We start from the raw sequence: 230686 nt of genomic DNA on the forward strand, positions 1-230686 counted from the left end.
CCCTTGGAGCGACAAGCCGCAGCATTCTGATGCAGTTCTTCCTCGAAGGCCTCATGCTGACGGGTCTTAGCGGAGTGATTGGAATACTTGCTGCGGCGGGTCTGATGTTCGGTCTGGGAGCGATGATGGGGAACAACCAGATGGGGTTCGATCCGCCAAGACTCGTTCCGTGGTCTGCGGTGATGGCGCTGGGAACCTTGACACTTTGCGGGGTTGTTGCAGGGTTGTATCCGGCAAGTAAGGCCGCGGCGCTCGAACCAGTGGAAGCGTTGCGCAAAGAATAGGCAAGGAGAGCGAGCGATGCTGAAAGACATCTTTGCACAGGCATTCGAAGCGATGCGGCACAATGGCCGTCGCACGGCCATCACGATCGTCGGCATGGCCTGGGGAATCGCTACGGTTGTGCTTTTGCTTGCCTATGGTGCGGGTTTTGGACGAGCCTTCGAGGAGATCTTCGCTCAATGGGGAACGCACATGATTGGCATCTTCCCCGGTACGACCAGCGAACAGGCTGGTGGAACGAAGGCCGGCATCAAAGTCCGCTTTCAGATGGATGATGTGGAACGCATCGCGGAGACAGTGCCTGGGATCATCCATGTTTCGCCGATGCTTTGGAAACAGGTACCCGTACAGAACGATCTGCACACCTTTACGTGGGAGGTGGACGGTGTAGCGTCAGAGCTGCAGCAGATCATGAATATTGAGATCGACGAAGGTCGCTTTATTACGCCGGACGATATGCAGTCGAGAAATCACGTTGCAGTCATCGGCTCGGAGGCGAAGACAAAGCTGTATTCAGGCCTGTTTCCACTTGGGCAGAAGATTCGCCTGAATGGTGTGAGCTTCGAGGTGGTCGGCGTGTTGAAGCCCAAGATGCAGGAAGGGGATGACAATATCAATCGCATCATCTATATCCCCTTTCAGACGATGGGTGACCTGAAAGATACGAAGTATCTCGATGGGATTTGGATGAGCTACCACGGCGACCACATGGCGGTGGAGCGGGCAGTTCGTAACCAGATGGGGGCGGCGCATGGATTCAGGCCTACAGACAAGAACGCCATCTGGGTAGCGAACATCATGTCGCAGCTTGCGCAGTTTCGTATCATCTCGCTTGGCCTGCAGGCCCTGCTCCTGTTTATTGGTGTGTTGACGCTTGGTATTGCTGGCATCGGGCTAATGAACATCATGCTCGTAAGCGTGCAGCAAAGGACTCGAGAGATTGGCGTCGAGAAGGCGTTGGGAGCGCGAAAGCGTCACATCCTGCTGCAGTTCCTCGCGGAGGCGCTGGTGATTACAGGTGTCGGCGGCATCGGCGGCATCATTCTCGCCTTTACCGTCAGCAAAGTTGTCGGTGGAATCACCTTCTACAGCGCGATTGCAACGAATGCCAGCAAAGCCGATATTTATCTGCTGATCTCTCCCGACATTGTCATCGTTGCAACGACGGTGCTGGTGTTTGTGGGCGTCGTGAGCGGGATGATTCCTGCAATACAGGCGGCGAACCTCGATCCGATTGAAGCGCTTCGTTACGAATGAGCTAGCGCGGACGCGGCATGGTCAGGTCGAGATCTTTGCCTGTCATCTGCTTCGTCAGAAGAATAATCTGGCCGACGTGCTGCTGTACGTGCCCAACAACCTGATAGATGGCTTCGAGCATCGAGACATTACGTCCTTGCGGTGTTGTCCGCTCAACGAGACGCTCCGCCGGAAGGGAATCGATGACAAAGCGAGCTTCCCAGACAGTGGATTTGAAGAGGTCGATTAGTTCAGAAGCCGTGAGCCCGTCCGCTGCGCTGAACTCCGCATCACGCACGCGTACATCCGTTGCGCCTCCAACCCCGTGCATGATCCACTGACGCATATTGCCGCATAGGTGAAGCACGAGATTGCCGATGGCGTTCTCATGCGCGCCGTGACGTTCCCATATCTGCTCATCGCTCAGCTTCTGCAAACAGGTTGTCAGATAGCCGGTCATCTGCTCAAGCTTTGCGCTGGAGGCGGTAAGGAACAGGTTTCCGATCTCGTTACTCATACAGGCATTTTAGCGGCAAAAGTTTGACCGGAATGGCTGTAACCCGTACACTCAAAAGAGTGGGATGTCGGCATGGTTGATCTGCGGCTCCCGGTTACCTGTTGCCTCCTCGTTCAATGGTAGGACAGCTGACTCTGACTCAGCATATCGGGGTTCGAATCCCTGGGAGGCAACCAGTCTTAGTAATGACTCAATGAGACAACTTTCCTGATCAGGTAGTCACATTGGTAAATCAAGCTTTGTAAAAGCCTGGGTTATTGCGATGACCGTGGTCGCTCAACAATATATCTGCATCTATCGTGACGACGCTTGTCCTGCAGCCTTCAACGGATAAACTCTTACGTAATCGATATCGAAGTACGCGTTCTGCGTTGCGCCCAAAGGCCCATACCCTCCTGCAGGACCGCGATCCGCATGGGGCAACTCAGTATCCAAAATGATGTACTCTGCAATCTGCGAGATGCCCGCATCTGAGCCAGAAAGCGTCCAGCTTTCTTTGCCATCAATGTAAAACGTCAGATTTTGCGGAGTCCACGCAAGACTAAAGACATGAAATTTCCCATCGTCGAGCGATGGGTATTGGCCGTCCTTGGCCATGCTTTTATGCAGAAGCGGTTGATAGCCGTCCCAATGCACCGCATGATCGAACCCATCAGGCTTAGTCTCCCTTGAGACATGCTCAAAGACGTCTATCTCGACGCCTGATCGCGCGGGGTCGCCTATATAGCGCCCGATGCTTGGGCTTTGTATCCAGAATGAACACTGCATACCAGGCTGGTACCCGAAGCGGACGGCAGCTTGCCAGTAACCATAGGTATGAAGAAAACTGGATTGCGTGGAGATGGCGCCGCAGTAATTGGTGAGTTTGTCGCCAGTTTTAACGGAGTAAATTCGAATCCGTGCAACACCATTCGCTACAGAGACAGCGTTGGGATCGACGATACAGTCATCTCGTTTTCCCAAGCCTCGAAAAGACCACTTACTGAGATCCAATGTTGGCTTATCGAACTCCTCCTCGAAGATGGGGCTCGTACTGAACTCATGTGGGACTTGTGCCGGGGAGTAGATAGCAAAGCATCCAGCCAGAAGCAGAGAGGCGAGGACGCAGGAGAGCCGAGTGGCGAAAGCAGGCCAGCGGCCTAGTCTACGTTGGTTTTCGTTTTTCGGCATCCGCTGATCCAAATGTTCCTCTCTACCGGCGATTACGCTTGGCAGATGTTATCAATCGGGCGATTGCGACTCAATCTGCCAAAAGTCATATTCGCGGGTGTGGTATGAGCCTTTCGTAAGGAGGGCCGGAGCGATGTATAGTAGCTGCGATATATGACGGAGAAGCAATTCTCCGGTAATAGCCTGGAATGGTGCATGCCGGTCGATCCTGCGGGGAGAGACGACTTTGAGTTGGAGACAACGAGGGTCTGCTTGTAGATCTCAAACACCCTGGCACTTAGGTTGTGCTCTGTTGCTTGCGATCAGCCTTGTGCTGACCGTGTTGGGAAGCGCCAGCGTCCGTGCAACGGATCAGATCCAATCTGTCTGGCAAACAAAAGATGGCTTGCCGGAGACGAACATTCAGGCCCTTGCTCAGACTCCTGACCACTATTTGTGGGTGGGAACGACGGGGGGCCTTCTTCGCTTTGACGGCAATGAGTTCACATTGTTTAACCATGAAAATACACCTGAGTTGCCTATCGACGACATAGCCAGTCTGCTGGTGACACGCACCGGCACGCTTTGGATCGGTACTGCAGGCGGCGGACTTGTACGCCATGACAAGAACGGTTTTCGCAAATTTGTCTCAGCAAAGCAAGGCGGTGGTTTTGTACGGGCGATGCTCGAAGACAAGGAGGGACGTCTCTGGATCGGAGCGCTCGATGGTCTCTTCCTAATTGATGGAGTAAACATGGTGCGCGTGGACGACAGGAAGGTAGTCCACAGATTGCAGGTGTTCTCCATGACGATCGACCGCTCAGGCACGATCTGGATTGGAGGGCCTTCCCTCTACTCAGTTCGAGGAGGGAAGCTGACCGAGTATCCTTTTCACGATTCCAAAGCCCAGACAGCCATTGAAGCGATTTTGGCTACGGATGATGGGCAGTTATGGATTGGCACGTATTCCGGTCTGTTCCGCGCTCCAATCAAGGAACAAAGTCCCGGCACCTTTACGCGGGTCAGTGATGTGGAAGGCGCTATTCACAACCTCAAAGCAATGTCCCAAGACAGCGTGTGGATTGGTACGGTTAGCCGGGGCATCTACACCTACACGCATGGTGTATTGAAACATTTGACGACGCCATCACCGCTTCCCAGCAACGAGATCTTCGCTATCTTGCAGGACGTGGAGAACAATATCTGGATCGGAACTCTGGCTGGCCTCGTTCGATTGAGCCATAGCGGCCTGTCGGTCGTGCCGTTGTCGGACGCTTCGAACTCGGATGTCCAGGCCGTGTATGCGGATCCGCAGGGACCCGTCTGGGTGGCTTCGACACATCTCTTCCGATTGTCGGGAGGAGTCATGAAGCGCGTGGAAATTCCGGCTCTGGCGAAGGTTCATGTTCAAACAGTCCTGATGGACAGAGCGCAGACGCTGTGGTTTGGCACGCAGGGTAACGGCGTCTTTCATCAAAGCCAAGGGGCTGTGACACAGTATGCGCAGCGCGAAGGATTGGAGAATGGTTTCGTGCGCGCGCTGATACAGACGCGGGATGGCGATCTCTGGGTGGGAACACCAGGGGGGCTCTATCGCCAGAACGGTCACGAGCGGTTCCAACGCATCCGCGGGTGGCCAGAAAGCAGCATTCGAGTGCTGCTGGAAGATCATGCGGGGACGCTCTGGGCGGGCACCGAACAGGGTGTCTACGCCTGGCGACAAGGCGTGCTCCAGGACAGTCCTGTGACGCGAGCATTGCAACATATTCCGGTGTGGTCCATGTGTGAAAGCAGTGATGGGACCCTTTGGCTCGGGACTGTGGGCCATGGTCTCTATCGGTGGGACGCAAATGACCAGCACATGACCATCTTAAGTACTGCTAACGGGCTACCATCGGACAAGATCTTTGGGGTTCTGGAAGATGCGAGTCATCGTATCTGGCTCAGTAGTCCGAACGGGATCTCTGTGATTGCCGCCAGTGATGTAAAAAATATGGATGCCGCGTCGCGCGGCCGCCTGCCGCTGACCTTTTACAGGGTGTCCGAGGGCACTCTGAGTACGCAGCTACTTGGAGGGATTCAACCCTCGGGCACCATAACCCGAAACGGCGACATCTGGTTCCCAAGTATTGTTGGGCCACTGAAGATTTCGCCTGCATTTACAAGCAAGAGCTCGACAGTTCCTATTGTGCTGAAGCAGATCATCGCCGATGGGCGTTCCCTGCCTGTCAAAGATCCGATGAAGCTGGCCGCTTCGGTTTCACAGCTTGAGATCCATTACGGTGCGATTAAACTTAAATCGCAAAGTGAATTGCGCTTCCGGTATTTTCTTGAAAATTTCGACAAGCGCTGGAATGATGCTGGATCGCGGCGTGAGGCGTATTACACGAACCTGCCTCCAGGACGCTATACCTTGCACGTCGTCGCTTCCGATCTTAGCGCGCCTGAGATCACTTCGGAGTTTACGCTCTCCATTGTGAAGCAGGCCCACTTCTACCAGAGCCTCTGGTTCTATACAGCCTGCGCTCTAGTCACAATCGGACTCATCCTATTAAGCCACTGGTTGCATCGGCGGCGCATTGAACGTGAATTTCAGGCCGTGCTTCGTGAGCGAAGCCGAATTGCGTGGGAAATGCATGACACGTTCCTACAGGGATGTGCCAGTGTCTCAAGTTTGTTGGAAGGAATCTCTATGACAAATGCATTGTCCAGCGGCCCAGAGAGGACGCTCCTCGACTCCGCACGCTCGCTGGTCAGCGCGACGATCGACGACGCGCGCAAGGTCGTTTGGGACCTGCGGCAACATACGCTTGGGCACGGCGATATTACGCAACTTACTGGTGATCTTGTAGCCCAGACACAGGAGCGGGATGGTATTCGAATCGAATATGTCATCAAAGGACAGAGGGTGTTGCTGCCGCAGGCGACTGCTTATCAAATCGTGATGGTCGTGCGGGAGGCTCTCTTGAACGCTGTACGCCATGCGAATCCGTCAAAAGTCCGATTGTCAATTGCCTTCACAAAGAGTGATATAGAGATCGAGATCGTGGATGATGGAAAAGGATTTGACATGAACGCGCCCCGGGAAGGCTCTCATTTCGGTATTTCTGTCATGCGCGAACGCATCCAGCATTTGGATGGGAAGCTGCATGTAGAAAGCGCAATCGGGCAGGGCGCTCGCATCACCATTTTCATTCCATTGGGAGATATCCCAACGAAGGCCATACACCATGACTGAGAAAACCTCACGCGCCATCCGGGTCCTTGTGGTGGACGATCATCCGTATATTCGCATTGGCCTCGCGGCGTCTATCAACGCGCAGGGCGACATGAACGTTGTGGGCGAGGCCGGGAATGGTCAAGAGGCCATCCAGGCGTTTCAGGATCTCAATCCGGATGTGATCCTGATGGATATCGGAATGCCCAGGAAGAGTGGTGTCGAGGTGGTGCAGGAGCTTCGCGCCATGAAAGTCCGCACAAAGATCGTGATGCTCACGATGTACGAGGGAGACGAGGATGTCTATCAGGCGCTGAAGGCCGGGGCGGAAGGCTATGTGCTCAAGGGCATGTCGCACCAGACGATTCTCGACGCCATCCGAACCGTGAATCGTGGAGAGCGCTTTGTTCCACCTTCAGTTGCTGAAGTGTATGCAAGACATAATCCGGCTTTAGAACTACGACCGCGAGAGAGAGAAGTCCTTGCACTCATGGTCGCGGGCAAAAGCAACAAAGAAATCGCTTCGAAGCTTAATATCGCGGAGGGCACTGTGAAATGCCATGTGAGCGCAATCTTCCTTCGTTTGGGAGTCACAGATCGTGCGCAGGCCGCGATGGTGGCGAGACAACGCGGCCTTGCACGCGTCTGAATCGAAATTCGCCGCGAAAGAGCACCCTTCTCACGGCGATTCTCGTTATTGTGTGCTGACGACCAACATGGGACGATACGAAGTTGTCCCGCTACGGCGCGAAGCATAGGCGACGTAGTTGCTGGCGGAGGGTGCATCGATGCCAATTGACAACAATCCTCCGGAGCTCTGTGCTGCGGTCGCCGCCGAGGTCACGTCAAACAAGACAGGCCAGCCTACAGAGGAAGGCGAGACGCTCCATGTTGCGAGCTGCGTTGAACTGAATGCGGGAGCGTTGTTCCACGTAATTCCCGTGCCGGTCCACGAGTTATCAGTGACAACATACGCGGCGTCCACATCGATACCAGTTACCGTGATGGGCACAAGGTAGACCGTTGCCTTGGTGATTGTTCCCGTAATGCCGGATACATCAAACTTCAGGTAGCTCTCTCGCGTGTATCCGGTTCCTGCCGTCTCCACCAGAACGTAACTGTTCGCGCCGAAGTTGGTGTTGGCTGACGAGCCATTATTGATATAGGCGTCAGCCGTATCTCCCAAGCCCTGGCTTCCGCCGCCAACTACGAATGGCATCTGGAAGATCTGGCTTGCGCTGCCATTGCACGGCGCGGTCGTCAAGCCGCTGCTGGTGGCGGTCAGACATTCTTCGCTGTCGGTGTTGCCGGAGGTCGAGTAGTCTCCAAACTCGACGAACTCGTAGTAGCCGTTTCGTAGAGAAACAACCTGCCACTGTTGGGCGGATGTTGGGGACGTACCGGAGGTCACCGGTGCGAGCGTGAGCGCGTTGCTTGTGTCCGTCCAGTCGTAATTGTTGCCCGATCCAAGATTGGCCTGCTGATACCCGTAGTTCTGGATGATATAGGTTCCGTTGGATGCGGCGGATAAGGTCCATTCCTGCCCCCCAGTTTGGGCACAGGTATCCAGCGAAACCGTTCCAGCGGTGGTATTGCCGTCCAGGCATGAATTGCTCTGGCCGATGCTCACAATTTCGTAAGAGGAGGAGGTATTGACAGGCGAAGAGAGGATAGACAGCACGTCCAGTACCCACGGGGCCGTAGGGGATACATTCGAACTTCCGTTTGTCCAAAGGATGCCGCCAAGGACGGGGGAACAGGAATATCCGCTGCCACTCTTCGTACAGCTACCGCTAACGGCTGTCACGCTGTTCAGGATGGACTGACATGCCGTGCTTGAGACGGTGCTGCAGGAGGTCATGTCAGTAAGTTCGGATTGGAACTCGGAGTCGGCTAGCAGGGGGGAGGATGTGTTGCCGCTAGTGTATGGAGAAAAGTACGGATAGATTGGCAGATTTAGTCCATTCGCGTGGTTAACGGCTGAATCGTTGATGATCGAATTGGCCAGGTTCTGGTCCCATGCCGTGTGGGTAGACCAGCGCTGGTACATCGTAGGGGCGAAGAAATCGAACGAATTTGTGCTGCCGTCGTAAAGCTGCGCCCGCAGGGTGTTGTACCCGCTCGTACTGTTTGGCGCATAAGTTGAGCTGTAGTCGTAGTCATACATGCCAATCTTCGCGTTGGGATATACCTCACGCGCCCAGCCGATCATCTGTTTGAAGAGTGCGACGGCGTTCGTGGCGGCTGCGGTAGAGCTTTCCGCGCTGAGCACAAGGTTTTCGTAGTCGAAGATAATGACGTTGCTGCTTCCAAATTCTGTTACATAAGCACTGACGTCCGCCTTAAAAGTGCTTTCTGACGGAGCGTTGGGGCATCCCGTGGAATTACAGGTGCCGGGCCACGTGCTCTGGCTATACATGACCGTGGCGCGTAGCGTCCCTGCGGCGTCGAATACGCTCGTGGAGTTCGGGTAATAGGTATTGTCAAAGACGATGAACGGAGGTGTGCTCTGTGCGTCGAGCGAGGCGCCGCAACCAAGGGCGAGACAGAGCATTATCGTCCAATAGATGGGCTTACGAAGTAGATGAGAGTTCATATCGATCCTTAGGATGTATCCAGATGGAGTGGGGTGCCGCTGGGTATCAAGTCAGAGAGTTAGCACCTTTCTGCGATTCTCAGTGCAAAATCTGCGGGAAGTACCTGGCACGAAACACTAGGACGCCCTTTATGGACCAGTCAATCGGTAAGAAGTAGTACGACTCGCCGGGGTAAGTTTCGGAACCGATTCGCCTAGCGCGGCTGCCTATTATGACTTTTGGTCGAGTGATCGCCGCTAAAGCGCTGGTTTGTGCCCGTCACTATATGTACGTTGTCCTGCGGGTGGGTCCGTGCGCACACGGTGAAGCTCGTTACGGTGGTTGCCGGATTCCATGGAGTCCCGTGGCAGATGGGCTTGAAGGAGCTTCTGCCTCCAGCTTGGACACCTTCCGATGGAGATCAAAATCCTGCCTCTGAGGACGGATGCGTCACTCTACCTCAATCCGCAGGTGAGAGACCTTCTGCCACACCAGAAAGAGATTGCTGCCGTCCAGTCCATGACGCTCACGCCTGAGCATGAAGCTGTCTTTGTAGAAAAAGCTGTGAGATCGACAAAACCTTAGATTGACGAATAACACGTTTTGCAAGGCTGCGGCATCAGCATGAGAGAGAATGACAACGATTCAAGACGTGAGTTTCTTTGAGTTGTAGGCGCAGCCACGCTGTCTTCGGCGCCTCCAAAGTGAGGCTCCACTCCAAAAAATGAATTGCGGGCGATACGATGCGACTGCGGTCTGTCGAGTGCTGAAGTGTGTGTTAGTTGGGCAAGCTATGCAGGGCCGATATCTCCTGCTAATGGGTTTCTCCTGATGTCACAAGATTCTGTAAGGTCTCACCAAAATCTAACTTTTGGCAGATTGACCCTGCTTTCGAACGAATCTTACGATCGCTCAATCCGAAGAATCTTTCTGCCAGGGCCGATGACGCTTGAGGCAGCCATTTGGGAAGGGTCAGAAAAATATGACGTCTACAGCGTTTCGCAGTCTTCGTGGAATAGCCGGAATGGTGCGCGTCCTCTCCTGTATTCTCTTGCTCAGCGTGGCAGGGACAGCTTCGGCCCAGAACATCACGGCTTCCATTACGGGTACGGTCACCGACCCCTCCGGCGCGGTGGTTAGGTATGCCGATGTCATAGCGCGCAATACGGCGACCGGCTTGACGTTCTCAGTGAAGACCAACCCGGTGGGTGTGTACAGCATTCAGTTTCTGCCTCCCGGGCCCTATACGCTTACATTCAAGGCAAAGGGTTATAAGGAGACAAACATCAGCGAGTTTACGCTGATCGGCGGTCAGGACGCGCGCTACGACACACCTCTCTCGGTGGGTTCCGCTACGGAAGTGGTCACAGTCACAGATGTTGCTCCGCTGATCAATACGCAGGACGCGACGCTGAGTACGACCATCGATTCCAAGACGATCTCGCAGCTCCCACTAGTCTCTGATAATGTGATGACGCTTGGACTGTTGACGCCTGGCGCTGTCCAGCCTACGCCCTCCGGTTTCGACAATATTGTGCACTCAGGCGGCTTCAGCAACCCCAGCTTCAACGTGAATGGCAACCGTGAGCAGTCCAACAACTTCACAGTCGACGGCCTGGACATCAACGACGCGATCGACAACTGGGCAAGCTACACGCCCTCTCGCAACTCGCTGGCTGAATACCGCATGATCACCGGCAACAACACCGCAGAGTACGGCAATGCCAATGGCGGCCAGGTGGTCATGACAACCAAGAGCGGTACGAACCAGTTCCATGGAGAGGTGTTTTTCCAGATACAAAACCAGGATTTGAACGCGAACGTCTGGACCAATAAACATACCGCCGGAGGCGTCACACCTGCCGCCCGTCCTAATTTAAATCGCGGCTATTTTGGCGGGGCCCTTGGCGGTCCTATCGTGAGCAATCGGCTCTTCTTCTTTATCGACTATCGCGGAGTGCGTCAAAATTCCAATTCGTTAGCTTATTACCAGCAACCCGACACAAATCTGCAAGGCACGGGCCAGAACGAAACTCTTGTTGGTGGTACGGCCTGGAATCCAGAGAAAAATGGGGTAGGAGCTCAGGTTCCAGTGACCAGTCCCTGGGCACAATATCTGCTCTCGCATCCCGAGATCTACCCGCTTTGCAACAGTGCGCCAAATGGGTCCAACTGTCCATTTGTGTTTGTGAGCGGATCAAACAAATACAACTATCGTGGCTCTAACTCGGGCAAGACGGAGATCAATCAAGGCGATATCAAGCTGGATTACAGGCTGAATGATAGGACCCTTATCTCCGGTCGTTACACGCAGGTGGACAATCGATATAATCCCACGCAAATTGCCCGCCCTATCGACACGCCTGTCAATGGAGACTATCCCTATCACGGCTTTATCGTGAACGCGACGACACAACTCACAGACAACCTCGTCAATGAGCTGCGTGTCGGTTTCAGCCGCTCTCGCTTCATCAATATCCCCGTGGACATCTCAGGGTTGATCGGCAATAGCGGGCTTGCGAAAGTAGGTGTTCCCGCACCCTTTGCCCAGATCTATCCGGGCATTCCTGCGGCAACGATGGCGGGCACGCAGAATGTATCGAGCGGCACTGCTGCCCTCAGTGGAGGTGGCTCGATAGGCAGAGCGACGATCGGTGTCGTCAATGCCTTTACCTATGGCGATAAGGTGGAATGGCAACACGGCCGCCACACACTGAAGGTTGGCGCGCAGGCCATACGCTATCAGGAAAACCGATATTACTCAGGCAACAATGGCAGCCTTGGAACCTGGACCTTCACCGGCAACACGACGAATGCCAATCTCTCCACAGGCGATGCCTGGGGCGATTTCCTTGCGGGCGAAGCCAGTTCGGAAGGCGTGGGAAATTCGGGTGGCGGATGGGGACAGCGTCAATGGCGTCCGGCGGTCTATTTTCAGGATGATTTCAAGGCACTTCCAAACCTGACTCTCAACTTCGGCCTGCGTTGGGAGTTTGATCAGCCGATGTATGAAGTGAACAACCACCTGAGCAACATCAACCCATATACAGGGATTGTGAGCTACGCCGGTAGCATTCCTTCTGGCGCCTCGGCAGGGAACCCGACCACTTGCTCGAATGGTGCTTGCTATAAAGCGTACTACTGGGGTTTCATGCCTCGTTTTGGTTTCAACTACGCACCGGAATCTTTCCATAACCGCCTTGCGATCCGTGGTGGTTACGGCATCACGAACTTCCAGGAGGGCCTCGGGGCCAACCAGCGCCTGGTGCAAAATATTCCCTTTGTCTTCTCTCAGTCAGCGACTGCCAGCTCAAACTTTATTCCAGTCAAGCAGGGATATGGTGCGTTGAGCTCCCCGGTTCCTGCAACGGCGAATTCCAACATGCTTGGATGGGACCCGCACTACAAGCCGGCGTTCGTTCAGCAGTTCAACTTCGGCGTCATATATCAACTCAGTAACACCATGTCTGCGCAGGCTGTGTATGTTGGTCAGCTCGGCCATCATCTCGCGGACCTGATCGGCCTGAACCAAACCGCCTGCTCGCAGTTTCCGACTGTTACGAATGGTCCGTACTGTATCTCGCCGCTGGCCACCAGCCCACTTCCTAATCTTGCCACGCATAATATTCAATACAGTGAGTCGGAGGGCATGATGAACTACAATGCGCTCCAGACCACCATTACGAAACGTGCCGGCTATAACCTGACGTTTCTGGCCAACTGGACATATAGCAAATCGATGACCGACTCCTACGGTTACTACGGATCGAGCGGCGGCGTCAGTGGCTCTGCCTTTGCCTATCCCCAGGACTCGCTCAATCTGGGTGGTGACTACGGCCAGTCCTACTTCAACGCGAAGCATTTGATCTCCTTCGCCGTCACGTACAAACTGCCGATTGGCCACGGGGGGCTTATTGGGAAGAGTTGGAATCCCTGGATGGAGGGTCTCTTTGGCGGATGGAACACATCATTCCTTGGCAACTACCACACAGGTTTCTTCCAGACCATTTACTCTTCGCAGTACTACAAGGCCAACATCGTCAGCGCCAGTTCAACGCGGGCGAATATGTATCGTCCGCTCAAGATTAAAAACCGTTCGTATGCTCACTGGCTCGGAACCGATGCATCCGCGGAGGGTCTCGCAGCGTTCACTACGTCCCCCGTTTCATGTGGCGGAAAGACCATCAACGTTGTGACGGGTACTGTTGGAAGCACCGGCGTCGCTGGCCGCACAGGCTCCAGTAATCAGACGATCAATACGCCAACTACCTCCGCCTGCGCTACGAATCCTAACGGTTACTCTCTCAACCCGTCGGCACAATACGCCTCCGTCGCGCACCCTGCAATCCCTGTGATGAATATTACGGCGGGAACCATTACTACCTACTACAGTAACGACAACGGAACATCCGCGTTTGGCGACGAGCTAACAACGGGCTTCGGTACCTCGAAGACTGGCTCAGTTGAACAGCCCGGTTACCATAACTTCGATGCATCGATCAGCAAAGACTTTCTGCTGCCACATAGCATCTCGGTAGGTTTCCGTGCCGATGCCTATAACGTGCTGAATGGTGTGAGCTGGGGCTCCTTCAATGCGAATATCAGCAGCAATTCCTTCGGCTCTATCACCAGCAGCCCGGGCACTAACACTGTCGAGCGTCACCTGCAACTAGGGCTAAATGTGAAGTTTTAAATTGCTTCTATTGAGCGGATATCTTCCCGAATGTTTTTTGCCGATGTTTGTGATCAGAAACTCGGTAGTTCACTCGAGATGAGGAGCCTTTCAGGGCGATGCTGGCGGAGTGATGGCGAGTTCTGAGGCCTGGAGGAATACTGTTCTGCCTGAGCTCAAGAACTTGGCATGGAGTTCGAGCGAATACGCGGATGTCGGTTTTGATGGAGACGGTTCGGAGTAATTCCTGGCAGATGAAGAAATGCTTATGGAACACACGGAGGAGACGAACAACGTACTCGTGGATTCATTCAAGAGCATGATTGTGCAAGCCTTTCTGGAATCAAAAGAAACAGCGCTAGACGTCTCCGCTTCAGTCGTCACAAAACGCATTTCGCAGGATCGACCCCTAGTTGTTTAGAAGATGCTGTTCTCGGGGAAACCTAACTAGCCCTGGCGGTATGCAGAGGATCTCCCCTTTCTTCAGAAAGACGCATTTGACTCTCCTCTTGGAAGAGGCAGTGATCGAGGGGCTGCAGATTCCCAGCTGACTATAATGGGGCTTAGCACGTTTCCAGTGCTGCAAATCAGAAAATGCACCTAGGCGATTATGTCGGATCGAACTGGGTATTTTGCCGTGTCATAGGCCATGGACCCTAAGGGCTATTTGGGTAGAAAGCCACGCTCCCAGGCCGGTGGAAGAGACGCGCTTGAACAGTTCGTTCAATCTGCCTACGGCACTGCTCATACTGAATTCAATAGGTCGAACCCTGCTAGTCGCACCGGACCGAAAACTCGCGTCAGCGGTGCGAGCTTTGCCGCAAGATGTTACCTGCTGTTCAAAAACAGTTGCGACACTAGAGGCGTTGTGAAGGAAGGCATCGTTGCCCGTCCGCGTCTGTCGTAGATTCCGGCACCCATAGCCAATAAACTGCACTCAAACTGCAAGCGCCCGTCGCGATGTTCAGATAACCCAAATGGGGCATTACTCGAAGCTAACTATTGATATAGATTAATTTAGCGATTCTTAACCAAATTGCTATTACCCAAACGCTAATCACCTGGTCCAGTTATGAATCAGTTCAAGTTCCTCGCAATGTTTCTTGCATCGACGCTGGCAGGTGCTCAAACCACTATGGTAGGTACTCCGCAATTAAGGGAGAGCGGAGCGCCATCTGAGGTTGCTGCTCCGGCCTCGTTGAATTCGCCAGCAAGAATTACGACCACAACAGGATCTAAATCTAAATTTTCTGCGAATACCGAGGGTGGAGTCGGGCAGGGAACCGATTCTGCGTTATCGAATCGCGCAATAAATCCATTTGGCACGCTCAAGACAAATGTTCGAGTCGATAGCCAACGGACGGATCAGGACAGCGCAGAAGGATTCGAGCGCCGAGTTACATCCAAAGAGATAGAAAACTCGGCCGGAACATTTGGGGATCCATCACGATACATGCAGATGCTGCCGGGAGTTGTCTCAGACAACGATCAACGAAATGACTTCTTAGTTCGTGGAGGAAATCCCTCCGAGAATCTTTTTATCATCGATAACATCGAGGTCCCGTCGATCAATCAGCTCGCTCTCTCCGACACAACTGGCGGCTTTGTATCGATGATCGATAACGCAGCCATTCAATACATGACACTTCATACCGATGCATATGACAGTAAGTTCGATCAACGCCTGTCATCCATAGTGGAGATCTCGACGCGCCCAGAAGCTCTCGTAAGTTCTCACTCCACGCTGGAAATGGGCCTCGCAGGTGCGGGAGGCTCCATTACCCGTCCATGGGGACGGGAAGGATCACTCTTTATCTCCGCAAGGCATAGTGTTTTGCAGTGGATGACAAATGATATTGGCTTGAATGGCGTACCCGTTTACAAGAATGGACTCGTTCGCGCGGACAGTCGCATCGATGACAAGAACAACTGGTGGGGGTTGTCTCTGACGGGCATCGATTCAATAAAGATACGGCCGAGTGCGACCGATACTTTTGAGACAAATCCCTTCGACATTACATATCGAGGATGGAGGAATGTCACCGGGGTCAACTGGCAGCACATCTTTTCAGCGCGCTCATTCGGAGTCCTCAGTTTGGCGAACTCACAGCAGTCGCAATATGTTCTCCAAATCGACCAGCTTCAATCGAACGCAACTATCTATGATGAGGATACAAGCGATGGCATCACAACCGTCAAATATGATTGGACGTCAGAGATAAACAAGCGGATAACTTGGGAGACTGGCGTTCGCGCGGCAATAGATCGCATGAATTATTTGGTAAAGCAGCCAATTGGACTACAGAATCCCTATAGCGAAGATCCGCGCCCAATGAACGCGACCTTGACGGATAGAAAATTTGCGACTGCAAATAGCGCCGAATACAGCCAGGCTACATTTCATCTTCCACTCGAAGCGAAGGTAGTCGTCGGGCAAAGGTTAACGCATTGGGCTCTCGGTGGCCATACAGAATGGACACCAAAATTGCTTTTCTCCGCTCCAGTTGCCGGTAGACTGGTTCACGTAGGATATGCCGAATATGTGCAGGCACCTCCATCGCTCTATTTATTGACATTCAATAATCAACAGACATTGAAGCCGATTCGTGCGCGCCATGTCACTGTTGGGGTCAAAGTTGTAGATGCGACCCGATTGGGCATAACGGTCGAGGCATATCAGAAACGATACTCAGACTATCCAGTCGCTTCGGATTATCCGCAGCTTTCGCTGGCCAATATTGCGGATACGTTCGGACAGGCATTTCTGATGTTTCCCATGACAAGCAGAGGTAGTGGTCTGGCACGGGGCGTAGAGGGTTCGATTGAGAGCAAACCCGTTTCTCGGCTTCTGCTTACAGCTACCATCACTTATTCGCGAAATTGGTTTAGTGGGCTAGACGGCATATTACGGAGAGGTAATTTTGATCTTCCGCTAGTGGCCAATGTGGGGGCCAATTGGCGTCTGGGACGAGGCACTTCATTTACGATGCGCTATAGCGTGGCATCCGGCAGGCCATATACACCTGATAACCTCCCCCTAAGCTTCGCACAGAATCGCGATGTATACGATTTGACTCGCATTAACGCTGTACGGGCTGCGACATACAGCAGGTTGGATTTTAGGCTTTCGCATAGCTATGTCTTTGATCGTAGAGCACTGACCTGGCATGCGGGGTTGGTGAATGCTTTGGGTACGACGAACTTTTACTCGAACCAATGGCGGCCACGGTGTCCAACATGCGGTGTTCTCGAGCAAGGACAAATGCCGCTCCTTCCAGATGCAGGTATTCAGTATTCCTTTTAGTAACTGCGCGAGGTATTGGTATTGAGTATTTTTGCGCCTGGACAAACTCTCGCGCTGCTCAAGTAAGAACTCCCAAGTGTTTTGTCCAAACTGCGAGCTCGTCGGATGATGGCGAACGAACATAGCACTCTGCCTAGAGCAGATTTGCCAGTATAGTGTATATCTCTTCCGCGGTGGCTCAATCTAATAGCGCAAGCTCATATCTGTTGTACTCAAAGCACGGTTTACTGGCTTGCCATCCAGAAGGACTGTGAATGTTACACGCCTGTCCAGGTTCTGCTGATATGAATCGGCATCATGTCTGCCAGGCAACCTATCACCAAGGCCTACGGCAGTAAGAATCGTTGGATCAATGCCACGAGCAACAAACAGGCGCATCATCATTTCAGCGCGCTCTCGGCTGAGTTCGGTATTACGATCCTCCGTACCCGTGGAATCCGCATCTCCGAAAATCTTCACCCTCAATTCCTTGCCTTGTGAGGCGGCTGTAAAAGCTAATTGGCGAATCTGATCACTAACGGTGTCTACGAGTGGGAGTTGCTCCGGAGGAATCTTCGTTGTGTTTACCTCAAAACGAATTACTTCCTTACTCAGAGCGGCTGCTTCTTCATTCAGCCTTCGCGCGTTCGATAAACGTGGATCAAGGGACAGATATTCTTCCCAATGTTCAGATACTTTTTTCTCGGACAGGTGATATGCAGGCAGTAACGACCGGGGTTCCACTGCAATTGGATCGTGTAAGCCAACAAGAGAAAACATTGACCAGCCACGATGCGCTTCAATAATGACGATTCCAGGTTCCCGACGTAGTGCACCAAGGTAGTTTCTCCACCTGATCTCGTCACGCACCTGAACGAACAATGTGAGGAGAAGTATTGCCGCCGTAATTCCGAGTGCAACCTTAACCCTTGCATAGGACGGTCTCTCGGAGGTAGCCGCTCCGAGCAAGTAGTCATTCAATCCCGCGTCAATTCCAACAATTGGCTTTCCACTTGTCTCGAAAGATACTAGTTGAGAATGAAAATCGCTATGGAGTTGCTCAATTCTGTCTGCAAATCTTGCTTGCAGTTCTTGTGGCAGTTGCCCACGTACGACCACCGCGAGAATTGCCAATGGCCCGTGCAGAAGCCACACTTTAAACTCTCCAATGTGCAAGACGTCGAGGTCGTCCTGTTTGTTCGTGGTGAACGAATCGCGAACAAAGTCCTGCAGGGCGGTGAGCATCCCAACAACAAGATCGGCATCTCCCAACAGCCCCGGATGCTTGCTCGATTCAGCCAGTAAGATCCCTGTCTTTCGATGAATGAGGTACACCTGTTCGACGCGGTAGGTAAGGCTACGCGCGAGAGCGATCTCGCCGAAGCTCTTTCCGGAACGTATTGCCTCAAGACGCCAACGCCATCGCTTGAGCGAGATCCCGTCGGCAAGAATAGAGTTCAAAGAGTCCAATGTTTGCTGCAAGGCATGGGCAACAGCTTTACGCACCGCCTGTCCAACGATGGGAAAGACTGCGTCGGCGAAAAGATTTGGATTCTTCTCGACTGAAGCGCGCAGGGAATCTTCGGCGATTGGCTGAAGCACGCTCTGCACTCTTCGGTCTCGCTGAATGGAGAGGGAGAGGGCATCGGCGAGTATCTTACTCGTCTCCTGAGTGCGCAGGTTGGGATCGTCGAGGCGCCTGCGAAGCTCTTCCAGCTCTCGAATCTGGTCGCCGAGTAAGAGGTCACGTAATTCAACGAAGCTGTGCTCAGAAGCTTGTGCCTGTTCGTGCTCCTTCAAGGTGCTCCTATCGTCCACTCCACACCTCGTCGGTTACTCCGATGGAGGGGGTTCATCGTTATCAAGCTGAGACGCCATCTCGCGAAGCAGGTCAGACATGAGGGCGCGGTCTGTTTTCTGAGCACGCAGTTCCGCTATTCGCATCTCCATTAATGACCGGGTGCTACCGTGCTGCTGGCTGATCTCTTCAAGAAGCTTTCTGGATTCCGTCATGAGCTCTTTCCGAAGAGCGCTATCTCCATCCCGCATGGCGGCATCGATGTCATTTAAGCGCTTGGCAAGACTGTTTTGCGCTTCTTTCATGTCTCGCTCGAGATTGGAGATTAACGACGCACGTTCTTCACTCTCAGCTCTAAGTCGAGCCGTCAATGCTTCCGACTCACTCTTGAAAAACGATTCGATCGATTCGAACCGTTTGCGCATAGTGTCCTTTAATTCGGCAGTCTCGCGGATTAGATTTTCCTCCAGCCGAAGAAAACGAGCCTCATAACTCTTGATCTGTGATCCGAAAATGATGTCTCGGATCTTGTTGACGCTCGCGGCAGCATCAGGAAGATTCTCTTGAACAGAGGGTGTTATCGGTTCGGACAGCTCGTTCTCCTGTTGGGTACTAGTTTTCGACATTGTTATTTCCGTTCATTGTGAGGTGAAATTGAGTTCAGCTTTCATTCAGTCGTGTTCTTTGTGAGAGGGCTAGTAGAGTACGTTATGTCGAATTCTGACCCGACGACGACTTGGTTTCGGCCATTCCGTTTTGCGCGGTAGAGCGCGTTGTCTGCGATCTGTAGGATGGCCGACAGCGTCACGGTACTCTTCGGTGGCCGTGTGTAAACGCCGATACTAACCGTAGTCTTTATAAAATTTTCAGAAGCCGAATTCGGAATTTTCAAATTTTGTACGCGTTGACTTATTGTTTCTGCAAGTTGGAGAGCGGCATCGGCATCAATTCCAGGGAGGATAATTGCAAACTCCTCTCCGCCAATACGGGCGACCAAGTCTGCCGATCTGTGCAATGAATCCTTGAGCAGCCTGCCGATTGAGCGCAAACAGTCATCCCCCGCGCTATGACCAAAGGTGTCATTCAACAATTTGAAGTGATCGACATCCATAAACAAAATTGATATTGGTTCACCGGATCGATATGTTCTTCTCAACTCGAGATCGAAGGTATGTTCAAAATGCCTACGGTTATAGACGCCGGTGAGAGAGTCCTGTATCGAAAGCTCATTCAACCTTTCATTTGCTTTTGCAAGAGCAGCGGCCGATGCTTCCATCTCGCACTGCAGGCGTTTGATCGTCTTTAGTTGGATCGCTGTCTCGTGAGCGTATATCTGCCATCTCTCGCGCTCTTTATAGAGCTCTTGTACGGATCGGATCAGAAGAAACCTGCGTCCGTTCAAGGATACAGCGTAAGCAAGCAAGTGAACATCTTCGCCGGAGACATCAGTCTGTGTCCAGAAATCGGACTGAATGCGACCATTTTGCGATTCTTTCCAGAAAACAGATGCTTCAGGAAGGAACGCCTCCAGAAATGGAAGGTGAGCTGTAAGCGTCTTGCTGCAGTTATCAAAAGCAGTGAGACGGTCAAACCACGTGGGTGGGGTGTTGATTTGGCACAGGCTCTCGCCCACTGCCTCGAAGACCGCGTAGTCCATTGTTGAGAACAGCTGCGCTAGCGAGCGAGTCTCACGGTCAGTATCGAGTTCAATAGTAGCCAATGGGCTCTCAGCCATTTTGAATTAGGCGCCTCGCCAGATCGAGAAACATCTCCTCCACTCCTTGCGCAGTTTTCGCACTAGACAGTCGCACATCCCATCCCTTCTGACAAAGTTTTTCAATCATGTCAGTGTTTACCCGCCACTCCTCAGTTAGATCGGCCTTGTTGAGGGCCAAAATAAAGGGAACGGATCCGAGGATGTCGGTTACTTTCTGATGAAGTGTGATAGCTGAATCCAACGTTTCCGGGCGCGTTCCATCTGCGACTAGAAGAAAACCGGAAGCACCGAGGATTTGAGCTGGCTTCAAAGTTCCTAACGGGGATTCGCCTGCAATATCCCATATGACGAGGTTTACAAGGAAATTATCCACCAGGCATTGCTTCTTATCGATCTTCACGCCGATAGTCGTGTGATATTTTTCGGAAAAAATGGAATGCACGTACCTAGCGATGAGACTCGTCTTGCCGACGCTGAATTCGCCAACAATACAAATTTTTTTATGGAAAACCCGGGGGGATGGCGCCACAATCCTTTGCTCATTTCCTCCATCTCGTCAAAGATGGATTTGAATGCTTGTCCAGTACAGTGACTTCCTATTTTAAAGCAGAGTCGCTTCCAAAGCAGGAGTCACAGCACAATTTGGAGGTTATCTTTCTGCAGTGGTCGTCACACGCCTGGTGAGACCTCTTCGCTGCGGCGTGCGATAAATAGCCTTACTGATGATGGATATCTTTGCTCAGCGAGTTAAGGATTGCGGTCCGATCAGAACATATTTCCCACGCATGTCCGTTCCCGCACAAGCGCGATGGCAACCGAAGCAATCTCGTTCGGGGATCGGAACGATTCGACATATTACCATGCACGAACATCGCTGATATGAATCTACGCAGCCCATCGACTAAGCCGTTTAGAAAACATTTTTCTGCTGAGAAACGGAGAAATGTGGAATGTCTACGATCCGATTTTTTGCAAATCTGGCGCTACAACTTTCAGGTTATTATCAGCCTGCGTGGAGCATGTGATTATCGCGTTCAGGATTAGCAGAGTGGTTGTAACTATTTGATCTACCTTGATTTCCCTCCCGGTTATTTCTCATACATAGGCTGACCGTCACGACTCTACGGAGTACACATCTCCCTTGAGTGGTGCCAGCTACGGACAAATTTGATGCCCCAGTGCTCTTGAAGAGAGCGCCTAGCCGCAGTTCGCTCGCTTTCAGGAAGCAATACGCCATGTTTCGATTCACGAGAAGAGAGATCTCCGCCATGAGCCAGAAGAACCGTCCCCAGCTTGCACTGCTGACCTTCGTCGCCAAGCGAGCTGCCGTTGCCTTTGGGTTTGTTGCTTTCCTGCTTGCTGTCGGTCTGCAGGCCGGGGCGCAGATGCAACTCGTTCCAGGTGTCACGACAGTGGCGGGCAATGGGACGACAGGCTACTCGGGCGATGGCGGCCCCGCAACGAGTGCCGGGCTGAACCGAACCGAAGGCGTCGCGACCGATAGTGCGGGCAATCTCTATATTGCGGATTGGCAAAATAACCGTATCCGTAAGGTCGATGCAGGAACAGGTGTCATTACCACGGTTGCAGGCAATGGAACAGCGGGCTTTTCCGGCGATGGAGCCGCAGCGACCAGCGCTATGTTGAAGGGGCCGACTGGTGTTGTTGTCGATAGTGCAGGGAACTTATATATCGCGGATCAAGCGAACAACCGCGTTCGCAAGGTCGATGCCGGAACGGGCAATATTACCACGGTTGCGGGTAATGGGACAGCTGGCTTTTCTGGTGACGGCGCTGCAGCGACGAGTGCGGCAATGTATTCTCCCACCGACCTGACCTTCGACAGCGCAGGCAATCTCTATATTGCTGACAATGCCAACAATCGCATTCGTAAGGTAGCTGCGGGGACTGGAATCATCACAACGTATGCCGGCAATGGGACAGCCGGCTTTTCGGGGAATGGCGGTGCAGCTACCAGTGCCGCGTTGAATCAGCCTGCCGGGATTGTTATCGACAGCGCAGGCAATCTCTATATCGCTGACGTTGCCAACAACCGCATTCGCAAAGTTGCCGCAGGGACAGGCATCATCACGACGTATGCCGGCAGTGGGACAGCCGGTTTTGCAGGGGATGGTGGCGCAGCCACCAGCGCGCAATTCAGTACTCCTGCACGTGTCACTCTCGATAAAGCGGGCAACCTGTTCGTCGCTGATCAAGGTAACAACCGAGTTCGTGAGATATTCGCAGCCACTGGGATTATCACAACCGTTGCCGGGAATGGCACTGCGGGTTTCTCGGGGGATGGCGGGCCAGGAACTGCCGCTGCGTTCAATACTCCACTTGGTATTGCCATCGACAGTGCAGGTAGCCTCTACATCTCAGATTTCGGCAATAATCGTATTCGGAAATTGGCGATTACTGCCAACAATTTCCCCACGACCACGATTGGCACCAGCAGCACTGTGCAGAATATTCTCCTTCAGACGACTGCGGCGGAGACGATCACCAGCATCACGGTTCCTCAGTCGCAGGGCGGCAAGCAGGAATACAGCATCGGTACGATTACGGGCTGCACGATTGGTGCAAGTAATGCCGCGGGAACGGTCTGCACGATTCCCATTACCTTTTCGCCGGCTTATTCCGGGCGGCGGTGGGTTCCACTACAGGTCGTTACGAGCACAGGCAATATCAACTTCGGTCTGACAGGCATAGGCCTGGGACCGCTGGTGGCGTTGACGCCCGGGGTCATCACGACCGCGGTGGGCAACGGAACAGCGGGTTCAACGGGCGATGGAGGCCTGGCGACCAGCGCGCAGGTGAATACTCCTGTAGGGGTGGCCTTCGACAGCGCGGGCAACCTCTATATCGGGGACAATGCCAGCAACCGCGTACGCAAGGTGAATGCAGCGACTGGGATCATCACGACAGTGGCGGGTACCGGTGTAGCAGGCTACTCGGGCGATGGCGGTCCGGCAACCAGTGCCCAGTTGAATGGTCCTGAAATTGTGGCCCTGGACAGCGCGGGCAACCTCTATATCGCGGAGTATTACAACCAGCGCATCCGCAAAGTGAACGCCGCAACGGGAATCATCACGACGGTGGCGGGTAACGGGACACAGGCCTACTCGGGCGATGGCGGCCCAGCCACCAGCGCAGCGCTGTGGTCTCCTACTGGAGTAGCCGTCGACAGCGCAAACAATCTTTACATCGCGGACTTTGGCAACAGTCGCATCCGCAAGGTGAACGCGGCGACGGGCATCATCACAACGGTAGCGGGCAACGGGACAGTCGGTTATTCGGGCGATGGCGGCCCAGCCACCAGCGCAGCTCTTGCAGATCCTACGCATGTTGTCCTGGATAGCGTGGGCAATCTCTACATCGACGATCCTGGCAACAACCGCGTCCGCAAGGTGACGGTAGCGACGGGAATCATCACGACGGTGGCGGGCAACGGAACCGGAGCCTATTCGGGCGATGGCGGCCCGGCGACTAGCGCTGCGTTGCATAACCCTGAGTATCTGGTGTTCGACAGCGCAGACAACCTCTATATCGGGGACTATCTGAACAACCGGATCCGCAAGGTGGCTGCGGCGACGGGGATCATCACGACAGTGGGCGGCAACGGAACCGGAGCCTATGCTGGCGACGGCGGTGCGGCGACCAGCGCTTCGCTGAAATATCCTAGCGGTATCACCTTCGATAACGCGGGCAACCTCTACGTCTCGGATCTTGGCAACAGCCGCATCCGCAAGATTGATCTGAGCCAGTCGATCCTGACGTATCCGACAGGGACAAAGGTGGGAACGTCGGACTCGACGGATAATCCGCAGACGGCCATCGTCTCCAATATCGGCAACGCAAGCCTGACGGTTCCTCCGCCATCATCGGGTAGCAATCCGAGCGTGTCGCTCAACTTTGCGTTGGATAGCGCGACGACGTGCCCGCAGCTGTCTACAAGCAGCTCTTCTCAGACACTGGCAGCCGGAGCGCAATGCACCTATGCGATCGACTTTGCGCCTACTGTGGCAGGCACGATCACTGGCTCCGCAATAGTCACAGATAATTCGTTGAACGTTGCTGGATCGACGCAAACGATTCATCTGAATGCGACGGGAGTCGCAGTAAGCACGACGACGACGTTGGCTTCGTCGTTGAATCCGTCGGCCTATGGCCAGGCTGTGACCTTTACGGCGACAGTTGCACCGACGGTAGGGACAGCTCTGCCCACAGGTACGGTGCAGTTCAGCGTGGATGGGGCGGCTGTTGGCGGTCCTGTAACACTGAACGGCAGCGGAGCCGCGACTTTTACGAGCAACACGCTGGCGGTGGGAACTCATAGCATCACTGCGGTCTACACGCCCGACTCGACCAGCTTCACGACGAGTTCCGCAACCGCTTTGAGCCAGGTGGTGGGTAAGGCGACTCTGGGGCAAAACGGTCTGGCCAACATCGCCCTGAACTCCTCGCCTAACCCGTCAAACGTGGGTCAGTCGGTGACCTTCACGGCGACGGTGCCGGCCGGTGTCACGGGTACGGTGACCTTCAAGGACGGTGCGACAACGCTGGGAACAGGCACGATCAGTGGCACTACGGCGACGTTTACGACAACAACGCTTGCCGTCGGAACGCATCCGGTGACGGCGGTCTATGGCGGCGATGCCAACTACAGCACCGCCACCTCCGCGGTTGACAACCATGTGGTGAACAATAGCGGCGCAACCAACACCAACTTCCTCCCGGCTATCCCGGTAGCGACTACAAGCGCGCCGCAAAACATCACGTTCACGTTACCTGCGACGGGAACTCTCAGCAGCATCACGATTCCGCAGTCCCAGAGCGGTAAGCAGGAGTACGCAATCCAGTCGATCACTGGTTGCACGGTGGGAGCAAGCAATCCGGCGGGCACTGTCTGCACCGTCTCTATAACCTTTACGCCAGGGTATCCCGGACAGCGGTGGGTGCCGTTGCAAGTGGTCGACAGCGCGGGCAATTTCAACGTTGGCCTGACCGGTATAGGTCTCGGGCCGCTGGTGGCGCTCACTCCGGGAATTATCACAACGGTGGCGGGCACTGGGACAGCTGGTTATACAGGGGATGGTGGTCCTGCGACGAGCGCGCAAATAAACGCGGTCTTCAGACAGGCCGTCGACAGTGCGGGCAACATATACATCGCAGAGTATGCCAACAACCGCATCCGTAAAGTAGCGGCAGGAACAGGCATCATCACAACGGTCGCTGGCAACGGAACCGCCGGTTTCTCGGGCGATGGCGGTCCGGCGACCAGTGCAAAGCTCAATGGCCCTCAAGGAGTGTACGTCGATAGTGCAGGCAATCTCTATATCGCTGACTATCTCAATTCCAGAATTCGCAAGGTTAATGCCGCGACAGGTGTGATCACGACGGTTGCGGGAAATGGATTAGGCGCGTACTCGGGGGATGGCGGCCCGGCGACCAGCGCAGGATTCGTGGCCCCTGGCGAAGTAATCGTCGACAGCGTAGGTAACCTCTATATCACCGACTACAACGGCTGCCGCATCCGCAAGGTGAATGCCGCGACGGGCGTGATCACTACGGTTGCGGGCAACGGGACAGTCGGCTATTCCGGGGATGGCGGCCCGGCAACTAGTGCCTCGTTTCAGTACCCTGGCGGGGTTGGTATCGACAGTGTGGGCAACCTCTATATTGCGGACCAGCGCAACAACCGCATCCGCAAGGTGTCGGCAACTACTGGCATCATCACGACAATTGCCGGGAACGGAACACAAGGCTTTACAGGCGATGGCGGTCCTGCGACGAGTGCCGAGCTATATTACCCAGGCACCATTGCCATCGACAGTGCGAACAATGTCTATTTCTCAGATCAGTTCAACAATCGCGTCCGGAAGATAGACGCAGGAACCGGTGTGATTACAACCCTCGCAGGTTCTGGACCGTCTGCCTATTCAGGTGATGGTGGCCCTGCGACGAGTGCGGCGCTGGGTGGCGCCCTCGGTATTAGTTTGGACGGTGCAGGAAACCTCTATATCGCAGACTATGGCAACAACCGCATCCGTAAAGTGGATGTGAGTCAGTCGAAGTTGGCGTATCCGACGGCGACGAAGGTAGGGACTGCGGATACTACAGATGATCCGCAGACGGTGACGGTATCGAATATCGGCAATGCAAGCCTGACGGTTCCGCCGGCTTCTTCCGGTAGCAATCCCAATGTATCGCTGAACTTTGCGTTGGATAACGCGACGACGTGCCCGCAACAGTCGACGAGCAGCTCTGCCCAGACACTGCCGGCCGGGGCGAACTGCAACTATGCCGTGAACTTCGTGCCGACCACGACGGGCGCAATCACGGGCACCGCAGTGTTGACGGACAACTCGCTGAATGCACCGGGAACGACGCAAACGATCTCTCTTAGCGGTACTGGCGTTGCAGTAAGCACGACGACGACATTGGCTTCGTCGGTGAATCCATCGAGCTATGGCCAGGCTGTGACCTTCACAGCGACGGTAGCGCCGACGGTGGGGACAGCTCTGCCCACAGGCACGGTGCAGTTCAGTGTGGATGGGGCAGCTGTTGGCGGCCCTGTGACGCTGAACGGTAGCGGAGCGGCAACTTTTACGAGCAGCAGCACGCTGGCGGTGGGCACCCATAGCATTACCGCGGTCTACACATCCAATTCGACCAACTTTACGGGAAGCTCCGCAGCTGCCTTAAACCAGGTGGTGAACAAGGCGACTCTGGGGCAGAACGGAGTGGCGAACATCACTCTGACGTCTTCGCCGAACCCGTCGGCCTACTTACAGTCGGTGACATTTACAGCGACGGTACCGAGCGGTGTCACCGGCACGGTGCAGTTCATGGATGGAACAACATCACTGGGCACAGGAACGATCTCTGGCACGACTGCGACATTTACCACGTCCACGCTTGCGATCGGAACGCATCCGGTGACTGCCGTCTACAGCGGCGACGCGAACTACAATACGGCGACTTCGGCAGTCGACAACCAGGTGGTGAACAAGGCGACCCTGGGGCAGAACGGCGTGGCGGATATCACGTTGGCGTCTTCGCCGAATCCGTCAAGCTACCTGCAGTCGGTGACCTTCACCGCGACGGTGCCGACCGGTGTTACCGGCACAGTGCAGTTCATGGATGGAGCGACACTGCTGGGGACGGGTACGATCAGCGGCACGACCGCGACGTTTACGACGACGGCACTTGCTGTCGGGACGCATCCAGTGACAGCGGTTTACAGCGGCGACGCGAACTACAACACGGCGACTTCGGCAGCCGACAACCAGGTGGTGAACAAGGCGACTCTGGGCCAGAATGGCTTGGCGAATATTACTTTGGCCTCCTCACCGAATCCGTCAACCCTCGGCCAGTCGGTGATCTTTACCGCGACGGTACCGACCGGTGTTACGGGCACGGTGCAGTTCATGGATGGAGCGACACTGCTGGGGACGGGTACGATCAGCGGCACGACCGCGACGTTGACTACGACGACGCTTGCTGTTGGGACTCATCCAGTAACAGCGGTTTATAGCGGCGACGCGAACTACAACACGGCGACTTCAGCAGTCGACAACCAGGTGGTGAACAAGGCGACTCTGGGCCAGAACGGCCTGGCGAATATTGTTCTGACGTCTTCGCCGAACCCGTCGACTGTGGGTCAGTCGGTGACCTTCGCGGCGACGGTGCCTAGCGGAGTGACTGGTACGGTGCAGTTCATGGACGGTGCCACGTTGCTGGGGACGGGAACGATTGCTGGAACCACGGCTACGTTTACGACGACGACACTTGCTGTCGGGACTCATCCAGTGACAGCGGTTTACAGCGGCGACGCGAACTATAACCCCGCGACGTCGGCAGTGGACAATCAGGTTGTGAACCAGCAGAGCACAACGACTTCGGTCGCCAGCTCTTTGAATCCCTCGGCATTTATGCAATCGGTCACCTTTACGGCGACGGTTGCTCCGACGTCGGGATCAATCGTTCCGACAGGAACGGTACAGTTCAGTATCGATGGAACGGCTACGGGCAGCCCTGTCACTCTGAGCAACGGAACGGCTACGTTCGCAATCAGTACGCTTGCGGTTGGCCTGCACTCCGTTACGGCGGTCTATACCCCGGACACAGGTAGTTTGACGGGAAGCAATGGGTCCATCAGCCAACAGGTCGGTGCTGTATCCACGTCATCGACCACATTGAGCGTGTCTCCTTCCACCGTGATGTATGGCGATACGGCGACGCTGACAGCAGTGGTCGCGCCTAGTTTTGCGACCGGTACGGTGAGCTTCTATGAGGGCACGACGCTTCTGGGTACGGCATCGCTTGATAATACGGGCACGGCAGTGCTGCCGATCAGCACGCTGAATGCTGGCGTACATAACATCACAGCGAAGTACAATGGCGATCCTGGCGTACCTGCAAATACGAGCAATACTGTTCAGTTGACGGTGACGCAGCGTACCGCACCGGGCGGGGGGCCGGCGATTACGGTGACGGTCAACGACGCGGCGCGGACGACGACCCAATCGAATCCACCGTTCTCCTATTCAGCGGCGGGACAGCTGGTCAACGGCGACACCTATGCGACGGCGATTGGCGGCACGGCGAATTACTCTACGGCAGCTGGAACGACACCAGGCACGTATGCGATCACAGTCACGGGCCTGACTTCGGCGAACTATACGATCGCGTTTGTTCCCGGAAACTTGATGGTGACAGCAACAAACACGGCGACGACACTCGTTGCCAGCCCAGCTTCGACGCAATACGGCGATCCGGTTACGTTGACGGCTACAGTGACCTCGGGCGCAACAGGAACGGTGAGCTTCTATGACGGCTCAGTGTTGCTGGGCACGGGCGCAGTGTCGAGCGGCGTAGCAACACTCACGACGACCACGCTCATTGCCGGCACTCATACGACCACCGCGGTTTACAACGGTGATGCGACCTATGCGAGTAGCCAGAGTGGGCCGGCAACTGTCACCGTAGCGAAGAAGACTGCACCGGGGGGCGGAGCTGCGCTGACGATCACCGTGCAGGACGCGAGCCGGCAGTACAACACGGCCGATCCTCAATTCAACTACGTCATTACGGGTACGCTGGTCAATGGCGACACCTACGCGACAGCGGTAACGGGTGCGGCAACCTATGCTGCGGCGGACACACCGACTTCACCTGCGGGTTCGACCTTCCCCATCAGTGTGAGCGGACTGGTGAGCGCAAACTATGAGATTGCGCTGGTCAACGGCACGCTGACCATTGCGTCTGCGCCGACTACGACAACATTAACTACGAGCACGAATTCGGCGCAGTATGGCGATCCGGTCACGCTGACGGCAACCGTCTCTCCGAGCGGTGCCACCGGTACGGTGCTCTTCATGAATGGTGCTAATGTGCTGGGCACAGGTACGGTGTTGGGTGGTGTAGCCACGCTGACAACGACAACGCTGAATGCTGGTACCTATACGATCACATCGAGCTATCAGGGCGATACCAACTATGGCGCGAGCACCAGCGGTCCTATTACGCTGACGATCAGCCCGAGGTCCGGACCGGGCGGCACAGCGGCTCTGACAGTGACGGTAGCCGATGCAAGCCGTGCATATGGAGAAGGGAATCCAGCGTTCAGCTATAGCGTCGCGGGCACACTGGTGAACGGTGATACTTACGCGACAGCAGTGACAGGTGTGCCAGTCTACTCGACGCCGGGAACGCCAACGTCTCCAGCCGGAACGTATCCGATTTCGGTCACAGGTCTCAGCTCGAGCAACTATGTGATCGCGTTCGTGAACGGTAGTCTCACCGTAAACAGGGCCACTCTGGGACAGAACGGGTTGGCCAATATCACGCTGACCTCTTCGCCGAACCCGTCGAACTATGGCCAATCGGTCGATTTCACAGCGACAGTACCGAGTGGAGTTACCGGCACGGTGCAGTTCGTAGACGGCTTGACGGTGCTGGGAACGGGCACGATCAGCGGAACCACAGCTACCTTCACCACGACGACTCTTGCGGTCGGCACTCATCCGGTGACTGCGGTCTATAGCGGCGATGCCAACTATAACCCAGCAACTTCGGCGGTCGACAATCAGGTCGTGAACCAGGCGGGCACGACGACTACGGTTACCAGCTCGGCAAATCCCTCTACTTTCATGCAGTCGGTCACCTTTACGGCGACAGTTGCTCCGACGGCGGGATCAACCCAGCCGACAGGATCGGTGCAGTTCAGCATCGATGGCACGGCTGTGGGCAGCCCTGTCACTCTCAGCAGCGGGGTGGCAACTTATACGATCAGCACACTGGCAGTCGGACTCCACATGGTCACCGCAGTTTATACGCCGGATACAGGCAGTCTGACGGGAAGCAGCGGCTCGGTCAACCAGACGGTCAGTGCGCTGGGTGCGTCGTCGACGACGCTGAGCGTAGCTCCCGGAACGGTGATGTACGGAGACCCGGCGACGCTGACAGCGGTAGTGTCGCCAAGTTTCGCCACCGGCACGGTGAGCTTCTATGAAGGAAGTACACTTCTGGGTACTTCTTCGCTCGACAGCACGGGTACAGCAGTTCTGCCGATCAGCACGCTGAACGCTGGCGTTCATACCATCGTGGCGAAGTACAACGGCGATCCTGGCGTACCTGCAAACACAAGCAACACCGTACAACTGACGGTTACGCAGCGCACAGCGCCGGGCGGAGGCCCAGCGATTACGGTGACGGTCAACGATGCGACACGGACTACGACCCAATCCAATCCGCCGTTCTCGTATTCACCCTCGGGACAACTGGTCAACGGCGATACGTATGCGTCGGCAATCAGCGGCACTCCGAATTACTCTACGGCAGCTGGAACGACACCAGGCACGTATTCGGTCACAGTCAGTGGATTGAGCTCAGCCAACTATACGATCGCATTTGTTCCGGGCAACCTGACCGTGACCATATCGCCATCGACGACAACCTTGGTCGCTGGTCCGTCTTCACCGCAGTACGGGGATCCAGTCACGCTGACTGCGACCGTCACTTCAGGTGCAACCGGTACGGTGAGCTTCTACGACGGTTCTGTGCTATTGGGCACGGGCACGGTGTCGAATGGCGTTGCTACATTGACGACCACAACGCTGAACGCGGGCACACACTCGATCACGGCGGTCTACAACGGCGATGCGACTTACGCGAGCAGCCAGAGCGCACCGGCAACTGTAGTTGTGGCAAAGAAGACGGCACCAGGCGGCGGTGCTGCTCTGACGATCACGGTGCAGGACGCGAGCCGGCAATACAACACTTCCGATCCTCAGTTCAACTACGTCGCCACAGGCGCGCTGGTCAATGGGGATACCTATGCGACGGCGGTGACAGGAGCACCGGTTTACTCAGCAGCAGATACACCGACTTCACCGGCAGGTTCGACCTTCCCGATCAGTGTGAGTGGGCTGACGAGCGCAAACTATGCAATTGCGTTCGTCAACGGCACTCTGACGATTGTGTCTGCGCCCACTACGACAACACTAGCTGCGAGCACGAACTCGGCGCAGTATGGCGACCAGGTCACTTTGACGGCGACGGTCGCTCCGAGCGGCGCGACCGGCACCGTGATCTTCATGAATGGCAGCACCGTTCTGGGTACGGGAACCGTATCGGGTGGAGTTGCCACGCTGACAACGACAGCGCTGAATGCCGGCACCTATACGATCACGTCCAGTTATCAGGGAGACACGGACTATGGTGCGAGCACCAGCGGTCCTGTCACGGTGACGATCAGCCCGAGGACTGCACCGGGCGGCGGAGCGGCTCTCACAATTACGGTAGCTGACGCGAGCCGTTTGTATGGGCAAGGGAATCCCGCGTTCAGCTATAGCGTGGCAGGCACACTGCTCAATGGGGATACCTATGCGACGGCAGTTACGGGCGTGCCTGTCTACTCGACGGCTGCAACACCGACTTCTTCAGCCGGGAACTATCCGATATCAGTTACAGGCTTGAACTCGAACAACTATGTGATCGTCTTTGTGCACGGCACTCTTACCGTAAACAAGGCAACTTTGGGGCAGAACGGCCTGGCAGATATTACGTTGGTTTCTTCACCCAACCCTTCGGCTTACGAGGAATCCGTAACGTTCACAGCAACGGTGCCTAACGGCGTAACGGGTACGGTCAGCTTTATGGATGGGGCCACATTATTTGGCACCAGCGTCATCTCCGGCACGACGGCAACCTTCACCACAACCACTCTTGCCGTCGGTACTCATCCTGTGACTGCTGTCTATAGCGGTGACGCGAACTACAACTCGGCAACATCAGCGGTCGACAATCAGGTTGTCACCAAAGCGACGTTGGGCCAGAACGGCCTCGCCGATATCACCCTGGTGTCTTCGCCCAATCCTTCCGCTTATAACCAGTCTGTGATCTTCACGGCGACGGTGCCAAGCGGCGTGACGGGCACAGTCCAGTTCGTCGATGGCTCGACCGTGCTGGGAACCGGTACGATCAGCGGCACGACGGCGACCTTCACCACATCCACTCTTGCTGTCGGGACGCATCCAGTGACGGCAGTTTATGGCGGTGATGCGAACTATAACTCTGCAACCTCTGCAATCGACAATCAGATCGTCACTATTGTGCCCACATCGGGGACGATACTGAGCATCTCGCCGTCTACGGTGATGTATGGCGATCCGGCGACGCTGATGGCAGCGGTAACACCGAGCTTTGCAACTGGCACAGTGAGCTTCTATGAGGGCACGACGCTGCTGGGCACGGCTTCGCTGGATAACACAGGTACAGCCGTGCTGCCGATCAGCACATTGAATGCCGGCGTTCATACTATCGTGGCAAAATATAACGGCGATTCTAACGTTCCTGCCAATACGAGCAACACCGCACAACTGACCGTGACGCAGCGTACCGCGCCAGGCGGAGGGCCGGCGATTACCGTGACGGTCAACGACGCGGCGCGGACCACGACTCAATCCAATCCGCCGTTCTCGTATTCACCCTCGGGACAGTTGGTCAACGGCGATACGTTCGCAACGGCAATCACCGGCACGGCGAACTACTCGACAGCAGCAGGAAACACACCTGGCACATTCTCGATCACAGTCGCCGGCCTGACTTCAGCTAATTACACGATTGCGTTTGTTCCGGGCAACTTGACCGTGACCATATCGCCCTCGACGACAACCCTGGTTGCTGGCCCAGCTTCTCCGCAATACGGAGATCCGGTGACGCTGACCGCGACAGTAACATCCGGTGTAACAGGGACAGTGAGCTTCTATGATGGCTCGGTGCTGCTAGGCGCTGGCACAGTGTCGAACGGCGTAGCCACGCTGACAACGACAACTCTTGTTGCGGGTGCGCATACTGTTACGGCGGTTTACAACGGCGATGCAACCTATGCGAGCAGCCAGAGCGGACCAGCTACTGTGACCATTGCGAAGAAGACAGCGCTAGGTGGCGGAGGAGCTCTAACGATTACAGTCCAGGATGCCAGCCGTCCATACGGCACCTCAGATCCGCAGTTCAGCTACGTCGTGACGGGCACGCTTGTCAACGGCGATACCTACGCAACGGCAGTGACAGGAACTCCGGTCTATTCGGCAGCGGATACACTGACCTCGCCTGCGGGCTCAACCTTCCCGATCAATGTGAGCGATCTGGCGAGTGCAAACTATACGGTCGCAATTGTGCCGGGCACGCTGACGATTGTGTCCTCGCCAACCACCACAACACTAACTGCCAGCGCAAACTCGGCTCAGTATGGCGATCCGATCGCGTTGACAGCGACGGTAGCTCCGAGTGGCGCGACAGGGACGGTGGTCTTCACGAATGGCGCTAACGTGCTTGGCACCGGAATGGTGTCTGGCGGAGTAGCCACACTGACGACATCGTCGCTTCCTGCTGGAAGCTACACGATCACATCGACCTACCAGGGCGACTCCAACTATGGAGCGAGCACCAGTGGTCCGGTCACGGTGACGATCAGCCCGAGGACTGGACCTGGTGGAGCGGCTCTGACGGTAACGGTAGGCAATGCAAGCCGATCGTACGGTCAGGGAAATCCCGCCTTCAGCTATAGCGTCACGGGCGCGCTGGTGAATGGAGATACCTATGCGACAGCAGTGACGGGCGTTCCGGTCTACTCGACGACTGGGACACCAACCTCTCCGGCTGGAAGCTACCCCATATCGGTTGCGGGTCTCAACTCAAACAACTATGTGGTTGCCTTCGTGAACGGCACTCTTACGGTGAGCAAGGCCACGCTGGGACAGAACGGGGTAGCGAACGTTGCTCTGACATCGTCAGTAAACCCGTCGGTCTTCGGTAGCCCAGTCACCTTTACCGCAACAGTTCCTGCTTCTGCTACAGGCACGGTCGTCTTCTCTAACGGCAACACCGTGCTGGGCACAGGGACGATTGCGAATGGCATTGCAACGCTGACGACCAGTGCGCTGCCGGTAGGCTCGGACACGATCACAGCTGTCTACAATGGCGACTCGAATTACAACGCGGGTGCCACTGCAACCATGACCGAGACCGTGACTGTCCCGGTAGGTGGCACAACGACGAGTGTACCGGTGGTGGCAGTCGGTCCAACGACGCCGACTGCGGGCCAGCCGGTGACTCTGACGGCGACAGTTCCGACGACGGGCAGTGTGCCGCCAACTGGCACGGTGACGTTCTACTACAACGGGAACCCCATCGGAACCGGAACCCTGAATGCCAGCGGGGTAGCGACACTAACAACCAGCACGCTGCCGGTGGGAACGGGCACAATCACAGTGGCCTACAGTGGCGACAGTAATTACGCCAGTTCCATCAGCTTGCCGAAGCCTATAACCATAGCGGCGGCTCCAGTATTGGATTTCACACTGACACTGACTTCAGCGCAGAGCCAGACCGTGATATCCGGCCAGGCTGCTCCTTATACGGTGCGAGTTGCTCCTACAAACAGCACGTATCCGGGCGTTGTCACCTTTACGGCGACTGGGCTACCTCCAGGCGCAGCCGTGGCCTTCGCTCCAACCACAGTCGCGGCCAACGCTGGTTCAGCGTCAGTCAGCCTTAGCGTGCAAACGGCGTCGATCGTTGCCATGAACGAGCTGGAGAGGAATGCCACATCAATTGCTCTCGGGATGCTCCTGTTGCCTTTGGCAGGAGCAAGGCGAATGCGGAGAAGCAGTCGCGCGGCAGGACGGTACCTCTTCATGATGCTTGTTCTGCTTGCTGGTGCTGTTGTCACGACAGGCCTGACCGGTTGCGGTTCGCACAACGGCTTCTTCGGACACGCTCCGCAGACCTACAACATCACCATTACGGCCACCAGCGGAAATATCCAGCATTCCGTCAACGCCACGCTGACTGTGCAGTAGCAAAGAGGAGAAGAATGATGTACCTGAGATTCCGCTATTTTCTGCTGCTCGCAGCTCCGCTGTTCTTGGCGACCGTTAGCCTAGGGGCGCAGGCAGTTGCAACTAGCTCTACGCCCGGCCACCAGGAAGTTGATCTTGCTGTTACGTACACGGCACAGTACAGCAACTTGGTCTCCGATCCTACCTTCTGGCATCAGGGTGGAAGCATAGAGCTTTCGACGCAGACGTATCGTGGTTTCGGCATTGCCGCCAATATCGCAGGAACGCAGATAGGCAATGCCGCCAATAGCGGCGTCGGCCTGTCGATGGTCACTGCCACCTTTGGCCCTCGCTACACGTGGTACAAACCAATCGGAGGTGCGCGGAAGAAGAGCGTGGCCATCTTCGGACAGGGACTGATCGGAGAGGCCCACGGTTTCAACAGTTACTTTCCCACGGCCGCCGGATCGCTGACCGACTACAACTCATTCGCTCTGCAGGTGGGCGGCGGTCTCGATATCGGCCTGTCGCGCCACTTTGCAGTCCGCGCCTTCCAGGCTGATTGGGTTCGCACTCAGTTTCCTAACAGCACTACCAATATCCAGAACACTTTTCGCATCGGGGCCGGCGTCGTCGTCCGCTTTCCGCAACACCGAACAGGACGCTGAAATTCTTGTCGTACAAAGCTGCGAAAAGGTTTCTCGAATCTATGCGGTATCGGAATTTTCAGCTCTCAGAATCCGGGGGCAACCAATGCGTTCTCCCCCTGGGGAAGGTTTCCTGATTTTCAACAGATACACTATCTCGAGCGCATTGAAATCCTTGCGCAAATCTCGTTTGCACAATGAGTTTTAAATGTTTTCAGAAGTAAGGCAGCAAAAGACTGAAACGGTTCGTGTCGGTTTGATTGGTTACGGTTATGTTGGCCGGACGTTCCACGCTCCTCTGATCGAGTCTGTTCCAGGCTTTGTGTTGAATGTCATCGGTTCAAGTAAAGGTGAGCAGTTGCGCGGGAGATTCCCGAAGAGCGATATCTGTCGGCCTGAAGCAGTGCCAACTCACAAGGATGTAGATTTGGTGGTGATCGCCAGCCCAAATGATAGCCACTATCCGCTCGCATTCGCCGCATTGCGCGCGGGCAAGCATGTTGTGATCGATAAACCCTTTACCGTTACATTGGAAGAAGCTCGCGCGCTAAGAAAGGTTGCAGACGAAGAGGAGCGGCTTCTATCGGTCTTTCACAATCGGCGCTGGGACAGCGAAGTCATAGCGGCAAAGCAGGCCCTGGAGTCTGGCTCGCTCGGTGAGGTGAGCCACTTTGAGTGTCACATGGACCGCTTCCGTCCGAATGTCCGGCAACGCTGGCGCGAAGATCCGGGACCTGGTGCCGGTCTCTGGTTCGATCTGGGGCCGCATCTGATCGACCTTTCGCTCTATCTGTTTGGCTTGCCGCACTCGGTAAGCGGAAGTTTCGCGATGTTGCGCGAAGGTGGCATGACGGATGACTGGGCACATATCCAACTCTTCTACGACCGCATGCGCATCGTGCTGCATGCTTCATTGCTGGTGTCGGGAGGAGGTCCGCGTTTGGTTTTGCATGGAACGAAGGGAAGTTGGGCGAAGTTCGGACAAGATGTACAGGAAGTACAGCTTCAGTCTGGCATGTCTCCTCTGGACTCCGCCTTCGGCATCGATCCAACGCCGTGTTTCCTCTATGACGGCGCGACGGGTGAGAAGACGGAGATACCTTCACCGCAGGCGAATCAGCTTGAATATTACTTCGAGATTCGTGATGCGATCCTGCACGGCAAATCCGCGCCAGTTTCGGTAAGAGATGCCGTTACGACGATGGCAATTCTTGAAGTATCGTTTCAGTCGGGCTCTTCCGGTAAGGTATTGCCTATTCCGTTGACGATTGAAGAAAGCGCTGAGTGGAAATGATTACTTCACCGTGATGTTGCGAAGGTAGTCAAATGTGCCAGACGCTTCGGGATGAACGCCATCGATTCTTCGCGTATGAACCACTTCGTTGTTCGGATACCACAATGGAATCCCGGGTAGTTCTTCGGCAAGAATCTTCTGAACTTCAACATAATCGGCTCGTCGTTTCGACGGGTCTTCTTCGGCAGCTGCGGCGGTCAGCAGCGCATCGACATGAGGATTAGAATAGCGGCCGCGATTAGCACCCTTTGGTGGAAACGAACTGGTGCTGTAGGTGTAGCGAAAAATGTCAGGATCTTCGTTTGAGCCAATCCAGCGCAGGGCGTACATCTGGAAGGCGCCCTGTGTGACGTCGGCGTAAAAGGTGCCAAACTCTGCTGAACGGATATCGAGTTGTATTCCAGCTTTACGAAGCTGTTGTTGCAGCACGACAGCCATTAGCCGCGTTGTCTCATCGGTAGAGGTTTTCAACGTAATTTTTAGCCTGATCCCCCCGGGTCCACGATGAAAGCCGGCCTCTTCCAGAAGCTGCTCAGCGCGAGCAATATTGTGAGGGTATCGCGCGAGGTCATTATTATTCGCCGCTGCCCAGTGACCGGCCGGTAAAAGGGTTTCGGCGAGATGAGCCTGCCCGCGCCAGATTGCGTCGACGATGGCCTGTCTGTCCATCGCGCAGGCAATCGCCTGACGTACCCGCTTGTCGCGTAATAGAGGATCGTTAACGTTGAAATTGGTGTAAATGACAACCGAGCTTGGGCTTGACTCGACCTTGAGATTTGGCGCCTGTTCGAGTGTATGGACCATGTCCAGCGTAATGACGTTGCTTGCCAGATCAGCCGTACCTTTTCGCAGTTCAAGTGAGGCTGTAATCGCATCTGGAACGACAGTGAAGCGTACGCCGTCGATCTTCGGAGAGCCGGCCCAATAATCCTTATTGCGTGCGACGATCACTTCTTTGTCCTGTACGGCACTGACAAATCGGAATGGTCCGGTGCCGATGGGATGCAATCCAAAGTCACGTCCCGCACCACGCGGAACGACACCGAAGAGACCATCGCTCATATTGAAAAGAAGGCCGGCATCAGGATGTTTCAAATGAATTGCGAGGGTTAACTTATCACGTACATCGACACGATCAACCGACGCGAAAGCACCTCCTTTAGCCGTAATCAGGGTGCCGTCAATCATGCTGCGAATCGTCCACGCAACGTCTTCGGCTTCAAGAGGGCGTCCATCGTGGAAGCACACGTTATCGCGCAGATGAATGACCAGTGTCAGCGGATCGGTTTGTTGCCAGCTTGTTGCCAGCCATGGAACAAGATTAAAGTGTTCATCTTTCTTGACGAGAGCATCGAAGATGATCCCGCCGACGCGCTCAGATTGCGCATCCGTTCCTTGTCGGAGGTCAAGATTATTCGGACTGCTCTCAATGACCATAACAACGGTATTCGGATCTGCAGTTCCGCTGCGGCAACCACTTACCGTAAGGCTTGTCAGCAGCAAGCAGACCATTCGGATCATAGAGCGCCGGATCATCCGTGTGTGACCTTGCCGAGAATGACTGGACGCGATGCTCCTGTCGCCGCTGGAACATTGCCTGGTAATCCGTGCCATGTGAGCCAGGCCATCAGCGCGAAGGCGACGCCTTCTTTGGCCTGTGTCGGGATGCCGAACTCATCCATCATCCGTATCTTTACGCCGAGAGGCTCGAGGCCGGATTGCAACATGAGCATCAGCGCTGCATTTTTCGCGCCTCCGCCAGCGACGATGTACTCGGTATGGCGCACCCCCGGCGCCTTCAATCCAAGATGCGGCGCAACAAAGCGACGATATGCATGGAGGACAGTTTCAGCCGTCAGTGCTGTCGCTGTTGCAATAATGTCGGCATCCTTTGCTTTATGTTTGCGGCATAAGGCGATAAATTGATCGACATACCCGCGGCCAAATTCCTCACGGCCGCAACTCTTAGGCGGTAGGGTAGAGAAGTACTTCGCCTGCATTAGTTTGTGGAGTATGTCATGGATAACGATCCCTTGTTTTGCGATCGCACCATTTCGATCGAACGGCCTGTTAAAAAGCTTTACCATGCAGCTATCAATGACAACGTTTGCCGGGCCACTATCGAAGGCTATGACATTGTTTATCGAAGCTCCTGCAGGAATAGCCGTCATGTTTGCGATTCCACCAAGATTTTGCAGAACGCGATTCATTTTCGTGGAACGGAACATGGTGTAGTCGAGAATCGGAACGAGTGGAGCGCCCTGGCCTCCTGCCGCAAGGTCAGCCGCGCGGAAGTCGCTCACCACGGGGATGCCTAAGCGCTCAGTAAGAATGGACGCCTCGCCAATCTGCCAGGTGCAACGAACAGGGCGGCCAAGATATTTTGTTGCCGTGCCCTGGTGGTAAATGGTCTGGCCGTGGCACCCAACGAGCGCCGGCTTTATCTTGAACTGCTTCGCCGTAACAGCAACAGCATCGGCATAGACCTCGCCGAGACGCCAGTGCAGACGAGACATGTCTGCTACCGACATGGACTTTGCATCCATCGATGCCAGTACAGTTTCTCTCAATGCGCGTGGATATTGGAACGCCTTTGTCCCGATCAGTTGAATATGCGGGGAGCCAGAAGCTGCTGGCGAAATGCGGCAAAGCGTGACATCAACTCCGTCGGCTGATGTTCCACTCATGACGCCAGCTACAATCATGCTCTTTTGCTTGATCATCCTTTAAGCTCCTTCTGCAGTTCCGCCAGAAGATTCAAGGCTTCGCGAGGTGTCAGATCATCAATATCCACCTCCGCGACACGGTCTACGATACGTTGCGATAGCGGTGTGAACATCGTCATCTGCAGTGGCGCAGCACGTTCCGGTGAGGACTCCTGCACCTGTTGGTTTTCAGCGCGTTCATGCAGCTTCAGCACTTCACGTGCTCGCGCGATAACGTTTGCGGGCAATCCAGCAAGTCGGGCCACCTCGATACCGTAACTTTTATTTGCAGGGCCTGATTCGACAGAGTGCAGAAAGACAATGCCGCCTGCTGTCTCTTTCACCGTTACGCGCAGATTCTTTAGGCGTTCCAGCTTCTCGGCCAACAACGTCAGCTCATGGTAATGCGTGGCAAAAAGAGTGCGTGCTCCGATGTGATTGTGCAGATATTCAACTGTCGCCCACGCAAGCGAGAGCCCGTCGTACGTCGCAGTGCCGCGCCCCATCTCGTCGAGCAGAACGAGCGAGCGGTTGGTCGCTGTATTCAGAATTGCTGCCGTCTCCGTCATCTCGACCATGAAGGTCGAGCGACCACGCGCAACATTGTCACTGGCTCCGATGCGGGTATAGATACGATCGATCAGCCCGAGCTGCATTTGCTCAGCCGGAACGAAACAGCCACACTGCGCCATGATGACGAGCAGTGCCGCCTGCCGCAGGTACGTGCTCTTACCACCCATATTCGGCCCTGTGATCAGCAGAATGGACGGGCCCACATCTGCATCCAGATGAACCGAATTTGGTACGAATCTGCCCGTGCCCGACTCAACCAGACGCCGCTCCACAACCGGATGCCGCGCACCGATAAATTCCAGTGCGCCGCTTTTCTCAACCGCAGGCCTCACCCAGCCGTGTAGCGCGGCAAGATGCGCAAAGCACGAGAGGAGGTCAATTTCTGCCACTCTGCGTGCGGTTTCACGCATGCGTCCCGCTGCATCAAGCAACTGGCGGCGCAGGTGGGCAAAGATGCGTCGCTCAATCTCTCCTGACCGTTCCTGCGCGGTGAGAATTTTTGTTTCGTATTCTTTGAGCTCTGGTGTTGTAAAACGCTCAGCATTCACCAGCGTTTGTTTACGTTCGTAGTCCGCAGGAACAGCTTTGGTGTTGGCCTTTGTTACTTCAATGTAGTAGCCGAAGACGTTATTGAAGCGGACCTTGAGCGATGTAATCCCAGTGCGTTCGCGCTCTCGCTCTTCAATTGCAGCTAGTGCCTGACGCCCGCTGTGGCTCAACTGACGTAGTTCATCCAACTCCGCATCCACTCCTGCACGAATCACTCCTCCATCGGAGAGTGAAACCGGCGGCTCGTCAGCGATTGTCTTTGCGATGAGATGATGCAGATCTTCGAGCGTGTCGAATCCATCGGCAAGCATCTTCCACCGCGCTGACTCCAGAGCCGTGGTTATTTTCGCCAGGCCCGGTAGGCAGGCCAGAGTTGCCGCAACCGCGAGTACTTCTCTGGGGCCTGCAGAGTCGAGTGCAACACGTCCCATCAGGCGTTCAAGATCCAACACTCCGTCCATCGCACGACGAAGCTCTTCACGGAGACGCAGATTGCCGGCAGCTTCGGCGACCGCATTAAGACGTGCCTCAATTTCGGCCAGATCGCATGATGGGCGCAGCAGAGCTGCGCGCAATAACCGCTTTCCCATTGGAGTACAGCAGGCATCCAGTGTGTAGAAGAGCGTTGTCTGAACATTCTCGCCAGAGAAGAGCGGCTCGACTAGTTCAAGATTGCGCACGCTGACCGCATCCAGCTCCAGGCACGACGAACGCTCATAGAAGCGCAGTGCATCGACGTGTTCGAGGCCGCCCTGCTTCGTGGCCTGCATATAGTGCAGCAGAGCGCCCGACGCGATGGCAGCAGTCTCATGGCCACCTAGTCCCAACCCATCGAGTGAATGAACCCGGAAGTGATTGCGCAGAAACGGAAGAGCATGATCGGCGCTGAAGATCCAGTCGTCGAGCGGTGTTCTGGTACGGATTCCGTCCAGCCAGGCTTGTTCCTCGTCGTCGGCTTTGCTCTCCTGCGCAAAACGGAGTGAGCCACGATCGCCAGCTAACAAAGATCCTGTAGACGCGAACAGAAGCTCAACTGGGCGCATCCGGCCAAGTTCATCGGCGAGCTGTGCCTTGGCGGTCGATCCTGTAAACTCAGTCGCGCGAAACTCACCGGTGGAAAGGTCGAGGAGCGCGAGTCCGCAAGCCGAAGCAGAGCCTGAGCCGACAACGTGAACGCTCGCCAGGTAATTGCTTTGCTCGGCGCCCAAAGAAGGGTCAATGGCCGTGCCGGGAGTCAGCACACGAGTGACCTCGCGCCGCACGACTGTCTTAGCAAGCCTGGGGTCTTCCATTTGCTCGCAGATCGCTACGCGATATCCCTTGCGCAGCAGCCGCTGCAGGTAGCCTTCGGCGGCGTGGTAGGGTACGCCACACATGGGAACGCTCTTCGCCTTGTCGCGTGCGGTTAGCGTCAGTTGCAGCTCTCGCGAAGCGGTGATGGCATCTTCGTAAAACAGTTCGTAGAAGTCTCCCATGCGAAAGAAGAGCAGGGCATCGGGGTAGGCGTCCTTCGCAGCGCGGTATTGACGCATCGCCGGGGAGAGAGCTGCGGTATCGGGGCTGAGAGATGATGTCGGTTCTGTTGCCATTGCAGAACCGCAGAATACCGTACCGGCAGCCCCCGAGGCGCGTTCATAACCGATATACTGAAGATTCGGCACGTCTGTGCTGATTTACGCACCCTGCATGTCGCTTCTTTGGCTAAGAGTCGCAGTTCTTCTTTACGGCGTCGCCGCCCTTGCGGTGTTGCCGGCGGCTCTCTACGACCAGCCGCGCTGGCGCCATGTTGCTGTACCTGCGACGATAGCGGGGCTGCTATTTCACTTCGTTTCCCTGGCCGAGATGCTCAACACGGCCCATCATCGTCTCCCTGTGGATACGCATGAAACGCAGGCGTTGCTGGCCATGCTGCTGGCTGCGGCATTTCTGCTCGTCTATTGGCGATATAGGACAGTGTCGCTTGGCATCTTCGTTCTGCCTGTCAGTTTCCTGCTGTGTCTCGTGCCAGCCTTCAAGCCTGGGCAGGAGAGCATACCGTTTCCGCAGTTCCACACAGGCTGGATCTTCCTGCACATCGCGCTTCTACTGGCAGCCTATGCGGCCCTGCTGCTCTCTCTGCTGGCCTCGATTCTGTACCTGATTCAGGAGCGCAATCTGAAATCGAAGCAGTCAGCAGTCAAGGCGACATGGCTCCCTCCTCTGGAGACCACCGACCAGATAGCGCTCAAATCGCTGCTATTTGGCTTGCCCTGCATGACTGCGGGTCTGCTGATCGGTTCGCTGATCGCACAGCAAACCATCGGACCCAGCTACTTTCTTGATCCCAAGGTACTTCTTTCCTTCGCCATGTGGCTCGCTTATGTAGGCATGATCTACATCCGGCGTCACTCCGGGCTCCGTGGACGCAGAGCGATCTATCTATCAGGGTTCGTCTTCCTGGTTGTGCTTGCCGTATGGTCGGCAAACCAATTTTCGGTTGTACATAGGTTTACGACGCCATGAGCCAGAATCTCCATCTCGTGCTCCTTGGCATCAACCACAACACGGCTCCGATCGAGGTCCGTGAGCGGCTGGCGATCCCTTCCGGCCGCCTGGCCGACGCGACGCGTACGCTCGTTCATCAGCCAGGTATCCGCGAGGGGATTATCCTCTCCACCTGCAATCGCGTCGAGCTGTTGACGGTACAGGAAAATGGTTCCAGCGAAGTGCCAGATTTGCTTCGCTTCCTCCACGAATACTTTGCAGTTGCCCCAGCTTCGCTCACGCCGCATCTCTACGAATATCGTGAGCGCGAAGCAGTACGGCACCTCTTCCGCGTAGCCAGTTCCCTCGATTCGATGGTTGTCGGAGAGCCACAGATTCTTGGCCAGGTGAAGGAGTCTTACACCGTCGCCCGCGAAGTCGGAGCCGTCTCCGGCTCGCTCGATCCACTCATTCAGCGTGCGTTTACCGTAGCGAAAAAGGTGCGCTCCGAGACGCAGATCGGCTCAAACTCTGTCTCCATCGCATCGGTTGCTGTCGATCTGGCAAGAAAGATATTCGGTTCTCTCGGAGGGAAAACGGTGCTTCTGGTGGGGGCCGGCAAGATGTCCGAGCTGGCAGCGCGTCACCTGATCCAGCAGGGAGCATCCAATATCCTTGTCGCGAATCGCACGATGGAGAGGGCAGAAAAGATCGCAGCGCAGTTCAACGGACAGGTGGTTCCGTTCGATGCGCTTTACGATCAGGCCGCACGCGCCGATATCGTCATAACTTCGACCGGCGCTCCGCAAAAACTCTTCGAGCGATCGCACGGACAGCACTTTCTGCAAAGCCGACGCAATCGTCCGATGTTTTTCATCGACATTGCCGTTCCGCGCGATGTCGACCCGCGCATGAATGAGGTCGAGGGATGCTTCGTCTATGACATCGATGACCTGCAGCAGGTTGCGGCTGCAAACCTGGCCGATCGCAGCCGCGAAGCTGCCGCCGCCGAGACGATCGTCACGCGTGAAGTCGATAAATACCAGCAGCGTGTCCAATCGCTCGATGCTGCTCCGGCGATTCGCACCCTTCAGGAGCACGCCGAAAACCTCCGGCAGGCAGAACTTCGCCGTACCTCCTCTCGTCTGGCCGGACTGACCGCTGACCAACTGGCTGCAGTGGAAGCGCTTACCCGCTCGCTGACGAACAAGTTCCTTCACGCTCCGATGACGGCCATGCGTGAAGCTGCTCGTGATGGCGATTCGCAGTCTCTGGCAGAGCTGGAATCGCTCTATACGGGCCAGTCGCGTAACAAAACAGAAAACTCATCGAAGTAACGATCTCGCAACACGGATATTTTCTGAAAGTTGCGCCGATTGAATCTTGTATCTCCTTTGTCTCTCGTTAGATAAGTGATGACATTTCGACTTCTGCTGCATCTAAATAACAGAGGTTCCAAAGATGCCAAGGTCAAAAGTTCTCATTCTTCTTTCCCTGGCGACTTTATCCGCAGTTGCCTTTGCGCAGAACACGGTTTCAGCCCGTCCAGGGACTCTCAACTACATTGAAGGCCAGGCGTCCATCGAAGGGCGTTCGCTGGCCTCCGGTGCTGTGAGCAATACCGCACTGCAATCTGGTGAAGCTCTATCGACAACGAACGGCAAGGCAGAAATCCTGCTCACGCCGGGCATATTTCTGCGCGTCGGTGTCAACAGTACCGTAAGGATGGTGACGCCGAACCTCACACAGACAGAAATTAAGCTGGAGCAGGGGCGGGCCAACGTCGAAGTTGATCAGCTTTATCCGCAGAATAGAATTCTGATCGACCTGCCGAATGGGCAGGCACAGATTATGAAGAAGGGTTTCTACGCCTTCGATGCCAGTGCTTCTTCGGTAAGTGTGTTTGACGGACAGGCCAATGTCTATCCAGGCAGTGATCTGCAAAAGGACGTAAAACCGGTCGAAGTCAAAGGTGGGCGTCAGCTTGCGTTGGCTGGAAACAACGAGAAACCACAGCGGTTCGACAAAGATCAGGCCGAGGATGACCTGTACAAGTGGGGAAGCCTTCGCTCGGAGTATCTGGGCGAAGCGAACCTCAATCTGGCCACGGAGTATGCCGGATACACCGGCTTCTATCCGGGGTGGTATTGGGCAGGTGGACTCTACGGCTACACATGGCTTCCGGGCAATGGTCTCTTTTGGAGTCCCTTTGGCTTTGGCTTCTATTCTCCGTACTACGTCTACGGCGGCGGGCCGATCTATGGATATCGCGGCTATCCAGGCTATGGCTACCGAGGCGGCTTCTACGGATATCGTGGTGGCTATCGTGGCCCGGTTGAAGGCTTCCGTGGCGGTGCCGGAGCCGGCGGAAGCTTCCACGGCGGTGCACGGCGCTAACGGCTCTCTCTATCCTGCTTGAGAACAATAAACCCGGCAGCTTGTCACTGCCGGGTTCACTTTTTTCGATTCAATCGACATGGGCTGCCCGTTCCATCCAACAAATCCAAAGCTCCATCCCGTATTCTTGGAGATGAAGCAAAATGAACAGACAGACTCCCATTCGCATTGGCTCTCGCGGCTCACAGCTTGCGCTCTGGCAGGCCAATCACGTGCGCGATGTATTGCGCTTGGCTGGTTATGAGGTTGAAATCGAGGTTATTCGCACCACGGGCGACCGCATGCAGCAACCCGGCTTTGTGGCTCCTCCTGATGCCGACGGCAAAGGCATCTTCATCAAGGAGATTGAGGAAGCTTTGGCCGAAGGCCGTATCGACCTGGCGGTTCATTCTCTGAAGGACCTGCCCACACGGCTGGAGTCGCGATTTACACTCGCCGCCATTCCCAGACGCGCTGACGCACGCGACGCCTGGGTCTGCGAGCCATACTGGGCACTTCATACACTGCCGCTTCACGGACGTGTAGGGACGACGAGCCCCCGACGTAAGGCGCAGCTTCTTGCCCTCCGCCCTGACATTGAGTTTGTTGACGTTCGCGGAAACATCGATACCCGTCTGAACAAGCTGGCAGGCGGAGCGTGCGATGCACTCGTCCTCGCTTCTGCAGGCCTTGATCGACTTGGCCGCACGGAATGGGTGCATCAGCGCTTCTCGCCCGACGAGCTTTGTCCGGCGCCAGGCCAGGGTGCTCTCGCCATCGAAACCCGCAGCGCATCCCACCCCGGCGACGAAGCAAGGGATCATTTCATCCGGGGAGCCATCGCCGCGCTCGATCACCTGGAAACACGTTTCTGCGTGGAAGCCGAGCGTTTTGTGCTGGACGCTCTGGGCGGCGGATGTTCGCTTCCGGTCGGGGCTTACTGCGTTCCGGAATACGAGAAGTGGCGCATCTTCGCTCAGGTCATCTCGCCAGATGGCGAAGCTGTCATCCAGACAGATACGGAGTTCTCTCTATCCATCGATGCAGAGACGCTGGGCCGCACCGTGGCCGAGGATCTCAAGTCCAGAGGAGCCCTCGAGCTGCTCTCTCAATCAGCTTTCTAGATCGTTTGTCTGAAGTGCCATTTTCTTGTGGCAAATCCTTCAGACGTTTACATTGTCTTGCGTCAAATCGCTATACACTGCTTAATCGTGTGAAGTTGTGAGGTGGAATGAACGAAGGTCGTTGGGTCCTTTTGATTGCGAGTGAAGTAGGTGGAACGGATTCGGTCTCTGACCGCGCCATGGAACGGCTCGTTGATGCCATCAAGGAAGAAGGCTACGAGGTCGTCCGAACCTCCACTCCTGAGGATGGTGTGTCGCTTGTTACCTCCGATCCTTCATACTCTGCAATCCTGCTCGATTGGGACCTCGAAGGGGAAGGCCAGTTCGACGAGCGCGCCGCGCTCAAAGTGCTTCGCGCCGTCCGCCATCGAAGCAAAAAGGTTCCGATCTTCCTGATCGCCGATCGAACGCTCGTCTCCGAACTTCCGCTCGAGGTGGTCAAGCAGGTCCACGAGTACATCCATCTCTTTGGAGACACCCCGGCCTTTATCGCCAACCGTGTTGACTTCGCCGTCGAGCGCTATCACGAGCAGCTTCTGCCTCCTTATTTCCGCGAATTGAAGAAGTACACCGATCAGGGTGCGTACTCGTGGGATGCGCCCGGACATATGGGTGGCGTCGCCTATCTTAAGCATCCCGTCGGCATGGAGTTTCAGCGCTTCTTTGGTGAGAACCTGCTCCGCTCCGACCTCGGCATTTCCACCGCCCAGCTTGGCTCGTGGCTCGATCACCTCGGACCTCCAGGAGAATCCGAGCGCAATGCGGCGCGCATCTTCGGGGCCGATTGGACCTTCTATGTTCTTGGTGGCTCCTCAACCTCGAACCAGATCATCGGCCATGGCGTCATCGCGCAGGACGATATCGTTCTTGCCGATGCCAATTGCCACAAGTCCATCTGCCACTCACTCACCGTTACTGGCGCTCGCCCTGTTTACATGAAGCCGACGCGCAATGGCTACGGCATGATCGGCCTTGTTCCGCTAAAACGATTCTCGCCGGAGTTCATCCGCGGCCTCATCGACCGCAGCCCACTTACTAAGGGCGTTGCCAATCAGAATCCAACCTATGCGGTCGTCACCAACTCGACGTATGACGGTCTCTGCTATGACGTGAATCGCGTTGTTGAAGAGCTATCCAAGTCCGTTCCGCGCGTCCACTTTGACGAGGCGTGGTACGCCTACGCCAAGTTCCACAAGATCTATCGCGGCCGTTTCGCAATGGACGTGCCGGACGACATGCCTGATCGTCCGACGATCTTCTCGGTGCAGTCGACGCACAAGATGCTTGCGGCATTTTCGATGGGTTCGATGGTGCACATCAAGCTCAGCCCACGCGCTCCGCTGGAGTTCGATCAGTTCAACGAGTCCTTCATGATGCACGGGACGACGTCGCCCTTCTATCCCCTGATCGCTTCGCTCGACGTTGCTGCGGCCATGATGGACGAGCCCGCCGGCCCGACCTTAATGTACGAAACCATTCAGGATGCCATCAGCTTCCGCAAGGCCATGTCATCCGTTGCTCATCGGCTTCGCGCCACAGAAAACGGCGAGGGCTGGTTCTTCCGGCTCTTCCAGCCGGACCAGGTCACCGATCCTGCGACCGGCAAGGTCGATGTCTTCGAGGAAACTCCTGACGAGTTGCTGGGCCGCAACCCTGACTGCTGGACGCTCAAGCCCGGCGAGGACTGGCACGGCTTCCAGGACGAAGACATTGCAGACGGCTACTGCATGCTCGACCCCACCAAGGTCACCATCCTGATGCCCGGCGTCAACGCGCAGGGCAGAGTCAGCGAGTGGGGTATCCCGGCAGCTATCCTGACCGAATTCCTCGACTCTCGCCGTGTTGAGATCGCCCGCACAGGCGATTACACCGTCCTGGTCCTCTTCTCGGTAGGAACATCGAAGGGCAAGTGGGGATCGCTCCTGGAAAATCTCTTTGAGTTCAAACGCCTCTACGACAGCGACGCCACACTCGAAGAAGCTTTGCCGGAGCTGGTTGCGAAGTATCCCCAGCGCTATCGCAATGCCACTCTCAAAGAGCTTTCCGACGAGATGCACGCGGCGATGATCGAGCTCAATTTGCCCACGCTTGTCGGCGAAGCATGCGATGAGGACTTTGACCCCGTTCTCACACCTGCGCAGACCTATCAGAAGCTCCTCCGCAACGAGACGGAGAAGATTCGCTTCACCCAGATGCCCGGTCGTATCGGTGCAGTCATGCTAGTTCCTTATCCCCCCGGCATTCCCATGTGCATGCCCGGCGAACGGTTGGGCGGACCGGAGAGCCCGGTCATCCGCCTGATCCTTGCGACGGAAGCCTTCGGCAAGCGTTTTCCTGGCTTCGAGCGTGAAGTTCACGGTATTGAGGTGGATGGAGAAGGGAATTACTGGATGCGTGCTGTGGTCGAAACTCCTGGACAGCTGCATCCTGTAAGCGACAACGGGCAACAGCATCCGCCCAACTCCGCGCCTCCAGTCAAAAAGAAGCGCGAACGTCGCAAGAGCCACGACCTTTCCGGTTCGGGTATCTAATAGGAAGCTCCGGTTTACCCGGGGCTTCCTCGCGTGTGCCTCATGCGATCGTCTCGTCGATTCGTACGGTTGACTCGGCTAGAATCGCAGTGGAATGTCTCTCTCCGGCAAACGCATTCTCGTCACACGAACGCGCCATCAGGCCTCGGAGCTTGCATCGCAGCTTGCAGCTCACGAAGCGATTCCTATTCTCGTCCCAACCATTGAAATTGGTGCGCCTGAAAGTTTCGCTCCACTCGACGCAGCGCTCGCTCAACTAAGCAGCTTCGACTGGCTGATCTTCACCAGCGCAAATGCTGTCGAAGTCTTTGGGCACAGATGGAAACCCGGCTCAACAACTCTTCCGAAGATCGCCGTCATCGGATCTGCGACGGAGCGGGCGGTGCAGGGAATCGGCCTCCGCGCGCATCTTTTGCCTCAGAAATTCGTCGCGGAAGCGCTGGCTGAGTCTCTTATTCCTCACGCCTCCGGCAGCAGAATGCTGCTCATCCGCGGCGAGGAAGCACGCGATGTGCTTCCTGAATCGCTCACGCGTGCTGGAGCGACAGTTACCATCGCGCCAGCCTATCGCAACAGCATCCCCTCTGAATCCATTGCCGAGTTGAAGCGGCTTTATGCTTCTGACTCCAACTATCCGGATGCTGTCACACTCACCAGTGCGTCGACGGCGCACAATTTTTTCGCTTTAGCTGGGGCTGCAGGCCTAAGCCTGCCTCACACGACCGTCTTCGCTTCCATAGGTCCAATCACATCCGTAGCATTACGCGAATCGGGGTTTGAGCCCGAGATAGAAGCCAGTGAAGCGACGATTCCTTCGCTGGTTCAAGCGTTGGAGCGGTACTTCAATACAAGATAGTTAGTGCGAGCTCCAAGTCTTGTCGCTTGAATTACACAGCTTCTCCAACGTGCAGTCTACGCAGCGAGGCTTGCGAGCCAAACACACTTGCCTGCCATGATGAATCACCTCGTGCGAAAAACTGATCCAGCGGTCCTGCGGGATGATCTTCATCAGGTCGCGCTCAATCTTCTCCGGAGTTTTTTCCTTCGTCAATTCCAGCCGTCGCGAGATCCGCATCACGTGCGTATCCACCACAACACCCACAGCGATTCCATACCATGAGCCCAGCACAACGTTCGCGGTCTTGCGTGCAACTCCAGGCAAGCGAAGAATCTCTTCCATCGTCTGCGGCACCTTCCCGCCAAATTCTTCTACAACAATGCGTGCTGCGCCCTGAATCGACTTCGCCTTATTCCTGAAGAAACCCGTCGTGCGAATCAGTTCTTCAATCTCAGGCAGAGACGCAGCCGCCATCGCTTTAGGTGTAGGGAAGGTCTTGAAGAGTGCGGGAGTGACCAGATTCACGCGCACGTCCGTGCACTGAGCCGAAAGAATCGTCGCTACCGTAAGCTCCCACGCATTGCGATGGTGCAATGCACAGACGACACCCGGATAGGTGTTCGCAAGAATCTCCAGGATCGCTGCAACGCGCTCCGGAGCCAGCGGATTCTGCTTCTTTACAGCTTTTTTGATTGCGACTGTTCGTGCCATTCGTCGTCGCTATCCCAGCCGGCTCAGCATCTCTTCCGGAGCCACACGCACACAGCTGAAGATTGGCGTGTCCTTGAGCGTGTACATGCTCGCCTCCGTCTCACGAAGCTGCTGCACCAGGTCCAGAAAGTCCTCAGGAAAGTTCGTCTCAAACGCTACAACAAACTCCTGATCGTCGATTCCAAAGGAATAGGTGGTATTCAGCTTTACGCGCGGATAGCTTAGCCCCACGCGAATATGCTCATCCATTAGCCGCTTGCGCTCATCCATCGGCAGCAGATACCACGGCCGTGTCTTCCAGAAGGGATAGATGAAGATGTACTTCTGGCCACCGGGGCGAATTGCGCCGCGCCCTTCGCCTTCACTTTCATCCGGACGGTCGATCTGATACTGCGATCGCTTCGTCATTGCCAGGAAGTTGTGCGGCGTCTCCAGATAGCCGCCCAGCGGCGACGACAGCAACTCGCTGCGCATCTTGTTCATTTCGTCGACGGCATATCCAATCGACCATACGCACATATCTACATCGCCACGTGTGCCCACGGTGGAGTACGTGAGCGACAAAAACTCGCCCGGCTTGTTCCACTTCGTCAGCACTTCGGCAAACGCTGCCTTATGTGCGGCCCGCTCTTCGGCTGGCAGACGACGCCACTCCGGCATGATCTTGTAGAAGCTGAAGCAAACGATCTGCCGTTTGACCGGCTTCGAAGGATCATGGGGCTGCACGCCATAGCTTGAAGCTGGCCGGCCACTTGCCTGCGTTGCAGCTGTACTCTTCTCAGACACGGGGGCGACGGTAGTCTCGGACATCTCTCTTCTCCTGAATACTTTAATGTTAACGCAAGCAGCCGTTCGCTGCTCTGCCGCTATACTCAAACCTGCATGTCCGAGAAGATCATCGCAGTCCTTGCCAGCTTTATCATCGCCGTTATCTCCGCCGGAGGCTACATCGGTGTAGCCCTCCTCATGGGCATCGAATCTGCCTGCATCCCGCTGCCGTCGGAGATCATCATGCCCTTTGCGGGCTATCTGGTACACACTGGCCAGCTCAAACTCTTCTGGGTCGCTACCGCTGGCGCGATCGGATGCAATCTCGGTTCCATCCCTGCCTACTGGCTGGGCGCATGGGGGGGCCGCCCCGCCGTCGAACGCTTCGGCCGCTACGTCCTCTTGAGCCGTCACGATCTCGATCGCACGGAGCACTTCTTTCAGCGCTTTGGCGGAATCACAGTCCTTATCGCGCGTCTGCTTCCTGTCGTACGCACCTTCATCGCTCTACCCGCAGGCATCGCAAAAATGCCGCAGCTCCGCTTCCACCTCTACACCTTCATAGGTTCCTGGCCTTGGTGTTATGTGCTTGCGTACGTCGGTATGAAGCTCGGCGACAAGTGGGAGACCGATCCACGCTTTAAAGAGATCTTCCACCGCTTCCATCTCGCAGTAGAAGTCGCGCTTTTGGTCGGGATTGTATGGTTCTTCTGGACACACTGGCGCAATCGTATCCGTACTGAAGCGGCCTAGGCTTGGTTGACTTTTTTTGCCGCCTTGGGCCAGAGCCATATGACTGCAGTCGCTGCCAGCATCACGAAGACATAGCTCGCCCATTGCGCAATCTCGACATGCTTCTGCGAAGCGGATTCGATTACAGGTCGCCATAGTCCAGGCGTGCCTTTTCCGCCCAGCATCGTATCGGTGAAGTTCCACGCAGCATGCAGTCCAATCGGCACAGCCAATCCCTGTGTTCGCAGGGCTGCTGCCCCAAACAGCAGCGCTCCCACGCCCGAGCCCAGCACGGCCTGCCACCACGCCCATCCTCCCAGCATATGCTCTGCAGCAAACAGGGCAGCAATGGCCAGCAGTGCAGCCCAGGGGCCGAATCTCCGATCCAGTATGCGCAGGGGATAGCCACGAAAAGCCAATTCTTCGCGCGTCGCTAAAGCGATATAGATAGCAAGCGACAGCAACACGTCCGCCGACGTAAAGCTCTGTACGCGCTCATATCTCACACCGGTCAACACCATGACCAACCCTGCACGCAATAAAGGCAATGCCATCCCCGCGATAAAGGCAATCCCAAATCGCTTCAGACTCCCAACCACGAAATCTGCGCCCACATCCGAGAGTGAGAGCTTCTCCCAATGGACAAATGCGACGGTTAACAAGAGCGTAGCGATCGCGGAGACACATCCCATAGGGAGCAGGCCCTTGATCCACCGTGAAGCAATAGCAAAAAGTATCGCCGTGCACACGACAAACAGCACGGCTCGCGCAGCCACTCCAACTCCCCCCTTTTGCCTCACTCATCCCTCCAGTGCGTTTATTCACACATACGCAGACCGCATACGTTAGTTCCCCAAAATGCGTTACCGCTTACCCTCCTTTACCGTTTACGCCTGTAGAATCGGGCATTCTGTTTGCGAAGCTCTTTTCGGCTGCTTCATACTAGCCCTTCCGAACCACGGAAAATCGCAGCACAGAAGGGTATCGCGTAGAAAATGTCCAACACCCCCGCCGCATCCAGCGAAGCGGCATCCAGCATCAAGCCAGCTACAGGAAAATTAGGTGTCATGATCCCCGGCATGGGAGCGGTCGCAACCACTCTCATTGCTGGCGTAGAAGCTATCCGGCGCGGGTTCGCCAAGCCGATTGGCTCCACCTCACAGATGGGGACCATCCGTCTCGGTAAACGCACCGATGGCCGTTCGCCGCTGATTAAAGACTTCGTTCCCCTGGCCTCGCTCGACGATCTCGTCTTCACCGGCTGGGATATCTTCGGCGGCAACCTCTACGACGCTGCTAAGACCGCGCAGGTGCTCGATAACGACCAGCTGCAGCAGATTCGCCCCTTCCTTGAGTCCATCGAGCCTCTTCCCGCCGCCTTCAATCAGCACTACGTCAAGCGTCTCGAAGGCAAGAAGACCAAGACCGGCAAGAACAAGTGCGACCTCGCCAATCAGATTCGCAATGACATTGCAGAATTCAAGACGAAGACCGATCGTCAGGTGATGATCTGGTGTGGTTCCACCGAAATCTATATGGAGCAGGCTCCCGTTCACCAGACCCTTGCCGCCTTCGAGAAAGGCCTCGTTGAGGACGATCCTGCCATCTCTCCCTCGATGCTCTATGCATGGGCCGCTCTCAAGGAGGGCATCCCCTTCATCAACGGAGCTCCCAACCTCACCGTCGACATCCCTGCGCTCAACGAGCTCTCCCGCAAGATGAACGCTCCCATCGCAGGCAAAGACTTCAAAACCGGGCAGACCTTCATCAAGACCGTCCTGGCTCCGGCCTTCAAGGTGCGCAATATCGGCGTATCCGGCTGGTACTCCACCAACATCCTCGGCAATCGCGACGGCGAAGTGCTCGACGATCCCGACTCCTTTAAGACCAAAGAGGTCTCCAAGCTCGGCGTCCTCGAGTACATCTTCCAGCCCGAGCTGCATCCCGAGCTTTACAAGGATCTTTATCACAAGGTTCGCATTAACTATTACCCACCACGTGGTGATAACAAAGAGGGTTGGGACAATATCGATATCTTCGGCTGGCTTGGCTATCCTATGCAGCTTAAGGTCGACTTCCTCTGCCGCGACTCCATCCTTGCCGCTCCGCTTGCGCTCGACCTCGTCCTCTTCATGGACCTCGCTGCGCGCACGCCTTCACTGCGCGGACTCGGCATTCAGGAGTGGCTCAGCTTCTACTTCAAGGACCCTGACTCGGCCCCCGGCGTCTACCCGGAGCACGATCTCTTCATCCAGAACATGAAGCTTAAGAACACGCTCCGCCACATCATGGGAGAGGACCTCATCACCCATCTCGGCCTCGATTACTACGGCGAGTAACCGGGCGGAAAGTCAAAAGCGGCTGCGCAATCTCATGCGCAGCCGCTTTTCCTTGCATCGTATAACCCTGCGATGTCCTTTATCGAGGCTCCGCCATCGCTTCAGCCTGCTTCGACATCTGTGCCGTGCGTTCCAGCTTGTCCCAGTTGAAAGGCTTGCCATCAATGGCCCGCTTCAACGTCTTGAACAGCACAATAGAGAACACCTGGCGGTATGTGAAACGTTGGATCCAGATATGAACCAGCAGCCATGCATCGCCGCGGCTTGCAGGATGCCTCCTCTCTAAGGCGAACGCCAGTGCAGAAGTGAGGAAGTCGATTACAAGGAAGGCGACAAAAAATGTCAGCAGTTTGTGGAAGCTGTCCGCCGAGGCAGACTCCGGGTGGAAGTGCTTGTCAACGAAGTAGTGAATGACGCCGGCAACAAACATCAGGTCGATCAGCGGCGAAACCAGAGGGAGCAGGATCTGGAAGATCAGAATATTGGGCAGGGCGAACAGACCCATTGCGCGGTGTTTTTTCACTGCGTCGCGATGTTTAAAGATTGCCTGCAGAATGCCGAATGACCAGCGGAAGCGCTGGCGCATCAGGCCATCCATGTTCTCCGGAGCCTCAGTAAACGCAAGGGCCTGATCTTCGTAGATCACCTCATAGCCCTGTTCCAACAGATTCATTGTCAGATCAGCATCTTCAGCCACTGTATCCGGGTGATAGCCGTTACCTGCGCGAACCGCGGCCGTGCGCCATGCCCCAATCGCACCAGGTACAACCATCACCACATCGAACAGATCCAGGGCACGGCGCTCGAAGTTCTGGCTCGTGATGTACTCAAGTGCTTGCCACCGCGTCCATAAATTCACACGATTACCAACCTTGGCGTTGCCCGCGACGGCTCCAATCTTTGGGTTGGCGAAGTGGGGAACCATGCGTGTAATCGCGTCATGCGCAATCACGCCATCAGCATCGATACCGACATAGATCTCCTCATCGGTTTGCTCCAGGGCAAAGTTCAGCGCTTCCGCCTTGCCGCCATTCGGCTTAGTCAGTACTGTCAGCCGTCCCGACGCGATATCCGCCGGATACGCTTCGCGAACGATATCGTACGTGCGATCGTTGGAGCCATCATCGATGACAATGATGCGAATGTTCTTATAGTTCGACATCATCACCGAACGCACCGTTCGTACAATCACCTTCTCTTCGTTATATGCAGGAATCAGTACGGCAACGCGTGGCGCATACTCAGGGGAGGCATAATTCTTGCGCTTGCGGAAGCGATCGATCAGGGCAAACACGCCGATAATAATCAGTCGTGCACTCATCAGCACGTCGCCGATGAAAAAGATACTCACCACAAAGTTGTTGAAGAAGCCAAAGAAAAAGAAGGCAACCGAATCCACAGCCGCCTGCCAGCGTTGACGCGGTGTCAGGGGAGGCATCACCTCGGCCCGCGTCTTGCCCATCAGCTCTGACACCGGGACGATCTCGTATCCCCGCGCGCGCAGCGTGTCAATCAATACAGGTAGCGCAGCTACGGTCGCGGACCGGTCACCGCCACCGTCATGCAGCAGAATAATCGAACCGCGCGTCCACGGACGACGGTCCATATCCGCAATCTGTGCGAAGACGCTATCCGTAATCTCTTGCGGCGTTTTGCGAGGATTCTCGTCCCAGTCATTCGTGTCGATCTTGTTACCGATAATGACGTATCCCAGCCCCTGGATGCGATCCACCGGAGCCGCCTGGTCGTTCGTATCCGGCTCCTGATCGATCGAATAAGGAGGACGGAAGTAAAGCGGCTGCACCCCAAGCTTCGAAGCGAAAAGCCGTTCCGTCAGGTTGAGCTGCAGATCAACCTGTGCATTGGAGATTTCGCTGATGTCCGGATGCGTAAAGCTGTGATTGCCGATCTCGTGCCCTTCGTTATAGACACGCTGCATCGTCCCGACATACTTTTCGGCCTCTTCTCCAATCATGAAGAAGGTGCCTTTTACGTTGTACTTTTTCAGAATGTCGAGAATCCGCGGTGTCCACACAGGATCGGGCCCATCATCAAAGGACAGGGCCACCTTGCGTGGATGATAGCCATACTGCGTGACGGTGTACGAGAGAGGATACGAGTGCATCGACTCTTGCAGCACCATGCGGTATTGCGGAGGAATCGTGGCGTCATCATCCATCGTCACATCGCGCTCGCCGTTCTGTGGTCGGCGTGTCACGCGAAGAATGTCGCCTTCGCCCTCCGTATCGATGTCATAACCGGGCTCTACATGTGCAAGATCCTTATTGGGGTCGGCCCGCATCGGCGTATCCCATATCTTCCACATCGAGTTGTCTTCTTGTCCCAGACGCCAAAGCGCGTAGGTCTGAATTCCCAGCGAACGGGCCGCGCGCATCTGGTTCAGCACCGTAACGGCGTCCAGAAACCACACATAGTGACGCACATGAGCATCCACATCATCGTAGGCGAAGTGAACATTCAGCGTGTCATCATCAAGGTCGATCTGCGAGTCGGAATCGTACGCTGCCTGCCACGCTTCCTGCGTCGAGACATTGACTGCGGAGAGGACGTTTTCCGGCTGCGGTTTCTGCCCCTTCTTCGGCGTCGATGGCAGCGTCGTCGTCCAGTCGTATCCGTAACTGCCAATCGCGCAGATGATTTTTTCTTTAGGAACAATCTTGAGCGCCGCTTTCAGATTGTCGACGAACCAGTCCTGCGACGCGATCGCTCCAGGTTGTGATGCCGTCTCATGCTCGTCATAGTTCATCAGCAACAAGCCGTCTGAGTGGTCGGCAAGAAACTTCAGGTCAAAATCATCGTCACGAACGGGAACATTGATATATAGCCGCAGCTTGCGGTTGTGAAAGTCGTTATACAAGTCAGCGATCAACGAGCGGAAACCCGGCTGTGCATCGCTGGGGATATTTTCCAAATCAACCGAAAGGCCCTGATAGCTGGGATTTGCTGCCAGGAACATATCCGTCTGGCGAATAAAGTTTGCCCGTGCGTCGTCGCTTTTTAGAAAATTGCCAACCTCGGGTACGAAGTCGCCTTTTACCGGGTCGTAATTATTGACCAGCGGAAAGATATCCAGATTCACATGGTTGGAGGCTATCGTTGCAGCCACCTTGCCGTCTCGATCAACTGGCAGAACACGTCCGCCGTTGATGACTTTATACGGCCGATTGTCGATCGTATACGAGAGCATGTCGCCGTTATCCGACACGACATGCAGCCATTCCGGAAAGAGAATGTCGATCTGCGAGATATGTTGTCGTAGCGAAGAAAAGCTCGCCGGGTCGTCTTCAACGTAGTACGCCGCGCGCAGCCCTTCGCCTGAGTTCAGCGGAACATCTGAAGGCTTGACATCGGTCTTTCTGTGGGGCGATCGCTTATACTTCTGCCCCTTCTGCGGCTCCTGGTGGGCCAACGTTTTGTAGTTCCGTTTTTGCGGTTCCAGCAGTAACTCTGGAAGAGGCTTCATCCGCAGCAGTCCCACAAGAAAGACCGTGGCTACAATCAGGCCGCCAAGAGCCAAAACATCGAAGATGACCCGAAGACGCTTCCAGCGTTTTCTCTGCGGATCGAAAAAGACCTGTTTGCTCATGGGGAAAGAGGGGCGCGTTCTGATTGGCGAACGTCTACAGCCATCCTATGCATGAGACGCTGGCCAGTCAACGAACCACAACTCATTTTGCGCGAAGCGGTTATCATGCTGCTACATGTCCGACATACAGGCCAGGCCGCGTATTCAGATCGGAGCCGCTCTTGCGCTCGGGTTCGCTCTCCGGCTGCTCTTTATTACCAACGCCGCCCGCATCGCAGGGGACACCCTGCTCTACGGAGACATTGCCAAAAATTGGATGCAGTTCGGCGTCTACGGCTTTGCCCGCACCGCCACCGGAGCCGATCCAACGCTCATCCGCCTGCCCGGCTATCCAATTTTCCTGGCTCTCTGCTTCAAACTCTTCGGCGTCGACCACTATACGCAAGTCATGATCGTTCAGTGCCTGATCGATCTTGCCACCTGCCTCCTTGTCGCGGGGCTCGCCCGCCGCTTGTTCGGTAGCCGAGCAGGCATCGCCGTCTTATGGATCAGCGCCCTCTGTCCCTTCACTGCGAACTACGTCGCCGCTCCGCTCACCGAGGTCCTCACTCTCTTCTGCATAGCATTAGCCTTCTACGGACTTGAGCGCTGGAACGCCAACGGCTCAGGATGGAACCGCTGGCTCTGGATCATCGCCGCCGCACTGGCCTACACCATACTTCTACGTCCTGAACAGGGACTCCTCGCCGCAGTGATCGTTCCAGCCATGCTCTGGCTCGTCCTCCGCAGTCACGGAGCACCCGGCAGTGCCCCCGTGCTGGCTGCCGCTCTCTGCACCGTCCTTCCGCTCGTACCGTGGACCATGCGCAACTGGCATACCTTTCATGTCTTCCAACCCCTTGCGCCACGCCATGCCACGGACCCCGGCGAAGCCGTCTGGACGGGCTTTCCGCGCTGGTACCGCACTTGGGCTATCGAGTTCGCTTCGACCGAACGGGTCTACTGGAACTGGGACGGCAATCCAATCGATATCGCTTACATCCCGTCACGCGCCTTTGATAACCAGGAGCAGTACAACCGTGTAGCGGCATTGCTCTCTAAATACAACGAAGACTCCAACGTCACTCCGCAGCTTGACCAGAGCTTTGACTCTCTTGCGCGCGAGCGCATAGCGGATGACCCCATCCGCTATTACGTAGCTCTTCCAGTAGCTCGGCTCCTCAACATGCTCCTCCGCCCGCGCACAGAGATGCTCTCTGTTGGCCTTGAGTGGTGGCGCTGGGGACTGCATCCCTGGAAGACCCTCTTTGCCGCGGCCTACGGTCTGCTCAACCTTGCGTATCTCGTTCTCGGCGGTCTGGGGCTATGGCTCTGGAGACGCAGCGGCTGGGCAGGATACAGCGTCCTTGCATGGTCGATGATGGCCTTCGTTCTGCTCCGGTGCGCGCTGCTGCTGACGCTCGATAACTCCGAACCGCGTTACACGCTCGAGTTCTATCCTCTGCTGCAGGTATGGGCGGGCGCCTTTTTCAGCAGCATCTTTGCGGAAAAAGAAGCTTAGTATTCAAAGGGAGTTTAACGATGAACATCGATCTCGCAAACAAGGTCGTCCTCGTCGCAGGGGGAACCGGTGGCCTGGGACGCTCCGTGAGTATGGCCTTCCTCGCCGAAGGAGCCAAGGTCGTCGCAACCTATCGCAATTCATCCGAGTTCGATGCACTCAAGCAAGCCGCTACGCTGGCTCAGAACCTTGAAGGTGCGCAGGTCGATGTGACGGACAGCAGCGCGGTGATCTCGCTCATCGGCGACATCGTCAAGCAGCATGGTCAACTCGATGTGCTGGTAAACTGCGTCGGCTCCTATGCTGGCGGGGTTTCTCTTTGGGAGACGGACCTCAAAGTCTTCGACCAGCAGTTCAATCTCAACTTCCGTTCCGGGCTCCTGCTTGCGCACTCCGCTATCCCATCCATGCTTCGGCAGGGAAGCGGCATCTTCATCAACATCGCCTCTAAGGCAGCCGTCGATCACGCCGCCGGAGCATCTGCATACGCATCCTCAAAGGCTGCAGCCGTCGCTTTGATAGATTCCCTCGCCGCCGACCTCAAGGGAACCGGCATTCGCGTGAATTCCGTTCTTCCCAGCATTATCGATACCCAGGCCAACCGCTCAGCGATGAGCAGCGCAAAGTTCGACCAGTGGTCGAAACCCGAGCAGATCGCAGATGTCATCCTTTTTCTCGCCAGCGATCGAGCCAGTCTCATCCACGGTGCCTCTATCCCTGTCTACGGGAAGAGTTAAATTTCCCTGCTCTATGCAACTCTTTGCTTTCTATAAAGATTTAATCTTTTAGCGTTGCAATAAGCTCAAGCAACTATATAACCTCCAGCAGACGTCGTATCCGTGGTACCCCTAGATAAGTTCGTTACAAGCCGGGTTCTTGAGAGTACGAAACAGGGAAAGACTTAAGGAGAGAATAGTGATGAAAAAACTCATTGCATTATCGATGTGTATGCTGCTGAGCGCACCTCTGATCGCCCAGCAAAAAGAGCAGGAGCGCCTCAAAGAGGCCGGTCAGGTACTGCGCGACGTCATCGAAATGCCCGATAAAGGAATTCCCCACGATCTGATCGATAAGTCGTATTGCGTCATCGTCTATCCGTCGGTCAAAAAAGCAGCCTTCATCGTGGGTGGAAGCTATGGTCGCGGTGTAATTACATGCCGTACCGGCTCCAATTACAACGGCCCCTGGAGCGCTCCGGCTATGTTTGCACTCGAAGGCGCCAGCTTTGGTCTCCAGATTGGCGGGCAGGCTACCGATTTTGTGCTGCTCGTTATGAACGATTCCGGTGCAAAGTCCGTGATGTCCAGCAAGGTCAAGATTGGTGCAGATGCCTCCGCTGCCGCAGGTCCTGTGGGCCGCGATGCCAGCGCTGCAACAGACGCCGTCCTCAAGGCACAGATTCTGTCCTGGTCGCGTGCACAGGGTGTCTTCGCGGGCATCTCGCTTGAAGGCTCCACCATGCGCTCCGACGATGGTGCTAACAAGGCCCTCTACGGCAAGGAACTGAGCGCTAACGACATCGTCTTCGGTGGCAAGGTGAAGGCTCCTGCAGCGGCCCGCACGCTTCTCGCTGAGTTGCGCAAAGTCAGCCCGCACCACACCAAATAACTTCCCCAACAAACTCAAAGGGCTTCAGTCGCTATGACTGAAGCCCTTTGAAATTTTAATTGGCAAAGAAAACGGAAAAATCAGGCGCGTTTCCGGGCGTCCATGCACTTGGCCATAATCGCTGTGTGCAGCCTCTCGCGCAACTCATCGGAGACATCGTAGATCTCGTTGCCGCGATAGACCTCGATCGTCTGACGCGTCGTATTTACGACGACCTTGCAATGCGAACACTCACCCAGATGCGCGCGCACTTCCGCCAGCAGCTCAGGGCTGATCTCTCCATCGAAGTAGTCGGTCAGCTGACTCAGAAAATCTGTGCAGTTCATGCCGGTTGCCCCTCCTTGCGGCCAAAGTACCTGCTAAGCCGTTCGCGCAATTGTAAGCGCGCACGCAGCAGGCGCGATTTTACAGCGGGTACACTCAAGCCCAGTGCCTCCGCAGTCTCTTCCGTGGAGAGGTTTTCGATATCGCGCAGCGTAAAGACAGTCCGAAATCCGGGAGGGAGACCCTGAATCGTCTTCCGGAGGATGTTTCCAAGCTCGTTCTGATCGTAAAGCTGTTCTGGATTCGGTCGCCACTCGGCAAAGTCGCGCGGAATGGACCCTTCTTCTGTCTGAACGTCCTCGTCCATGGAGACGGTCTTGCTTGTCTTGCGCTTACGCAGCCGCATGAGGCTTTCGTTGACAGCGATTCGGACAAGCCAAGTCGAGAACTTCGAGTTTCCCTGGAACTGCTCCAGCTTCTCGTAAGCCTTGAGGAAGGTGTCCTGCGTAATGTCTTCAGCGTCTTCACGGTTCTGTGTAATATGCTGCGCTACCCGGAAGATCTGGCGTTCGTACTGCCTGACCAGCTGCTCGAAAGCTGCCGTATCTCCACCTTTAGCGCGCTCTACCAGAGCAACGTCTGGGTGTATCTCTTCCGTACCTGGGGATTGGATGGCTGGCATGAGCAAAAAGGTGCGTTAATCCTGACTGAATCTACTGATTCGATTCGGACTGATTTGATCCTCTTCTCATCATAAATCCCACTGACTCCAAGGGCAAAGTCCTTACCTCCCAACCGCATGCCATTCCTTCGCCGATGTACCTGTCCAGATTCCGCCTTGAAGAGTCCAATCATCAGCGGCACGCCACAGCATAAAGTTGAAGTTGTGGGTCTGCCGCAAAGCGAGGGGATGTTGAAGGGCTGCGCTGTTTTCTTGAGATGGGTTCTGCTTGGTTCATTGCTGATCACCACGCTCTCCGTGAGCGTCACCGAAGCTGCTGGGCAAAGCGCATCCAGCACAACAAAGAAGAAGACCAGCAAGACCTCCGCTACCGCTTCCGCTAAGAAAGCCCCCTCCAGCAAAACCACCTCATCGCACGCCAGATCCACCGGCAAAAAGACCACTCTCTCCAAAGCGCGAAAGTCCAGGCCTACCGCGCAAACGATCCGTCTCACTTCAGCTTTCCATGCCACCGAACAGCTTCGACCCATGGCCCAACAGCTTGCCTCCACGCGTTCCGCACCTGCCTACGCTGGAGTCCAGGCCTACACGCGCTCCCACCCCGGCGACGGAGCCGCTACCGCCTGGCTCGCCATCGGCCACGCCTACATGCTCGACCGCCGTTATACCGACGCACAGGCTGCCTTCCGCCAGGCCAACGTCAGCGGCAACGCACTCGACGACTACGCTGACTACCTCGGAGCACAGGCCGCCCTCCAGGCCGCTCGCGGAGCAGACGCCTACGCCCTCCTCGACCACTTCGCTGACCGCCATCCCGACAGCATCTTCGTCGCCAACGCCCCCGTCCTTCTGGCCACGGCCTATATCCAGCAGAACAACCCGCAGGGAGCCCTCGCCGTCCTGCAGCCTCTTACGCAAACTCCCATCGGAGACCACAGCGACTTCCGTTACATCCTCGGCCGCGCCTACCAGCTCGCCCGCGATGCCGGCCACGCCGCTCCCATCTACCGCGGTATCTACGCTAAATTCCCGCTCAGCGTCGAAGCCCCGCAGGCACGCCAGCAGCTCGATGCGATGAGCCTCCCGCTCAACGCCACAGAGCGCAAGGCCCATGCCGACGCCCTCTTCAACGCCAAGCGTTACAACGAGGCCAGTCAGGAATATCACGAGATCGCCCGCAACGACTCCAGCCTTTCCCAGGCCGACCGCGACGCCCTCGCCATCTACTCTGCCGTCTGCGAGATGAAGCTCAAACGCATCGGCCGTAGCGAGGTTGAGCGTCTCCCCGCAACCGCCGACGACACCGCAGCCGCCCGGCTCTACATGCTCGCCGAAATCTCTCGCGCCGAAAACAAGCAGGACGAGCACGCCGCCGCCATCGACCAGATCGTCAAACGCTTCCCAACCAGCCGCTGGCTCGAAGAGGCTCTCTATTCCGGTGGCAACATGTATCTGCTCAAGCACGACTCCCAGCAGGCCATCTACCACTACCAGCTCCTCGTGCAGATGTTCCCCAAGAGCACCTATGCGCCCTCAGCGCACTGGCGCGCTGCCTGGATGAACTATCGCTTGCGCAACTACACCGAAGCCGCCCGCCTCATGGACGAGCAGATTCAGCGTTACGGCGGTGGCATCGAGATCCCCAGCGCCATCTACTGGCGCGGTCGTATCTACGAAGACGAAGAGCACAACCTCGGTCAGGCAGCCAACTACTACCGCGCCCTCTCTGCGGCCTACGTCAACTACTACTACGGCAATCTCGCGCGCAAACGCCTCGCCGTCATCGGCAGTCAGGCTACAGCGGTTCCTCCCGCCGCTCCGCTCGCTTCCGTCCGCCGCCCAACCGTTCCTCCGCTCACCGGCGATCTCCCCGAAAACGAGCCGCACCTCATCAAGGCCCGCCTCCTCGCCAACGCGGCGCTCAACGAATACATCGGACCCGAAATTCAGGCCAGCCCCACCTCGGACGAGTGGGGAGCTCTTGCACAGGCCGAAATCTACGCCTCCTACGGCGAAGTCCCGCGCTCGTTGCAGTCCATGAAGCGTAGCGGAATCTCCTTCTTCGCGCTCCCCCTCGATCAGGTCCCCACCGTCTACTGGCACCTGCTTTTCCCCAAGCCCTACTGGGGCGACCTCGTCGCCAACTCGGAAAAGAACGGCCTCGATCCCTATATGGTCGCCGCGCTCATCCGGCAGGAGTCCGAGTTCAATCCAGGAGCCGTCAGCCGCGCCAATGCTTACGGCCTCATGCAGCTTCTTCCGTCCGTCGGTAAGTCGCTCGCTCGCAAGCAGGGAATCAAAGGCTTCTCGACCTCACAGCTTCTTGACCCATCCATGAATCTCCGCCTGGGTACGATTAACCTGCGCCAGGTGCTCGATCGCTACAGTGGTCAGCAGGAGTATGCCCTCGCCGCCTACAACGCCGGAGATACTCCTGTCCGCCAGTGGCTCACCGGCGAGTACAAAGACATACCCGAGTACGTCGAATCCATCCCGTACACTGAAACCCGCGAGTACGTGCAGGCCATCCTCCGCAACCGCGAAATCTACAGGGCCCTCTACAGCACAAAATAGCTTAACGTTGCAATAGCTTTACCTCGCACCCACGATGTCAACTGAGGAAGAAGTATCAGCAAGAGTAAGAAGTGTCATTCCGACCGAGCGCAGCGAGCCGAGGAACCCCCGCATTTTGCCAGTGCAGGCAATCCGTCATCAGGAGCGCCGACAAACCCCGTCCCTTCCCAAAAAATCACACGCCAGCAACAAAAATTGCTCAAAAGGAATCACCCCGGCATCTTCCCCAAAAGCCACAGTTGACACCGCTGGGAAATCGGATATGCTGCACCATAAGTAGTGCACTACATCTGGTCAGCCACAAGGAGGTCCCCTCTCAACCAGATCGCAAAGCCTTACCGCCCCCGGCGCATAGGCAGGCGCCGGTAACGCGAACCGTCATCCTCAGAAAACGCAGTCAATCTCTGAAAGGGTCTCTATGGTCGCTGAGTTGGATCTTCTTGAAGAATGGATTCCGGAACAGATGCAGCCTGGTACTTTGTTTCTTTTGGAACAGGCCGGCAGCCTCGGCAAACCTGAAAATCCCTACTGGGCCGTTCTGGCATGTCCCGCTTGTGGCTCTCTCGGACTCATTACCCGCCAGCAATGCGCCGGGCTTGAGAGCATGATCTGTGGCTCCAGTACCTGCTCAGCCGAATACACGCTTCAGGAGAAGAACATCGTTTACAGGAAACCCCACTGACCCAGCTTTTCCACAAAAGCTGGGTCAAGCCCCCTGATTTTCATAAAGATCGCTGTATCAATGATATAACCCAAAGTTTCGAGCGCCGATTCACTCTACGCTTCCAGCTATAGTTAAAGAACAAGGAAACAAAGGCCCGGATGACGGGCCTTTTGTTTTGTCCGCAGGTATTAAAAGGGGGTGTCTTTATAACCACAATAAATGGAATACTTTGCACAAATTAGTACAGGGGGAGGGGACTACTCATGGCCTTGACATGGAGTCACTTCTATTGGTGCCCGGAGGGGGACTTGAACCCCCACGACCGGTTAAGGTCTGCGGATTTTAAGTCCGCTGTGTCTGCCGATTTCACCATCCGGGCTTATTGCTTTGAGAGTGGCTTCTAGTATCTTAACGCATTGATTCATCCGGCTCGTCTTCAGGAACCGATCTTCACAACTTGGGCTTGTACTCTGCGTCACGATGCATATGGCCCATCGACTCATCGATGCGCGAATGCACTCAGCCAGTTTGACTCAGCGATTGTTTTGAGGGGAAATTTGGAGGCGCGGGTCGGGATCGAACCGACGCATAAAGGTTTTGCAGACCTCTCCCTTACCACTTGGGTACCGCGCCTCTTGGGGCCGTTCTGTTTCAGCCCTGCAAATTGTATGTGAAGTTTACCGCAGGCAGGGGATGTTTGGAGCGGGAGACCGGGGTCGAACCGGCGACATCTTCCTTGGCAAGGAAGCACTCTACCACTGAGCTACTCCCGCTCAACATGACTAAGTATATCGACCCCGAGGCCAGCGGTCAAACCCTGCAAAAGCCAGGAAACTCCATGCGATCCACAAAGTTCCACACATCCCGATTAATTCGATTGACGTTGATTGAATGCAATGCGAGGACCCGCGGTTGCGTTAGAACGATGCTGGACGACATGAGGTGTGATGACCATAACCAGTTCACTTGAGTCCGTCTCGGTCGTCTTATCTGCCGTAGCTGTCTGAAATCCGGGAAGCTCGCCCAGGCCAGGCAGACCGCTTACGGCAGCCGATTCGGACCGGCTGAGAGAACTGGCAATCAGCGTACTTTCACCTTCAGCTACGGTGATATCCGAGGAGTACAGACGATTGGCCAAAATGGGAATGTTGTTGAGCGCACTACCTGCAAGAGCCTCAAGTTTTAGTTTGAGATTCAACCGGATCAGCCCCGATCGCTGAATGGTGGGTTTGGCCTCGAGCGTGAGGCCCAGATCTTCATATTGAAACTGCGGAATAGTGACGGAGCCGGACGAGCCGAGATATTGATTGAGCAGACTCTGTGCGCTAACTCCATTGATGGTGGTTCCGGCAAGTGAAGAGGCGTTGCCGGTAATTCCGCTGGTGTAACTGCCCGTAATGACAGGGTAGCGTGTTCCAGATCGAAAAATGGCTGTCTGTCCGTCACTGGCGCGGAGCAGAATACTGTTGAGTGCCCGGGTATCACTGGAATTCAGTGAAAGTTGAAAATTTGTGGACGTATTCGTTGTGATCCCCGACATCGTGAGGCCCCCGCCGAAAAAGCCCACGGTATTGCTCAATAACGAGCTCTTTACCAGCCCTGAAGCGATGAGCGCCAGAGCAATTTGGATATTGCTGGCATTCGCCGGAACCAGTCCCTGCGAGATTGCCTGATTGACGAGATCCTGATTCTGCTGCACCAGATCGCGCGCCGCGCTGTCGACGTTGTAGACGCCAATCTGCTGCGGCAGCTGTGCGCCAATATTGCGTTGACGCGTGCGATCAACCATATAAAGTCGGATGTCGAGCACGACCTCGGCGGCTCCTTCGACCAGGTCGGCAAGGGTAAGATTCAGCGCGGTGATGGTGTCCTCTGGCGCACGTATGACGAGGCTGCCAGAAGTGGCAAGGACGCTAGCCTGTTTGACGTCAAAGACACTGCGAACAACAGTACCGAGCTCGTTCATCTGCTCTGAGGTAAATCCCGGCACGTAGATCGTTTCCTCAAGCTGCCGTTCGAGCCGCTGGTGGTTCTCAACCGTATCCTTCGCAATCAGGACACTGTGCGGATCCAGCGGTACGGCAAAGGTATTCGTCACATCGAGAACGACCGACGAAGCACGCTCGTAGGCAACGTCATCGAGGTTGAAGCGAATGTTGGAGCTTGGCAGCGAGTCATCAAAGACGGTACGTATACCAAAGCGCGAGAAGACCTGCGTAATGACCTGCTGCTCGCTAGCATTGATCTCGAAGCTTTGTTTACCTGAAGCAGGGAGCAACGTGACCGGCCCCGCAAGAGCCTGAGAATTCTGCTGCCATTGCGATCGAGGATCGCTGATTGGCCTGATCTCCGTACGAAACGAAGCGGATGGAGAAGGCGTGCCCGCATACTGAGCGATGGAACTACTTTCAGGATCGAGTTTGCGTGCCTCGGCCAGGAGGCTCTCAGCTTTATCCGTATGACCCAGCATGCGCGCTTTGCCGGCTTCCAAAACGAGCGACGAGATGCGATGCTCATGCGCCAAAACGGCACCCTGGACATAGTCGGCGTTTTGAGGGTTGAGCAAGGCGGCCTTCGCAAAGCGTGCCTCGGCCCCGGCAAGATCACCTCGGTCGAGTAATCGCGCTCCGGCCAGATAGTTGTCGTCGGCCTCGCGTAATTGTCGTGGACTGGGCTGTTTGGAAGAAGAAGGCTGGGTTGATGATTCTGCCGTGGTCTTTGATTCGTTTGCGGATTGCCCATCCGGCTGCTGCGCATAGCTAAAAGCGCTGAGAGTCGAGATAGCGAGCGCAAAAGCGACAAATGATTGCCGCAGGCTGAACGCGCGGTCTTGTGGGCAGGGCATCATCGACTGCTGATTTAGACGAACGTTAGCAGTTAACGGCTGCCGACCAGACTACGGGCGATGCTTTCGATACGCGGCCGCTCGCTGACTGGAGGACGGCGCATGCCATTGCGAATCAGCGAAGTGTTCAGGTCGAGCTCGGCGAGTGTGCGGCTCAGTGTATTGCGGTGCATGCCCAACTCTTCAGCGGCCTTGCACTGGTTGCCCTTATGATGCGCGAGAACTTCGAAGATGTAGCGCCGTTTGAACTGGCGAACAGCCTCTGCATAGGAAACGCCGGCACTGTGCATCTGAATAACGAGACCATCCAATTCGCGCTTCAAAGGGAACTCCTTGTCGTGTCGTCTGCTGTGCGACCTTCCCCATTGTGACCTTAGTTGTGCTGCTTGATCCAGTCGGCAGTGTTGTGCTTGATCTGTGAGGCCCCGTCCAGAATCCGTTGCGCAAGGTCGTGAGGTACAACGAAGGATACCGCATGTGCCCCGGCAAGGAAATAGGGTGCCAGCCGGGAATTTTTAACCCAGGCCGTTTCGGGCAGAAATGCGCTGATGGCCATCAGGATGGCAACGCCGATCAGGCAGCCGCGCAGCAACCCAAAGACGGCTCCTCCCAGGCGGTTGAAGAATCCCAGTCCGATGGCATGTGCTGTAGTGTGAACCAGTCGCCCTGCGACGGTTGCCGCAATCATGACCCCAATGGCAATTAAAAGAAAGGCCGCGACGTTAGCTATGGCAGGATTCGAAATCACACGACTAAGAAGGGCTGCCAGTTGCATATAGTTCCATGCTGCAAGCAGGACTCCCGCAATCAACCCGATCAGTGAGAACAACTCACGCACCAGACCGCGCAGGAAAGCCTGCACGGTGGAGTAGACAAGCGGAGTGAGCAACAGCAAGTCGAAAGGTGTCATTGGCACCGGTATTTTAGAGCGTGGTGCGTCCGGTAATCAGCCGGTAGGCATCAAGATACTTAGCCCTGGTGCGTTCGACCACATCCGCAGGCAGAGCCGGAGCTGGAGCCTGCTTATTCCAACGGATGGACTCAAGATAGTCACGGACATACTGCTTGTCGAACGATGGCTGCGGGCCGCCCGGCGCATAGCCGTCCGCCGGCCAGTATCGAGATGAGTCCGGGGTCAGGACCTCATCGGCTAGCACGATCTCCCCATCGATCAGTCCAAACTCGAACTTCGTGTCGGCAAGGATAAGCCCACGACTCTCAGCATGCTTGGATGCCTTCTCGAAGATATCCAGTGTCAATTTGCGCAGGGCTTGGGCATAGTCAGCACCAATGGCGGAGACGACCGCCTCAAAGGAGATGTTTTCATCATGGCCGCCTGTATTGATCTTGGCCGCAGGAGTAAAGATTGGCTCGGGCAGCCGCTCAGACTCGCGCAGTCCGGCAGGCAGCTTGATACCACAGACCGAGCCATTTGCCTGATAGTCCTTCCAGCCGGAGCCGGAGAGATAGGCACGAACGACGCATTCGACTGGAAACATCTGCGCGCGGCGTACGATCATGCTGCGTCCGGCAAGCTGATCCAGATATGGCTGCAGCGAAGCAGGGAACTGTGCGGGATCGGCCGTCAGGACATGGTTCTGCACCGTGTCCTTGAGGAAGTCAAACCAGAACAAGGAGAGCTGGGTAAGAATCCGGCCTTTGTCGGGAACGCCAGTCGCCAGGACATGATCGAAGGCCGAGATTCGGTCAGAGGCCACAAAAAGAAGCTCATGCTCGCTCAGCGTGTAGATGTCGCGAACTTTGCCGCGTGCGGTAAGAGGAAGCGAGCCGAGACTGGTTTCAAGAAGCGCGTTCTGCATCACTATTGACGGTACCACCTTCCGGGTTGTTATCGCTGTGAAGCTGCCTGCGTTATCGAAGAGGCAAGACCAGGTCGATTGCCGCTTGTTTGCCGGAACGTCCAGGGCAGTAGAAACGTACCGACTTCGTGTTTGGTGGCCTGGTGACGGTAGCGGCGGCGATATCGCATTCCTCATCGCTGAAAGAGCTACGTTGCAGGCGATGGCGAAGAAAGGGAGCAAAGGGTGGCTTGTAAAAGACGACAAGGTCTACGCCGGAGTGTCCAGTGGAAGTCGGGTCCCAGGGAGTGCGCTCAACAATATAGTTTCCGCCGATGGAGAACATGTCTGCCGGTGAAGTGTCGAAGAGGCCCGTCAGCGGAAACAGCAGGGTCGATCCAAAAATCGGAATCAGCAGCACGAATGCGCTAAAGGATGTAAGCCAGCGCGGAGGCAGAAGGCTGAAGCGAATCAACAGGATTTCATAGCTGATGACCGCAGCCCAACAGAACAGGGCGTCTAAATAAGGTGAAATAGTGAACCACTGGGTGGCTGCGGCGACCAATCGCAGTGTGACGAACACGATCGCGATCAGCAGAATCGACCGCTCAAGCCTGCGGGGCAGGCGGAACCAGTAGGCACGCAGGGCCAGCATCGCTGCAGTCACAGCAAGGAGCAGGCCGATGGTCTGGGGAAAATGCATGCTCTGAGTAGCTTAGTGCAGCGGAGAAAGGATGGTTGCGAGTGGCCGGAGCCCAGAGGCAGCTCCGGCCATCTGATTTAGGCGACCGCCCGGCGCGTTGCCGAATCGTCGCGGCGGTTCAGGTTGACGCTGACAATCTTCGAGACGCCGGGTTCCTGCATCGTGACGCCGTAGATGATGTCTGCCTGTGCCATCGTTCGTTTGCTGTGCGTGATGACCACAAACTGCGTTGTAGCGCTCATGTCGTGAATCAGCTTCGCAAAGCGGCCGACGTTGGTCTCGTCCAGCGGCGCGTCCACCTCGTCGAGAATGCAGAAGGGAGCAGGCTGGAACTGGAAGATACCGACCAGCAGCGAGAGTGCCGTGAGGGCCTTCTCTCCACCTGAGAGCAGCAGAACATTCTGCAGCTTTTTGCCTGGAGGCGAGGCGATGATGTCGATGCCGCTCTCCGCCGAATTCTCCGCATCGGTAAGTTTCATGTGGGCCTGACCACCGCCGAAGAGTTTGGTGAAGGTAACCGAGAAGTTTTCGTTGATGATGGCAAAGGCCTCGTCGAACTTCTGTTTGGAGACCTCATCAATTTCTTTGATCGACGCCTGCGTATTTTCGATCGAGTCCAGCAGGTCCTTGCGCTGTGTCTCAAGGAAAGTGTGACGCTGCGCTGTCTCGTTGTACTCCTCGAGCGCCATCATATTGACCGGGCCCATCGATTCCAGCTTCTGTTTCAGCGTGCGGGATTCTTCCTCTTCCGTGTGCAGTGCTTCGCCTTCAATGCGAGCAATCGTCTCATCAGAGCGCAATGTAGCGGCTTCGACAGCAAGATCGTTAAGGCAGGTTGCTTCGATATGCTCGATGTCCGATGCCAGCTTTGCCGCACGTGCGGTCAGCTCGGCACGTTGCTCGCGCAGAGCCTCGGTCTCGTGGCGCAGCGTGCGAAGCTGCTGGTCGAGAGTCGCAAGGGCCGCGCGCAGCTCACCCGCCTCAGCGGTAAGGCGTGCTCCTTCGGCGACCGCTGCAGCACGTGTCTCCGTCAGCTCACTATGCTGGGCTGCAAGGGCAGAGGTCTCCTCCTCGCGACGCAGCTTTTCAGCACCGGAGGCGGCGAGCTGCTGTTCCAGCTGCTGAATGCGCTGGTTCTGCCCCTGATAGACGCGCGAGGTCTGGTCGAAGTTTGCCTGGGCATTGCGCCGCCGTTCCTCCAGCCCGGCAAGAGAAGCTGAGGCCTCAGCCGCCGACTGCTGAAGCTGCTCGCGACGCGAACGCAGCTCATCCAGACGGCTCTGAAGCTCTGCAAGCGAGCCCTCAAGCGCGTTTCGCTCCGCATCGAGAGTCTCCGCGTCCTGCCGCTTGCGTGCAATCAGGTCCGTCTTCTGATTGCGAGCGTCGCGGTTGCGCTCAGTAGAAAGCGACCACTCCTGCAAACGGCGCTCGATGCGAGCCGTCTCCGATTCCATCTGACGCAGCGCAGCGCCGGAGTTCGCAGCTTCGCGCTCTGCTTCGCGGCGTTCCTGCGTCTGGCTCTCAATGGCTGCGTTGAGGTCGGCAATCTGACGGCCGAGATCAGCCGTTGTCAGCTCCGTCTTCGCCAGTTCTTGCTCGGCCTGGTCAAGCTTCTGCTGTACCTCAGTAAGTTCGCGCTTCAGAGCCAGAGGGCCCTGTGCCCGCGGGCGGCCTCCCGTTACAGTGACATTGTGGAACGTCTCTCCGGCAGGGGAGAGAAAGAACGCATGCGGATTCGAGAGCGCGAGCGAACGTGCCGTGTACGAGTCAGGCGCGATATAACCCTCGCGCAGCTTCGGCAGGATGACTTCAAGCGACTTTCCGAATCCATCGAGAACGCGGACGCATTCTCGGAGCGGCGTGACGCCTTCAATAGATTGCGTGTTGGCCGCAGCCTCGCTCGCCATCCCTTCTGCGAAGGAGAAATTTGCCTGCGCATCGTTCGGATGGACAAGGAAGGTGGCGCGTCCGGCGACGTCTGTTTGTAGCAGATGCATGCCCGCATTGGCTGCGTCCCAGCTCTTGACGACGATGTAGTTCAGTTCATCGCGAAGGAACTCGTCAACAACGCTCTCGTACTTGCCATCGACCTCAAGAAAATCTGCAAGTGTGCCAACGGGAGCCATCGTGCCGGACTCTGCCGCTTTGCTCGATTTGAAGATATTCCGTACCGTTTCCGTCGAGTAGCTGTGATCGCGAATCAGCCCTTCGAGCGAGTTACGCCGGCCGCTCAGGGTCGCCAGTTCGCCACGCAGCTGATCGCCGCGGCGCTTGCTTTCGTTCTCTTCCTTGCGCTTGGACTCAACCTGCAGCCTCCGCTCGGCGATCTCAGCCTCCAGGCGCTTCAGCCGCTCGGTGACCGACTCGAAGGAGATTTTCACCTGACCACGCTGCAGTCCAAGCGCATCCAATTCCTGTCGTGCTGTCTCGGACTCATTCGTCAGGCGCTGCGCCTCCTGCTCCAGCCCTGCGAGAGAAGCCTCCGCCTGCGCGATCTCGTTGCGTGCCTGAGAAGCACGCTGTACAAGCTGCAGCGTCTGGCGGCGATTCTGCTCTGCCTGCTGTTCGGCCGCCTGCAATGCACGTACCGCCTCTTGCGCCTGCTGCTGCTGCTGCTGTACGGATTGGCGCGAACCGGTGGCCTCATTGGTTGCGTTCTCCAGAAAGCTCCGATGCTGTTCCAACTCACCAGCCAGCGACGTAAGCTGCTCGCGAGCCTGCTCCAGATCGCTCGCGCCTGTTGTCAATCTTTCTGTCAGTTCAGCAATCCGATCAGTGTTCGATGCCGTTCGCGCTGTGATGCGCTCCAGCTCAACAGCCGATTGATTAGCCCGCGCTCCGGCTTCACGAATCTGCTGGTCCAGCGCATAGCCGCGGTTGATGCCCTCGGTATGCTCTGCATCCATCTGCTCCAGCGTCGCGGCCTGTGCATCGATCTGCGTGGCAAGCGCAGCAATCTTTTCAGATGCGGCAGCCTGTTCTGTATCGAGTTGGGCCATCCGGCTGGCGAGCACGACACGCAGACGTGTACGCAGTTCATCGCGCAGCGCGCCGTAACGTTCGGCCTTGGCAGCCTGACGCTTTAGCGTCGCCATCTGCCGCGTTACTTCCTCGAAGATGTCGTTTACGCGGGAGAGGTTCTGCTTGGCAGACTCAAGGCGCAGTTCAGCGAGACGTTTCTTTGTTTTGAAGCGCGTGATGCCGGCAGCCTCTTCGATGATGCTGCGACGATCGAGCGGCTTCGAGCTGAGCAGCTGACCGATGCGCTCCTGGCCGATGATGGCGTACGATTCGCCGCCGAGGCCGGTGCCCATGAAGATGTCCTGAATATCACGCAGACGGCAGATCTTGCCGTTCAACAGGTACTCTGATTCGCCCGAGCGAAAGAGGCGGCGTGTAATCGTCAACTCACCTGCACGCACCGGAGCACGGTTGAACTTGCGCCTCCGAATCTTGAGAACGACATTGTTTGGATTTGCCGCGTCAACATCGGCCGCTTCAGCCGCGATGCCTTCGACAGCTTCTCCTTCGATTATCGTGCCGGGCTGAGCCTCGGCGACGGCATCGTCTGTCTCCTGGGCATGCTGGCGACGCAGCTCAGCCTCATCCCAGTCGCGAATCGTTGCGTGCTGTTCTGCGGGGTGCTCATCGGCAATGACGACGTCAGGGCCATCAGGGGAGAGCGTCGCGCCGTCGTAGACTTCAGGGTCAACAAGTGTGAGCGAAACCTCGGCCATGCCTGTGGGCTTGCGATCGCGTGTACCGGCAAAGATGACATCTTCCATTTTGATGCCGCGCAGGCTCTTGGCTGACTGCTCGCCGAGCACCCATGTGATGGCGTCGGAGATGTTGGACTTGCCACAGCCGTTGGGGCCGACGATAGCGGCGATGCCCTCGCCGGAGAGCTGAACCTCCGTGCGATCACAGAAAGACTTGAAGCCGAGGATCTGGACTTTTTTAAGTTTGAGCAAGGTCAACCTCTCTCGCGCGTACGCCCGCATTCCAGGGAGGAAAGCTTGGGTCTTTAAGACTGATCTAACTGTAGCCTTGGCTGGACACAGAATCAACGGCAACAACACCACAGGTTGTGGATAAGGAGGATGTAATACAACAGATGGGTTTTATGTGTAAAAGCCGTCCCAAATAGGTTGAGGCAAGCTCAGAATAACTCGGTCTGCAAGGAATCATACGGGCTGTATCTCGGAAATCCACTCGTAGGACAATCCGCATCCTATTTTCTCTAGGCCGTATGGCCTACGCATCCAAGAAGCCCGATTTCACGTGCTTATTGCAGTTACAAGCTTCATATATAATCCGCAACATCACGCCATGAAACGATCCATTCTTTAGCAAAATCCTTCTTGACCTCGGTACCCCGTAGGTGCAAGGGTGGGGGAGGCCGGAAGAATGTGCTCTGTATGATGTGATACATCTATCTGACCCCGGGTTCGCCGGTTGGCAGAAGTTGAGAAGAGAGATTAACTGAGGAGTGTGGTGGAAATGAAGAAGGCAGTCGTTGCGTCTCTCCTGGCGGTCGCTAGCGCAGCAACATGCGCGCGTGTTGCGGTTGCGCAAACCCAGGTGAACCTGGGAGCAAATGCACAACAAACGGGTGGTGGTATTCAGCTTGCACCTGCCGAATATAACGACTACACAGCGGCTATCGGGCAGACGACCCCGCAGGCACAGGCTCCCGCACTCGAGCAGTTTCTGCAGAAGTACCCGCAGTCGCAGGTGAAGACCGATGTGCTGCAGCGGTTGATGGCAGCTTATAGCGCCTTCGATCCGGCCAAGACGCTGGACGCAGCCGATCGCGTGCTGCAGGTGGATCCGAACAATATCCGCGCTCTCACCATCGAGACCTTTTTCCGTCTGCAGGGAAGCGATTCGATTACCGATCCCGCCGCTAAGCAGGCCGCTCTGGATAAGGCTGCCAGCTATGCGCAGCAGGGCCTGTCGGCGACGAAGCCAAAGGACATGAGCGATGCAGACTTCGCCACTGCGAAGGGCGCTGCAACGCCGATCTTTCATCGTGCGATTGCTACAGATGCACTGGCCAAGAAGGATGCCGCCACTGCGATCACGAACCTGAAGGCCAATCTGGACGGAGCGAAGCCCGAGGAGACCAAGACACCGGGACCGCTCCTGCAGGACACCTACACGCTAGGTCAGGCTTACTATGCATCGACGCCTCCCGATTTCCTGAGCTGCGCCTGGTACGCAACACGTGCTGCCTCCTTTGCTCCGGAGCCTTATAAGACTCAGATGATGCCGCTGGCCAAGTTCTGCTATAAGCGGTATCACGGCGCCGATGACGGCTTCGATGCTTTGGTGACGCAGGCGCAGGCGAATCTGAATCCTCCGGCAAACCTGAGCGATACGATCAAGCCTGCTCCGAAACCGGCTGATGTTGCTCATCAGGTTGTAACTTCGACCGCTGACCTCAGCACGCTGGCGATCTCGGACAAGGAGTTCATCCTGCAGAACGGTTCGACCGAGGATGCCGCGAAGGTCTGGGACACCATCAAGGGCAAAACGGTGCAGATTCCGGATGCTACGGTCGTCTCCGTTTCGGATACGGCGCTGCAGGTATCGGTTTCCGATGATGCCGTGCAGGGCAAGACGGCTGATTTCACTTTCAACCTGACGGCTCCGCTGAAGACGGCTCCGACGGTTGGCTCAAAGGTGACGGTAACCGGAACATACTCCTCATTCACTCCGAACCCGATCATGATCACGATGAGCGATGGTGCAGTGGTTGAGCCCAAGAAGACTCCGGCGAAGCCTGCTCCGGGTCATCGCCCTGTCCGCAAGAAGTAAAACGGACGATTCACTTCAACGAGAGGCAGCCTTCGGGCTGCCTCTTTCCTTTGCCCACCCACCAGGTACAGATTTGTGCAAAGTATTCGAACGAGGGGCTTATGGGCGCGGTTGCTTTTGGTTAACTTCGACGGGGAGGAGAAGCGTTTATTTCGCCTCTTTAATCGTAGCAAAACCAAAGCATGAAATCGGCAAATGGATGTTGATGAAAACACATGCGTTATACCTATCTGCCACTTGACGGAAAATCTGTGGATAAAGAGGAGAGGCTTTATCGCTGATCTTCCTCTTACTGCCCTTATTCGCCGAGGATGAGGTGCTGGACCGAGTAGGCGCGTCCCGTGGTACCGTCGCAGCCGATGAGAGCGGCGCACATCTTCGGATTCCCTTTGGCGGCCTCGAACTTGCCCGGCATTCCGGTGAGGAAGCGATTGAGGACGAGCTCGGTTTCGACCCCGATGACGGAGTCGTACGGGCCGGACATGCCGACATCGGTGATGAAGGCGGTGCCACCGGGCAGCAGGCGAGCGTCGGCGGTGGGAATGTGGGTGTGGGTGCCCATGACGGCAGTGACTCGGCCGTCGAGATACCAGCCGAGGGCGACCTTTTCGCTGGTGGTTTCGGCGTGAATGTCGAGCAGGATGACCTTTGCGGTGATTTTGCTGAGCAGCTCGTCGGCCTTGCGGAAGGGATCGTCACAGGAGGACATGAAGACGCGGCCCTGGAGATTGAGGACGGCGTACTGTTGACCGGTGGACAGTTCGCCTTGGTACACACCGAATCCCGGCGTGCCGACGGCGTAGTTGGCAGGACGCAGGACGCGGCGTCTGCGTTCGTGCGAGTCGGCCGGGACGGTCATGTATTCGAAGATTTCGCGCTTGTCCCAGATGTGATTGCCGGTGGTGATGACATGCGCGCCCAAGTCGAAGATCTCTTCGGCGATGGAAGGGGTGATGCCGAAGCCTCCGGCGGCATTCTCGCCATTGATGATGAGAAGGTCGACGGCGTTGGTTTCGATGACGTGGGGGAGATGCTCGCGTACGATGTGGCGGCCGGCGGAGCCAAAGACATCGCCGACGAAAAGAATGTTCACTGGAAGATTTTACATGGGCAGGGAAGAAGGATTGCTGAGAGGAACTAGGTGGTTGTCCGGATAGCAAAGTAACGATCTGTGGAAGGCACGGAGTGTGGTTGTTGTGGTAGTTTGCTTGGGTGGCAAACAGTGAACGTTTTCAGTTAGGTGTGCGAGTATTGGCTCTCCTCGCCGAGAAGCCGGATGGAATGATGACCTCAGCCGAGATTGCTGACACGCTGAACGAGAGCGCGGTGATGGTGCGCCGGTCGTTTCTGCTGCTGCACAAGGCAGGACTGATTGTGCAGCGCAAAGGGCCGCATGGCGGCGCGAAGCTGAAGGTTACCCCCAAGCAGATCGGGCTGGGCGACGTGTTTGCGGCAACCTCGGGCGACTGGCTCTCTGTGGAAGACAAGGCAGTGGCCGGGCTGATGAAGAAGGTGCGCGAGGACGCGGTGGAAGCGATGAACGAGCACTCGCTGGCGGGGGTGGTGAAGCGGTTGAAGAAAGGGAAGTAAAGAGGCACACCCCAGGGGCTGAAGCCCCTTATCTTCCGAGCTAGAGAGACCCGAGGCTGAAGCCTCGGGCTACCTAAATGCGGGTCGCGCTTTTGCGCGATGGGCCACCCGTGCGGTGAAGCTGCATGAATAGGGCACCCGGCTAACGCTCCAGCTCAATCGCTAGATCCTTGAGTGCCTCAACTTGGCTGGCGGCATACCGCGCGTCTTTGCTTCGAATGTCTTCATCCGTGATGAAATGCATCAAGAGATGAAATGCTCTGTCTAACACAGGGTCTCGTTCGACTGACAGCGATGCAAGTTTTCGACTAATATCAGTCTGCAACATCGCATTCTCGAAGCCACCGTTGGGTGTTTCTAAAGCGATGACTTCTCGGATTTTTGCTGCAAGGAACTGATGCGGCGTTCTATACAAGCCGTTCTCCTTGATCGCTACTCCGCGGACTCTCCATGCGGCTGTTCTTCCTTTTGCGCTGCCTGCTCGGCGGTCTTCTGACGCGGTCGCATGAGAGGAAACAGGATGACATCACGGATGGAGCTGGAGTTGGTGAGCAGCATGGTGAGGCGGTCGATGCCGATGCCTTCGCCTGCGGTGGGTGGCAGGCCGTAGCCGAGGGCGCGGACGTAGTCGTCGTCGACGGCGGACATGGCTTCTTCGTCGCCACGCTCCTTCTGCTCGATCTGCTGCTGGAAGCGATTGTCCTGGTCGACGGGGTCGTTGAGCTCGGAGAAGGCGTTGCCGACCTCGAAGCCGCCGATGTAGAACTCGAAGCGCTCGACCCAGTCGGGCTCTTCGGGCTTAATCTTCGAGAGTGGTGAGACGGCCAAGGGGAAATCGTAGATGATCGTGGGCTGGATTAAGTGGGGTTCGGCGACGGCTTCGAAGATTGTAGCTATTGCTGCTCCTGCTGATGTTCCTTTTGGAAGGTTATAGCGACATAAAGCTAAAGCACCTGAGACAACAGTTCCCGCGTCTTCGACCAATAGAACGGTCGCCTCAATCCACCGCGACAGCGATTCAGAATTCGCAAAATCTTCCATCGACGGTTTGGGACCGTGCCCATCAGGCCAGAACTTGATGATGGCTTCGCGCATGGAGAGCTTGGTCCACTTGCCAAGGTTGATTTCGTTGCCGTTGAAGTGGGTGATGGTGGTTCCGTTGACTTCCATGGCGACGAATTTGATGAGATCTTCGGTGAGGTTCATCAGGTCGTGATAGTTGGCGTAGGCCTGGTAGAACTCGAGCATGGTGAACTCGGGGTTGTGCCGGGTGCTGACGCCTTCGTTGCGGAAGTTGCGGTTGATCTCGTAGACGCGGTCGAGGCCGCCGACGACGAGGCGCTTGAGGTAGAGCTCGGGCGCGATGCGGAGGAAGAGGTCGATGTCGAGCTCGTTGTGGTGAGTGATGAAGGGGCGCGCGGCTGCTCCGCCGGCGATCGGCTGCATCATCGGGGTTTCGACTTCGAGGTAGCCGCGGGCGTCGAAGAACTTGCGCAGGGCGCGAAGGACAGCGGCGCGCTTGACGAAGACCTCGCGGACGTTGCGGGGGGAGTCGTCGGCTTCGATTGGAGTCTGTGGCGCTTCGGGCGAAATGCCGGGGTTCCTCGACTCCGCGTTTTGCGCTTCGCTCGGAATGACACTCTCTGAGGTTGATGCTGGTTTGTCGGCTTTGGCGCTGTGGCCGGTGTTCATGAAGAGGTCGACGTAGCGCTGGCGGTAGCGTAGCTCGGTGTCTTCGAGGCCGTGGTACTTGTCGGGCAGGGCGAGCATGGCCTTGGCGAGGAAGGTGATGCCGGGCTGGGCCGGGACATCCGGCTGCGCTGGCGTGGTGGTGACGTGGACGGTGAGCTCGCCGGTGCGCGTGCGCATGAGGTAGCCGCGGACGCCGATGTGGTCGCCGAGGTCGAGAAGCTTGTAGAGGGCGAAGGCATTCTCTCCGACGTCGTCTTTGCGGACGTAGATCTGGATGCGCTCGCCTGCCTGCTGAAGCTGCGCGAAGCCAGCTTTGCCCTGGAGGCGGATGGCCATGATGCGTCCGGCGATGGCGACGGGTTTGCGGTCGGCTTCGAGTTGTTCGCCCGTGATCGGGGCTTCGGCGGAGTCGTACTCGTGTTTGATCCAGGGGATAATGGGGCCGTTGAACTCTGTCCAGCCGGGGGCGCTGACGGAGAAGTAGTTGGGATAGGTGGCCTGTGCGTGGTTGAGGCCGAGCTCGGCGCCGAGTTTGGCGATCTCGTTGAGCTTGTCCTGGCGCTGCTTGAAAAGTTTCTGCTCGAATTCGGAGTCGTTGAACGGCAAGGTATTTCCTTTAGGAGATTGTCGTTGTTCAGTATAGCGGCGTTGGTCGAGCGGGCTAAGGGCGTGTTGTAATAAGTGGGCTATGGCAGATGGAGAGAAGAAGAACGCGTTGGGCGAGTTGGTGAAGGCTGAGTCGATGATTCAGCTGGCGATCGCACTGCCGGCGGGATGCGTAATTGGCTGGCTGATCGGTGCGTGGCTGGACAGGCACTTCCACCAGAACTGGATGGGCATTGCGGGGATTGTGTTTGGTGCGATTGGCGGGTTCCTGCAGATTTTTATGACCGCGTCGCGGTATTTGAAGAAGGGCGATTAGGTGAGGGCATTAGAGTCATTTTCGGACGCGGACTTCCGCCAGACGATTCTGCGGGCTCTGCGGTTGCTGGCGGTGGTTTCGGTGGCAGGTGCGGTGCTGCTGTGGTGGAAGATGGGCTGGCAGAGCGCTGTGCTGCTGGCGGTGGGGGCCGTCATTTCGGGCTCGGGGCTATGGGAATGGCTGCGGCTGATGACGGCAGTGATGGCCCGTATGGACAAGGGTGGCGAGGCGAAGCCCATGGCCATCCTGCTGTTAGGATTCTTTGTTCGTCTGGCTGCCACGGTAGCGCTTCTGTATGTTAGCCTTAAGGTACTGAACGGTTCCGTCTATGCGCTGGCAGCCGGGCTTGCCTTGGGGGTGTTTGCCCTTACGGTAGAAGGCCTTAGGCTGGTCAAGGCGTGGACTGTCTAAGCGACCGGAAGACGTTCAGCCCTGAACTTTTATGCCCGAGCAGCTTTTCTTTACCAAGTTTCTGAACGCCCACTTTGCCGCGCCTGTCGACGCGCTGCTTCAGGCCGTTCATGTGCATCCGAAGTATCCTGCAGCTCCGATTACGAACTCGTTTGCGATGGAGTTACTGGTCTTCCTGATTCTTCTGGCCTACTTCATCCTCGTTCGTGCAACGCTGAGCGTGGAGAAGCCGGGTGCCTTCCAGCACATGGCGGAGATGACGAATGAATTCGTCTCCGACCAGGCGGAACAGATCATCGGCCACGGATCGGAGCGCTTTGTCAGCTACCTGACGGCGCTGTTCCTGTTTATCCTGCTGAGCAATCTGATTGGTCTGGCATCGCCGTGGCTGGAGTCGCCAACAGCAGATGTCGTGGTGCCGCTGGGCTTTGCCCTGGTCACCTTCCTGTACTACCACTACCACGGTGTGCGCTCGAACGGTGTTGGCTACATCAAGCAGTTCCTGGGGCCGGTGTGGTGGCTGTATCCGCTGCTGTTTCCGATTGAGATCATCTCGCACTGCGCTCGTGTGCTGTCGCTGACAGTTCGTCTTTACGCGAACATGTTCGCGGGCGACCTGCTGACGCTGGCATTCTTCTCGCTGGTGCCGATTGGCATCCCGCTGGTCTTCCTGGGACTGCACCTTGGCGTGGCGGTGATTCAGGCTTATGTGTTCCTGCTGCTGGCAGCGATCTATCTGTCATTGGCTGTGGCGCACGATCATTAGTCTCAAGTTTGCGGCGGAGGGACTCCCTCTCCGCCGTAGCAACAACGCTGCAAGCGTGAGGGTGCCAGCACGGTGAGCATCAACCACCCACTGGCGGCGTATCTCAACGGGAGATGGAGTAACGCAATGAAGAAGCTTCAGTATCTATTTATGTCGTTGGCCGCGATGCTGCTCGCAACGCCGGCTTTTGCGCAGGGCGCTGGCAACTACTCGCCCGCTTCGCAGTGGGTTCCGCTGGCCGCTGGCCTGGGCATGGCCCTTGCTGCTGGTCTCTGCGGTCTCGGCCAGGGTAAGGCAACCGCTTCGGCCACCGAGGCTCTCGCTCGCAACCCAGGCGCTCGCCCCGGAATCTTCATCTTCCTGATTCTCGGTCTCGCCTTCATCGAGTCGCTTGCGCTGTTCACCTTCGTCATCATCTTCCTCAAGGTGCAGGCGTAAGTTTTTACAAGTTGTAGAAAAGGCCCTCGCTTCGGCGAGGGCCTTTTGTTGCTTCATGTTCTGTAAGGAAGGAAGCTAAGTTCGAGCTAGGATATAAGCAATGAGCTGGCTTATGAGACTTGGGTTGTTTGCTGGCGGACTCGTGTTGGTATTGCTTGGAATGGCTCAGCTCCAGACTGGCCATTGGGTGTTTACCAATGCGAGTTATCATCAAACTACTTTTGCAGCGAGTGGGATTGGATTGGGATGTTTGATCTGCCTCTTAGCATTTCTGCCTCCCGGCGGATGGGTATATAGGCGGATTACAACTGGCCGCAAGATCAAGAAAGCCAGTTCAAAGCGCCGTCTTGATGAGCGGCGGCGACCCTAACATTAGGTTGAGGATTTCTTCGGGTTCAAAAAACGCAGATCCTTCAACTCCGCTTGCTCGCTCAGAATGACACTTTTTAGGAGTGGGGCTGAGACTCCGAAGCGTTGCTTTCGCTTGGCGCAGTAGGCTTTGAAGTTCTTTATGGCTAGCTTTACTGTTCCTATGGCTACGCCGATCAGGACGATTACCACTTCCACGATGAAGTGGTTTGCTGGTCCATGAATGGACATACAGAAAGTTCAGCGAGTTCCAGTCGAGCTTATAGCGTCGGTTGCGGTGGGTTCGATTGAGTTGGTTTGGTGCATTGTGACATTGGCGCTTCGCTGGGCGAGCGAGAGAATGCGGTTTGGAGCGATTCCCAGAAGCAGTGTTGCCACTGCGGTGAAGGTAAGCGCAATGGCAGCTGGGACCGTGACGGGTGCGTAGATGGGGGCCTGCTCATTGTGATGTACCGGCTTGGCGTAGAGTGCAGCCAGCAGGCGCAGGTAGTAGAAGCAGGCGATGCCGCTGTTCAGCAGTCCGATGACGGCGAGCCATACGTTACCGGAGTGCAGTGCGGCCGAGAAGACGTAGAACTTACCGAAGAATCCGCCGGTGAAGGGGATTCCGATGAGTGAGAGCAGGAAGAAGCCGAGCACTGCGGCCAGGACGGGACGGCGTAGGGCGAGTCCGGCGTAGTCGTCGATGGTGCGGGCGTGCTCGTCGTAGCCGGAGAGCTGGGTGATGACGGTAAAGGCGCCGACATTCATTGCTGCATACGCTGCGGTGTAAAAACAAGCCGAAGCGATGCCATCAGCTGGAAAGGCCGTGTAGGCGACCAGCAGGTAGCCAGCGTGCGCGATCGACGAGTAGGCGAGCATGCGCTTGACGTCGCGCTGCATCAAAGCGCCGAGGTTGCCGACGAACATCGAAAGCGCGGCGATGACCCAGATGAGCGAGGCCCACCGGGGCTCGTACGAGGGGAAACCGGAGAAGAGGATGCGGAGCAGAACGGCAAAGGCAGCGGCCTTCGGTGCCGTGGACATGAGTCCGACGACGGGGGCTGGAGCACCCTGGTAGACGTCCGGTGTCCAGACATGGAACGGAGCGGCCGAGACCTTGAAGCCGATGCCGATGATGATCAGTGCAAGCGACAGAAGCGCAAGGGTGGGCATGGTCGTCGTCGCGAGGCCCTGCGAGATGACGTCGATGCGTGTGGAGCCGGTGGCTCCGAAGGCCAGCGCGATGCCGTAGAGGAAGAAAGCTGTGGCGAAAGAGCCGAGCAGGAAGTACTTGATGGATGACTCGGACGCCGTTGCCTGCCCCTTGCGGAAGCCAGCCATGATGTAGGTGGAGATGGAAGAGATCTCGAGACCGACGAAGACCATCAGCAGCTCGACAGAGCAGGTCATCAGCATCATGCCGACGGCTCCGAAGAGCGTGAGAGCGAAATACTCACCAGCGTGCGTGGCATGGCCTTCGAAGTAGTCCAGCGAGCTGAGCAGCGTGACGAGGACGATGGCTGCGATCAGCAGGTGGAAGAAGACAGAGAAGGCATCGACCTGAATGGTGCCATAGAAGGCGTGCAGCGTGCCGAAGCCCAGCTGGTACCAGCTGGCGAGTCCTGCAGCGAGGGTGCCGAGGATGGCGAGGATGCCGAGCGGCTTGCGTGTGCGCTCCGGCTGGAAGAGCGGATCGACCAGCATAATGAGCACGCCGGTGATCGTGAGGATGTACTCGGGCAGAAGGGCGAGGACGTTAGGAGACATCTACTTGCCTCCTTTCGTCGAAGCGAGTGTATTTGTAGTCGCAGTGCCTGGTTTTGCGGAGCTGGTCTCGAAGTTCAGGTTGACGGCCTGCGTGCGATTGACGGTCTCGGCGATCTGCGTGGCTGCGGTATTGATGATGTTCATGAAGACGGGCGATGCGATGCCCATGAAGAGGAAGAGCGCAACCAGCGGCCAGAGCGCAAGGTGCTCACGCGCATTGAGGTCGAGCGGAGCGACCTGCGTCGCGCGATGGCTGAGATCGCCGTAGAAGATCCGCTGGATCATGCCAAGCATGTAGGAGGCGGTGAGGATGACGCCAGTGGTGGCGAGTACCGTCCAGCCGATGTGGTGCGCGATAGCTGACTGCATCGAACCGGAGAGGACAAGGAATTCGCCGACAAAGCCGTTGAGCATGGGCAGGCCGGTGACGGAAAGTGCCGTGAGCACAAACATGGTCACGATCCAGGGAAGCTTTGCCGCCAGTCCGCCGTACTCGCGCATGTCGTAGGTACGGTAGCGCTCGTAGAGGAGGCCGAGAAGCATGAAGAGCGCTCCACCGCCGATGCCTTCGTTGAGGGTTTGATAGATGCCGCCGTTGATGCCGGAGACGGTGAAGGCAAAGATGCCGAGGACGACGACGGAGACGTGTCCAAGCGTGCCGAAAGCAGCGAGGCGCTTGAGATCCTTTTGTACGAGAGCAATAAGGGCTCCGTAGACGATACCGATGGCTCCGAGCGCAAGCATCAGAGGTGCGATGCGATGCGATTGTCCCGGAAAGATGCCGAAGGAGAATCGCATGATGGAGTAAAGACCAAGCTTGCCGGCGATGACCATGACGGCAGCGGTCGGAGCTTCGGAGACGGCGTCAGCCAGCCAGCCATGCAGCGGGAAGACCGGAACCTTGACCGCAAAGGCGGCGAGGAAGGCCAACGAGGCCAGCCAGAGTGCCGTCGAGTTGCCGGAGATGCTATGCGTGGAGGCCAGAGCAGCAAGCTGCGGATAGTCGAACGTGCCCGTGCGGGTGTAGAGCCAGAGCATCGCGACCAACAGAATGGCCGAGGGGATGAAGGCGTAGAGAAAGAACTTGATGGCGGCGCGCCGGCGGTTCTCCGTGCGGCCGAAGGTGGCGATCAGCAGCGCCATGGGGACCAGCGAAAGCTCCCAGAAGGCGTAGTAGAGGAAGAGATCGAGTGAGACGAAGATGCCGAGCATCGCAACCTGCTGGAGCAGGAAAAGGACGTAGAAGAGGCGGCGGCGCGAGTCGATCGTCTTCCAGGAGATAAGGACGCCAAGCGGAGCGAGGAGGCCGGTGAGGACGACGAACCACATGGAGAGGCCGTCGACGCCTACGTGATAGCGAATGGCGGGCGAGGTGATCCAGGAGCAGTTTTGCTCGAACTGGAAGGCTCCGGCAGGAACGGTGTGGTCATAGCGGAAAGGAAGGTGAAGTGTGAAGAGGAAGGTCAGCAGGGTGACAATGAGCGCTCCCCACTGCTGGATGCGGTCGCGGTCGGGAAGCAGCGCGAGCAGGATGGCTCCAGCAAGAGGAGTGAAGGTGATGATCGTCAGTATGTTGTGATCGAGATTCATCGTTTCCTTTAGTACAGACAGCAGACAACTAGACTAGTGGCCGAAGATCATGACAGCGATAACGGCTGCGGCTCCAAGTGCCAGCCAGCCAGCGTACGAGCGAATATTGCCGGATTGAACTTTGCGGACGAGCGCCCCAAGCCCCCTGGCAGAAGATCCTGCGAGGTAGCCAGAGCCATTGACGACGCCTCCGTCGAACAGTGTGCCCAGAATGAGTCGCGAGAACATAAGCAGAGGAGCCACGATGAGCGCCTGATAGATCTCGTCGATGTAGAACTTGTTCTCGACGACGCGATAGAGGGCGGGGAATTTTGCGGCGTAGGAGGCGGCGGTGCCGGGCTTCTTGTAGTAGAGGACGTAGGCCACAAAGAGGCCGAAGAGCGCGACAAGGACGGAGACAGCGGCGAGGCCAAGTTCCGTGCCACGCGATGCGGCTTCAGCTATGGCTGTGCCATTGGAGAAAACGGGGGCGAGGAACTCGCCGATTTCATCGTGGCCCCCCATAGCATGAGGGACGCCGACCCAGCCTCCGATAAACGAGAGCAGGGCAAGGATAATAAGCGGCAGCGTCATGACCAGCGGAGACTCGTGGACGCCGTGGGCGTGATCTCCGTGGTGAGCATCGGAATGGTGTTCTTCAAAACGCTCTTCGCCGAAGAAGGTCTTGAACCAGAGGCGGAACATGTAGAACGACGTCATGCCAGCGGTGATGAGGCCGACAAGCCAGAGAAGTTTGCCGAGGGGATTCGGGCTGGTGAAGGCGTGGAAGAGAATCTCGTCTTTGGAGAAGAAGCCTGCGAGCGGAGGGATTCCGGCAATGGCAAAGACGCCCATCGTCATCGTCCAGAAAGTGATGGGGATACGCTTCCGCAGCCCGCCCATCTTGCGCATATCCTGCTCGCCCGAGAGCGCGTGAATGACAGAGCCTGCTGCGAGGAAGAGCAGCGCCTTGAAGAAGGCATGCGTCAGCAGGTGGAAGATGCCCGCGGTGTAGGCGCCGACTCCGCAGGCGAGGAACATGTAGCCGAGCTGCGAGACGGTGGAGTAGGCCAGCACGCGCTTGATGTCGTGCTGCACCATGCCGATGCATGCGGCGAAGATGGCGGTTGCTGCTCCAATGACGGCGATTACGCCAAGTGACAACGGGCAGTGGTCGAAGAGCACATGACTGCGGGCAACCATGTAGATGCCTGCAGTGACCATGGTTGCGGCATGGATGAGGGCCGAGACCGGCGTGGGGCCTTCCATGGCGTCGGGAAGCCAGACGTAGAGCGGAATCTGTGCCGACTTACCGGTGGCTCCGAGAATGAGGAGTAGGGTGATGGCGGTGTAGATGCCACAGGTAGAAGGATCGGCTGCGGCTGCGCTGAAGACCGTATGAAAGTCGAGCGAGCCGAAGTGTGCGATGAGGAGAAACATCGCAAGCAGGAAGCCGAAGTCGCCGATGCGGTTGACGATGAAGGCCTTCTTGCCGGCATTGGCTGCAGAGTCCTTCTTGAAGTAGAAGCCGATCAGAAGGTACGAGGCGAGGCCGACGCCCTCCCAGCCAACGAAGAGGAGCAGGAAGTTGGCTGAGAGCACCAGAACCAGCATGAAGAACATGAAGAGGTTCAGATAGGCGAAGAAGCGCCAGTAGCCTTCTTCGTGCGCCATGTAGCCAACGGAGTAGAGGTGGATGAGGAAGCCGACGCAGGTGACCACGCCGAGCATGATCAGCGTCAGGTGATCGACGGTGAAGGCGAAATCGGCATGGAAGCCGGAGATCTGAATCCAGTTGTTGCCGAAGAGCGTAACCACGGACTGAATGGACTCAGGCGCTCCCGGGGCCTTCATCGAGAACCAGAGCCAGCCCCAGAGGCAGGCAGAGATAAAGGTAGGAATGAGCGCAACGGCGGAGACGAGGGCGCGGGGAAGGCGGCGGCCCAGGGTTCCGTTGATGAGGAATCCCGCGAAGGGAAGCAGCGGAATCAACCAGAGGTAGGAAGCGGGCATCTCGAGTCTCGTGTCCTTAATTCTTGAGCAGGTTGACCTGGTCGACGTTGAGGGTCTGGCGGGTACGGAAGATGGCGATGATGATGGCCAGACCGACGGCTGCTTCGGCTGCAGCAACCACCATGACGAAGAAGACGAAGATCTGTCCAGTGATCTGGTGCCACATGTGCGCGAAGGCAACAAAGGTAAGGTTGACGGCGTTGAGCATCAGCTCAATCGACATGAAGATGGTGATGATGTTGCGCTTGATCAGAAAGCTGGCAGCGCCGATGGAGAAGAGCACGGCGGCGAGGACCAGGTAGTAGGAGATGGGAACGGTCATGCTTTCTCTACTGCTCCTTTCGCGCGAGCACAACGGCTCCGAGGATAGCGACGAGGATGAGGATGCTGGTGACCTCGAAGGGAAGCAGGAGGTCCTTGAAGAGCACCTGCGAGATCTCGGCGATGTTGTTGACGGCGTGGGTAAGGTGGCTGGTGATGTCGGTCGAGCCGAAGGCCTTGCTGTTGGTCAGGAAGACGAAGCTCAGCAGGCAGAAGACGGCGGCGGCTCCGGGGATTCCGGCAAAATAGGCCGCGCGGCTACCGTGGGTGCGTTCTTCTTCGCCCGCGTTCAGCAACATGACGACGAAGACGAAGAGCACCATGATGGCGCCGGAGTAGACGATCACCTGCGCGGCGGCGAGGAACTCAGCCCCCAGCGACCAATAGAGAACGGCCAGCGACATCATGACGACGACCAGCGAGAGCGCCGAATTGATAGGGTGCCGCTGTAGCAGGAAGTTGATAGCCCCGGCGACGGCGAGCAGACCGAAGATGATGAAAAGTGCCAGTTGCATGATGCTCCGCGGATTCTTCTATGGAATCGCTTGAATCACTTTCAAAACAGCTCAAAATTTAGGGCTACCTGTTGATTGTAAAGCAGGTAGCGTGAGGCTCACCCCTTGAGTGCGAGGACGAGTGAGGTTGCAAGAATGTTGAGGATGGAAACGGGCAGCAGAAACTTCCAGCCAAAGGCCATCAGTTGGTCGTAACGGAAACGAGGAAGCGTAGCACGCACCCAGATATAGAGCAGAAGGAACGCGAAAACTTTGGCGACAAACCAGAAGACGGGAAGGATGGCCGCAATGATCGCATTCGAGGGCGTCGGCAGCAGGTTGCCGAAGGGGCTGGTGGGGCCGCCGAGGAAGAGCAGCGTGGCCACGCAGGCGACCGTGATCATGTTGGCGTATTCGGCCATGAAAAACATGGCGAACTTCATCGAGGAGTATTCGGTATGGTAACCGGCAACGAGCTCGGATTCAGCCTCGGGCAGGTCGAAGGGGGCGCGGTTGGTTTCGGCATAGGCCGCCATCAGATAGATGAAGAAGGCGATGAACTGGAAGCCGCCGAAGATGTTCCAGGAAAGAGCGCCGTGGGCAGCCTGTGAGTCGACGATATCGCGGAGGCGGAGCGATCCGGCGCGCAGGACAACGCCGACCAGCGAGAGGCCTAGCGCAAGTTCGTAGCTGATGACCTGTGAGGTAGCGCGTAGCGAGCCGAGCAAGGAGAACTTGTTGTTCGACGACCAGCCGGAGAGCGCGATGCCGTAGACCCCGATTGACGTGATGCCGAGGATCACCAGCAGCCCGATATTAATGTCGGAGATGGCGAACATGTCGACGCCCTGAATGTGCGTAACAGCTCCGAAGGGAACGACGGCGACCGAGACGAGGGCGCAGGTCAGCGCGATGATGGGCGCGAGAATGAAGAGCGGTTTCTCGGTGGCCATCGGCATGAGGTCTTCCTTGAGGAAAAGCTTGATGCCGTCGGCGAGCGGTTGCAGCAAGCCGAAGGGGCCGACGCGCGAAGGGCCCCAGCGATTCTGCATGCGGCCGAGGACCTTGCGCTCCAGCAGAACGGTGTAGGCGACCGCCGTCAGCGTAATGACGAGTACGACGACGATCTTGAGGATCGAGAGCAGCAGGAATGTCTGGAAGTCGGTGAGGTGGCTCACGGTTTTTACTCTTACTCCTGTGTCAGTTTCATTCGGCTGCAGTGTGGATCTGGATCAGCGGCTCGCTGGCTTGATAGCGTTTGAGCTCGTTGAGTTCGGGCGAAAAGCGGCCCAGAGTTCCTGAGGTAAACAGTGTGTCGCCGGAAGGAAGCACAAGATCGCGGCGCGATGCCGTGGATGGTGTGGCTGCTGGCTCCAGGTGCTGGTCATTGCCGCTCAGCAGTTGCAGGCGAAGCAGGTTGTAGCCAGGCGCCAGCCGCTGGATCTCGTCGAGGATTGCAAATGGATCGAAAGGCGAGAGCTTTGGTTCAAGGTGGTTAGCGGTAAGCCAGACGGCATGGCGGTCGGCCTCGCCGGCTTGTGCGCCGCGGCTTTGCCCCATATCGGCGCGGGTTCCTGAGAGCCCCTTGCCAAAGGGAACGAGCGATTTGACGTCGGCGCCCATCTTGTCGGCGATGCGAACGATCATCTCGAAGTCGGTGCGGACGCCTGCGCGGTCACCCGCCTTGGCCACCTGTTGCAGATCGCCGTAGCTGTTGGTGACGGAGCCGGACTTTTCATACAGGTTCGCCGCGGGCAGAATAACGTCGGCGACCTGCGCAGTCTCCGTGAGGAACATCTCCTGCACGACAACAAAGGTCTCCTTGAGGGAGGCGGGATCGACGCTGTAGGTCGCGACTGGATTCGCATTGACGACATATAGCGCGGAGAGGTTGCCCCGGCCGGCAGCTTCGAAGATCTCGACCATGTCGAGGCCGGGCGTCGTGGGGATACTCTGTTCGGCGAAGGGGCCGGGCTGCGCGACGGGGACGTATCCGGGAAGCATGTCGGGCAGAAGGCCCATGTCCGCCGCGCCGCGCGAGTTGACATAGTCGGAGAGCAGCGCAAACTTCCGGTTCGGCAGCGTCGTGCCGAAGTCCAGCAGGCGCTTCAGGTCGGCGCCGCGAAGCTCCGAGCCGATCAGCACGAGAACGGATTCTTCGGCACGCAAAGCTGTGCGGAACTCATGGAACGATGCAGCATCCGCACCAGCGTGGGTGAGGGAATCGATGGCTGCGTCGTCTCCTGCGATGAAGCTGGCGAATGCGCCATAGCTGAACGGAGCGATCTGCACGAAGCGGCGTGCCTGGCGGCGCAGCTTGATCTCTTCCGTATTCGCAACATAGAGGCGTGCCTTGTTCAGGCGAACATCGGTACGAAGATTCCAGGCCGTGCCGGGGGCTTGATTGGTTGGATCGCCGCCGATGATAAAGACGGCTGGAGCATTCAGCGTGTCGCGAAGCGATGCGGTTCGGCCTTGCTTGCCTGCCAGCGCCTGAGCGAACGTGACATAGTCCGCCGTGCGATGGTGATCGATATTGTTGGTGCCAAGAACAGTGCGTGCGAACTTCTGCAGCAGGTAAGCCTCTTCGTTGGTGAGGCGGTTGCCGCCGACAACGCCGATGGACTTGCCTCCCTTGGCGTCGCGCAGTTCACGTAGCTTCTTGCCGGTATACGTGAAAGCTTCTTCCCAGGAGACTTCCTTGAGCGAGCCGTCGGCCTGGCGAATCATCGGTGCGGTGATGCGCTCGCTATTGTTGGCAAAGTCGAAGGCGTAGCGTCCCTTGTTGCAGAGGAAGTCGCCATTGATGCCGCTCTTGTCCCGATTGTCTCCGCGGACGATCTCAGCTCCGTCCGAGGTGGAGCGCACCCCAAGCGTCGTCTTGCAGCCGTCGCCGCAGTGCGTGCAGACGGTGGAGACGTGGTTCATCTCCCAGGGACGGGTCTTGTAGCGGTACGTTCCTGAGGTCAGGGCGCCGACCGGGCAGGCATCAATACACATGCCGCACTGCTCGCAGTCGAGATGGGCGAGATCGTCGGGCGACTGCTGCGCAGGGATATTGGGAGCAATGACGGCCGAGGAGCCGCGGTTCTGGATGCCCAGCGCGAAGACGTCCATGCCTTCGCCGCACATGCGTACGCAGCGGTAGCAGAGGATGCAGCGTGGACGATCGAAGTAGACCGCAGGCGACCACTTCTGCTCCTCGCGGTGATTCTTCGGCTCGGCGTAAAAGCTGTCTGCAGCGCCGTACTTGAAGGTCATGTCCTGCAGTTCGCACTCGCCACCGGCGTCGCAGACGGGGCAGTCGAGCGGATGATTGCCGAGCAGAAGCTGCAGTGTGGCCTTGCGCGCCTGGGTGATTTCAGGAGTTTCGGTCTGAACGACCATGCCCTCAGCAACAGGCGTTGTGCAGGCGGTCTGCAGCTTCGGCATCTTCTCGATGCGGACAACACACATGCGGCAGGCTGCCTGGAGGGAGAGTCCTGGATAGTAGCAGAAGGCAGGGATCTCAATACCTGCGGCCTTGCAGGCATCAATGAGCAGCGTGCCCGCCGGGGCGGTAAGTTGTTTGCCGTCTACGATGAACTTTACGTCTGCCATCAGTGCGCTCCCACGAGCTGTTCGACCGTGATGATCGGGGTTCCGGCCTTGTGGCCTTCGATGTAGTCCTCAAACTCTTTGCGGAACTTCTTGACGAAGCCCAGCGTCGGCATCGCAGCCGCGTCACCGAGCGGGCAGAAGGTCCGGCCCATCATGTTCTCGGCCAGGTACTGAACGTTCGCCACGTCTTTTTTAGACCCGCCGCCGTTGTAGACACGGGTGAGGGTCTTCTTGATCCAGTCCGTACCTTCACGGCAGGGAATGCACCAGCCGCAGGATTCGTGCTGGTAGAAAGCGATGGTGCGCAGAGCAAACTCGACGATGGAGACCGTCTCGTCGAGCACGACGATGCCGCCGGAGCCAAGCATGGTGCCCGCCTTGCCCATCTGGTCGAAGTCGAGACCTACGTCGATCTCCTCCGGCAGAAGCACGGGGCAGGAGCTGCCTCCGGGGACGACGGCCTTGAGCTTCTTGCCGTCCTTGATGCCGCCTGCGACGTCGTAGATCGCCTTTTTCAGGTTGTAGCCCATGGGCAGTTCGTAGACGCCAGGGCGCTCGACGTGGCCGCTGATACCGAACAAGCGAGTACCGCCGTTGCGCTCGGAACCGATCTTTGCATACGCCTCGCCCCCCATCAGCAGGATGTGCGGGGCAGAGGCAATCGTCTCGGCATTATTGATGACCGTCGGGCCACCGTAAAGTCCGACGACGGCGGGGAAGGGCGGCTTGATGCGCGGAACGCCGCGCTTGCCTTCGAGCGACTCCATCAATGCGGACTCTTCGCCGACCTCATAAGCGCCTGCGCCGGTCTGCGTGACGATGTCGAAGTCCAGTCCCGAGCCGAAGATGTTCTTGCCGAGGAAGCCGCGAGCATAGGCATCAGCAACGGCCTTCTCAACGATCTTCAGCAGGTAGCGATACTCGCCACGCAGATAGATGAAGCCCATCTTCGCGCCGATGGCGAGGCCCGCGATCATCGTGCCTTCGATGACCGCGTGTGGATCGTGCAGAAAAATGACATGGTCTTTGCAGGTACCGGGTTCGGACTCGTCACCGTTGACGAGGACGTACTTCGGCTTCTCGGACTGCTTAGGTACGAAGGACCACTTCATGCCGGTGGGGAATCCTGCTCCGCCGCGTCCGCGGAGCCCTGAGGCCTTCATGGTGTCGATGATCCAGGCAGCCATGTTTTCGCCCTGGGCAATGGCCTTCTGCACGGCCTTGTAGCCGTCGAGCTCGAGATACTTGTCGATATCGGCTGCGCCCTGACCGAAGCGGCGGCTGATGACCTTGACTTCATCGGGATGAGAGACGAGAGTCGGCATGCTATTTCACGTCCTTTCCCTTGCCGGCGCGGTAAGTCTCGATAATCTCATCGACCTTGACCGTGGTGAGGTTGTCATGGAAGTCGTAGTTGACCTGCATCGCCGGTGCCCAGCAACAGGCGCCGATACACTCCACCTCTTCGAGCGAGAAGGTGCCGTCGGCGGTGACCTCTTTATGGCCGATACCGAGCTTGTGTTTGCAATGGTCGAGAATCTCGTAGCCGCCGCGCAGCATGCAGGAGATATTCGTGCAGACCTGCACGTTGTACTTGCCCGCCGGCTTGGTGCGCAGCATGGAGTAGTACGAAAGCACGTTGCGTACGTCCAACTCCATCAGATCGAGGCGCTGGGCGATCTCGGTGACAACGGCGTCGGAGACGTAGCCGACCTCATCCTGCGCATACAGCAGCATGGGGACGAGTGCGGAGCGCTTGACCGGGTACAGCGTTACCAGATGGTCGAAGCGCGCGGCTGTGGCCGGCGAAAAGATTGAATTGGCGATCTCACTCACTGTGCATCATCTCCCGAGCCAGTTCTTCGGCGGCAAGGTCCATCTCCTGGGTGTGTTCCTTCAGTTTAACCGTTCCATCCTCTTCCAGCGAAAAAGTTGAGCGGTTACCTTCACTGTCTTCCACAAGATCGTGCGTAAAGCGCATCCAGCGACTGGCTACGCGTACTGTAATCTCGTCCGGGCCGACCTCGACGACTGCATGATGCCGGCTGTTGAGTCCGTGGGCGGCTGCGTAAGAGCGGAGCAGGGAGGCCCAGGAGGTCCAAAGTTCGGTGCGGAGTCGAGCGTCCACTCTTTAAACCGCATCCTTCATCGATCGATGGCTCCAAGCACGATGTCAATGGATCCAATGACGGCGACGACGTCGGCGAGCAGACGACCTCTGCACATGGTTTCCAGAGCCTGCAGGTTTGCAAAATCCGCGTTGCGCATGTGCACGCGGTAGGGCTTCGATGTGCCATCGGAGACGACGTAGTAGTTCATCATGCCGTGCGCAGCTTCGACCGAGCTTGTGGCTTCTCCTGCGGGAACGGCAAAGCCTTCAGTAACAATCTTGAAGTGATGGATCAGCGACTCCATTTGCGTCTTCATCTGCTCGCGGTCGGGCAGAATGATCTTCGGCGCATCGGCAACAATGCGGCCTTCGGGCATGCCGTCCAGAGCCTGCAGGCAGATCTTGACCGATTCGCGCATCTCCTGCATGCGCAGCACATAACGCGCCCACACATCACTGTCATTCGAGACGGGAACGTTGAACTGGAACTTTTCGTAGCTGGAGTACGGCATATCGCGGCGCAGGTCGAAGTCGATACCCGCAGCGCGCAGCGGAGGTCCGGTAACGCCGAGCGCAATCGCGTCTTCCGGCGAGATGTAGCCAATGCCCTTCAGGCGGTTGATCCAGATGGGATTGTTCTGCAGCAGCGATTCGTATTCGTCGATCTTTGAGGGGAAGTCGAGCAGGAAGGCCCGGATCGAGTCGTAAAGACCCAGCGGTGGCTCAAGGCTCACACCGCCGATTCGGATATAGCTGGTCATCATGCGCTGGCCGCTGACGGCCTCGAAGATGCGCAGCAACTGTTCGCGTTCGCGGAAGCAGTAGAGGAAGACGGTCAGCGCGCCGATGTCCATAGCGTGCGTGCCCAGCCAGACCAGGTGCGAGTTCAGGCGCATCAGCTCGTTGAAGAGCACGCGCAGCCACTGGGCTTTCTCTGGAATCTCCAGTTCCAGCAGCTTCTCCACCGCCAATGCATACGCCGTGTTGTTGGTCATCGGCGAGAGATAGTCGATGCGGTCGGTCAGCGGCACGACCTGCTGATAGAACTTCGCTTCGCAGGTCTTTTCAATGCCGGTATGCAGATAGCCGATATCAGGCGCGAGCGAGACGACCGTCTCGCCGTCGATCTCCAGCACAAGGCGAAGCACGCCGTGTGTGGACGGGTGCTGCGGTCCCATGTTGATGACCATCGTCTGGTCGGAGACGGGATCGTTTCCGTGCTGATGCCGTTTAGCGTCGGCGATCACGTCGTCGATGCCGGGATTGATCTGGTCGGGAGCGGCGATAGATGACATTAGCGGTAGCCCTCCACGGGATAGTCCTTGCGCAGCGGATGCCCCTTCCAGTCCTCGGGCATCATGATCCGGCGCAGGTTGGGGTGACCGTTGAAGTGAACGCCGAAGAGGTCGAAGACCTCGCGCTCATAAAAATTGGCCGCGGGCCAGACCGAGGTAATACTGTCGAGCGATGCTTCCTCGGACATCAGCCTCACCACGAGACGCATGCGGCGCTTCAGCGAGAACGACAGAATGCTGTAGCTGATCTGGAAGCGCGGCTCCGACGGATACCAGTCGACGGCAGTCACATCCTCAAAGAAGTTGTAGCCTGCCTTCTTTACAGCCTCACAAGCGGCAATGATATTTTCGCGAGCGACGGTAATGGTCAGCTCATCACGATCAAACTTTGCAGCAGTTGCCAGTTCGGCAAGCGCCTTCAATGCGGGCTCGTCGGGAAAGGCATCGAAGACGGCCTGTGTATCGAGAATGGCAGCAGCCATTTAGAGATCTCCCTTGTCTGTGGACCAGTCGAGAATGCCCTTCTTCCAGACATAGAAGAGGCCAACGGCAACAAAGCCGATATAGACCAGCATTTCGTAGAAACCGAACATCTTCGAGCCGGTAATCAACGGCAGGCGACGGAAGATGACGGCCCAGGGAAGCATGAAGACGGCCTCAACATCGAACAGAATGAAGAGCATGGCCACCATGTAGAAACGGACCGTGAAGCGGCCGCGCGCATCGCCGATCGGGTCCATACCGCATTCATACGGGCCCAGCTTGGTCCGCGAGTTCTTATGCTTTCCGATGAGGAACGAAACCCCTACCATACCGCATGCAAGACCAAGCGCTACCAGTATTTGCAGGATCAGAGGAAGATAATTCCAGATGTAGGGATAATTGTGCATGGCCATCTTCGACTCTAAGTTTGTGGCTGTCCAGTGTCAAGCCAGCAGGCTGTGCATGTTCGGCTATCGTTCTTTGTCGACGCTTACCGCAAAAGCTGTGAATACGCGTCGATCATGCGGTCGCCAACCTGCGCCACAATCAGGCCGCCGGCCGCAAGAAAACTGCCGAACGCAAGCTTCGACGTCCCTCCGGCCCGTCCTCGGACAAGCAGGTAAATGCCATAGATGCTTGCCCCCAGAACGCCGAAGAAAAGCGAAAGAATCGCCGGCCAGAAGCCCAGGAACGCCGCAATCATCGCCAGTAGCTTCACATCACCCAACCCCAGGCCCTCGCGATGCCGTAACGCCTTATACATCCATCGAACGATCAGCAGCAGCAACGCCACGCCACAAATCGCCAGCATGCGTCCTCCCACGAGTGCCTCGGGCCCTGTAAGAAAGACATTCCCGCTGTCGGTGACGTTTCCCACGCTGGTGAGCTTGATACTGTTACGCGTCAACAACACCTGGCCATCCGTCGGCCCCAGAAAAATAGCCTGGACGCAGATGAGAAAGAAGCCGATTGCGGTACCGGTAAGCGTAAAGGTGTCCGGCAGCAGCCCTGTCTGCCAGTCCATCACAACCAGACCAATCAGCAGAAATCCCACAATCAGAACCGCAACATTCGAGATGATGGCAAACGCAGCATACGAGGACGGCTCACTGGCGTTTGAGCCGAAGTAGAAGTGCAGCAGCGTGTGCAGACGCGCCGCCTGAATCGCAAACCATAGCCCCGTTGCCAGTTCCACCAGCGGGTAGCGCCATGAGATCGGCTGCCCGCAGTCGCGGCAGTGTCCGCGAAGAAACAGCCAGCTCACAACGGGGATATTGTCATACCACCGTATCGGGGCCTTGCAGTGAGGGCAGTGCGATGCCGGGCGAACGATCGACTCATGTCCGGGAAGCCTTGAGATGCAGACGTTCAGAAAGCTCCCAAACAGCAGACCAAGCAGGAAGCCGATGACCTCATAAAGAACTCGAACGCTCACGCGTTGAGTATACGGCGAACTCTAGAAGTCCACATGCATGCGGACGCCCTCGACCAATACCGGTCCGCGATCTCTGTTGTATCCGGGGTTGTCGATGAACTGCACGTTCAGCGCATAATACAGCCCGCGCCATGTATGCACGTTGTAGTAGCTCTCGAGGATGTTTTCGCGTCCGTAATTCAATTTGCCATCGCCCAGCAGAAATCCCAGGCCACCATAGCGCAGGTAGTTCTGATGGTCGCGCTTGATCGCGTTCGAGACAAAAGCGACACCGATCTTGTCGTTTGGCCGTGACCAGCGGCGCCCTGCATAGTCCCCGCCAAACTCCACCGTCTGATCGACCTCGGTATATGCAAAGGATTCCTGCTGGCCTTCGTTCCATCCGAAACGGAAAAATCCGCGCAAATTCGGGGTGATTTCCTGCTCTGCGTTGATTCCAAAGCCGTATTTAACATTGCCGAACTTCGCATGGGCCGAGATATCAGGGTGTGGATCGCGGCCAGCCAGGAAAGCATCGACCGCCTCACGATAATTGCCCATGTGGGCATGATTGACGTAGCCCAGCAGGCGGATGGCCCCTTTGCGCTCCGGCGATGCAAGCCGACCGAGCAAAGATTTGCGCCACTCGAACTCGAAGTTCTGTCCGTTCGCGCGGCTGAAGGCCCAATCCAGATCGATACCGTTGGCGACGACCGGCATGGCTGCAATCACATAGCGTGCGGCCCAGTCTTTATCGAAGTACTCGAGCACCATAGCATACGTGTATCCACGTGTATCGGCGGCGTAGTCCCACGCGCCATTATTGTCGACCGTCCAGTTGAGAAACTGCAGATGACTATCCGAACCGATGCTGTTGATGTCGACGTAGTCCGGCAAACTCATCTTGCCGACGTGCAGCTCGAAGCGGCGCTCAGGCACCTGGGTCGACAGCGAGAAGGGTGTGCGCTCTGCGTCAATCAGCTTGTCTGTCAGGCCAATCGTCTGATGAATCTGGACGCGGCCGAGGTATGGCTTGGAGCCTAAATTCGGATTACGGACAACGTCGAGGTTCGTAAAGCCGGCAAGTCCAAGCGCCTGACTGATACCACGTCCTCCCGCCGACTCGAAGTCAACAATAGCGTCCGTAGCATAACGGGGATTGCGGTTGACCTGGTATCCCAGAAACAGTGTTCCGACAAGCGAGGTCTTGTATTCGCCGCGTCCCTGAAGACTATTTACGCCGTCGTAGGGAGAGTGAAAGGGAGCATGGGCCTGAAAGATAATATTGGCCTGACCCGCGATAAGATAGCGACCTTTTTCCGTATGAGGAAACATCGTCGTCTGCTCGTCGACAGGAACCGGCGCTTCGGGCAGGGCCGCAGGGGCATCGCTCATATGCTGAGCCATAGCGGGACGCAGCAACGCTGGGATCAAAAAAAAGAAAACAATCAGATATCGCATCAGGCCTTAAAATGGTGCAGACGTTTCGACAAAGGCAGTATTAATGCTGCATGAATGGCTCAAAAAGATGATGAATAGAGTAAGAATTGCCAGTCTTTAGCAGTATGCACTTTAACGAAAAGTTTGTACCAGAAGCCAGATATTGAGCCCGGCAATCAGCACAGCAACAAACCAGCTTAACCAGCGAACCCAGCGAGTATTTGTGAACGGCCCCATCATCTTCCGGTCGCTCGTAAATGCAACCAGCGGAAAGACCGCGAAACTGAGTTGCATACTCAAAACAACCTGACTGAAGACAAGCAGTTTTGCTGTTCCATCGCTGCCGTAAATAGCCGTAACAATCACAGCAGGAATGATGGCGACCAGGCGCGTAATCAGGCGCCGCAGCCAGTTCGGCAGATGCAGATCGAGGAAGCCCTCCATCACAATCTGCCCGGCCAGCGTACCGGTAATGGTTGAGTTCTGCCCCGAAGCCAGCAGCGCCAGGGCAAACATCATGCTCGCTCCCGTGAAGCCGAGCAAAGGTGTCAGCAGCTTATACGCGTCACTAATCTCGGCTACCTCTGTATGCCCGCTGCGATGAAAGACCGCAGCCGCCAGGATCAGGATGGCTGCATTGATAAACAGCGCCCCCGTAAGCGCGACGGCGGAATCCAGGTTCGCCATACGAATCGCTCCGCGCTTGCCGCTGACCGTGCGTGGGTACGCGCGCGTCTGCACAATCGACGAGTGCAGATAAAGATTGTGCGGCATCACCGTCGCTCCCAGAATGCTGATGGCGATATACAGCATGTCGGGATTGGTCAGCATCGCGCGGGAAGGAACAAAAAGATTACGCACGATAGGGAACCACTCCGGCCGCGAAAGAATCGTCTCGATGCCGAAGAGGACAGCAATCGTCCCGATCAATACCATTACCAGCGCTTCCAGATAGCGGAAGCCGCGGTTCTCCAGCAGCAGAATCAGCAGGACATCAAGACTCGTAATGATGACGCCGAGAATCAGCGGAATATGAAAGAGCAGTTGTAGCGCAATCGCGGAGCCGATCACTTCGGCAAGATCGCAGGCGGCTATGGCAATCTCCGCAACGATCCACAGCGCCAGCGTCGCTGGCCTGCTGTAACGCTCGCGGCAGGCCTGCGCCAGATCGCGCTCTGACGCGATTCCCAGCTTCAGCGCAAGGCTTTGCAGCAGAATCGCCATCAGGTTCGAGGCCATGATGACGAATAACAACGTGTAGCCATAACGGGAGCCAGCGGCCAGATCCGTGGCCCAGTTGCCGGGGTCCATGTAGCCCACCGCAACCATGAATCCCGGCCCCGCAAAGCCGAGGGCACGCCGCCATAGCTTGCCCGATTCCGGCACCGCAATACTCGAAAAGACATTCGGCAGCGTCGGCCGCTGCGTCGAAGTCTCGGGTTTTGCAATGGACGTCGTCGTGTTCATGGCATTCTAGGGCCTTAGCTTTAGTATGCCACAACAAGTTAACTGCGGTTAACCCTGTCTCCGGGGCTATCGTTTCGCCTGAACCCAGACCCTCTCCGCGGCTGGCTTGCCAAGCGTGGCAACACCGGTCCGCGTTTCGACCGTAACAGTCTCGTCATAGTTCTTCGTGACCAGGCGAACCGGGGCCTGCGGTCCGATGCCCAGCTTGTGCAGAAACAGGAGCAGTTTGGGGTCGCGCTCGTAAAGACTGGAGACGATATAGGCCGTCTTCTCCTCGGCCTCGGCAAGGGAAACCAGCCCGCGCTTCTTTCTGCGTGCCGGACTATCCGGCAACACCGCGTTGCCATGCGGGCAGGTTCCTTTCTCGCCCAGCTTCTCAATCAGCTTCGCCTCAAACGCGGGAGAGACGGCATGCTCCAGGCGCTCCGCTTCATCATGAACCTGGTACCACTCCATGCCGAAGATCTCTGACAGCATGCGTTCGATCAGATGATGCCGCAGAGCTGTCCGGTAGGCCGTCTCCTTGCCCATGGCAGAGAGATGGATTGTCCCGTCATTCTTGACCAGCACATAGCCATCGCGCTTCAGGCGCTTCAGGGCCATCGTCACGGCAGGTGGCGATACGGCCAGCCAGTGCGCTAGCGTAGCGGAGATCACATGCTGCCCCTCGCACTCCGCCTCCAGAATCGCCTTGAGATAATCTTCCTTCGAAACCGTAATTGCATTCTTCATTCGAATCGCGCCAAAACTAACAAAATCAGATTAACTATAGCTAATCGCAGCCGTCCCGAATGCGTTGGAAGCCGCCACTTGCGTCTCCAGCGACGCGGGCGTACTCTTTCGCTACACGGGAAAGGAGGATGATCCAGCCTATGAAATCTGAAAGTACCAGTTGCATCAACACACGTGAGGTGACTGAGGCTTAGGAGCGTCCTGCTCTCAAGTCCTGGCGATCTTCAGTGATACGCTGAACATATTCCCGCCGAGGCCAAGTCCGAGCAAGGACGCCTCAGGTCAATCTCAACAGTTCACCGCCATACGGCCCGCTGCTCCCACGAGCGCGGGCCGTTCACATTTGGTTTTAGAATGGTCTGCATGACACCTCTGGTAATTGCCGGCAAAGCCTTTCAGTCACGACTCATCGTTGGAACCGGGAAGTACGAGGACGGCCCGCAGACCCAGGCTGCGATCGAGGCCTCCGGTGCGGAGATGGTCACCGTCGCCGTCCGCCGCGTGAACCTCGACCGCTCCACCGAATCCCTGTTGGACTTCATCGATCCGCGCCGCTACTTTCTGCTGCCGAATACCGCAGGTTGTTACACCGCAGAAGAAGCGATCCGCGCCGCCCGTCTCGGCCGCGAGGTGGGCCTCTCCGACTGGGTCAAGATCGAGGTCATCGGCGACCAGGCAACGCTCTATCCCGATATTCAAGCAACGCTTGAGGCTACCCGCGTACTGGTAAAGGAAGGCTTTACAGTCCTCCCCTATACCTCTGATGACATTGTGTTTGCCAAGCGACTCATCGACGCCGGTGCCGCGGCCGTCATGCCTCTCGGAGCCCCCATCGGCAGCGGTCTTGGCCTGCAGAACACCGCCAATCTGCGCATCCTGCGCGAGATGATTACCGAGGTCCCGCTTATCGTCGACGCGGGCGTCGGCACCGCCTCCGACGCAACCGTCGCCATGGAGCTCGGCTTCGACGGCGTCCTGATGAACACCGCCATCGCGCAGGCGAAGGACCCCTTGCTGATGGCAGAGGCCATGCAGCATGCCGTGCTTGCCGGACGCCAGGCCTATCTTGCCGGACGTATGCCGCGGAAGCTCTACGCAACCGCCAGCTCGCCGCTCGAGGGAATCTCGCGATAGCCCCGCACACGACTCAAACTTGCCAGCCGAACGTTGCTGCGAAATGAATTACACTTCGCCCATGCGGGTCTTTGGCATCGACTGTGGCACTGAGTTCACCGGCTACGGTGTCGTGGAACACGATCTCACCGCCCGTATGCCACGCCTCGTCCATTGCGCCGCCGGAACCATCCGGCTCAGCAAAAAAGACAAGACGCCGCAGCGGCTCGCCCAGATCTACACAGAGCTGACCGCCATGATGTCGCTTTACCATCCCGACGTCGTCGCCATCGAAGAAGTCTTCTTCTCCGCCAACGCCAAGTCTGCCCTCAAGCTCGGACAGGTCCGCGGTGTCGCCCTGCTCGCAGCCGCAACCTCTGGCCTGCCCGTCGTCGAATACGCCCCGCTCAAGATCAAAAGCTCCGTCGTCGGCTACGGCCTCGCCGCCAAGGAGCAGGTCCAGTTCATGGTGACGCGTCTGCTCGAGCTCGACCAGGCCCCTGAATCGCCCGATGCTGCCGACGCTCTGGCCATCGCCATCTGCCACATCCACTCCGCGCAAACGCTCGCGCTACAAGGCGCAGGACGATGAGATTCGCGCTGGCGCTGCTGCTTGCCGTGGCGGCTGCACCCGCCTTCACACAGACCGCCGCGCCAGCATCGCAGCCAGAGGTCAGCTTCCAGTTCGACCGCCCCGGCCTGCCCGTCCCGAAGTTCACCCTCACCGTCCGCGAAGACGGAACCGGCACCTACAAAGGTGAGACCGCATCCATCAGTGGAGGCACCATGCGCTCCGCCTCGCCAGGTCAGCCCATCGATCGCCCCATCCATCTCACCGCCGCAACCACGGAGACGATCTTTAAGACAGCGCGCTCGCTCAACTTCTTCAACATCGAATGCGCCTCCAAAGCGAAGAACATTGCAGACACCGGTAAAAAGACACTCACCTACACCGGTGCCGACGGCCACGGCTCCTGCCTCTACAACTACTCCGAGAACAAGGGCATCGCACAGCTCACCGACCTGTTTCAGGCCATAGCCTTCACCATGGACGAAGGTCGCAAGCTCGACTTCATGCACCGCTTCGACCGTCTCGGCCTTTACTCCGAGATGGATACGCTCAACCACGAAGTACAGGAGAAACGCGCACTCGAGCTCGGCAACATCCGCCAGTCGCTTACCTCCATCGCCAACGACGAAGCGCTCATGGAGCGTGTTCGCGAGAAGGCCGTCAAGCTGCTGAATCAGACCGGCGAGACGAACTAGCGGCCTACGCCTCTCCACGCAACGCGTGATACAGCGTTGCCATCTCTTCCAGCTCAAGCGACTCCGCCCGCGCCTGCCGTGCAATCCCCGCTGGCCAGCGTCCGCTCAGCTCACTCTGCGTATATCCTGCTGCTCGCAGATTGTTTTCCAGCGTCTTCCGCTTCTGCGCAAAGCTCTGCTTCAGAAATCGGTCAAATCCCGCAGCGTCTACATTCAACGCTTCAAAGCGTGGTGCAAACTCGAAGCGCAGTACGGTGGAATAAACCTCAGGCGGAGGAGAAAATGAGCCCGGCGGCAGCGTAAACAGGTTGTCGATGCGCGCATGCATCTGCGCCGTGGCCGAGAGCAATCCGTAGTCTCTAACTCCCGGCGATGCTGCGACCCGGTCCGCAACCTCACGCTGCATCATGACCACAGCGCGATCCAGCAATCCGGCCACTCCCGCATCAAACAGCTTCAGCAGAATGTCCGACGTAATGTAGTAGGGAAGATTCCCGATTACATCCGCTGTCTCGCCCGTAGGAATCAGCGTGCTCAGGTCCGTCTTAAGCACATCCGCCTCGACGATCTGCACCTGCGGCTGGCCTGCAAAGCGCTGCGCCAACGCCGGAGCCAGTTCACGGTCCAGCTCCAGCGCGATCAGGCGTGCGCATCGCCCTGCAAGAATCTCGGTAATCGCACCTTTGCCCGGGCCGATCTCGATCACCGTGCGCTGGCTCACATCGCCCAAAGCATCCACAATGGCGTGCCTTGCGCGATCGTCTACAAGAAAGTTCTGTCCAAGTTTTGGTTTACGTTTCACGCCGTGTGGTACGCTTTTCCAGTTTCGTGCATCTCTTTGTATAGACTAACGTTTTGTCTATGAAGGATGAGGGAGACGAATGCATATAGTTTTTGCGGCATCCGAGTGCGCTCCATGGGCGAAGACCGGTGGCCTGGCCGACGTGGTCAGCGCTCTACCGAAAACCCTGGTCAAAATGGGCCACAAGGTTCAGGTTTATCTGCCCTATTACAGACAGGTCGCCAAAATGGTGCCTACGCCTCCGGTCGTACTACCCAGCGTGACCGTTCCTTTTCCGTACTACAACCGCTTCGCGCGCATCCTCGATGGCGGTGTCACCGATGGTGTTCAGATGTACTTCGTCGATGTGCCGGAACTCTTCGACCGCGAAAGCTTCTACGCCACTCCATCTGGCGACTATCCCGATAACGCCGAACGCTTCGGCACCCTCTGCCGTGCCATCCTCGAAGCTAGCAAGATCATCGGCATCCCCGACGTCTACCACGTTCACGACTGGCAAACGGCCATGCTCGCTGCCATGCTTCGCTCCATCTATTACTTCGATCCTGTCCTGCGCCATGTTCCGTCCCTGCTCACCATCCACAACGCCGGATATCAGGGCTGGTTTCCGCCGCGCACCATCGAGACGCTGCTCATGCCGTGGGACATGTTTACCCTCGACAAGCTCGAGCAGTACGACAAGCTCAATTTTCTCAAGGGTGGCATCGTGTACGCCGACGCCATCACTACCGTAAGCCGCACCTACGCGCAGGAGATCCAGACTCCGGAGTTCGGCAACGGACTCGAAGACGTGCTCAAAAAGCGTGCCGGTGATCTCTTCGGCATCCTCAATGGAGCAGACTACAGCGAATGGAACCCTGCAACCGATCCGCATATCGCCGCGCACTACACCGCAAAGAAACTCGACGGTAAAAAGGAGTGCCGTCGCGATCTGCTGCATGCCTTCCGGTTCGAAAATGTCAGTGACAACACGGCTGTCCTCGGCCTCGTCTCGCGCTTCGCCACCCAGAAGGGAATCGACTTCATCACCAGCATTATGGACCGCCTCGTTCAGGAAGACATCGTCCTCGTCATGCTGGGCAATGGGGAGGAATACTACGAGCGTCTGTTGACCGAGATGGCCGAGCGCTATCCCGACAAGGTCCGCGTCCAGGTCAGGTTCGACAACGTCGTCGCGCACAAGATCGAGGCGGGGGCCGACATCTTTCTCATGCCTTCGCGCTACGAGCCCGGCGGCCTCAACCAGATCTACAGCCTCAAGTACGGCACCATCCCCGTCGTCCGCGCCACCGGCGGCCTGCAGGACTCCATCGACGAGCGTCCCGACGGCGGAGGCACCGGCTTCAAGTTCTGGGGATACGATCCGGAGGACTTCTTTGACGCCATCCGCCGCGCTCTCACCATCTTCCGCGATAAGAAAATCTGGAAGGCCATGATGCAACGCGCCATGGAGGAAGACTTCTCCTGGCAGAAACCCGCCCAGGAGTATGTTCAGGTCTACGAACGGATCGTAAAGAACCGGACCTGACCGAAATTCTGTCAAGCCCCCAATTTTGTAAACTGCACAATCTAAATGAAATAAAGCTCCTAAAAAGTGCGCATTGGCCCTCGCCCATTTGCTAAACTTAAAAACAGTGAAAGAGATAGGCCCCGCAGTTTGACGGGGCCTATCTCTTTTAGAATCTATATTTTTAATGCTAACCTTCATAAATTCAATATTTTACCCTGTGCAAATCGTATAAATCATTGATCTTGTGGGCGTTGAGGAAAAGATGCCGGGGGGAGGGGTCACCCCGCTGCTGCTCGCTGCCTTCGCTGAAAGAGATAGTGCAGCGGAATACCCAGCAGAATAATCGCTGTACCAAGGATCGAGTTCCGCGGTTGATCTGCAAACGAGAAGACCAGCAGCACCACGGCTGACAGGATAAACAGCAGCGGAAGCACCGGATAGCCCCAGACGCTGTAAGGCCGCTCCGCATGGGGCGAGCGCCTGCGAAAGACAAAGACCGTGCTTGCCGTCAGTGCATAAAAGAACCACTCCGCGAAGATCGCGAGCGAGAACAACGCCTGGAAGCGTCCAATCGCCAGTAGCAGCAGCGAGCTCAGAGCAGCCTGCAGAATCAGCGCGGTCGAAGGCGTATGAAATCGCGGATGAACATAAGCCAGCTGTTTGAAGAACAATCCATCATGCGAGGCCGCGAACGGAACACGAGCGCCCGACAGCGACGAGCCCACAAACGTCGCGCAGATGCTCACCGCCATGCCGAGCGAGACCAGTCCCGAGCCCCAGCTCCCGACGATCAGTCGCAGGGCATCGGCAGCCGGACGATCCGCTCCCGCAATCGCCGCCGCAGGCATCACATACTGAATGGCAGCGTTCGTCAGCATATACAACCCACCGACGATCGCAACGCCACCGATCAGCGCAAGCGGCAGGCTGCGCTGCGGCTTCTGAATCTCGCCGGCCATCTGCGTCACGTCGCTCCAGCCGTCGTAAGCCCACAATGCTGCGATCAGCGCAATCATGAAGCCGGAAAATCCACCCCGAGCGCCCGTAAACTCGGTCGCAAAATTGTGCCAGTCGCCTCGGCTGCCCGCTGCTCCAAAGCAGACGCAGGCAATGACGACGATCAGCAGAATCTTCAGCCACGTCAGCGCAAGCTGAACATTGCCCGACTTACGCGTCCCAAGAATATTGAGTCCCGTAATCAGCCAGGTCGTCGCAATGGCGAAGATCTGACTCCACAGCAGATGCGCAAACACAGGCTGCGTCAGAAAACTGAAGGCAGGAAACGTCGCCAGCACGCGAGCCAGTCCCGCTGCGATGGTTGCAATCGACGCAGGCTTCGCGATGGTGATCCAGGTCCACATATAGAGGAAACCAGTCAGATCGCCATACGCCTCGCGCAGAAAGGCGTACTCGCCACCGTACTTCGGATACTGCGCCGCGATCTCGGCATACGTCATCGCCCCGAACAGCGACAGCAGTCCACCGACGATCCACACGGTGTAGACCATCCCGGACGAGCCGACCGCAGCCATCATCTCGCGCGGAACAAGAAAGATGCCGCTGCCGATGATGATGCCGACAACAATGGACGTAGCGTGCGAGGCGTTAAGAACGCGAGGTAGCTCAGACTGGGTTTGCTGCATGGGTTGGAGGGAGATTAGCACACTCGCCCTCAAAGCCAGCAGCTATCAGAAGTAGAATTTCAGACTCTCCCAGTCCTGCGTAAGGTTTTTCTTTCTGCCGCGCACCAGGTAGATATTCCGTCTCTCAAACGGCATCGAGAGCGGATGATTCATGCGGCCGGCAACCTCGACCGAATCATAGTATTCACGCATTTCCTCCGGCGTCGCACCGTTGATAACGATCATCAACTCGCCCGTGTAGCCGTGCGAGCCCCAGATCCAGTAGTTATTGTGTCCGCTGACAGCAACAGGAAGGTCGTGACCAAGGAAATTGATTGCTCCCGCCTCGCCATAATTCGAGCAAAGAATGCCAACTCTGCGCTGGTCCTCAGGAGAAAGTGATTGATAGATGCGAGTGACCTGATCGACCTCTTCCTGCCAGCCGAAGCGGTCGGCATAGAACTGTGGCAGCACGCCGCTGGAATCGGTCTCGGTATTGCCGTTCGCGTCATAGAGATGTGTCGCCTTGGTATAGGCGAGCCAGGTGTCAGGTTTCAGAACTGGAATCGACAAGGGAAGCACAATTATGCCGAGCAGCACCAGAGTTGCTTCATAGATCGGAAAGGCGATGATGCTGTCACGAGCAACTGCTGCCCGCGAAGCAAAACGCCGCTCCCACGCGATAGCTCCCGCTGCGTACAGGTACGGATAGATAGGAGAAACGTAATAGTCCTTGGCGTAGAGCCCCATCATGATCATGACGAAGATGACGTAGGTATATCCGAGCCATCTGCAGGTCTTGCCCTGCGGATTACGGAACAGCCAGATAAGCCCAGGTATCCACAGGAAGATCGTTGCTGGCTGCATGTTGAATATTTGTTTTCCAAGAAAGGCAATCGGGCCAAGCTTAATGTTCTTGTTATGGGCTCGACCGTTATGAAGGAACTCAAGCGTGGGCCAATGGTTGTGGATCTGCCAGATCAGGTTCGGCAGAGCGATAAGGATGAGCAGTGCAATTCCCAACGCAGCCCAGCGAGAAAAAAGTATCCTTCGCTGTGGCGTAAGCAGAAGTCCCAGCAGCAGCGCGACAAGAAAGAATGTCATCGATGGCTTGTTGAGAAGACCAAGCCCGCCGCAGAGGCCAAAAGCTATCCAGCATCGAGCCTCATCTGCGCCGCGCAGCAGGAAGATGAGCGCAAGCACGCACCCCATCCAAAACATCGATTCGAAGGAGTTCATCGACAGGAAGCTATCGAGGCCGAGGTATTGCGGCACGAGGAGGATGCCAATCATTGCGAGCGCCTGCGCGGGACGGCGTCCTCCGAGCGACCAGGCAAGCAATCCGGTAAGGAAGACTCTCACGGCGCCGGCAAGCGCAGAAAGCAGGCGGATTCCGGCAAGAGAGTGTCCGAAGAGCGTTTCGGCAATTCGGGCCTGCACGGCAACAATAGGACCATGATCGACGTATCCCCAGGCAAGATGACGTCCGCACGCGAGGTAGTAGAACTCGTCGCGGAAGTACCCATAACCAATGTGTGCTTCCCACAGGTTGGTCGCGATATGGAAGACAAATTTGATGACTGCGAACAATAGGCTTAGGCGAATGGCAGCATGAAGCGTTGGGTCGGACGAGTGTACGACCGTCGTTCTTGCTGTAGCTGTGCTCGGCATCGAGGCTATCTCCCGTAGAAAGGCGTGTTATCTAATACGATTGCGAACCGGTCTCGTTCCGTGATTTATGATTGTGGGGTTTGGATAACGAATTGCTGGCTCTCGATGACAGACATGCTGAGAGTTCAGGAACAGATGTAGCGATTCTCCGATAACTGACAACAGCAGACAAGGGCCACGATTTCAGAGCATGTTTCAGGAGTGAGCGATGGACTGGACACCGGGTGGAATGAGCAGTGATGTAGAGGACCGACGCGGCTCCTCGGGCGGCGGATTCGGCGGTGGTGGACTTGGTATCGTAGGCATCATTTTTTTGCTGGTCATCAGTCTGATCACTGGCCGCAACTACATCGGAAGTTATCTGGCGGGCGGCGGAGCTGTCTCGACCTCTTCGAACAATCGTCCCGTAAATGCATCTCCAGCAGAAGATCACTCGGCACAGCTGGTGTCGTATGTTCTCGATGATGTGCAGCAGATGTGGGAAAAAACGCTGCCTGAGCAAACAGGGAAGCAATACCGTCATGCCAAGCTGGTTCTCTTCCGCGACTATACGCAATCGGGTTGTGGCGTTGCGCAATCGCAGACAGGGCCATTCTATTGCCCGGCAGATGAGAAGGTTTATATCGATCTGGGTTTCTGGGACGAGTTGCGTCGCATCGGAGGAAGCACAGCTGATTTTGCGCAGGCCTATGTACTTGCGCACGAGCTGGGCCATCACGTGCAAAACATCCTCGGCATCGAACGGCAGGTGCGTCAGCTTTCGTCGCAAAATCCATCGCAGCAGAACCCACTTTCCGTGCGTCTGGAACTGCAGGCAGACTGCTTTGCCGGTATCTGGGGCCATTCTGCCGCTGCACGCGGAAAAATTGATCAGGCCGATGTTCAGGCAGGATTGAGTGCCGCTGCTGCCGTTGGCGATGACCACATCCAGAAGATGTCGCGCGGCGCAGTAAGTCCTGAAACGTTCACTCATGGAACGTCCGCGCAGCGTCAGAGCTGGTTTATGCGCGGGCTGCAGCAGGGAGAAGTGAGCGCCTGCAATACCTTCCAAAGCAACGGATCGGGCAGCAGCTACTAAAGCGCTTAGTTCATTGCTGGATTGGTGTTGATGGTTGGTTTTTCTGCCAGGAAGACGCTGACTACCGTTCCGTGAGCAGATTCGCCGGTATCGCTGGCGATATCAATCGTTCCGCCGTGCTTTTGAATGATGCCCTGGCTGACCCAGAGGCCGAGTCCGGTCCCACGCTCACCCTTTGTGGTGAAGAAGGGTTGAAAGAGATGCGGACGCACTTCGTCGGAGATGCCGCTGCCATTGTCCGCAACGATAATCAACGCTCCGGGAGGCATCTTGTGACCTGCATTGTTGAATCCTGCCGGCATGGGTGATGCGTTTACGCGGACTTCTCCACCGGAGCCGGCAGCTTCGGCTGCATTCGTGATCAGATTCGTGAAGACCTGACGAAGCTCGGCAGGGAAGGCATCGACCTCGATTGGTTGAGGAATATTGGCATAAACCGTGACGCCCAGATCGTTAAATCGATGCTCCATCAGGAGAAGTACCTCTTCAAGCATCTCTTTAAGATCGATCGTCACCGGAGCCTTGGATTCACGATAGAGCCCAAGCATTGCGCGGCTTATATGCGTCACACGCGCAAGCTCGCGCTCAGCCATGTCGATAAACTGTTTCGACTCCTCTTCCGTAACGCCGTTTCGCATCAGGTAGAGAAGATTCGAAACCGAGTCGAGTGGGTTGTGAATCTCGTGTGCGATGGTTGCTGCAAGACGTCCGGCGACAGCCAGTTTTTCATTCGCCAGCAGAGCTTCCTGCGTGCGGCGTTCAAGTGTGATATCGCGAAAGACCATGACGATTCCCACGGTCTCGCCGGTCTGGTCACGGACTGGAGCTGCGCTGTCTGCAATCAGGATCTGGCTGGAATCCTTGCGAATAAGAGCGGTCTGACCAGCAAGGCCAACGACGCTGTTTAAACGCATCACCTTGGCAACCGGGGTTTCGACTCGTTCGCCCGTGTGCTCATTCACGATGTGGAGGATGTCTTCCAGCGGCAAACCGGTCGCCTCCGTCGGTGACCATCCAGTAAGCCCCGAGGCGACAGGATTCATCATCTGGATGCGGCCGTTCGCGTCGCAGGTAATGACGCCGTCACCAATCGAATCGAGCGTTGTTCTCAAGCGCTGTTCCGATTGATAGATCTCTTCGGCGCGCTTGCTGAGGATCTCAAGAGAGTTGCTGTAAGCCGAAGAAACCGCGTGAAGGCGGCTTCGCATAAAGAGCCCGATAAGCACGCCCATCCCTAGAGCAATCGCGACCAGGGCTTCGACCATGTTGCGGACCTGGCGTTGCCATTGAGCGATTCGATCGCTTCGTTTGGATTCAGCGTGCCGTGTAATGGAGTCGATATCCAGACGCGTCTGATCCATCAAGCTCTTGCCGTAGAGATTCAGGTCGACGTCGCTGGTGTGCCCACCGGCTTTTACGAGAGCGATGATGGGCAGGGCAAAGGCATCGCGCCAGGTCTGGTGTTCGTTGCGCAGATCATCGAGGCTGTACTGCTGTTGGGGGTCGCCCCCAGTAAGATTGGCCAGTTTATCGAACTCTGCAGGCAGCCTGTTCCCGGCGTCATTAAAGGGCTGTAGAAACCGGTCGTCTCCGGTTGTCTCATAACCTCTGAGAGCGGATTCCTCATCCACGATGAGCTTCGCGACCAGCGTTACCTGGGAGATTCTTGCGTCGGTTGTCTGGATAATTCCTACGGTCTCGTTCGCCGAGCGCATCTGCCAATAGAGAGCGGCAGCAGTGAGAAGCAACGCGATAACCGGGAGGAGAAGAGCCTGCTGAAGAATTCGATTGAATTGGGCTAGATTCACGGCGCCTCTGCAGGCTTAGGGAGTATTCAAGGGTTGGAACAAGGTTTCAAGCTTATGTAAAAGCACAGGCGCGCCTTCGCCCTTGGTCATATAGAGATTCACCAGAGAGGTAACCTCTGGAGGAAGACCAAGATAGGCTGAGAGCAAAAGAATGGGGACATCCGGCTTAATCTGTCGCATGCGGCTGGCGACCTCTCCTCCATGCATCCCCGGCATGGAGTAGTCGAGCACGACAGCTTCTACGGGTTCGCTTTCAAACAGGCGCAGGCCCGAGGCGCCATCCATGGCCGTAATGACCCGATAGCCGGCGCGCTCCAGCAGAACTTTGCGGACCCTGAGCCCGATGAGTTCGTCATCCACGCAAAGAATAAGGTGCGAGGTCTGTGTCATAGTCGTTCAAACTTGAGCAGAAGGCCAGCAGGTACTGCAGGTTACTCTTGTCAGTATACGTAGGTGCCGCCATTGCGGCCAGAGTTAACGATTCATCGTACATTTGCAAAGAATAGTTGCCGTATGGGCTAAGCTGAGGAGACGGATACGCGTACTCAATCGAGGTCAAACTCTTTGAATCAGACGATCTTTGTACTGGAAGACGATGCCGATATCTCTCGGCTGGTGCAGTATCACCTGGAAAGTGCTGGATTTACCGTTCGGGCCTACCTTTCGCCTGGCCAGATACTTTCAGACGCAGAACGGCAGCCGCCGGCCTTGTTCCTGTTGGACATCATGGTTCCCGGTGGAGACGGGTTGGATCTGTGCCGCAGGCTGAGGCAGAACCCGGTTCTGAGTGTGGTTCCTATTATCTTCCTTACGGCACGTGCTGCCGAAAGTGATCGCGTACATGGCCTTGAGCTCGGCGCGGACGACTACATTACCAAGCCGTTCGGTACACGCGAGTTGCTGGCACGTGTGAAGGCAGTGCTTCGCCGCTTCGAGCGGCCCACCGTGCCATCTGTTATTCGTTTTGAGGATATTGAGATTGATGCCGGAGCGATGCAGCTTCGTGTGCGTGGAGAGCTGGTGACGACGACAGCGACGGAGTTCCGTTTGCTGGATTATCTGGCGCGTCATCCAGGACGTGTCTTTAGCCGCGACCATCTTCTGGATGCCGTATGGGGAGATGCCCGGTTTGTTACCCCGCGTTCTGTTGATGTGTATGTGCGCCGTATTCGCGAGAAGATTGAAGACGACGCAGAGACACCGCGCTATCTTAAGACTATGCGCGGGGCCGGTTACCGGTTCGAGATTCCAAAGGCGGCTCAGGTTCCGGCATAGAGGTCATTCGTGACGCGTGGTCTGTTTTTTTCATTCTTTCTGAGGATGACGATTGCGCTGGCCTTTGTCGCTTTGATGAGGGTCTGGTTTAGCCCGAAGGGCTGGATTCTGGGAGCAGTTCTCGTTCTCTTGTGGGCAGCTCTGAATGCCTTTCTTCTTTCGCGCTCGGTGCGCCGCAGCATCGCTCCGCTGGAAGCTGCAACATCAGCAATTGCCGAAAAACCGGTCGGGCAGCTAACACCCGATTTCACGGACTTTGATGGGCTGGCGCGGTCGATTTCACTTGCTTCAAAGCATGTCGAGCGGGTTTTGAATAGTACAGCCGAGAGTCGCCGCGAACTCGAAGCGATGATCGACAGCATGCAGGACGCCGTCGTTGCGGTCGATCAGGCCGGGCGCATCCAGTGGACCAATCAGCTGATGGAGAAGCTGATCCCCGTGAACTATACAGGCAGGGCTATCCGCGTGGGGCACTCGCTGGTGCAGACGATTCGCGATCCTGAAGTACTCGAGTGCGTGCGCGTGGCACTGGAGGAACGCACAGTAAGTGAACGCCGTTCGACATCGCTACTGCCTGGACGCATCTTTGAGGTCGCAGCTTCTCCTATGCCGGGTGGAGGCGCTGTCGTCGTTCTGCATGACATCACTCGGATCGAGCAGGTGGAGCGCACGCAGCGCGAGTTTGTTGCGAATGTCAGCCATGAGTTGCGGACTCCGCTGACCTCGATTACAGGTTATGTCGAAACGCTGCTGGATCATGAGAGCGGCCTGAGTCCACAGGCTCGCGAGTTTTTGACGACGATCCACAAAAATGCGACCCGCATGAACCGCCTGACCGAGGATCTGCTGGTGATGGCTCGTGTTGAGTCTTCGGAGCAGGAGTTGCACCCGGCTCCGATAGCGGCCGATACGCTTGTACGGGATGCAGTTCAAGCGATGCGGGGGCTGGTCCAGGACGAAGAGGCCGTGCTGGAGATTGGTCCAACAACAAAGTGCGAAGTTTTTGCCGATCAGGACTCCATTGTTCAGGTCCTAAGCAATCTGATCGAGAACGGAATTAAATACGGCAAATCGACCGGGATGGGCAGAAGTCGCGTCGTCGTCAGCGCTCGGGAAGTTGCAGCCCCGGAGAACGCGGTAGAGTTCAGCGTAAAAGATTTTGGACAAGGAATTGCCTCAGAACATCTGGGGCGAATCTTTGAGCGGTTCTATCGAGTGGACAAGGCTCGCTCGCGCGAGTCTGGTGGTACGGGACTGGGTCTGGCCATCGCTAAACACGTGGTCCAGGTTCAGGGTGGAAGCATACGTGCTGAGAGTGAATTGAATGCCGGCAGTACGTTTCTTTTCACGTTACCGAAGGTCCAGGTGGCCGGTATCTAGTTTGTTTTTCACTGTTTTATTCAGATGTAACGATCCATTAATAATTCATCGTCACACTAAATACGGGTGTCGAAGTAAAATTTGGCACTCGTAATTTGCGAGGGGGAAGTGTGAAGCGGAACATTTTAGTAGCAGGCGTATTAGCCTTGGCCACGATCGGGGCAAGCGCCCAGACCCTGAATGGTGCGGGAGCGACCTTCCCGTATCCGATCTATTCAAAGTGGTTTAACGAGTTCAGCCAACAGAATGGCGGCGTAAAGATCAACTATCAGTCCATCGGTTCCGGCGGTGGAATCCGTCAGGTGACCGAAGGGACAGTTGACTTCGGTGCAGCCGATGTCACGATGACGGACGAGCAGATCGCTGCAGCTAAAGTTAAAGTTCAGCCTATTCCAACGGTGCTTGGTGCTGTTGTGCCGGTCTATAACCTGCCGGGTGTAAATAAGGATTTGAATTTCTCCGGAGATGTCATTGCTGATATCTATCTCGGCAAGATTACGAAGTGGAACGACCCTCGTATTGCAAAGGACAACCCCGGAGTGACTCTGCCGGATAAGCCTGTTCTTCCCGTGTATCGCTCGGAGGGCAGCGGCACAACCTTCATTTTCACCGACTATCTTTCGAAGGTAAGCCCGGAGTGGCTTAGTAAAGTGGGGAGAAATGCTTCGGTCAAGTGGCCGACAGGTATTGGACAGAAGGGCAACGAGGGAATTGCCGGCATGGTGCGTCAGTCTCCCTACTCTTTCGGCTATGTCGAGTTGATCTACGCGTTGCAGAATAAGATGGCCTTTGGCGCAGTGAAAAACGCGGCCGGTAAGTATGTTAAGGCATCAACGGACGGTGTTACTGCGGCCGCTGCTGCTTCGAAGGCGATGCCTGCCGACTATCGTGTCTCAATTACCAATGCACCGGGAGCGGCTTCCTATCCGATCTCCAGCTTCACATGGTTGCTGATTCCTACGCATTCGACAGATGCTTCGAAGACTGCTGCATTGAAGAATTTCCTGACCTGGATGCTTGACCATGGCGAGAGCGAGGCTTCTGGCCTTAGCTATGCTCCGCTGCCCAAGCAGGTGCAGGATATGGTTCGCAAGACCGTCGCGCAGATCAAATAACACGATTCGCCGTATGGCTATCAGAAACTCCTAAAGCCATACGGCGAATCTGTCTTATCCAGATACACAGAGCATTCCTGCCGGATACAATCACTTTGTCGTCATCCAGCACCGATCTTCCCAGAGTCGAATGAGTATTAAACAAGAGCACGGTGTACCACAAACAGTCTTACCTCGACTGGCGGATGTTCCTGCGCCTGTGCCGCCATCCAACTCTTCGCCAGCATCTGCTTCAACCTCTCCGATACGCTCCTTCCTAAATTCGCGAGGCAGCGGCAGATGGGCCGATTCAGGTTTTGCGGCCTTGATGCTGGTGTGTGCCTGCAGCATTTTTGTCATCGTCCTCTTTATCTTCATCATCCTGATCCTCCGGTCGCAGCTTAGTCTGCATGCTTTTGGCTGGAAGTTTTTTACCAGACAGGCCTGGGACCCGGTTTCAGGGGACTTTGGAGCGTTGCCGTTTATCTACGGCACGCTGATGACATCGTTCCTGGCGCTCCTCATCGCTGTTCCGCTGGCGATGGGAGTTGCAATCTTTCTTACAGAATTGTGTCCCCAACCTCTGCGGGCGCCGATCTCGTTTCTTACTGAGTTGCTGGCTGCCATTCCGAGTGTGGTGTATGGCCTGTGGGCCGTCTTTGTGCTGGTTCCCCTGATGCGCGATGTACTGGGACCATTTTTGGTGAAGACGCTCGGCTGGACGGGATTCTTTGACGGAGCGAACTTTGGCGTCGGCCTGCTGACGGCAAGCATCATTCTGGCAATTATGGTTCTGCCTATCATCTCGTCATTGACGCGCGACATTATGACTGCCGTTCCAAACTCTCAGCGCGAGGCGGTGCTTGCTTTAGGGGCAACGCGTTGGGAGATGATTCGCATTGGGGTTCTTCGTAACTCGCGAATCGGTATTGTCGGTGCGGTCATGCTCGGATTAGGCCGTGCACTGGGCGAGACCATGGCAGTCGCAATGGTGATCGGCAATCACCCGGAGATCAACAAAAGTCTTTTTGCGCCGGGCTATACGCTGGCCAGCGTGATCGCGAACGAGTTCTCCGAAGCAACAAGCGACATATACCTGAGTGCACTGATCGAGATCGGTCTGGCGCTCTTTTTGGTGACGATTGTGGTCAACGCGATTGCTCGCCTGATGGTCTGGGCCGTAACGCGCGGCGCGCCAGGAAGGGCTTCCTAAAATGAGTACGCAGCCCCTCAATAATTTGCCAAGGCACATCGACTTCGATTCGAAGTCGATGCGGCTGAATCATAGCCGCCGCACCTTTACGAACTATGCTGTTACGGCATTGGCTATTCTGGCGACGGTGATCGTGCTGCTCCCACTCGCGGTCATTCTTTTCTACCTGGTTTACAAGGGCGCAAGCTCGCTCAATCTTGCTTTCTTTACGCATGTGCCCGCTCCAGTTGGCGAAGAGGGCGGTGGCATGGCGAATTCGATTGTCGGCTCCGCCATCATTCTCACTCTCGCCAGCATCATGGGAATCCCCATTGGTATCGCTGCGGGCGTTTATCTTGCCGAGTTCGGCCAGGGCACCTTTTTTGCCAACGCCATCCGTTTCACTGCTGATGTACTCAATGGCGTGCCATCCATCGTGATGGGTATCTCCGTCTTCGCTCTGCTGGTGCAGGGAAGACACTTCTCTGCGTTTGCCGGTGGTGTCGCGTTGGCTATTATGATGATTCCAACGGTCACGCGAACAACGGAAGAGATGTTGGCTACCGTCCCGCATGCTATTCGCGAAGCAACTCTTGGGTTGGGCGTGCCGAAATGGCGAACTGTTTTGTCGGTAAGCCTCCGCACGGCATCTCCCGGCATTATCACGGGCTGCATGTTGGCCTTTGCGCGTGTCGCTGGTGAAACTGCTCCTCTGTTATTCACTGCTCTAGGGAATCAGTTCTGGAGCGTGAAGCTGAATGAGCCTATCGCCGCACTGCCACTTCAAATTTATGTTTACGCCACCGGCCCCTACGATGAGTGGCATCGACTGGCCTGGGCAGGTGCTTTAGTTCTTATTGGATTGATTATGGTTTCCGTCACGCTCGTCCGAATCTTTGCCAACCGTGGCGTACTCAAGGGAGGAAGCTAGTGGGAGTTGGCATTCAAGTTGAAGATCTGAACGCCTGGTATGGTTCTACGCATACGTTGCAGGACATCAACCTGCACATCCCGGCCAATCATGCTACGGCACTGATCGGCCCGTCAGGCTGTGGCAAGTCGACCTTCGTCCGTTGCTTGAACCGCATGCATGAGACGAACCCGATCGCACGCGCTACGGGTATCGTCAAAATGGGCGACATCGATATCTATCGCGAGGCGTCTCCCGTTGAGATTCGCCGTCGCGTTGGCATGGTCTTTCAGCGGCCTAATCCGTTTCCTACCATGTCGATTTATGACAACGTCATCAGCGGCCTGAAGCTCAATGGATTCCGTAATCGCCGCATTCTTGATGAGACGGTAGAGCGTTCGCTGAAGCAGGCCGCCTTGTGGGAAGAGGTGAAAGATGACCTCAAAAAGAAATCCGGAGCATCGCTCTCGGGTGGTCAACAGCAGCGTATGTGCATCGCGAGAGCCCTCGCAGTCGACCCCGAAGTTTTGCTGATGGACGAGCCTGCGTCCGCACTCGACCCAGTCTCAACCTCAAAGATTGAGGACTTGATCTTCCAACTCAAGAGCCAGTACACGATCGTTATCGTCACACACAACATGCAGCAGGCAGCGCGTGTGGCTGAGAATACGGGCTTCTTCCTGAACGGTAAGCTCGTTGAATTTGACTCGACGCATAAGATATTTACCAACCCCAGCGACAAACGTACGGAGGATTACATCACGGGGAGGTTTGGCTGATGCGGGTCAAATTTCACCAGAGCCTCGACGAGCTAAAAGAACGATTGCTGATTATGGCTGGAATGGCCGAACAAGCCATCCAGCGTTCGGTAGAAGCCTACCGAACACGCGATCTGAGTTTTTGCGAGCTCGTATTTCGCTCAGAGCCTGCAATCAACAGGCTGGAGCGAGAGATTGATCAGATGGCGCTCGACCTTTTGGCGATGGAGCAGCCAATGGCAATCGACCTCCGCTTTATTCTTGCGGTGATTCGTATCAACGCTGATCTTGAGCGCGTGGGAGATCAGGCAGTTAATATTGCGGTTCGTGTGCGCGAGATGGAATCTTACGCTCACATCGACCTTCCCGTAGATATTCCGAAGTTAGCATCGCTCTCGCTTGCGATGGTGCGCAAAGCTCTTCAGGCGTTCATCGAAGGAAATGCCGAGATGGCGGATTCTGTCTTTCAGATGGATGACCAGGTCGACGAGATGAACGATGCTGCCTATACCGCATTGAGTTCACTCATCAAAGAGAAGCCGGAATTGACCCCTCAATCACTTAATGCGCTGATCATTGCTCGCAATTTGGAGCGGGTCGGGGATCATGCTACCAATATTGCCGAGGATGTGATCTTCTGGGTTCGTGGCGCGGATGTTCGTCATCATGCGCCCGTTCAATAAGCTTATTTCGTAGCGTGTTCCCACCAGATGAACTTTGACAGCATCGGATAGTAGAGCCCAAGTCGAAGTCCGCTCCCTTTGCGGATATTTTGCATGGCGCTGGCGTACGCTGCCATTTGTGGTGCGTACTTATCTCGTTCACGCTCCAGAAAGCCATCCAATGCCGATCGAGTGTATGGTGTGGTTTTGAAGTCCACGATCCAGAGAAAATCGTCACCTTCAGACAGTGGAGCGTCACCAGCATAAAAGATGCGATCGAATCGCATGCCCGCGTGATTTTCATCCGCCGTCATTAGCGCATATTCACTTGCAGCCATATGGCGTGGCCCGAGAATCCACAGACCGTGCTCGTCTTCAAGTGTTGCCTTCAGTGCGTGTTGCGCCTGTGCTGCAAGGCGCGCGGCCGTTGCAGAGGACAGTCCATAATTCCGGAGTAATGTCAGTATTCGGGGTTGCCATGTCGTGATCTCCGCGTGAAGAGCTTCCTCAGAGGTGCCAAGGAGGAGCCGCTGTGCAAGCAACTCAATAAAGGCATGAATGACATTTCCGCAAGCGCGTGACTCAAATGAGCCTTCAGGTCTTTCGAACCGGATGAGCGGCGCCCCCCTGTCGATTTGTGGCTGCTTCGTGATTTGAGGGAGGCTTGGCAACGGAAGGTTGAGCGGTAGACGCAAGAGCGTCTGCCTGCGATACTCCTCGCCTTCAGCAGCAAGAGAGGGGAGAATAAGGTCCGATGGTATCTCCTGAAGAGTGAAAATAGGAGCGATCAGAGGTTTGGACGAAATATTACTATCAACGAAATGTTCTTCTGCAGCTGGCCATGCTGCTTCAAGCAGGCTTCCTGGCTTCAGCTGGATTGACTGATCGCTCCTTCTCTCAGGTGCGGCAAACAAATGAAGTTCTTCACGTGCGCGAGTGCATGCGACATAGAACAAGCGTTTGCACTCGGCTGCCTCGCGTCTGCGATGTATCCGCTTCAACCATTCGTTGAGAGCCTCCGAATCGCGCCCTTTTCCTACAATGGGGGCAAGAATAATCTGTGAGCCTTGTTCATCTGGTGAGTTGAATTCATCCCAGATCAAAAGCCGGCCGCGATTCGAGCGATTCGTTTTTTCTATACCGGGCAATAGGACAACATCCCATTCCAGGCCTTTGGATCCGTGGATGGTCAATAGATCGACAGCCTCTCTTGATGAAGAGGCTGCGGCATAAAGCCGGTTCAATCTTTGTTTCAAAAGAGCTAGATCAATGACAGCATTTTGCTGTTCCAGTTCATCCAGCAGTGCGAAGTACTGTCGGGCATTATCTTTTTCTTCGCTGACCAGGTATGTATCCCCACCAAGAGAACGCCATGTGCGTTCCACAAGCTCTGAAAGAGGAATGCGTGATCGCTGTCTCAAAGCGGAGACGAGAACTGGCCAAATACGTTGCAATAGCATGATGCTGCCTTCATTCAACTCATGCCCGCGTTCGATGATGAGCTGAGGAACTGTCGATTCGGACCATGCGGCATCATCTGCTCCGCACAGCAGGTGTAGTTGCGCAAGTTCCAGGCCACACCATGGCGCACGCAAAAGTGAAAGCCACGCTACGCGGTCAGCAGGGTGAAGCAGGGCGCGAGTGAGAGCATACAAATCCAAAACCTCAGGACGTTCTCCCAACGGCTCAATATCAATCGCACGAAAAGGGAGCGGCCCAGAGCCTGTGTCTTGTTTTAGTGCAGAGACAATATGCGTCAGATGGCTTCGATTTCGCACAAGAACGGCAATCTTCCATGGCTCCGTGCGTCCATTTGGCAAAGGCCTGGCTCGCCACTGTTCAATAATGCTGCGAACTGTTTGTGCTTCAGATCTTGCGAGCCTCCGGCGGTAAATTCGGCGCTCATCGGTTGACAATCCAGAAGTTACAACCTGCGGATGCCACACAGTGCTGGATGCGGCCATCGTCTGGTGCTCGCGTATTGCATGCGCAGCGACGTAGGGGGCTTCTTCGGGGCGATCCATTTGTATTTCGCTGGGAAACAGCTTGGAAAACGCGGAATTGAACGAATGCACTAACTCTGGCTGTGAACGAAAGTTTGCTGTAAGCTTCAGCGGGTCTAGTGTCAGATCACCGATGTGGTTATCCATCATCGTGCGGATAAAACGCTCTACGCGGGCCTGTCGGAATAAATAGATGGATTGCTTTGGATCGCCTACTAAAAAGACTGTTTGACTACGTCCATCCCAGCCTTCGGTAAGAAGCTGTATCAACTCGTACTGGCTTGTAGACGTATCCTGCATTTCATCGACAAGCAAATGCTGCAACTTTGCTCCTGCTGCAATATCGACCACTCCGCTGTTGTGGTTGAGCGCGGATCGCGCCAGCAGGCCAAGTTCCGTAAAGTCGCACTCGCCACGCTCTGCAAAAACAAGTTGAAGCTCCGCGAGAGCATGGTGCAGAATCCGGAACAGAGCTTTCGCCACCTTCCATTGTTCAACGGGGTATTTTGCTGGAGGAAGAGCTATCGTGTCTTCTAATGCAGCCAGCAGTGTGGCATCGCTTTGCAAGGATGAAACGATCTCTTTCAAACGTCCGACTTGTTTCCGATCGATGTCGAATCCAACATGATTTCGGTTGAATCCTGATCGCCAACCGCCACTCTTTTTAACCAAAAGGTGAGCGAGTGCCTTCCAATGCTCCAGCGCATCTGCAGTAGCTTTTGGAGAGTTTGATCTTCCCGCGCAGACAGCGATGGGCGAAGCTAATCCATCATAGCCGTCCCGATATCCCATTTCGGCTGCAAGTCCTGAGAGTTCATCGAGCATGTGCGCAGGGAACAGATGTTGCAGGCGCGCAAGCTCGGCGCAGATTGGTCTGGACAGAGAGGCTTCCAATTGTGGCAAGACCTCGGCATCTAGAACGGAATCTTCCAGGTTGTCCCTGTCCAGCGGAATTAATCTGCCCCACTGATCTCGAACCGCAAGCATCTCGGCAAGCAGATCTCTGCACTGTAAAAGATTCCCATCGCGATGCAGCAAGACGAGCGTCAATGCTTCGTTGAGCCTGTGGTCTTGGCTACCAAGCTGCATCATCGTCCTCTCTGCAGCAAGGCGATGCAACGTAGAGGCGTTTTCTACGGGTTTGAGTCCGCTACTACCAGACAGGACAGGAAGGCTGCGCGTGATCTCCGAGCAGACGGAATCGATGGTGCGGATATTAAGTCGCCTGGGATGTCTCAAGATACCCCAGGTAAGTTGTTGGTCGCGCTTTAGCGCAGCTGCGGCTAGCTGGTAGGTTGTTACTTCAAAATCGCCTGCAGTGGGAACGGGCTCATTGGCTGCTCGTTCAAGCCATTGAACGATACGCTCCCGGATCTCGCCGGCCGCTTTAATGGTGAAGGTAATGGCAAGCACTTGTTCGGGCTGCTCTACTTCGGGCTGGCCCAGAAGTTTGAGGTAACGCTGTATCAGGAGTCCGGTTTTGCCTGAGCCCGCCGGAGCCTCGACAATCCATGATCGTGTTGTTTCAAGAGCCCGAGTTCGTTCTTCACCATCCGGTGTGGAGGATGACTTCTGTTCGGAAACGGTCTCCTCTTTGCCAAAGACGAAAAGCTCACCCATTCCCTGTATCGATCGCCGCTTCGTCATCTAGCTCCTCATCAAATGCTGCCGGATCAAGCCGGCAAAGAGTTCGTTGTGAACAGTAATTACAGGTTAGCGGGAAGACCTTTGGATCGACTCGAGCATCTCCTCGATGGAAAGCTTCAGCGAGATCGGTAAGTACCTTTCGCCATTCACCCAGCTGCGCATCCAGAGAGAAGCGCCTCGTAGTCGTCCTTGAACCTTCGAGCGTAATTTTTTCTTTGAATCCATCAAGCGCCATGTCTCGGCCCGGGCGCATACGAGCAAATGCCACATCTGCCAACGGAGTTTCAGGCTGTAAAGTATTGGCTAAAACTGCATAGAGGGGTAGCTGGGGAGCATCCGGCCGCTCGCTTTGCCAGTCAGCGGTTCGCGCCGCTCCCGTCTTGTAGTCGATGATGATGTCGCCTTCTTCGCATGCATCCACTCTGTCGACGCGTACGCTTAAGCGCAAGGGGCCGATGTGTACATCTTTAAGCTCTTTTTCGCTCAACTTCACGTCAAACGGAACTCGCTTCAGTTCAAGTTCGATCCAGGGCAGGAGCAATGTCCAAAGACGTTGCCGTTGCACTTCCACGTAAGCGGTATCCCATTCCTGCTCGCTCAGTTCAACCGCTTTGCGAAGGCCATGCTTGATCGCCCTGTCTAATGCTGCATTGCGCTGCTCGGTGCTCATCCTCTTCAATTCACTTTGGGTCTGAACTTCGTTCCAGAAGTGTTCGAGTGTCTTGTGAACAACGTTGCCACGTTCAGCGGCATCCATTCCCATCTCGACATTCTTTAGATCTGTTGACCACAATCTGCGCTCCGCAAAGGCACGAAACCCGCACGCAGCCTGAAGACGAAGAATGTCGGCCCCTCCTTGAATCCGCATATCAGGTGCGGTGGGAAGAGGCATCTCGTCATAGAACTCTTCCAAATCAACCGGTGCCGCCGGTTCATTCGTGATGGCCAACGTCATTGCATCGGCCTTTGATAATGGCAGGCTTTCAATGGCTGGAGTAGGTCTTTGCTTTCCAGCTGCTGTCATTTCCGCATAGCTAAAGACGATCATAGATGCGCTCGCCATCATTCGTTCTGCAATAAGGCATGCGCGTCGATCATCTTCCGTGGCAATCGTGCCGGGCATACCCAAATCAACCTGCAGGTGCCACGGTAAGAGAGGATTGGCCGTCGATCTTGCAGGCCACGTAAGATCGCCTGCTCCTAAAAACCAGATAGCATCAAAACGGCTGCCTGCGGCTTCAAGTGGCCCCATGATCTGAACCGGAGCTTCTTTTGATTCGGGCGCGAACAGGATCTGTTGCAGGATTTTTTCAAGTAATGCAAGAGCCGAGTCGAATTTCACACGCTGGCCTTCGAAGTCCAACGTCGCAAGTTCATCCAGTGCCTTCTCCCATCGTCTGCGCGTCTGGAATTCGATAGAGTCTTCCTGACTACCTCGCCCCCAACCTCCTGCGCGAAGAAGATTATGGATAGCTTCCGACCATTCGGCATAACTACGCACAGAGGCTGCAACTGCATATCGATCTGCAGCTTCTTGAAGTGCCTGCAAGACTCCAAAAAGATGTAGGAGTCGCGATCTATGTCTATATCGTGCGATCTCTTTAGTGAATGCCGCAAGCGATATCTCTGGACGCAAGAAGCGCGCCTTTCGCAACACAAACGCGTCAAAGATCGCACGCGCGTCGCCTTCCGCATCGATCATCGCGAACAGAGGTGATACTAACAATGCGCTGACGCGTTCGAGGGGAAGAGGAGCCTTTGTCCATCGGAGTAGATCGAGTGCGACTCGCACTAAAGGGGTTTCAGAGAGTTTTACGCCGAGAGAAAATTCAAAAGGAGTCGCATGATTTTCAACGGAGATATTCTGCATCTCCGGAGCTAATGTTTCACGAAAAACGCGATTGATCTTGTTGCGTCTTTCTTCAAGAGAGGGAACGATAACAGCAATTCGTGAGTTTGCAGAACGCTGCATCTGCTGTCGTGCCCAACGGGCTACAAGCTTCAGCTCCTGCTCATCATCCTCAGCACACACCAGCAAGCGCTCATCAGCTGGCTGCGATAGGTCCAGCTGCTGTAGCTCAACTCCATTTGCACGGATACTTTCAATGAGCATCGCACGAGACGGCAGCATGTCATCAAATCCAAGCAGAGCGACCTTTGAAGACAGACGAAGCTGTGCTGCTAGCTTCTGCAGGCGAGCTTCGAGCAAAGCGGATGACATCCATTGCTGGTTGCGGCATCGCCGGTCGAACTCTGAGGCCCAACGCAGGAATGTCGCCGACTCGGCACTCCCCGCAGCACCTTGAAATCTTTTTCCTGCGTTGTACTGCCCCAGCAGACGCCAGGCATCCTGTGCTAAATCGGCGAGCGAATCGACCGACCGCAATGTGTTCCTCATCTCAGGATCGGCAGAGATAATAGAGCGCCAGACCACGTGTTCCTGGCTACGGCTCAATAGCAGATCAGAAACATGACCATCCAGAAGAAGGCCGTTCCATAGTGTGGCAGTCCACGTCTCCCAGGCAAAGACGGAGGCGGGCTGCCAGCTCTCAAGACCCATCTCCCGATTGCGACGATCAAAGGCTCGCCGCAGTGTGCGGGCTGTTCTCTGGTTACTGGTGATCACGGTAGCCCCACCGTCCAATGCGTCGATAACCGCCCGCGGGAGTTCCACCAGATTTTGGACCTGATCCATATATCCGGTTATACGCCGAACAATATAGGAAAAGACCCGCTCTCCAACGGAAGGTAACGACAGAGGCAAGTATCATCGATATAGGAGTCGTGCCGTGTCTCGTAATTCTGTATTGCCTGTTCCTGTCCTTGCGTTTGCTCTCTCATGCCTGGCTTTCACGGGCTGCCACAGCAGCGGATTGTCGAACTCTGCAAAGACATATCCGGAGAAGACCTTTCCCGTGAAGGGAAGAGTCGTCAGCACCGATGCCACGCATGTGACGCTCGACCATGAAGCCGTGCCCGGCTTTATGGAAGCGATGACGATGCCTTACAAGTTGAAGGACCCATCCATCGTCAGCGAACTGCATCCGGGAGACCGCATTACCGCACGCATCATCGTGCAACAGGACGATGCAGGTTTTCGCGACCCGGAGCTGGACAATATCGTCGTCATTGCTCAGGCGCGTCCCGACTATAAACCCGCAGTCCAGTATCACGTTCCACAGGTTGGCGATCCTGTACCCGATTTCAAGCTCCTGAATCAGAGCGGCCGAACAATTCATCTGGAGCAGTTCAAGGGTAAGGTGCTTGTTGCAACCTTTATCTATACGCGTTGTCCGTTAGCCGATTACTGTCCTCGCATGAGCCGGAACTTCGCAGATATTGACAAGTCTCTCGCGGCGGATTCTGCCCTCTACACAAAGACGCATCTGCTTAGCATCAGTTTTGATCCTGCCTATGATAAGCCGGGGGTACTGCGCAGTTACGGTGGAGCATATACAGGCAAATATACGAAGGAAACCTTCGATCACTGGGACTTCGCTGCTCCCTCAGAGAAGGACCTGCCGCAGGTGACGCAGTACTTTGGTGTCGGCGTTACGACAGGCGAAAATAAGACACTCAACCATTCGCTGTCGACCGTTGTCATTGGCAAGGATGGAAAGATTGCAGCATGGTTCCCAACGAACGACTGGAAGCCAGCCGATGTTCTGGCTGCGATTCAGAAGGCTGCGGCAGCGTAATCCTTCATTGGCTACAGATGTAGGCTTCCAGGTGACGGATCGTTTCTTCCTGCTCGGTGATGATCCAGTTCACCAGGTCTCCAATGGAAATGACGCCGACCACCTTATCGCGATCGTGGACAGGGAGATGCCGTATGCGGTTCTTGGTCATAATGTGCATGCAATCGCCTATCGTGTGCTCGCGGGAGACGCAGATGGCGGGGCTGCTCATGATTTCCGAGACGGCTGTGTCCCGCGATGATCGTCCCTGTAGGATAACTTTGCGTGCGTAGTCTCTCTCCGAGATGACGCCTGCTAGTTCGTCGCCACGCATCACCAGCAGGGCACCGATCTCTTTGTCCGCCATCATCTTCATACAATCGTAAACGGATGTTTCAGGAGCCGTTGTCCAGATATGGCGTTCTTTTCTGTTTAGAATCGTGCCGACTGTCGTTGTCAGTTCGCTCATTGGCGCTCCTTGGCTGCGGTCGTTGGTTTGGGGAGCAAAGCTTAGCCCTGCGGACCGTCTTTTGGCAACTCCGAACGATCTTCGGTCAAAAGAGCGTTTTAAGCCTTACAGATGAGTTATTCTGAGCCTTCACCACCACCAAATTGATCTAACGGTTACAAGGAAGGTAGAGGGCATTACGTTCATGGCAAAGCTGACCATTGGGTTTGGAGTTCTGCTGATTCTTCTGGCTGTCTTCGGGTTTGTTGCAACAGGAAGCGAATATCCGACGGCCCTGATTCCTGCCGGGCTTGGCTTGCTGTTTGTTCTGTTCGGTTCATTGGCTAATACCAGCGACTCAAAGAAGCGTATGTTGTGGATGCACATTTCGGTTACGGTAGCTTTGCTCCTGTTTCTGAGCACGATCCCCGCCGATATCAGCGCGTTCAAGCTCTCGCGCGGCGTTGAGGTTGCTCGTCCTGCCGCAGTCGTTGAAAAAGCTGCCATGTCACTGATGTGCCTGATCTATGTCCTTTTTTGCATCCGTTCCTTTATCAATGCACGACTAAAGACCAGCTAAAGAATGCATTTCTAAGCTTATGGATGAGCCATGCCATCTATGCGACGACACGCAAGCTACACAAAGCTCGAAGCCTGCACAGGCGTACACTGCTAACAAGATGCCCTCAATCGGTCCGTCGAACTTCGGAGCTCCTGGAATGAAGGCAGCTGATCGTCCCTCACGAAATACCGGTCGTGCGACATCTGCCGATCTGACGGCTTCACGGCCTAAACCAAAGCTCAAGAAGGTGCTTCCGGAGGTATGGAAGCTGATCAAGCCTCGACGGCTGCTGCTTGGCGGCAGCTTCCTGCTAATGGTCATCAACCGTGCCAGCGGACTGATTCTTCCGGCTTCGACGCGCTACCTGATCGACAACGTGATGGGAAAGCACCTGCTGAACCAATTGCCGATCATTGTCGGAGTTGTTGCAGCAGCGACGATTATTCAGGGAATTACCTCATTTACGCTTACGCAACTGCTTTCGATGGAAGGCCAGCGGTTGATCGCGGAGCTGCGCATGAAAGTGCAGGCTCATATTGGCTGGCTTCCCGTTGCCTTTTACGATGAGAACCGCACTGGAACACTTGTCGCTCGTATCATGACGGACGTTGAAGGCGTTCGCAATCTGATCGGCACGGGCGTAATCGACTTCTTCGGTGGTGTGCTGACGGCGCTGTTTGCCTTCGGCTATCTGATCCATCTCAGCGTGCAGATGACGCTGGTGACCTTTGTGATTCTGGTGATCTTTGGCCTGATTCTGCAGCGAGCTTTCAAGACGATTCGTCCGATCTTCCGCGAGCGATCGAAGATCAACGCCGAGGTTACAGGCAGGCTTACCGAATCGCTGGGTGGAGTTCGCGTGGTGAAGGGCTATCACGCTGAGGCGAGTGAGGCCGAAGTCTTCTCCAAGGGCGCGAACCGCTTGCTGAAGAACGTCATCTCGTCGCTTACGGCGCAATCGTTGATGTCGCTAGCGTCAACGGCGGTGCTTGGCATTGTTGGTGCGTTGATTATGTATCTGGGCGCGCATCAGGTGGTTGCGGGGAAGCTGACGACCGGCGGTTATGTTACGTATGTCATGTTTCTGGCATTCATGATCGCGCCTATCGTGCAGCTTGTTTCGATTGGCACGCAGTTGACTGAAGCGGTTGCGGGACTGGATCGCACAACGGAGATTCTCTCAGAACCCACGGAAGACGCTGATCCGGTTCGAACGCGTGAACTTGGTGTGATCCAAGGCGATGTTGCTTTTCGCGATGTGACTTTCGCCTATGAGAACAACAAGGAAGTGCTGCATGGCATCAGCTTTGAGTCGCATCCGGGTACGGTGACGGCTTTGGTTGGGTCGTCAGGATCGGGTAAGTCGACGATCATCTCGCTGATCTGTGCTTTTCACACGGCGACAAGCGGTCAGGTTCTGGTAGACGGCATCGATCTGGCGACGGTTCGGCTTTCGAGCTATCGCAGCCAGCTTGGCGTTGTGCTGCAGGAGACCTTCCTGTTTGACGGTACGATTCGCGAAAACATTCTCTTCTCGCATCCGGCGGCGACGGAAGAGCAGTTTCTTGAGGCTTGCCGGATCGCTCGCGTGGACGAATTTGCGGAGCGGTTCGAGGATGGTTACGAAACCATTGTTGGCGAGCGTGGCGTGAAGCTTTCAGGAGGGCAGCGACAGCGGCTCTCGATTGCTCGTGCGATTCTGGCCGATCCGCGCATTCTGATCCTCGATGAGGCGACCAGCTCGCTCGATTCGGAGTCGGAGGCGATGATTCAGAGCGGACTGAATCACCTGATGAAGGGGCGAACGACATTTGTCATTGCGCATCGTCTTTCGACGATCCGCCGCGCCGATCAGATCCTTGTGGTTGAGCAGGGCAACATCGTAGAGCGGGGAATGCACGATTCGCTTTATGCGCTTGGCGGACGCTACTACGATCTCTACACGCGCCAGCATGGGCTGGAGACGAATCTCTTCCTGGCTCCGGGCGAGGGAGACACGATCGAAGAGGCGGAGACGTCGAAGGCCTGACCCCCTCCCCCCTATCTGTTTCCATAAACTATTTGTATTCAATCGATTGCTGGTTTTGCACAAGGCAAAATATTCGATACAAAGGAGTTAAGGGTAAAAATATTGATTCTGAACGAGTTAGCCCCGGACCTTTGGCCGGGGCTTTCTTTGTTCTGCTGATTTAAGTGTAGCAAGCGGAGCGAAACTAATCGGCAGATTTAATAAAGTTTATTTCATTTGGAATCAATGAGTTGAGCTTTCAGGGGGCTTGACAGGTTTTGGTGGGATGGGTGGGCAGAAAGAGTAATTTGACCGCAGACAAATGCGGTTTCGCCTTCGCTCGGAATGACACGCTACGGAAAGAGGGGGATTGTAAGCGCGAGGGAAGGCTTTGAGGCTTGGTACTTTGGGGAGGGTTTGGGAGTTAGCGGCGAGGAGTGACGGTGACGCCCATGCCGCTGAGCTTGCTGCGGGCCTGCATGGCTTCGGGTGAGTTGGGATAGCGCTGGATGAGGGCGCGCAGCTCGCGGACGCCTGCGTCGTTCTGCTTGAGCGCGATGAGCGCCTGCCCCTTATGCAGGTGAGAGACAGCGACTTTGCTGTTGTCGGGGAACTGCTCGATGACGCGGTCATAGTTCTTGATGGCGTCTTCGTAGTGACCGGCGCGGTAAGCGATCTCGCCCTGATAGTACGAGGCGTTGCCGGAGAGCGTGTGGTTGGGGTAGTAGCGGATGACATCGGAGAACTCGGAGGAGGCGAGCTGATACTTCGCCCCCATGTAATCGCCGAGCGCGGTCTTATAGAGATCGTCGACAGGAGGTGCAGCCGGAGTTGACGGAGCCTCCGGGAGGGCCGATACGGGGGTTCCAGCGGACGGCTTGCCTTTTTTGCCAGGGGTTGCGGGCTGCGTAGCGGCCGGAGGCGCTGCATTGTCCATCGGAGTCGCGGTTGCCGGGGGCATGGTGGCGTTGATCGACTGCTGCTGACTCTGGACGTCCTGCATGAGCTTTTCGAGGCGCGCGAGACGTGCCTTCATCTCATCGAGCGAGTCGTTGAGGGACTGGATTTGTCCGGAGACCTGGTCGAGCTTGCCGTTCTGCGCATCCTGCCGTGTCTGGAGCTGTTTTTCCAGCGTGTCGATCTTGGAGGACATGCGGTTGACGGAGTCGGCGCTCTGCTGGATGAGGTCTTTCATAACGCCCATACGCTCGTCGTTCGATTGCTGGAGACGTGCGACGGCATCCTGGAGCTGCTGCACCTGCGTCTGGAGCTGCACCATCTCTTTGCTGACGGCAAAGGCAGGCGAAGCCGGCAGGATGAGGGCCGCGGCAAGGACGGCGGAGGGGAGTGTGAGTTTGCGGAGGGTCATAGGTGCTCTCTCAGATTTTGTGCCGGTTGTTGGACGGCTCAGCCCTCGCGTCGGTCGGAATGCGAGGGCTGAGCGGATTCTATTCATTATGTGGCGATAAAGCGTGTTTTAGCGAGCCGTGATTAGCGATCCATGGAGAACTGCGCGCGGCGGTTCTGCTGCCAGCAGCTCTCATTCTGCTCGGTGCAGAACTGCTTCTCTTTGCCGTAGCTGATCACGCGGATGCGGGATGCAGCGACGCCGGCGTTGACGAGTGCCGTCTTCGCAGAGTTGGCGCGGTTCTCGCCGAGCGCGAGGTTATATTCAGCCGAACCACGCTCGTCGCAGTAGCCGCCGATGACGAGCTTGATGCCGGTGTGAGCGTTGAGGTACGCAGCAGCGGTCTGCGCCGAGCTCTGGGCATCGGGACGCAGGTCGTAGCTGTCGTAATCGAAGAAGATGTCCTGCACGTTCTGATGGAAGGCAGCTTCGGAGCCCATGTCACCGTTGTCGGTCGAAGCTGCGGGAGCAGTGGGGACGCGAACCGTGACGCGCACATTAGCCTCTGTGGTGCCGCCGTCACCCTTGGCGGTGAGATGGAAGTTGGTGGAGTTGGCGGGCGTAACGGTCTGCGTACCGTTTGCCTGTACTTCGCCGATGCCGTCGATGGTGACGGTTGTGGCGTTCTGCGTGCGCCAGTTGAGCACGACAGACTGACCCAGATCGATGGTCAGAGGATCGGCCGACAGGGTGGCTGTAGGCGCCGGAGCCGCTACGGGAGCGGGCCCGAGCGATGCCGGGTTTACGGCCTTGTCCTTTTTGTGGCAACCAGTGACGGCGCTCAGGGCGATGGCGACGGCTGCCGCTGCAATGGCCCTGCGATAACGTGTTTCCAGTGCGATCATGAGTCTCTCCTGCTTGTAGGTCAGAAAATCAAGGTTCGAAGTTAGTCTGCGATCTCGTGTCGAACACCATTATCTCGCAGATAAGGATGGCTACTTCCAGCTCCAGTTCGGCATGTCGGCGCCCGCTTCTGTGAGCGTTTTGCGTCCCGTGCCGTCAGCCAACATCGAGATGATCCGCGAGCTGGAGGCGCGGCCATTCGGGGAGTTGGCAAAGACGAGATGTCGACCGTCAGGCGACCAGGAGGGGAAGTCGCAACGACCGATGTCGTGGGTCACCTGAATCCACCGCTTGGTGGCAACCTCCATCACGTAGATGTCCTGTCCGCCGGGTGCGCCGGGACCGTACTTGCGGTTCCAGGCGAAGGCGATGAACTGTCCGTTGGGGGACCAGGATGGAGAGGTGGCGTATCCGCCGTCGGTCATGCGGGTGACGGCGGAGCCGTCGGTGTCCATGATGTAGAGCTGAGGCAGGCCGGTGCGTCCGCTGATCCACGCGATCTGCGAGCCGGTCTTGGGATTGAAGACGGGCGAGACGTCGGGGCCGCGGAAGCTGGTGATGCGGCGCGAGCCGCCGCCGTTGGAGTCGGCGATATAGAGTTCAGGATCGCCGGAACGCGAGGAAGAGAAGGCGATGTCGCGTCCGTTGGGCGACCATGCGGGGGAGAGATTGGTTCCTCCTGCTAAGGGGAAGTTGACGACGCGGTTGAGCAGCAGGGAGTACATGCGGATCTGGAAGCCGTCGCGGCCAAGCGAAGAGAAAGCGATGCGGCTGTTGTCGGGCGAGATGCGCGGCGAGATGGAGACGGTGCCGAGATGCGTGATGGGGTGCTGGTTGGCTCCGTCGTAGTCCATCGCCCAGATCTCTTTGTTGGGGCCAGAGACTTTGACGTAGTAGATCTTGGTTTCGGCGATGCCGGGGACCCCGCCACCGAGGCGGAAGATGATCTCGTCTGCGAAGCGATGCGCGATCTGGCGCGCCATGTCTTCGCTGGCCTCTTCGTTGTACTGCTTGGCGAGTACCTGCGGGAACTGCGCGTTCTTGGCATCGAAGAGGAAGCCCGAGACAGAGAGGCGTCCGCCGGATGTGCTGAGGGCTCCGAAGGCAACCATGGCTGCTGAGGTTGGAGCGGCGGACCATTGCGCGAGGTTGATCTCGTTGGGTGCGCCGGGCGTTGCCTGCGGGAGCATCGACTTCGAGACCATGTCGAAGATGCCGGCGTTGGTGAGGTCATTGAAGAGCGTGGTGTCGAAGGTACGCTTCAACGGGATGGTCTGCGGATCGGAGGAGGCGGCTTTGAAGTCGGCGGTGGCGAGACGGATGTTGGAGACGCCGGAGGATGTCTCGGTCTTGAACCAGTCCTGCGCATGCAGCGTGGCGGAGGCGGATGACAGAGCCAGTGCCGCGATGGCGGCAAGAACAAAGCGAGTCAGTTGGGCCAGAGAACGAACAGGACGAAAAGTCATCTCTTTTATCGTAGACGCAAAGCAGCGCGGAATGGGTGCTTGTTTAAGGAATCAAAATAAATACTGCCGATAAACGGCATGAGAAATCAGTAGAATGCCGGTGCCGAGGTAAGAGTGGTTACCTGGTCCGGCTATAACACGGGGAATCTATTTCAGATTTATTTCTACCTTGATCGAAGAGCGGGAGAGTGATGTCCATGCATAGGCGGCAGTTGTTTAAGTTAGCGGCGGCGAGTGCAATTACAAATCTGGCGCCTGCTATGAAGGCAGAGCAGGAAGTAGCACGCGCGACGCGAGGCATGAGCTCGCCGAAGATTCGCGACATCAGCGTGATTGAGTGCGAGCCTGCGGGTGTGCGGCTGACGGTGGTGAAGATCACGACGGACCAGGATGGTCTTTATGGCTATGGATGCGCGACGTTTACGCAGCGTGCCGACCTGGTGAAACCTGCGGTGGAGAAGTATCTGAAGCCGTTTCTGCTGGGGAAGACGACCGACCGCATCGAGGATATCTGGCAGGCGTGCTATGACAGCTCGTACTGGAAGAATGGCCCGGTGCTGAACAACGCGATCAGCGGAATCGATCAGGCGTTGTGGGACATCAAGGGGCGTCAGGCTGGGATGCCGGTGTATCAGCTTCTGGGCGGCAAGGTGCGTGAGGCCGTGGATACCTATGCGCATGCGGATGGAGCAGAGTACGCCGATGTGGTGGCTTCGGCGAAGAGGTACATCGATCAGGGATTCCGCAATGTGCGCGTGCAGATCGGCGTGCCGGGGATGGCGGGGTATGGTTCGGCACGTGGTAATGCGACGACGCATTACAAACCGCTGCACGATAAGCCACTGTTCGAACCGCTGGCATATATTCGCCGGGCGTTGAAGTTATTTGAGGTTTGCAGGCAGGAGCTGGGCGAGGAGGTGAACCTGTTGCACGACATGCACGAGCGGGTTTCGCCGAATCAGGCAGTGCAGTTCTGCAAGGACGTAGAGAAGTTCAAACTGTTCTTCGTCGAAGATCCGCTGTCGCCGGAAGACATTGCGTACTTCAAGCAGATTCGCGAGAACTGTGCGACGCCGCTGGCGATGGGCGAGCTATTCAACAGTCCGCATGAGTGGCAGCCGCTGATTGAGGGAAGGTTGATCGATTACATCCGTTGTCACCTGTCGCAGGTCGGTGGGCTGAGTCCGGCGCGGAAGATCGCGATTCTCGCCGAGCAGTATGGCGTGAAGACGGCATGGCACGGGCCGGGCGATGTTTCGCCGGTAGGACATATGGCCCAGATCACGCTCGATATTGTGAGTCCTAACTTTGGGATTCAGGAGTACTCGCCGTTCAATGAGCGGAGCCAGGCGATCTTTCATGGATGTCCGCAGATGAAGGATGGGTATCTGTGGGTGAACGAAGCTCCGGGGTGGGGCATTGAGGTGGATGAGAAAGAGGCTGCGAAGTCGCCGTTTACTTCGGGCAGGAACGGATTGAATGGCGGGTGGGGAGAGATTCGCAGGCTGGATGGAACCGTGATCAAACAGTAGCGATAGAGGAGCCGATTTCTCCACTCCGTGTTTTGCACTCCGGTTGGAATGACGCCGTGTATCGGGTCGGTACGCTGCTTAGAACCCACTCTGCGTCGTTCTGCTATTGCGTGTAGTGAAAGGTGTACTCGACCGTGATGTGGTCACCAGCGGGCAGGGGGCCGAAGCTTTCGACACGCTGGACAGCGCGCATGGCGGAGGTGTCCAGCGAAGGCGAACCGGAACGAGTCTGGAGGCGCGGATTCGAGGGCGCACCGGAACGATCGATGTCGAAGAGGACGGTGACGCTCTTGCCGACGGAGGCGCGCGGGTCGGCCTCCTGCGTGTACCAGTTCTGCGCGACGGTGCGATTGACGATGTTGACGTAGTAGGCGAAGCGCGCGCCGAAGGTGCGGTCCTGCACCATGGCCGAAGCGGTGCCGTTTTTAAGCTCGATGGTGGACTGCGGGATGCGAATACCTGCGGTCTCGCCGGTCGCAGCCTTGGTGGGCTGCGGCGGCGTAGGCTGCGGATGCTTTGGCGGCGCGGGTGTAGGCTGCGGAGCTTGCTTCACCGGCTTGGTTTTCTCCGGTACGGCAACCTCATCCGGCTTGGGAGGAGGCTCGGTCTTTTCCTTTGCGACAACGGGCGCGGGGCTTGGCGATTCCGAGGTGAGTACGCCGGTGTCGAGTTCGCGCTGCCTGGGCGGGAGCGGCAGGGAAGAAACCATGGTGGCCTGGATGGCACCAGCTTCGGCGGCGTTTTCGCCCCAGTTCTGGCCGCGGTTATGGAAGTAGGCGAGACCGATGATGAGTCCGGCGATGGCGGCGTGGAGTACGAGTGAGCCGAAGAAGTTGCCGCGCAGGTTGTCGCCTGCGGGGTGCTCGTCGTGAATCCAGCGGAGATCGGTGGCCATGCGCGATTACTTCTCGATTGGTCGTGTAACGATGCTGATGTTGGTGATGCCGGCCTGCTTGACGGCATCCATGACAGAGGCGAAGGCGCCAAAGGGAACACGCTCATCGGCGCGCAGATAGATCACACGCTTGGCGGGATCACCTTTCCCGGTGGAGCGCAGGCGCGCGGGAAGCTCGTTGACGTTAACGGGCTTGTCCTGGAGGAAGACATTCTGGTCGCGGTCGATGGTGACGACCATGCGCTCATCGGTGACCTGGTTGACGGTCCGTGTCTTCGGGATGGCGACGTCGATGCCGGACTGGAGCACGGGGGCGGTGAGCATGAAGATGAGCAGCAGCACCAGCACGACGTCGACCAGCGGCGTGATGTTGATTTCGGCGAGCGCGGTCTGTGTGCGTCCTTTCGCAGAGAAGGCCATGGCTAGAAGGCCCTCCGGCGTGGCGGCTCCTCAGCAGGGGCGTAGGTTGTGGTGGTGGGAGGTTGCGGCTGGTTTGGCGAGAGCATTGCCGCGTTCTCGATGGCGTTGAGCAACTCGCGGCCGAAGTCGTCCATGCGCGAGCCGAATTCGCGAAGACGGGCGGTGAGCTGGTTGTAGCCGATAACGGCGGGGATCGCGACGACGAGGCCGGCAGCGGTGGTGATGAGCGCCTCGGAGATGCCGGGTGCGACGGCACGAAGTGTGGCGGCGCCTGCGGTGCCGAGTCCGTGGAAGGCATCGATGATGCCCCAGACGGTGCCGAAGAGTCCGATGAAGGGGGCGATGGCGGCGATGGTGGCGAGCCAGGTCATGCGGCTCTCCATGGCTGTGAGGGCTTCGCTGGATGCGGTCTGCGCGGCACGCTCGAGCGCTACGGGATTGCGGGGAAGACCGCGTCCGCCGTTCTGGCGCTGATACTCGTCGTGAATCTCGTTGAAGACGGCGACGAGCGGGCTGGGCCGGAACTGGTCGGCGACGGCTGCGACTTCGCTGAGGCGGCTGGATTTGCGGAAGGCGCGGACAAAGCGCTGTCCCTGCACCTGCGCACGGCGGAAGCTGGACCACTTGGAGAGCATGATCGTCCAGGAGAAGATGCTCGCAAGCAGAAGCAGCACAAGCACGGTAAAGGCGACCGGGCCGCTGTTGTGGATCATTTCGCCGATCGCACTTGTGCTGGCGGCGACGGGCGGAGCGGAGGCGGCGTCTTCCTGCAGGAAGTGAAGAGCTAAAGCTAGGGTCCAGACCATATGTGTTTTGTCCACCAGAGGCTAGTGTAAATCGTTAGACGCGGTGGGATGGTGTGGGGAATCCGCCGTGATGCGGCCTTGTTCCATATGACTGAGTTCGTGTGTCGATGTGGAGCCATCGTCGAATCAACGCGTCACGGTGCCAGTGCGACGCGCAGGTTGTCGATCAGTCGTGTCTCACCGACCCATGCTGCAAGCGCGATGAGTGTTCCAGCGACGACAGAGGTAGCGGGTTCGAGTGTATTCGGATCAACAATTTCGATGTAATCGAGCCGCAACGCAGGTTCGCGGCTGAGCTCTTCTGCGGCTGCGGCGCGAAGAATTGCGGCGGAGGTTTCGCCTTGATGAATGCGCTCCTCGACATGCCTGAGAGCGCGACAGAGCGCCAGCGCCTGGGTGCGCTGTTCGGGCGAGAGATAACGATTGCGCGAGCTCATGGCGAGTCCGTCGGCTTCGCGGACGATGGGGCAGACGGCGATACGAATGGGAAGATTGAGATCGCGGACCATTGCCTGCAGAACGGCAACCTGCGACGCGTCTTTTTGTCCGAAAAAAGCGACGTCGGGACTGACGATATGGAAGAGCTTGTTAACGACGGTAGCGACGCCGCGAAAATGACCGGGGCGCGAGGCGCCATCCAGGCGCTCGCTGAGTTTAGCGACCTCGACGAAGGTGGTTGCTCCTGCGGGATACATCTCCTCGGGAGCCGGAGCAAAGAGCAGATCGACTCCAGCGGCGGAGAATTTCGCGCAGTCGTCGTCGAAGGTGCGTGGATAGCGGGCAAAGTCTTCTGTGGGGCCAAACTGGAGAGGATTGACGAAGATGGACGCTGCGACCACATCGCACTCTTCTCTGGCGGCTTCGACGAGAGAGAGGTGGCCCTGATGAATGGCTCCCATGGTGGGGACGAGGGCGAGCGAGGAGTCTGCTCCGGCGTTGTGGCGCGCTTGCCGGCATGCCAGCCGCATCTCCTGGATCGTAGTAAGAATGCGCATGCAGCTATGCCTTTGCAAGCTCTGGTTGATCTTCCGTTGCTTTCTTGACTTCACCGGGAAGGTGATAGCTCTCGCTATCGCTGGGAAATGTCCGTGCGCAAACGTCTTCGCGATACCGTGCGATGCCGTCGCGGAATAGCTGCGACGCATCGGCATAGCGCCGGACGAACTTCGCCGGAGGCGAGAAGGTGAGGTTGAAGAGGTCGTGAAAGACGAGAATCTGACCATCGCAGTCCGGTCCTGCACCGATGCCGATGGTGGGGATTTTAAGTACGCGGGTGATGCGTGCAGCGAGCTCACGCGGCATGCCTTCGAGGACGAGAGCAACGGCTCCAGCGGCTTCGAGCGAGAGAGCGTCGGAGAGCAGCGTCTCCATCGAGACGGCGGATATCCCCTGAACTTTGTATCCGCCCATGCGATGGAGCGACTGAGGCGTGAGGCCGATATGGCCGACGACGGCAACCTCCGACGAGGTCAGGTGCTCGACAAGAGACGCGCGGCTTGCTCCGCCTTCGATCTTGATGGCTGCCATGCCCGCTTCCTTAATGAAGCGCAGAGCATTTTCGGTCGCCCTGCTGATCGAAGCATGGTAGCTGCCGTATGGCATGTCGCCGACGAGGAAGGCGGAACGTGCCCCGCGTCCGACGGCGTGTGCATGATGCAGCATCTCCTCCATCGTGACTGGAAGCGTGTTCTCGTAGCCGAGGACGGTCATCCCCAACGAGTCACCGACGAGAATGACATCGATCCCGGCTTCATCGATGAAGCGAGCGGTGGAGTAGTCATATGCCGTCAGCGCCGTGATGGGCTGGCCAGATTGCTTTTTGAGAAGGAGGGAACTGGCGGTGATCTTTGGCGCAGTCCCGGAAGGTGGGTTCTGCGGTTGCGTGAGACTCATTGAATCCTCCCGATGCCGCTCCAGCGAGGCTGGATGAGGTCCGAGTGACTCTGAGTATAAATGACGGATGCCGCCTTACCCTGGGTTTGCTATTCTCGCGTTACGTATTGGATGAGGCCTGAGAGATGCTGCTCGAGTTACGCGCGGAAAACTATGCTGTGATCGACCGGGCGGTGGCGAGCTTTGGACCGGGGCTGAACCTGATGACAGGTGAGACGGGCGCGGGCAAGTCGATCCTGATTGACGCGCTGCAGATGCTGCTGGGCGGCAAAGCGTCGTCGGATATTGTTCGTCACGGGGAAGAGCGAGCGGTGCTGGCATGTGTGTTCGAGTTGACGCCGGGGGCTTCGGCGGTACTTGAGGCCAACGGGATCGATACAGAGGATGACCACGTTCTGCTGCGGCGCGAGATTGGCGCGAACGGCAAGGGCCGCGTCTTTATCAACAACCAGCAGGCCACGGTAAGCGTGCTGCGTCAGCTTGCACCGGAGCTTGCGCTGGTGCACTCGCAGGGAGAGACGCTGGGCTCATTCGATCAGGCGCAGCAGCGGACGCTGCTGGACCGGTTCGGCGAGATTTCAACCGATGCCGTTGCCGAGGCCTATGCCATGTGGCGTGAGACGGCAGAGAAGCTGCGTGTTCTGGAGATCGATGAGCAGGACCGGCTGCGGATGGCCGATCTATGGCGGTTTCAGGCGAAGGAGATCGAGCAGGCCTCGCTGACGGCAGAGGATGAGGACACGCAACTTGAGGCGGAAAAGCGCGTGCTGGCGAACTCCGAACGTCTGTATACGGCGGCGATGAGTGCGCATGAGCTGCTGTATGAGAGCGAGAGCGCTGCGGAGACGACGCTGGGCTCTGCTCTGAAGCATCTGGAGGACCTGGCCCGCTTCGACGACCGATTTGCAGGGCCTTCGCAGCAGCTGGCCGCGGCGAAAGCCATCGTAGAGGACGTAGCCGCAGAGGTGCGGGAGTTCGCGGAGAACATTAACGCATCGCCGGGGCGGCTGGAGGAGATCGAGGACAGGCTGGCGCAGCTTGATCGGTTGAAGAGGAAGTATGGACAGACGTTGGCCGAGGTGATGGCTTATGGGGCTGATTCGGCACGTAAGCTGGCTGAGGTGGAGAACCGCGATGCTCTGCTGGTGGAGTTGAAGGCAAAACAGGAAAAGGACGCCGCGGCGTATCGTGCAGCGGCTATGAAGTTGACGGCAGTGCGTCGCGAGGCGGCGAAACGGATTGAGAAGCTGGCCGTCGCGCAGATCAACGATCTGGCGATGAGCACGAAGTTTGAGGTCGGCGTCACGCCGGAGGAGTCTCCTGAGAACTGGACGGCACATGGCTGGGATCAGGTGGAATACCGCATTGCCACGAACGCGGGCGAGCCGTTGAAGCCGCTCGATGAGATCGCTTCGGGTGGCGAGATGTCGCGCGTGATGCTGGCGCTGAAGGTGACGGTTGAAGAGGGCGTGCAGGGGGCAGGGAAAAAGAAGAAGGCTCCACTGCCCAGGACGCTGGTATTCGATGAGATCGACATTGGCATTGGCGGCCGAGCTGCGGAGGCCGTCGGCAAGAAGCTGAAGACGCTCTCACGTGGCCAGCAGGTACTGTGCATTACGCATCTGCCGCAGATTGCTGCGCTTGCAGATCAGCATTTTCTGATCGAGAAGACCGAGAAGCGGGGGCGGACGCAGACAGAGATTCGGCGGATGGATGCCGGAGAGCGTACACGCGAGATCGCCCGGATGCTGAGCGGCGAGAAGCTGACCGAAACCAGCCTGAAACATGCCGAACATCTGCTGGAGATGAGCCGTTAAAACCTGCGATAACCGCACATCCCGGTTTCGATGAGGCAGCATCTGAGCAGATAAATAAGGTCTGCTGGAGGGACCTTTCTCATGGCCTCGACGACTCCCCAGAAATGCGCGACGGCAGGTTGCAACTGTATGGCCCAACCGGGATCGAAGTACTGTTCCACGCAGTGTGAAGATGCCAAGAAGTTTATGACCCTGCGGTGCCAATGCGGACACCCGGGGTGCAATGCCTGATTGCTCCTGGGCCCTTGACATGAGAGTTTGCCGCATGGCGGCAGAGTAAGTTGCAGACGGCAAGTCCTGCTTGTTTGTCAAGCGGATACGGTCTGCTATGCACCTCGAATGGTTCAACTTTCGAGTCTTTAAGCAGCCAAACGCGGTATACTTATCAGGTGACCACTACGACCCTCGATCACGCTGCTGTAACAGACGGCAGCACCACTACGGCAACAAAACGCGTCCTCCTTCTCAAGCCCCGCGGCTTCTGCGCCGGTGTGGTTCGGGCGATCGATATCGTGCAGATCGCGCTCGATACCTTTGGTGCGCCGATCTACGTTCGCAAGGAGATCGTCCATAACAGCTACGTCGTCAACGATCTGGCTAAAAAGGGCGCTATCTTCGTCAATGAACTGGACGAAGTTCCTGAGGGTGCACGGGTGATCTATTCGGCGCACGGCGTCTCCCCGGCGGTGCGGCAGGCAGCCAAGGATCGCAATCTGAAGGTTGTCGACGCGACCTGCCCGCTGGTGACGAAGGTCCATGTTGAGGCGATCAAGTTTGCCAAGCAGGGGTACTCGCTGGTTCTGGTGGGACATCGTGACCACGAAGAGGTTGAGGGCACGCAGGGCGAGGCTCCGGATGTGACGCAGGTGGTTTCCAGCGTAGAAGAGGTCGAGGCGCTGGTCGTTCCTGATCCGGACAAGGTGGCTTACCTGACCCAGACGACGCTTTCGCTGGACGAGGCGAAGTACATGATCGATGCGCTGAAGAAGAAGTTCCCGAACATTGTCGGGCCGCATGCGCAGGACATCTGCTACGCCACGGAGAATCGCCAGACCGCGGTAAAGAATGTCGCGCATGGCGCAGACATTGTGCTAGTGGTTGGTTCGCGGAACAGCTCGAATTCGAACCGTCTGGTTGAGGTTTCGAAGAATCTCGGTACGAACTCCTACCTGATCGACAAGGCTGAGGATATCCAGCCGGAGTGGCTGAATGGGGTAGGTACCGTTGCAGTAACCGCTGGGGCCTCGGCTCCTGAAGTGCTCGTGCAAGACGTTGTCGGATACCTGCAGTCTAAAGGGTATGGTTCCGTCGACGAGGTTGAGGTTATGCCGGAGAACGTACGATTCGGTCTGCCTCCGGGATTGGTGCCATCGATCAACCCCGCTCCTGCAGCAGTGCAGTAACGCTTAGGTAAGCCGAATCAGAGAGTTTTTCGTACATGAGCAGAACTACAGGGAACCCACAGACGTCAGCACAACTCGCACAGCCTCGCTTCGGCAGGCTGGATCTTGGACTGGATCAGGTTGTCGACGGTATCCGTCGGGCGAAGGACTGGCTTCTTGGCCAACAGCATCCGGATGGTTATTGGTGCGGCGAGCTTGAAGCCGACGTCATGCTGGAGGCCGATTACATCTTCATGCACACGCTGCTTGGAACCGGCGATCCGGGCAAGATGCAGCGTGCGATGAATGAGATTCTCCGCCACCAGAATGAAGACGGAGGCTGGAGCCTCTATCCGGGCGGCCCTTCGAACATCAACTATGGCGTCAAATCCTATCTAGCACTGAAGCTGATGGGATGGTCGGCAGATCATCCTCTGATGGTCAAGGCGCGGGACTGGGTTCTGGCGAATGGTGGCGTGACGGAGTGCAACACCTTTACGAAGATCTATCTCTGCGCGATGGGGCAGTACGACTACGATGCCGTGCCTGCGGTTCCACCTGAGATTGTTCTGTTTCCGAACTGGTTCTACTTCAACATCTACGAAATCTCATCGTGGTCGCGCGGCATTCTGGTGCCGTTGTCGATCATCTATGCGAAGAAGCCTTTCAAGAAGCTGGCTCCGGAACAGGGAATCGAAGAGTTATTTGTCGGCGGACGCGCGAATGCAAAACTTCATCTGAAGTGGGACAAGAAGAACCCGATAAGCTGGCGGAATTTCTTCCTGTTCACGGACCGCATGATCCATTGGTTTGAACGTGTCCATATTCGCCCTCTGCGGACGATGGCAATCCGCAAGGCGGAAAAGTGGATGCTGGAGCGGTTTGAGAAGTCGGATGGCCTGGGTGCCATCTATCCGGCAATGCTGAACTCCATCGTTGCTCTGCGCTGCCTGGATTATTCGCTCGACGATCCGCAGATGATTCGCGCCATGGATGAGTTTGAGAACCTCGGCATCGATTGCCCCGAAGGTACTCCTGAGTATCCGACTCCAACGTTTCGTATGCAGCCATGCTTCCCCCCCGTTTGGGATACGGCGCAGGCGATGTATGCGCTGGGTGAAGCCGGAGTCAGTCGCAACGATCCGCGCATGCTGAAGGCAGCGGACTGGATTCTATCGAAGGAAGTACGGACGAAGGGCGACTGGGCCGAGAAGGTCAAGAACGTCGAGCCGGGCGGATGGTACTTCGAGTTTGACAATGAGTTTTACCCGGATGTGGATGATACGGGACAGGTTTTGATGGCGTTGAACTGCGTGGATAATCCGCGGGAACGTTATCAGTACGAGGTCTGCCAGCGTGCCATCAACTGGATTTGGGCTATGCAGTGCAGGAACGGCGGCTGGGCAGCGTTCGATAAGGACAACACCAAGACGATCTTCCAGTACATCCCATTTGCCGACCACAACGCGATGCTGGACCCGCCAACCGTCGATATTACCGGCCGTATGCTGGAGATGCTGGCACAGTATGGGTTTACGCGTAAAGATCCGCGAGTCGAAAAGGCTGTCCAGTTCATCCTAAAAGAGCAGGAATCGGATGGAAGCTGGTTCGGCCGCTGGGGAGTGAACTACCTTTACGGCACCTTCCTTGTCCTTCGTGGATTGGAAGCCATGGGGATGTGGAACCACGAACCTGCAATTCAGCAGGCGGCAGAGTGGATTCGCATGGTGCAGAATACTGACGGCGGCTGGGGCGAGACGTGCGGAACGTATGACGATCCGAACCAACGCGGCATTGGGCCGAGCACTCCGTCGCAGACGGCATGGGCGCTTCTTGGGCTGCTTGCTGCTGGGGACACGCGATCGGACTCCGTTGCCAAGGGCGTGCGGTGGCTGATTGAGCGTCAGCATGAGGATGGAAGCTGGGACGAACTGGTGCCCGGCCGTAACGGGGAGAGCTACTACACGGGAACAGGCTTCCCGCGTGTGTTCTACCTGGGGTACCACCTGTACAAGCAGTATTTCCCGCTGTTGGCATTGACGACGTATGAACGCGCCATGACGCGCGAGGCCGCCGAACAGGCAGCCGTTTAGAACAAAGAATTCTTTGGGAGGAACACCCGAATGGCGGTACCGGTCTCACAGGCCTGGACGGTCGCAACCTATGTACTGAAGCAGAAGCTCAAAGGGCGCAAGCGTTACCCACTGGTGCTGATGCTGGAGCCGCTCTTTCGCTGCAATCTTGCCTGCGCGGGTTGCGGCAAGATTCAGTACCCGGCGCACATCCTGAAGTCCGAACTGACTCCAGAGGAATGCTTCAAGGCAGTCGAAGAGTGCGGCACGCCGATGGTTTCCATTCCCGGCGGAGAGCCGCTGCTGCATCCGCAGATGCCGGAGATCGTCGCCGGTCTGGTGGCGCGCAAGAAGTACGTCTACATGTGCACGAACGCGCTTCTGCTGAAGGAGAAGCTGCACCTCTTTAAGCCATCAAAGTATCTTTCGTTCTCGGTCCACGTCGATGGCGAGAAGGAGCATCATGATTTCTCTGTCTGCCGCGAGGGCGGACACGACATTGCGATGGAAGGTATTCGCGCGGCCGTTGCTGCAGGCTTCCGCGTTACGACGAACACGACGCTCTTCGACGGAGCGGACCCCAACAGCGTTCGCCGCCACTTCGATCAGTTGATGGCTGCGGGTGTTGAGAGCATGATGGTTTCGCCCGGCTACACCTATGACAAGGCGCCGGACCAGAATCACTTCCTCGGCAAAGCAAAGTCGCGCCGCCTGTTCCGCGCCATTCTGTCGAACCGCAAGAAGTCGTGGGAGTTCAATACGCATCCTCTGTTCGCAGAATTCCTGATGGGCAAACAGAACTTCGAGTGCACACCGTGGGGTATGCCAACGTTTTCGATCTTCGGCTGGCAGAAGCCCTGCTACCTGCTGCAGGACGGCTACGCCGACAGCTTCCAGGAGCTGATGGAGACGACGAACTGGGAGAACTACGGCGCGAAGAGCGGCAATCCGCAGTGCGCGAACTGCATGGTTCACTCCGGTCACGAGGCTTCGGCGGTTGATTACAACTTCGGCTCGCTCAAAGGCTTTATTGAGACGGCGAAGCGGTACATGTTCCCGTCGACCTATCCGGATGCTGAGGCTGAGAAGCTGCTGAACGAGTGGAAGCCAGCGCACGCTATGCCGTTGGTGCAGATTCAGGGAGCGAACGGCACCACGAACGATCAACTGCAGCCGGTCTCGGGAGACTAATCGCCATGGCGACAGAGCAACAGGAGCATTTGAAGATCGAGCAGCTGCGCGTGCACAGCGCAGATGAGTTGGAGACGATTGCCGGCCGCGAGAAGGAGAACCTCGAGGGTTGGATTCCAACGCTCGCCACCGACGCCGAGATTCGCGAGGCGCTGGAGAAGGCGTTCGACTATCGCGGAGATGTCACGATCACGCGCAAGGACGGCTCGAAGGTCGAGGGCTACCTCTTCGACCGACGTTCCGGCGCCACGCTTGCTGACTCCTTCGTCCGCATCATTCCTGTTGCCGACAAGACCAAGGTCAACGTCGTCTACGCCGACATCGCCGCGATTGCTTTTACCGGCCGCGATACAGCAGCCGGCAAGACCTTTGAGGCCTGGGTGAAGAAGTACTGGGAGAAGAAGGCCGCGGGCGAGAAGAACATTCAGATCGAGCCGGAAAAGCTGGACTGAAGTTTCTTCGGCATCTAGACTTCCGCCGAACTGTTACTGATTTTAGGAAGAACGTACGTGCGCGTATTCATTACCGGAGCGACCGGCTTTGTGGGCTCCCATGTGGCCCGCAGGTATGCAGCGGAGGGCGCGCGCCTGAGGCTTCTGACGCGCTCGACCAGCCGTACCGATGCGCTTGCGGGACTTGATGCGGAGATCGTTACAGGCGATCTTCGCCAACCGCAAAATCTACGCTCTGCATTGGAGGGCTGTGATGCCCTCGTCCATGTCGCTGCCGACTACAGGCTTTGGGTGCGTAATCCGCATGAGATGTATGCCGCGAATGTCGATGGCACGCGGGAGCTGCTACGGCTGGCGCGAGAGACCGGTGTGCAACGCGTTGTCTACACATCAAGCGTGGCGACGATGGGCTTCAAATCCGATGGAACCATCGTCAACGAAGACACTCCTGTCTCGCAGGCCGACATGATCGGCCACTACAAACGCTCGAAGTTTTTAGGCGAGCAGGAAGCCATCAAGGCCGCGCATGCCGGCCAGCATGTCATGATCCTGAATCCCACCACGCCAATCGGCTCCGGGGATGTGAAGCCGACACCAACAGGCAGAATCATTGTGGACTTTCTCAACAAAAAGTTTCCTGCATATGTCGATACAGGATTGAATCTGGTTGACGTCGACGAGGTAGCGCGCATGCATGTCGTTGCTCTCGATCACGGCAGGCCTGGCGAGCGCTATATTCTCGGAGGCGAAAACCTCACACTCAAGCAGATACTCGATCGCATGTCGGCCATTACGGGATTGCCTTCTCCAACGATGAAGGTGCCGCATGCAGTAGCGATGGCCTTCGCGTTCTTCGACGAAACAATCACGGGACGCCTGCTTGGCAAGGAGCCACGAGCCACCGTCGAAGCTGTGCAGATGGGGAAAAAGATGATGTTTGCTTCGTCGGTCAAGGCAGAACGCGATCTCGGCTTCAAGGTGCTTCCTATCTATAACGCACTGCGATCAGCGATCGACTGGTTCGTTGAGCATGGATACGCACCTTCTTATGGCGGTTCTACGCGATGAGAGTCGGCATTATCGCTGCGTTGCCGGGTGAGTTGAAACCCCTGGTGCGCGGCTGGGAGAAGCAGCCTTCCGCCACCCGAGGGCTTTCTGTGTGGAAGACAACGCGGAACGGCGACGAGTTGATTGCTGCCTGCGGAGGAATGGGGTCCGCTGCTGCGATGCGCAGTTTTGCGGCAGCAGAACAGCTCGGCGCACTCGATCTGGTTCTTTCGGTGGGATGGGCGGGCGGGCTGGATATGTCCGTGCGTGCAGGGCATTGCTACATTCCATCCGAGGTGATCGATGTTCAGACGGGGGAACGCTATCAACTTGGCGACGGAAAGCGTAGCCAGCCGCTCGTAACGATTCCCAACGTGGCGGATGTGCAGGAAAAACAGCGCCTCTGGCAGTCTTATGGTGCGGACCTGGTCGATATGGAAGCTGCCACCGTCGCACGTCTCGCGCAAATGCGAGGTATTCCGCTGTGCTGTTTCAAAGCGGTCTCCGATAATTATGACGCACGTCTGCCAGATCTGGGCGGCTTTATCGATGAGCGGGGCCAGATGCGGATGGTACAGTTTCTGGGCCACGTCGCACTTCGTCCGTGGTTCTGGCGACCGTTGATGCGACTGGGGAGAAACAGCCGTCTTGCTGCACAGGCGATTGCTGAAAAGGTTCAGCAGTTTCTTCTCGAAAAGAACATCGAACGAACAAACAGAACGGGAGCAGTTTAACCAGGTGAGTCAAAACACAATCGCAATCCCTTCCACCATGCGCGCAGCCGTGTATCGCGGCATCAACGACGTCCGTGTCGAGACGGTTCCCGTACCTGAGATCGGTCCCGGCGAGGTGCTGGTGAAGATCCATACCTGTGGTATATGCGGAACCGATCTCAAGAAGATTCACACGGGGTCACACTCTGCTCCGCGTATCTTCGGTCATGAGATGGCTGGGACAGTTGCTGCAGTGGGACAAGGGGTTACAAACTTTTCCGTCGGCGATCATGTCATGGCGTATCACCACATTCCTTGCGGTCACTGTTTTTATTGCCGCAAGCATACCTTCGCACAGTGCGAAACGTATAAGAAGGTCGGATGTACTGCCGGTTTTGAGCCATCCGGCGGAGGCTTCGCCGAGTACATTCGTGTGATGGACTGGATCGTTCGCCGCGGTTTGGTGAAGATTCCGAACGATGTCCCTTTCGAGCAGGCCTCATTCATTGAGCCGGTAAACACCTGCTACAAGGCGGTTGATCTACTTAACCTGCAGCCAGATGAGACTGTCCTTGTCATCGGACAAGGCCCCATCGGCATCCTGCTGGCCGCGCTTGCGAAACGCACGGGCGCAAATGTGCTGACCAGCGATTTGTATGCGGAGCGCCATGCGGTCGCTGCAAAGTTCGGCCTCACGCATCCGCTGGATGCTCGGGGTGATGTGATCGCTGCGGCGAAGGCAGCCACAGAGGGCCGCGGTGCGGATGTGGCTCTCGTTGCGGTCGGTGGAAACGCGCTGATCAAGGTGGCGATGGATGCGATACGTCCCGGCGGCCGTGTGATGCTCTTTGCCGCAACACAGCACGGGGAAGCGCCGTTCGATCCAGCAGCCGTTTGCATGGATGAGAAGACGCTGATGGGCTCCTACAGCGCCTCGGTAGCAATTCAGGATGATGTGACTCGCCTGGTGCTCGAGGGGTATCGTGCGGGCTTCGACCTGACGCAGTTGATCTCGCACCGTTTTTCTCTCGAAGACGCGGTTGCGGCCATCGAATTAGCCTCGAACCCTCAGCCGGACTCGATGAAGATCGTTATCCAGCCCGGACGCTGATTTAGTCGCGGTTGCGCTTCTTGATCTCGACGTTCAACCGCTTAATCTTCTGGTTGAGCGTCGAAAGTGGGATGCGGAAGTACTCGGCAGCTTCCGTCTGATTCCAATGGCAACGCTCCAGCCTGTCGGTGATGATGCGCCGCTCGATCTCTTCCATCAGGTCGAAGAGCGAAGCGTCCGGATGATGCTCGAGCATAGCTGCGGAATACGTATTGCCTGTGAGTTGCGCGGGAAGCAGGTCCGGCTGAATCAGCTTAGTCGTCGACAGCACGACGCTACGTTCCATTGCATTTTCAAGCTCGCGGACGTTGCCAGGCCACTCATAGTCCATCAGTATTCGCATAGCCTCAGGCGAGAGCGTGCGCTCCTCCATACCGTTCTCATTACCGTAGAACTTGAGGAAGTGTTGCGCGAGCAGAGGAATGTCCTCGCGACGTGAGCGCAGTGGCGGCAGTTCCAGCGTGATCACGTTCAGGCGGTAGAAGAGATCTTCGCGGAAACGCCCGGCACGCACAGCCTCCTGCAGATTCACGTTCGTCGCGGCGATGATACGCACATCCACCTGAATCTCCTGCGTGCCGCCAAGGTGCATGAAGCGGCGGTCCTGCAACACACGCAGGATCTTTGCTTGCATGTCCATGGTCATCGTGCCGATCTCATCGAGAAAGAGCGTGCCGCCATTGGCAACTTCAAACAGGCCCTTCTTCGCAGCGATGGCGGAGGTGAAGGCTCCTTTGACGTGGCCAAAGAGCGTCGATTCCAGCAGCTCAGACGGAACGGCTCCCGTGTTCACCGGAACAAAGGGACGCTCCCGCCGCGGCGAATTTGCATGAATGGCCTTGGCGATCAGCTCTTTGCCGGTTCCGCTCTCTCCCTGAATGAGGATGGTAGACCGGCTGGGTGCAACCTGTGCCACCAGGTCGAAGAGCTTGAGCATCGGCTCGCTCTTACCGACAATGTGTTCGAAGTTGTAGCGCTGTTTCAGGGTGCGCTTAAGCTGAACGACTTCTTCCTCGGCCTTGTGCCGCGCGATCGCAGTGCGAATGTCCGCCAGCAGCTTTTCGTTGTCCCAGGGCTTCTGGACGAAGTTCTCAGCGCCTGCACGAATAGCGTCCACGACGTTGCCCATCGTGCCAAAGGCCGTGATCATGATGACCGGCAGATTGGGATACATCTCAACGATCCGGGGCAGCAGGTCCATGCCGCTCTCGCCGGGGAGCGCAAGGTCCAGCAGCAACAGGTCATACTCGCTGCGCGCAAGCTGCTCCATACCGCTTGCGCCATCGGCGGTAAGCGTAACCCGGAAACCTTCCAGCGTGAGCATCGTATCCAGCGATTCGCGGATGCCAGCTTCGTCATCGATGATGAGGATGCGCGGGCCGTTCGTAATATGTTCGGTCGACTTATTGGAGACGGAATCGAGAATGGTCTCGCTAGTTGTATCAGGCATGAATCGTCTTCCTGTCGGGTTCCGTTGGGACCGACGTTGTTACAGGGCGGCTGGCTGAGGCAGGGAACTCAAGCTGAAACGCAGTACCGACGCCAACTTCGCTTTCAACGTGGATCTTGCCCGCGTGCTCCTGAATAATGCCGTAGCTGACGGCAAGGCCCAGGCCAGTGCCTTTGTGTCCGCCCTCCTGCGGTTTCGTCTTCGTCGTAAAGAAGGGGTCGTAGATACGGTGCAGATGCTCGCGTTCAATACCGGCGCCCGTGTCCTGTATGCGTACCAGGACGCGCCCCCCGCTACGGAAGGTCGCAACCCGCAACGAAGCGCTCGGAATACCGAACATCGCATCTTTCGCATTCAACATCAGGTTCAGGATCACCTGCTGCAGCTTGCCGCGATTGCCATGAATCGACGGTAGAGCAGAGTCGAAGTTCGTCTCCACGCGAATCTGCGCCGTCTTCAACTGATGTTCGAGAAGTACCAGAGTATCACGCAGCAGCTCGTTCAGATCGACGCTCGTAAACTCGCTTCCGCTGGTACGCGAAAAGTTCAGCAGGCCGTTGACGATCTCTGAAGCACGGAAGGTCTGCTGTGTAATCTTTTCAAGCACCGGGGCCAGTCGCTCGTCGTCGCGCATATGTTTGCTGAGCATCTGTGCATAGCTCGAGATCACAGCCAGCGGCGTGTTCACTTCATGGGCGACGCCTGCGGCAAGCAGGCCAATCGATGACAGCTTCTCCGACTGCGTTAGCTGTGCCTCCATCTGCAGACGATCCGTGATGTCATCGACGATAATGATGCGGCCGATAACAATAAAGTCCCGCGTGACCAGCGGAGCGATCGCGATATTGGCGATTCTCGATTCGCCCGATGGAAGCGCAAGCCGGAACTTATAAAGCGTGTGCGTACCTTGTTCGTCGCGCACCTCATTGAAGCGGGTAACAAAATCCGCAGGGAAGAGCGAGGAGAGCGGCTGGCGCAGCGCCTCAACACGAGGTTTCGCGAGCATAACCTCCATCTGCGCATTCCAGCTTTCGACACGGTCGTCCAGATCGACAGCGAAGATGCCGATATTGATCGACTCGACGATATTCTCGTTGAACTCCTTCAGGCGTTCAAAGTCCGAAATCTTCTGCTCCAGCCTGCGATAGAGCTGCGCATTCTGGATAGCAATGCCGATGTAGCCGGCCAATGACTCCAGAACCTCCATGTCTTCGCTGGTCAGGAAGTCACCGTCATTCGTGCGTCCAAAACCAATAACAGCGACCGTGCGCGTTCCGTATCCTTCGCGGCTGGCGACGCGACAGGGCAGATAGTAGTTCAGATCGAGCCGCGCAGCCGTCAGCCTCTGAGACTCCGGCAAGCGAAGGACCTGCTGCGGGTTTTCAAGGAACAGGTGATTATTGGCAGCCGGCCGGTCAAAGTCGAGGAAGCCCAGGTCAAGCGCCTTCAGCTCAGACGGAAGCATGTTCGTCAGCCCATGCGAGGTTGCCAGATGAAATTCCGGATAAATACGCTGCTGACCGTCGGTCTCGACCGCGAGGAAGACGGCTACACGCGTTACCAGCAGCGTCTGCGGCAACCGCTCCACGATGGAGTTCAGCAGGGCACGCAGATCGGTCTGCGAGTTCAGGCCACGTCCAAAATCAACCAGCGTCTCGCGGTAGTCGAGCTTCTTATGATCGAACATACGATCCACGCGCGCCTGAATAGTGCGTTTCAGCGGATCGAAGACCAAGCCCGTCACGATGATGGCTGCAGCAAAACCCCACGTGCGAAGACTCCCCAGCGGAATCCGCTGGCGCGCCATATCCGCTGTCAGCGCGATAGCCCCGAAGTACAGCCCGACAATAGCTGCCGTCGCAAGCGTGTAGCTCACACCACGCTTGAAGATCAGGTCGACGTCCATCAGCCTGAAGCGCACAATGGCCCAGCTGAATGTCAGGGGAAGGAAGACCAACGACAATCCCGCAAGCTTCGTCAGCAAACCCGGAACAGTAATGTCTGCCAGATAGGGGATCGCGTACAGCAACGTGAATGGCGTAATCGCCAGCATCGTTCCGCGAGTAAGCCATTTGAGCTGCTGCCGCTCAAGTGCGCTCTTCGTGTGCCGGTATTTGAACTGGAAGACGGCTGCTGCAATCACGTAATAGACAGCCAGATACCCTACTGAAAGCTGATCCAGCTTGTGGCGCAGCACCTCAGTCGCAGACCAATACTCGATGGCCCACAGCTGAAGACCGATGAGAAAGAGTCCTGGAAGATACAGCGCCGCAGCCAGGATGCGGCGGCCAAGCTTCCTCGCTTGGGATTCATCGTCAGAGAAGTTGACGGCGAAGTGCAGGAACAGCGCCGGCTGCAGAGCTGCTGCCGCTACATTGCCCCAGTAGATAATCCAGTCGAAGGTATCGAACTCCGTCGTGTACTTGAATGAATAAAGCACGAAGGAGACCAGGCAGAAGATGTAGAAGTGAGTCGATTTTGGAGCCGTCCAGCGTCGGAACAGAACGTAGATACCAATACAGAGGTAAACCAGCGCAATAAAACGCAGTCCCTGATTGATCGACCTGTCTGTCGGCTCCAGAATGACCTGAATATCGAGCTTCGCCGCATTCGTCAGGTCTGCTGCGTGGGCTGGGCGAAGAATCGAGTAGGTTGCGTGGCCCCAGATGCCAGTATGGAATATTTCCCGCACAAAGGGGGCCGTTCGCTCGACGGGCCGCTCGTTGATACCCACCAGCACATCGCCGGTTCGTATGCCAGCCCGCTCGCCCGGAGAAGCCGCCGGAACATGCCGAGCCACCAGACCGCCTGAGCCCTCGACCCAGGTCACGCCATCGGTCGGAACCTCAAATCCATTCTCGCGTGTCAGATTGAGCAGCGCGAGGACGCACGCCCCCAAGGTGACCACTGCCAGGGCCACAGCCAGAATGCGTGTTTGGGCAGCATTCTTCATGACGCGTCAACTAAACAAGCACATACCATGCCAAACGTTTCACACAGACTCTGCAAGGGTTTTATGCGTAAGCACGGTGCAGTATCTCTATGAAAAATCATAACCTGTTCCGCAAATCAGAGATAGGGCAACTGTAGTAGCCTCGCGAATTTAGCGTCAAAACTTCACCGGAAGTGCTCGATTCTGTCGTTCCATAAATTTACTTCACTGTAATATTCACAGTCCTGTAACATAATTCTGGAGGGTGAGATAGCAAGCCGGTGAGTGGGAACAGTCACATGGAGTACATCGAAGACGGGTTCGTCATCGTCAATGGCGTGAGGTTGCACTACCGGAAGGCAGGGCATGGCCCGCCTCTGCTTCTGCTCCACGGACTGGTCGGTTCGGCCCATAACTGGAGAAAGAACATCTCCTATCTTGCTCGCCAGGCAACTGTTTATGCCATCGATCTACCCAACATGGGTGAATCGGATCGCATCCAGGGATTGGATGCCAGCCTTGAATCCATTGCTGATCGCGTTGTCTCCTGTATGGACGCGCTGGACTTGAAAGTAGTTGACATTGCCGGCCACTCCCACGGGGGAGCCGTCACGATGATGCTGGCTGCGCGGTACCCAAACCGTGTACGCCGCATGATTCTATTCGCGCCAGCCAATCCTTATTGCAATCTCGGCCATCCGCTGATCGGCTTTTATCAGACACCCGTTGGCATCTGGCTGGCAAAACAGGTGCCGTGGCTTCCCAGGCTGATTAAGTCCACGGCGGTCGGTCGCATGTATGGCGATCCAACCCGTGTTACGAACGAAGCCGTCGACGGCTACACGGCTGGTTTGCGCATTCCGGGAACAATTGACCATATTCTGAATATCGTCCGCGGCTGGCACGCAAGTATGGCACGTCTTCGCCCGGCGTTAGGTGTGCTTGCTGAAAAGCCCATCCTGCTGATCTGGGGAGACCGCGACCGCGCTGTTGGCCTTTCTTCAGCAGCCGAGTTGCAGCGCACCTTCATGCGGTCCAAGCTGATCGTGCTTCCGGGTGTGGGCCACATCCCCTTCGAAGAGATGCCCGAGCCCTGCAACCGCGCGATGATGGACTGGCTCTCCAGCCCGCTACCTTCCGCTTCGGCGGCAGCTTAACTCTCTTTCAATCCAAAGGTCTCATAGAGCCATTGCCGTAGCGTGTCCTGCATCAGGCTAAGCTTCGGTCCCGGAGAAGACGGCGTCCCCTGAAAGAAGTGTTCGGCGCCTTCGATCCACACAATACGTTTGGGGTCCGCCGCCTTCTCCAGCATCGGCCCCACAGCATCACGCGGCCCGAACTGATCCTCTGTCCCGCTGATGAAGAGCTTCGGCTGCGTGCAGTGCTCCAGAAATTCGAACGTATAACTTCGTCCCTCTGCGCGGTAGGGAACACCCAGCCCCACCAGCCCACACACTCTCGGATCCCCGCATCCAGCCTGCAGTCCTACAAAGGAGCCGAAGGAAAATCCCGCCAGCAGAATCGGCAGCCGAAACTTCGCATCCAGCCAATTCAGCGCTGCCTTGGTATCCGCGACTTCTCCACGCCCGTGGTCAAACTCGCCTTCGCTCAGCCCCACACCGCGATAGTTAAATCGCAGCACCGGAAGACCCAGGCTAGAAAAGACCTTCATCGCGTGATACACAACTTTGTTATGCATCGTGCCCCCGCCAAGCGGGTGGGGATGGCACACCAACGCCGCATACAGCGCATCTTCGCGCCCGCCATTCAGAATGCCTTCCAGCTTGCCAGCCGGTCCTCTTAAATCTTCCAGAGCCTGCACGACGGCGCGGCCTGTGATCGTTGTCTGTGTCATCGCACATTAGTCTAATGCGCGTTCCGCCAGCATTCCACCTCAGCGCGCGTCCAGTATTCAGGATCATGTAACGCAGAGGAGCCAATACCTTGTCGTATCCTGACAACATGCCCGTCGATCCAATTCAGCTCACCCGGCAACTCGTCGATATCCAATCCACCACATATCACGAGGGGCAAGCGGGAGCCTTCCTGCACGAGTACCTTACAGGCCAGCGCTACAACGTCGAGCGCATGGCCGTGCCTCAGCCCGATCACGCACTCACTCCCGGAGCAGGTGACGGCGAGCGCTTCAACGTCTACGCATCCATGCCAGGCATCACGCCGGACGTTGTTCTCTCCACGCACATGGACACCGTACCGCCCTACTTCGGCTGCCGCGAAGACGACGAGTTCCTCTACGGACGCGGCACCTGTGACGCCAAAGGCATCATCGCTGCTCAGGTCGCTGCTGCCGACCGTCTGCGCGATGCCGGCGTAAACGTCGGTCTCCTCTTCGTCGTAGGCGAAGAGCGCGACTCTGCAGGCGCCATCGTAGCGAATCAGAATCCACGCGGCTCGAAGTTCCTCATTAATGGCGAACCCACCGACAATCGCCTGGCTCTTGCCTCCAAAGGTGCTCTGCGCGTCGAGCTGCGAGCAAAAGGGAAGATGGCGCACTCGGCCTATCCCGAGCTCGGCGACTCAGCCATCGACAAACTCGTCGAGGCGCTCCACGATGTGCTTGCCATGCCGCTGCCTGTCGAGCCGGAGATCGGTCCATCGACGCTGAACATCGGCCTGATCGAAGGCGGTCGCGCCCCCAACGTAATCGCCGACAAAGCGGAGGCACATATCCTCATTCGCCTCGTCGGCCCCTCCGAAGAGGTCAGGCAGAGCATACTCAAAGCAGTTGCCGGACGCGCAGATGTCAGCTTCTCGCTTGATCTGCCCTTTGTCCGCATGCGCAAGGTCGGCGATCTGCCGACGATGGTCGCAAAGTTCACCACAGACATTCCGTCGCTCACAGCCTGGGGAGAACCCTTTTTGCTTGGCCCCGGCTCCATCCATGTCGCTCATACGCCGGACGAAAAGATCTCGAAGAAGGAACTCCTCGAAGCGGTCGATCTTTACTACAACCTCGCTGCCAGCCTCGTGGGCTAGTCACTCGAATCAAGCAAGGTACGCAGAGTTTCGACCACGTTTTCCTCATCGGCGCGTTGTTCCGGACAGGCTTAACATAGAGATATGGCCGCCGAGTTCACCCACCTCCATCTGCATACGGACTACTCCCTACTCGATGGAGCCTGCGACGTCGATAAGCTCGCCGCGCACCTGAGCAAGCTCGGCCAGACCGCCGCGGCCATGACCGACCACGGCAACATCTTCGGCGCCGTTCACTTCTTCGATGCGATGAAGAAGAAGAACATCAAGCCGATCCTCGGCTGCGAGCTGTATCTCTCCGAAACTGCCGACCATCGCGAGATGTCGGGCGGCTACAACCACTTCCTCGTGCTCGCCGAAAACGAAGAGGGCTACCGCAACCTCGTTCGCCTGACCAGCGAGGCCGCGCTGCACGGTTTCTATCGAAAGCCGCGCGTCTCCAAAGAATTTCTGTCGAAACATACAAAGGGACTCATCGCCTTCTCTGGCTGCCTCGCCGGTGAGCTCAACCAGCACCTGATGGCCAATAAGTACGACGAGGCCAAAAAGACCGCCGGCATCTTTCAGGACATGTTCGGCAAGGACAACTTCTTCCTCGAAGTCCAGGATCACGGCCTCGAGCCCGACAAGCCCGTCCGCGAAGCTCTCTACCGCATGGAGAAGGAGCTGGGCATCCCGCTCATCGCGACCAACGATTCGCATTACGTGGCTAACGACGACTCGCGTGCCCACGAAATTCTGCTCTGCGTGCAGACCGCGGGCAGCATGAACGACCCTAATCGCTTCAAGTTCGACACACAGGAGTTCTACATCAAGTCGGCCGACGAGATGCACGAGCTCTTCGCCGACAACCCTGAAGTCTGTACGCGCACGATGCAGTTCGTCGACCGTTGCAACCTCAAGCTCAGCGCCGTCGACAATCCGTTCCCCGAGTTTCCCGTCCCCGAAGGCTACGATCTCTACAGCTACTTCGAACAGGTCTGCCGCGACGGCCTCAAGAAGCGCCTCGAAACCAACATCGCTCACCTCCGCGCCAATGGCCTGCTGCGCAAGTCCATCGCCGACTACGAAGAGCGGCTGAACCGCGAGCTCGATTGCATCAAGCAGATGAAGTTCCCCGGCTACTTCATGATCGTGTGGGACTTCATCCGCTACGCCAAGGAGAAGGGAATCCCCGTCGGCCCGGGCCGTGGCTCGGCCGCAGGCTCGCTCGTGGCCTACGTGATGGAGATTACCGACATCGACCCTCTCCAGAACGAGCTGCTCTTCGAGCGCTTCCTCAACCCGGAGCGCGTGTCCATGCCGGATATCGATATCGACTTCTGCATGAACCGTCGCGGCGAGGTCATCGAATACGTTCGCTCGAAATATGGCACCGATCAGGTCGCGCAGATTATCACCTTCAACACAATGGCCGCCAAGGCCGCCATCAAAGACGTAGGCCGCGCACTCGAGATGCCCTACGGAGAAGTCGATCGCATCGCCAAGATGATTCCGGCAACCATCGGCATCACCATCGATCAGGCGCTCGCCGACAAAGGCCCGCTCTCACAAGCCTACGAGGCCGACCCCAAGATCAAAGAGCTGATCGACACCGCCATGCGTCTCGAAGGCCTCGTACGCGGAGCAGGAGTCCACGCCGCTGGCGTTGTCATCGCACCCAAGCCGCTTACCGAGCTGGTCCCCGTCACGCGCACCAAAGACGAAGCCATGGTCACGGCCTATGACATGAAGGCCGTCGAGAAGATGGGCCTGCTCAAGATGGACTTCCTCGGTCTGACGACGCTCACCGTCATCGACGACTGCTTGAAGCTTATCAAGCAGACGACCGGCGAAGAGATCGACATGGCGAAGATCCCGCTCGACGATGCGAAGACCTACGAGCAGGTCTTCCATAAGGCGCTCACCTCCGGCGTCTTCCAGTTTGAATCCGGCGGCATGCGCGACGTGCTGCGCCGCTACAAGCCAACTACCGTCGAAGACCTCACCGCTCTCAATGCGCTCTATCGTCCCGGCCCGATTCAGGGCGGCATGATCGACGACTTCATCGAGCGTAAGTGGGGACGCCGCGCCGTAGAATACATGTTCCCCGAGCTGGAACCGATCCTCAAAGAGACGCTCGGCGTCATCGTCTACCAGGAGCAGGTCATGCAGATCAGCTCCGCCATCGGTGGCTACTCGCTCGGCGGAGCCGACCTGCTGCGTCGAGCGATGGGTAAAAAGATTGCCGAAGAGATGGCCAAGCAGCGCGACTTGTTCATGAAGGGAGCCGTCGAAAAGAAGTTCCCCAAGGACAAGGCCGGTCAGCTCTTCGACCTGATGGAACAGTTCGCAGGATACGGCTTCAACAAATCGCATTCGGCGGCATACGCGCTGCTCGCGTATCACACCGCGTGGCTCAAGACACACTATCCGGTTGAGTTTATGGCCGCACTGCTTACCAGTGAAACCTCGAAGCCCGAAAACGTCGTGAAGTACATCGGCGAGTGCCGCGAGATGAACATCCCTGTCGTTCCTCCGGATGTCCAACGCTCTGATGCCAACTTCACACCGCTGATTACAGAAAACGGCAAGGCAATCGGCTTCGGTCTCGCTGCCATCAAGAACGTCGGCCACAATGCCATCCTCTCCATTCTCGAAGCCCGCTCTGCACTACGCGAAGAAGGCAGGCAAGGCTTCGCCAGCCTGTGGGAGTTCTGCGAGAAAGTCGACCTGAGCCGCCTGAACAAGCGCGTGCTCGAGTCGCTCATCAAGGCCGGAGCGATGGATACCTTTGGGAATCGCGCGCAAACCACCGCTGCGCTCGACTCCGCCATGGAGCGCGCACAGAAAGCGCAGCGCGACGCCGCAGCCGGACAACACGGCCTCTTCGGCATCTTCGACTCCGATATCTCTGCCTCCGGCAAATCAGCCGACGCACTGCCCAATGTTCCCGAATGGGACGAGCACACACGCCTGCAGAACGAAAAAGAAGTCCTCGGCTTCTTCGTCTCCGGCCATCCCATGGACAAGTACCGCGAAAAGCTGCGCAACATCAAGGTCGTTGACACGGCCACCGCCGTCGAAATGAAACCCGAGCCGCAGGTCTTCCGCCGCGGTCGCGACGAATCCCCTCAGAACGAGATTCAGATTGCAGGTGTCATCACCGGCCTCAAAGTCGCCAAGTCCAAGCGCTCCGGCGAGCTCTACGCACAGGCCGCGCTCGAAGACACTACAGGCAAGATCGAACTCATCGCCTTCCCGCAGTCTTACGAAAAACTCGCCGAGAAGCTCAAGATCGAAGTCCCGGTCCTCATCCGTGGCGTACTCCGCGGCGAAGAGGATTCAGCGCCCAAGCTGGCCATCTCCTCCATTCAGGCGCTTGAAGACGTCAAGATCAAGCTGCCCGAAGCCCTGCGCATCAAGGTTCCGTTGCACAATCCTGACTCTGCGCTGCTCGAAAAACTTCATGCCATCCTGGTGGCCGCTCCCGGCAAGGGCAAACTCTTACTCGATCTCGAAGAACCCGGCGAGTTCTGCGCCGTGCTCGAACCTGCCGACGTCATGGTCGCGGCAGATCGCCTCTTCATCGACCGTGTCGAAGAACTGGTCGGGCAGGGAAGCGTACGGGTTATCGAATGATGCGCCGCACAGCCCTCATCGCCCTGCTGCTTGTTGGCACAGCATGGTCGCAAACGCCATCGAAGACGCAGGTCATCATGCTTGGCACGGGAACGCCATATCCTGATCCTGATCGTTCAGGACCAGCCGTTGAAATTGTCGTCAATGGAACGCCGTATCTGGTGGACTGCGGTCCGGGCGTCGTTCGCAGGGCATCCGCTGCGCGCAGCAAAGTTCCCGCTGCTGCACCACGCAACATCCACACGCTTTTTCTCACGCACCTGCACTCTGATCACACCGCAGGCCTGCCCGACATCATGTTCACGCCGTCCGTCGTCGGCCGTCGCGGAGCGATGGAGATTTACGGGCCAAAGGGAACAGCGGATATGGTCTCACTCGTCCACCAGGCCTGGGCAAAAGATATCGATGTCCGTCTTCATGGCCTCGAACAGGGACATGCCGATGCCTACGTCTACCACACGCACGAAGTGAAGCAAGGAGTCGTCTACAAAGACGAAAACGTCACGGTTACGGCCTTCCCGGTAAAACACGGATCGTGGGATGAAAGCTTCGGCTATCGCTTCGATACGCCCGATCGCTCCATCGTCATCTCTGGCGACACGCGCCCCTCTGCCTCGGTCGTTGCAGCCTGCCACGGTTGCGATCTGCTGCTGCACGAGGTCTACCCGCAGGCAGGCTTACTGACACAGGCAGCCGGTGATCGCGAGTACCACCGCCAGTTCCACACCTCAACCGCAGAACTCGCAAAAATCGCGGCAGAAGCGCAACCCAAAACACTCGTTCTCTACCATGTGCTCTTTTGGGGAGTCACCCCGGCGGGCGTTCTCGACGAAATGAGACAGGCGGGATATACCGGAAAAGCAATCGTCGCCAACGATCTCGATATCTACTAGGCCCCACGGTTCTGTCATAGTCCTGAATTCAGGTCCAACCACATACCAGCATCACGGCCGGGCCTTCAACGTAAATTCCGCTACAATATGCAGAATGGCTGATCTCGAATCACGCAAGCCGACGCACCCGGCATCGGAAGCAGTTCCCGAGGCATGGCGCAAAACGGAGCTGGCCCGGCATCCGCAACGCCCTTATCCCATGGACTTCATCGAAGCGATCTTTACCGACTTCAGCGAGATTCACGGCGATCGCGCCTTCGGCGACGATCAGGCCATGTCCTGTGGTACGGCATGGTTCAACGGTGAGCCGGTCATGGTCATCGGCAACCTCAAAGGCCGCACACTCAAGGAACGCGTCGCACGCAAGTTCGGTTCACCCGATCCTGAAGGCTATCGGAAAGCTCTTCGCGCGATGAAGATCGCCGAAAAATTCCAGCGTCCCATCTTCACTTTCATCGATCTTGCCGGCGCTTATCCTGGTATCGGTGCCGAAGAGCGCGGCCAGGGTGAAGCCATCGCTCGCAACCTCATCGAGATGTCGCGCCTACGCGTTCCTACCATTGCCACTATCACCGGTGAAGGTGGCTCAGGTGGAGCCCTTGCGCTCGCGCTGGCCGATCGTGTGCTGATGCTCGAGAACGCCATCTACTCCGTCATCTCGCCCGAAGGTTGCGCCTCCATCATGTGGAAGGACGCCAACAAAAAGCAGCAGGCCGCCGCGGCCCTTAAGTACACGGCCGGAGACGTACAGCTGATGGGGTGCGTCGACGACGTCATCGCAGAGCCGGAGGGCGGCAGCCAGAACGACCCTGCGGCAGCATTCGCCGTTGTCGCCGATCGCCTGCGTCACCACCTCGCCGACCTGCGCAGGCTGTCCACCGACCAGTTGCTCGAGGAGCGCTATCGCAAGTTCCGCAACATCGCGCAGTTTTACACCAGCGATTCCGCATTGCCAGCCGCTGCCTCCGGCGCCTAATCAACATTCAACGGAGCATCTACGTTGTCCGCGCCTCATTCAGTCCCACCACAGCCGCGAACTGGCAAAGCCTTCCAGCTTGCGCTTGTCGTTGCTGCGCTGGCATGGTCTCTCTCCTCTCGCCTGCTCTCGGCCAGTTCGGCACGCGGTTTGACGAACCGCTTCAATGCCGACTGGGCCACAACGCTCCTCGCTGCTATCTTCCTCATCTTCCTGCTTGGCGTTGGCTTTACGCTGCTTGAGGCCATCGCCCGCCGACCCAGCACCATCCGCCAGTCGCTCGCGCTTCCACCGCGCGCTTCCGCACCCCGCGAGTGGCTCACAGGCGCAGCGCTGGGCTGGGGAATCGTCACTGCTACTGTCCTTCCCATGGCGCTCGCAGGCGACCTCTACGTCAGTTTCTGGCTTGAGCCCCGCGCCTTCCTTCTCTTCTTCTTCAATCTGCTCGTCATCGCCGTCACATCGCTCGCGCAGGAGATCATCTTCCGCGGCTATCCCTTCCGTCGTCTCATCGACGCCATCGGCCCCGTTGCGGCAACCTGCTTCATGTCGCTTCTCTTCGCCATCACCTGCGCTATCGAAGACGGAGCCGGCCGACTCGCCCTTGTCATCGCGTTCCTGAGCAGCATCCTCTTTTCCATCTCCTGGCTTCGCACCCATGGCCTCTGGATGGCCTGGGGCATGCGTTTTGCCTGGACTGCCAGCATGGGCGCACTCTTCGGACTCCCCGTCGCCGGCTCGCTGAACCATGCGACGCTCATCCAGACCAACGCCATTGGCAGGCCCTGGGTCACCGGCGAAGACTACGGCCCCGAAGCCTCCGCCGTCATGATCCTCGCACTCATCGCCGGACTCATCCTCCTCGTCCGCGTCACGCGCGATTACGCCTGGAACTACACCCACCCCGAGATCGTCCCCGGCGGCTACCCCATGGACATCGCGCCCCCACCCGCGCACGCAGCGATGGAGGAGGCCGCCAAAGCCAAACAAAACTCGCTCGTTCAAATACTTCCCATGACGCCCCAGGGACGCTCCGCAGACTCCGAACCCAACCCCTGAACGCGGCCTCCAACGTAAACCTTCCGGCACTTGTAAAAAGGGAAGAGAAGGCGCAAGCTTGTCTGTATCTGAGGTGCTTCCATGGCTACGCGCAGATGGGTTCTCCTCGTCGCCGGCTTCGCTCTCACACTCCCAACGCTCTCAACGCGGGCGATCCATGCGCAGGTCTTCGTCGTAGGCGAAAAGACCGCCACCGCCGACATTTCCACCGCCTTCAAGCCCACCAGCATTCCTCTGCCCACCGACAAGATCTCCGAGCGCGGACGCCGTGAGCTGGTCCGCAATCTTGAAGCAGAGCAGGGCTTCGCCCATCGCGCCATTCCCATTGGCGTCATCTCCCTGCAGGCCAACGGCGACCTCTCACCCAGCCCCGAAAAATACCGCCAGATGGTCTACCAGAAGGGCCAGTCTGCCGCCCCCGGCGACCGCATCGTGATCACCGCGCTCACCTTCAAAGGCAACGAGATCGTCCTCGACCTCAACGGTGGCCCTTATGCGAAACACCGCTTCCTCTCGCATATCCAGCTCAACGACGCCCCCGTCGCAGCCACCAATCCCGAGCGCCCCACCGGTTCGCGCATCAGCCTCGTCTTTCCCAACGAAATCCCCGAGATCTCCGCACCTGAGGTCAAAGCCCTCCTTGAGCCCGTCATCGATTTCGGCGTCAAGACCAGCGAGCAGGCCTACGCCGACACCCTCTCGCCACGCCTCCGCGACGCCATCGCCGCCCATGAGGTCCTCGTCGGCATGAACCACCGCATGGTTCTCGCCGCACTGGGCGCGCCAGAAAATAAGGTCCGCGAGCAGCAGAGCGGTGACCCCAACGGCGCTCGCTACGAGGAGTGGATATACGGGCACGCGCCGCAGACCGTCAAGTTCGTCCGTTTCGTCGGCGACCGCGTCACCGTGGTCGAGATCGCCGCTCTCGGCAAGCCCGTCGAGATCCACGATAAGAACGAGCTCGACGGCTCCGAGCTCCCCACCAACACCCGCGAGATCGCAATGGGCGACCATGTCCCTGGCAAGGATGGCGAAGACCCCGCCCCCTCTTCCAAACCGCCGTCGCTCCGCCTCCCCGGCGAAAAAGAGCCGCCGAATGCACAAGGCAAAGTGCAGTACCCCGACGACAAGGATAAGGACAAGCGCATCGACCGCCAGCCCATCCCCGCCACACCCGGTTCACCAGCCGATACCTCCAGCCAGGACATTCCATCCACGCAACCGGCCGTCCCTGGAGCGGATCAACAGATATCCCCGGTCACATCACCAACCACCACAACCACGCAGCCGCAGATCAATCGTCGTCAACAGGGGCCGTAGCGATAATTTGGCTGCCGGTGTAAAATCACAAGGAGCAGCAACCGCAGTTCTTCTCCTGAAGATTCCTTCCGTGGCCTGCCCCGGACAATCCTGAGAAGTACCGGATGTCTTCCGTCCTTCGCGTCCATTCGGGCGAGGGCAGAGCGTCCTTAAGCGCGCGAGGCGAAACATTCGTTAGGGAGAACAAGTCATTATGGCGAAGATTGCCAAGACCGGCGACCGTAAGAAAGTCATGGATACTAACAAGAGCACCGATTGCCCAAAGTGCTCCAAGCCCACCCGCATCGTCAAGCGGGTTAAGGACCGTGAGCGCGGAACGCCCGGCGGAGTTTACATCTCCTGCTCGGCATGCGACTTCTTCGAAAAGCTCTAAAGTCCAGACGATCAGATTTTCCACAAAGAAAGGGCCCCTTTTCGGGGCTCTTTTCCTGTGTAGAGGCGTCTAAATGCAATGCCGACCCAAAATGGTGTCGGGCTGAACCAAAGTTGTACAACAAATTACCGTTACTGCACTTGACGACTGTCTGTTGAGCCGGGCAGACTCTTCACCGGAAAGCAGGGAACACAGTTTTTATGAGCTCCATTAGCATTGCACCAATTTCATCCTCTTCTTCGACCTTCTCCTCCCTCCCTCACTTTGATCGCCCCACATACCTGATGTGTCCGCCGGAGTGGTACGACGTCAACTACGTCATCAACCCCTGGATGGCCGGCAATCTCCACCGTCCTTCTCGCGATAAGGCCTTCGCTCAGTGGAAAGAGCTGCACAGCCAGCTCCAGCGTCTCGCGGATATCCGCCTCATCCACGCCAAGCCCGGCTCGCCCGACATGGTATTCGTCGGCCATACCGCGCTTGTCCAGCATGGTGTCGCGGCGCTCTCCAGCTTCACTCACCCGCAGCGCCAGACCGAAGAGGAGCACCTGCGGAAGTGGTTCCAGGCCGCCGGCTTCCTTGTCTGGGACACCCCACGCGAGACGGCCTTCGAGGGCGAGGGCGATGCGCTCTTCGATCCCACCGGCGAGCGCCTGTGGGCCGCGCACGGTGTCCGCACCTGCCTTCAGAGCCACCGCCACGTCGCGGACGCATGGCACACGCCGGTCACCTCGCTGCACCTGGTCGACCCGCGCTTCTACCACCTCGACACCTGTTTCGCCCCCCTCTCCGGAGGTCACCTGCTTTACTTCCCGGTAGCCTTCGATGCGCCTTCGCGAGCGAAGATTGAAGCGGCCTATGCCCCCGAAAAGCGCATCGCCGTCTCCGAGCAGGAAGCAACGCACTTTGCCTGCAACGTGATCAACGTAGGCAATAACATCCTCATGGGGATCACCGGCACGACCCTGGCGAAGCGCCTCGAAGACCTCGGCTACAAGGTCACGGAGCTGGACCTGAGTGAGTTCATTCGCGGAGGCGGATCCGCCAAAGCACTGGCTCTCCGTCTAAGCGACTCCCGCGTAAGCAGCGGTCTCCCGGCTCAGATCTAAAATTCCCGTAATTGCGGCTTCGCTTGTTTGACCTGTTCATTCAAGCGAAGCCGAGGGTTCTCGCATCTGTCTGTAGCCCCTTTTAAGAATTGTCATTGCGAGCGGAAGTCATGGTCCGTAGTGGAGGAATCTGCTTTCCAGCACAAATCTGTCAAGACCCATTTTCCTTCAACTAGCACAAAATAAAAGGCATATAGTTTGCCGATTTCACTTATCCCATTTGCTAGAATTTAAGTAAGAGCAATCAAAAAGAAACCTCCGGTTTGTCCGGAGGCTTCTCTTTTGGACTGAACCTTCAGGTAACCGTTCCAATAACCTTCATCGTTTGAATACCTTGCACGAAAAGGTACAGGGTGGCTCAAGCCGATTCCATCTCATCCAGGATGGCCCGCGCCGCCGCTGCCGGATCGGGAGCCTTTGTAATCGGCCTTCCCACAACAAGGATCGATGCACCGCGTCGGATCGCATCCGCTGCCGTCGCTGTACGGCGCTGATCGTCAGCCGCCGCTCCCGCTGGACGGATTCCGGGAATCACAAGAATCGACTCCGGCCCGGTAGCCGCTCGAACCGCAGCAACCTCCTCCGGCGAGCAGACCATGCCATCCATCCCGGAGGCCTTCGCCATCGTAGCCAGCCGCAAAACCTGGTCGGCAGGTGAGCCGGGAACTCCGACAGCACTCAATTCGCTCTGATCCATGCTCGTCAGCACCGTGACCGCCAGAAGCTTCGGCGCTCCCGGAGCCTTCGCCGCCGCCGCCGCCCGCAGCATCGCCGGACCGCCGAAAGCATGGACCGTCAGCAGCCCGGCTCCAAGGCCCGTCACCGAGCGAACCGCACCAGCCACAGTATTCGGAATATCGTGCAGCTTCAGGTCGAGAAAAATGCTGTAACCGCGACCCGCAAGTGTCTCCACCAGACCGTTTCCGGCAGAGTAGTAAAGCTCCATGCCGACCTTCAGCCAGCGGCAGGCGCCGTCCAGACGGTCCACAAGCTCATACGCGCTCTTCGCATCAGGGACATCGAGCGCGACCGCCAGACGGTCACGCGCAGCAACTTGAACGCCTTCCTGGGGAGCAAAACTCACACTGGTAGTCATAACACCAGTTTAGTCCCAGGCATGCGTCAGCAGAGAGCCTCTTCAGGTACCTCTCTGGCCAATTGCTGAACTTTCTCTGATTTACATGCCCTGTGGAACCAGCTGGGGCATCCGTACCTGGGCGATCAGCTGCTTCATCATCTCAGAATCGTTGGGCCGCAGCGTCTCCAGCTTGACCTTGCCGATACCGCGAAGCCCGACAGCCTTGGCTGCTCCGTAGGACAGGTCGACGATGCGACTTTCCGGAACCGGACCGCGGTCGTTCACACGAACGAAGATCGACTTGCGGTTCTTCAGGTTCGTGACGCGAATCCAGCTGTTCAGCGGAAGGCTCCGATGAGCACAGGTCAGTCCGTTCATGTCGTAAGACTCGCCATTGGCGGTCTTCTTGCCCTGAAAGTACTTGCCGTACCACGACGCCTGACCAATCTGGAACCAGCGGTGCGTCTTGTTAGGTTGCTGCGAGTTGTTCTGCATTTGTGACGGAGCTGGGTCGCTGGCTGAAGCCGAGACACCCAACGCTACGAGCAGTGTCACGACGGCAACTCCAAGTCGAGTCGAAGCGTTGCCGCTTCTATTAACAGGAATCATCTTCATGGCATTTCCCATCCCTCTATTGTCTTGGCAGGAAATAGCTAAGTCAATCAGCCGATTTGAGTTAGAGCAGGATTTCGCTTGTCTGAACTCCCTCGCTGTGCTAAAGGAGTTCCCAGGGTTTGATGCCGATATTCGCCCTTAAATCAGCCGATTTCCGCCCAAATTCGCTACTTTTCGGCAGCCGGATAAGAATCCTGCTATTTTTTGAAAAATCTCAGAAAAGTATTCCTCAGGGCCCTTTTTTCGCCCAATTCGTTCTTTTCGATGCCATGAAGACTGTTTTGACCATCGCCGGCTTTGACCCCTCTTCCGGAGCCGGAATCACCGCAGACCTGATGGTCTTCGCTACCCATCGCCTCTTCGGGACCTCCGCGATCACCAGCCTCACGGTCCAATCGACCCTCGGAGTTCGTGATAGCCAGCCCGTCTCGGCCAGCCTTCTGCGAGAAACCCTCGCTTGTCTCCATGAAGATCTGCCGCCCGCTGGCGTGAAGATCGGGATGCTGGCAACAGAAGAGATCGTCGAAGCGGTCGCCAGCTACCTCGAACGCCTGAAACAAGAGTCATCGCAGACGCCTGTCGTTCTCGACCCCATCCTGCGCTCCAGCTCAGGCAGGGAACTGCTCTCACCAGCTGGACTGCGATGCCTGCGTGAACGTCTTCTTCCTCTGGCCGACTGGGCAACGCCGAATCTGGCGGAACTGAGCCTGCTTACCGGCCTCCATGTCGCTGACCGCAATCAACTGGAGCCTGCGGCTCGGACTCTCCAAGCCTCCTACCCGAACCTGAACGTCGTCGCTACAGGGGGGCATCTGGACCAGCCTGACGACCTGCTCCTTACCTGCGGCGGTGAGCTTCACTGGATTGCCGGCGAGCGCATCGACAGCATGGCGACGCATGGGACGGGCTGTGCCTTCTCAAGCGCGCTGCTCAGCCGTCTTGTCCTTGGCGACGACCATCTTACGGCCGTTTCGGCGGCAAAACGCTATGTCGCAGAGGCTATCCGCCAGTCGGCCTCGATTGGTCATGGCCACGGGCCACTGAATCACCTGTGGCCGCTCAGGCGATAACTCCTCCATAATGCCCCCCTCGAAGACGCCGATAAGAGGGAGGACGGAGGATGTTTAACGTTCATGCAACAATCGGCCGCTTCCAACCCCAGCGCCTCATTAGCTCTGAGCCTGTTTCTGCCACCTTCGCAACCCCTGACCATCCACCGGAGAAGTGAGACACACCACGGCCAAACCTTGCGAACTCTCGGACATGCTGCCGAGTACCTTGCCAGCTCACGCATAGCTTCGATGGATGCTCGTGAGGCTGCAGCCAATCGCGAGGCCGTACATATCCTGATGCGACTCAGTCGGGAGGTCTTCGATGAATTTGCGGAACTCCATCAACCACGTCACCACATCACCGACTGGCTGATGCGGCAAGCCGTACGAGTCTACGGAGCGGCCTGAAGAAAGCCGCGCAACCGGAGGGCTTATTTCTTACCCGGTGCAAGAACGAGGCTTCCAAAATGCTCCGGCGAGTGGAACGTAGCCGACATGGTCGGTTGCCAGGAGAGAATAAGGCGGTTATCTGTAGTGCCCGCACAGCGGAAGAGACCGATACGGAGTGTCTGTCCCGGAGCTGGCGAGTCGTTCTTCAGAGACGAGAAGGGAATCTTCATCTCCGCGTACCAGACTTTTTTGTCTTGATCGATGCGAGCAGCGACCTTGTAGCCTGAGTTCCACTTGATAGCATCACGATTGCCTTTTTTATCAAGGTCGATGTTCAGGTCGACCCATTCCGCCTGCGGGGACACTTCGAGCTCCTTGTACTGGCGGATGTTCTTATAATCCGAACCAATAAACGCCTCGACGACGTCCCAGTTCCAGAGCCGGTTGGTTTCATTAACGGGATCAGGGTCCGGCTTCAGGTTCAAATTGTCGTAGGGTGCTACATAGAGCAGGTAGAGATTTTCTTTGGTCCAACGAGCGCGCACTTCTGTGCGATAGGGAGCTGACCTCCCCATGGTGTCGGCGGTAATGAAGACCGGTTGCGCAGACTTCCAGAACGACGAATGGGGATCGAGGTTGAGATCGACATCCTTCTTCGCCTCCAATGCAACGATGGAAGCGGAATCCGGTGCTGGCGCGGTCTGAGCTTGCGCTGCGAAGGTAAAGGCTGTCAGTAGCAGTAGAGAATATAGGCGCATGAATCCGAATGTCCGATCTCAGGTCGTGGTTTTGACAACACAATAACACCGCGATTGAGAACACAAGTAGGCGAATAGGCCTAGAAGGATGACCGGCAGGGAAGCAGCCCTCCTGCTAACATTTCTATATGGCCCTTACGATCATTTTGAATGGACAGTCCCGTGATTTCGCCGCCCTGTCCGAGTCTGCAAGCCTTGCAGACCTTGTCCAGGAGCTTGGTCTGAAAGCGGATCGCGTGGCAGTTGAGCACAACGGAGAGATCGCCGCGAAAGCGGGTTGGCCAAATGTCCGTCTGACTGTCGGAGACCGGCTTGAAATCGTGCATTTTGTCGGTGGCGGATGGAAGTGATGTCGCAATCAAGATGACGTGCCGGTGAGACGACGGAGAAGCTGTTCCCATCCATCACCGTATTGCTTCCAACCACCCAGCATTCTTACGCGAGTCAGGGATGCTTCGCTCATGCGCTTCTGGAGCGCGGAATCTTCAGCAAGCTGACGCATCCTCTCCGCCAATGCAGCTGAATCCCGTATGGAGACGATGAAGCCTTCGACTCCATCTGTGAACAAGTCTTCTGCACCCGTGTTGGTGGTCGCGATAACAGGGCAGCCGCAAGCCATAGCCTGCCCCTGGACAAGTGCCATGCCTTCGTCCAGGCTGGGCATCACCATCACATGGCTCCGGCTCATGTGCTCCTTCAACTGCGTCTGAGGCATCATGCCTTTATAGGTGATGTTCTCTCGGGGCAACTTTTCCAGAACACGCTCCATCTCCGGCTGAACACCTCCGATAACGGTAAGGTGCTTCTGACGAATGGGCAACTGAGCAAACGCCTCAATCAGGTAAGGAAATCCCTTCGGCAAACTTACGCGGCCGACATAAAGCACTTCAAAGCGATCCGATGGAGGGTCAGCAACCTTCTGAAAGCGGTCCAGGAGGACACCGTACGGTAAGACATGAATCTTTTCCGCAGGAATACCGCGATCGAGATACGTACGGCGGGAGTAGCTGGACGGCACCGTGATCGCATCGGCCACCTCGTAGATCTTCTCTTCGCGTGCCAGATCGCGAGGATCGTCCTGCGAGTTTTCCGGCACACCCCAGCGGAGATGCTCCTCCTCTACAAGTTCAGCGCGGTAACGGATGTGCGTCGAGCCGCGGTCGCAAATAAAGCGTCCGCCGCGTTGCTGAACCTTGATGCCGGTCTTGAGCCCGGCACCCGAGATGGCAATGAAGGCATCGCAAGGTGGGATACGCCGAAGGGTCCACTCATCGAACGTAAGAGCATTCGCGTAGCCTAGTTGGTCATACAGCCAACGATTGCCGACATGATATTTGTGCAGCAAAAATTCCGGCGTATGGATCCATGGAAAAGTCTCGACCCGAGACTTCGGCAATCCCTCCCGGCTCAGCCTTCGCCAGGGAAAGGTCGAATAGATGACCTCCAGGTGGCCGCGGCGTTCCAGTTCGCGAGCAAGTTCGAAGTGATGGAAGACGCCAAAGACAGCCTGTACGATTCGCATGAACGAAGAGTGCCCCAAGGTCGATGGTAGCAAAGACACAAAGGGCGGTAATTAATGCTCAGACGCTGAAGGGCTGAGCATCGCGCTAGCGCGAAGGTGTGAACTCGAGAGTCTGCACCTGAAAAGGCTCGAGCCTGAAAGTATGAGGCTGATCTGCACGGATGGAGATCGCTTGTACTGCCTGGTCGTCCTTCCACGGGCTTTTCGCAGTGTAGGAAGGCACTGACCCAGCAGGCAGCTCGAAGGCGTCCTTCAGTTTCAACGTGATCGTCTGCGGCTTATCGTTCGGATTACGAAGTACCAGGATGCCCTTCTTCGGCGTCCACGAGGCCCAGCCATAAACTTCTAGCCAGTTGGGATCGCCTCCCACCCAATGCGTGTCCTTCAGAACGTCTACGTTCTCGCGCGACCAGCGAGCTGCTTCAGCCAGGTCGTCCCAATTTTGCTTCGAGAGCAGGGAAGGCGTGATGTACATCTCCTGCAGCTGCGTTCCTGTCCCAAAATACGAACGAATCTCACTGCGGAAATCGTTCTGCGGATCGTCGTTCAGATGCTTACGGAACTTCGCAAAGATCATGCCATGCAGCATGAGCGAGTTCAACGGATACAACGGGCCGTTCACAACGATCCGGCGATACGTGTCGCCATCACGGTAGGTAATCCAGCGCTGCCGGTAACTCCCAACGCCCATAAAGTCGTCATCTTCGCCGCCGCGCCATATCGAATCGGCATACTGCAGCCAGAAAGGGGAGGGCCATGTTCCGGTCGTCAGGTTGATGAAAAGATCGGGCTTGGCCTCGCGCAACTCGCCGATCAGGTGAATCGCAGCAGAGAAGTCACTGTCAAAAGCACTGCCCCGAAAGACGGAATCGACGTTGCCAGTGCCATCGAACTTGAACTGGTTAACACCGTACTTCTTCACCATGTCGAGACTGACATCACGAAAGGCCGCATAATACTTCGGGCCTGATAGAGCATAACCACCCTGCACAATCTCATAACCTTCGCTCTTGCCGTACTCGATGCGCTCCTTCTTGGGGCCCGCATAACCTCCCCACGGAGACATCCAGACACCCGGATCAGCACCGATACGTTCCGCCGCCGTCTTCACCTCGGTAAACCCGTGAGGGAAGCCGTCATTAAACTTCCAGAGCGATTTGTGATTGTCCCATCCATCATCGAAGAGAAAGGAGCTGATCTTGACGCCACGCTGCTCGGTCAGCTCGCGTCCAAACGTGTTAATGCGGTCGACAGCGCCGGCCTGATCGTAAGGCGTAAAGTACCCCAGGTCGTACCAGGAGTTGTAGTGCAGGAACGTCCGATAAGGATGCGCTCGCTCCCGCTCGATGTAAGCAAGAAACTCCCTGCGCATCTGCCCCTCGTGCACCACACCAAAGACAGATGAGTAGGTAATCGACTGGCCAGCTTTCAATGGCAGGTCGCGGTCGATCCAAGCAATAGCTTTGTCCCCGATGATCTTGCTCTGGGAAATGGGGTGCTCAAAACCGAAGAACAAGGTAGGCGTCACGATCGGCGAGCCGCTGACCGACCCACTGACGCTTGCGGCTGGCAATTCCAGGTCGATGAGCCGGACCTGGTTGATCGGCAGATCGCTCTGCGAATCCGCTGTGATCGTCAACGACTGACGAATATACGATGACCCCTCACGCAGAACAACGGACCATAACAGTCGAACAGACTTGTCCGAACTCTCCAGCGGAACATTGAACTCCTCACCAGCCAGCGTCTCAGAAAACCTTGAGGCACCCACCGCAGGAATGAGCTTCTTCTCCGATGGAATGCCGGAGACAGCAACGTTTTCTGCATCGTAGATGCGGCCATCCTTCAACAGAATTCGGAACGGGATAGCTGCGGGGATCTGCTTGCCATGCAGCTTATCCAGATAGACCACCTGCTGGACGCGGCCATCTTTAATCTGCCATTTCAGGCCAGCAACATTGTTTTGCAGAAGATAGCTGTCTCCAGTATGCTGCGCCACAATTTGCGTCTCGCCGGGGATAGCTGCAGCCAGCAATAAGCTTCCGAAACAAAATGATACGCACAACGCAAATGAAATACGCATGTTTACCCGCAAAATCGATCTGAAAAGATAATTACGGCTAAATGATACAAAAGATTCAGCGACTTCGGAGGCTGAAAGATGAGCGCAGGGAAGAGAAATTTTGGATTGGATGTCCTGCGCGCCGCTGCAATCGTAGGCGTGATTCTCGCTCACGGCCTGAATATCTACATCGGCCGAGTCAATCTCACCTCATCCCTTGGTACTGGTGTCGAATTATTCTTCGTTCTGTCGGGATTTCTGATCGGACGTATCTGTCTACGGGCATTTCAGACAGAAACCTTCTCCTTCTGGAGCTTCTGGCGCGCCCGCTGGTGGAGAACCCTGCCGCCATACTTTGCGGCCATCCTTCTTTATATCGGGGCAAGCCATATCTACTCCGAATTCCCATCGCTGCATCTCTACTACGCACTCTTTCTACAGAACTACCTCGGCATCACTGGCTTTGCGCCAACCTGGAGCCTCTGCGTCGAAGAGCACTTTTACCTGTGCCTACCGATCCTGCTCATCGTTTTTATTAAATCATTTGGTATCAAAGGCCTGCGATATCTCCTGCCGGGACTCTTCTTCGTCCCTCTAATGCTTCGTATCGCAACCTACCTGATCTCCGGGGGAATGCCGGCCCAGTGGTATTGGCTCACTCATCTTCATTTTGAAGGTCTAGTCGCCGGCGTTTGGCTCGCTTATCTAACGGTCGCCGACCAGCCTTTGTTCGACAAGCTGAAGAAGCCCGCAAAGCTTCTTTTGCCGCTGTGTCCGCTTCTTGTAATCATCCTGCCCATCTGGAATCCGCGCCCGATGATGGCCGATCTGCTCCTGTTTACGATCTATGCCATCGGGTACGCGGCATGGGTGCGCTATTTATACGACCTGGAGTGGACACCGCAATCGCAGGCCGGACGGTTGATTCGGTCGGGTATCGTAGGGGCAGCACTCTGCTCCTACAGCATCTATCTGACGCATACCATTCTGGACCCACTGATCCGTAAAGTTTTGCTTGGAAGCTGGAACCGAGGCGTCGCCAAATCGATCGTCGTGCTCACCATGACCTGGCTCGGGGGAGTGGTTTTTTACTACATAATCGAACGACCAACGATCATCAGCAGAGACATCTATCTTCGCGGCAAAGAGGCTAAAGCGAAGGCGCAGGTAGCCGTATAAGCAGGGGCCTCTGGCTTTGCATCGCAACTATACATAATATGTGTTATCAGACATAAAACTTAGCTCAGGAACTCTTAGTCTTGTGTCACTATTGCCAGACTGAAACGTCTACTGGTTCAAGCAAGCTTCCTTCTGACACGTGCCGACACCTCTTCTCAAGCTACGGACATACCTGACCCGACTGCTATGTCCGGTCATGCTTTGTGGTTCGCTATCGATTGCACAGACTTCCAGTTCGTCGGCAGCGCCAAACGGCCTGATCTCGGTGAGTGGTCAGGTCTTGAATGCGGTCAGCAAAGCTCCGGTACCCCGAGCTCTGGTTCAACTCAATGGGCGAGCCGTACTCACCGACCACGAAGGCAAATTTACTTTTAGCCAGTTCGATGGCTCTGGCCTCACCGGAGGCCGATTCATCCAGGTTCAGAAGCCCGGCTACTATGCTGCCTCCGACGGAAACGCCATTCTCGTTGCATCGATTAGCAGCGACCAGCTGGCCTCGCCTATTACCCTCCAGATGTATCCGGAGTCCCTGCTGACGGGTACGCTCATCGCATCGGATGGAACCCCGCTATCGCGGGTATCGGTCACAGCCCGGCGCTTAACCTATAGCGACACCGGCCAGCAATGGACCCCGGCGGGCGTTAATATGACCAACTCCCGTGGAGAGTTCCGCCTCGCCGTCGCCCCTGGCGACTATAAGGTTGAAACCGGCTATCAGCCCCGTATGGCAGGAACGTCTAAATCTATTATTCCTTCGATATATCCAGCAGTAAGCTCGTCTAACACTTCGGATTTTATCCATCTAGCTGCTGGTGCAGAAGAACATCTCGATCTTCGCCCAGAGCTCGTTCCCACCTATCCTGTCTCTCTGCGAATCGATCCTTCGCCCGACCGCGGCTTCCCGATGATCATGGCGCAATCCAGCACAGGAGCGACCTTTCCGGTCAGCTTCTCCCGCTTTGCAACCGAAGGCAGCCGCCGGATTGAACTTCCCGCAGGCACCTATACGTTGACCGCTACGATCAATGCCGGTGAAGCCTCCGAATATGGCGAGACAACCGTCACCGTGACACCGCAAAATACCTCTGAAGCCATCCTTCACCTTGCTCCAGCTCCTACCATCCCCGTACAGATCATTGCCGACCAATCGCAGTCATCCACTTCTTCTACGTCCGATAACGCGCCTCCGAGCTTGCAGCAGATGGGCTTGATGCTGAGCGACACCCAGCACGCTGGACTAATACGCGGTAACGGCCAGGCCATCCTTACAACCGGAGCCGACCATGTAAGCTACTTCCGTCCTGCTCCAGGAACCTATCGCCTGGTCAGCCACTCCGGCGGACGATGGTACGTCAAAGCGGCCGCATACGGAACAACAGATCTGCTCACGCAGGATCTCGTCGTAACGCAGGGATCCGGCAACTCTCCTATCGTGCTCACAGTCAGCAATCAAACTGGGGCCCTGCAAGGCACAACCGTGTCGGCAGGAGTTCCCTCTTCAGGCTGGGTTTACTTGATCCCCACTGGCCCTAGTGCTGCATCTGTTTTCCCGATGCGAAGCAACTCCGACGGTACCTATAACTTTGCCTATCTGCCGCCCGGAGACTATCAGGCCATCGCCTTTGAGCAACGCCATCAGGATAACTATCGCAACCGCGAAGCACTCTCGCACTACTCCACCTACATCAAGACCATTACGATCAACGCCGGAAACAAGGCCTCGCTAGATCTCGTCGCGGTTCCCGCATCGGAGGTCGCTCCATGATGCGAAAGAGCTTTGCACTTCCCTTCCGGCTCATTGCCTGCGGCATGATTCTGTCTGCCGGCCTGGCCGCTTCAGCGGAGCCCAGCTCTCCATCGCCTTACCGGATCACGGGTGTCGTCCTCAACAGCATCACGGGAAATCCCATCGCAAGATGTCATCTCGAAATCTCGTTGACGGGACGCAATCAGGGGCCAATGCGAAGAGCATCTGCAGGCAATGGCTTTGATGCAGATGAGCACGGCCGCTTCTCCATTCCTGTAACTTCAGCCGGAGCATGGCGTCTAACGGCCAGTGCACCCGGCTATGTAACCCAGGCATTCAATGAGCACAATAACTATTCCTCGGCCATTGTGCTGTCAGCCTCCGCTCCAACCTACGATCTCCAGTTCCGCCTTCCGCCACAAGGACGCATCTCCGGTTCCGTGCTCGACGAAGCTGGCGAATCTGTACGTAACGCTAACGTTCAACTAATGACGGAAGTGCCACCAACGCCAGATCATCGTGTTGCATCGTTCGTGCCCCGTTTTTTTGCGCAGACCGACGACCGCGGCTTCTATGAGTTCTCCAGCCTGCCACCTGGCAGCTATCGCATCGCTGTCAATGCGCGGCCATGGTATGCAAGCTCAGTCCGCCAGCGCAGCGGCACGACGAGTTCATCCCTTGATCCCTCTCTCGACGTCGCATATCCACTCACCTGGTATCCGGGGAGCAGCGATTCTGCGCTGGCCGAGACCCTGACGCTTAAAGCAGGAGACGACCGCCGGGCGGACTTTCAACTCACACCCATCCCATCCCTTCATCTGCAGATCATCGCTCCTCCGCCATCGAGTGATGGCCGCACCATCTCGTCCTTCCCTATCGTGGAGCGCATTGACTCCAACGGTGCCAACGGCTTTGTGCAGTCCTCCATCGGCAACAACAACGGGCAATTCGACATCTCCGGTCTGACCCCAGGCACCTATCGCGTTCGACTCCAGGGCCCCAACCAGGACCCGCGGTCCACCGTCGTCCAGGTCACCGAGGGAGCGGCAAAGGTCATCGACTTCAGCTCGGCAACCTCTTCTTCCATGTCGAATATCACCGTCCACTTCGACCGTGACGACGACGATTCACGCCCAACCATGGTTGAGTTCACAGACACAACGAACGGGCAGAAATTTTTCCCGATGTATGGCGGTGGTCGCCCTATGCCAGTCGACATGCGACGCGGGCAGCCGCGCGAGATCACGCTACAGGTGCCTCCCGGCCGCTATGAAGTCAACATCACAAATCGCAGCGACTCCTATCTTGCAAGCATCTCCGCGCAGGGAGCAGATGTAGAAGGTCGCATCCTAACCCTTCACCAGGGAGATGTAACACTGACACTGCACACCGTCAGCGGCCTGGCAACGGTGAAAGGTATCGCCAGCCTCGCCGGCAAACCAAGTGTCGGAGCCGTTGTGATGCTGGTGCCGGCTGCCCTCGACGATCCCGGATCGTTTACCACGCTCGAGCGCGACCAGAGCAATACCGATGGCAGCTTCGATCTGAATGATGTCGTCCCAGGGCAATATATTCTGATCGCCGTCGATCAAGGATGGGATATCAATTTCAACGATCCCGCGACGCTGCGCAACTACCTCGTTCACGGAGTCCCGCTTGTCGTCCGTTCCGGAGCCTCCATCAAACAGAATGTTGACGCACAGGCTCCCTGATGAAAATACACATGCGGCTTGTGTTAGCCTTTCAGTAGCCCACCCATCGCGGAGAGATGGCCGAGTGGCTGAAGGCGCACGCTTGGAAAGCGTGTATACCGCAAGGTATCCAGGGTTCGAATCCCTGTCTCTCCGCCACAAGCTTCCTGTAAAGACCACCTATAGCAATCTATTGTGCTGCACCTGAATCGACTGCTCCCAAAACGGTGAGATCCTGACGTAGTACTAAATAGCCACTTGAATTGATCTGCAAGCGTACAGGAGTCAGTGCAGCAAACCCCGTTATCGTGGACGCCTTCTCCTTCTGCGGCGGATTGCCTACGGGAAGATAAGTATTCTCCACAAAAGGTTGAGTCGTCGCACTCAATACGTTTGCGGAGGACAGCCCCGTCATGTGCAGATCCAGCGGAACCATGTTCTGAAAATACGTTCCCCCCAGGTTCGACCACACACTGGTCCATCCCGTCGAATCTTCTGCAGGAATCGGTGTCGTCGTTGTCGGCTTTGCGTGCGCAGAAAACATATTCGTCTGCATCGTGGTGATCTGCGTCGTCGTGCGGTTCACAACACCATCCCTGGGCCCCCAGTGGATGTTGTTGTACATATACACCTGTTGCCACTCAGCAGGCACAGGCAAAAGATTCCCTCCCGGCTGCCCGGTGTCGAACATCTGCGCTCCATTGACATTGATCTTCGATGTGTTGGAGTAGTAGTAAAGATTACGCCGGTTCGCCGCCGTGCTCATAGAATGGTCGCCGTTGAAATGGATCAACTGGCCAGCGCCGCTTTTGACGAAAAATATATTTCCGTAGACTAGGTCGTTACGCATCTCCTGCCATGCAATCACACCAGACATGCCCATTGTGTCGCCGCTGCAAAATGGAGTCCCTGAGCAGGCAGTTTGACCAGCACCTCCGATGTAAGCCTCCAGCAGGATGTAGTTTGGTGCGTCCTGCACCTCAACCAGATCAATCGTGCGAGTACCGCAATAATGCCCGGGCGTGTCATTGCAGGTAATCCGGTTATTGCGGATGATGTCTGCAACACCGCGGAGCTTGATCTGCGCTCCACCGGCTGCCGGATCGTATTGACCCGAGATCGTGTTGCCCTGAATCACTTCCATCCATCCCTGGGCATAAACATTATGAGAACCCGTGCCACCATTGGCGAATCCAGCATTGTATATATTGCTGCCTTCGATGGTCGTAGCTCCGACGAACCCACCCCATGAGTGATTCCCGTTGAAGTCGGTGAACGTACCATTTCCGCAGTTATTCAACTCCAGCCCATAGAAGGTCTGATAGCTCCCCATGTTGGATCGCACACACGCAGAGAATCCATTCCATGTCGCTGGAGAACCATTCGGCGTCGTGAAGTGATAACCGTTACGTGCGTTCTGTATAGTCAATCCGCCAACGAAGACATAGGCTGGCTGAACCGGACCAGGGAAGTAATAACTGTACGAACCGGGATGCCACATGCAAATAACCGCTTGCCCGGAACAGGCCGAGTTCCCATCCGCGACCTCATTGCTGATCCAGGAAGCGCCGGTAGCATTGGCAGCATCGAAGACAGGCAGATTCCCATTGGAGTCTGCACACCCAATCATCACCACCGTCGGTTGCTCCGGAGAGGGCGTACCCGAAACCAAGGGATCAATCTCGATGTAGTTATGGTATGTGCCCGGGTCAATAAGAACGGTGTTTCCTGGCGAATGAAGTGCGTTCAAGGGAAGAGCTGCCGGAGACGTGTACTCTCTGGTCGCCCCAACACGATATAGCTTCCCTTTCATCGCCGGATCAACTTCGCACGGCACTGGCTTGGTTCCGCGTGCCGTTACGTTGTAAGGTGCATTGGTCGATGCGACATACATGACCGCATGATCTGACTTCGTGTTATCTGCGACTGAAGTTGCCGTCAGCGTGCATCGCCCTTGCGTATTCCCGCTGGTAAACAGGGCATCACGCATATTCGTATCGGCAAGTGTGCCGCATCCCGGCCCCGAAGCAGACCACGTTACCCGCTGATCGATCGCCCCTAAAACCCATGACTGTACATTCTCTGTTCCTGCTGGACCACCGCCTTTGAACAAAGGGATGTAACTGGGAGCGACAAAGACCTGCACCTTCGCACCGCATGCACCATAGGGGATCGTGACCGACTTCGTCGGATCGTCCACCGAGGTTCCGACAAGATTCACCGTCATCGTGCTTGTAGGTTTGTACTTGCCAAGCGTTCCACCAACCGAGCATGTCCCGCCAGCATTCGCAGTAATATCCACCCACGGTTCAGCATTGGTCAGGCTGTAGCTGTGGCCGCTATTGATTGCAGAGAGGCTAAAGTTGTTGGCGTTTGGCCCCGATAACGACCAGTTGATCAATCCCGAAAATCCAGCTCCCGAGAGCTTCGTTGCCTTCCCCGAATCAGCAATGCGCGCCTGGTCATAGAACAACTTTCCGGCCACGGTGAAGGACGTTGGAGTTCGTGCAGTCACAGTGTATGCACAACAGTTGAGGTCGCCCGCTCGGCCCATGGACAGGCCATCAAATCGAACGATATCCCCAACCGAAAGCGTGTTCGTCGCGGTAATAGTTGCCGTTCCTGCACTGCTCTCCGACCATGCGGTGATCGTGTCTACCTCGCCGGAAACCGTTACATGGATACGATGAGTCGAGCCCTTGAGTACAAAGTAACCATACTGCGGAGGGTTTGCCGTAACAGCCACCACCTGGGCATGCGCCACCGCTGTTACAAATATCATGATCGTCACTAGGAACAGGTTTTTCATCTCTATTCACAATACAGAATGCAAACATGCCATTGAAAACAAGGGCAATTCCTGCATGCACGGGATCGTGACGAAATAACTGCGGATTCGATCTATGATGAACAGACTGGAGGGTCTCATGGACTTCCCTCTTCCAAAACGCAGGACGACTTGGCGCGACTCGCTCTGGTGGCGCTCGTTGGTTCAGGCTCTTGTTGCTGTCGCGATGATGACTGCAATCGCCTACCCACTCATCACATGGGGCAGCGTGCAACTCATTCGTTTAGTCCGGTTGCAGATTGACTCACTACCCGTCGCCTCCGAGCTAGCAAAGGGAGCCCTGCTGATGCTTCCCTACCTGTGGGCCTACTTCTTCGCGCTTGAAAACCTGGCACGTAAGGATCGCAACACCGCAACATCGTCTCCATTCGGGCAATAGCCATCGATCCGATTGCGGCCGTTTTTTACAGCGACCTGCTAAGCTAAGAACAACGCAAAAGGAGAAGCGTCACAATGAGCTCATCGCATGAATCGCCCTGGCTGGATCGCTGGTGGCCCCTGCTGGTCATCCTCTTCGGAATCATCTTCGTCACCTTCGTGACCACCTTCAAGCCAGTCATCTAACCACCGCTGGCCTGGCAACGAAGCCCTCAGAAATCTCTCTTTTGGGAGAAATTTCTGAGGGCTTTTGCATATCGCGAATACGAAAGTTCAGCTTCCGGCGACGTCCCCCCTGCTCCAACTTCCATCAATCGACCGCCACATCGTTCCGTTGGGATTCTTGTCCTGTAAAGCCTTCGGCAGTCGATGCGCACGCACATTGTCATAGCAATCAAGCTTTGCAAATCGGTGAATCGCTACCGGAATGCCGACGGACGTAAACCCTGGGTGCCCCGTCGAAGGATATGGGCCGCCATGATTCATCGCCGGACTCACCGCGACTCCTGTCGGCGCCTTATCATTCAGCAATCTCCCCACCCTTGCGCGCAACGCCGGAGCCATCCTGTCGTAGTCCGCATCGTCCGCGCCCGAATTAGCCGAGTACAGTGCTCCCGTCAGGTTTCCCTCCATGTGTTCGACAATCTGCTGCGCCTCGTCGACATTCTTCGCCATCACAACCATCGTCGCATTGCCAAAAGCCTCTTTCTCCAGCGTCTCAGGAGCCTCCAGCCAATCTGCACCGCTCACGCGCAGGATCGTATTGTCATAACAAAACGCTGCTCCAGGCTCACGTTTTCCGCCCGTTACAACTTTCGCTCCCGCTCCCACCAACTCATCGACACACTTGCTCAGATGTTCAAGGCCGCCGCGAGACAACAACGGCTGGGATGGAGCAGCTTCAAACGCCGATGTCATCGTTGCGACAAAACTCTCCGCTTCAGGCGATTGCGTCAGCAGAATCATGTTGGGACTTGTACAGAATTGACCGCTCCCCATCAAACAGCTCGTCGCCAACTCGCGCGCAATCGTCTCTCCCCGCTCCTGTAATGCAGCAGGAAGCACAACAACCGGATTGATGCTCGACATCTCCAGATAGATTGGCTTGCCCACGGCATCGGCTGCTGCCTTCAGGCGCAATCCGCCGGCGCTGCTTCCCGTAAATCCGGTTGCCGCTGTGCGCGGATCGGAAACCAGCCGCAATCCATCTTCATTGGCCAGGGCGTAAATCATCTGCACAGTTGCAGCCGGCAGCCCCGTTTGTTTCACCGCTGCAAGCGCCTGCTCCGCCAGTAGGCGCGATGTACCAGGATGTGAAGGATGCGCCTTCGCAATCACAGGGTTTCCGGCTGCAATCGCCGCCGCGAAATCTCCCCCTGCAATCCCATTGAACGCGAACGGAAAATTATTTGGCCCGAACACGACAACTGGCCCAATCGGCGCAAAGTGCGTACGAATGTTGTTTTTGGTGTCAATCACCACGTTCTGCCATGAACCCTCGCGCGCCGCCGCAGCAGCCTGCCGCAACTGTCCCGTTGTGCGTGGCAGTTCTACCTGCGACAGTCTCGGACTTGCGGGCAGCGCCGTCTCGCTTGCAGCCATCGCTACCAGAGCATCTGCATTTACCTCTAGATTCGCAGCATACTGCTCGAGAAATGCCGCGATCTTCTCCAACTCAATCCCGCGCATCTCTTTAAAAGCTTCCGTCGCTGCATTCAGCGCAAGATCACAGTCCTCCCACCTGCTCACTGGATACTCTGGGCCAATCGCCTGCCCCGTCTTCGGGTCTTCCGCACGAAATCCCCCGCTCGCATGTGCCTCGCGCCATTCTCCAGCAATCAACACCTTCTCCATCGCTCTCTCCTCTTTATGCATAGGCATGTAGAGCCTTCAGCTCTGCTGCTGTAATCGCTGCGGCTTCAGCGCACATCTCCCGGCTTACATCGTAGTGCGTCACAAAACGAACAGCATGCGGTCCCACTGCACTTGCAAGTACACTCTTCTCTTTAAGACGAGCGCAAAACGCAGCAGCATCCGCTTCGCCCTTCAAACTAAAGATCACAATATTCGTCTGCACACCATCCAGATCAACTTCTGCACTGGCTTCATTGGCGACTGCGTCAGCAAGCAGCCGGGCATTCGCATGATCTTCATGCAATCGCTTCGTCATCTCATGCAGCGAGATCAACCCCGCAGCCGCAAGCACGCCAGCCTGACGCATGCCTCCACCAAGCGCTTTGCGAAACGATCGCGCCTGCTCAATCGCCTTCGCCGAGCCAACAAGCATCGACCCCACCGGCGAACCGAGCCCCTTCGACAAACAAAACATCACTGTCTCGAACCCAGCCGTCAGCTCCGCTACATCCACTCCAAGCGCGGTCGCCGCATTAAACACCCTCGCTCCATCCAGATGCACCGGCAACCCCACCTTGTCCGCACCGCGCCAGACCTCCTGCAGCACGTCAAGAGGAGTCACCGTTCCCCCCGCCATGTTGTGCGTATTCTCCAGGCAGATCAACCCTGTCGTCTGACGGTAATATATCTTCGGCCCAAACACCCGCTGAATCTTCTCCCACGTCAGCACGCCGCGCTCTCCCTGCACCGCGCGCGCCTGGCAGCCGGAGAACACCGCCATCATCGCCATCTCCCAGTCCAATACATGCGACCGCGCCTCGCAGATCACCTCCTGCCCATGCTGCGTATGCAAACGAATCGCAATTTGGTTGCCCATCGTTCCCGTCGGCACAAAGATCGCAGCCTCTTTGCCGAAGATCTTCGCCGCATCCTTCTCGAGCCTATTCACCGTCGGATCTTCGCCGTATACATCGTCACCGACCTCTGCCTCGGCCATGGCCAGCCTCATCGCCGCTGTCGGTTTCGTCACGGTATCGCTACGCAGATCAATCATCATCTTCTCTCCAGCAATCTCAAAACACTCTCAAGCCGCACTCGTCACCAGCAATCTACTGAAGACCTCATTCGAAGCCATTCTTCCACGCAACGTCAGTCGCAGCCTGTCGCCATCCAGCACAACAAAACCCGCTTCACGTGCCTCATGCACCGCCGGTATCACACTCTCGACCATCGATTCACCAAATGCATCACGAAGCACCCGAAGATCAACCCCCGCATTCATCCGAAGCCCCAGAAACAGCGACTCCTCAAATGCCTCTTCTCTTCCCACCCGCCGAACCTCTGCACAATGATCATGCCGCAGCATCTTCAGCGGGGCCTGCTTATCCCCAGACATGTATACGTCCAGATCATCCGCATTCTGAAACCGCACCGCATACGCATCCGCAGGCAGCATGGAATGCGCATCCAATCCAAACCCTATATACGGTTGCCGACGCCAATACTTCGTGTTGTGACGGGACTCATATCCTGCGCATGCAAAATTTGATATCTCATACTGCAGCACTCCTCCCTCACCCAGCATCTCGCACCCAACCTCATACCACGCCGCCGCATCGTCCTCAGAAGGCACTTCACGCGCACCGTAACGTGTCCCCCCCTCCAGCACTTCCTTCCCCAGGCGAGACTCCTCATCCACCTCCAGCATGTAGACACTCACATGCTTCACACCGCGGGCAACCGCGCGTGCAACCGACTCTCGCCAACTCACCTCCGTCTGGTGCGGTAGACCCGCAATCAGATCGATTCCAATATTCTCAATGCCAGCCGACTGCAACCTCGCAATCTCCCCCTCGCACGCCGTTCCCGTATGCAGCCTTCCCACTGCAGCAGCCTCGCGATCCACAAACGACTGCACCCCAAGACTCACGCGATTCACACCCTGTCGCAGCAGCTCATCCAGCGTCGCATCGGCAAGCTGCCCCGGCGCACACTCTAATGTTGTTTCCGTATCCTTCGCCAGATCGAACTCTTCACGTAGCGCCGCAAATATCCGTACAAAGTGTTCCGGCTCTAAAAGACTCGGCGTTCCACCACCAAAGTAGATTGAATCAGCCGCACGCTCCAGCGTCGCGCCCATCTGCTCCGCTCTGCATCGCGCACCTCGTATCTCCGCGCACAATCTCTCGACATACCCCTCCATCCGCGACGGAGCGAACGCGTCCGAGGCAAAGTTGCAGAAGCTGCACTTCGCCTTGCAAAACGGCACCGAAAGATAGAGCCCAACCGCAGCGCTCACCATCAAACCTCTACTCTCTATCCTTTCATGACCTGCTTTTCTTGTGACCAATCATCTGGCTCCGCACTCTAACGGTTCAGTAGAATCCGTCCGAGCCTCGCACCCGGTCTCGTACAAGGAGTTGGGCCTATGTCGCGCCTTCTTGCAACGTTCTTCCTCGCTCTATCCTCTCTCATCCTCACCGCGCAAACCCCACGTACGCCCGTTCTCGTCGAGCTCTTCACCTCCGAAGGGTGTTCCAGCTGCCCACCCGCTGACCGCCTCCTGGCTGCACTCGACGCACAACAACCTGTATCCAGTGCCCAGATCGTCGTCCTCTCCGAACACGTCGACTACTGGGACCAGCTCGGCTGGCACGACCGCTTCTCCTCTTCGCAATTCACCGAGCGGCAAAACCTCTACGCTCCGCGCCTTCACTTCGATTCTCCCTACACGCCACAGATCGTCATCGACGGTAGTTCTCAGTTCGTAGGCAGCGACTCAGCCCACATTCTGGCCTCCATCGCTCAGTCGGCCAGGCAGACAAAAATCCCCCTCACTCTTTCCTCTGCCTCCATCACAGGCCAACGCATCTCCGCATCCATCTCAGCCGAAGAGAATGTTTCACTCCAGCACGGCGATCTCTACGCCGCATTGATCGAACCCTCTGCCTTCACCGACGTGCGCACCGGCGAGAACGGTGGCCACCGCCTCAACCACGTCAGCGTTGTGCGCTCCTTCCAGCGCATCGGGAAGTTACAGGATCTCTCTAAAGGCCCACATGCCTTCACGCTCACCGCTCCATCGGGAACAGCACCGTCCGCAATGAAGCTCATCGTTTTTGCACAACTCCCTGATCAGGGAGCAATCCGAGGTGTCGCCGTCGCCAATCTCTCGGCAAAGCCTTGACCTTGCACAACCTGCGAATCCACCGCGCCGTCCGAGCATCTAGAATGATGTCAGATGGCTGACCAGCAAACGAGCGAGAAGAAAGAGCCTGCGAAAAAGCCTCCGCAGGACGATGAGGTCATGGGCAAGGCCTATGATGGCCGCCTCATGCGCCGTCTGCTCACCTATCTCAATCCCTATAAGCTTCAGGTCGCTCTGTCCGCTGTTTCTATTCTCATCAAGGCCGGCACCGATGTGATGGGGCCCTTCCTCGTCAAAATCGGTGTCGATACCTTTATGTCCGACACCCCTCCGGCTCACCTCTCCTGGCTTGCCCGGCATCTCAGCTCCGACCGTTGGACCGGCATCACGCAGCTCGCGCTGCTCTATTTTGGTGCGCTGCTTCTCACCTTCGTGCTCGAGTTCGTCCAGACCTACCTCATGCAGTGGACCGGCCAGAAAATCATGTTTGATCTGCGCAGCCAGATCTTCCGCCACCTGCAGCGCATGTCACCCTCCTTCTTCGATCACAATCCTGTAGGCCGCCTCGTTACCCGCGTGACGTCCGATGTCGACGCACTCAACGAGATGTTCACCTCCGGTGTCCTCGCCATCTTCGAAGACATCTTCGTCCTCGCCTTCATCGTCATCATCATGCTGCGTATGAGCTGGCCGCTTGCCCTGCTCACCATCTCCGTCATTCCGGCCATCCTTTACGTGACGCGCATCTTCCGTCGCCACGTCCGCGATAGCTACCGCCGCCAGCGTTCTGCCACCGCACGCATCAACTCTTTCACGCAGGAGTACGTCTCCGGCATGGCCATCGTGCAGCTCTTCAACCGCGAGCGCCGCGCCTTCAACGACTTCTCCCAGGTCAACGCCGAAAACAAAAAAGCCTGGTCCGACGCCATCTTCGCCTACGCCCTCTATTACCCCATCGTCGAGCTCCTCAGCTCCACCGCCATCGCCCTCGTCATCTGGCGCGGAGGCACAGCCGTATTCAACGCAGCAACCTTACACTGGCTCTCGCCTCATACGTACCTGGCTTGGGATATCGTTCGGCACAGCCTGATGGGCAACACCGTCACCATTGGCATCCTTATCGCTTTCATCCAGTATGCGCAGCGATTCTTCCGTCCCATTCAGGACCTCAGCGAAAAGTACAACATCCTGCAGGCTGCCATGGCCGCCTCCGAGCGCATCTTCAAGCTCCTCGACACGCAGTCCGAAATCCTCTCCCCTGCCCATCCCACGGCAGGTGACAACTCCGGACGCATCGAGTTCCGCAATGTCTGGTTCACCTACCAGAAGCTCACTCCCGAACAGCAAGCCTATTTCGCCACCCATGACCCGGGCGCCGCAGACACTGCTTCGGATGCCTGGGTTCACGACATCGAATGGATTCTCCGCGGCGTCTCTTTCACCATCGAACCCGATGAGACCGCTGCCATCGTCGGCCACACCGGCGCCGGCAAGACCACCATCACCGCGCTCATGATGCGCTTCTACGACATCCAGCACGGACAGGTCCTCGTCGATGGAGTCGACGTCCGCCAACAGGACCTCAACACCCTCCGCCGCCGCTTCGGTGTCGTCCTGCAGGACCCCTTCCTCTTCACCGGTACCATCGCCGACAATGTCCGCCTCGGATCGACGTGGATTACGGACGAAGCCCTGGAGAAAGCCTGTGACGAAGTCAACGTCGGCGACTTTATCCGCACTCTTCCGCAGCAGTTCAACGAACCCGTCCGCGAGCGCGGCGCCACCCTCTCCACCGGCCAGAAGCAGCTCATCAGCTTCGCCCGTGCCCTCGCGCACGCCCCGCGCATCCTCATCCTGGACGAAGCAACCAGCTCCGTCGACACCGACACCGAGCTTCGCGTCCGGCTCGCCCTCTCACGCATGATCACTGGACGCACCTCTATCCTCATCGCGCACCGTCTCTCCACCATCCAGCGCGCCGATACCATCCTCGTCATGCACAAGGGTCAGCTCCGCGAGCGCGGCACGCATCAGCAGCTCCTCTCCCAACGTGGACTCTACTGGAAGCTCTACGAGCTCCAATACAAGGACCAGGAGCTTGGCTCCGGCGCAGATGCCGGCGTTCCTCTCCAACCGCTTAGCGCCGATTAAGATAAACGGCTTATTGACACCAGATATCAACAATAGTCGCGGCTATTCATGGAACAGTAACCTGATTTTCATCGAAACCCCGAATACTGCCTGAAGAGGCACCCAAAAACAGATGAAAATCACACGATTGTTAATAATCCTGCTTGTCTTTTTATCCGAGAGTTTTGCACAGACCACTTCAGGAACAGTATCGGGGTTCATTACAGACACCTCCGATTCTGCCCTGGCCGATACAACGGTCACCCTCATCGACGAAAAGACAGGAAGCCACCGCGCAACAACAACCAACTCCACCGGCCACTTCGCTCTACTCCAGCTTCCACCCTCTACCTACACACTCGAGCTCACCCACGCGGGCTTCACCACACTTCAAGCCAAAGGACTCATCCTGCAGGTCGGCCAGGAGATCTCCCGCAACTTCACCCTCCACGTGCAGAGCGAGCAAAGCACAGTCACCGTCGAAGCCAACACCGTAGCTCTCGACACAGGCTCCGCAGCCATCGGCGGCAACGTCGCCACCCGCGAGATCCAGGAGCTGCCCATCAACGGCCGCCAGATCTCCCAGCTCTATCTCCTCGTTCCCGGAGCCACCAACTCCGGCTCCGGTACCTTCGACAACATCCGCTTCTCCGGCCGCGCCGTCGAGCAGAACATCATCCGCCTCGATGGCATCGAAGCTACCAGCATCATCGACACATCCCCGGGCAATCTCAACGGCGAGCTCACCTCCCTCTTCCGCCTCCAGCAATCGCTCGAAGCCGTGCAGGAGTTCCGCATTGACTCCTCCAGCTACCCCGCCGAAATGGGCACCGGAACCGGCGGCCAGATCAGCTTCATCACCCGCTCCGGCTCCAACCATCTTCACGGCTCCGTCTTCGAGTACCTGCGCAACGACTTCTTCGACGCACGTAACCGCTTCAACCCCAAAACCACCGGCAATCCGAAGTTCCGCCTCAATCAGTTCGGCGGCTCCATCGGCGGCCCCATCTTCAAAGACAAGCTCTTCTTCTTCGCCAACTACGAAGGTCTGCGCCAGATCTGGGCCGCTCCACAGCGAGCCGCGACGCTCAGCAACTACGCACGCTCGCAGGTAGCAACCAACTCGCCTGTCTATCCGCTGCTCGCAGCATTCCCCGCCGACCCCAACCCCATCGCGTCCGAACTCCCGGTTCTTGCGCAATCTGGCGGCACGTATTCCATTGCTAAAGCTGGTGTCCTGCAACAGAACGTCACCACCGTCGGCACTAACCGCATCAACGAAGACTTCGGAGCCATCCGTTTCGACTATCGCATCAACAATCGCTTCAGCATGTATGCGCGCTACAACCGCGACCAGGGAACATCCTCGCAGATTCAGGATGCATCTCTCAGCCAGTTCGGACAGGTTGAAGTTCCGCAGAACGGTGTCCTCTCCTTCAATCAGGTCTGGACTCCGCGAATCTTCAACGAAACCAAGTTCGGCTACAACGGCATCAAGATGCGCGTTCAGGGCATCGCCGGCCCCAGCCCCAGTGCCGATCTCAGCCGTGCACGTATTGCCGTCGCCGGACTCACCAACATCGGCTCCCTCATCTCGCTCTCCAGCTCCTTCAACGGAGTCGGCGCGCCCTACACCGGCCAGAGCTACTCCTACATCGACAACCTCTCCTTCGTCTCCGGCAACCACAGCATGAAGTTCGGAGCCGAAATTCGCCCGCTCTCGCTCTACAACAACCAGATCGGTGGAACCACGTACACCTACAACTCGGCCCAGCTTTTCACCGGCGAACGGGTCGTTGCTCCCAACGGACAGGTCCTGCTCAACGTCGCAGCCAACCAGCCGTCGCAAATCCAGTTCTACGGCGACCTCAGCGACCTCTCGCCCTTCACCGGCCTCAGCGGCAACGCGCAGGTCAAGCAGGCCTATTACATCGGCTACGCGCAGGACGAGTGGAAGCTGCGCCCCAACCTCACCCTCAGCTACGGCCTCCGCTACGAGTACTACTCGCCACTGCATGAAGCTCGCAACAAAAACGTCTTCTTCGATATGAACGCAGGAACCATCTATCCGAAGTACACCGGCGACTGGTTCAGCTCCTCGAAGACCAACTTCGGCCCGCGCCTCGCTCTCACCTGGTCGCCCGTCTTTTCCAACGGAGCAACTGTCTTCCGTGTCGGCGGCGGTGTCTTCTACGGCCCCGGCCAGACCGAAGACCAGATCCAGCCCGAGGCCAACGATCGCGTCACGCGAACCTTTACCTCTGGCAAAGCCTACCCGATCGTCCCTGCAACCGATGTCTACGCCAACTACGACATCAACAGCCCCACGCTCGGCTATCAGCCGCGCGCTTATGCCCCTAACTACCGCATCCCCGAGCGCGTAACCACTTACACCGCCTCCATCCAGCAGAGTCTCCCCGGACAGGTTCAGCTCATGGTCGGCTACGTCGGATCCACAGGACGCAATCTCTTCCTGCGCTCCATCACCAACCTCATCACCAACGTCACGACCAACCCAACCACTGGTGCCGGTACAGCCATCCGTCAGTTCGGCGGACGCTTCGCCGAGATCGATTACAAGACCTCCGGTGGAACCGACATGTACAACGCGCTCCAGACCTCCGTACAGCGCCGGTTCGCTCGCGGCCTCTCCTTCGGCGCGCAGTACACCTGGGCCAAGGAGCTCGGAACCTCCTCCGGCTCCAACGAAGCAACCACCGCGCAAAACCCCTACAACTTCCGCACCGAGTACGGCCGCGGAACCTTCGACATCCGCCACACCCTCAACGCCACCGTCCTCTACGATCTTCCCTTCGGCCACGGAAAGGCCTACTCCCTCTCCGGACCCTGGGATGCCATCGGCGGCGGCTGGCAGGTCGGCGGTATCGTCAACTTCCGCAGCGGTCTCCCGATGGACGTCCTCATCACGCGGCCTGACATTGCTTACGTCGGCAATCCAGGCACATCCATCGCCGGACAAACCTTCGCCAACCCCATCGTCACCAATGGCGTCGTGCAAACCACCGCAGTCGCCAACACCCCGGGTGGAGGCAACAGCCGTAACATTCGCCGCCCCAACATCGTTCCTGGCGTCAATCCCTACCTCAAGAACGGCGTCCAGTACCTCAATCCGGCGGCGTTCACCACTCCGGCTCCAGGCACGTTCGGCAACTATCGCCGCAACGACCTCACCGGACCCAATCTCGCTCAGCTCGACATGACCCTCGGTAAGAGCTTCCGCCTCCTTGAGCGCAGCGCACTCGAATTCCGCGCCGAGGTCTACAACATCCTCAATCACCCCAACTATGCCAACCCCGGCAACCTGCGTCTCAACCAGACGCTGGCCACCGCGGCCGGCAACGGTGCGCAACCCGGAGCCCCCTTCACCCTGTCAAACGCAGGCTCCGCCGGACAGCTCACCTCAACCGTAGGCAACCAGGTAGGCATCGGAGCGAACCGCCAGATCCAGCTCTCACTCCGCGCCAACTTCTAACCAACAACCATCACTCACAAAATCGCCGCTGAGCCAACCCTCAGCGGCGATTTCCCTTCCTCCCCGAAAACGATATGTCTTTCCGAGCAAAATGGTGCAGCGTCCGAAACAGTTGTAACCGCCGGAAATGATGGTGGGTGTGTCATTCCGAGCGAAGCGCAAAGCGCGCAGTCGAGGAACCCCCGTATTTTGCCTGCACCGCCACAAACTCATCTCACGACCAAGAATCGGGTGCCCATATCTGGCAGCTTCATCGCCAGATGTGGGATCATTCGCGCTTTAGCGCGAACCGCCTTGCTTAGAGCCACAGTTTCAGAGCCTCCAATTGAGCACAGTCGAGTGGTTGCCAAAAACCGCTTCTGGGTAGACCAAGCCTTCAGGCTTGGCCTCTAAGCGCCGCCGCGAAGCGGACACAACTCTGCCGAAGGCTGGAGTGGAGCCGAAGGCGGAACGACCAATCTCGATCGCCAGCCCGGCCACAAATCCTCTGTCAATCCCCGCCCAACTCCAAAAACCTCACAACTCAAACAAACAAAGAGCGATAACCCGCCCAGCAAAACTGCCGATCAGTTTCACCCAGCCTGCTAAACTTAAGCCAGCAGCAAAAACAGGAAAGCCCCGGCTCAATGCCGGGGCTTTCTATGTAACGAAGGTAACCGTCCCAATAACTTCAATGGATTTAATACTTTGCACAAAATCACCCGGAGAGCTAGGAGGCCTTCCTCGCCTGGAACTCCTTCACAATCGCCAGGTACTTCTTAGCGCTCTCAGTCACAATCTCGGGCTTGCCCTCAGCCATAGCCTTTGTATTCACCAGATCGGCGCCAACACCTAAAGCAAAAGCTCCAGCATCCAGGAAGTCATTCGCCGTCGCCAACGAAACGCCGCCCGTCGGAATCATCTCTACCTGAGGCAGCGGAGCCTTCAGCGACGATAGATACTTCGCTCCACCCAGCGCACTCGCCGGGAAGATCTTCACTACATCCGCGCCAGCCTCCCAGGCCGTAACCACCTCGGTCGGAGTCAACGCGCCAGGCAGCGCAGCGATGGAATAGCGATGGCACATCTCAATCGTCTTCAGGTTCAGCGCCGGGCTGACAACAAACTTCGCACCTTCAAGAATGCACGCACGAGCCGTCTCCGCATCCAGCACCGTGCCCGCGCCGATCAGGATGTCAGGACGCTGTTCCGCCAGCTTCCGCATCACCTGGATCGCGCCCGGAACCGTCATCGTGATCTCGAGCACCGTGACTCCGCCAGCAGCAATCGCCTCGGCAAGAGCCAGCGCCTTCTCAACCGACTCGGCGCGCAGCACCGGAACCAGTCCAATATTCTTCAATGAAGCCAGAACAGCGGCCTTCGTCATAATGCATTACTCGCTTTCTCAAAAGTATCGAGCTCCGGAGGGATCGCCTGCCGGAGCTCTGGTTAGAAATCTATTACCGCTGAACGCGAGCGCCGCCGCCCTTCATCACGCGCTGCACCTCGTCGAACGTCGCCATCGTCGTGTCGCCGGGTGTCGTCATCGCCAGCGCGCCATGAGCGCAGCCGCAGTTGACCGCCCAGTCAGCGCCCTTATCGTTCAGGAAGCCGTAGATCAGGCCTGAAGCAAATGAGTCACCGCCGCCGACGCGGTCGAAGATCTCAAGATCTGGCATCGGGCGCGCTTCGTGGAACTTGCCCTCGTAGTAGCAAACCGCGCCCCAGTCATTCACGCTCGCCGTCTTCGCATGACGCAGCGTTGTCGCCACGGCCTTGAAGTTCGGATACGTTGCTACAGCCTTCTCGATCATCTTGCGGAAGTTCGCCGAATCCAGCTCACCCAGATCGTCGCCTACACCCTCGATCTCGAAACCGAGCGCAGCCGTGAAATCCTCTTCGTTGCCGATCATCACGTCAACATACTGCGCAATATCGCGGTTGACTTCGGTAGCCTTGGCCTTGCCGCCGATCGACTTCCACAGTGAGTCACGGTAGTTCAGGTCGTAGCTGGTGATCACGCCATGTTTGCGGGCAGCCATCAAGGCTTCCTTGCAAACTTCAGGAGTCGTCTCGCTCAGAGCGCAGAAGATGCCGCCGGTGTGGAACCAGCGAGCGCCTTCCTTGCCGAAGATCTCGTCCCAGTCGATCTGGCCGGGCTTCAGCTGGCTGACAGCGGTGTTGCCGCGGTCCGAGCAGCCCAGCGCGGCACGCACGCCGAATCCGCGCTCCGTAAAGTTGAGGCCGTTGCGCACCGTACGGCCCACGCCGTCGTACTTGGCCCACTGCACATGGCTCTGGTCGACGCCGCCCTGGTTCATCAGGTCCTCAACCAGCCGGCCGACCGGATTGTCAGCCAGCGCCGTCACAATCGCCGTCTTCAACCCGAAGCAGCGACGCAGTCCGCGAGCAACGTTATATTCGCCGCCGCCTTCCCAGACCTGAAACTGTCGCGTCGTCGCGACACGAACGTCGCCCGGATCGAGACGAAGCATCACTTCGCCCAGGCTGACCAAATCCCACTTACACTCTTCCTTCTTGCGAATCTTTAAACTCTCACTCATCTCTTATCGAAGCTCCGTAATCGTTACTGCGTCCATATCGTCATACACCTGGTTTTCTCCGCCCATACCCCAGCAGAAGGTGTAGTTCTTCGTGCCCACACCGGCATGAATCGACCATCCCGGCGAGATCACAACTTCTTTGTCAGCCATCACCAGATGGCTCGTCGCATCCGGCGGCCCCATCAGGTGCAGCACACGATGCGCCGGATCAACATCAAAATAGAAATAGACCTCGCTGCGGCGCATGTGCGTGTGCGGAGGCATCGTATTCCAGTTACTTCCCGGCTCCAGCATCGTGAAGCCCATCACCAGCTGGCAGCTCTTAATGCCGTCCTTATAGATGGCTTTATAAATCTTGCGCTTATTGCAGGTCTCAAAGCTCCCAAGCTCAACCGGCTTCATATCGGCAAACTTGATCATGGCTGTTGGATATTCAGCGTGCGCGGGATAGCTCAGAAGATAGAACTGCGCAGGACTCCCCGAGTCCTTACTGGCAAAATGAACATCCTTCGATCCACGCCCAACATAGAGCACATCCAGCTTGTCCATGTCGAAAACTTTGCCATCGACCGTCACGGAACCCGAACCGCCGATATTCAACACACCAAGCTCGCGACGCTCCAAAAAATAGTCAGCTCGCAGCTCAGGCTCTGCCTCCAGAGCCAGCGACGTATCGGTAGGCACTACCGAACCGATCACCGTACGATCGAGGTCGACATACGCAAATTCGATCTCATTGGGGCGAAACAGCCCCTCGACCAGGAACGTCTCGCGCAGCTCCTCGGTATTCATCATTTCGTACCGAACGGCATCTGCCATCTGATACAGCCTCATCTCACTTCTCCTTGTTGCAGTAATTGTTGTACGCCTCGTTGGGGGAGGCCGTGATAAGGGCCGCAAATCCAGCATATATTCGACGTTTAGAGCCGACCTATGCCATATGACCTAGCTTGAAATCGAATCCTTTCCACCATACGAAACCCAATCCACGACGGTCAATACAACTCCCATAACCGCACATCCGTGACCTCATCGGGAACCAAGGATTATCTATCCATAAAAATCTATACCTATCAGTGAAAATGGATGGATTTTTGGCAATTATTTGCCCCACCCCCGCGTGCGCCATTAAAGTGGCAACACCATGCAAAATATTCTTGACCTCTTCCGTCTCGACAATAAAGTCGCCCTCGTCACCGGCGCAGCCAGCGGCCTCGGAGCCGCCATCGCCACCGGGCTTGCACAGGCAGGTGCTACCGTCGCCGTCCACGGAAACCGCCGCGCGACAACGGAGACGGCTGCCACCATCGGCTCCAACGCTGCCGCCTTTCGGGCTGATCTATCGACGACGGAAGGCGCGAACGATCTTTTTACACAGGTCAAAGAGAAGTTCGGCCGTGTCGATATCCTCATCAACAATGCGGGAACAATCCTTCGCCACGCCGCCGAGGAATTCCCTCTGGAAGACTGGCAAACTGTGCTTCAGGTAAATCTCACGAGTGTCTTCCAGCTCTCGCAACTCGCCGGACGCGACATGATCGGTCGCAACGCACCAGGCAAGATCGTCAATATCGCCTCGCTGCTTAGCTTCCAGGGAGGAATCCGCGTGCCTGCTTATGCGGCTAGCAAAGGTGGTGTGGCCCAGCTGACCAAGGCGCTTGCCAATGAGTGGGCCTCAAAAAACATCCAGGTCAATGCCATCGCACCTGGCTACTTTGCCACGACAAATACTGAAGCGTTACAGGCCGACGAAACGCGCAATCGACAGATCCTCGAGCGCATCCCTGCCGGCCGTTGGGGCCAGCCCACTGATCTTGCCGGAGCTGCACTCTTTCTCAGTTCTCCTGCCAGCGACTATGTGACTGGAACGGTCGTGACCGTGGATGGTGGATGGATGGGCCGCTGACAAGCGGCCATCCTATTATTCAATTGGCAGTACGACTCCGCCACGCTCGCTCGATATATATGCGGCCTCTACCGTTCGCATCGTATCGATTGCATCTTCGACCCTGGTAGGCAGCGTCTCCGCATCGCCCTCCACAAACGCCTGCAACGAGCCCATCGACCCCATAAAAGCGTCAGGAAACCAGTTCCCAGAGATTGGAGCCTGCCGCCATCCCGCGCCGTCGCGAAGAATGTATTCAAGATTGTCCGGTTCGCCGACGGGATAGTTCAGGTTGACCCCCATCTGCGCCCGCATCGCTCCATCCATTCCCTCCCACTGCACGTAGCTCCTCTGTAACCTGGGAGAGAAGTCATGGCTATGGTTCGTATCGATGAAGACACGCTTGTCGTCTCCGTAGTCGAAGACGATCACACTCTTTGTCGAAGCAAGATTCGGCGTCTTCGGGCTGCGAACCGACTTCGCATAGACACTGCGCGGATTGCCGAACCAGCTTCGCACCAGATCGACATAGTGAATGGAGTGATACGTAATCTCCAGGCGCGGAGCCGTACTCAGAAAGCTCCACAGCTCCCACGGCATGTGCACGCTCAGGGAGACTTCCATGTCGTGCAGCAGGCCCAGCGTTCCGCTCTCTGTCAGGGCTTTAGCCGCGAGCATATTGGGTGCCCAGCGAAGCTGAAAATTAACCGCTGCAACCAGTCTCTTTTCTCTGCAGATGCGGAGAATCTCCAACGCTTCGGCAAGTGTATCGCCCATCGGCTTTTGAATCAGCACGGCTGAGCCATTCGGAAGCTGCGGCAGAATCGCAGGAATCGCCTTCGCAGGAACTGCCACATCGAAGACAGCATTCGCTGGAGCAAAGCGAATAGCTTCCGCAATCGAGTCCGTACCCAGCGCCACGTGGAACTTCTTCGCCAACTCCTCCGCCCGTTCGCGGTTGACATCCACCAAAGCAGCTACGGGAAAACCAGCTTTCGCGTATGCGGGCAGATGGGCGTCATGAACGATGCCGCCGGAGCCGATCATCACAATCGGCCGCGGAGTTTTTGGTCGTGGCTCGTGAATATCACACAGTATGGTTTCAAGATTCATGGGTGATTCTCTTTTCACTTGTACAAACGCCATTCTATTACCGAAACTCTCTCTGCTGGCATCTCTCCAATCAGCTTGCGTCGCCGACTGCTCCACTCGTACGCTACCAGAGAGATGTCCTCCGCGCTCGAACTCGCCCTGCTCTCCTGCGCTCTCCTTGGCCTGCGACACGGTTTTGATTACGATCACTTGGCTGCAATCACAGACATCACAAGCGTACAGCGCACCTGGCGCGAAGGCATGAAGCTAGGCTTGCTCTACGCGATCGGCCACGCCTTTACGGTTGCTCTGCTTGGTGCAGCTGTCATCTTCCTTCATCTCCGGCTGCCGGAACGCATGGACGCCATCGGAGAAAAACTAGTCGGTGCAACTCTGATTGTGTTGGCCCTGTATGTCCTGATTGCATTTCTGCGCCGCAGCCCATCGCATCGGCATGCGCTTCCTCCCAGTCGCATCGCGTTGCTGATTACAGGAGTGCAGCATCTTACATGGCGCCTGCGTCGCATTGTTCGGCCAGACACGCCTCGTCCCGACGCATTTTCCTTCCGTTACGACCGCAGCTCTGTCTTCATCGTCGGCATCATTCACGGGCTTGGCGCCGAGACACCGTCGCAGCTTCTGCTTTTTCTGCTCGCTGCCAATCTTGGAGGAACAAGCCGCGGTTTCCTCGGCCTTCTCTGCTTCATCGCTGGACTTCTGCTGATGAACACGCTGATGACGGCCTCGGCCTCCGGAGTCTTTCTCTCCAGCACACACAGGCCACGGCTCCAGATGCTGATCACCTCGCTCACTGCGGTCTACAGCTTTGTCATTGGAACCGTCTTTTTACTTGGAGTCAGCGATAAGCTTCCTCCACTGCTTCATTAATTTCGATTTTGCACTCGTTTTCTTTGAGGAAGAACTGATGCTTCGTGTTCCCTTCGACCATCTCGATGCCGCTCTTCGCCAGGCGATGCTCCGGCTTGGCCTTCCCGAAGACCGCGCCACCCGCTGCGCTCGCTTGTTCGCAGAGACCACGCGCGATGGCATCTACACGCACGGCCTCAACCGTTTTCCACGTTTTTCTGCAATGGTGAAGAACGGCAGCATCGACGTGCACGCCACACTAACGCTAACCGCCGGCTTCGGCGCGATAGAACGCTGGAATGGGAATCGTGGCATCGGAAATCTTAATGCCCAGGATGCAACCACTCGCGCCATCGAGCTGGCGCGCAAAAACGGTATGGGTGCCGTCGCACTGGCAAATACCAATCACTGGATGCGGGGCGGAGCCTTCGGATGGCAGGCTGCAGATCAAGGGCTCTTCGCCATCTGCTGGTCGAACACGCTGGCGAATCTGCCCGCATGGGGAGCGACGACGCCTGCACTAGGCAACAACCCTCTCGTGCTAGCCATCCCTCGTAGCGAAGGAAACCTTGTTCTCGACATGGCGATGAGCCAGTTCTCCTACGGCACGCTTGCTTCTTACAGCAAGCGTGGAGTCCCACTGCCTGTCCCTGGCGGCTATGACAAGCAGGGGCATCTCACCCAGGACGCCGCCGCCATTGAAGCCTCGCAGCGCGCGCTGCCCATCGGCTACTGGAAAGGTTCAGGCCTTGCTTTGGTGCTCGACGCCATCGCCGCCATGCTTTCAGGGGGTATGGCGACGCATCAGTTCCCGCAGGATCCTCTGCAGGAGGTGGGACAGTCACAGATATTCCTCGTCATCGATCCGTCGAACCTCGCTGCGGCTGCGGAGCTGAACCACATTGCCGACGGCATCATCGATTCCCTGCGTCAAGCAACGCCAATCGACCCGGCCAAACCCATCCGCTATCCCGGCGAACAGACACTGCAGCTGCGCGAAGAGAACATGCGGCTCGGCGTTCCGGTCGATCCGGATATTTGGAATCAGATCAGTTCCATAGAACCGACAAGCGCGTAGACTCGCATCCTGACCGGCAACTCCGCTACCATCTTGTAGGAGCAACAAAAATGGATCTGGCCCAAAAACGCGAGCTGCTGCTTACAACTCTTCGCGAGCTCGGCAGTGTGATGGTCGCCTACTCCGGCGGTACGGACTCCGCCTTTCTTGCCTACGTCGCGCATCAGGCCCTCGGAGACAACATGCTGGCCGTGATTGCCGACTCCGCATCTCTTCCTCGTGCGGAACTGGCTCGCGCGCTAACCTTTGCAACCACGCACAACATCCCCGTCCATGTTCTGCAGACCGCAGAGCTTGACAATCCCGATTACCAGCGCAACGATGCGCAGCGCTGCTTTCATTGCAAGGACGAGCTCTTCTCGCGTATGGAAATCGAGCGTCAGGCACGAGGCTTCCGCCACATGGCCTACGGCATGAATCTCGACGACCGCGGCGACTATCGTCCCGGTCAGCAGGCCGCCGCAGAGCATCACGCACAAGCGCCGCTCGTGACAGCGCAGCTCACTAAGACAGAAATTCGCCAGCTCGCACTGAATGCCGGACTCGATCTATGGGACAAGCCCGCCTCGGCCTGTCTCTCCTCAAGGATCGAATACGGACGCCCAGTCACACGCGAAAATCTTGCCCAGGTGGAGCAGGCAGAAGAAGCCCTTCACGCGCTAGGTTTCGATCGCGTACGCGTGCGCCATCATGGCGATCTTGCGCGCATCGAAATCGATCGCGCCGATCTTCCGCGCGCGCTCAGCATGCAGGTTCTCGACAACATCACTGCATCGCTTCGCTCGCTCGGATTCGTTTACATCACCATCGACACCCAGGGTTATCGCTCCGGCTCGATGAATGACATGTTGCCCGCAACCGCCATTGCTCCGGCCCGGCGCTAGTAGAGCGAAAAGGCTTGGCATCTTCTGCAAAGCCTCCCTCTGCTCCTCTTCTATCGAGCCGTAGCTTTTGCCTCTTCTTTTTTAACGGGTGCGATAGCCATCTTTGGTTTCCAGAACTCCGGATCGGCTTTGACCCACGCATCCACCGGATAGCTCATCTTCGGATTAAACCGAAAGAGATTTGTCTGCTGTGACGCAATGCAGGAAGCCGCAAGTTCGCTCAGCTTCTTCATGCGCTCTTCTCCCATCGAAGCAGCAAATTTCTTCTCATCCACATAGCTCTGTTCGACCTCTACTAACGACCGCATCGGATTGAAGACGAGATACATTCCTCCGTTATCGGCCCCATAGACACTTTCAAACAGCGCCCACTTTGCCTCCGGAACTGCCTTTTCATAACCTTCCTTGTACATCTTCACCAGTTCTTCCCACTCCTTATCATGTCCCGGGCGAACGCGAAAAACAGTGATTTCGAAGTAGCGCATATGCGCAATATCGACACCCGCGCGTAGACTGCCCTCTTCGTGGAAAAGAAAGGCGCCTTGGTCATAGGACGACAACAGCTCGCCGTCCGATGCTAGTGCGTGGTCCAGCTCAGACATCAAAGTCGTATTCTTGGCGACATTGAGGTTGTCCTTCTCCCATGCGTCAAACGATGGATATCCCGTTAGAAACAACACACGCGTCGGACCGGACATGGATTCGACCGCAAAGTAGTGTACGGGCCACTTCGCAGTGCTCATCGCTCGAACAAACGCTGCCTCGGAACGCTCGTGCATGGCACCGCCTTTACCTGGCTTCAGGTATTCACGCTGAATCACAAGCACCTTTGGAGGTCCGGATGTATCCTCCTGAGAACTTGCATATCTCACCCCGCTAACAACAAGACACAAACCGGCAACAGACAGTATCAGATTTTTCATAAAGCCTCCTTTCGGCTTCAAACAATAAGCAGTTAAACGCACATTGCCGGCAGCACCTATGAGCCCACGAACAAGGGAACCTGGAGCGTAGCCGGCAACGTGTGGCGATGGATCGTAAAACCGTGGGAAATTCTACTCTTCAGAACGTGACATCGAATGGAAAATTCAAGTCCAGCGCGATCTCGCAGCGCATCAGCACATAGCCGAGCCTCTCGCGGCATGAAACAATGTTTTTCATGCGAATTGCGTATCTCGACTGCTTTGCCGGCATCAGCGGGGACATGTTCCTCGGAGCCCTCATCGACGCTGGCGTTGATCCTCAAATTCTTCACACGGCAGTCGCAGCGCTGAATCTGGACGCTTCACTGAAGATCGAACGAGTCGATCGCAGCGGCATCTCCTGCACGAAGGTCACTATCCTTGAAGCGGGCAAGCCCGCAGAAACAACGCATCCGCATGAAAAAACGCACGACCACTTTCACGAGCAACGCACTCACGAAGAGACGACGCATCATCACCATCCGAAGACACAGCATCAGCACAAAGCTGGCAATCATCACCCGCATGAGGAGCCGCACCAACACAACCACACTCACGAGCACCACGATCACGCCCATGGACGCTCACTCACTGTCATTCGCCAGCTCATTCAATCCGCAAAACTCGCTGAGCCAGTCAAGCAGACAGCAATTCGCGCCTTTGAGCTCCTGGGCGCCAGCGAGGCCAAGATTCACAACGTTAGCATCGAAAAAATTCACTTTCATGAAGTCGGCGCCGTCGACGCCATCGTTGATATCGTCGCTGCCAGCGCCGGAATCCACGCACTCAACATCCAACGCTGGTACTGCTCGCCTCTGAACGTCGGCGGAGGCACCGTTGACTGCGCACACGGACGCTTCCCTGTACCAGCTCCAGCCACCGCCGATCTTCTACGCGATGTCCCAACATATTCTGCGCACATCCAGCAGGAGCTCGTCACGCCAACGGGAGCCGCGATCATCCGCACTCTTTCTCCTGCCTTCGGCCCTCAACCTGCGATGCGTGTTCAGCAAATCGGTTACGGTGCGGGCACGCGCAATCCAAAAGACTTCCCAAACACGCTGCGTATCTCCATCGGCGAGACGGAGGACGCAAGGCAGTCCTCTGTCGCTGTGCTTGAAACCGCGCTCGATGATCTCTCGCCGCAGATACTGGCTCATGTTACCGAGCGCGCCTTTGAACTTGGCGCTCTCGATGTCATGTCCACCGCCGTGCAGATGAAGAAAGGCCGTCTCGGCACGCTCATCACCATCCTCGCCGACGATGCGCAGGTCCGCGCCCTGGAAGAGCTTCTCCTGCGCGAGACGAGCACGCTCGGTGTCCGCATCCATCATGAGCGGCGAAGCTGCCTCGAACGCACGTACACAACCGTGACCACCCCCTACGGAGACATACGCATCAAGATTGGAATGCGATTGGGCGAGGTCTTCAACGCCGCGCCAGAGTTCGAAGACTGCCGCGCTGCCGCCGCTAAACACGCTATCCCCGTAAAGCAGGTACAACAGTCCGCAATAGCGGCATACTTCACGGGAGCGAAAAACTAGTTTATGAATCGAAGCACCCTACTCGATCTGCTGGCTGCCGTAGAACGCGGCGAAGTCGCGCCAGCCGCAGCCGCCGAACGACTTTCATCACTTCCCTTCGAAGACATCGGACACGCGCGCATCGATCACCATCGCACACTGCGCAGCGGCCTACCCGAAGTCATTTACGCCGCGGGCAAATCCCCCGAGCAGACTGCCGAGATCTTCGCTCGCATGGCAGCCGCCGGGTCAGACGTTCTCGCAACCCGTGTCGACGCCCCGGCTGCGCTCGCTGTCCTCAATGCCGTTCCCGCAGCAACACATCACCCTCAGGCACGCGCGATCACTCTCCGGCAATCCACCCAGCCGCACACCCGCGGACACATCGCCATTGTCTGCGCCGGCACCAGCGACCTACCGATTGCCGAAGAGGCCGCAGTCACAGCTGAGCTCTTCAACGCCCAGGTCACTCGCCTCTACGACGTCGGCGTCGCCGGTATCCATCGCCTTCTCGCCGTGCGGCAGCAACTCGCCGCCGCAGACGTCGTCATCGTCTGTGCCGGCATGGAAGGTGCACTGCCCTCCGTCGTCGGCGGCCTTGTCGGTGTCCCGGTCATCGCCGTCCCCACCTCGGTCGGCTATGGAGCCTCCTTCAATGGAGCCGCCGCCCTGCTAGGCATGCTGAACTCCTGCTCACCCAACGTAACTGTGGTCAACATCGACAATGGATTCGGAGCTGCCTACTCTGCCACTCTGATCGCTCGCAGTGCTCACCCTGAGCCTTAATGAAAAGATTCGCTCCACCGCTGGTATCATCAAACCATGACACAGCTTGATGTTCTGTATCGGTATGCCATCCCTCCTACCGAAGCCGTTGCTCTGGCCGTCGCGCGAGCTCGCGAGGTCTACGGCGTCCGTCGCATCAGCTTTGACGAGGCCGAGAAATCCGTACGCGTCGAGTATGACGCCACCCGCCTCAACGAAGCAACGATCCACCAACTGCTCCGCCGCGCCGGACTCGACATCATCGAAAGACTTCCGATGTACACTGAACCGGCTCCTGTAGCGGAACCAGCTCCCGCGGCCGCTGCCAAGTAGTCAGAATCTGTTGTAAGCTTTTCCCGCGCGCCCGTAGCTCAGCTGGATAGAGCATCTGGCTTCGAACCAGAGGGTCGGAGGTTCGAGTCCTTCCGGGCGCACCAGTCTAGAAACGAAAAGGACGCATCCGCTGAGGATGCGTCCTTTCGGCTTTAGTGTGACATCGCTCCGTTGAAGCTCTCGAAGAAGGCATCGTACTTCTCCTTGCCGTTATACTCCGCAAAGCGCAGCGGCTTGACGCGCTCAACCAGAATCTCCGTAGCATCCGGCTGCGTCTTCAGCAGCTCGATCGTCTCCGCAATGAAGTCCTTCAGCGGCATCGCCCGCGGATCGCTTGCCTGCCCTTCTCCCATTAGCTCTGTCTGCACATAGGGCGGAGCCAGCTCGATCACCTGAATATTGCTCGACTTCAGCTGATAGCGCAGCGACTGGCTATAAGAATGAATCGCCGCCTTCGTCGCGCAGTAGGTCGGAGTAATCGCCAGCGGAATAAACGCAAGCCCTGACGTAACCGTCATGATCGTCGCGGCAGGTTGCTTCATCAGCAAGGGCAGCAACGCCGCATTCAATCGCATCGGACCAAGCAGATTGGTCGCGATCATAGCCTCGGCATCGCTCGTCGTGTCCCGCTCGAGCAGGTTCTCCGGCCGCATGATGCCTGCGTTATGAATCACAACATTCAGTGTCGGATACTCCTTTTCCATCTGTGTCCCAAACGTGCGAATGCTGGCCGCGTCTTCAATATCCATCGCAACGGCCACCATCCCAGGATTCGCCGCAATCGTTTGATCAAGTACCTGCTTACGCCTGCCAGAGATGATGATCTTGTTGCCAAGCTTGTGCAGTGCCTCGGCAAGTCCACGGCCGATTCCCGATCCGCCGCCTGTAATCAAAATCGTGTTGCCCGCCATCTTCATTGCAACCTCCTCACTTCCATCTGCATACTATGACCGTTACTTACTAATGGGAAGTAGGCACCTTTTAGTCCTATACTTTCCCTAAAGAGAGTGAGAAAAACATTGGGAAAATCGGCCAAAACGAAAGCTCCAAAAATCAAACATACCCCTCCGCATCCTCCTGCAGAAGTCGATCCGAAAATCGAAGCGCTCGTTCGCGAGATCATCGAGCGCGTCGCCGACAAGTGGACCATGCTTGTCCTCGAAGTGCTGGTCGAGCACGGCACCGTGCGTTTCACGCGACTCGGTGAGCTGGTGGGCGGCATCAGTCAGAAGATGCTCACCAAGACCGTACGACAGATGGAAAGTGACGGACTCATCACTCGCACCATCCATCCCGTCATCCCGCCGCGCGTCGAATACACACTCACCGAACTCGGCCACAGCCTCAGCGCAGCCTTCTGCGGCGTGTGGATCTGGGCCGAGCAGCACTACGATGAAATTGCCGCATCCCGAAAGCGTTTTCGTGAGCAAGTAACTCCGAACCAGGGATAGCAAGTGACTCCAGCCAGCTATCAGGATCAGTAAGTTTTCCTACGCTGCATTTGATCTAACAGCCGAAGTCCGGTATATTGAAAAGGTTGCATCTAACGCAATGTGCGCCCGTAGCTCAGCTGGATAGAGCAACTGGCTACGAACCAGTAGGTCGGACGTTCGAATCGTTCCGGGCGCACCATACACTCCCTTACAACAGAACAACTCCCAGGCTGATAGAGCTTGCACGCTCAGTTCGAATCGCCGTCCATCACATGCTGTGGCAAATCGCGCAGCGTAGCCTTTCCGTCCTTGTAATCGATCCTCCACACCCGATCGAACTGCTGATCCGGCCACGGTGCATAAGGAGGCTGCGCACCCAGCGCAGTCACCAGCGCTGGCAACGTGCCGTGATGCCATGCCACCAGAACCACCTTGCCCGCATACTTTCCGCTCAGCAGCTCACTGGCAAGCGCGGCATAATCCTCATTCGCAATCCTGCTGTCGATCGTCAGATGCAGCGACTCCGCCAGCGGCGTTACCGTCTCAACCGGCCGATTCGAGTGCTTGCTCTGGTGCGTCGCAAAGATCACCTGCGGCACCGGCAGATCGGCACGCTTACCGTCGAAGAGTCCCGGCAACAGCGACGCCCTCTTGAACCCCACTGGCGACAGATCAAGCCTGCCATCCGTCAGTTTCTCCGCATGGCGAATCAGCAGAATCGTCGCCGGAGGCTCCCCCGTACGCTTTACCGGGCCGGACGGGGCAGCTGGACGCTCCTGAACCGCCGATTGTGCAAAACCGGGGGCTGCTAGCAAAACCAGCAAAAACAGGCAGATAAACCGCTGCAGACTCATCATCGTACGCATCACCCTCCCAGCATCCGTCACCAGCCCAGAGCATTTTATAAACAGCACATAAATTCTTCCTGGGCATTTCTCCCTAAATCACTCTTTCGCTGAGCATTTAATTCTGGACTGAATCAGTCGCAATAATTGACGACCAATTTAGTCCTCAATAAACTATGAAGATACCGGCAACGAGGTCAGAACCAAACCTCGCGCGTACGGATTTGAGGCAGGCCTGGCCGCAGACTTTGGCCTTCCCGGGGGAAGAGAAACACCTCATGTTGCAGGCATTTATCATCACGCTCCGCGAGGGAGTCGAAGCGTCCCTCATCGTCGGCATCGTCTTCGCCTACCTCACCAAGATCGGCCGCCAGGAGCTCAAGCGCACCGTCTTCTGGGCACTTGGCGCAGCACTTGCTGCCAGCGTCGCAGTGGCCATCGTTCTCTCCCACCTGCAGATCAACACCGACATCTTCGAAGGCTGGGTCATGCTCGCCGCCGCGGCCTTCGTCATCAGCATGATCTGGTTCATGCACAAGACCGCCCGCACCATGCGTGGCGATATCGAACAAAAGATCGCGCAGTACACCGGCGAACAAGGCGTCTCCAAAGCCGGACTCTTCTTCTTCGTCTTCCTCCTCGTCCTCCGCGAAGGCGTCGAGACCGTGCTTATTCTCTCCGCCGTCACACTCAACTCCACCGAGCTGCTCAGCTTCACCGGCACACTTCTCGGAGTCGCCGTCGCCGTCGTCTTCGGCGTCCTCTTCGTGCGCGGCAGCGTCCGCATCAACCTGCAGCGCTTCTTCCGCGTCACAACCGTCATTCTCTACTTCGTCGCCTTCCAGCTCATCGTCAGCGGCCTCCACGAACTCAGCGAAAACGGCGTCCTCCCCTCCAGCCAGACCGAGATGCGGCTCATCGGCCCTATCGTTCGCAACGATCTCTTCTTCTTCGTCACGATGCTCGCGCTCGCCGGCCTCATGGTCCTCATGGAGTACCGCCGTCGCGCTCCCATGCAGCTCGCCGCAGACGCTACCCCCGCGGACCGCCGTCGCGCCGAATGGACCCAGCGTCGCGAAAAGATGTGGATGAACGCCGTCGTCGCCACCAGCTTCCTCTTCATCTTCCTCTGCACCGCCGAATTCATCTACGCCAAGAGCTCCACAGCGCTCTCGCCCACCACCGCCGTCACCCTCGTCGGCAGCCAGGTCACCGTGCCCACCGCAGAGATCAACGACGATCAACTCCACCGCTTCGGCGTCCACGTCGACGACGGCAAAGGCGGCAGCCCCGAGGTGCGTTTCCTCCTCTTCAAGAAGCCCGACGGCAACATCGTCTCCGTCGGCGACGCCTGCCGTATCTGCGGCCCCGTCGGCTTCTACATCGGCTCGCAGGGCATCACCTGCAAAATGTGCGCCTCGCCCCTCAATCCCTCCTCCATGGGGCAGGAGGGCGGCTGCAATCCCATCCCCCTCAAAAGCACCATCTCCGGCGGCCAGGTCATCATTCAGGCCGCTGATCTCAAGACACTCGTCTCCATCTTCGAGCGATAAGGAGCAAAGGCGGCAGTCATGTTCTTTCGACTTTTGATGGAAAGCTTCCGGCGGCAGCGGCGACGCAAGACACTTGCGGGCCTCGCGATCCTGCTCGGAACCACAGCCATCACCGCCATGCTCGCCCTCGCCCTCACGATCGGGGACCGCATCCACAACGAGCTCGCCGTCTACGGAGCCAACATCATCGTCTACCCCGCTGCCGATCAGCTCGAAGTTAAAGTCGGCGGTGTCGATGTCAAACCCGTCTCCGGCGCTGCTTCTCTGAAAGAGTCTGACCTCAAAAAGCTGCGCGGCATCTTCTGGGCCAACAACATCACGGGCGTCAGCCCAGAGTTGCCCATCCGCATCATCGGCAAGACGGCAAATGGAACTGCTGTGGACGCTTCGGCAACCGGCCTCTGGTTCAATCACGCTCTCAGCAGTGGTGGAGGAGCTGCGCTCACCACTGGAGCACCACAACTTCATCCTCTCTGGAAGCTGGATGGGGCTTGGCCCAATGAATCTTCCACGAGTTCCGACACAGCACAGGCCGTCGTAGGAGCCACGCTTGCCTCACAGCTAGGCCTCCACATCAACGACGTCATCCAGACGACCGCAGTCAGCAAGCCCATCACATTGCATATCACCGGCATCGTTTCGTCGGGCGATGACGTCGACAATCAGCTCCTGCTGCCTCTCAACGCGGCACAAGCCATCGTCGGCACGCCCGATGCAGTCCGCCGCGTCGAAGTCTCCGCCCGCACCAAACCCGAAGACGCCTTCGCCCGCAAAGACCCCGATTCCCTCTCGCCCAAACTGCGCGAGGTCTGGTACTGCCGCCCCTACGCCAACTCCATCGCCTACCAGATCCGTGAGGCCATCCCCGGCAGCCGCGCCGAGCAGGTACGCCGCGTCGAGCAGAGCCAGGGCAACGTGCTCAAGCGCATCAGCGGACTCATGTGGCTCATCAGCGCCGCAGCCATGCTCGCCGCAGGCTTCGCTGTCAGCGCAGCTATGGCCACGGCCATCCTCGAACGCCAGGGCGAGATCGGCCTCATGCGCTCCCTCGGAGCCAGCAAGGGTGCCATCGCCCTGCTCTTCTACGCCGAAACCGGCCTGCTCGCCCTCTTCGCCGGATCGCTCGGCTATCTTGCCGGTTCCGGCCTCGCCGCCTGGCTCGGCGCACGCATCTTCGGCTCCGCAGGCACGGGCACGCATCTGGCCTTGGCCGACATTCTCAATCCCGTCCTGCTCCCCGTCGTCATCGCGCTCGCGCTCTTCGTCGCCATCGCAGGCAGCACACCCGCCATCCGCCGCGCGCTCACCATGGATCCCTCCGCCATTCTGAGGGCCGACGTATGAGCCGCCAGTTGAGCATGATCTCCATGCTGCGCCGCTCACTCGTGCATCGCCGCGCACGCAGCCTCTCCGCGCTGCTCGCCATGACCATCTCTGCCGCAGTCGCCACCGCCCTGCTCACCCTCTACGCCGACCTCGACTCCAAGCTTCACCGCGAGTTTCGCAGCTTCGGCGCAAACATCGTCATCACTGCCGCCGACAACAAGCCTCTGCCTCCCGACACGCTCGACCGCGTTCGCGCCGCCGCAGGCTCCGATGCCATTGCAGCCGAATTCGCCTACGCCGTCGCCACCACCGACCGAGGAACACCTATCGTCGTCGCCGGCACCGACTTCGACACGGCACGCCGTCTCAACTCTTCGTGGCAGGTCGCTACATGGCCTTCAGCAAGCGATATCAACGCCGCGCTCCTCGGCCAACGCGCAGCGCAGTTCATCGCCGACGAGCACGCCGTCACCCTCACCTTCGCCAATCGTCCCATGACCTTCAAGGGCGCAGGCCGCCTCACCACCGGCGGCGACGAGGACAGCCGCATCTACATCCCGCTCACAACACTCACCACGTGGACCGGCACCCAGCCCAGCGTCATCGAGCTCCAGGTCCCCGGGGGCGCTGCGCAGGTCGAATCCGCAATCGCGCGACTCCAGCAACAGCTTCCCGGCCTCAAGGTCTCACCCGTCCGTCAGCTCGTCGAAGGCGAGAGCCGCATCGTCGACAAGACGCACGCGCTCATGTACGGCTCCGTCATTCTCATCGCGCTCACGGTAGCCGTCAGCGTCCTCGCAACGCTCTCCGCCAGCGTGCTGGAGCGCCGCCGCGACTTCGCTTTGATGAAGGCGCTAGGCAGCTCGCAGATGCAGCTCATGTCGATGTTTCTGCTGGAGGCCTTCGTCCTCGCTCTTGCGGGCGTCGTCGTCGGATACATTCTCGGCTCAGCCGCAGCGCTCGCCATCAGCCAGCTCAACTTCCACACAGCCACCCTGCCGCGCATCGGCGTACTGCCTCTGGTGCTGTTGCTCAACATCCTCATTGCGGCGATGGCCGCAATGTTTCCCGTCCGCGTCCTCCGTCGTCTTGAGCCCGCGGCCCTGCTGAAAGGCGAGTAAGACCGATGGTCAATGACACCCCGGCAATCGAAAGCATGATCGAGCTGACGCGCCCCGACTGCGCCGTCATTGCGCTGCACGGCGTCACACGCGAGTACGAAGGCCACGCCGGCAAGGTCTGCGCCCTCGACCACGCCTCCTTCTCCATCGTCGCTGGCGAATGGGTCGCCATCACCGGCCCTTCAGGCTCCGGCAAGAGCACCCTCGTCAATCTCCTCGGATGCCTCGACCGCCCCACCGCGGGCCAGCTTCACATCGACGGCGTCGACGTCGCCACCATGTCCGCGACCGAGCTCGACCGCTTCCGCGCCGATAAGATCGGCTTCATCTTCCAGCAGTTTCACCTCATCCCGTATCTCTCCGCGCTCGAAAACATCATGCTCGCGCAGTACTTCCACTCCATGACCGACGAGAAGGAAGCCCGCGCCGCGCTTGAGCGTGTCGGCCTCGGCCACCGCGCCGACCATCTCCCCAGCGAGCTCTCCGGCGGCGAGCAGCAGCGCGTCTGCGTCGCCCGCGCCCTCATCAATAACCCGCCAATCCTTCTCGCCGACGAACCCACCGGAAACCTCGACGCGGCCAACCAGAAGATCGTCGCCGGCCTGCTGCAGGAGCTTCACGCTCAGGGACACACCATCGTCATGGTCACCCACGACCCCGAGATGGCCGCACTCGCGCAACGCCGCATCGCGCTCAGCCACGGCAAAGTCTTCTGTCACCCAGTCGGTGGTCCCGTCGTTATGCTGCGTCGAAAGACCGACGTCTAACGCCCGTAATCTTTCCAGGTTGAGCCCTGCTCTGGAGCAATTTCCAAAGAAGTGTCCTTCCAGGCGGAGCGCAAAGCGCGCAGTCGAGAAACCCTCTGCATTTCGTCTTTGCCTTTAGCGCTCGCCCCAGCTCAGCTTGCTGCGCAGCACATTAAACAACCCATTCTTGCGCGGACGCAGCAGCCGCACCCGCTGCTCCGACCTGCAGCAAAGCACCTGATCATCCACCTGCAGCTCCACGGCCTCCTGCCCATCCACCGTCAGGTAGGTCAGGTTCGGCACGCCCTCAATGTGAATCATCACCGTCGAATCGCCCGGCACCACAATCGGCCGAACAGTCAGCAGGTGAGGGCAGATCGGGGTCACCACCAGCGCATTCACGGAAGGCATCACAATCGGACCATCCGCCGCCAGGTTGTACGCCGTCGAACCCGTAGGCGTCGAAACGATAATCCCATCCGCGCGCAACGCCGCTACAAACTGCTGGTCGATCTCGACCGAAAAGTCCGCCATGCGTGCAATCGCGCCCTTCGACACCACCACATCGTTCAGCGCATCCCAGTGCCGTATCGTCGAGCCGCGACGTCGCAGCTCCACATGCATCATGTCGCGTTCTTCAATGCTCGCGCAGTTATCGCACCACGCCTCCAGCGACGAGTACAGGTCCGCTAGGGGCACCTCCGTCAGAAATCCCAGCGACCCCAGGTTCACTCCCAGAATCGGCGTCGGCGAATGTGCAAACGCACGTGCAGCAGCCAGCAGCGTTCCATCGCCGCCCAGCACAATCACCAGGTTCGGCTTCTCCCGCGGCATCTCATTCCGCTGCACCGACCGATTCGCCTCCAGATACGCTGCGCTGTGCGGGTCCAGCAGAGGTTCGTAGTCATGAGCCTTCAGCCACTCCATCAGCTCCGGCAAAATTGAGGCAAGCTCCGGCTTCTGTGGCTTCGAGATGATGGCTGCCTTGTACATGGTCGTTTTAGTGTAACGGCTCCTGCGCTGCCCGCTGCACCGATTCTCCAAACACGGCTCGCAGCAGATACTCGTGGTTACCCTCCATCCCCTGTATCGGCGAATCGATAACCTCAAGCTGCGTGCCACCCAGCCCAGCTACGCACTCCGTCACGCGTTCAATCGCGGCCTGCCTAGCCTGCTCATCGCGCACAATGCCGCCCTTACCCACATTCTCCCGCCCTGCCTCAAACTGCGGCTTGATCAGCACGACCGCACTCCCGCGCCATGGCTGCCCTTCGCTTCCCAAAGCCGCCAACACCGCAGGCAATACCAGCGTCGCCGAGATAAACGAGACATCCATCGACAGGAACGCAGGAACCGGCTGCCCTTCCACCAGCAGCTCTCCCGGCTGCAGCAGACGAGCATTCGTGCGCTCTCGCAACGTCACACGCTCATCCGAGCGCAGCTTCTGCGCAATCTGCCCATAGCCCGTATCGACAGCCAGCACGCTCGCCGCACCCGCCTGCAACATGCAGTCCGTGAACCCTCCCGTCGAAGCCCCGATATCCACCGCGCGCACGCCCGTCAACGAAATCTTCCAGTGCTCCAGTGCATGCTCCAGCTTCAGCCCGCCGCGGCTTACATACTTCAGGTCCGTCCCCAGCAGGCGAATCACGGCATCCTCAGGAACACTCATGCCCGGCTTGTCGATCTTCTGTTCGTTCACCAGCACGCGTCCCGCCAGAACCAGCGCCTGCGCTCGCTCCCGCGAAGCCGCATGCCCCTGCTCCACCAGCATCTTGTCCAATCTGTTCTTCATCGGCAAATTCTTTTCACCCACGGGGGGACGCTCATTCGTTAAGGTACAACGTGACGTTCCATAGGTTAGAGTGGCTAAGAACACTGCATCCGCAATCCGACCAGGCCGCCGGGACGTATTGATGTATAGAGAGATGGGATTGGCAAATACTTCGCCACGCACACCGCACGATGACGCAACACTGCTGTCTCTCGTGCGCCGTGGAGACGAACACGCCATGGCCTCCCTCTACGACCGCTACGCGAAGATCGTCTATTCCGTTGCGCTCCGTGTTCTGCGCGATCCGGCATCCGCAGAAGACATACTTCAGGAGGTCTTTTTGCAGGTCTGGCGCAATCCCGAGCGATACGTCGCTGTTCGCGGAAGCCTTGGCGCGTGGCTCACCGTCGTCACCCGCAATCGCTCTATCGACGCCCTGCGCCGCAAAAAGCCGCTCGAAACCATCGACGACGTCTCCCTCGCCTCGCAGTACGATCTCGCCGCCGACGCCGAGCGCAACACCATGGCCGAGAAAGCGCGCACCGTCATCTACAAGCTTCCCGCCGAGCAGCGCAAGACCCTCGAAATGGCCTTCTTCGACGGCCTCACCCACTCCGAGATTGCCGAGATGACCGGCGATCCGCTCGGCACCGTCAAGACCCGCATCCGCAGCGCGCTCACCACGCTGAGAAAGGCATTCCTCGCATGAGCTCCGTCAGCCACTACGATCCCGGCGATCTGGCTCTCTTTGCCATGCAGCTGCTTCCGCGCAATGAGCACGCGGCTATGAGCGCGCACATCAGCGACTGCAGTTACTGCCGTCAGGAGCTCGCCAACCTGCAGGGCGATCTCGCCGCCTACGCCCACGGCGTCGAAATGCACTCGCCGCCCGCGCTCGCCCGCGAGCACTTCCTCAATCAGATCGCCCGCGAAAAGCGCTTCGCCCCCGGCACATCACCAATCGAACACGAGCCTGCCTTCGAGCCTTCACGTTTACCCGACCGTCCCGGTTTCCAACGACCGGAGCGTACACCGCCCCCACGCTCAGAACGCTTCGAGCGGCTCGAAGCTGCCGCCGCTGGCCTTCCCATGGGATATGCCAACCGCAGCCAGGCCTACCCCACCGGACTGGGCAGCGGACGCTACCTCGACGAAGACGACAACGAGCAGAACCGCGCCTCCCTGCCTGCGCGTCTCTTCACCAACGTCTTCCCCTGGATCGGCTGGGCCGCCGCCGCTACGCTCGCCATCTTCGCAGGAAACCTCTACCACGAGCGCAATGCGCAGCGCGTAAGGCTCACCGCACAGGCTGGCCAGATCGACCGCCTCAGCTCCAATGCCGCTGCTGCGCAGCAGCTTCTTGAGACCCTCACCGACAGCTCGGCTCGTCAGGTTACCCTCACCCAGGCCAACACCACGCCTGAGCCTCCGCGTCCCCAGGGACGGGTCACCTACGTCGCCTCCAGGGGAGCCCTCATCTTCCTGGCCACCAACCTGGAACCCGTCGATACCTACAAGACCTACGAGCTATGGCTCATACCCTCCGACGGACGCGACCCCATCCCCGCCGGCACCTTCCGCCCGGACAATCGTGGAAACGCCAGCGTCGTCCTGCCGCCCCTGCCAAAGGGCATCGAGGCCAAAGCCTTCGGCGTCACCCTCGAAGACGACGGCGGAGCTCAAACTCCCACCATGCCCATCCTCCTCGCCGGAAACTAGCCCTCACGGGCTTGTGCTCACACTGCGTGTGGAGGGATCTGCTTTTCTACTCTCCGCCCCCAAAATCCTGTCAAGCCCCCTAAAATCGCATCTCTCACATTCCAAAGGAAATAAACCCACAAAAATCTGCCGATTCACCCTCACCCATTTGCTAAACTTAAACCATGGTTAGAAAAAGAAAGCCCCGCCATGCAGTGGGGCTTTCTCCTTTGGAATCAATATTTTTAGGGATAACTACCCTGCTTTCAATATTTTACCTCGTGCAAATCGCGTAAAGACAAGCAACAAAAGGGGTTATTGAAAGTACCCGGGGGGCTAGGGTAGTTGTGCCCTTACCTGCACACCTTTACCCTGCAGCGGAATCGTTGTCTCGACCACATCCGTGTCCGTGCGGATAACCGTCATGCTCGTCGACTCCGGCGAAGTCACATAAACCTTGCCCGTCGGCGTGCCATTGATCACCGCAATGAAGTTCGGATGCACCGTCGCAGGAACCGGAATCGTCGCTGTGACCGTGTTCGTCGTCAGGTTCACAACCGAAACTGTGCTGTCGGCTTTGTTCACCACGTAGGCGCGCGAACCGTCTTGCAGCACCGCAACCATCTGCGGATTGACACCGACAGGAACCGTTGCCAGAACCTGCCCGAATCCGTTCGCATCAATCGGGTTCGTCGGATCGCAGTTCGGATTTCCAGGCAGCGCCGCAGCCGAGCACAACGGAATGTTGATGATGCTCACCGAGCCCTTCGCCGTTCCATTTCCGGCATTTGCAACCACAAGCTCATTGCGCGTCGGAGCAAGATCCGCCCAGATCGGTGAAGTTCCCACCGGAATCGGATTCACCGCCGGAGACGGAACCGCATCCAGCTGGTTCGCCTGCGAGTTGATCACAGAAACCGTGCCGTCAGCCTGGTTCATGATGAACGCGCGCTTACCGTCCGATGTCATCACGCCATAAACGGGCGTATTGCCAACCGGAATTGTGTTCGAGATCGTATTGCTGGAAGTTTCAATCGCCGCAACCTGTCCGTTGCCGCCGGCTGCATTCTGGCTGATCACATACTGCCGGGCCGCGCCCGAGTAGCCAGCGATGTAAACCGGGTTATATCCGGCAGGAATCGGAAGCTCCTGATTGAGTGCCGGAGGAGATCCCTTCAGCTGCGCCACAGCCGAGCGTCCAGGCTCCGTGATGTACGTCGATGTCGCATCAGCAAAAATACTGTTCGGCTTCGCACCGGTCAGCAGCGTCGTCTGAATCACATCTCGCGTCTGAAGCTGGTTCGAGACGTCGAAGCTGGTCATCGTGCCATCGCCATTCAGCGTATAGCCCGTATTGCCGCCAGCGTTCATGATGAAGTAATAAGGCGCAACGCCAATATTTGCCGTAATCAATACCGTATCGCCGGAGAAGTCGACAATCGTAACCAGTCCGGGAAGCCCATTCCCGGGATCGGAGATCGCTACGGCATACCTCTGCGGCTGCCCCGCAGGACCAACAGGATTGATCGCCGACACCACCGGCCGGTAAGTGTTGCCGCACCCTGTAACCATGCTCAGGGTTGCCGCCGTCAGGGCAAAGGCTGCAATGGCTCTGGCCTGAAACCGGATTCCGGACCGCTTGGACTGCCGGCTTGTCCGGCCTCCGTTACTTCCTGCTGCTTCGATTCTTGCTAAGTGCAAAACTACTCCCGCCGTGGTGCTGGTTGTTGGCTATCCTAAGTCAGATTGTAAATCACTGTGAGCGCTGGATTGGACAACGACGGTCACTCTTCCGGCTGGAACCACACGATATCCCCAATAAGGGATCACGCCCAGTCACGCGCGCTGACCTGGATCGTCGGCCTCCTGCTGGCAGCCGCTGCTGCCGCACCTCCCATCGCTGCACTGAAACTTGGACTCCCGTTGTGGCCTCTTGGTTTGCCGCTCGTCGCCAGTTTCATCTTCGGAGCCGTCGTCTTGACCCTGCGGGCAGCAACTCCAGGCGGAGTCGCTCTCGGGATGCTTATTTGCTTCCTGCTCACCCAGTCGCCTCAGGTCTGGACCGGCTTCTCCACCTTCCCAATCGAACGCCCCGCTCTGCCTGCGCTGATCGGAGTCTTTGTCCTCTCCTTCGTGGCAACAAAGTTCGGCCGCACTCGTAAAGAAGCCCGAGGTCTGGCCGAACCCCGCCGAGGCCGTCGCGCCTCGCAGATCGTCGCCAACCTCGGCATCGCCGCTCTCTTTGCCGCCTCAGGCCGTTACGAAGGCTGCATCGCTGCCCTGGCCGAAGCCGCTGCCGACACCGTCTCGTCCGAGATCGGACAGGCGATCGGAGGCCCAGCACGCCTGCTTACCAGCTGGAAGCCAGTTCCCTCCGGAACAGACGGCGCTATCAGCATAGCGGGAACTTTGGCTGGCGTCGTTGCCGCCGCCATTATCGTTATCATCGGCTCACTTCGCCACGCTCTTACACCGCATATCGCAGTCACATTTCTCGCAGCGTGCGCTGGCCTCTTCTTCGACAGCCTTCTCGGCGCCACAATCGAACGAAAGGGATGGATTGGTAACGATCTGGTGAACTTCGCTTCAACGCTCTTCGCCGCCGCCGTAGCAACTCTCTTGAGCTAGAACCCCTCTTCGCCCGCTAACCAGCGACGAGCCCAGCCAACGTCGAGATGGAGCTTCGACGCTGTATAGCTCAAGATCTCGTGCATATAACGCATCGTGAGATCGTAGTTGCTGATGTGCCCCACCGTCGCGCGCGGCGAAGTGTACACATCCAGCCCTGCGTTACGACACAGTTCGCGGATGCGAAATAAATGCGTGCCATCCGAGACAACAACGATATGACGCAGATTGTTCTCCCTGGCGATAGAAGCCAACCGCCGCACCTGCTGTTCCGTATCGAACGAATGTGTCTCTGCGATGATATTGCCCAGCGGAATACCCTGCGCCAGCAGATAGTCTCGTCCGACAGCGCCCTCCGTGTTGCCGGAGTCTTTATTCAGTCCGCCGCCTAACGTAATCACAATAGGTGCGATCTGCTTGCGGTAAAGCTCGACAGCGTGATCCAGCCGAAAATGCAGCGTCGGCGAAGGTCGCCCAGAATATTCAGCAGCGCCAAAGACCGCAATGGCATCCGCCTGCTGTGCTTCATCCTGGTCCGCAACCTCGGCGATCTGCTGCGCCACATAGATGGACCATCCAAGCGCCGTCAGCACAAACGCAAGCACAAGGCTGCGAAGTACAACACGCCCGGTTGAAGGACGTCCGCGGCGCAGTTTGGAGCTGGATGGACTCATGGTGGGTGAAAGTTGAGTTTACGGCATATCACTTATGCAGCGGGAGGGCGATGTGTTATCGATGCAGTGTCAACGCGATCTCGTGCGTTGGAATTGCTCCCTCACGCAGAATCATCCACGAACTTCCACCACCGGAGAGATCGACGATTGTTGTCGCCATCGATCGCGCTGTCGGTCCACCATCGACAATCAACGGAATCTTGTCGCCCAGCTGATCGCGTACGCCGTTCGCATACGTGCACTCTGGCATGCCGGAGAGATTAGCCGAGGTCGCAGTAATAGGTAGACCAAAGGCCTTCACAACCGCGCGCGGAATAGCCGCCTCGGGAACACGAAGAGCCACGTTCCCCGTATTTGCCGTAACGCGCAAGGGGAGCTTCGAACCCGCCTTCACAACCAGAGTCAGCGGACCTGGCCAGAAACGTTCGGCGAGCCTGTCGAATGCTGTATCCAACCCGCGCGCCAGCTCATAAGCCTGCGCCACATCGCCGATCAGCAGAGAGAGCGGTTTATGCCGTGCGCGGGATTTCAACTCGTAAATACGATCCACAGCGCGGAGGTTTACCGGGTCGACTGCGAGACCATAAAAAGTATCCGTCGGCAGAGCGACAACCTGTCCTGAATGGAGTCTTGCAGCGACCTGAGAGACAAGCTCTGGTTCTGGCTCATCGGGATGAATGCGGAGGGTCTCGGCCGTCAAAATCGTAAAGCTCCTATCCAACGTGCGACATCTCGGAACATAGCACATGCGAACGCGGCACTCAACGTATCAAGTGCCTGAGAACGGCGTAAGATCAAAAAATGGCGGTTACACCAACGATCATCTCAAGCCGCGCCAATGCGCGAGTCAAGCAGCTTCGAGCGGCGTTTGCAGGCAACCTCCGTCTCAGCGAAGGGTTTGTAGCGATTGAAGGCGAACATCTGATCGAGGAAGCCCTACGCAGCGGGATCACGCCCCATGTTGTCTTCGTGAGCGAGCGCCGCGAAGCCTCATTTCGATTGCCGGAAAAAACCGAGATGATCGTTCTCTCGGAAAGCGTCTTTACCAGCGCTGCCGAAACCCGTTCTCCGCAGGGCATTGCAGCCTTGATTGAACCACGCAGGTATCGGCTCGACGAGATGATGCAGCACCCTGATCCGCTGCTTCTAATCGCCGTTGGCTTGCAGGACCCCGGGAACCTTGGCACGCTGATTCGCTCGGCCGAAGCCTTGGGTGCAGCGGGAGTTATCATCACGTCAGGAACTGTAAGCCAGTGGAATCAAAAAGCTCTCAGGGCGAGTGTGGGTAGCGTCTTTCGCCTTCCTGTTGCGACCTGCACAAAGGATGAGATCCATTCACTCTCGAGTCGCGGAGTGCGGCTATTGGCTGCTGTCGGAGCTGCCAATGCCGGAGTGATCTCTGCACAGCATGCTGATTTGCGCCGCGGGTGCGCAATTCTCATCGGCAATGAGGGCTCTGGCCTTTCGGATGAGTGGCTCGCGCTCGCAACCGAACAGATTACGATTCCCTGCCCTGGGCCTGTGGAGAGCCTGAACGCTGCTGTCGCCGGTTCATTGCTTCTCTATGAAGCGTCGCGTCAGAGGACTACCACCACGCTGCGGGGACCAGCAACTGACATGGAACGCATTCCGAATATGCAACCGCGCCGGCCAACCGGAGCAACACGATGAGCCTCTTCGACACTTCTCCGCTTGCAGCGGCCTCCTCGGTGCAGAGACAGGCTCCACTTGCGGAACGCATGCGCCCTCGCACGCTGGATGAATATGTTGGGCAGGAACATCTGCTGGCGCCAGGCAAACCATTACGCGTTGCTATCGAGAACGACGATGCCACCTCGATGATCTTCTGGGGTCCTCCGGGAACAGGCAAGACGACGCTGGCCAAGATCATCGCGCAACGCACGCAATCCAGCTTCATCGAGTTTTCAGCAGTACTGAGCGGCATCAAGGAAATCAAGCAGGTGATGGTCGATGCGGAAAAGGCCTCCCACCTCGGATCTCGCACGATCCTCTTCGTGGACGAGATTCATCGCTTCAACAAAGCCCAGCAGGATGCCTTTCTACCTTACGTCGAGCGTGGAACAATTCGCCTGATCGGCGCCACAACCGAGAACCCCTCATTCGAGATCATCGCTGCGCTACTGTCGCGGTGCCGCGTCTATACGCTCGTATCGCTGACAGAAGAGCAGGTTGTATCGCTGCTACGTCGCGCACTTATCGATCCGGAGCGCGGACTTGGCACATGGGGAGTCACTGCAGAAGAGGATGCGCTGGCGACGATTGCCTCTTACTCAAGCGGCGACGCGCGCAATGCGCTGAACGCCCTTGAGGTCGCCTGCAATCTTGTGCGTGGACGCGGCGAGACTCTTCTGACCAGGGCCATTGCGGGCGAGGCGTTGCAGCGACGCATCCTGCTTTATGACAAGCACGGCGAGCAGCACTACGACACCATCTCAGCCTTGCATAAGAGCGTGCGCAACTCCGATGCGGATGCTGCGCTGTACTGGCTCGGACGCATGCTCGAAGCTGGTGAAGATCTGATGTATGTCGCTCGTCGTGTCGTTCGCATGGCCGTTGAAGACATCGGCCTCGCAGCGCCAGAAGCGCTTAATCTATGTCTCTCCGCTAAGGATGCTATGCATTTTTTAGGTCATCCGGAGGGGGAGCTGGCGCTGGCGCAGGCCATCATTTATCTTGCGCTCGCCCCGAAATCGAACGCCGTCTACACGGCTTACAACACCGTTCGCGGAGATATCGAAGCCACCGCAGCCGAATCAGTTCCGCTGCACCTGCGCAATGCACCGACAAAGCTGATGAAAGAGCTGGACTACGGCAAAGGCTATCAGTATGCGCACGATGTCGAGGGCCGTGTCGCAGATATGGAATGTCTGCCTCCTTCGCTCAAAGGACGACACTACTATCATCCAACGAACGAAGGCCGCGAAAAGCTATTAGCGCAACGCATGGAAGAGATTGCACGCATCAAGGACGAAAAACGTAAGCCCTAATTCTTGTACTTCACAGAACAACCGTAGGGACGCGTTGTCGTCGTGGGCACAGGCTTGCCTGCCATCGCTGCATCCAGCGCCTCATTCAGGTAGTTGTGCGCGGTCTTTATATCGGCCTGGTTTGTGGTTGGCTTGTCATCGATCGCCCCCTGATAGATCAGCTTTCCAGTGGGATCGATCACAAACATGTGAGGAGTCGTCTTCGCCTGATAAAGACGGGCAATCGTTCCCTCGGGATCGAGCAGAGCTGCTGTAGGAGCAGCCTTCATTGTCTTGAGGTACTGGTTCTCTTCAGTTGGCGTTACGTTGCCCTGTTCACCGGGAGCCGACGAAATCACTGAAAGCCATACGACACCTTTGCTGGTCCACTCTCTTTGCAGAGCTTCCATATTGCCGCTCAGATAATGCTTCTGATCGTAGGGACAGCCTTTGTTCGCCCACTCCAGCACAACGTACTTGCCGCGATACTGCGACAGCGTGTGTGTGACACCGTTCGAATCGGTACCCGTGAAGTCGGGCGCCTGCACTCCTGGAACGATGGCGAACCCAGGAAGAGTTATGAGGGCGAATGCAATGGAAAGAAGACGGCGGTAGGACATGGATGAGTCACCTCCACACAAATATTCTGCTCCCGCTATGCGTCCAGCGCAATACAACGTGTCACACTGAGGCCAACATATTGGCATCGCGCCAGATACGCCATTGACCATCTGCGCCACGACGAAACACTGTCAGAATATTGCCTGAGCGTCGCATCGAATCGCCTCCTGCCCGAGGAGTAATCATGATGTCGAGAAAGTTCCAGCAGACAGCAAGATCGTCTGTGATCGTAATCTCCTGCACATCGGGATGGCCCTCAATCGCAATGGCACCCGACATCGTTTTGAATGCGTTAGAGAAATCATCGCGCCGCATCGGTTTATTTCCTGGAGTCAGGAAGATAACGTCCTCTGTCATTAGGTTGAGGAGCGTCGGCAAATCTCCTGCACGCGAAGCCTGCAGCCAGGCTTCGATGACAGCTCGAATCTGTTCCTCGTCCGACAAGGTCGAAGCCTTTATCTCACTCATGGATGAGTGTCCTTCTTTAGCGCATTGAGAACGAGGTCTTTTGTCAGTAGCTCAGGCAGTACATCTGCAGAACCATTCCCTGCAGGATAGATCACATACGTCGGCACACCGCTGCGTCCAATCGATGCAAGTTGCTTCGTGATCTCTGGATCGTATTGCGTCCAGTCGGCTCGCAGGAGTGTAACGTTGTTGTCCCGGAACTGCTTCTGAACATCAGAAGATTTCAGGACAACGCGCTCGTTGACCTGGCAACTCAAGCACCATGCCGCAGTAAAGTCGATGAAGACCGGATGCCCGGCAGCGCGTGCCTGATCGAGTGTTTGTTGAGAGTAGGGCTGCCACGCGAGCGTCGTATCCTTCGGTTGATAGAGAGGAACAGACAAGGCCAATGCGCCGATAAGAATAGCAGCAATCGAACTGGCCCAGCGGGCTGGCCATTTTCCTAGCACCCATCCTGCAATCGTCAACAGAAGGAAGCAGGTAAGTAGCAACGCAACCCGATAAACTCCCTGCGTGGAAAAGAGGCTCCCGTACACATAGGCCAACCAGATCACAGTCGCGAAAAAGATGACAGCCGTAACCTGCTTGAAGGTCTCCATCCATGCGCCGGGCTTCGGCAGCAGGCGCGTCCAAGAAGGCTGGAAGCTCAGCAGCAGATATGGAGCAGCGAGCCCCAAAGCCAGCGCCGTGAAGACCGCAAACGTGATCCAGGCAGGCTGAGCCAGCGCAAATCCGATGGCAGCCCCCATAAAGGGAGCCGTGCAGGGTGTGGCAACGACCGTCGCAAGAACTCCCGTAAAGAAGCTGCCGGTATAGCCCTGCTTCTGGGCAAGCTCACCACCAACACTGGTCAATGATAGGCCGATATCGAACAGGCCCGAGAGAGAAAGCGCGAAGAAAAAGATTCCCGAAGCAAGAATGGCGAGGAATGTCGGCGACTGCAACTGGAATCCCCAACCTGCCTGATTGCCGCCAGCCCGCAGAATGAGCAGGACCGCCACAATTGCCCAGAACGAGATGAGGATGCCCAGCGTATAAACAAGCCCATGGCTACGGATTCGTCCCCGCTCTTCGCTTGATGATTGAACCAGCGAGAGCCCTTTGAGGAAGAGCACCGGAAAGACGCAAGGCATCAGGTTCAAGATGATTCCGCCGACAAATGCCAGCCCTATGGCTGCAATCGTCGTCAATTCCCCACTCCCGCTCGCTGCCACCTTGCCATTCGACGGACGAGCCACTTCACCTGGCTGAACAGGCACGTCGATCTCAAAAGCATGCTCTTCATCGAGCTTTACTACACCATGCAAACTGGCCGGCAGCTTCGTTAGTTCAGGCGCACGAGGAACACGCACTCGCACTCCGTTGGGAAGCGGATCGACATCCTGATCACCTGCGTTAGCAATCTGCTCCTGATCGTAGGGATAGAACTCGGCGTCGGTTGCAGGCTGGCCAGTGATGAGGTCGATAACAAACTCCTTCTGGCCTCCTTTCACCGTTGCCTTCATGTCTGGCCCCAGAGGTTTGGGAAGCAGACCCAGAGCCTCACCGAGTGCGCCTACGGGCTGTGCCGGAGCAGTGGCCTTCGGATCGACCACCAGGTTGAGTCCAAGGTGTGCTTTGCCTGGGATGCAGACTTCACGGCATACAAGCCAGTCGATCTTGGCATCGAGATGAATCGGCCCCGGCTTCATATTCTTCGCTGCCGTGAGCTGCACAGGAAAGGCTACTTCATCTTCATACCCAAAATCCATCAACGGGCCCAGTGGCAGCCGCGTCGGAATAGGGAACCGCATTGGGCCGGCGGTGATGCCCTTAGGAAGGGTCCAGGTAATCTTTGGTGGTTCGCCTGAATCACCGGCATTGATCCAGTAGACGTGCCACTTCTCCTCGAGCGTAATCACCAACCCTGCCTCAAGCGTGCCACCTGGGGCAATCGAGGGCGCAAGCGAAACCATCTCCACCGTAAGATGCTGTGCCTTCACTGGTCCAGGACCACCATCTCCCACTGGCTGAATCTGGCCGAAGGAAGTCGCGCTGGCAAACAAAGCGCAGACCAGGAGCAAAAGAACGGCGATGCGAGGTCGAATATTCATGGATATTTTCATTATTGCAGGCTGTCCATTGGACGGACAGACGGGCGAAAACGACTCAGGTGAGATCGGCATGCCGGTGCTCCACCATCATGCAGTGGTCCATCACAACATGGATTCCTCCGGCTTCGGCTCTGGCCGCCGCCTCCAGATTCACAATGCCGGATTGAACCCATAAATTCTTCAACCCTAGCTGCAGCATCTCGTCGACGATTCCAGGAATAAACTTCGGCAAACGAAATACATTTACAACGTCTGGCTTCATGGGAAGTTCAGCCAACGATGCGTAGGCCTTTTCGCCTGCGGCGGACTCAATCTGAGGATTGACCGGCAGAATGCGGTACCCATGCTGCTTCATATAAGCAGGCACAAAGTTGCTAGGCTTGCCGGAATCATCCGTCATTCCAACTACCGCAATTGTCCTTGGCACATCCGGCGGGTGCCCCAGCATCGCACGAATTACCTCTGGTTCGTTCATGAACTCACTCCTTTGGCCGATTCATGCTATGAATTCCAGCATCCGAGCAGACGCCGCAGAACGACCAGTTCACCCAGATGATATGAGGTGTGGTCTGCAACCAACATAGCTTCCCGGAGAAGATTCTGCCCTTCTCCCCAACGAAACGGCTTGTACAGATCGCTTTCTGGTCTCGTAATAAGACCTTCGAAACTCTCCAGATCTTTACGAATGGCGGCGATAGAAACATCCCATGCGTGTTCTGATGGAGGCTCAGGCGATTTGGGCCAGTATCCGGCAGGCCACTCGATCGGCTGGTAACCACCCGTAGGCGGTGCACTGAAGTCGAGAATATCGCGCTGCGTGATGCGGATATGTTCGAGAATCTGCCACGCCGAATGTGGCAACCCCTGCGGCACAACCCCGCGTTTATCTATAGGAAAATTCTGGATGGCTTCATCTAAAGTAATGTGAGCTTGTCCACCACGAAGTAAACCCAATAGCTGCTTCCGGATCTCATCCATTTCCGCTGACTCTGACAGTTTGCTCATACACTCTCCCCACAATCTATTGAATTGGATGCTTGTGTGGATTAGCCGGTCACAAGGTCTTACGGGCAATAACAATCGTCAAAGGCGGAAAAGTTGACAGCATGCCTCCCCATTGCTTTTCGACCTTCAGCCCGTGTGCCTGAAAGGCATTGGCATATTCGCCGGTCTTCTTGTAGTCGGAAATAATCGCCACTCCTCCCGGCTTCAAAACACGGACAATCTGCTCCAATGCACGAGCCCTCGTTGCCCGATCATAGATGTTGTGGAGGCAGAGATTCGAGACGACCACATCGAAACTGTCACCCTCAAAAGGCATATCCTGCGCAGCAACGCTCAAAAGCGTGCAGATAGATTGCACCCCCTCAAGCTCAAGGTTATGCAGTGTGGCAGCCTCTGCGTTGCCTCCCATGTCCTCGGTCGACCAGATATCGACTCCTGTCGCATGGCCGGTGCCATTCAATGCTTTAATCCGCTTAGCTGCACCTGCAAGCAACAAGCCGCGACCACAGCCTACATCGAGTACTTTTTCATTCCCGCTCCATGGGTGCTGTGCAAGCATGCGATCCCTGTGATGAAACTTGCCCACCTTCACATAGAGAAGGTAGAGGCCGCCTTCGATAAGAAGGAAGAATGCGGGAAATAAAAAGGTTGGCCGCGTGTTAAGTACGACCGGCCCAAGATGCACAACCGGGGGTAACAGAAGGCCAAGCGCGAGACAAAGGCCTCCGAACAGAAACAGATTTCGCAGCACCGCGGGAGCATCGATCCCGTAGTCTGGCTTCGACGAGGTAGTGTTCATAGGCATCGAGTATGCCTGACTACTTTCAACGAAGCCAGGTCATCCTGATTACAGATCGTCATCCGCATCTACTGCGGCGGGCACACCACCTTCGCGGCGCAGGCGCAGATACCCACGGATAAATGGCTCAAGATCGCCATCCAGCACACGATCCACATCGCCCACCTCGACGCGTGTCCTCAAGTCTTTGACCATCCGATAGGGCTGCATGACATAGCTGCGGATCTGTGAGCCAAACTTAATATCCAGCTTCGAGTCTTCGAGTTTTTTGCTCACAGCTTTCTTCTTCTCAAGTTCGAACTCATAGAGGCGCGAGCGCAGCAGCTTCATCGCCTTCTCTTTGTTCTTATGCTGTGAACGTTCATTCTGACACCCTGCAACAAGACCCGTTGGTATATGCGTGATGCGCACGGCGGAGTCCGTTGTATTGACATGCTGGCCGCCCTTACCGCCAGAGCGGTAGGTGTCAATGCGTATATCTTCAGGCTTGATGTCGATCACAATCGTGTCATCGATTTCCGGCGAGACGAACACCGATGCGAAACTGGTGTGCCTGCGCTTCGCCGAATCGAAAGGAGAGATGCGCACTAATCGATGCACCCCGGTCTCACCGGAAAGAAGACCATAGGCAAACTCTCCCGATATGGTGAACGTTGCGGATTTGATGCCTGCTTCATCGCCATCCTGAACTTCGTTGATCTCTACCTTGAAGCTCTGCCGCTCGCCCCAGCGGACATACATGCGCATCAACATCTCGGCCCAATCCTGCGACTCTGTACCGCCGGCACCTGGATGCACAACAACAATCGCATTCAGTGGATCGCTCTCCTCGGAGAGCATCGTCTTCGACTCAAGCTTTTCAGAAAAATCGATGAGCGCTGGAATCTCGCGCGCTAGATCCGCTTCCGTATCTTCGCCCTCACGAGCCAGCTCAAAGTATGCTTCGATATCGTCTGTCCGACGAGCCAGCTCCGCATCATCTGCCAATAAACTCTCAAGGCGCTTACGATCACGCATCAGCGGTTGCGAGCGTGCAGGATCGGCCCATATAGATGGGTCAGCTGTCTTCTCTTCAATGGAGGCTAATTCACGACGAAGGCGGGGGGCGTCAAAGATACTCCCGCAGATCGCGAACCCGTTCGCGCACCGGGGAGTACGTGTATTCCAAATCACTCAGCATGGTGTTAGTTTACGGTAAATCGCCTTCGTAGCGTGAGACCTAGTGCCACAGTCGTTACAACAGCGCACAGATAAGCGAAAATGTCACCGTATGCAGCATAGAACGTAAGGTCATGCTCATAGCCAAAGCCCGCACGAATACTGGTCCGAACATGGCGTGGCGCAGCCTCAACCACATGCCCATAAGGATCGATGGATGCAGTGACACCTGTGTTCGTCGCACGCAGTACCCATCGATGATTTTCGATGGCCCGCATACGCACCATGTTCAGGTGTTGCCAGGGAGCGCTGGTATCTCCATACCACCCGTCATTCGAGATATTCACCAGCACGTCTGCTCCATCACGGACAAACTGCCGCACTTCATCTCCAAAGATCGATTCGTAGCAGATGAACGTCCCATAGCTATGCCCATTCACGACGAAGAGTGCCCTGCGAGTTCCGGGGTCAAAGGTGCCAGCTTCGTGCAGCAGGTTCTGAGCAAAAAAGAAGAGCTTCTGGAATGGGACATACTCTCCAAAGGGGACCAGGTGCATCTTGTCGTAGCGGCCAGCGAACTCACCTTGTGGCGTAATGAACGAAGCTGAGTTGTAGAGAAAATAGCCACGCGTATTTTCTGTCGTCCGATCAATGCCAATGTTGCCGGCAATAATAGGCGCTTTAGCCTCTTCTGCCAGCCTGGTCATTGCGGCGCGAAACGCCGGATCATTCTCCTGAAATGGTGCAGGCGACTCAGGCCACACAATCAAGTTCGAGTCCCGCGGCATGCTACGTGGACTGAATCGCACGAATGGTGTGTTTTTCGCCTCAGGGATTCCCAGATACATCCGCTCACCGGGATAACGACTTAAGTACGAGAACGACTCTAGTAACTCCTGCTCATTCGGTTCAGGCCCCTTGGCTTCCTGCCCAACTTCTAGGTTCTCCTGCACCAATGTAGCGGTTTCGGTCGCTTCCACTCGGTGAGTCTGCACCCGCCGTACGCTGACAATGTACAGCAGGATGATGGATACGCCTGTAACCGTCAGAATCAAGCGTGTATATTTACGCTCGCGAAGTTGTATGCGAACTAGCCAAATCGCATTGACAGCCGCGATCACAAAGGACAATCCATACGCTCCTGTGATCGGAGCCAACCGAGTCAATAGCGGATTGTCGACCTGCGTTATCCCCAGCAGATCCCATGGCAGACCAGTGATCCGTGCACGCGCCAATTCAACCGCAACCCAGGCAAAGGGGCTCAGCAGCAAGGTACTTTGAACGCCGAAATGTCCACGCAAGCTACCGATCAACCAGCCGAACAATGCATGGTACAAGCCGAGGTAAAGACAAAATAGAACAAGAATTCCTGCAGCAACAGGCTTATCCAGCCCCCCGTAGAGATACATCGTCTGGTAGATCCAGTAACAGTTCCCCAGATACCAGACAATGCCGCAGAGATAGCCGAGAATCGCAGTTTGGCGGGAAGAGAGTGGATTTCCTCTTGCATCATCGCGAGTCAGTGCCCACAGCAACGGAAGCATTGCAATCCAGCAAAACGCCGTCCGCCACACGGATACTGGTCCAGCCACCGGAAACGGCAGAACTTGCAGGATTGCGGAGAGCACTGCCATGCCCCACAGCCGTGCCGGAATGAGTCGCATCGCAGATGAAGTCTAACATCAGGCTATTAAGAAACAACCCGGGACGATACAATTCCTATTGCATGGACATTTTGATTCATCTTGTTGCCAAACTGGTCGTGCCACTGTTTTTTATCGGATTGGCAGGTTCATCGGTCGTCATCGTGGTCAGCTTTGTCGAAGATTTACAGGAATTGCTGGAGGATGAAGATTAACTTGTCTGCGACGCAAGCGGAGGTAGATTGCTGCCAATATATTGGCGACTCTCTACGACGGAGTAGTACGCTCCAGTGTGGCATCGAGACCATTCGGTTCTTAGGGTGGAACGCAGCGCTGATCGCGAATCATCATGGCATCTAAAGAAACGACATATAAGTTGCCTCAATCGAACCGGGTTCGCCTGGTCGTCGCCTCATCGGTCATGTTGACCTTTATCTCCTTCTGGAGAGCTGCGGCCATTGTTCTAAATGATCTGGGCTCCTCGGCCTTCTATGCTGGCGGCATAGCAGAAGAGGCCGTAGGTAAATCTGCTCCCTGGTTCATTCTCGGAGTCATGCTTTTCAGCTTCGCGGTACGTGCGGTTTACGTGGAAAGCTGCAGCATGTTTACACGCGGTGGTGTTTACCGCATCGTCAAAGAGGCTCTCGGCGGAACCTTCGCCAAACTTAGCGTCTCCGCGCTAATGTTCGATTACATCCTGACAGGTCCCATCTCTGGTGTCTCCGCCGGCCAGTATATTGTGGGGCTCCTAAATGAGCTATTGGGACTGTTCTCCATACATCACTGGGCAGGCGCACTTGCAACTCATGCCAACGGCAGCGCACGGCAATTTCCCGTGGACGGCACCTCGGCGGCGATAGCCGCGATCATCACCATCTACTTCTGGTGGCAGAATATCAAGGGGATCGAAGAATCCAGCGACAAGGCCCTCAAGGTGATGAAGATCACAACTGTAATGGTTGTGATCCTGCTTACGTGGGGCATCTATACGGCATTTCATCGATCTGCTCCACTTCCGCCGTTTCCCTTCCCCGAGAATCTTCATTTCAGTAAAGACTCTCTGGGATTTCTGAAACACACAAGCATGGGCGCCACGTTCGGACTGTTCGGCATCCTGATGGCTTTTGGCCACTCCGTGCTTGCGATGAGCGGTGAAGAATCGCTCGCTCAGGTCAACCGCGAGATCGAGCATCCAAAGCTCAAGAATTTAAAACGAGCAGCCATTGTCATCGCTATCTATAGCTTCATCTTCACCGGCATAGGTTCCATGCTTGCCGTTATGCTCATTCCCGATGAAGTGCGCGTCCCGGTCTACAGAGACAACCTCATCGCAGGAATCACGATGTACCTCGTCGGCCCGCTTGCCCTACGTATTGGCTTCCGGGTCTTCGTCGTTATCGTGGGCTTCCTCATCCTTGGAGGAGCGGTCAACACAGCCATCGTCGGCTCCAATGGCGTACTCATGCGCGTTGCTGAAGACGGCGTATTAGCAGATTGGTTCCGTAAGCCGCAGCGTCGTTACGGAACAAGCTATCGCATCGTAAACCTGGTCGCCGCGCTACAGATGTTTACCATCATCGTCAC

At 57.0% G+C, this 230686-nt stretch carries 179 protein-coding genes and 7 tRNA genes (2 of these 186 only partly in view); 93 read left to right on the forward strand and 93 right to left on the reverse strand.

Features of this window, described 5'->3' with window-relative positions:
- Together KFE13_RS00280 and KFE13_RS00285 are read left to right on the forward strand one after the other, a co-directional pair.
- Positions 1-284, forward strand: partial view of an ABC transporter permease gene (locus tag KFE13_RS00280; RefSeq protein ID WP_260705136.1) — the end only. It extends 973 nt beyond the left edge of the window; the window shows 284 of its 1257 coding nt (coding positions 974-1257); its start codon lies beyond the left edge, outside the window; the stop codon is at positions 282-284.
- A 16-nt stretch (positions 285-300) separates the two neighbouring features.
- A complete protein-coding gene (locus tag KFE13_RS00285; protein WP_260705137.1) occupies positions 301-1539 on the forward strand; it encodes an ABC transporter permease in 1239 nt (412 codons plus the stop codon).
- 1 nt (position 1540) lies between these two features.
- Here the strand turns inward: KFE13_RS00285 and KFE13_RS00290 are convergent, their stop codons facing one another.
- The gene (locus KFE13_RS00290) at positions 1541-2035 is read right to left on the reverse strand and encodes a DUF1572 domain-containing protein (protein ID WP_260705138.1); all 495 of its coding nucleotides are present in this window, start codon (positions 2033-2035) and stop codon (positions 1541-1543) included.
- Between the two features lie 102 nt (positions 2036-2137).
- On the opposite strand from KFE13_RS00290, the gene KFE13_RS00295 reads away from it, so the two are divergent.
- Positions 2138-2211 (forward strand) — tRNA-Gln (locus KFE13_RS00295).
- Between the two features lie 118 nt (positions 2212-2329).
- Here KFE13_RS00295 and KFE13_RS00300 read toward each other — a convergent pair.
- Positions 2330-3205 carry a glycoside hydrolase family 16 protein gene (locus KFE13_RS00300; protein WP_260705139.1) on the reverse strand — a complete coding sequence of 292 codons (876 nt, stop codon included), beginning with the start codon at positions 3203-3205 and terminating at the stop codon, positions 2330-2332.
- 292 nt (positions 3206-3497) lie between these two features.
- Here KFE13_RS00300 and KFE13_RS00305 point away from each other — a divergent pair, with 292 nt between their 5' ends.
- Positions 3498-6422 carry a ligand-binding sensor domain-containing protein gene (locus KFE13_RS00305; protein ID WP_260705140.1) on the forward strand — a complete coding sequence of 975 codons (2925 nt, stop codon included), beginning with the start codon at positions 3498-3500 and terminating at the stop codon, positions 6420-6422.
- On the forward strand, positions 6415-7050 hold the full coding sequence (locus KFE13_RS00310; protein ID WP_260705141.1) for a response regulator: 636 nt from the start codon (positions 6415-6417) through the stop codon (positions 7048-7050). Before KFE13_RS00305 ends, KFE13_RS00310 begins: the two co-directional genes overlap by 8 nt.
- A gap of 45 nt (positions 7051-7095) precedes the next feature.
- Here the strand turns inward: KFE13_RS00310 and KFE13_RS00315 are convergent, their stop codons facing one another.
- Positions 7096-8997 carry a CBM96 family carbohydrate-binding protein gene (locus KFE13_RS00315; protein WP_260705142.1) on the reverse strand — a complete coding sequence of 634 codons (1902 nt, stop codon included), beginning with the start codon at positions 8995-8997 and terminating at the stop codon, positions 7096-7098.
- 962 nt (positions 8998-9959) lie between these two features.
- Between KFE13_RS00315 and KFE13_RS00320 the strand changes: the two genes are divergently transcribed.
- Positions 9960-13670, forward strand: coding sequence for a TonB-dependent receptor (locus KFE13_RS00320; protein WP_260705143.1), 3711 nt, complete (start codon positions 9960-9962; stop codon positions 13668-13670).
- 1051 nt (positions 13671-14721) lie between these two features.
- On the forward strand, positions 14722-16953 hold the full coding sequence (locus tag KFE13_RS00325; RefSeq protein ID WP_260705144.1) for a TonB-dependent receptor plug domain-containing protein: 2232 nt from the start codon (positions 14722-14724) through the stop codon (positions 16951-16953).
- Positions 16954-17136: 183 nt separating this feature from the next.
- On the opposite strand, the gene KFE13_RS00330 is transcribed toward KFE13_RS00325, so the two are convergent.
- Genes KFE13_RS00330 through KFE13_RS00345 form a run of 4 tightly spaced genes read right to left on the reverse strand, consistent with a single transcriptional unit; the run spans position 17137 to position 20976 of the window.
- The gene (locus KFE13_RS00330) at positions 17137-18732 is read right to left on the reverse strand and encodes an OmpA family protein (protein ID WP_260705145.1); all 1596 of its coding nucleotides are present in this window, start codon (positions 18730-18732) and stop codon (positions 17137-17139) included.
- 33 nt (positions 18733-18765) lie between these two features.
- Positions 18766-19356 carry a hypothetical protein gene (locus tag KFE13_RS00335; protein ID WP_260705146.1) on the reverse strand — a complete coding sequence of 197 codons (591 nt, stop codon included), beginning with the start codon at positions 19354-19356 and terminating at the stop codon, positions 18766-18768.
- Positions 19357-19397: 41 nt separating this feature from the next.
- Positions 19398-20450, reverse strand: a complete 1053-nt coding sequence (locus tag KFE13_RS00340) for a GGDEF domain-containing protein (RefSeq protein WP_260705147.1) — start codon at positions 20448-20450, stop codon at positions 19398-19400.
- A 7-nt stretch (positions 20451-20457) separates the two neighbouring features.
- Positions 20458-20976, reverse strand: a complete 519-nt coding sequence (locus KFE13_RS00345) for a Rab family GTPase (protein ID WP_260705148.1) — start codon at positions 20974-20976, stop codon at positions 20458-20460.
- 739 nt (positions 20977-21715) lie between these two features.
- Between KFE13_RS00345 and KFE13_RS00350 the strand changes: the two genes are divergently transcribed.
- The 3 genes from KFE13_RS00350 to KFE13_RS00360 all read left to right on the forward strand — a co-directional run bounded on the left by KFE13_RS00350 (position 21716) and on the right by KFE13_RS00360 (position 37738).
- A complete protein-coding gene (locus tag KFE13_RS00350) occupies positions 21716-35818 on the forward strand; it encodes an Ig-like domain repeat protein (protein ID WP_260705149.1) in 14103 nt (4700 codons plus the stop codon).
- Positions 35819-35832: 14 nt separating this feature from the next.
- The gene (locus tag KFE13_RS00355; protein ID WP_260705150.1) at positions 35833-36465 is read left to right on the forward strand and encodes a hypothetical protein; all 633 of its coding nucleotides are present in this window, start codon (positions 35833-35835) and stop codon (positions 36463-36465) included.
- Positions 36466-36652: 187 nt separating this feature from the next.
- Positions 36653-37738, forward strand: a complete 1086-nt coding sequence (locus KFE13_RS00360) for an oxidoreductase (protein ID WP_260705151.1) — start codon at positions 36653-36655, stop codon at positions 37736-37738.
- Here the strand turns inward: KFE13_RS00360 and KFE13_RS00365 are convergent, their stop codons facing one another.
- Genes KFE13_RS00365 through mutS form a run of 3 tightly spaced genes read right to left on the reverse strand, consistent with a single transcriptional unit; the run spans position 37739 to position 43154 of the window.
- The gene (locus KFE13_RS00365) at positions 37739-39259 is read right to left on the reverse strand and encodes an ABC transporter substrate-binding protein (protein ID WP_260705152.1); all 1521 of its coding nucleotides are present in this window, start codon (positions 39257-39259) and stop codon (positions 37739-37741) included.
- Positions 39260-39270: 11 nt separating this feature from the next.
- Positions 39271-40461 (reverse strand): anhydro-N-acetylmuramic acid kinase, encoded by a 1191-nt coding sequence (locus tag KFE13_RS00370; RefSeq protein ID WP_260705153.1) that lies wholly within the window; start codon positions 40459-40461, stop codon positions 39271-39273.
- The gene (gene mutS, locus KFE13_RS00375) at positions 40458-43154 is read right to left on the reverse strand and encodes a DNA mismatch repair protein MutS (protein ID WP_260707002.1); all 2697 of its coding nucleotides are present in this window, start codon (positions 43152-43154) and stop codon (positions 40458-40460) included. The genes KFE13_RS00370 and mutS overlap by 4 nt, the downstream gene beginning before the upstream one ends.
- Before the next feature lie 97 nt (positions 43155-43251).
- Here mutS and ccsA point away from each other — a divergent pair, with 97 nt between their 5' ends.
- The 6 genes from ccsA (at position 43252) to KFE13_RS00405 (ending at position 50915) form a co-directional block, all read left to right on the forward strand.
- On the forward strand, positions 43252-44067 hold the full coding sequence (gene ccsA, locus KFE13_RS00380) for a cytochrome c biogenesis protein CcsA (RefSeq protein WP_260705154.1): 816 nt from the start codon (positions 43252-43254) through the stop codon (positions 44065-44067).
- Positions 44064-45365 carry a glutamyl-tRNA reductase gene (gene hemA / locus KFE13_RS00385; RefSeq protein ID WP_260705155.1) on the forward strand — a complete coding sequence of 434 codons (1302 nt, stop codon included), beginning with the start codon at positions 44064-44066 and terminating at the stop codon, positions 45363-45365. The genes ccsA and hemA overlap by 4 nt, the downstream gene beginning before the upstream one ends.
- A 124-nt stretch (positions 45366-45489) precedes the next feature.
- Positions 45490-46425, forward strand: coding sequence for a FecR domain-containing protein (locus tag KFE13_RS00390; protein WP_260705156.1), 936 nt, complete (start codon positions 45490-45492; stop codon positions 46423-46425).
- 143 nt (positions 46426-46568) lie between these two features.
- Positions 46569-47528, forward strand: coding sequence for a hydroxymethylbilane synthase (hemC, locus tag KFE13_RS00395; RefSeq protein ID WP_260705157.1), 960 nt, complete (start codon positions 46569-46571; stop codon positions 47526-47528).
- Positions 47529-47635: 107 nt separating this feature from the next.
- The gene (locus KFE13_RS00400) at positions 47636-50059 is read left to right on the forward strand and encodes an Orn/Lys/Arg family decarboxylase (RefSeq protein WP_260705158.1); all 2424 of its coding nucleotides are present in this window, start codon (positions 47636-47638) and stop codon (positions 50057-50059) included.
- Positions 50060-50153: 94 nt separating this feature from the next.
- On the forward strand, positions 50154-50915 hold the full coding sequence (locus KFE13_RS00405; protein WP_260705159.1) for a uroporphyrinogen-III synthase: 762 nt from the start codon (positions 50154-50156) through the stop codon (positions 50913-50915).
- On the opposite strand, the gene nth is transcribed toward KFE13_RS00405, so the two are convergent.
- Together nth and KFE13_RS00415 are read right to left on the reverse strand one after the other, a co-directional pair.
- Positions 50916-51608, reverse strand: a complete 693-nt coding sequence (gene nth / locus KFE13_RS00410; protein ID WP_260705160.1) for an endonuclease III — start codon at positions 51606-51608, stop codon at positions 50916-50918. It lies immediately after the preceding gene.
- Between the two features lie 9 nt (positions 51609-51617).
- Positions 51618-52418, reverse strand: a complete 801-nt coding sequence (locus KFE13_RS00415) for a chlorite dismutase family protein (RefSeq protein ID WP_260705161.1) — start codon at positions 52416-52418, stop codon at positions 51618-51620.
- Positions 52419-52490: 72 nt separating this feature from the next.
- Between KFE13_RS00415 and KFE13_RS00420 the strand changes: the two genes are divergently transcribed.
- Complete coding sequence (locus KFE13_RS00420; RefSeq protein WP_260705162.1) at positions 52491-53129, forward strand: DedA family protein; 639 nt, start codon at positions 52491-52493, stop codon at positions 53127-53129.
- Here the strand turns inward: KFE13_RS00420 and KFE13_RS00425 are convergent.
- The gene (locus KFE13_RS00425; protein WP_260705163.1) at positions 53126-53908 is read right to left on the reverse strand and encodes a CPBP family intramembrane glutamic endopeptidase; all 783 of its coding nucleotides are present in this window, start codon (positions 53906-53908) and stop codon (positions 53126-53128) included. The two genes, KFE13_RS00420 and KFE13_RS00425, sit on opposite strands and share 4 nt — an antisense overlap.
- Positions 53909-54103: 195 nt before the next feature.
- Between KFE13_RS00425 and KFE13_RS00430 the strand changes: the two genes are divergently transcribed.
- Positions 54104-55447 carry an inositol-3-phosphate synthase gene (locus KFE13_RS00430; protein WP_260705164.1) on the forward strand — a complete coding sequence of 448 codons (1344 nt, stop codon included), beginning with the start codon at positions 54104-54106 and terminating at the stop codon, positions 55445-55447.
- 79 nt (positions 55448-55526) lie between these two features.
- Here KFE13_RS00430 and KFE13_RS00435 read toward each other — a convergent pair whose 3' ends face one another.
- Positions 55527-59054, reverse strand: a complete 3528-nt coding sequence (locus KFE13_RS00435) for a polysaccharide deacetylase family protein (protein ID WP_260705165.1) — start codon at positions 59052-59054, stop codon at positions 55527-55529.
- Positions 59055-59169: 115 nt separating this feature from the next.
- Between KFE13_RS00435 and KFE13_RS00440 the strand changes: the two genes are divergently transcribed.
- The 3 genes from KFE13_RS00440 (at position 59170) to KFE13_RS00450 (ending at position 62163) form a co-directional block, all read left to right on the forward strand.
- The gene (locus tag KFE13_RS00440; RefSeq protein ID WP_260705166.1) at positions 59170-60555 is read left to right on the forward strand and encodes an ArnT family glycosyltransferase; all 1386 of its coding nucleotides are present in this window, start codon (positions 59170-59172) and stop codon (positions 60553-60555) included.
- A 20-nt stretch (positions 60556-60575) separates the two neighbouring features.
- Positions 60576-61292 carry an SDR family NAD(P)-dependent oxidoreductase gene (locus tag KFE13_RS00445; RefSeq protein WP_260705167.1) on the forward strand — a complete coding sequence of 239 codons (717 nt, stop codon included), beginning with the start codon at positions 60576-60578 and terminating at the stop codon, positions 61290-61292.
- Between the two features lie 181 nt (positions 61293-61473).
- Positions 61474-62163: a lipid-binding SYLF domain-containing protein gene (locus KFE13_RS00450; RefSeq protein ID WP_260705168.1), complete on the forward strand. Its 690-nt coding sequence runs from the start codon at positions 61474-61476 to the stop codon at positions 62161-62163.
- Between the two features lie 80 nt (positions 62164-62243).
- Here KFE13_RS00450 and KFE13_RS00455 read toward each other — a convergent pair whose 3' ends face one another.
- Positions 62244-62489, reverse strand: a complete 246-nt coding sequence (locus tag KFE13_RS00455; protein WP_260705169.1) for an anti-sigma factor family protein — start codon at positions 62487-62489, stop codon at positions 62244-62246.
- Complete coding sequence (locus tag KFE13_RS00460) at positions 62486-63109, reverse strand: RNA polymerase sigma factor (protein ID WP_260707003.1); 624 nt, start codon at positions 63107-63109, stop codon at positions 62486-62488. Before KFE13_RS00460 ends, KFE13_RS00455 begins: the two co-directional genes overlap by 4 nt.
- A 156-nt stretch (positions 63110-63265) precedes the next feature.
- Here KFE13_RS00460 and KFE13_RS00465 point away from each other — a divergent pair, with 156 nt between their 5' ends.
- Positions 63266-65683, forward strand: coding sequence for a transglycosylase SLT domain-containing protein (locus tag KFE13_RS00465; protein WP_260705170.1), 2418 nt, complete (start codon positions 63266-63268; stop codon positions 65681-65683).
- A 954-nt stretch (positions 65684-66637) separates the two neighbouring features.
- Here the strand turns inward: KFE13_RS00465 and KFE13_RS00470 are convergent.
- From KFE13_RS00470 to smc, 9 genes are all read right to left on the reverse strand, one after another.
- Positions 66638-66726: transfer RNA gene (locus KFE13_RS00470), tRNA-Leu, on the reverse strand.
- 179 nt (positions 66727-66905) lie between these two features.
- Positions 66906-66980, reverse strand: a tRNA-Cys gene (locus KFE13_RS00475).
- Between the two features lie 65 nt (positions 66981-67045).
- Positions 67046-67120 (reverse strand) — tRNA-Gly (locus tag KFE13_RS00480).
- Between the two features lie 95 nt (positions 67121-67215).
- On the reverse strand, positions 67216-69195 hold the full coding sequence (locus KFE13_RS00485; RefSeq protein WP_260705171.1) for a type II and III secretion system protein: 1980 nt from the start codon (positions 69193-69195) through the stop codon (positions 67216-67218).
- Positions 69196-69224: 29 nt separating this feature from the next.
- The gene (locus KFE13_RS00490) at positions 69225-69515 is read right to left on the reverse strand and encodes a helix-turn-helix domain-containing protein (protein WP_260705172.1); all 291 of its coding nucleotides are present in this window, start codon (positions 69513-69515) and stop codon (positions 69225-69227) included.
- A gap of 50 nt (positions 69516-69565) precedes the next feature.
- The gene (locus KFE13_RS00495; protein WP_260705173.1) at positions 69566-70102 is read right to left on the reverse strand and encodes a CvpA family protein; all 537 of its coding nucleotides are present in this window, start codon (positions 70100-70102) and stop codon (positions 69566-69568) included.
- A gap of 13 nt (positions 70103-70115) precedes the next feature.
- Positions 70116-71012 carry a phosphoribosylaminoimidazolesuccinocarboxamide synthase gene (locus tag KFE13_RS00500; RefSeq protein WP_260705174.1) on the reverse strand — a complete coding sequence of 299 codons (897 nt, stop codon included), beginning with the start codon at positions 71010-71012 and terminating at the stop codon, positions 70116-70118.
- Between the two features lie 52 nt (positions 71013-71064).
- A complete protein-coding gene (locus tag KFE13_RS00505; protein ID WP_260705175.1) occupies positions 71065-71694 on the reverse strand; it encodes a hypothetical protein in 630 nt (209 codons plus the stop codon).
- 77 nt (positions 71695-71771) lie between these two features.
- Complete coding sequence (smc, locus tag KFE13_RS00510; protein ID WP_260705176.1) at positions 71772-75665, reverse strand: chromosome segregation protein SMC; 3894 nt, start codon at positions 75663-75665, stop codon at positions 71772-71774.
- A gap of 529 nt (positions 75666-76194) precedes the next feature.
- Here smc and KFE13_RS00515 point away from each other — a divergent pair.
- On the forward strand, positions 76195-77514 hold the full coding sequence (locus KFE13_RS00515) for a hypothetical protein (RefSeq protein ID WP_260705177.1): 1320 nt from the start codon (positions 76195-76197) through the stop codon (positions 77512-77514).
- Positions 77515-77812: 298 nt separating this feature from the next.
- On the opposite strand, the gene KFE13_RS00520 is transcribed toward KFE13_RS00515, so the two are convergent.
- Positions 77813-78607 (reverse strand): TIGR00282 family metallophosphoesterase, encoded by a 795-nt coding sequence (locus KFE13_RS00520; protein ID WP_260705178.1) that lies wholly within the window; start codon positions 78605-78607, stop codon positions 77813-77815.
- Between the two features lie 188 nt (positions 78608-78795).
- Between KFE13_RS00520 and KFE13_RS00525 the strand changes: the two genes are divergently transcribed.
- The gene (locus KFE13_RS00525; protein WP_260705179.1) at positions 78796-79104 is read left to right on the forward strand and encodes an RrF2 family transcriptional regulator; all 309 of its coding nucleotides are present in this window, start codon (positions 78796-78798) and stop codon (positions 79102-79104) included.
- A gap of 142 nt (positions 79105-79246) precedes the next feature.
- On the opposite strand, the gene KFE13_RS00530 is transcribed toward KFE13_RS00525, so the two are convergent.
- Together KFE13_RS00530 and lysS are read right to left on the reverse strand one after the other, a co-directional pair.
- Positions 79247-79519: a hypothetical protein gene (locus KFE13_RS00530; RefSeq protein ID WP_260705180.1), complete on the reverse strand. Its 273-nt coding sequence runs from the start codon at positions 79517-79519 to the stop codon at positions 79247-79249.
- A 17-nt stretch (positions 79520-79536) separates the two neighbouring features.
- A complete protein-coding gene (lysS, locus tag KFE13_RS00535; protein WP_390891629.1) occupies positions 79537-81132 on the reverse strand; it encodes a lysine--tRNA ligase in 1596 nt (531 codons plus the stop codon).
- Positions 81133-81484: 352 nt separating this feature from the next.
- On the opposite strand from lysS, the gene KFE13_RS00540 reads away from it, so the two are divergent.
- The 4 genes from KFE13_RS00540 to KFE13_RS00555 all read left to right on the forward strand — a co-directional run bounded on the left by KFE13_RS00540 (position 81485) and on the right by KFE13_RS00555 (position 83333).
- Entirely contained in the window at positions 81485-81718 is a 234-nt protein-coding gene (locus tag KFE13_RS00540; protein WP_260705182.1) for an AtpZ/AtpI family protein, read from the forward strand.
- The gene (locus KFE13_RS00545) at positions 81719-82129 is read left to right on the forward strand and encodes an ATP synthase subunit I (RefSeq protein ID WP_260705183.1); all 411 of its coding nucleotides are present in this window, start codon (positions 81719-81721) and stop codon (positions 82127-82129) included. It abuts the gene before it with no gap.
- A 31-nt stretch (positions 82130-82160) separates the two neighbouring features.
- Entirely contained in the window at positions 82161-82895 is a 735-nt protein-coding gene (gene atpB / locus KFE13_RS00550; RefSeq protein ID WP_260705184.1) for a F0F1 ATP synthase subunit A, read from the forward strand.
- A gap of 126 nt (positions 82896-83021) precedes the next feature.
- Entirely contained in the window at positions 83022-83333 is a 312-nt protein-coding gene (locus tag KFE13_RS00555) for an ATP synthase F0 subunit C (RefSeq protein WP_035350182.1), read from the forward strand.
- A 609-nt stretch (positions 83334-83942) separates the two neighbouring features.
- On the opposite strand, the gene KFE13_RS00560 is transcribed toward KFE13_RS00555, so the two are convergent.
- The 17 genes from KFE13_RS00560 to KFE13_RS00640 all read right to left on the reverse strand — a co-directional run bounded on the left by KFE13_RS00560 (position 83943) and on the right by KFE13_RS00640 (position 102389).
- The gene (locus KFE13_RS00560; protein WP_260705185.1) at positions 83943-85451 is read right to left on the reverse strand and encodes an NADH-quinone oxidoreductase subunit N; all 1509 of its coding nucleotides are present in this window, start codon (positions 85449-85451) and stop codon (positions 83943-83945) included.
- Positions 85452-87041: a complex I subunit 4 family protein gene (locus KFE13_RS00565; protein WP_260705186.1), complete on the reverse strand. Its 1590-nt coding sequence runs from the start codon at positions 87039-87041 to the stop codon at positions 85452-85454.
- Positions 87042-87074: 33 nt separating this feature from the next.
- The gene (nuoL, locus tag KFE13_RS00570; RefSeq protein ID WP_260705187.1) at positions 87075-89033 is read right to left on the reverse strand and encodes an NADH-quinone oxidoreductase subunit L; all 1959 of its coding nucleotides are present in this window, start codon (positions 89031-89033) and stop codon (positions 87075-87077) included.
- 16 nt (positions 89034-89049) lie between these two features.
- Positions 89050-89355, reverse strand: coding sequence for an NADH-quinone oxidoreductase subunit NuoK (gene nuoK / locus KFE13_RS00575; RefSeq protein ID WP_260705188.1), 306 nt, complete (start codon positions 89353-89355; stop codon positions 89050-89052).
- Positions 89356-89362: 7 nt separating this feature from the next.
- Complete coding sequence (locus KFE13_RS00580; protein ID WP_260705189.1) at positions 89363-89869, reverse strand: NADH-quinone oxidoreductase subunit J; 507 nt, start codon at positions 89867-89869, stop codon at positions 89363-89365.
- Positions 89870-89967: 98 nt separating this feature from the next.
- The gene (gene nuoH, locus KFE13_RS00585) at positions 89968-91026 is read right to left on the reverse strand and encodes an NADH-quinone oxidoreductase subunit NuoH (protein ID WP_260705190.1); all 1059 of its coding nucleotides are present in this window, start codon (positions 91024-91026) and stop codon (positions 89968-89970) included.
- A 28-nt stretch (positions 91027-91054) separates the two neighbouring features.
- Positions 91055-93448, reverse strand: coding sequence for a molybdopterin-dependent oxidoreductase (locus KFE13_RS00590; RefSeq protein WP_260705191.1), 2394 nt, complete (start codon positions 93446-93448; stop codon positions 91055-91057).
- Positions 93448-94773 carry an NADH-quinone oxidoreductase subunit NuoF gene (gene nuoF, locus KFE13_RS00595; RefSeq protein ID WP_260705192.1) on the reverse strand — a complete coding sequence of 442 codons (1326 nt, stop codon included), beginning with the start codon at positions 94771-94773 and terminating at the stop codon, positions 93448-93450. Before nuoF ends, KFE13_RS00590 begins: the two co-directional genes overlap by 1 nt.
- A gap of 1 nt (position 94774) precedes the next feature.
- Positions 94775-95284, reverse strand: coding sequence for an NADH-quinone oxidoreductase subunit NuoE family protein (locus KFE13_RS00600; RefSeq protein WP_260705193.1), 510 nt, complete (start codon positions 95282-95284; stop codon positions 94775-94777).
- The gene (locus KFE13_RS00605; RefSeq protein ID WP_260705194.1) at positions 95277-95576 is read right to left on the reverse strand and encodes a transcriptional regulator; all 300 of its coding nucleotides are present in this window, start codon (positions 95574-95576) and stop codon (positions 95277-95279) included. The genes KFE13_RS00600 and KFE13_RS00605 overlap by 8 nt, the downstream gene beginning before the upstream one ends.
- Positions 95577-95593: 17 nt before the next feature.
- Complete coding sequence (gene nuoD / locus KFE13_RS00610; RefSeq protein ID WP_260705195.1) at positions 95594-96853, reverse strand: NADH dehydrogenase (quinone) subunit D; 1260 nt, start codon at positions 96851-96853, stop codon at positions 95594-95596.
- A complete protein-coding gene (locus KFE13_RS00615; RefSeq protein WP_260705196.1) occupies positions 96853-97335 on the reverse strand; it encodes an NADH-quinone oxidoreductase subunit C in 483 nt (160 codons plus the stop codon). The genes nuoD and KFE13_RS00615 overlap by 1 nt, the downstream gene beginning before the upstream one ends.
- Positions 97336-97743 (reverse strand): NADH-quinone oxidoreductase subunit A, encoded by a 408-nt coding sequence (locus tag KFE13_RS00620; RefSeq protein WP_260707004.1) that lies wholly within the window; start codon positions 97741-97743, stop codon positions 97336-97338. It abuts the gene before it with no gap.
- 83 nt (positions 97744-97826) lie between these two features.
- Positions 97827-98771 carry a prepilin peptidase gene (locus tag KFE13_RS00625; protein ID WP_260705197.1) on the reverse strand — a complete coding sequence of 315 codons (945 nt, stop codon included), beginning with the start codon at positions 98769-98771 and terminating at the stop codon, positions 97827-97829.
- 21 nt (positions 98772-98792) lie between these two features.
- Positions 98793-100145 (reverse strand): carbohydrate porin, encoded by a 1353-nt coding sequence (locus KFE13_RS00630; protein ID WP_260705198.1) that lies wholly within the window; start codon positions 100143-100145, stop codon positions 98793-98795.
- A 177-nt stretch (positions 100146-100322) separates the two neighbouring features.
- On the reverse strand, positions 100323-101657 hold the full coding sequence (locus tag KFE13_RS00635) for an Nramp family divalent metal transporter (protein WP_260705199.1): 1335 nt from the start codon (positions 101655-101657) through the stop codon (positions 100323-100325).
- Positions 101658-101723: 66 nt separating this feature from the next.
- Complete coding sequence (locus KFE13_RS00640; protein ID WP_260705200.1) at positions 101724-102389, reverse strand: metal-dependent transcriptional regulator; 666 nt, start codon at positions 102387-102389, stop codon at positions 101724-101726.
- Between the two features lie 363 nt (positions 102390-102752).
- Here KFE13_RS00640 and KFE13_RS00645 point away from each other — a divergent pair, with 363 nt between their 5' ends.
- From KFE13_RS00645 to KFE13_RS00655, 3 genes are all read left to right on the forward strand, one after another.
- Positions 102753-103523 carry a thiazole synthase gene (locus KFE13_RS00645; protein WP_260705201.1) on the forward strand — a complete coding sequence of 257 codons (771 nt, stop codon included), beginning with the start codon at positions 102753-102755 and terminating at the stop codon, positions 103521-103523.
- Between the two features lie 61 nt (positions 103524-103584).
- Positions 103585-104094, forward strand: a complete 510-nt coding sequence (ruvC, locus tag KFE13_RS00650; protein ID WP_260705202.1) for a crossover junction endodeoxyribonuclease RuvC — start codon at positions 103585-103587, stop codon at positions 104092-104094.
- Positions 104091-104768 carry a hypothetical protein gene (locus tag KFE13_RS00655; RefSeq protein WP_260705203.1) on the forward strand — a complete coding sequence of 226 codons (678 nt, stop codon included), beginning with the start codon at positions 104091-104093 and terminating at the stop codon, positions 104766-104768. Before ruvC ends, KFE13_RS00655 begins: the two co-directional genes overlap by 4 nt.
- Before the next feature lie 4 nt (positions 104769-104772).
- Here the strand turns inward: KFE13_RS00655 and rsmA are convergent, their stop codons facing one another.
- Positions 104773-105570: a 16S rRNA (adenine(1518)-N(6)/adenine(1519)-N(6))-dimethyltransferase RsmA gene (gene rsmA, locus KFE13_RS00660; protein ID WP_260705204.1), complete on the reverse strand. Its 798-nt coding sequence runs from the start codon at positions 105568-105570 to the stop codon at positions 104773-104775.
- 79 nt (positions 105571-105649) lie between these two features.
- On the opposite strand from rsmA, the gene glgA reads away from it, so the two are divergent.
- On the forward strand, positions 105650-107098 hold the full coding sequence (gene glgA, locus KFE13_RS00665; protein WP_260705205.1) for a glycogen synthase GlgA: 1449 nt from the start codon (positions 105650-105652) through the stop codon (positions 107096-107098).
- 260 nt (positions 107099-107358) lie between these two features.
- On the opposite strand, the gene KFE13_RS00670 is transcribed toward glgA, so the two are convergent.
- Positions 107359-108744 (reverse strand): APC family permease, encoded by a 1386-nt coding sequence (locus tag KFE13_RS00670; protein WP_260705206.1) that lies wholly within the window; start codon positions 108742-108744, stop codon positions 107359-107361.
- A 24-nt stretch (positions 108745-108768) separates the two neighbouring features.
- Entirely contained in the window at positions 108769-110373 is a 1605-nt protein-coding gene (locus KFE13_RS00675) for an ArnT family glycosyltransferase (protein WP_260705207.1), read from the reverse strand.
- Between the two features lie 208 nt (positions 110374-110581).
- Here KFE13_RS00675 and ypfJ point away from each other — a divergent pair, with 208 nt between their 5' ends.
- Positions 110582-111451 (forward strand): KPN_02809 family neutral zinc metallopeptidase, encoded by an 870-nt coding sequence (ypfJ, locus tag KFE13_RS00680; protein ID WP_260705208.1) that lies wholly within the window; start codon positions 110582-110584, stop codon positions 111449-111451.
- Between the two features lie 5 nt (positions 111452-111456).
- Here the strand turns inward: ypfJ and KFE13_RS00685 are convergent, their stop codons facing one another.
- Positions 111457-113259, reverse strand: coding sequence for a CHASE3 domain-containing protein (locus KFE13_RS00685; RefSeq protein ID WP_260705209.1), 1803 nt, complete (start codon positions 113257-113259; stop codon positions 111457-111459).
- Between the two features lie 15 nt (positions 113260-113274).
- Positions 113275-113649, reverse strand: a complete 375-nt coding sequence (locus tag KFE13_RS00690; RefSeq protein WP_260705210.1) for a response regulator — start codon at positions 113647-113649, stop codon at positions 113275-113277.
- A 174-nt stretch (positions 113650-113823) separates the two neighbouring features.
- On the opposite strand from KFE13_RS00690, the gene KFE13_RS00695 reads away from it, so the two are divergent.
- The 7 genes from KFE13_RS00695 (at position 113824) to phoU (ending at position 120551) form a co-directional block, all read left to right on the forward strand.
- On the forward strand, positions 113824-114534 hold the full coding sequence (locus KFE13_RS00695) for a winged helix-turn-helix domain-containing protein (protein WP_260705211.1): 711 nt from the start codon (positions 113824-113826) through the stop codon (positions 114532-114534).
- 9 nt (positions 114535-114543) lie between these two features.
- Positions 114544-115914, forward strand: coding sequence for a sensor histidine kinase (locus tag KFE13_RS00700; protein ID WP_260705212.1), 1371 nt, complete (start codon positions 114544-114546; stop codon positions 115912-115914).
- 146 nt (positions 115915-116060) lie between these two features.
- Entirely contained in the window at positions 116061-117029 is a 969-nt protein-coding gene (gene pstS, locus KFE13_RS00705) for a phosphate ABC transporter substrate-binding protein PstS (RefSeq protein ID WP_313900666.1), read from the forward strand.
- 307 nt (positions 117030-117336) lie between these two features.
- Entirely contained in the window at positions 117337-118221 is an 885-nt protein-coding gene (pstC, locus tag KFE13_RS00710; protein WP_260705214.1) for a phosphate ABC transporter permease subunit PstC, read from the forward strand.
- A 1-nt stretch (position 118222) separates the two neighbouring features.
- On the forward strand, positions 118223-119131 hold the full coding sequence (gene pstA, locus KFE13_RS00715; protein ID WP_260705215.1) for a phosphate ABC transporter permease PstA: 909 nt from the start codon (positions 118223-118225) through the stop codon (positions 119129-119131).
- A complete protein-coding gene (gene pstB / locus KFE13_RS00720) occupies positions 119131-119889 on the forward strand; it encodes a phosphate ABC transporter ATP-binding protein PstB (RefSeq protein WP_260705216.1) in 759 nt (252 codons plus the stop codon). The genes pstA and pstB overlap by 1 nt, the downstream gene beginning before the upstream one ends.
- Positions 119889-120551, forward strand: a complete 663-nt coding sequence (gene phoU, locus KFE13_RS00725) for a phosphate signaling complex protein PhoU (protein WP_260705217.1) — start codon at positions 119889-119891, stop codon at positions 120549-120551. The genes pstB and phoU overlap by 1 nt, the downstream gene beginning before the upstream one ends.
- A 2-nt stretch (positions 120552-120553) precedes the next feature.
- Here the strand turns inward: phoU and KFE13_RS00730 are convergent, their stop codons facing one another.
- Positions 120554-124180 carry a UvrD-helicase domain-containing protein gene (locus KFE13_RS00730; RefSeq protein ID WP_260705218.1) on the reverse strand — a complete coding sequence of 1209 codons (3627 nt, stop codon included), beginning with the start codon at positions 124178-124180 and terminating at the stop codon, positions 120554-120556.
- Positions 124146-126875 (reverse strand): PD-(D/E)XK nuclease family protein, encoded by a 2730-nt coding sequence (locus tag KFE13_RS00735; RefSeq protein ID WP_260705219.1) that lies wholly within the window; start codon positions 126873-126875, stop codon positions 124146-124148. The genes KFE13_RS00730 and KFE13_RS00735 overlap by 35 nt, the downstream gene beginning before the upstream one ends.
- Before the next feature lie 94 nt (positions 126876-126969).
- Between KFE13_RS00735 and KFE13_RS00740 the strand changes: the two genes are divergently transcribed.
- A complete protein-coding gene (locus KFE13_RS00740) occupies positions 126970-127878 on the forward strand; it encodes an SCO family protein (RefSeq protein ID WP_260705220.1) in 909 nt (302 codons plus the stop codon).
- 4 nt (positions 127879-127882) lie between these two features.
- Here KFE13_RS00740 and KFE13_RS00745 read toward each other — a convergent pair whose 3' ends face one another.
- Positions 127883-128326, reverse strand: coding sequence for a CBS domain-containing protein (locus KFE13_RS00745; protein WP_260705221.1), 444 nt, complete (start codon positions 128324-128326; stop codon positions 127883-127885).
- A 184-nt stretch (positions 128327-128510) separates the two neighbouring features.
- Between KFE13_RS00745 and KFE13_RS00750 the strand changes: the two genes are divergently transcribed.
- Together KFE13_RS00750 and KFE13_RS00755 are read left to right on the forward strand one after the other, a co-directional pair.
- Complete coding sequence (locus tag KFE13_RS00750; RefSeq protein ID WP_260705222.1) at positions 128511-128885, forward strand: hypothetical protein; 375 nt, start codon at positions 128511-128513, stop codon at positions 128883-128885.
- Positions 128886-128985: 100 nt separating this feature from the next.
- Positions 128986-130896, forward strand: a complete 1911-nt coding sequence (locus tag KFE13_RS00755) for an ABC transporter ATP-binding protein (RefSeq protein WP_390891591.1) — start codon at positions 128986-128988, stop codon at positions 130894-130896.
- Positions 130897-131299: 403 nt separating this feature from the next.
- On the opposite strand, the gene KFE13_RS00760 is transcribed toward KFE13_RS00755, so the two are convergent.
- The 3 genes from KFE13_RS00760 to tolB all read right to left on the reverse strand — a co-directional run bounded on the left by KFE13_RS00760 (position 131300) and on the right by tolB (position 134592).
- Entirely contained in the window at positions 131300-132244 is a 945-nt protein-coding gene (locus KFE13_RS00760) for a tetratricopeptide repeat protein (RefSeq protein WP_260705224.1), read from the reverse strand.
- Between the two features lie 122 nt (positions 132245-132366).
- A complete protein-coding gene (locus tag KFE13_RS00765; RefSeq protein ID WP_260705225.1) occupies positions 132367-133128 on the reverse strand; it encodes an OmpA family protein in 762 nt (253 codons plus the stop codon).
- Positions 133129-133218: 90 nt separating this feature from the next.
- The gene (gene tolB, locus KFE13_RS00770) at positions 133219-134592 is read right to left on the reverse strand and encodes a Tol-Pal system beta propeller repeat protein TolB (protein WP_260705226.1); all 1374 of its coding nucleotides are present in this window, start codon (positions 134590-134592) and stop codon (positions 133219-133221) included.
- 260 nt (positions 134593-134852) lie between these two features.
- Between tolB and KFE13_RS00775 the strand changes: the two genes are divergently transcribed.
- On the forward strand, positions 134853-136124 hold the full coding sequence (locus tag KFE13_RS00775) for an enolase C-terminal domain-like protein (RefSeq protein ID WP_260705227.1): 1272 nt from the start codon (positions 134853-134855) through the stop codon (positions 136122-136124).
- Positions 136125-136227: 103 nt separating this feature from the next.
- Here the strand turns inward: KFE13_RS00775 and KFE13_RS00780 are convergent, their stop codons facing one another.
- The 5 genes from KFE13_RS00780 to panB form a co-directional block, all read right to left on the reverse strand.
- The gene (locus KFE13_RS00780; protein ID WP_260705228.1) at positions 136228-137019 is read right to left on the reverse strand and encodes a TonB family protein; all 792 of its coding nucleotides are present in this window, start codon (positions 137017-137019) and stop codon (positions 136228-136230) included.
- A gap of 6 nt (positions 137020-137025) precedes the next feature.
- The gene (locus KFE13_RS00785; RefSeq protein ID WP_260705229.1) at positions 137026-137439 is read right to left on the reverse strand and encodes an ExbD/TolR family protein; all 414 of its coding nucleotides are present in this window, start codon (positions 137437-137439) and stop codon (positions 137026-137028) included.
- A 2-nt stretch (positions 137440-137441) separates the two neighbouring features.
- A complete protein-coding gene (locus KFE13_RS00790) occupies positions 137442-138245 on the reverse strand; it encodes a MotA/TolQ/ExbB proton channel family protein (RefSeq protein ID WP_260705230.1) in 804 nt (267 codons plus the stop codon).
- Between the two features lie 134 nt (positions 138246-138379).
- Positions 138380-139240 (reverse strand): pantoate--beta-alanine ligase, encoded by an 861-nt coding sequence (gene panC / locus KFE13_RS00795; RefSeq protein WP_260705231.1) that lies wholly within the window; start codon positions 139238-139240, stop codon positions 138380-138382.
- 4 nt (positions 139241-139244) lie between these two features.
- Entirely contained in the window at positions 139245-140138 is an 894-nt protein-coding gene (gene panB, locus KFE13_RS00800) for a 3-methyl-2-oxobutanoate hydroxymethyltransferase (protein WP_260705232.1), read from the reverse strand.
- Positions 140139-140263: 125 nt separating this feature from the next.
- Here panB and recN point away from each other — a divergent pair, with 125 nt between their 5' ends.
- From recN to KFE13_RS00840, 8 genes are all read left to right on the forward strand, one after another.
- The gene (recN, locus tag KFE13_RS00805; protein WP_260705233.1) at positions 140264-141955 is read left to right on the forward strand and encodes a DNA repair protein RecN; all 1692 of its coding nucleotides are present in this window, start codon (positions 140264-140266) and stop codon (positions 141953-141955) included.
- Positions 141956-142344: 389 nt separating this feature from the next.
- A complete protein-coding gene (locus KFE13_RS00810) occupies positions 142345-143358 on the forward strand; it encodes a 4-hydroxy-3-methylbut-2-enyl diphosphate reductase (protein ID WP_260705234.1) in 1014 nt (337 codons plus the stop codon).
- 35 nt (positions 143359-143393) lie between these two features.
- Positions 143394-145430: a squalene--hopene cyclase gene (gene shc / locus KFE13_RS00815; RefSeq protein ID WP_260705235.1), complete on the forward strand. Its 2037-nt coding sequence runs from the start codon at positions 143394-143396 to the stop codon at positions 145428-145430.
- Between the two features lie 30 nt (positions 145431-145460).
- On the forward strand, positions 145461-146600 hold the full coding sequence (hpnH, locus tag KFE13_RS00820; protein WP_260705236.1) for an adenosyl-hopene transferase HpnH: 1140 nt from the start codon (positions 145461-145463) through the stop codon (positions 146598-146600).
- A 5-nt stretch (positions 146601-146605) separates the two neighbouring features.
- Entirely contained in the window at positions 146606-147052 is a 447-nt protein-coding gene (locus tag KFE13_RS00825) for a hypothetical protein (RefSeq protein ID WP_260705237.1), read from the forward strand.
- A gap of 57 nt (positions 147053-147109) precedes the next feature.
- Entirely contained in the window at positions 147110-148120 is a 1011-nt protein-coding gene (hpnA, locus tag KFE13_RS00830; protein ID WP_260705238.1) for a hopanoid-associated sugar epimerase, read from the forward strand.
- On the forward strand, positions 148117-148833 hold the full coding sequence (locus KFE13_RS00835) for a 5'-methylthioadenosine/S-adenosylhomocysteine nucleosidase family protein (protein WP_260705239.1): 717 nt from the start codon (positions 148117-148119) through the stop codon (positions 148831-148833). The genes hpnA and KFE13_RS00835 overlap by 4 nt, the downstream gene beginning before the upstream one ends.
- 37 nt (positions 148834-148870) lie before the next feature.
- Entirely contained in the window at positions 148871-149923 is a 1053-nt protein-coding gene (locus tag KFE13_RS00840) for a zinc-dependent dehydrogenase (protein WP_260707005.1), read from the forward strand.
- 1 nt (position 149924) lies between these two features.
- On the opposite strand, the gene KFE13_RS00845 is transcribed toward KFE13_RS00840, so the two are convergent.
- Both KFE13_RS00845 and KFE13_RS00850 read right to left on the reverse strand, forming a co-directional pair.
- Positions 149925-151373: a sigma-54-dependent transcriptional regulator gene (locus KFE13_RS00845; protein WP_260705240.1), complete on the reverse strand. Its 1449-nt coding sequence runs from the start codon at positions 151371-151373 to the stop codon at positions 149925-149927.
- A complete protein-coding gene (locus KFE13_RS00850; RefSeq protein WP_260705241.1) occupies positions 151366-154326 on the reverse strand; it encodes an ATP-binding protein in 2961 nt (986 codons plus the stop codon). The genes KFE13_RS00845 and KFE13_RS00850 overlap by 8 nt, the downstream gene beginning before the upstream one ends.
- A gap of 278 nt (positions 154327-154604) precedes the next feature.
- On the opposite strand from KFE13_RS00850, the gene KFE13_RS00855 reads away from it, so the two are divergent.
- On the forward strand, positions 154605-155462 hold the full coding sequence (locus KFE13_RS00855) for an alpha/beta fold hydrolase (protein WP_260705242.1): 858 nt from the start codon (positions 154605-154607) through the stop codon (positions 155460-155462).
- Here the strand turns inward: KFE13_RS00855 and KFE13_RS00860 are convergent.
- Positions 155459-156160, reverse strand: coding sequence for an alpha/beta hydrolase (locus KFE13_RS00860; protein WP_260705243.1), 702 nt, complete (start codon positions 156158-156160; stop codon positions 155459-155461). The two genes, KFE13_RS00855 and KFE13_RS00860, sit on opposite strands and share 4 nt — an antisense overlap.
- Positions 156161-156267: 107 nt before the next feature.
- On the opposite strand from KFE13_RS00860, the gene KFE13_RS00865 reads away from it, so the two are divergent.
- From KFE13_RS00865 to KFE13_RS00900, 8 genes are all read left to right on the forward strand, one after another.
- The gene (locus KFE13_RS00865; RefSeq protein ID WP_260707006.1) at positions 156268-157302 is read left to right on the forward strand and encodes a M20/M25/M40 family metallo-hydrolase; all 1035 of its coding nucleotides are present in this window, start codon (positions 156268-156270) and stop codon (positions 157300-157302) included.
- Between the two features lie 84 nt (positions 157303-157386).
- Entirely contained in the window at positions 157387-160923 is a 3537-nt protein-coding gene (dnaE, locus tag KFE13_RS00870) for a DNA polymerase III subunit alpha (RefSeq protein ID WP_260705244.1), read from the forward strand.
- Positions 160920-161816: an MBL fold metallo-hydrolase gene (locus KFE13_RS00875; RefSeq protein WP_260705245.1), complete on the forward strand. Its 897-nt coding sequence runs from the start codon at positions 160920-160922 to the stop codon at positions 161814-161816. The genes dnaE and KFE13_RS00875 overlap by 4 nt, the downstream gene beginning before the upstream one ends.
- 94 nt (positions 161817-161910) lie before the next feature.
- Entirely contained in the window at positions 161911-162792 is an 882-nt protein-coding gene (locus tag KFE13_RS00880) for an acetyl-CoA carboxylase carboxyltransferase subunit alpha (protein ID WP_260705246.1), read from the forward strand.
- A gap of 24 nt (positions 162793-162816) precedes the next feature.
- Complete coding sequence (locus KFE13_RS00885; protein WP_260705247.1) at positions 162817-163851, forward strand: CPBP family intramembrane glutamic endopeptidase; 1035 nt, start codon at positions 162817-162819, stop codon at positions 163849-163851.
- Positions 163852-163932: 81 nt separating this feature from the next.
- Entirely contained in the window at positions 163933-165171 is a 1239-nt protein-coding gene (locus KFE13_RS00890; protein WP_260705248.1) for a hypothetical protein, read from the forward strand.
- A 193-nt stretch (positions 165172-165364) separates the two neighbouring features.
- A complete protein-coding gene (locus KFE13_RS00895) occupies positions 165365-165544 on the forward strand; it encodes an Rcat domain-containing protein (protein ID WP_020713649.1) in 180 nt (59 codons plus the stop codon).
- A 200-nt stretch (positions 165545-165744) separates the two neighbouring features.
- Positions 165745-166653, forward strand: coding sequence for a dimethylarginine dimethylaminohydrolase family protein (locus KFE13_RS00900; protein ID WP_260705249.1), 909 nt, complete (start codon positions 165745-165747; stop codon positions 166651-166653).
- Positions 166654-167011: 358 nt separating this feature from the next.
- Here KFE13_RS00900 and pyrF read toward each other — a convergent pair whose 3' ends face one another.
- Entirely contained in the window at positions 167012-167749 is a 738-nt protein-coding gene (gene pyrF / locus KFE13_RS00905; protein WP_260705250.1) for an orotidine-5'-phosphate decarboxylase, read from the reverse strand.
- 81 nt (positions 167750-167830) lie between these two features.
- Positions 167831-168346: a septal ring lytic transglycosylase RlpA family protein gene (locus KFE13_RS00910; RefSeq protein ID WP_260705251.1), complete on the reverse strand. Its 516-nt coding sequence runs from the start codon at positions 168344-168346 to the stop codon at positions 167831-167833.
- Between the two features lie 269 nt (positions 168347-168615).
- Between KFE13_RS00910 and thiD the strand changes: the two genes are divergently transcribed.
- Both thiD and KFE13_RS00920 read left to right on the forward strand, forming a co-directional pair.
- Positions 168616-169416, forward strand: coding sequence for a bifunctional hydroxymethylpyrimidine kinase/phosphomethylpyrimidine kinase (gene thiD, locus KFE13_RS00915; protein ID WP_260705252.1), 801 nt, complete (start codon positions 168616-168618; stop codon positions 169414-169416).
- A 63-nt stretch (positions 169417-169479) separates the two neighbouring features.
- Entirely contained in the window at positions 169480-169806 is a 327-nt protein-coding gene (locus KFE13_RS00920) for a hypothetical protein (protein ID WP_260705253.1), read from the forward strand.
- A 23-nt stretch (positions 169807-169829) separates the two neighbouring features.
- On the opposite strand, the gene KFE13_RS00925 is transcribed toward KFE13_RS00920, so the two are convergent.
- Positions 169830-170546: a carbohydrate-binding family 9-like protein gene (locus KFE13_RS00925; protein ID WP_260705254.1), complete on the reverse strand. Its 717-nt coding sequence runs from the start codon at positions 170544-170546 to the stop codon at positions 169830-169832.
- A gap of 128 nt (positions 170547-170674) precedes the next feature.
- On the opposite strand from KFE13_RS00925, the gene thiS reads away from it, so the two are divergent.
- Complete coding sequence (gene thiS / locus KFE13_RS00930) at positions 170675-170896, forward strand: sulfur carrier protein ThiS (RefSeq protein ID WP_260705255.1); 222 nt, start codon at positions 170675-170677, stop codon at positions 170894-170896.
- 8 nt (positions 170897-170904) lie between these two features.
- Here thiS and KFE13_RS00935 read toward each other — a convergent pair whose 3' ends face one another.
- Together KFE13_RS00935 and KFE13_RS00940 are read right to left on the reverse strand one after the other, a co-directional pair.
- Positions 170905-172068: a glycosyltransferase family 4 protein gene (locus tag KFE13_RS00935; RefSeq protein ID WP_260705256.1), complete on the reverse strand. Its 1164-nt coding sequence runs from the start codon at positions 172066-172068 to the stop codon at positions 170905-170907.
- Positions 172069-172153: 85 nt separating this feature from the next.
- Positions 172154-174103, reverse strand: coding sequence for an alpha-amylase family protein (locus KFE13_RS00940; protein ID WP_260705257.1), 1950 nt, complete (start codon positions 174101-174103; stop codon positions 172154-172156).
- A gap of 126 nt (positions 174104-174229) precedes the next feature.
- Here KFE13_RS00940 and KFE13_RS00945 point away from each other — a divergent pair, with 126 nt between their 5' ends.
- The 4 genes from KFE13_RS00945 (at position 174230) to KFE13_RS00960 (ending at position 178906) form a co-directional block, all read left to right on the forward strand.
- On the forward strand, positions 174230-175309 hold the full coding sequence (locus KFE13_RS00945; RefSeq protein ID WP_260705258.1) for an acyltransferase family protein: 1080 nt from the start codon (positions 174230-174232) through the stop codon (positions 175307-175309).
- Between the two features lie 139 nt (positions 175310-175448).
- Positions 175449-177074, forward strand: coding sequence for a carboxypeptidase-like regulatory domain-containing protein (locus KFE13_RS00950; protein WP_260705259.1), 1626 nt, complete (start codon positions 175449-175451; stop codon positions 177072-177074).
- Positions 177071-178768, forward strand: coding sequence for a carboxypeptidase-like regulatory domain-containing protein (locus KFE13_RS00955; RefSeq protein ID WP_260705260.1), 1698 nt, complete (start codon positions 177071-177073; stop codon positions 178766-178768). Before KFE13_RS00950 ends, KFE13_RS00955 begins: the two co-directional genes overlap by 4 nt.
- A gap of 50 nt (positions 178769-178818) precedes the next feature.
- A tRNA-Ser gene (locus KFE13_RS00960) sits at positions 178819-178906 on the forward strand.
- A gap of 31 nt (positions 178907-178937) precedes the next feature.
- Here KFE13_RS00960 and KFE13_RS00965 read toward each other — a convergent pair.
- A complete protein-coding gene (locus KFE13_RS00965) occupies positions 178938-181529 on the reverse strand; it encodes a hypothetical protein (protein ID WP_260705261.1) in 2592 nt (863 codons plus the stop codon).
- A 145-nt stretch (positions 181530-181674) separates the two neighbouring features.
- On the opposite strand from KFE13_RS00965, the gene KFE13_RS00970 reads away from it, so the two are divergent.
- A complete protein-coding gene (locus KFE13_RS00970) occupies positions 181675-181974 on the forward strand; it encodes a hypothetical protein (protein ID WP_260705262.1) in 300 nt (99 codons plus the stop codon).
- 272 nt (positions 181975-182246) lie between these two features.
- Here the strand turns inward: KFE13_RS00970 and KFE13_RS00975 are convergent, their stop codons facing one another.
- Genes KFE13_RS00975 through hemW form a run of 3 tightly spaced genes read right to left on the reverse strand, consistent with a single transcriptional unit; the run spans position 182247 to position 186129 of the window.
- Positions 182247-183854 (reverse strand): aldehyde dehydrogenase (NADP(+)), encoded by a 1608-nt coding sequence (locus KFE13_RS00975; RefSeq protein WP_260705263.1) that lies wholly within the window; start codon positions 183852-183854, stop codon positions 182247-182249.
- Positions 183841-184881 carry a threonine aldolase family protein gene (locus KFE13_RS00980; RefSeq protein WP_260707007.1) on the reverse strand — a complete coding sequence of 347 codons (1041 nt, stop codon included), beginning with the start codon at positions 184879-184881 and terminating at the stop codon, positions 183841-183843. The genes KFE13_RS00975 and KFE13_RS00980 overlap by 14 nt, the downstream gene beginning before the upstream one ends.
- A gap of 30 nt (positions 184882-184911) precedes the next feature.
- A complete protein-coding gene (gene hemW, locus KFE13_RS00985; RefSeq protein WP_260707008.1) occupies positions 184912-186129 on the reverse strand; it encodes a radical SAM family heme chaperone HemW in 1218 nt (405 codons plus the stop codon).
- Between the two features lie 126 nt (positions 186130-186255).
- Here hemW and KFE13_RS00990 point away from each other — a divergent pair, with 126 nt between their 5' ends.
- The 3 genes from KFE13_RS00990 (at position 186256) to KFE13_RS01000 (ending at position 192598) form a co-directional block, all read left to right on the forward strand.
- Entirely contained in the window at positions 186256-187014 is a 759-nt protein-coding gene (locus KFE13_RS00990; RefSeq protein WP_260705264.1) for a DUF1223 domain-containing protein, read from the forward strand.
- Between the two features lie 54 nt (positions 187015-187068).
- Positions 187069-189126, forward strand: a complete 2058-nt coding sequence (locus tag KFE13_RS00995; protein WP_260705265.1) for an ABC transporter ATP-binding protein — start codon at positions 187069-187071, stop codon at positions 189124-189126.
- A 112-nt stretch (positions 189127-189238) separates the two neighbouring features.
- Positions 189239-192598 carry a TonB-dependent receptor gene (locus tag KFE13_RS01000; protein ID WP_260705266.1) on the forward strand — a complete coding sequence of 1120 codons (3360 nt, stop codon included), beginning with the start codon at positions 189239-189241 and terminating at the stop codon, positions 192596-192598.
- Between the two features lie 709 nt (positions 192599-193307).
- Here KFE13_RS01000 and eda read toward each other — a convergent pair.
- The 3 genes from eda to kduI form a co-directional block, all read right to left on the reverse strand.
- Complete coding sequence (gene eda, locus KFE13_RS01005) at positions 193308-193964, reverse strand: bifunctional 4-hydroxy-2-oxoglutarate aldolase/2-dehydro-3-deoxy-phosphogluconate aldolase (protein WP_260705267.1); 657 nt, start codon at positions 193962-193964, stop codon at positions 193308-193310.
- A gap of 73 nt (positions 193965-194037) precedes the next feature.
- On the reverse strand, positions 194038-195141 hold the full coding sequence (locus tag KFE13_RS01010) for a sugar kinase (protein ID WP_260705268.1): 1104 nt from the start codon (positions 195139-195141) through the stop codon (positions 194038-194040).
- A gap of 3 nt (positions 195142-195144) precedes the next feature.
- Entirely contained in the window at positions 195145-195975 is an 831-nt protein-coding gene (gene kduI, locus KFE13_RS01015; protein WP_260705269.1) for a 5-dehydro-4-deoxy-D-glucuronate isomerase, read from the reverse strand.
- A 310-nt stretch (positions 195976-196285) separates the two neighbouring features.
- Here kduI and KFE13_RS01020 point away from each other — a divergent pair, with 310 nt between their 5' ends.
- A complete protein-coding gene (locus KFE13_RS01020) occupies positions 196286-197047 on the forward strand; it encodes a glucose 1-dehydrogenase (protein ID WP_313900667.1) in 762 nt (253 codons plus the stop codon).
- 15 nt (positions 197048-197062) lie between these two features.
- On the opposite strand, the gene KFE13_RS01025 is transcribed toward KFE13_RS01020, so the two are convergent.
- Entirely contained in the window at positions 197063-198139 is a 1077-nt protein-coding gene (locus KFE13_RS01025) for a Gfo/Idh/MocA family protein (protein WP_260705270.1), read from the reverse strand.
- 114 nt (positions 198140-198253) lie between these two features.
- Here KFE13_RS01025 and KFE13_RS01030 point away from each other — a divergent pair, with 114 nt between their 5' ends.
- From KFE13_RS01030 to larE, 3 genes are read left to right on the forward strand one after another with little or no spacing between them, the layout of a single operon-like run.
- A complete protein-coding gene (locus tag KFE13_RS01030; RefSeq protein WP_260705271.1) occupies positions 198254-199006 on the forward strand; it encodes a HoxN/HupN/NixA family nickel/cobalt transporter in 753 nt (250 codons plus the stop codon).
- A gap of 37 nt (positions 199007-199043) precedes the next feature.
- Positions 199044-200063 carry a 3-dehydro-L-gulonate 2-dehydrogenase gene (gene yiaK, locus KFE13_RS01035; protein WP_260705272.1) on the forward strand — a complete coding sequence of 340 codons (1020 nt, stop codon included), beginning with the start codon at positions 199044-199046 and terminating at the stop codon, positions 200061-200063.
- A 50-nt stretch (positions 200064-200113) separates the two neighbouring features.
- Positions 200114-200947: an ATP-dependent sacrificial sulfur transferase LarE gene (larE, locus tag KFE13_RS01040; protein WP_260705273.1), complete on the forward strand. Its 834-nt coding sequence runs from the start codon at positions 200114-200116 to the stop codon at positions 200945-200947.
- A gap of 50 nt (positions 200948-200997) precedes the next feature.
- On the opposite strand, the gene KFE13_RS01045 is transcribed toward larE, so the two are convergent.
- Positions 200998-201870, reverse strand: a complete 873-nt coding sequence (locus KFE13_RS01045) for a hypothetical protein (RefSeq protein WP_260705274.1) — start codon at positions 201868-201870, stop codon at positions 200998-201000.
- Between the two features lie 236 nt (positions 201871-202106).
- Between KFE13_RS01045 and larC the strand changes: the two genes are divergently transcribed.
- From larC to KFE13_RS01065, 4 genes are all read left to right on the forward strand, one after another.
- Positions 202107-203453 (forward strand): nickel pincer cofactor biosynthesis protein LarC, encoded by a 1347-nt coding sequence (gene larC / locus KFE13_RS01050; protein ID WP_260705275.1) that lies wholly within the window; start codon positions 202107-202109, stop codon positions 203451-203453.
- A 3-nt stretch (positions 203454-203456) separates the two neighbouring features.
- The gene (gene larB, locus KFE13_RS01055) at positions 203457-204218 is read left to right on the forward strand and encodes a nickel pincer cofactor biosynthesis protein LarB (RefSeq protein ID WP_260705276.1); all 762 of its coding nucleotides are present in this window, start codon (positions 203457-203459) and stop codon (positions 204216-204218) included.
- A 36-nt stretch (positions 204219-204254) separates the two neighbouring features.
- Positions 204255-204530, forward strand: coding sequence for a hypothetical protein (locus KFE13_RS01060; RefSeq protein ID WP_260705277.1), 276 nt, complete (start codon positions 204255-204257; stop codon positions 204528-204530).
- Positions 204531-204557: 27 nt separating this feature from the next.
- A tRNA-Arg gene (locus KFE13_RS01065) sits at positions 204558-204634 on the forward strand.
- A 48-nt stretch (positions 204635-204682) separates the two neighbouring features.
- On the opposite strand, the gene KFE13_RS01070 is transcribed toward KFE13_RS01065, so the two are convergent.
- Complete coding sequence (locus KFE13_RS01070; protein ID WP_260705278.1) at positions 204683-205447, reverse strand: SDR family oxidoreductase; 765 nt, start codon at positions 205445-205447, stop codon at positions 204683-204685.
- Between the two features lie 102 nt (positions 205448-205549).
- Here KFE13_RS01070 and KFE13_RS01075 point away from each other — a divergent pair, with 102 nt between their 5' ends.
- Positions 205550-205981, forward strand: a complete 432-nt coding sequence (locus KFE13_RS01075) for a winged helix-turn-helix transcriptional regulator (protein ID WP_260705279.1) — start codon at positions 205550-205552, stop codon at positions 205979-205981.
- 104 nt (positions 205982-206085) lie between these two features.
- Positions 206086-206162: transfer RNA gene (locus tag KFE13_RS01080), tRNA-Arg, on the forward strand.
- Between the two features lie 49 nt (positions 206163-206211).
- On the opposite strand, the gene KFE13_RS01085 is transcribed toward KFE13_RS01080, so the two are convergent.
- Positions 206212-206820: a histidine phosphatase family protein gene (locus KFE13_RS01085; protein ID WP_260705280.1), complete on the reverse strand. Its 609-nt coding sequence runs from the start codon at positions 206818-206820 to the stop codon at positions 206212-206214.
- Positions 206821-207086: 266 nt separating this feature from the next.
- On the opposite strand from KFE13_RS01085, the gene KFE13_RS01090 reads away from it, so the two are divergent.
- Genes KFE13_RS01090 through KFE13_RS01105 form a run of 4 tightly spaced genes read left to right on the forward strand, consistent with a single transcriptional unit; the run spans position 207087 to position 211575 of the window.
- Positions 207087-208361: a Fe-S-containing protein gene (locus KFE13_RS01090; RefSeq protein ID WP_260705281.1), complete on the forward strand. Its 1275-nt coding sequence runs from the start codon at positions 207087-207089 to the stop codon at positions 208359-208361.
- A gap of 18 nt (positions 208362-208379) precedes the next feature.
- Positions 208380-209705 (forward strand): ABC transporter permease, encoded by a 1326-nt coding sequence (locus KFE13_RS01095; RefSeq protein ID WP_260705282.1) that lies wholly within the window; start codon positions 208380-208382, stop codon positions 209703-209705.
- Entirely contained in the window at positions 209702-210808 is a 1107-nt protein-coding gene (locus KFE13_RS01100) for an ABC transporter permease (protein WP_260705283.1), read from the forward strand. Before KFE13_RS01095 ends, KFE13_RS01100 begins: the two co-directional genes overlap by 4 nt.
- A gap of 5 nt (positions 210809-210813) precedes the next feature.
- Positions 210814-211575 carry an ABC transporter ATP-binding protein gene (locus KFE13_RS01105; protein ID WP_260705284.1) on the forward strand — a complete coding sequence of 254 codons (762 nt, stop codon included), beginning with the start codon at positions 210814-210816 and terminating at the stop codon, positions 211573-211575.
- A 114-nt stretch (positions 211576-211689) separates the two neighbouring features.
- Here KFE13_RS01105 and KFE13_RS01110 read toward each other — a convergent pair whose 3' ends face one another.
- Together KFE13_RS01110 and KFE13_RS01115 are read right to left on the reverse strand one after the other, a co-directional pair.
- The gene (locus KFE13_RS01110; protein WP_260705285.1) at positions 211690-212547 is read right to left on the reverse strand and encodes an NAD(+)/NADH kinase; all 858 of its coding nucleotides are present in this window, start codon (positions 212545-212547) and stop codon (positions 211690-211692) included.
- A 7-nt stretch (positions 212548-212554) separates the two neighbouring features.
- Positions 212555-213349 (reverse strand): TlyA family RNA methyltransferase, encoded by a 795-nt coding sequence (locus KFE13_RS01115; RefSeq protein WP_260705286.1) that lies wholly within the window; start codon positions 213347-213349, stop codon positions 212555-212557.
- Positions 213350-213482: 133 nt separating this feature from the next.
- Between KFE13_RS01115 and KFE13_RS01120 the strand changes: the two genes are divergently transcribed.
- Together KFE13_RS01120 and KFE13_RS01125 are read left to right on the forward strand one after the other, a co-directional pair.
- Positions 213483-214037 carry a sigma-70 family RNA polymerase sigma factor gene (locus tag KFE13_RS01120; protein WP_260705287.1) on the forward strand — a complete coding sequence of 185 codons (555 nt, stop codon included), beginning with the start codon at positions 213483-213485 and terminating at the stop codon, positions 214035-214037.
- Positions 214034-215047: an anti-sigma factor gene (locus tag KFE13_RS01125; protein WP_260705288.1), complete on the forward strand. Its 1014-nt coding sequence runs from the start codon at positions 214034-214036 to the stop codon at positions 215045-215047. Before KFE13_RS01120 ends, KFE13_RS01125 begins: the two co-directional genes overlap by 4 nt.
- Before the next feature lie 315 nt (positions 215048-215362).
- On the opposite strand, the gene KFE13_RS01130 is transcribed toward KFE13_RS01125, so the two are convergent.
- Positions 215363-216727, reverse strand: coding sequence for a YncE family protein (locus tag KFE13_RS01130; RefSeq protein ID WP_260705289.1), 1365 nt, complete (start codon positions 216725-216727; stop codon positions 215363-215365).
- Positions 216728-216784: 57 nt separating this feature from the next.
- Here KFE13_RS01130 and KFE13_RS01135 point away from each other — a divergent pair, with 57 nt between their 5' ends.
- Positions 216785-217654, forward strand: a complete 870-nt coding sequence (locus tag KFE13_RS01135) for a DUF92 domain-containing protein (RefSeq protein ID WP_260705290.1) — start codon at positions 216785-216787, stop codon at positions 217652-217654.
- Here KFE13_RS01135 and KFE13_RS01140 read toward each other — a convergent pair.
- Positions 217651-218328: a YdcF family protein gene (locus tag KFE13_RS01140; protein WP_260705291.1), complete on the reverse strand. Its 678-nt coding sequence runs from the start codon at positions 218326-218328 to the stop codon at positions 217651-217653. The two genes, KFE13_RS01135 and KFE13_RS01140, sit on opposite strands and share 4 nt — an antisense overlap.
- A 55-nt stretch (positions 218329-218383) precedes the next feature.
- The gene (locus KFE13_RS01145; RefSeq protein WP_260705292.1) at positions 218384-219028 is read right to left on the reverse strand and encodes an L-threonylcarbamoyladenylate synthase; all 645 of its coding nucleotides are present in this window, start codon (positions 219026-219028) and stop codon (positions 218384-218386) included.
- 101 nt (positions 219029-219129) lie between these two features.
- On the opposite strand from KFE13_RS01145, the gene KFE13_RS01150 reads away from it, so the two are divergent.
- A complete protein-coding gene (locus KFE13_RS01150; protein WP_260705293.1) occupies positions 219130-219999 on the forward strand; it encodes a TrmH family RNA methyltransferase in 870 nt (289 codons plus the stop codon).
- Positions 219996-221336 (forward strand): replication-associated recombination protein A, encoded by a 1341-nt coding sequence (locus tag KFE13_RS01155; protein ID WP_260705294.1) that lies wholly within the window; start codon positions 219996-219998, stop codon positions 221334-221336. Before KFE13_RS01150 ends, KFE13_RS01155 begins: the two co-directional genes overlap by 4 nt.
- On the opposite strand, the gene KFE13_RS01160 is transcribed toward KFE13_RS01155, so the two are convergent.
- From KFE13_RS01160 to lnt, 8 genes are all read right to left on the reverse strand, one after another.
- On the reverse strand, positions 221333-221935 hold the full coding sequence (locus KFE13_RS01160) for a thioredoxin family protein (RefSeq protein WP_260705295.1): 603 nt from the start codon (positions 221933-221935) through the stop codon (positions 221333-221335). The genes KFE13_RS01155 and KFE13_RS01160 overlap by 4 nt on opposite strands.
- Positions 221936-221996: 61 nt before the next feature.
- Positions 221997-222404, reverse strand: coding sequence for a YybH family protein (locus tag KFE13_RS01165; protein WP_260705296.1), 408 nt, complete (start codon positions 222402-222404; stop codon positions 221997-221999).
- Entirely contained in the window at positions 222401-224497 is a 2097-nt protein-coding gene (locus KFE13_RS01170) for a protein-disulfide reductase DsbD family protein (protein WP_260705297.1), read from the reverse strand. The genes KFE13_RS01165 and KFE13_RS01170 overlap by 4 nt, the downstream gene beginning before the upstream one ends.
- Before the next feature lie 55 nt (positions 224498-224552).
- Positions 224553-224972 carry a CoA-binding protein gene (locus tag KFE13_RS01175; protein ID WP_260705298.1) on the reverse strand — a complete coding sequence of 140 codons (420 nt, stop codon included), beginning with the start codon at positions 224970-224972 and terminating at the stop codon, positions 224553-224555.
- 26 nt (positions 224973-224998) lie between these two features.
- The gene (locus KFE13_RS01180; RefSeq protein ID WP_260705299.1) at positions 224999-225502 is read right to left on the reverse strand and encodes a DinB family protein; all 504 of its coding nucleotides are present in this window, start codon (positions 225500-225502) and stop codon (positions 224999-225001) included.
- A 49-nt stretch (positions 225503-225551) separates the two neighbouring features.
- Positions 225552-226307, reverse strand: coding sequence for a class I SAM-dependent methyltransferase (locus KFE13_RS01185; protein ID WP_260705300.1), 756 nt, complete (start codon positions 226305-226307; stop codon positions 225552-225554).
- Between the two features lie 42 nt (positions 226308-226349).
- A protein-coding gene (gene prfB / locus KFE13_RS01190) for a peptide chain release factor 2 (RefSeq protein ID WP_260705301.1) occupies positions 226350-227481 on the reverse strand; the annotation gives its coding sequence in 2 pieces (ribosomal slippage) (positions 226350-227411 and positions 227413-227481; 1131 coding nt in all).
- Between the two features lie 4 nt (positions 227482-227485).
- Positions 227486-229123, reverse strand: coding sequence for an apolipoprotein N-acyltransferase (gene lnt / locus KFE13_RS01195; RefSeq protein WP_260705302.1), 1638 nt, complete (start codon positions 229121-229123; stop codon positions 227486-227488).
- 5 nt (positions 229124-229128) lie between these two features.
- Between lnt and KFE13_RS01200 the strand changes: the two genes are divergently transcribed.
- Positions 229129-229317 carry a hypothetical protein gene (locus KFE13_RS01200; protein ID WP_260705303.1) on the forward strand — a complete coding sequence of 63 codons (189 nt, stop codon included), beginning with the start codon at positions 229129-229131 and terminating at the stop codon, positions 229315-229317.
- A gap of 134 nt (positions 229318-229451) precedes the next feature.
- A protein-coding gene (locus KFE13_RS01205; RefSeq protein WP_260705304.1) for an APC family permease crosses the window boundary here: on the forward strand, positions 229452-230686 show its 5' portion. Its footprint extends 1138 nt past the window's final position; 1235 of the gene's 2373 nt are visible here — the first part of the coding sequence; its start codon is at positions 229452-229454; its stop codon lies off the right edge, out of view.

Source organism: Edaphobacter flagellatus (assembly GCF_025264665.1).
In the GTDB taxonomy this organism is placed as follows: Bacteria; Acidobacteriota; Terriglobia; order Terriglobales; family Acidobacteriaceae; genus Edaphobacter; species Edaphobacter flagellatus.

Coding starts and splice junctions, on each gene's coding strand:
- KFE13_RS01090 (WP_260705281.1), top strand. CDS start 207,087: ATGTTGCAGGCATTTATCATCACGCTCCGCGAGGGAGTCGAAGCGTCC.
- panC (WP_260705231.1), bottom strand. CDS start 139,240: ATGCGCATTCTTACTACGATCCAGGAGATGCGGCTGGCATGCCGGCAA.
- nuoD (WP_260705195.1), bottom strand. CDS start 96,853: ATGTCATCTATCGCCGCTCCCGACCAGATCAATCCCGGCATCGACGAC.
- KFE13_RS00320 (WP_260705143.1), top strand. CDS start 9,960: ATGACGTCTACAGCGTTTCGCAGTCTTCGTGGAATAGCCGGAATGGTG.
- KFE13_RS01110 (WP_260705285.1), bottom strand. CDS start 212,547: ATGTACAAGGCAGCCATCATCTCGAAGCCACAGAAGCCGGAGCTTGCC.
- KFE13_RS00500 (WP_260705174.1), bottom strand. CDS start 71,012: ATGCAGAACGCGCTTCTTGAAACCAGTCTCGGCTCGCTTCCTCTTACC.
- KFE13_RS01165 (WP_260705296.1), bottom strand. CDS start 222,404: ATGAGTGAGATAAAGGCTTCGACCTTGTCGGACGAGGAACAGATTCGA.
- KFE13_RS01170 (WP_260705297.1), bottom strand. CDS start 224,497: ATGAATATTCGACCTCGCATCGCCGTTCTTTTGCTCCTGGTCTGCGCT.
- KFE13_RS00655 (WP_260705203.1), top strand. CDS start 104,091: ATGAGATTCGCGCTGGCGCTGCTGCTTGCCGTGGCGGCTGCACCCGCC.
- yiaK (WP_260705272.1), top strand. CDS start 199,044: ATGCTTCGTGTTCCCTTCGACCATCTCGATGCCGCTCTTCGCCAGGCG.
- KFE13_RS00890 (WP_260705248.1), top strand. CDS start 163,933: ATGGCTACGCGCAGATGGGTTCTCCTCGTCGCCGGCTTCGCTCTCACA.
- KFE13_RS00460 (WP_260707003.1), bottom strand. CDS start 63,109: ATGCCAGCCATCCAATCCCCAGGTACGGAAGAGATACACCCAGACGTT.
- KFE13_RS00835 (WP_260705239.1), top strand. CDS start 148,117: ATGAGAGTCGGCATTATCGCTGCGTTGCCGGGTGAGTTGAAACCCCTG.
- KFE13_RS01185 (WP_260705300.1), bottom strand. CDS start 226,307: ATGCCTATGAACACTACCTCGTCGAAGCCAGACTACGGGATCGATGCT.
- KFE13_RS00980 (WP_260707007.1), bottom strand. CDS start 184,881: ATGATTGATCTGCGTAGCGATACCGTGACGAAACCGACAGCGGCGATG.
- KFE13_RS00420 (WP_260705162.1), top strand. CDS start 52,491: ATGTCCGAGAAGATCATCGCAGTCCTTGCCAGCTTTATCATCGCCGTT.
- eda (WP_260705267.1), bottom strand. CDS start 193,964: ATGACGAAGGCCGCTGTTCTGGCTTCATTGAAGAATATTGGACTGGTT.
- KFE13_RS00310 (WP_260705141.1), top strand. CDS start 6,415: ATGACTGAGAAAACCTCACGCGCCATCCGGGTCCTTGTGGTGGACGAT.
- nth (WP_260705160.1), bottom strand. CDS start 51,608: ATGGCACGAACAGTCGCAATCAAAAAAGCTGTAAAGAAGCAGAATCCG.
- KFE13_RS00850 (WP_260705241.1), bottom strand. CDS start 154,326: ATGAAGAATGCTGCCCAAACACGCATTCTGGCTGTGGCCCTGGCAGTG.
- ypfJ (WP_260705208.1), top strand. CDS start 110,582: ATGGACTGGACACCGGGTGGAATGAGCAGTGATGTAGAGGACCGACGC.
- KFE13_RS01095 (WP_260705282.1), top strand. CDS start 208,380: ATGTTCTTTCGACTTTTGATGGAAAGCTTCCGGCGGCAGCGGCGACGC.
- KFE13_RS00360 (WP_260705151.1), top strand. CDS start 36,653: ATGTTTTCAGAAGTAAGGCAGCAAAAGACTGAAACGGTTCGTGTCGGT.
- KFE13_RS01070 (WP_260705278.1), bottom strand. CDS start 205,447: ATGAAGATGGCGGGCAACACGATTTTGATTACAGGCGGCGGATCGGGA.
- KFE13_RS01100 (WP_260705283.1), top strand. CDS start 209,702: ATGAGCCGCCAGTTGAGCATGATCTCCATGCTGCGCCGCTCACTCGTG.
- KFE13_RS00970 (WP_260705262.1), top strand. CDS start 181,675: ATGGACTTCCCTCTTCCAAAACGCAGGACGACTTGGCGCGACTCGCTC.
- atpB (WP_260705184.1), top strand. CDS start 82,161: ATGCCCGAGCAGCTTTTCTTTACCAAGTTTCTGAACGCCCACTTTGCC.
- KFE13_RS00515 (WP_260705177.1), top strand. CDS start 76,195: ATGAAGAAGGCAGTCGTTGCGTCTCTCCTGGCGGTCGCTAGCGCAGCA.
- KFE13_RS00925 (WP_260705254.1), bottom strand. CDS start 170,546: ATGCGCCTATATTCTCTACTGCTACTGACAGCCTTTACCTTCGCAGCG.
- KFE13_RS00935 (WP_260705256.1), bottom strand. CDS start 172,068: ATGCGAATCGTACAGGCTGTCTTTGGCGTCTTCCATCACTTCGAACTT.
- hemA (WP_260705155.1), top strand. CDS start 44,064: ATGAGCCAGAATCTCCATCTCGTGCTCCTTGGCATCAACCACAACACG.
- KFE13_RS00765 (WP_260705225.1), bottom strand. CDS start 133,128: ATGATCGCACTGGAAACACGTTATCGCAGGGCCATTGCAGCGGCAGCC.
- dnaE (WP_260705244.1), top strand. CDS start 157,387: ATGGCCGCCGAGTTCACCCACCTCCATCTGCATACGGACTACTCCCTA.
- KFE13_RS00780 (WP_260705228.1), bottom strand. CDS start 137,019: ATGGCCACCGATCTCCGCTGGATTCACGACGAGCACCCCGCAGGCGAC.
- KFE13_RS00335 (WP_260705146.1), bottom strand. CDS start 19,356: ATGTCGAAAACTAGTACCCAACAGGAGAACGAGCTGTCCGAACCGATA.
- KFE13_RS00745 (WP_260705221.1), bottom strand. CDS start 128,326: ATGAGCGAACTGACAACGACAGTCGGCACGATTCTAAACAGAAAAGAA.
- KFE13_RS00485 (WP_260705171.1), bottom strand. CDS start 69,195: ATGATGCCCTGCCCACAAGACCGCGCGTTCAGCCTGCGGCAATCATTT.
- KFE13_RS00505 (WP_260705175.1), bottom strand. CDS start 71,694: ATGCATTTTCCCCAGACCATCGGCCTGCTCCTTGCTGTGACTGCAGCG.
- KFE13_RS00405 (WP_260705159.1), top strand. CDS start 50,154: ATGTCTCTCTCCGGCAAACGCATTCTCGTCACACGAACGCGCCATCAG.
- nuoK (WP_260705188.1), bottom strand. CDS start 89,355: ATGACCGTTCCCATCTCCTACTACCTGGTCCTCGCCGCCGTGCTCTTC.
- KFE13_RS01045 (WP_260705274.1), bottom strand. CDS start 201,870: ATGAAAAATCTGATACTGTCTGTTGCCGGTTTGTGTCTTGTTGTTAGC.
- KFE13_RS00390 (WP_260705156.1), top strand. CDS start 45,490: ATGCCAAGGTCAAAAGTTCTCATTCTTCTTTCCCTGGCGACTTTATCC.
- KFE13_RS00495 (WP_260705173.1), bottom strand. CDS start 70,102: ATGACACCTTTCGACTTGCTGTTGCTCACTCCGCTTGTCTACTCCACC.
- KFE13_RS01060 (WP_260705277.1), top strand. CDS start 204,255: ATGACACAGCTTGATGTTCTGTATCGGTATGCCATCCCTCCTACCGAA.
- KFE13_RS00840 (WP_260707005.1), top strand. CDS start 148,871: ATGCGCGCAGCCGTGTATCGCGGCATCAACGACGTCCGTGTCGAGACG.
- KFE13_RS00995 (WP_260705265.1), top strand. CDS start 187,069: ATGGCTGACCAGCAAACGAGCGAGAAGAAAGAGCCTGCGAAAAAGCCT.
- KFE13_RS00945 (WP_260705258.1), top strand. CDS start 174,230: ATGAGCGCAGGGAAGAGAAATTTTGGATTGGATGTCCTGCGCGCCGCT.
- KFE13_RS00735 (WP_260705219.1), bottom strand. CDS start 126,875: ATGGATCAGGTCCAAAATCTGGTGGAACTCCCGCGGGCGGTTATCGAC.
- KFE13_RS00315 (WP_260705142.1), bottom strand. CDS start 8,997: ATGAACTCTCATCTACTTCGTAAGCCCATCTATTGGACGATAATGCTC.
- KFE13_RS00965 (WP_260705261.1), bottom strand. CDS start 181,529: ATGATATTTGTAACAGCGGTGGCGCATGCCCAGGTGGTGGCTGTTACG.
- hpnH (WP_260705236.1), top strand. CDS start 145,461: ATGGCGGTACCGGTCTCACAGGCCTGGACGGTCGCAACCTATGTACTG.
- KFE13_RS00580 (WP_260705189.1), bottom strand. CDS start 89,869: ATGCAACTGGCACTTTTCATCATCTTCGGTCTGCTCGCCGTCGCCGGG.
- KFE13_RS01115 (WP_260705286.1), bottom strand. CDS start 213,349: ATGAAGAACAGATTGGACAAGATGCTGGTGGAGCAGGGGCATGCGGCT.
- KFE13_RS00450 (WP_260705168.1), top strand. CDS start 61,474: ATGAAAAAACTCATTGCATTATCGATGTGTATGCTGCTGAGCGCACCT.
- KFE13_RS01010 (WP_260705268.1), bottom strand. CDS start 195,141: ATGAGTGAGAGTTTAAAGATTCGCAAGAAGGAAGAGTGTAAGTGGGAT.
- larE (WP_260705273.1), top strand. CDS start 200,114: ATGGATCTGGCCCAAAAACGCGAGCTGCTGCTTACAACTCTTCGCGAG.
- larC (WP_260705275.1), top strand. CDS start 202,107: ATGCGAATTGCGTATCTCGACTGCTTTGCCGGCATCAGCGGGGACATG.
- KFE13_RS00445 (WP_260705167.1), top strand. CDS start 60,576: ATGAACATCGATCTCGCAAACAAGGTCGTCCTCGTCGCAGGGGGAACC.
- KFE13_RS00990 (WP_260705264.1), top strand. CDS start 186,256: ATGTCGCGCCTTCTTGCAACGTTCTTCCTCGCTCTATCCTCTCTCATC.
- lnt (WP_260705302.1), bottom strand. CDS start 229,123: ATGCGACTCATTCCGGCACGGCTGTGGGGCATGGCAGTGCTCTCCGCA.
- KFE13_RS01175 (WP_260705298.1), bottom strand. CDS start 224,972: ATGAACGAACCAGAGGTAATTCGTGCGATGCTGGGGCACCCGCCGGAT.
- KFE13_RS00620 (WP_260707004.1), bottom strand. CDS start 97,743: ATGCACAATTATCCCTACATCTGGAATTATCTTCCTCTGATCCTGCAA.
- KFE13_RS00555 (WP_035350182.1), top strand. CDS start 83,022: ATGAAGAAGCTTCAGTATCTATTTATGTCGTTGGCCGCGATGCTGCTC.
- KFE13_RS00895 (WP_020713649.1), top strand. CDS start 165,365: ATGGCGAAGATTGCCAAGACCGGCGACCGTAAGAAAGTCATGGATACT.
- pstA (WP_260705215.1), top strand. CDS start 118,223: ATGAGTACGCAGCCCCTCAATAATTTGCCAAGGCACATCGACTTCGAT.
- KFE13_RS00955 (WP_260705260.1), top strand. CDS start 177,071: ATGATGCGAAAGAGCTTTGCACTTCCCTTCCGGCTCATTGCCTGCGGC.
- KFE13_RS01030 (WP_260705271.1), top strand. CDS start 198,254: ATGTCCTCCGCGCTCGAACTCGCCCTGCTCTCCTGCGCTCTCCTTGGC.
- KFE13_RS00730 (WP_260705218.1), bottom strand. CDS start 124,180: ATGACGAAGCGGCGATCGATACAGGGAATGGGTGAGCTTTTCGTCTTT.
- kduI (WP_260705269.1), bottom strand. CDS start 195,975: ATGAGGCTGTATCAGATGGCAGATGCCGTTCGGTACGAAATGATGAAT.
- KFE13_RS00430 (WP_260705164.1), top strand. CDS start 54,104: ATGTCCAACACCCCCGCCGCATCCAGCGAAGCGGCATCCAGCATCAAG.
- KFE13_RS00785 (WP_260705229.1), bottom strand. CDS start 137,439: ATGGCCTTCTCTGCGAAAGGACGCACACAGACCGCGCTCGCCGAAATC.
- KFE13_RS00440 (WP_260705166.1), top strand. CDS start 59,170: ATGTCCGACATACAGGCCAGGCCGCGTATTCAGATCGGAGCCGCTCTT.
- KFE13_RS01105 (WP_260705284.1), top strand. CDS start 210,814: ATGGTCAATGACACCCCGGCAATCGAAAGCATGATCGAGCTGACGCGC.
- nuoF (WP_260705192.1), bottom strand. CDS start 94,773: ATGCCGACTCTCGTCTCTCATCCCGATGAAGTCAAGGTCATCAGCCGC.
- KFE13_RS00880 (WP_260705246.1), top strand. CDS start 161,911: ATGGCTGATCTCGAATCACGCAAGCCGACGCACCCGGCATCGGAAGCA.
- KFE13_RS00675 (WP_260705207.1), bottom strand. CDS start 110,373: ATGCCGAGCACAGCTACAGCAAGAACGACGGTCGTACACTCGTCCGAC.
- hemC (WP_260705157.1), top strand. CDS start 46,569: ATGAACAGACAGACTCCCATTCGCATTGGCTCTCGCGGCTCACAGCTT.
- mutS (WP_260707002.1), bottom strand. CDS start 43,154: ATGGCAACAGAACCGACATCATCTCTCAGCCCCGATACCGCAGCTCTC.
- thiD (WP_260705252.1), top strand. CDS start 168,616: ATGAAGACTGTTTTGACCATCGCCGGCTTTGACCCCTCTTCCGGAGCC.
- KFE13_RS01140 (WP_260705291.1), bottom strand. CDS start 218,328: ATGAGTCCATCCAGCTCCAAACTGCGCCGCGGACGTCCTTCAACCGGG.
- KFE13_RS00370 (WP_260705153.1), bottom strand. CDS start 40,461: ATGATCAAGCAAAAGAGCATGATTGTAGCTGGCGTCATGAGTGGAACA.
- KFE13_RS00910 (WP_260705251.1), bottom strand. CDS start 168,346: ATGAAGATGATTCCTGTTAATAGAAGCGGCAACGCTTCGACTCGACTT.
- KFE13_RS00920 (WP_260705253.1), top strand. CDS start 169,480: ATGCAACAATCGGCCGCTTCCAACCCCAGCGCCTCATTAGCTCTGAGC.
- pstC (WP_260705214.1), top strand. CDS start 117,337: ATGCTGGTGTGTGCCTGCAGCATTTTTGTCATCGTCCTCTTTATCTTC.
- tolB (WP_260705226.1), bottom strand. CDS start 134,592: ATGACTTTTCGTCCTGTTCGTTCTCTGGCCCAACTGACTCGCTTTGTT.
- KFE13_RS01000 (WP_260705266.1), top strand. CDS start 189,239: ATGAAAATCACACGATTGTTAATAATCCTGCTTGTCTTTTTATCCGAG.
- KFE13_RS00760 (WP_260705224.1), bottom strand. CDS start 132,244: ATGACCCTCCGCAAACTCACACTCCCCTCCGCCGTCCTTGCCGCGGCC.
- KFE13_RS01120 (WP_260705287.1), top strand. CDS start 213,483: ATGGGATTGGCAAATACTTCGCCACGCACACCGCACGATGACGCAACA.
- KFE13_RS00825 (WP_260705237.1), top strand. CDS start 146,606: ATGGCGACAGAGCAACAGGAGCATTTGAAGATCGAGCAGCTGCGCGTG.
- KFE13_RS00635 (WP_260705199.1), bottom strand. CDS start 101,657: ATGAACACGACGACGTCCATTGCAAAACCCGAGACTTCGACGCAGCGG.
- KFE13_RS00975 (WP_260705263.1), bottom strand. CDS start 183,854: ATGCCTATGCATAAAGAGGAGAGAGCGATGGAGAAGGTGTTGATTGCT.
- KFE13_RS00365 (WP_260705152.1), bottom strand. CDS start 39,259: ATGATCCGAATGGTCTGCTTGCTGCTGACAAGCCTTACGGTAAGTGGT.
- KFE13_RS00790 (WP_260705230.1), bottom strand. CDS start 138,245: ATGGTCTGGACCCTAGCTTTAGCTCTTCACTTCCTGCAGGAAGACGCC.
- ccsA (WP_260705154.1), top strand. CDS start 43,252: ATGTCGCTTCTTTGGCTAAGAGTCGCAGTTCTTCTTTACGGCGTCGCC.
- KFE13_RS00525 (WP_260705179.1), top strand. CDS start 78,796: ATGATGACCTCAGCCGAGATTGCTGACACGCTGAACGAGAGCGCGGTG.
- glgA (WP_260705205.1), top strand. CDS start 105,650: ATGCATATAGTTTTTGCGGCATCCGAGTGCGCTCCATGGGCGAAGACC.
- KFE13_RS00455 (WP_260705169.1), bottom strand. CDS start 62,489: ATGAACTGCACAGATTTTCTGAGTCAGCTGACCGACTACTTCGATGGA.
- KFE13_RS00400 (WP_260705158.1), top strand. CDS start 47,636: ATGAACGAAGGTCGTTGGGTCCTTTTGATTGCGAGTGAAGTAGGTGGA.
- KFE13_RS00750 (WP_260705222.1), top strand. CDS start 128,511: ATGGCAAAGCTGACCATTGGGTTTGGAGTTCTGCTGATTCTTCTGGCT.
- KFE13_RS00415 (WP_260705161.1), bottom strand. CDS start 52,418: ATGTCCGAGACTACCGTCGCCCCCGTGTCTGAGAAGAGTACAGCTGCA.
- KFE13_RS00845 (WP_260705240.1), bottom strand. CDS start 151,373: ATGCCTGATACAACTAGCGAGACCATTCTCGATTCCGTCTCCAATAAG.
- KFE13_RS00865 (WP_260707006.1), top strand. CDS start 156,268: ATGCCCGTCGATCCAATTCAGCTCACCCGGCAACTCGTCGATATCCAA.
- KFE13_RS01025 (WP_260705270.1), bottom strand. CDS start 198,139: ATGAATCTTGAAACCATACTGTGTGATATTCACGAGCCACGACCAAAA.
- KFE13_RS00590 (WP_260705191.1), bottom strand. CDS start 93,448: ATGGCAGACGTAAAGTTCATCGTAGACGGCAAACAACTTACCGCCCCG.
- KFE13_RS01155 (WP_260705294.1), top strand. CDS start 219,996: ATGAGCCTCTTCGACACTTCTCCGCTTGCAGCGGCCTCCTCGGTGCAG.
- KFE13_RS00290 (WP_260705138.1), bottom strand. CDS start 2,035: ATGAGTAACGAGATCGGAAACCTGTTCCTTACCGCCTCCAGCGCAAAG.
- KFE13_RS00645 (WP_260705201.1), top strand. CDS start 102,753: ATGACACCTCTGGTAATTGCCGGCAAAGCCTTTCAGTCACGACTCATC.
- panB (WP_260705232.1), bottom strand. CDS start 140,138: ATGAGTCTCACGCAACCGCAGAACCCACCTTCCGGGACTGCGCCAAAG.
- KFE13_RS00640 (WP_260705200.1), bottom strand. CDS start 102,389: ATGAAGAATGCAATTACGGTTTCGAAGGAAGATTATCTCAAGGCGATT.
- KFE13_RS00540 (WP_260705182.1), top strand. CDS start 81,485: ATGGCAGATGGAGAGAAGAAGAACGCGTTGGGCGAGTTGGTGAAGGCT.
- phoU (WP_260705217.1), top strand. CDS start 119,889: ATGCGGGTCAAATTTCACCAGAGCCTCGACGAGCTAAAAGAACGATTG.
- KFE13_RS00560 (WP_260705185.1), bottom strand. CDS start 85,451: ATGTCTCCTAACGTCCTCGCCCTTCTGCCCGAGTACATCCTCACGATC.
- KFE13_RS00690 (WP_260705210.1), bottom strand. CDS start 113,649: ATGACACAGACCTCGCACCTTATTCTTTGCGTGGATGACGAACTCATC.
- KFE13_RS01125 (WP_260705288.1), top strand. CDS start 214,034: ATGAGCTCCGTCAGCCACTACGATCCCGGCGATCTGGCTCTCTTTGCC.
- larB (WP_260705276.1), top strand. CDS start 203,457: ATGAATCGAAGCACCCTACTCGATCTGCTGGCTGCCGTAGAACGCGGC.
- KFE13_RS00565 (WP_260705186.1), bottom strand. CDS start 87,041: ATGAATCTCGATCACAACATACTGACGATCATCACCTTCACTCCTCTT.
- thiS (WP_260705255.1), top strand. CDS start 170,675: ATGGCCCTTACGATCATTTTGAATGGACAGTCCCGTGATTTCGCCGCC.
- shc (WP_260705235.1), top strand. CDS start 143,394: ATGAGCAGAACTACAGGGAACCCACAGACGTCAGCACAACTCGCACAG.
- KFE13_RS00350 (WP_260705149.1), top strand. CDS start 21,716: ATGAGCCAGAAGAACCGTCCCCAGCTTGCACTGCTGACCTTCGTCGCC.
- KFE13_RS00775 (WP_260705227.1), top strand. CDS start 134,853: ATGAAGGCAGAGCAGGAAGTAGCACGCGCGACGCGAGGCATGAGCTCG.
- hemW (WP_260707008.1), bottom strand. CDS start 186,129: ATGGTGAGCGCTGCGGTTGGGCTCTATCTTTCGGTGCCGTTTTGCAAG.
- nuoL (WP_260705187.1), bottom strand. CDS start 89,033: ATGCCCGCTTCCTACCTCTGGTTGATTCCGCTGCTTCCCTTCGCGGGA.
- ruvC (WP_260705202.1), top strand. CDS start 103,585: ATGCGGGTCTTTGGCATCGACTGTGGCACTGAGTTCACCGGCTACGGT.
- KFE13_RS00755 (WP_390891591.1), top strand. CDS start 128,986: ATGCCCTCAATCGGTCCGTCGAACTTCGGAGCTCCTGGAATGAAGGCA.
- KFE13_RS01160 (WP_260705295.1), bottom strand. CDS start 221,935: ATGTCCTACCGCCGTCTTCTTTCCATTGCATTCGCCCTCATAACTCTT.
- KFE13_RS00875 (WP_260705245.1), top strand. CDS start 160,920: ATGATGCGCCGCACAGCCCTCATCGCCCTGCTGCTTGTTGGCACAGCA.
- lysS (WP_390891629.1), bottom strand. CDS start 81,132: ATGGCCATCCGCCTCCAGGGCAAAGCTGGCTTCGCGCAGCTTCAGCAG.
- KFE13_RS00860 (WP_260705243.1), bottom strand. CDS start 156,160: ATGACACAGACAACGATCACAGGCCGCGCCGTCGTGCAGGCTCTGGAA.
- KFE13_RS01200 (WP_260705303.1), top strand. CDS start 229,129: ATGAAGTCTAACATCAGGCTATTAAGAAACAACCCGGGACGATACAAT.
- KFE13_RS00900 (WP_260705249.1), top strand. CDS start 165,745: ATGAGCTCCATTAGCATTGCACCAATTTCATCCTCTTCTTCGACCTTC.
- KFE13_RS00300 (WP_260705139.1), bottom strand. CDS start 3,205: ATGCCGAAAAACGAAAACCAACGTAGACTAGGCCGCTGGCCTGCTTTC.
- KFE13_RS01020 (WP_313900667.1), top strand. CDS start 196,286: ATGCAAAATATTCTTGACCTCTTCCGTCTCGACAATAAAGTCGCCCTC.
- KFE13_RS00615 (WP_260705196.1), bottom strand. CDS start 97,335: ATGGCTGCTGCCATTCTCGATACACAGGCCGTCTTCGATGCCTTTCCC.
- KFE13_RS00435 (WP_260705165.1), bottom strand. CDS start 59,054: ATGAGCAAACAGGTCTTTTTCGATCCGCAGAGAAAACGCTGGAAGCGT.
- KFE13_RS00855 (WP_260705242.1), top strand. CDS start 154,605: ATGGAGTACATCGAAGACGGGTTCGTCATCGTCAATGGCGTGAGGTTG.
- KFE13_RS00325 (WP_260705144.1), top strand. CDS start 14,722: ATGAATCAGTTCAAGTTCCTCGCAATGTTTCTTGCATCGACGCTGGCA.
- KFE13_RS00355 (WP_260705150.1), top strand. CDS start 35,833: ATGATGTACCTGAGATTCCGCTATTTTCTGCTGCTCGCAGCTCCGCTG.
- KFE13_RS01180 (WP_260705299.1), bottom strand. CDS start 225,502: ATGAGCAAACTGTCAGAGTCAGCGGAAATGGATGAGATCCGGAAGCAG.
- KFE13_RS01085 (WP_260705280.1), bottom strand. CDS start 206,820: ATGATGAGTCTGCAGCGGTTTATCTGCCTGTTTTTGCTGGTTTTGCTA.
- KFE13_RS00285 (WP_260705137.1), top strand. CDS start 301: ATGCTGAAAGACATCTTTGCACAGGCATTCGAAGCGATGCGGCACAAT.
- pyrF (WP_260705250.1), bottom strand. CDS start 167,749: ATGACTACCAGTGTGAGTTTTGCTCCCCAGGAAGGCGTTCAAGTTGCT.
- KFE13_RS00630 (WP_260705198.1), bottom strand. CDS start 100,145: ATGAGCGATGCCCCTGCGGCCCTGCCCGAAGCGCCGGTTCCTGTCGAC.
- KFE13_RS01150 (WP_260705293.1), top strand. CDS start 219,130: ATGGCGGTTACACCAACGATCATCTCAAGCCGCGCCAATGCGCGAGTC.
- recN (WP_260705233.1), top strand. CDS start 140,264: ATGCTGCTCGAGTTACGCGCGGAAAACTATGCTGTGATCGACCGGGCG.